General features: G+C 66.1%; 215 protein-coding genes, 2 tRNA genes, 1 pseudogene and 1 riboswitch (1 of these 219 cut by a window edge). Of the genes and pseudogenes, 134 read left to right on the top strand and 84 right to left on the bottom strand.

What is annotated here, in order from left to right; translation table 11 throughout:
* Positions 1 to 132: 132 nt before the first annotated feature.
* Positions 133 to 531 carry a phage major capsid protein gene (locus KHO22_RS13540; protein WP_211947902.1) on the top strand — a complete coding sequence of 133 codons (399 nt, stop codon included), beginning with the start codon at positions 133 to 135 and terminating at the stop codon, positions 529 to 531.
* A 111-nt stretch (positions 532 to 642) separates the two neighbouring features.
* Here the strand turns inward: KHO22_RS13540 and KHO22_RS13545 are convergent, their stop codons facing one another.
* From KHO22_RS13545 to pepN, 6 genes are all read right to left on the bottom strand, one after another.
* Entirely contained in the window at positions 643 to 1398 is a 756-nt protein-coding gene (locus KHO22_RS13545) for a hypothetical protein (protein WP_211947667.1), read from the bottom strand.
* Positions 1399 to 1468: 70 nt separating this feature from the next.
* A complete protein-coding gene (locus tag KHO22_RS13550) occupies positions 1469 to 1633 on the bottom strand; it encodes a hypothetical protein (protein ID WP_211947668.1) in 165 nt (54 codons plus the stop codon).
* A gap of 62 nt (positions 1634 to 1695) precedes the next feature.
* Positions 1696 to 2094, bottom strand: a complete 399-nt coding sequence (locus KHO22_RS13555; RefSeq protein WP_211947669.1) for a hypothetical protein — start codon at positions 2092 to 2094, stop codon at positions 1696 to 1698.
* Positions 2095 to 2434: 340 nt separating this feature from the next.
* Positions 2435 to 2510: transfer RNA gene (locus KHO22_RS13560), tRNA-Thr, on the bottom strand.
* A gap of 173 nt (positions 2511 to 2683) precedes the next feature.
* Positions 2684 to 3706 carry a class 1 fructose-bisphosphatase gene (locus tag KHO22_RS13565; protein ID WP_211947670.1) on the bottom strand — a complete coding sequence of 341 codons (1023 nt, stop codon included), beginning with the start codon at positions 3704 to 3706 and terminating at the stop codon, positions 2684 to 2686.
* Positions 3707 to 3783: 77 nt separating this feature from the next.
* Positions 3784 to 6483: an aminopeptidase N gene (pepN, locus tag KHO22_RS13570; RefSeq protein ID WP_211947671.1), complete on the bottom strand. Its 2700-nt coding sequence runs from the start codon at positions 6481 to 6483 to the stop codon at positions 3784 to 3786.
* A gap of 168 nt (positions 6484 to 6651) precedes the next feature.
* Between pepN and KHO22_RS13575 the strand changes: the two genes are divergently transcribed.
* Both KHO22_RS13575 and KHO22_RS13580 read left to right on the top strand, forming a co-directional pair.
* Positions 6652 to 7380, top strand: a complete 729-nt coding sequence (locus KHO22_RS13575; RefSeq protein WP_420839601.1) for a DUF4136 domain-containing protein — start codon at positions 6652 to 6654, stop codon at positions 7378 to 7380.
* Between the two features lie 267 nt (positions 7381 to 7647).
* A complete protein-coding gene (locus tag KHO22_RS13580) occupies positions 7648 to 9975 on the top strand; it encodes an NADP-dependent malic enzyme (RefSeq protein ID WP_211947672.1) in 2328 nt (775 codons plus the stop codon).
* Between the two features lie 100 nt (positions 9976 to 10075).
* Here the strand turns inward: KHO22_RS13580 and KHO22_RS13585 are convergent, their stop codons facing one another.
* The 6 genes from KHO22_RS13585 to KHO22_RS13610 form a co-directional block, all read right to left on the bottom strand.
* A complete protein-coding gene (locus KHO22_RS13585) occupies positions 10076 to 10321 on the bottom strand; it encodes a hypothetical protein (RefSeq protein ID WP_211947673.1) in 246 nt (81 codons plus the stop codon).
* Between the two features lie 251 nt (positions 10322 to 10572).
* Positions 10573 to 11640 (bottom strand): porin, encoded by a 1068-nt coding sequence (locus tag KHO22_RS13590; protein WP_211947674.1) that lies wholly within the window; start codon positions 11638 to 11640, stop codon positions 10573 to 10575.
* 200 nt (positions 11641 to 11840) lie between these two features.
* Entirely contained in the window at positions 11841 to 12359 is a 519-nt protein-coding gene (uraD, locus tag KHO22_RS13595; RefSeq protein ID WP_211947675.1) for a 2-oxo-4-hydroxy-4-carboxy-5-ureidoimidazoline decarboxylase, read from the bottom strand.
* Entirely contained in the window at positions 12356 to 13306 is a 951-nt protein-coding gene (gene puuE, locus KHO22_RS13600) for an allantoinase PuuE (RefSeq protein ID WP_211947676.1), read from the bottom strand. The genes uraD and puuE overlap by 4 nt, the downstream gene beginning before the upstream one ends.
* 78 nt (positions 13307 to 13384) lie before the next feature.
* Positions 13385 to 14791 carry a nucleobase:cation symporter-2 family protein gene (locus KHO22_RS13605; protein ID WP_211947677.1) on the bottom strand — a complete coding sequence of 469 codons (1407 nt, stop codon included), beginning with the start codon at positions 14789 to 14791 and terminating at the stop codon, positions 13385 to 13387.
* Between the two features lie 147 nt (positions 14792 to 14938).
* A complete protein-coding gene (locus tag KHO22_RS13610) occupies positions 14939 to 15688 on the bottom strand; it encodes a GntR family transcriptional regulator (protein ID WP_211947678.1) in 750 nt (249 codons plus the stop codon).
* Positions 15689 to 16027: 339 nt separating this feature from the next.
* Between KHO22_RS13610 and uraH the strand changes: the two genes are divergently transcribed.
* Both uraH and KHO22_RS13620 read left to right on the top strand, forming a co-directional pair.
* Positions 16028 to 16381, top strand: coding sequence for a hydroxyisourate hydrolase (uraH, locus tag KHO22_RS13615; RefSeq protein WP_211947679.1), 354 nt, complete (start codon positions 16028 to 16030; stop codon positions 16379 to 16381).
* Positions 16382 to 16411: 30 nt separating this feature from the next.
* Entirely contained in the window at positions 16412 to 17623 is a 1212-nt protein-coding gene (locus KHO22_RS13620; RefSeq protein WP_211947680.1) for a urate hydroxylase PuuD, read from the top strand.
* A 325-nt stretch (positions 17624 to 17948) separates the two neighbouring features.
* Here KHO22_RS13620 and KHO22_RS13625 read toward each other — a convergent pair whose 3' ends face one another.
* On the bottom strand, positions 17949 to 18887 hold the full coding sequence (locus KHO22_RS13625) for a LysR family transcriptional regulator (protein WP_211947681.1): 939 nt from the start codon (positions 18885 to 18887) through the stop codon (positions 17949 to 17951).
* 143 nt (positions 18888 to 19030) lie between these two features.
* Between KHO22_RS13625 and KHO22_RS13630 the strand changes: the two genes are divergently transcribed.
* Genes KHO22_RS13630 through KHO22_RS13640 form a run of 3 tightly spaced genes read left to right on the top strand, consistent with a single transcriptional unit; the run spans position 19031 to position 20843 of the window.
* Positions 19031 to 19462 (top strand): DoxX family protein, encoded by a 432-nt coding sequence (locus KHO22_RS13630; protein ID WP_211947904.1) that lies wholly within the window; start codon positions 19031 to 19033, stop codon positions 19460 to 19462.
* 26 nt (positions 19463 to 19488) lie between these two features.
* Positions 19489 to 19920, top strand: a complete 432-nt coding sequence (locus KHO22_RS13635; protein WP_211947682.1) for a nuclear transport factor 2 family protein — start codon at positions 19489 to 19491, stop codon at positions 19918 to 19920.
* Positions 19917 to 20843, top strand: a complete 927-nt coding sequence (locus KHO22_RS13640) for an NADP-dependent oxidoreductase (protein WP_211947683.1) — start codon at positions 19917 to 19919, stop codon at positions 20841 to 20843. The genes KHO22_RS13635 and KHO22_RS13640 overlap by 4 nt, the downstream gene beginning before the upstream one ends.
* A gap of 263 nt (positions 20844 to 21106) precedes the next feature.
* On the opposite strand, the gene ilvD is transcribed toward KHO22_RS13640, so the two are convergent.
* From ilvD to xdhA, 8 genes are all read right to left on the bottom strand, one after another.
* Positions 21107 to 22966 (bottom strand): dihydroxy-acid dehydratase, encoded by a 1860-nt coding sequence (gene ilvD, locus KHO22_RS13645; protein WP_211947684.1) that lies wholly within the window; start codon positions 22964 to 22966, stop codon positions 21107 to 21109.
* Between the two features lie 219 nt (positions 22967 to 23185).
* A complete protein-coding gene (locus KHO22_RS13650) occupies positions 23186 to 23761 on the bottom strand; it encodes a TMEM165/GDT1 family protein (protein ID WP_211947685.1) in 576 nt (191 codons plus the stop codon).
* Between the two features lie 25 nt (positions 23762 to 23786).
* Positions 23787 to 24016, bottom strand: a riboswitch (yybP-ykoY riboswitch).
* A gap of 50 nt (positions 24017 to 24066) precedes the next feature.
* Positions 24067 to 25209 carry a fatty acid desaturase gene (locus tag KHO22_RS13655; RefSeq protein WP_211947686.1) on the bottom strand — a complete coding sequence of 381 codons (1143 nt, stop codon included), beginning with the start codon at positions 25207 to 25209 and terminating at the stop codon, positions 24067 to 24069.
* 171 nt (positions 25210 to 25380) lie between these two features.
* Positions 25381 to 26703: a guanine deaminase gene (gene guaD / locus KHO22_RS13660; protein ID WP_211947687.1), complete on the bottom strand. Its 1323-nt coding sequence runs from the start codon at positions 26701 to 26703 to the stop codon at positions 25381 to 25383.
* A 65-nt stretch (positions 26704 to 26768) separates the two neighbouring features.
* The gene (locus KHO22_RS13665; RefSeq protein ID WP_211947688.1) at positions 26769 to 27824 is read right to left on the bottom strand and encodes an adenosine deaminase; all 1056 of its coding nucleotides are present in this window, start codon (positions 27822 to 27824) and stop codon (positions 26769 to 26771) included.
* A 20-nt stretch (positions 27825 to 27844) separates the two neighbouring features.
* Positions 27845 to 28837: a xanthine dehydrogenase accessory protein XdhC gene (gene xdhC, locus KHO22_RS13670; protein ID WP_211947905.1), complete on the bottom strand. Its 993-nt coding sequence runs from the start codon at positions 28835 to 28837 to the stop codon at positions 27845 to 27847.
* A gap of 164 nt (positions 28838 to 29001) precedes the next feature.
* On the bottom strand, positions 29002 to 31383 hold the full coding sequence (xdhB, locus tag KHO22_RS13675) for a xanthine dehydrogenase molybdopterin binding subunit (RefSeq protein WP_211947689.1): 2382 nt from the start codon (positions 31381 to 31383) through the stop codon (positions 29002 to 29004).
* Between the two features lie 12 nt (positions 31384 to 31395).
* Complete coding sequence (gene xdhA, locus KHO22_RS13680) at positions 31396 to 32898, bottom strand: xanthine dehydrogenase small subunit (RefSeq protein WP_211947690.1); 1503 nt, start codon at positions 32896 to 32898, stop codon at positions 31396 to 31398.
* Between the two features lie 210 nt (positions 32899 to 33108).
* On the opposite strand from xdhA, the gene KHO22_RS13685 reads away from it, so the two are divergent.
* The gene (locus KHO22_RS13685) at positions 33109 to 34056 is read left to right on the top strand and encodes a LysR substrate-binding domain-containing protein (protein WP_211947906.1); all 948 of its coding nucleotides are present in this window, start codon (positions 33109 to 33111) and stop codon (positions 34054 to 34056) included.
* 56 nt (positions 34057 to 34112) lie between these two features.
* On the opposite strand, the gene KHO22_RS13690 is transcribed toward KHO22_RS13685, so the two are convergent.
* Positions 34113 to 34892 carry an ABC transporter substrate-binding protein gene (locus tag KHO22_RS13690; RefSeq protein ID WP_230426878.1) on the bottom strand — a complete coding sequence of 260 codons (780 nt, stop codon included), beginning with the start codon at positions 34890 to 34892 and terminating at the stop codon, positions 34113 to 34115.
* Positions 34893 to 35087: 195 nt separating this feature from the next.
* Between KHO22_RS13690 and KHO22_RS13695 the strand changes: the two genes are divergently transcribed.
* From KHO22_RS13695 to KHO22_RS13715, 5 genes are all read left to right on the top strand, one after another.
* Positions 35088 to 36185 (top strand): substrate-binding domain-containing protein, encoded by a 1098-nt coding sequence (locus KHO22_RS13695; RefSeq protein ID WP_211947692.1) that lies wholly within the window; start codon positions 35088 to 35090, stop codon positions 36183 to 36185.
* Between the two features lie 104 nt (positions 36186 to 36289).
* Complete coding sequence (locus KHO22_RS13700) at positions 36290 to 36901, top strand: DUF4126 domain-containing protein (protein ID WP_211947693.1); 612 nt, start codon at positions 36290 to 36292, stop codon at positions 36899 to 36901.
* A 74-nt stretch (positions 36902 to 36975) separates the two neighbouring features.
* Positions 36976 to 39585 carry an ABC transporter permease gene (locus KHO22_RS13705; RefSeq protein WP_211947694.1) on the top strand — a complete coding sequence of 870 codons (2610 nt, stop codon included), beginning with the start codon at positions 36976 to 36978 and terminating at the stop codon, positions 39583 to 39585.
* A 37-nt stretch (positions 39586 to 39622) separates the two neighbouring features.
* The gene (locus tag KHO22_RS13710) at positions 39623 to 40042 is read left to right on the top strand and encodes a group II truncated hemoglobin (protein ID WP_211947695.1); all 420 of its coding nucleotides are present in this window, start codon (positions 39623 to 39625) and stop codon (positions 40040 to 40042) included.
* 34 nt (positions 40043 to 40076) lie between these two features.
* Positions 40077 to 40682: a DUF924 family protein gene (locus KHO22_RS13715; protein WP_211947696.1), complete on the top strand. Its 606-nt coding sequence runs from the start codon at positions 40077 to 40079 to the stop codon at positions 40680 to 40682.
* Positions 40683 to 40715: 33 nt separating this feature from the next.
* On the opposite strand, the gene KHO22_RS13720 is transcribed toward KHO22_RS13715, so the two are convergent.
* From KHO22_RS13720 to KHO22_RS13765, 10 genes are all read right to left on the bottom strand, one after another.
* Positions 40716 to 41300 (bottom strand): LOG family protein, encoded by a 585-nt coding sequence (locus tag KHO22_RS13720; protein ID WP_211947697.1) that lies wholly within the window; start codon positions 41298 to 41300, stop codon positions 40716 to 40718.
* Positions 41297 to 42004 carry a TetR/AcrR family transcriptional regulator gene (locus tag KHO22_RS13725; RefSeq protein WP_211947698.1) on the bottom strand — a complete coding sequence of 236 codons (708 nt, stop codon included), beginning with the start codon at positions 42002 to 42004 and terminating at the stop codon, positions 41297 to 41299. Before KHO22_RS13725 ends, KHO22_RS13720 begins: the two co-directional genes overlap by 4 nt.
* 112 nt (positions 42005 to 42116) lie before the next feature.
* Positions 42117 to 42602 (bottom strand): diacylglycerol kinase, encoded by a 486-nt coding sequence (locus KHO22_RS13730; protein WP_211947699.1) that lies wholly within the window; start codon positions 42600 to 42602, stop codon positions 42117 to 42119.
* Positions 42529 to 43656, bottom strand: coding sequence for a glycosyltransferase family 4 protein (locus KHO22_RS13735; protein WP_211947700.1), 1128 nt, complete (start codon positions 43654 to 43656; stop codon positions 42529 to 42531). Before KHO22_RS13735 ends, KHO22_RS13730 begins: the two co-directional genes overlap by 74 nt.
* A gap of 52 nt (positions 43657 to 43708) precedes the next feature.
* Positions 43709 to 44716, bottom strand: a complete 1008-nt coding sequence (locus KHO22_RS13740; RefSeq protein WP_211947701.1) for a UDP-2,3-diacylglucosamine diphosphatase — start codon at positions 44714 to 44716, stop codon at positions 43709 to 43711.
* Between the two features lie 116 nt (positions 44717 to 44832).
* A complete protein-coding gene (locus tag KHO22_RS13745; protein WP_211947702.1) occupies positions 44833 to 45810 on the bottom strand; it encodes an esterase/lipase family protein in 978 nt (325 codons plus the stop codon).
* The gene (locus tag KHO22_RS13750; protein ID WP_211947703.1) at positions 45807 to 46343 is read right to left on the bottom strand and encodes an RDD family protein; all 537 of its coding nucleotides are present in this window, start codon (positions 46341 to 46343) and stop codon (positions 45807 to 45809) included. Before KHO22_RS13750 ends, KHO22_RS13745 begins: the two co-directional genes overlap by 4 nt.
* Positions 46344 to 46457: 114 nt before the next feature.
* Complete coding sequence (locus tag KHO22_RS13755; protein ID WP_211947704.1) at positions 46458 to 47225, bottom strand: DUF3106 domain-containing protein; 768 nt, start codon at positions 47223 to 47225, stop codon at positions 46458 to 46460.
* Positions 47226 to 47227: 2 nt separating this feature from the next.
* Positions 47228 to 47665, bottom strand: coding sequence for a DUF3619 family protein (locus KHO22_RS13760; RefSeq protein WP_211947705.1), 438 nt, complete (start codon positions 47663 to 47665; stop codon positions 47228 to 47230).
* Complete coding sequence (locus KHO22_RS13765) at positions 47662 to 48228, bottom strand: RNA polymerase sigma factor (RefSeq protein ID WP_211947706.1); 567 nt, start codon at positions 48226 to 48228, stop codon at positions 47662 to 47664. The genes KHO22_RS13760 and KHO22_RS13765 overlap by 4 nt, the downstream gene beginning before the upstream one ends.
* A gap of 347 nt (positions 48229 to 48575) precedes the next feature.
* Between KHO22_RS13765 and KHO22_RS13770 the strand changes: the two genes are divergently transcribed.
* The 52 genes from KHO22_RS13770 to ureG all read left to right on the top strand — a co-directional run bounded on the left by KHO22_RS13770 (position 48576) and on the right by ureG (position 100626).
* A complete protein-coding gene (locus KHO22_RS13770; protein ID WP_211947707.1) occupies positions 48576 to 50339 on the top strand; it encodes an acetolactate synthase 3 catalytic subunit in 1764 nt (587 codons plus the stop codon).
* Positions 50339 to 50830 (top strand): acetolactate synthase small subunit, encoded by a 492-nt coding sequence (gene ilvN, locus KHO22_RS13775; RefSeq protein WP_211947708.1) that lies wholly within the window; start codon positions 50339 to 50341, stop codon positions 50828 to 50830. Before KHO22_RS13770 ends, ilvN begins: the two co-directional genes overlap by 1 nt.
* A gap of 128 nt (positions 50831 to 50958) precedes the next feature.
* Entirely contained in the window at positions 50959 to 51975 is a 1017-nt protein-coding gene (gene ilvC, locus KHO22_RS13780; protein ID WP_211947709.1) for a ketol-acid reductoisomerase, read from the top strand.
* Between the two features lie 250 nt (positions 51976 to 52225).
* Positions 52226 to 52879, top strand: a complete 654-nt coding sequence (locus KHO22_RS13785) for a phosphatidylserine decarboxylase (RefSeq protein ID WP_211947710.1) — start codon at positions 52226 to 52228, stop codon at positions 52877 to 52879.
* A 25-nt stretch (positions 52880 to 52904) separates the two neighbouring features.
* Positions 52905 to 53804 carry a CDP-diacylglycerol--serine O-phosphatidyltransferase gene (pssA, locus tag KHO22_RS13790; RefSeq protein WP_211947711.1) on the top strand — a complete coding sequence of 300 codons (900 nt, stop codon included), beginning with the start codon at positions 52905 to 52907 and terminating at the stop codon, positions 53802 to 53804.
* Between the two features lie 130 nt (positions 53805 to 53934).
* Complete coding sequence (lysM, locus tag KHO22_RS13795) at positions 53935 to 54438, top strand: peptidoglycan-binding protein LysM (RefSeq protein ID WP_211947712.1); 504 nt, start codon at positions 53935 to 53937, stop codon at positions 54436 to 54438.
* 317 nt (positions 54439 to 54755) lie between these two features.
* On the top strand, positions 54756 to 56297 hold the full coding sequence (locus tag KHO22_RS13800; RefSeq protein WP_211947713.1) for a 2-isopropylmalate synthase: 1542 nt from the start codon (positions 54756 to 54758) through the stop codon (positions 56295 to 56297).
* 348 nt (positions 56298 to 56645) lie between these two features.
* A complete protein-coding gene (locus tag KHO22_RS13805) occupies positions 56646 to 57896 on the top strand; it encodes a branched-chain amino acid ABC transporter substrate-binding protein (protein ID WP_211947714.1) in 1251 nt (416 codons plus the stop codon).
* Between the two features lie 173 nt (positions 57897 to 58069).
* Positions 58070 to 58333, top strand: a complete 264-nt coding sequence (rpsO, locus tag KHO22_RS13810) for a 30S ribosomal protein S15 (RefSeq protein ID WP_211947715.1) — start codon at positions 58070 to 58072, stop codon at positions 58331 to 58333.
* Positions 58334 to 58764: 431 nt separating this feature from the next.
* Positions 58765 to 60933, top strand: a complete 2169-nt coding sequence (gene pnp / locus KHO22_RS13815; protein WP_211947716.1) for a polyribonucleotide nucleotidyltransferase — start codon at positions 58765 to 58767, stop codon at positions 60931 to 60933.
* Positions 60934 to 61097: 164 nt separating this feature from the next.
* Positions 61098 to 62102 (top strand): NAD(P)H-quinone oxidoreductase, encoded by a 1005-nt coding sequence (locus tag KHO22_RS13820; RefSeq protein ID WP_211947717.1) that lies wholly within the window; start codon positions 61098 to 61100, stop codon positions 62100 to 62102.
* A 97-nt stretch (positions 62103 to 62199) separates the two neighbouring features.
* A complete protein-coding gene (gene tpiA, locus KHO22_RS13825; protein ID WP_211947907.1) occupies positions 62200 to 62937 on the top strand; it encodes a triose-phosphate isomerase in 738 nt (245 codons plus the stop codon).
* A 52-nt stretch (positions 62938 to 62989) separates the two neighbouring features.
* A complete protein-coding gene (secG, locus tag KHO22_RS13830) occupies positions 62990 to 63355 on the top strand; it encodes a preprotein translocase subunit SecG (RefSeq protein ID WP_211947718.1) in 366 nt (121 codons plus the stop codon).
* A 186-nt stretch (positions 63356 to 63541) separates the two neighbouring features.
* Positions 63542 to 63626: transfer RNA gene (locus KHO22_RS13835), tRNA-Leu, on the top strand.
* A gap of 164 nt (positions 63627 to 63790) precedes the next feature.
* Positions 63791 to 64150, top strand: a complete 360-nt coding sequence (locus KHO22_RS13840) for an NADH-quinone oxidoreductase subunit A (RefSeq protein WP_211947719.1) — start codon at positions 63791 to 63793, stop codon at positions 64148 to 64150.
* A gap of 6 nt (positions 64151 to 64156) precedes the next feature.
* Positions 64157 to 64639 carry a NuoB/complex I 20 kDa subunit family protein gene (locus tag KHO22_RS13845; RefSeq protein WP_011297145.1) on the top strand — a complete coding sequence of 161 codons (483 nt, stop codon included), beginning with the start codon at positions 64157 to 64159 and terminating at the stop codon, positions 64637 to 64639.
* A gap of 1 nt (position 64640) precedes the next feature.
* Entirely contained in the window at positions 64641 to 65240 is a 600-nt protein-coding gene (locus KHO22_RS13850) for an NADH-quinone oxidoreductase subunit C (protein WP_211947720.1), read from the top strand.
* 9 nt (positions 65241 to 65249) lie between these two features.
* Complete coding sequence (locus KHO22_RS13855) at positions 65250 to 66503, top strand: NADH-quinone oxidoreductase subunit D (RefSeq protein WP_211947721.1); 1254 nt, start codon at positions 65250 to 65252, stop codon at positions 66501 to 66503.
* A 182-nt stretch (positions 66504 to 66685) separates the two neighbouring features.
* Positions 66686 to 67186, top strand: a complete 501-nt coding sequence (gene nuoE / locus KHO22_RS13860; protein WP_211947722.1) for an NADH-quinone oxidoreductase subunit NuoE — start codon at positions 66686 to 66688, stop codon at positions 67184 to 67186.
* 1 nt (position 67187) lies between these two features.
* Positions 67188 to 68483 carry an NADH-quinone oxidoreductase subunit NuoF gene (nuoF, locus tag KHO22_RS13865; protein WP_211947723.1) on the top strand — a complete coding sequence of 432 codons (1296 nt, stop codon included), beginning with the start codon at positions 67188 to 67190 and terminating at the stop codon, positions 68481 to 68483.
* Positions 68484 to 68495: 12 nt separating this feature from the next.
* Positions 68496 to 70871, top strand: a complete 2376-nt coding sequence (gene nuoG / locus KHO22_RS13870; protein ID WP_211947724.1) for an NADH-quinone oxidoreductase subunit NuoG — start codon at positions 68496 to 68498, stop codon at positions 70869 to 70871.
* Positions 70872 to 70898: 27 nt separating this feature from the next.
* On the top strand, positions 70899 to 71963 hold the full coding sequence (gene nuoH, locus KHO22_RS13875) for an NADH-quinone oxidoreductase subunit NuoH (RefSeq protein ID WP_211947725.1): 1065 nt from the start codon (positions 70899 to 70901) through the stop codon (positions 71961 to 71963).
* A gap of 71 nt (positions 71964 to 72034) precedes the next feature.
* Positions 72035 to 72526, top strand: a complete 492-nt coding sequence (gene nuoI, locus KHO22_RS13880; protein WP_011297152.1) for an NADH-quinone oxidoreductase subunit NuoI — start codon at positions 72035 to 72037, stop codon at positions 72524 to 72526.
* A 142-nt stretch (positions 72527 to 72668) separates the two neighbouring features.
* Positions 72669 to 73313, top strand: coding sequence for an NADH-quinone oxidoreductase subunit J (locus KHO22_RS13885; protein ID WP_211947726.1), 645 nt, complete (start codon positions 72669 to 72671; stop codon positions 73311 to 73313).
* 17 nt (positions 73314 to 73330) lie between these two features.
* The gene (gene nuoK / locus KHO22_RS13890) at positions 73331 to 73636 is read left to right on the top strand and encodes an NADH-quinone oxidoreductase subunit NuoK (RefSeq protein WP_011297154.1); all 306 of its coding nucleotides are present in this window, start codon (positions 73331 to 73333) and stop codon (positions 73634 to 73636) included.
* A gap of 61 nt (positions 73637 to 73697) precedes the next feature.
* Positions 73698 to 75785 (top strand): NADH-quinone oxidoreductase subunit L, encoded by a 2088-nt coding sequence (gene nuoL, locus KHO22_RS13895; RefSeq protein ID WP_211947727.1) that lies wholly within the window; start codon positions 73698 to 73700, stop codon positions 75783 to 75785.
* A 27-nt stretch (positions 75786 to 75812) separates the two neighbouring features.
* Complete coding sequence (locus KHO22_RS13900) at positions 75813 to 77279, top strand: NADH-quinone oxidoreductase subunit M (RefSeq protein ID WP_211947728.1); 1467 nt, start codon at positions 75813 to 75815, stop codon at positions 77277 to 77279.
* 18 nt (positions 77280 to 77297) lie between these two features.
* Positions 77298 to 78773 (top strand): NADH-quinone oxidoreductase subunit NuoN, encoded by a 1476-nt coding sequence (nuoN, locus tag KHO22_RS13905; RefSeq protein ID WP_211947729.1) that lies wholly within the window; start codon positions 77298 to 77300, stop codon positions 78771 to 78773.
* Positions 78774 to 78792: 19 nt separating this feature from the next.
* On the top strand, positions 78793 to 79101 hold the full coding sequence (locus KHO22_RS13910) for a DUF2818 family protein (protein ID WP_211947730.1): 309 nt from the start codon (positions 78793 to 78795) through the stop codon (positions 79099 to 79101).
* Positions 79102 to 79146: 45 nt separating this feature from the next.
* On the top strand, positions 79147 to 79761 hold the full coding sequence (locus tag KHO22_RS13915) for an NUDIX domain-containing protein (RefSeq protein WP_211947731.1): 615 nt from the start codon (positions 79147 to 79149) through the stop codon (positions 79759 to 79761).
* Between the two features lie 143 nt (positions 79762 to 79904).
* Complete coding sequence (locus KHO22_RS13920; protein ID WP_211947732.1) at positions 79905 to 80363, top strand: DUF1178 family protein; 459 nt, start codon at positions 79905 to 79907, stop codon at positions 80361 to 80363.
* Positions 80364 to 80448: 85 nt separating this feature from the next.
* Positions 80449 to 81651, top strand: coding sequence for an acyl-CoA dehydrogenase family protein (locus KHO22_RS13925; RefSeq protein WP_211947733.1), 1203 nt, complete (start codon positions 80449 to 80451; stop codon positions 81649 to 81651).
* Positions 81652 to 81664: 13 nt separating this feature from the next.
* A complete protein-coding gene (locus KHO22_RS13930; RefSeq protein WP_211947734.1) occupies positions 81665 to 82783 on the top strand; it encodes an acyl-CoA dehydrogenase family protein in 1119 nt (372 codons plus the stop codon).
* Between the two features lie 159 nt (positions 82784 to 82942).
* On the top strand, positions 82943 to 83386 hold the full coding sequence (locus KHO22_RS13935; RefSeq protein ID WP_211947735.1) for a MaoC family dehydratase: 444 nt from the start codon (positions 82943 to 82945) through the stop codon (positions 83384 to 83386).
* 37 nt (positions 83387 to 83423) lie between these two features.
* A complete protein-coding gene (locus KHO22_RS13940) occupies positions 83424 to 83900 on the top strand; it encodes a MaoC family dehydratase (RefSeq protein ID WP_140950133.1) in 477 nt (158 codons plus the stop codon).
* 569 nt (positions 83901 to 84469) lie between these two features.
* A complete protein-coding gene (gene cyoA / locus KHO22_RS13945) occupies positions 84470 to 85441 on the top strand; it encodes a ubiquinol oxidase subunit II (protein WP_211947736.1) in 972 nt (323 codons plus the stop codon).
* Positions 85442 to 85449: 8 nt separating this feature from the next.
* Complete coding sequence (cyoB, locus tag KHO22_RS13950; protein WP_211947908.1) at positions 85450 to 87423, top strand: cytochrome o ubiquinol oxidase subunit I; 1974 nt, start codon at positions 85450 to 85452, stop codon at positions 87421 to 87423.
* A gap of 5 nt (positions 87424 to 87428) precedes the next feature.
* On the top strand, positions 87429 to 88076 hold the full coding sequence (gene cyoC, locus KHO22_RS13955; protein WP_211947909.1) for a cytochrome o ubiquinol oxidase subunit III: 648 nt from the start codon (positions 87429 to 87431) through the stop codon (positions 88074 to 88076).
* On the top strand, positions 88077 to 88427 hold the full coding sequence (gene cyoD, locus KHO22_RS13960) for a cytochrome o ubiquinol oxidase subunit IV (RefSeq protein ID WP_211947737.1): 351 nt from the start codon (positions 88077 to 88079) through the stop codon (positions 88425 to 88427).
* 359 nt (positions 88428 to 88786) lie between these two features.
* Positions 88787 to 90043, top strand: coding sequence for an urea ABC transporter substrate-binding protein (urtA, locus tag KHO22_RS13965; RefSeq protein WP_211947738.1), 1257 nt, complete (start codon positions 88787 to 88789; stop codon positions 90041 to 90043).
* Between the two features lie 94 nt (positions 90044 to 90137).
* Positions 90138 to 91790 (top strand): urea ABC transporter permease subunit UrtB, encoded by a 1653-nt coding sequence (urtB, locus tag KHO22_RS13970; RefSeq protein ID WP_211947739.1) that lies wholly within the window; start codon positions 90138 to 90140, stop codon positions 91788 to 91790.
* Complete coding sequence (urtC, locus tag KHO22_RS13975) at positions 91790 to 93004, top strand: urea ABC transporter permease subunit UrtC (protein ID WP_211947910.1); 1215 nt, start codon at positions 91790 to 91792, stop codon at positions 93002 to 93004. Before urtB ends, urtC begins: the two co-directional genes overlap by 1 nt.
* Positions 93001 to 93849, top strand: a complete 849-nt coding sequence (gene urtD / locus KHO22_RS13980; RefSeq protein ID WP_211947740.1) for an urea ABC transporter ATP-binding protein UrtD — start codon at positions 93001 to 93003, stop codon at positions 93847 to 93849. Before urtC ends, urtD begins: the two co-directional genes overlap by 4 nt.
* 2 nt (positions 93850 to 93851) lie before the next feature.
* Positions 93852 to 94544: an urea ABC transporter ATP-binding subunit UrtE gene (gene urtE / locus KHO22_RS13985; protein WP_211947741.1), complete on the top strand. Its 693-nt coding sequence runs from the start codon at positions 93852 to 93854 to the stop codon at positions 94542 to 94544.
* A 134-nt stretch (positions 94545 to 94678) separates the two neighbouring features.
* A complete protein-coding gene (locus tag KHO22_RS13990; RefSeq protein ID WP_211947742.1) occupies positions 94679 to 95548 on the top strand; it encodes an urease accessory protein UreD in 870 nt (289 codons plus the stop codon).
* A 45-nt stretch (positions 95549 to 95593) separates the two neighbouring features.
* Positions 95594 to 95896 carry an urease subunit gamma gene (locus KHO22_RS13995; RefSeq protein WP_211947743.1) on the top strand — a complete coding sequence of 101 codons (303 nt, stop codon included), beginning with the start codon at positions 95594 to 95596 and terminating at the stop codon, positions 95894 to 95896.
* 53 nt (positions 95897 to 95949) lie between these two features.
* Positions 95950 to 96561 carry a HupE/UreJ family protein gene (locus KHO22_RS14000; protein WP_211947744.1) on the top strand — a complete coding sequence of 204 codons (612 nt, stop codon included), beginning with the start codon at positions 95950 to 95952 and terminating at the stop codon, positions 96559 to 96561.
* Positions 96562 to 96571: 10 nt separating this feature from the next.
* Complete coding sequence (locus KHO22_RS14005; RefSeq protein WP_211947911.1) at positions 96572 to 96877, top strand: urease subunit beta; 306 nt, start codon at positions 96572 to 96574, stop codon at positions 96875 to 96877.
* Positions 96874 to 98592 (top strand): urease subunit alpha, encoded by a 1719-nt coding sequence (gene ureC, locus KHO22_RS14010; protein WP_275950838.1) that lies wholly within the window; start codon positions 96874 to 96876, stop codon positions 98590 to 98592. The genes KHO22_RS14005 and ureC overlap by 4 nt, the downstream gene beginning before the upstream one ends.
* A gap of 19 nt (positions 98593 to 98611) precedes the next feature.
* On the top strand, positions 98612 to 99268 hold the full coding sequence (ureE, locus tag KHO22_RS14015) for an urease accessory protein UreE (protein WP_211947746.1): 657 nt from the start codon (positions 98612 to 98614) through the stop codon (positions 99266 to 99268).
* Between the two features lie 21 nt (positions 99269 to 99289).
* On the top strand, positions 99290 to 99982 hold the full coding sequence (locus KHO22_RS14020; protein WP_211947747.1) for an urease accessory protein UreF: 693 nt from the start codon (positions 99290 to 99292) through the stop codon (positions 99980 to 99982).
* A 14-nt stretch (positions 99983 to 99996) separates the two neighbouring features.
* On the top strand, positions 99997 to 100626 hold the full coding sequence (ureG, locus tag KHO22_RS14025; RefSeq protein WP_211947748.1) for an urease accessory protein UreG: 630 nt from the start codon (positions 99997 to 99999) through the stop codon (positions 100624 to 100626).
* Positions 100627 to 100629: 3 nt separating this feature from the next.
* Here the strand turns inward: ureG and KHO22_RS14030 are convergent, their stop codons facing one another.
* Positions 100630 to 101019, bottom strand: coding sequence for a helix-turn-helix domain-containing protein (locus tag KHO22_RS14030; protein ID WP_211947749.1), 390 nt, complete (start codon positions 101017 to 101019; stop codon positions 100630 to 100632).
* A 434-nt stretch (positions 101020 to 101453) separates the two neighbouring features.
* On the opposite strand from KHO22_RS14030, the gene KHO22_RS14035 reads away from it, so the two are divergent.
* Complete coding sequence (locus tag KHO22_RS14035; RefSeq protein WP_211947750.1) at positions 101454 to 102122, top strand: hypothetical protein; 669 nt, start codon at positions 101454 to 101456, stop codon at positions 102120 to 102122.
* 51 nt (positions 102123 to 102173) lie between these two features.
* Here the strand turns inward: KHO22_RS14035 and KHO22_RS14040 are convergent, their stop codons facing one another.
* Complete coding sequence (locus KHO22_RS14040) at positions 102174 to 102866, bottom strand: glutathione binding-like protein (RefSeq protein WP_211947751.1); 693 nt, start codon at positions 102864 to 102866, stop codon at positions 102174 to 102176.
* A gap of 140 nt (positions 102867 to 103006) precedes the next feature.
* Entirely contained in the window at positions 103007 to 104269 is a 1263-nt protein-coding gene (locus KHO22_RS14045) for an acyl-CoA dehydrogenase family protein (protein ID WP_211947752.1), read from the bottom strand.
* Positions 104270 to 104456: 187 nt separating this feature from the next.
* On the opposite strand from KHO22_RS14045, the gene KHO22_RS14050 reads away from it, so the two are divergent.
* On the top strand, positions 104457 to 105395 hold the full coding sequence (locus KHO22_RS14050; RefSeq protein WP_211947753.1) for a LysR family transcriptional regulator: 939 nt from the start codon (positions 104457 to 104459) through the stop codon (positions 105393 to 105395).
* Positions 105396 to 105474: 79 nt separating this feature from the next.
* Here KHO22_RS14050 and KHO22_RS14055 read toward each other — a convergent pair whose 3' ends face one another.
* The gene (locus tag KHO22_RS14055; protein ID WP_211947921.1) at positions 105475 to 105675 is read right to left on the bottom strand and encodes a hypothetical protein; all 201 of its coding nucleotides are present in this window, start codon (positions 105673 to 105675) and stop codon (positions 105475 to 105477) included.
* On the opposite strand from KHO22_RS14055, the gene KHO22_RS14060 reads away from it, so the two are divergent.
* The gene (locus tag KHO22_RS14060) at positions 105605 to 106768 is read left to right on the top strand and encodes a CAP domain-containing protein (RefSeq protein ID WP_211947754.1); all 1164 of its coding nucleotides are present in this window, start codon (positions 105605 to 105607) and stop codon (positions 106766 to 106768) included. The two genes, KHO22_RS14055 and KHO22_RS14060, sit on opposite strands and share 71 nt — an antisense overlap.
* Positions 106769 to 106893: 125 nt before the next feature.
* Positions 106894 to 108792: a gamma-glutamyltransferase gene (gene ggt, locus KHO22_RS14065; protein WP_211947755.1), complete on the top strand. Its 1899-nt coding sequence runs from the start codon at positions 106894 to 106896 to the stop codon at positions 108790 to 108792.
* An 81-nt stretch (positions 108793 to 108873) separates the two neighbouring features.
* On the opposite strand, the gene KHO22_RS14070 is transcribed toward ggt, so the two are convergent.
* The 5 genes from KHO22_RS14070 to KHO22_RS14090 form a co-directional block, all read right to left on the bottom strand.
* Entirely contained in the window at positions 108874 to 109875 is a 1002-nt protein-coding gene (locus KHO22_RS14070) for a Bug family tripartite tricarboxylate transporter substrate binding protein (protein ID WP_211947756.1), read from the bottom strand.
* 219 nt (positions 109876 to 110094) lie between these two features.
* On the bottom strand, positions 110095 to 111171 hold the full coding sequence (locus tag KHO22_RS14075) for a phosphotransferase (protein ID WP_211947757.1): 1077 nt from the start codon (positions 111169 to 111171) through the stop codon (positions 110095 to 110097).
* A gap of 60 nt (positions 111172 to 111231) precedes the next feature.
* Complete coding sequence (locus tag KHO22_RS14080; RefSeq protein ID WP_211947758.1) at positions 111232 to 111957, bottom strand: histidine phosphatase family protein; 726 nt, start codon at positions 111955 to 111957, stop codon at positions 111232 to 111234.
* Between the two features lie 85 nt (positions 111958 to 112042).
* On the bottom strand, positions 112043 to 112822 hold the full coding sequence (locus tag KHO22_RS14085; protein ID WP_211947759.1) for an oxepin-CoA hydrolase, alternative type: 780 nt from the start codon (positions 112820 to 112822) through the stop codon (positions 112043 to 112045).
* A gap of 42 nt (positions 112823 to 112864) precedes the next feature.
* Positions 112865 to 114388: a 3-hydroxyacyl-CoA dehydrogenase gene (locus KHO22_RS14090; protein ID WP_211947760.1), complete on the bottom strand. Its 1524-nt coding sequence runs from the start codon at positions 114386 to 114388 to the stop codon at positions 112865 to 112867.
* 183 nt (positions 114389 to 114571) lie between these two features.
* On the opposite strand from KHO22_RS14090, the pseudogene KHO22_RS14095 reads away from it, so the two are divergent.
* Positions 114572 to 115214, top strand: a pseudogene (locus tag KHO22_RS14095) (glutathione S-transferase).
* A 70-nt stretch (positions 115215 to 115284) separates the two neighbouring features.
* Here KHO22_RS14095 and KHO22_RS14100 read toward each other — a convergent pair.
* Complete coding sequence (locus KHO22_RS14100; RefSeq protein WP_211947761.1) at positions 115285 to 116457, bottom strand: pyridoxal phosphate-dependent aminotransferase; 1173 nt, start codon at positions 116455 to 116457, stop codon at positions 115285 to 115287.
* A gap of 89 nt (positions 116458 to 116546) precedes the next feature.
* Entirely contained in the window at positions 116547 to 117071 is a 525-nt protein-coding gene (locus tag KHO22_RS14105; RefSeq protein WP_211947762.1) for a putative toxin-antitoxin system toxin component, PIN family, read from the bottom strand.
* A 39-nt stretch (positions 117072 to 117110) separates the two neighbouring features.
* Between KHO22_RS14105 and yaaA the strand changes: the two genes are divergently transcribed.
* Together yaaA and KHO22_RS14115 are read left to right on the top strand one after the other, a co-directional pair.
* On the top strand, positions 117111 to 117896 hold the full coding sequence (yaaA, locus tag KHO22_RS14110; RefSeq protein WP_211947763.1) for a peroxide stress protein YaaA: 786 nt from the start codon (positions 117111 to 117113) through the stop codon (positions 117894 to 117896).
* Positions 117897 to 117919: 23 nt separating this feature from the next.
* Complete coding sequence (locus tag KHO22_RS14115; RefSeq protein WP_211947764.1) at positions 117920 to 119062, top strand: M14 family metallopeptidase; 1143 nt, start codon at positions 117920 to 117922, stop codon at positions 119060 to 119062.
* A 61-nt stretch (positions 119063 to 119123) separates the two neighbouring features.
* Here KHO22_RS14115 and KHO22_RS14120 read toward each other — a convergent pair whose 3' ends face one another.
* The 3 genes from KHO22_RS14120 to KHO22_RS14130 form a co-directional block, all read right to left on the bottom strand.
* Positions 119124 to 119912 (bottom strand): BspC domain-containing protein, encoded by a 789-nt coding sequence (locus KHO22_RS14120; protein WP_368013927.1) that lies wholly within the window; start codon positions 119910 to 119912, stop codon positions 119124 to 119126.
* Positions 119913 to 120117: 205 nt separating this feature from the next.
* Entirely contained in the window at positions 120118 to 121008 is an 891-nt protein-coding gene (locus KHO22_RS14125) for an N-formylglutamate amidohydrolase (protein ID WP_211947765.1), read from the bottom strand.
* A 13-nt stretch (positions 121009 to 121021) separates the two neighbouring features.
* Entirely contained in the window at positions 121022 to 122008 is a 987-nt protein-coding gene (locus tag KHO22_RS14130; protein ID WP_211947766.1) for a tripartite tricarboxylate transporter substrate binding protein BugE, read from the bottom strand.
* 134 nt (positions 122009 to 122142) lie between these two features.
* Between KHO22_RS14130 and KHO22_RS14135 the strand changes: the two genes are divergently transcribed.
* Positions 122143 to 123054, top strand: a complete 912-nt coding sequence (locus KHO22_RS14135) for a LysR substrate-binding domain-containing protein (RefSeq protein WP_211947767.1) — start codon at positions 122143 to 122145, stop codon at positions 123052 to 123054.
* A 47-nt stretch (positions 123055 to 123101) separates the two neighbouring features.
* Here KHO22_RS14135 and KHO22_RS14140 read toward each other — a convergent pair whose 3' ends face one another.
* From KHO22_RS14140 to KHO22_RS14150, 3 genes are read right to left on the bottom strand one after another with little or no spacing between them, the layout of a single operon-like run.
* On the bottom strand, positions 123102 to 124277 hold the full coding sequence (locus tag KHO22_RS14140; protein ID WP_211947768.1) for a vWA domain-containing protein: 1176 nt from the start codon (positions 124275 to 124277) through the stop codon (positions 123102 to 123104).
* A 35-nt stretch (positions 124278 to 124312) separates the two neighbouring features.
* Positions 124313 to 124906: a GNAT family N-acetyltransferase gene (locus tag KHO22_RS14145; protein WP_211947769.1), complete on the bottom strand. Its 594-nt coding sequence runs from the start codon at positions 124904 to 124906 to the stop codon at positions 124313 to 124315.
* Positions 124906 to 125805, bottom strand: a complete 900-nt coding sequence (locus KHO22_RS14150) for an AAA family ATPase (RefSeq protein WP_211947770.1) — start codon at positions 125803 to 125805, stop codon at positions 124906 to 124908. Before KHO22_RS14150 ends, KHO22_RS14145 begins: the two co-directional genes overlap by 1 nt.
* 569 nt (positions 125806 to 126374) lie before the next feature.
* Here KHO22_RS14150 and KHO22_RS14155 point away from each other — a divergent pair.
* Together KHO22_RS14155 and KHO22_RS14160 are read left to right on the top strand one after the other, a co-directional pair.
* Complete coding sequence (locus tag KHO22_RS14155; protein WP_211947771.1) at positions 126375 to 126722, top strand: c-type cytochrome; 348 nt, start codon at positions 126375 to 126377, stop codon at positions 126720 to 126722.
* A 14-nt stretch (positions 126723 to 126736) separates the two neighbouring features.
* Complete coding sequence (locus KHO22_RS14160; protein WP_211947772.1) at positions 126737 to 127135, top strand: c-type cytochrome; 399 nt, start codon at positions 126737 to 126739, stop codon at positions 127133 to 127135.
* 110 nt (positions 127136 to 127245) lie between these two features.
* On the opposite strand, the gene KHO22_RS14165 is transcribed toward KHO22_RS14160, so the two are convergent.
* Together KHO22_RS14165 and KHO22_RS14170 are read right to left on the bottom strand one after the other, a co-directional pair.
* A complete protein-coding gene (locus tag KHO22_RS14165; protein WP_211947773.1) occupies positions 127246 to 128277 on the bottom strand; it encodes an FAD:protein FMN transferase in 1032 nt (343 codons plus the stop codon).
* An 8-nt stretch (positions 128278 to 128285) separates the two neighbouring features.
* A complete protein-coding gene (locus tag KHO22_RS14170; RefSeq protein ID WP_211947774.1) occupies positions 128286 to 128717 on the bottom strand; it encodes a c-type cytochrome in 432 nt (143 codons plus the stop codon).
* A gap of 224 nt (positions 128718 to 128941) precedes the next feature.
* Between KHO22_RS14170 and nosZ the strand changes: the two genes are divergently transcribed.
* The 6 genes from nosZ to KHO22_RS14200 all read left to right on the top strand — a co-directional run bounded on the left by nosZ (position 128942) and on the right by KHO22_RS14200 (position 137202).
* Positions 128942 to 130876, top strand: coding sequence for a TAT-dependent nitrous-oxide reductase (nosZ, locus tag KHO22_RS14175; RefSeq protein ID WP_211947775.1), 1935 nt, complete (start codon positions 128942 to 128944; stop codon positions 130874 to 130876).
* Between the two features lie 106 nt (positions 130877 to 130982).
* Entirely contained in the window at positions 130983 to 133616 is a 2634-nt protein-coding gene (locus tag KHO22_RS14180; RefSeq protein WP_211947913.1) for a 4Fe-4S binding protein, read from the top strand.
* Positions 133613 to 134896 (top strand): nitrous oxide reductase family maturation protein NosD, encoded by a 1284-nt coding sequence (locus KHO22_RS14185; protein ID WP_211947776.1) that lies wholly within the window; start codon positions 133613 to 133615, stop codon positions 134894 to 134896. Before KHO22_RS14180 ends, KHO22_RS14185 begins: the two co-directional genes overlap by 4 nt.
* On the top strand, positions 134871 to 135824 hold the full coding sequence (locus KHO22_RS14190; protein ID WP_211947777.1) for an ABC transporter ATP-binding protein: 954 nt from the start codon (positions 134871 to 134873) through the stop codon (positions 135822 to 135824). Before KHO22_RS14185 ends, KHO22_RS14190 begins: the two co-directional genes overlap by 26 nt.
* Positions 135821 to 136684 carry an ABC transporter permease gene (locus KHO22_RS14195; protein ID WP_211947778.1) on the top strand — a complete coding sequence of 288 codons (864 nt, stop codon included), beginning with the start codon at positions 135821 to 135823 and terminating at the stop codon, positions 136682 to 136684. Before KHO22_RS14190 ends, KHO22_RS14195 begins: the two co-directional genes overlap by 4 nt.
* Positions 136684 to 137202: a nitrous oxide reductase accessory protein NosL gene (locus KHO22_RS14200; RefSeq protein WP_211947779.1), complete on the top strand. Its 519-nt coding sequence runs from the start codon at positions 136684 to 136686 to the stop codon at positions 137200 to 137202. The genes KHO22_RS14195 and KHO22_RS14200 overlap by 1 nt, the downstream gene beginning before the upstream one ends.
* A 46-nt stretch (positions 137203 to 137248) precedes the next feature.
* Here the strand turns inward: KHO22_RS14200 and aroG are convergent, their stop codons facing one another.
* The 4 genes from aroG to KHO22_RS14220 all read right to left on the bottom strand — a co-directional run bounded on the left by aroG (position 137249) and on the right by KHO22_RS14220 (position 145405).
* Positions 137249 to 138328 (bottom strand): 3-deoxy-7-phosphoheptulonate synthase AroG, encoded by a 1080-nt coding sequence (gene aroG / locus KHO22_RS14205; protein WP_211947780.1) that lies wholly within the window; start codon positions 138326 to 138328, stop codon positions 137249 to 137251.
* Positions 138329 to 138739: 411 nt separating this feature from the next.
* Positions 138740 to 140200 carry a metalloprotease TldD gene (gene tldD / locus KHO22_RS14210; protein WP_211947781.1) on the bottom strand — a complete coding sequence of 487 codons (1461 nt, stop codon included), beginning with the start codon at positions 140198 to 140200 and terminating at the stop codon, positions 138740 to 138742.
* A gap of 82 nt (positions 140201 to 140282) precedes the next feature.
* Positions 140283 to 141104 carry a carbon-nitrogen hydrolase family protein gene (locus KHO22_RS14215; RefSeq protein WP_211947782.1) on the bottom strand — a complete coding sequence of 274 codons (822 nt, stop codon included), beginning with the start codon at positions 141102 to 141104 and terminating at the stop codon, positions 140283 to 140285.
* A 41-nt stretch (positions 141105 to 141145) separates the two neighbouring features.
* Positions 141146 to 145405, bottom strand: a complete 4260-nt coding sequence (locus tag KHO22_RS14220; protein ID WP_211947783.1) for a YhdP family protein — start codon at positions 145403 to 145405, stop codon at positions 141146 to 141148.
* Positions 145406 to 145634: 229 nt separating this feature from the next.
* Between KHO22_RS14220 and glnE the strand changes: the two genes are divergently transcribed.
* Positions 145635 to 148487 carry a bifunctional [glutamate--ammonia ligase]-adenylyl-L-tyrosine phosphorylase/[glutamate--ammonia-ligase] adenylyltransferase gene (gene glnE / locus KHO22_RS14225; protein ID WP_460483757.1) on the top strand — a complete coding sequence of 951 codons (2853 nt, stop codon included), beginning with the start codon at positions 145635 to 145637 and terminating at the stop codon, positions 148485 to 148487.
* Between the two features lie 31 nt (positions 148488 to 148518).
* Positions 148519 to 149097 (top strand): rhombosortase, encoded by a 579-nt coding sequence (rrtA, locus tag KHO22_RS14230; protein WP_211947785.1) that lies wholly within the window; start codon positions 148519 to 148521, stop codon positions 149095 to 149097.
* 12 nt (positions 149098 to 149109) lie between these two features.
* Here the strand turns inward: rrtA and mprA are convergent, their stop codons facing one another.
* The 4 genes from mprA to KHO22_RS14250 form a co-directional block, all read right to left on the bottom strand.
* Positions 149110 to 150777, bottom strand: a complete 1668-nt coding sequence (gene mprA, locus KHO22_RS14235) for an MprA protease, GlyGly-CTERM protein-sorting domain-containing form (RefSeq protein WP_211947786.1) — start codon at positions 150775 to 150777, stop codon at positions 149110 to 149112.
* A 138-nt stretch (positions 150778 to 150915) separates the two neighbouring features.
* Entirely contained in the window at positions 150916 to 151356 is a 441-nt protein-coding gene (locus KHO22_RS14240) for a hypothetical protein (RefSeq protein WP_211947787.1), read from the bottom strand.
* A gap of 69 nt (positions 151357 to 151425) precedes the next feature.
* Positions 151426 to 153159: a DNA repair protein RecN gene (gene recN, locus KHO22_RS14245; protein WP_211947788.1), complete on the bottom strand. Its 1734-nt coding sequence runs from the start codon at positions 153157 to 153159 to the stop codon at positions 151426 to 151428.
* A 43-nt stretch (positions 153160 to 153202) separates the two neighbouring features.
* Positions 153203 to 154120, bottom strand: coding sequence for an NAD kinase (locus KHO22_RS14250; RefSeq protein ID WP_211947789.1), 918 nt, complete (start codon positions 154118 to 154120; stop codon positions 153203 to 153205).
* A gap of 112 nt (positions 154121 to 154232) precedes the next feature.
* Here KHO22_RS14250 and hrcA point away from each other — a divergent pair, with 112 nt between their 5' ends.
* The 3 genes from hrcA to KHO22_RS14265 all read left to right on the top strand — a co-directional run bounded on the left by hrcA (position 154233) and on the right by KHO22_RS14265 (position 156861).
* Entirely contained in the window at positions 154233 to 155270 is a 1038-nt protein-coding gene (gene hrcA, locus KHO22_RS14255) for a heat-inducible transcriptional repressor HrcA (RefSeq protein WP_211947790.1), read from the top strand.
* Positions 155271 to 155353: 83 nt separating this feature from the next.
* Positions 155354 to 156469 carry a ferrochelatase gene (gene hemH, locus KHO22_RS14260; RefSeq protein ID WP_211947791.1) on the top strand — a complete coding sequence of 372 codons (1116 nt, stop codon included), beginning with the start codon at positions 155354 to 155356 and terminating at the stop codon, positions 156467 to 156469.
* Complete coding sequence (locus KHO22_RS14265) at positions 156466 to 156861, top strand: RNA-binding S4 domain-containing protein (protein WP_211947792.1); 396 nt, start codon at positions 156466 to 156468, stop codon at positions 156859 to 156861. Before hemH ends, KHO22_RS14265 begins: the two co-directional genes overlap by 4 nt.
* Positions 156862 to 156932: 71 nt before the next feature.
* Here the strand turns inward: KHO22_RS14265 and KHO22_RS14270 are convergent, their stop codons facing one another.
* Positions 156933 to 157097: a hypothetical protein gene (locus KHO22_RS14270; protein ID WP_211947793.1), complete on the bottom strand. Its 165-nt coding sequence runs from the start codon at positions 157095 to 157097 to the stop codon at positions 156933 to 156935.
* A gap of 272 nt (positions 157098 to 157369) precedes the next feature.
* Between KHO22_RS14270 and grpE the strand changes: the two genes are divergently transcribed.
* On the top strand, positions 157370 to 157924 hold the full coding sequence (grpE, locus tag KHO22_RS14275) for a nucleotide exchange factor GrpE (RefSeq protein WP_211947794.1): 555 nt from the start codon (positions 157370 to 157372) through the stop codon (positions 157922 to 157924).
* Between the two features lie 105 nt (positions 157925 to 158029).
* The gene (locus KHO22_RS14280) at positions 158030 to 158455 is read left to right on the top strand and encodes a thioredoxin family protein (protein ID WP_211947795.1); all 426 of its coding nucleotides are present in this window, start codon (positions 158030 to 158032) and stop codon (positions 158453 to 158455) included.
* Here KHO22_RS14280 and KHO22_RS14285 read toward each other — a convergent pair.
* Both KHO22_RS14285 and KHO22_RS14290 read right to left on the bottom strand, forming a co-directional pair.
* The gene (locus tag KHO22_RS14285) at positions 158452 to 159729 is read right to left on the bottom strand and encodes a phospholipase A (RefSeq protein WP_211947796.1); all 1278 of its coding nucleotides are present in this window, start codon (positions 159727 to 159729) and stop codon (positions 158452 to 158454) included. The genes KHO22_RS14280 and KHO22_RS14285 overlap by 4 nt on opposite strands.
* A gap of 138 nt (positions 159730 to 159867) precedes the next feature.
* Positions 159868 to 160299 (bottom strand): DUF1841 family protein, encoded by a 432-nt coding sequence (locus tag KHO22_RS14290; RefSeq protein ID WP_211947797.1) that lies wholly within the window; start codon positions 160297 to 160299, stop codon positions 159868 to 159870.
* Positions 160300 to 160400: 101 nt separating this feature from the next.
* On the opposite strand from KHO22_RS14290, the gene KHO22_RS14295 reads away from it, so the two are divergent.
* Complete coding sequence (locus KHO22_RS14295; protein WP_211947798.1) at positions 160401 to 161327, top strand: DMT family transporter; 927 nt, start codon at positions 160401 to 160403, stop codon at positions 161325 to 161327.
* A gap of 88 nt (positions 161328 to 161415) precedes the next feature.
* Entirely contained in the window at positions 161416 to 162003 is a 588-nt protein-coding gene (locus tag KHO22_RS14300) for a malonic semialdehyde reductase (protein WP_211947799.1), read from the top strand.
* Positions 162004 to 162070: 67 nt separating this feature from the next.
* On the opposite strand, the gene nth is transcribed toward KHO22_RS14300, so the two are convergent.
* Positions 162071 to 162715 carry an endonuclease III gene (gene nth / locus KHO22_RS14305; protein ID WP_211947800.1) on the bottom strand — a complete coding sequence of 215 codons (645 nt, stop codon included), beginning with the start codon at positions 162713 to 162715 and terminating at the stop codon, positions 162071 to 162073.
* Positions 162712 to 163476, bottom strand: coding sequence for an electron transport complex subunit RsxB (gene rsxB / locus KHO22_RS14310; RefSeq protein ID WP_420839602.1), 765 nt, complete (start codon positions 163474 to 163476; stop codon positions 162712 to 162714). The genes nth and rsxB overlap by 4 nt, the downstream gene beginning before the upstream one ends.
* Positions 163477 to 163683: 207 nt before the next feature.
* Here rsxB and KHO22_RS14315 point away from each other — a divergent pair, with 207 nt between their 5' ends.
* The gene (locus KHO22_RS14315; protein WP_211947801.1) at positions 163684 to 164316 is read left to right on the top strand and encodes a TetR/AcrR family transcriptional regulator; all 633 of its coding nucleotides are present in this window, start codon (positions 163684 to 163686) and stop codon (positions 164314 to 164316) included.
* 77 nt (positions 164317 to 164393) lie between these two features.
* On the opposite strand, the gene KHO22_RS14320 is transcribed toward KHO22_RS14315, so the two are convergent.
* Entirely contained in the window at positions 164394 to 165635 is a 1242-nt protein-coding gene (locus tag KHO22_RS14320) for a polyhydroxyalkanoate depolymerase (RefSeq protein ID WP_211947802.1), read from the bottom strand.
* A gap of 264 nt (positions 165636 to 165899) precedes the next feature.
* Entirely contained in the window at positions 165900 to 167096 is a 1197-nt protein-coding gene (locus KHO22_RS14325) for an amino acid aminotransferase (RefSeq protein ID WP_211947803.1), read from the bottom strand.
* A 174-nt stretch (positions 167097 to 167270) separates the two neighbouring features.
* Here KHO22_RS14325 and uvrB point away from each other — a divergent pair, with 174 nt between their 5' ends.
* The 15 genes from uvrB to iscX all read left to right on the top strand — a co-directional run bounded on the left by uvrB (position 167271) and on the right by iscX (position 179265).
* Positions 167271 to 169358, top strand: coding sequence for an excinuclease ABC subunit UvrB (uvrB, locus tag KHO22_RS14330; protein WP_211947804.1), 2088 nt, complete (start codon positions 167271 to 167273; stop codon positions 169356 to 169358).
* Between the two features lie 104 nt (positions 169359 to 169462).
* The gene (locus KHO22_RS14335) at positions 169463 to 169762 is read left to right on the top strand and encodes a putative quinol monooxygenase (RefSeq protein ID WP_211947805.1); all 300 of its coding nucleotides are present in this window, start codon (positions 169463 to 169465) and stop codon (positions 169760 to 169762) included.
* Positions 169763 to 169779: 17 nt separating this feature from the next.
* Positions 169780 to 170001, top strand: a complete 222-nt coding sequence (locus KHO22_RS14340; protein ID WP_211947806.1) for a hypothetical protein — start codon at positions 169780 to 169782, stop codon at positions 169999 to 170001.
* A 49-nt stretch (positions 170002 to 170050) separates the two neighbouring features.
* Positions 170051 to 170290, top strand: a complete 240-nt coding sequence (locus tag KHO22_RS14345) for a hypothetical protein (RefSeq protein WP_211947807.1) — start codon at positions 170051 to 170053, stop codon at positions 170288 to 170290.
* A gap of 161 nt (positions 170291 to 170451) precedes the next feature.
* Positions 170452 to 170943, top strand: a complete 492-nt coding sequence (locus KHO22_RS14350; RefSeq protein ID WP_211947808.1) for a low molecular weight protein-tyrosine-phosphatase — start codon at positions 170452 to 170454, stop codon at positions 170941 to 170943.
* A gap of 76 nt (positions 170944 to 171019) precedes the next feature.
* A complete protein-coding gene (locus KHO22_RS14355) occupies positions 171020 to 173137 on the top strand; it encodes a site-specific recombinase (protein ID WP_211947809.1) in 2118 nt (705 codons plus the stop codon).
* Positions 173138 to 173219: 82 nt separating this feature from the next.
* The gene (gene iscR / locus KHO22_RS14360) at positions 173220 to 173777 is read left to right on the top strand and encodes a Fe-S cluster assembly transcriptional regulator IscR (RefSeq protein WP_211947810.1); all 558 of its coding nucleotides are present in this window, start codon (positions 173220 to 173222) and stop codon (positions 173775 to 173777) included.
* Between the two features lie 61 nt (positions 173778 to 173838).
* Positions 173839 to 175062, top strand: a complete 1224-nt coding sequence (locus KHO22_RS14365) for an IscS subfamily cysteine desulfurase (protein WP_275950840.1) — start codon at positions 173839 to 173841, stop codon at positions 175060 to 175062.
* A 52-nt stretch (positions 175063 to 175114) separates the two neighbouring features.
* Positions 175115 to 175516 carry a Fe-S cluster assembly scaffold IscU gene (gene iscU, locus KHO22_RS14370; protein ID WP_211947812.1) on the top strand — a complete coding sequence of 134 codons (402 nt, stop codon included), beginning with the start codon at positions 175115 to 175117 and terminating at the stop codon, positions 175514 to 175516.
* Positions 175517 to 175554: 38 nt separating this feature from the next.
* Positions 175555 to 175875 (top strand): iron-sulfur cluster assembly protein IscA, encoded by a 321-nt coding sequence (gene iscA / locus KHO22_RS14375; protein WP_211947813.1) that lies wholly within the window; start codon positions 175555 to 175557, stop codon positions 175873 to 175875.
* Between the two features lie 22 nt (positions 175876 to 175897).
* On the top strand, positions 175898 to 176140 hold the full coding sequence (locus KHO22_RS14380) for a DUF3565 domain-containing protein (RefSeq protein ID WP_211947814.1): 243 nt from the start codon (positions 175898 to 175900) through the stop codon (positions 176138 to 176140).
* A 51-nt stretch (positions 176141 to 176191) separates the two neighbouring features.
* On the top strand, positions 176192 to 176710 hold the full coding sequence (gene hscB / locus KHO22_RS14385; RefSeq protein ID WP_211947815.1) for a Fe-S protein assembly co-chaperone HscB: 519 nt from the start codon (positions 176192 to 176194) through the stop codon (positions 176708 to 176710).
* A gap of 97 nt (positions 176711 to 176807) precedes the next feature.
* Positions 176808 to 178673 (top strand): Fe-S protein assembly chaperone HscA, encoded by a 1866-nt coding sequence (hscA, locus tag KHO22_RS14390; RefSeq protein WP_211947816.1) that lies wholly within the window; start codon positions 176808 to 176810, stop codon positions 178671 to 178673.
* A gap of 43 nt (positions 178674 to 178716) precedes the next feature.
* The gene (gene fdx / locus KHO22_RS14395; RefSeq protein WP_211947817.1) at positions 178717 to 179055 is read left to right on the top strand and encodes an ISC system 2Fe-2S type ferredoxin; all 339 of its coding nucleotides are present in this window, start codon (positions 178717 to 178719) and stop codon (positions 179053 to 179055) included.
* A 15-nt stretch (positions 179056 to 179070) separates the two neighbouring features.
* Positions 179071 to 179265, top strand: a complete 195-nt coding sequence (gene iscX, locus KHO22_RS14400) for a Fe-S cluster assembly protein IscX (RefSeq protein ID WP_211947818.1) — start codon at positions 179071 to 179073, stop codon at positions 179263 to 179265.
* A gap of 13 nt (positions 179266 to 179278) precedes the next feature.
* On the opposite strand, the gene KHO22_RS14405 is transcribed toward iscX, so the two are convergent.
* The 7 genes from KHO22_RS14405 to prfB all read right to left on the bottom strand — a co-directional run bounded on the left by KHO22_RS14405 (position 179279) and on the right by prfB (position 186652).
* A complete protein-coding gene (locus KHO22_RS14405; protein ID WP_230426872.1) occupies positions 179279 to 180259 on the bottom strand; it encodes a hypothetical protein in 981 nt (326 codons plus the stop codon).
* Between the two features lie 168 nt (positions 180260 to 180427).
* A complete protein-coding gene (locus KHO22_RS14410; RefSeq protein WP_211947915.1) occupies positions 180428 to 181231 on the bottom strand; it encodes an ABC transporter permease in 804 nt (267 codons plus the stop codon).
* Between the two features lie 5 nt (positions 181232 to 181236).
* Positions 181237 to 182073 (bottom strand): ABC transporter permease, encoded by an 837-nt coding sequence (locus KHO22_RS14415; RefSeq protein WP_211947916.1) that lies wholly within the window; start codon positions 182071 to 182073, stop codon positions 181237 to 181239.
* A 6-nt stretch (positions 182074 to 182079) separates the two neighbouring features.
* A complete protein-coding gene (locus KHO22_RS14420; RefSeq protein WP_211947820.1) occupies positions 182080 to 182937 on the bottom strand; it encodes an ABC transporter ATP-binding protein in 858 nt (285 codons plus the stop codon).
* 159 nt (positions 182938 to 183096) lie between these two features.
* The gene (gene lysS, locus KHO22_RS14425; protein WP_211947821.1) at positions 183097 to 184647 is read right to left on the bottom strand and encodes a lysine--tRNA ligase; all 1551 of its coding nucleotides are present in this window, start codon (positions 184645 to 184647) and stop codon (positions 183097 to 183099) included.
* Between the two features lie 51 nt (positions 184648 to 184698).
* Entirely contained in the window at positions 184699 to 185454 is a 756-nt protein-coding gene (locus KHO22_RS14430; RefSeq protein WP_211947822.1) for an SDR family oxidoreductase, read from the bottom strand.
* A 93-nt stretch (positions 185455 to 185547) separates the two neighbouring features.
* Positions 185548 to 186652, bottom strand: a protein-coding gene (gene prfB / locus KHO22_RS14435) for a peptide chain release factor 2 (RefSeq protein WP_211947823.1) whose coding sequence is annotated in 2 segments (ribosomal slippage) — positions 185548 to 186570 and positions 186572 to 186652 — 1104 coding nt in all. Because the reading frame shifts where the segments join, the coding sequence is not laid out codon by codon here.
* A gap of 202 nt (positions 186653 to 186854) precedes the next feature.
* Between prfB and KHO22_RS14440 the strand changes: the two genes are divergently transcribed.
* Entirely contained in the window at positions 186855 to 187577 is a 723-nt protein-coding gene (locus tag KHO22_RS14440; RefSeq protein WP_211947824.1) for a peptidoglycan DD-metalloendopeptidase family protein, read from the top strand.
* 15 nt (positions 187578 to 187592) lie between these two features.
* Here KHO22_RS14440 and recJ read toward each other — a convergent pair whose 3' ends face one another.
* Both recJ and KHO22_RS14450 read right to left on the bottom strand, forming a co-directional pair.
* Positions 187593 to 189290, bottom strand: coding sequence for a single-stranded-DNA-specific exonuclease RecJ (gene recJ / locus KHO22_RS14445; protein ID WP_211947825.1), 1698 nt, complete (start codon positions 189288 to 189290; stop codon positions 187593 to 187595).
* 30 nt (positions 189291 to 189320) lie between these two features.
* A complete protein-coding gene (locus KHO22_RS14450; RefSeq protein WP_211947826.1) occupies positions 189321 to 190421 on the bottom strand; it encodes a hypothetical protein in 1101 nt (366 codons plus the stop codon).
* A 117-nt stretch (positions 190422 to 190538) separates the two neighbouring features.
* Here KHO22_RS14450 and KHO22_RS14455 point away from each other — a divergent pair, with 117 nt between their 5' ends.
* On the top strand, positions 190539 to 191789 hold the full coding sequence (locus tag KHO22_RS14455) for a lipoprotein-releasing ABC transporter permease subunit (protein ID WP_211947827.1): 1251 nt from the start codon (positions 190539 to 190541) through the stop codon (positions 191787 to 191789).
* Positions 191782 to 192519 (top strand): ABC transporter ATP-binding protein, encoded by a 738-nt coding sequence (locus KHO22_RS14460; protein ID WP_211947828.1) that lies wholly within the window; start codon positions 191782 to 191784, stop codon positions 192517 to 192519. Before KHO22_RS14455 ends, KHO22_RS14460 begins: the two co-directional genes overlap by 8 nt.
* Before the next feature lie 24 nt (positions 192520 to 192543).
* On the opposite strand, the gene KHO22_RS14465 is transcribed toward KHO22_RS14460, so the two are convergent.
* Complete coding sequence (locus KHO22_RS14465) at positions 192544 to 192891, bottom strand: DUF2845 domain-containing protein (RefSeq protein ID WP_211947829.1); 348 nt, start codon at positions 192889 to 192891, stop codon at positions 192544 to 192546.
* Between the two features lie 129 nt (positions 192892 to 193020).
* On the opposite strand from KHO22_RS14465, the gene KHO22_RS14470 reads away from it, so the two are divergent.
* Positions 193021 to 193875: a TatD family hydrolase gene (locus KHO22_RS14470; protein WP_211947830.1), complete on the top strand. Its 855-nt coding sequence runs from the start codon at positions 193021 to 193023 to the stop codon at positions 193873 to 193875.
* A 70-nt stretch (positions 193876 to 193945) separates the two neighbouring features.
* Positions 193946 to 196357 carry a DNA internalization-related competence protein ComEC/Rec2 gene (locus KHO22_RS14475; protein ID WP_211947831.1) on the top strand — a complete coding sequence of 804 codons (2412 nt, stop codon included), beginning with the start codon at positions 193946 to 193948 and terminating at the stop codon, positions 196355 to 196357.
* Positions 196358 to 196368: 11 nt separating this feature from the next.
* Here KHO22_RS14475 and KHO22_RS14480 read toward each other — a convergent pair whose 3' ends face one another.
* Positions 196369 to 197298, bottom strand: a complete 930-nt coding sequence (locus KHO22_RS14480; RefSeq protein ID WP_211947832.1) for a MurR/RpiR family transcriptional regulator — start codon at positions 197296 to 197298, stop codon at positions 196369 to 196371.
* 236 nt (positions 197299 to 197534) lie between these two features.
* On the opposite strand from KHO22_RS14480, the gene edd reads away from it, so the two are divergent.
* The 12 genes from edd to ftsB all read left to right on the top strand — a co-directional run bounded on the left by edd (position 197535) and on the right by ftsB (position 210491).
* Positions 197535 to 199430, top strand: a complete 1896-nt coding sequence (edd, locus tag KHO22_RS14485) for a phosphogluconate dehydratase (protein ID WP_211947833.1) — start codon at positions 197535 to 197537, stop codon at positions 199428 to 199430.
* A gap of 147 nt (positions 199431 to 199577) precedes the next feature.
* A complete protein-coding gene (locus KHO22_RS14490) occupies positions 199578 to 200084 on the top strand; it encodes a gluconokinase (protein WP_211947834.1) in 507 nt (168 codons plus the stop codon).
* Between the two features lie 228 nt (positions 200085 to 200312).
* The gene (locus tag KHO22_RS14495) at positions 200313 to 201788 is read left to right on the top strand and encodes a circularly permuted type 2 ATP-grasp protein (protein ID WP_211947835.1); all 1476 of its coding nucleotides are present in this window, start codon (positions 200313 to 200315) and stop codon (positions 201786 to 201788) included.
* A gap of 46 nt (positions 201789 to 201834) precedes the next feature.
* Complete coding sequence (locus tag KHO22_RS14500) at positions 201835 to 202788, top strand: alpha-E domain-containing protein (RefSeq protein ID WP_211947836.1); 954 nt, start codon at positions 201835 to 201837, stop codon at positions 202786 to 202788.
* A gap of 67 nt (positions 202789 to 202855) precedes the next feature.
* On the top strand, positions 202856 to 203695 hold the full coding sequence (locus KHO22_RS14505; protein ID WP_211947837.1) for a transglutaminase family protein: 840 nt from the start codon (positions 202856 to 202858) through the stop codon (positions 203693 to 203695).
* Between the two features lie 206 nt (positions 203696 to 203901).
* Positions 203902 to 204723, top strand: coding sequence for a proteasome-type protease (locus tag KHO22_RS14510; RefSeq protein ID WP_211947838.1), 822 nt, complete (start codon positions 203902 to 203904; stop codon positions 204721 to 204723).
* A 12-nt stretch (positions 204724 to 204735) separates the two neighbouring features.
* Positions 204736 to 205542, top strand: coding sequence for an alpha/beta fold hydrolase (locus tag KHO22_RS14515; RefSeq protein WP_211947839.1), 807 nt, complete (start codon positions 204736 to 204738; stop codon positions 205540 to 205542).
* A 127-nt stretch (positions 205543 to 205669) separates the two neighbouring features.
* A complete protein-coding gene (locus tag KHO22_RS14520; protein ID WP_211947840.1) occupies positions 205670 to 207322 on the top strand; it encodes a CTP synthase in 1653 nt (550 codons plus the stop codon).
* 26 nt (positions 207323 to 207348) lie between these two features.
* A complete protein-coding gene (kdsA, locus tag KHO22_RS14525; RefSeq protein WP_211947841.1) occupies positions 207349 to 208218 on the top strand; it encodes a 3-deoxy-8-phosphooctulonate synthase in 870 nt (289 codons plus the stop codon).
* Positions 208219 to 208300: 82 nt separating this feature from the next.
* On the top strand, positions 208301 to 208594 hold the full coding sequence (locus KHO22_RS14530) for a DUF1330 domain-containing protein (protein ID WP_211947842.1): 294 nt from the start codon (positions 208301 to 208303) through the stop codon (positions 208592 to 208594).
* Positions 208595 to 208700: 106 nt separating this feature from the next.
* Positions 208701 to 209990, top strand: a complete 1290-nt coding sequence (gene eno, locus KHO22_RS14535) for a phosphopyruvate hydratase (RefSeq protein WP_211947843.1) — start codon at positions 208701 to 208703, stop codon at positions 209988 to 209990.
* 159 nt (positions 209991 to 210149) lie between these two features.
* Positions 210150 to 210491, top strand: coding sequence for a cell division protein FtsB (ftsB, locus tag KHO22_RS14540; RefSeq protein ID WP_211947844.1), 342 nt, complete (start codon positions 210150 to 210152; stop codon positions 210489 to 210491).
* Between the two features lie 62 nt (positions 210492 to 210553).
* Here ftsB and KHO22_RS14545 read toward each other — a convergent pair whose 3' ends face one another.
* The 3 genes from KHO22_RS14545 to KHO22_RS14555 all read right to left on the bottom strand — a co-directional run bounded on the left by KHO22_RS14545 (position 210554) and on the right by KHO22_RS14555 (position 212658).
* Positions 210554 to 210967, bottom strand: coding sequence for a hypothetical protein (locus KHO22_RS14545; protein WP_420839603.1), 414 nt, complete (start codon positions 210965 to 210967; stop codon positions 210554 to 210556).
* 122 nt (positions 210968 to 211089) lie between these two features.
* Complete coding sequence (gene hslO / locus KHO22_RS14550) at positions 211090 to 212091, bottom strand: Hsp33 family molecular chaperone HslO (RefSeq protein ID WP_211947845.1); 1002 nt, start codon at positions 212089 to 212091, stop codon at positions 211090 to 211092.
* Between the two features lie 42 nt (positions 212092 to 212133).
* The gene (locus KHO22_RS14555) at positions 212134 to 212658 is read right to left on the bottom strand and encodes a gamma carbonic anhydrase family protein (protein WP_211947846.1); all 525 of its coding nucleotides are present in this window, start codon (positions 212656 to 212658) and stop codon (positions 212134 to 212136) included.
* A gap of 160 nt (positions 212659 to 212818) precedes the next feature.
* On the opposite strand from KHO22_RS14555, the gene KHO22_RS14560 reads away from it, so the two are divergent.
* Positions 212819 to 213682, top strand: coding sequence for a ferritin-like domain-containing protein (locus tag KHO22_RS14560; RefSeq protein ID WP_211947847.1), 864 nt, complete (start codon positions 212819 to 212821; stop codon positions 213680 to 213682).
* On the opposite strand, the gene KHO22_RS14565 is transcribed toward KHO22_RS14560, so the two are convergent.
* Complete coding sequence (locus KHO22_RS14565; RefSeq protein WP_211947848.1) at positions 213679 to 215409, bottom strand: acetate--CoA ligase; 1731 nt, start codon at positions 215407 to 215409, stop codon at positions 213679 to 213681. The genes KHO22_RS14560 and KHO22_RS14565 overlap by 4 nt on opposite strands.
* 121 nt (positions 215410 to 215530) lie before the next feature.
* Between KHO22_RS14565 and KHO22_RS14570 the strand changes: the two genes are divergently transcribed.
* Positions 215531 to 216424, top strand: coding sequence for an alpha/beta fold hydrolase (locus KHO22_RS14570; RefSeq protein ID WP_211947849.1), 894 nt, complete (start codon positions 215531 to 215533; stop codon positions 216422 to 216424).
* 11 nt (positions 216425 to 216435) lie between these two features.
* Here KHO22_RS14570 and KHO22_RS14575 read toward each other — a convergent pair whose 3' ends face one another.
* Positions 216436 to 217524 (bottom strand): NAD(P)/FAD-dependent oxidoreductase, encoded by a 1089-nt coding sequence (locus tag KHO22_RS14575; protein ID WP_211947850.1) that lies wholly within the window; start codon positions 217522 to 217524, stop codon positions 216436 to 216438.
* A gap of 151 nt (positions 217525 to 217675) precedes the next feature.
* Here KHO22_RS14575 and KHO22_RS14580 point away from each other — a divergent pair, with 151 nt between their 5' ends.
* The 7 genes from KHO22_RS14580 to KHO22_RS14610 all read left to right on the top strand — a co-directional run bounded on the left by KHO22_RS14580 (position 217676) and on the right by KHO22_RS14610 (position 223706).
* Positions 217676 to 218521, top strand: a complete 846-nt coding sequence (locus KHO22_RS14580; RefSeq protein ID WP_211947851.1) for a 3',5'-nucleoside bisphosphate phosphatase — start codon at positions 217676 to 217678, stop codon at positions 218519 to 218521.
* Positions 218522 to 218606: 85 nt separating this feature from the next.
* On the top strand, positions 218607 to 219230 hold the full coding sequence (locus KHO22_RS14585) for an L-threonylcarbamoyladenylate synthase (RefSeq protein WP_211947852.1): 624 nt from the start codon (positions 218607 to 218609) through the stop codon (positions 219228 to 219230).
* A 52-nt stretch (positions 219231 to 219282) separates the two neighbouring features.
* Positions 219283 to 219948: a site-2 protease family protein gene (locus tag KHO22_RS14590; protein ID WP_211947853.1), complete on the top strand. Its 666-nt coding sequence runs from the start codon at positions 219283 to 219285 to the stop codon at positions 219946 to 219948.
* An 11-nt stretch (positions 219949 to 219959) separates the two neighbouring features.
* A complete protein-coding gene (locus KHO22_RS14595; protein WP_211947854.1) occupies positions 219960 to 220535 on the top strand; it encodes a class I SAM-dependent methyltransferase in 576 nt (191 codons plus the stop codon).
* Positions 220536 to 220672: 137 nt separating this feature from the next.
* The gene (dapA, locus tag KHO22_RS14600) at positions 220673 to 221557 is read left to right on the top strand and encodes a 4-hydroxy-tetrahydrodipicolinate synthase (RefSeq protein WP_211947855.1); all 885 of its coding nucleotides are present in this window, start codon (positions 220673 to 220675) and stop codon (positions 221555 to 221557) included.
* Positions 221558 to 221602: 45 nt separating this feature from the next.
* The gene (bamC, locus tag KHO22_RS14605) at positions 221603 to 222847 is read left to right on the top strand and encodes an outer membrane protein assembly factor BamC (protein ID WP_211947856.1); all 1245 of its coding nucleotides are present in this window, start codon (positions 221603 to 221605) and stop codon (positions 222845 to 222847) included.
* 73 nt (positions 222848 to 222920) lie between these two features.
* A complete protein-coding gene (locus tag KHO22_RS14610) occupies positions 222921 to 223706 on the top strand; it encodes an MBL fold metallo-hydrolase (RefSeq protein ID WP_211947857.1) in 786 nt (261 codons plus the stop codon).
* Positions 223707 to 223777: 71 nt separating this feature from the next.
* On the opposite strand, the gene KHO22_RS32475 is transcribed toward KHO22_RS14610, so the two are convergent.
* Both KHO22_RS32475 and KHO22_RS14615 read right to left on the bottom strand, forming a co-directional pair.
* Complete coding sequence (locus tag KHO22_RS32475) at positions 223778 to 224020, bottom strand: hypothetical protein (RefSeq protein WP_230426873.1); 243 nt, start codon at positions 224018 to 224020, stop codon at positions 223778 to 223780.
* 201 nt (positions 224021 to 224221) lie between these two features.
* A complete protein-coding gene (locus tag KHO22_RS14615; protein ID WP_211947858.1) occupies positions 224222 to 225430 on the bottom strand; it encodes a ribosomal protein uL16 3-hydroxylase in 1209 nt (402 codons plus the stop codon).
* 11 nt (positions 225431 to 225441) lie between these two features.
* Here KHO22_RS14615 and KHO22_RS14620 point away from each other — a divergent pair, with 11 nt between their 5' ends.
* Positions 225442 to 225790, top strand: the 5' portion of a protein-coding gene (locus tag KHO22_RS14620; RefSeq protein ID WP_211947859.1) for an FKBP-type peptidyl-prolyl cis-trans isomerase. It continues 176 nt past the right edge of the window; only the first 349 of its 525 coding nucleotides appear in the window; the start codon lies at positions 225442 to 225444; its stop codon lies off the right edge, out of view.

Raw genomic sequence — 225790 nt, forward strand, 5'->3', positions numbered from 1 at the left:
GTCACGCTCAATCCGGAGCGCGAGATTGCCGTGCCCTCCGGTATCAAGCCAGGCGCCGAAAACCAGCGTTTGGCTGCATGAATGAGGCGACATCTACATTGACGCGCGCCGCTACCCGTCGGGACGACGCCGATCGATGCCGTCCTGGCGGTCGCTGGCGAACTGGAAGACGCGGGATTTACGCCGTCCGTCGTGCTGCTGAACACGGCCGACTGGCGCGCGATTCGGGGCGCGAAGGACGACGTGGGCGACTACCTGATGCCAGGGGCGCCGGCCGGTCAAACGGCCGAAATCGTCTGGAATCTTCGCGTCGCGTCGCTGGCAAGCATGCCGGCGGGATCGTTCGTCGTGCTGGACGGCGGCTTCGTTGCGCTGCTGGACCGCATGCAAGCGTCGGTCGAAATTTCGCGAGAGGACGCCGACAACTTCACGAAGAACCTTGTCACGATCCTGATCGAAGAACGCGTCGGAACGCTGGTGCAAGACCTGAACGCGATGCGCAAGGGGACGTTCCCTGCGCCGGTCGCATGACTGCAAAGGCGAAGTAATGCGCCTATAGTGATCGAGCGATAGTGAAGGCGGCCGGCTTAGTCCACCGGCATTGATCCCCGGCGTTTCGCTTCGGCGCCGGGGTTTTCTTACTTATGGGCCTACCGCAACACGCTTGATTCGCTCAAAAGACTCGAACAATTCCGATCTTTGGGAACTTTGCAAGTCCCGATAGGCGACTACGTCCGTCGCCAATCCGAGTTCAGTCCGCATGGCGATCAATGCAGTAGCTTGCGCATCCTGTAGCTTTGGTAGGTTCCTTTGCATTAGACCCTGTACTGCGTTTAGGTATTCCGCGTTGTGCTGCTGCATGGCTTGTGGGTCTGACACGGCGGCGCGAAAACGCATCGTAAGGGTTCGTAGCATGGTAACTTCATGCAGGAATAACCCGAAGGCCGTTCCGAATGTAAGGCATGCCCGCGTCGTCTCGTCGGAACCTACTAGTTGAACACCAGCCATTTTCGTAGACACAGCGGCAGCGGCTTGGCCGATTTCCGAGTCTGGTCTATTGATATCAACGGCCGATCCGATTATGTAGAGCGATTGAGCGACCGATTCTAGAGCCGGAAAAAAAACTTCACGGCGAAGTTGCATCAGCCGCGCATCTTTGTCCCGCTGAGATTCATATGCGATCTGACCCGTGCGCTTCCTTTCGTCGTGCTCGTGGTCCTGGCGTTGCTTCCGTTCATCATGCTGATGTTGCTGGCCTTGCAATCGGTGGGCATTCCATGCTGTAAGCAACGAATTTGTGAATGTGACAAGGCCGGTAATGAGCGCCCCAAGGATTGTTCCGGCCAGGGCGATTATTTCCTTCGGTGCGGATTGATACCACGCGATAAGGTCTTCCATATCAGACGATTAAGGTTTCTGTAGGGGATGCTTTCATAAACTGTGTAAACCAATCTACCGTGCCAACTGGTCACGTTGGCCGATTTTCTCTGCATGCGTCCAGAAATTCGCCATAGCTGAACCCTTCGGATTGGGCCGTTTTCAGGAAGTTGCTGAATATGTCTTGTTGCAAGCGTTCGTACTTGGCGTCGCGCGGCGGGATGCCATTCAACGGTGGAAGGTTGTCTGCTGACATGCAAAGCCATAGTCCGAACCAATACCCGCGCGCCAACTCTCGCAGTCGTTCATCTCGGCCAGTCATTCGAGTTCGATCCTGTATCGCTGGCCGTCCCAGTGCGTGACCTTGCCGACCAGAATGCGAGCGCCGTCTCGCAACAGTTCAAACGTGTGGCGGCGTGGTCCGACCTTCAGCGCGAGGAAGACATGCACCGGCAAGCCTTCGTCGCGCGCGACCGTCAAGTCGTAGGCGAATTGCTGGCCCTGTTCGGACTTTTCCCAGGTGCCCCACTTGCGCAAGTCGTCGTCGACGACCCGGAAGCCGGAATCCGGCGCGAACTGCGTTTCGAAGGCCGCCAGGACGAAGACCCGCGTGCCGGTCTTCGGATCGGTGCCGATGAGGCCCCCGACTTCGTGTTCGCAGGGCGGAAGATCGGTCCTGCCGTAACGGGCAAACGCGGATCGGTATGTGTCGGGCATTGCGGGAAGCGGTCGGAAAAGATGCGGCAATCATAGCGCGCGCGGCGCCGCCGACGCCGAAAGCCGGCCGACCCGAATAGCGGCCCCACAAGCCGCGATCCCGCCGGGTCGCTACCTGACAGCGACCGGCCAGCGTTCGTTTACCCTGGCGCCGATTCGCCGCTCTGGCGCGCCAAGGCGACCGCGCCATCGTCCGATGCGCAACGCCAGAAATGCAAAAAGCCGCCTCATTGGGCGGCCTTTCTTGCGGGATTTCGGCAGATTTTGTCCACCAGGTGTCCACGGCTTCGGGTTGCTGTCGAGCATTTCTATCGAATCGCCCGTAACCCCTTGATTCTTATGGTGCCGAAGAGAGGAATCGAACCCCCGACCTTCTCATTACGAATGAGCTGCTCTACCGACTGAGCTACTTCGGCAACACGTCCAGGTGAACTGGAACAGCCCGCAATAATAGCAGCGCTCTTACCTCACTGCAAATATTTTTTGTGTCGGGCCCGTCATCCATGATCGGGCGGGGCGACGCCGGCAGCGGGAAAGCAAGCAGGGCGTCCGCAGGCGCCCTGTCAGGGAGCGGGGTGATGCCCTCGCGTCAGCCTTGCTGCTGGGCCGCCGCTTCGTGGTGGTAGCGCGTGACGCGCTCCACTTCGTTCTTCGACCCGAGGATCACCGACACGCGCTGGTGCAGTTTTTCGGGCTGCACGTCCAGAATGCGGATCTCGCCGTTGGTGGCGGCGCCGCCGGCCTGCTCGACCAGCATCGCCATCGGATTGGCTTCATACATCAGGCGCAGCTTGCCGGCCTTCTGGGGCTCGCGCTTGTCCCACGGGTACATGAAGACGCCGCCGCGCGTGAGGATACGGTGCACGTCGGCGACCATGGAGGCGATCCAGCGCATGTTGAAATTCTTGCCGCGCGGGCCTTCGTCGCCGGCCAGGCATTCGTCGATGTACTTGCGCACCGGCGGGGCCCAGTGGCGCATGTTGGACATGTTGATGGCGAATTCCTTGGTGTCTTCGGGAATCTGCACATCGGACTGCGTCAGGATGAAGCTGCCGGCTTCGCGGTCCAGCGTGAATACGTGCACGCCGTTGCCGACGGTCAGCACCAGCGTGGTCTGCGGGCCGTACACGGCGTAGCCGGCGGCGACCTGGTGGGTGCCGGGCTGCAGGAAGTCGGCCTCGGTCACGGTCTGGCCCGGCTTGGGCATGTGCAGCACGGAGAAGATGGTGCCGATCGACACGTTGACGTCGATGTTGGACGAACCGTCGAGCGGGTCGAACATCAGCAGGTATTCGCCCTTCGGATAGCGATTGGGAATCTCGTAGAACGATTCCATTTCTTCCGATGCCATGGCGGCGAGGTGGCCGCCCCATTCGTTGGCGTCGAGCAGCACTTCATTGGCGATCACGTCCAGCTTCTGCTGGGTTTCGCCCTGCACGTTGCCGGTGCCGGCCGAGCCGAGCACGCCGGCCAGCGCGCCCTTGTTGACGGAGTTGGAAATGGCCTTGCAGGCGCGCGCCACCACTTCGATCAGCAGCCGCAGTTCGGGCTGGATCGTGTTGTGCTTGCGCTGCTCTTCGACCAGGTATCGGGTCAGGCTGATGCGGGTCATGATGGTTCTCCTTGGATGGCCGCAATTCTACATGTGCCGCGAGGGCCGGCGCCGCGCCGGGACCGGCCCCCCGGGCATCAGGCGGCCAGCGATTTGCCGACGATCTCGCGCACGTCGCGCGACAGCGACGCCGATGCCGACACGCGTTCCAGCTCTGCGCGCATGCGCTCGCGCAAGGCCGGCTCGTACTTCTGCCAGCGGTCCATGACGCGCGCCAGGCGCGCCGCGACCTGCGGGTTGATCGTATCGAGCGCCAGCACCTGGTCGGCCCAGAAGCGGTAGCCGGAGCCGTCCGCCGCGTGGAACTGCGCGGGGTTGCCCGAGCAGAAGCTGAAGATCAGCGAGCGGGCGCGGTTCGGGTTGCGCAGGTTGAAGGCCGGGTGTTCCATCAGCGCACGCACCGTGTCGATGGTGCGCTTGCCGGCGTGCGGGCCGACCTCGCCGCGCTGCATGCCCTGCAGCGAGAACCACTTGTCGATGACCAGCGCATCGTCCTCGAAGCGCTCGTAGAAGTCGGCCAGCGCGGCCTCGCGGCCCGGGGCGAAGCTGTTGACCAGCGCCGCCAGTGCGGCAAAGCGGTCAGTCATGTTGTCGGCTTTCAGGTACTGCTCGCCGGCAAGCTGCAGCATCGCGTCGCTGCCGCTCTCGACCAGGTAGCCCAGCGCAAGGTTGCGCAGCGCGCGGCGCGAGGCCGAGTCGGGGTCCGGGCTGTAGGCGCCGGGCGTGGCGTTGGATTCGTAGGCCGCGAGCCAGTCGGCCTGCAGCGCATGGGCCAGGCCCGCGCGCATGAACTGGCGCGCCTGGTGGATCGCGGCCGGATCGGCCACGCCCATGCGCTCGGCCAGGTAAGCCTCGGCCGGCAGCACCAGTGCCTGCTCGCGGAACGCGGGGCTCAGGCGGTCGTCATTGAGCACGGTGCGCATGGCACTGATCAGCGCGGGGTCGAGTTTCAGGTCGCGGCCGGCCTGCACGTCGGCCACGAGCTGCAGCAGCGCGCGCGTGGCCAGGCGCTGGCCGGCTTCCCAGCGGTTGAATGCGTCGCTGTCATGGGCCAGCAGGAACGTGAGCTGGGCATCGGAGTACTCGGCATCGACGATCACCGGCGCCGAGAAGTTGCGCAGCAGGGAGGGCAGCGGTGCCGCGGCGCCCTGCGGCAGGTTGATGAAGCGGAAGGTCTGTTCGGCCTGCGTGAAATCCAGCACGCGCGTGGTGCCTGCGGCCGCGGCCTCGCCTTCGAGCTGCAGCGGCAGGTCGTGCCCATCGGCACCGAGCAGGCCGATCGCGAACGGAATATGGAAGGGCTGCTTCTCGGGCGAGCCGGCGCGCGTTTCGATGCCGACCTTCGGGCAGCGTTGCGACAAGGTCAGCGTCAGGCTGCCGTCGCCGGCGTTCCACGCCGTGCGCACGGTGACCACCGGCGTGCCGGCCTGGCTGTACCAGAGGCCGAACTGCGCGAGGTCGCGCCCGTTGGCATCCGCCATCGCGGCACGGAAATCATCGCAGGCGACGGCCTGGCCGTCGTGGCGCCGGAAATACAGGTCCATGCCCTTGCGGAAGCCTTCGCGGCCCAGCAGGGTCTGGTACATGCGCACGACTTCGGCGCCTTTTTCGTACACCGTGACGGTGTAGAAGTTGTTGATTTCCTCATAGCTGTCCGGGCGCACCGGGTGCGCCATGGGTCCGGCGTCTTCGGGGAACTGCACCTGGCGCAGCACGCGCACGTCTTCAATGCGCTTGACCGCGCGGCCCGATTCCGAGCCCATCATGTCGGCCGAGAATTCCTGGTCGCGGAACACGGTCAGGCCTTCCTTGAGCGAGAGCTGGAACCAGTCGCGGCAGGTGACGCGGTTGCCGGTCCAGTTGTGGAAGTACTCATGGCCGACCACGGCTTCGATATTGGCGAAGTCGACATCGGTGGCGGTCTGCGCATTGGCCAGCACGTACTTCGTGTTGAAGATGTTCAGGCCCTTGTTCTCCATCGCGCCCATGTTGAAGTCGCCGACGGCGACGATCATGAAGCGGTCCAGGTCGAGTTCCAGCCCGAAGCGCCGCTCGTCCCAGCGGATCGCATGGATCAGCGAATCCATGGCGTGGCGGGTCTTGTCGAGGTCGCGCGCCTCGACCCAGACCTGCAGCAGCTTGTCCTTGCCGGAGGCGGACTGGATGCGTTCCTCGATGCATTCGAGCTTGCCCGCCACCAGCGCGAACAGGTACGACGGCTTGCGGAACGGGTCTTCCCACACGGCCTCGTGGCGGCCGTCCGGCAGTTCACTTTCGCTGACAAGGTTGCCGTTGGACAGCAGCACCGGGCAGGCCGCGCGGTCGGCGCGCAGCGTCACGCGGTAGGTGGCCATCACGTCGGGGCGGTCCAGGAAATACGTGATACGGCGGAAGCCCTCGGCCTCGCACTGCGTGAAGAAGTTGCCGTTCGAGACATAGAGCCCCGACAGCGAGGTATTGGCCGCCGGCTGGCAGGCCGCGGTGATTTCCAGCGTGCCCTGCGCGGGCAGGCCGGGCAAGGTCAGCGTGCCCGCCTGCTGGGAGGCGTTGGCCACGGGTTTGCCATCCACGCTCACGCCGATCAGTTCGAGATCTTCGCCGGCCAGCACCAGCGGCGCGTCGGCAGCCGCGGCCGCATGGCGCGCGAAGCGCAGCGTGCTGGTCACGACGGTGCGTTGCGGGTCCAGGTCCAGCACCAGTTCGACGTGGTCGATGGTGAAGGCGGGCGGGGTATAGTCCTTGCGATAGACGGTAACGGGCGTATCGGTGCGCGGCATGGGGAATCCTGTCTTCGGAAGACCGTGAAAGCGGGGCGTGCCGGCCCGCGGGGTGGAGCACGGCGTTGAAGTAATCATTGTAGCCAAGGGGTAGACCGCACGGCTTGGCGGAATTCCGGCACATCGGCGTGGTCTCAGAGACACGTCAACAACAAGAGAGGCATCGACATGTGGCAACAGGCAGGCCGTGGCACGGGCGGTCACCGCATTGACGCGAACGGGAGGTGGCGCAGGCTGGCCGCGTGGCTGGCGCTGGCCGGCGCCGTGCTGCTGACGGGGTGCGCGAGCACGGTGGTGACCGATGTCACGGCTTTCCGGCAGCCGGGCTGGCAGAACGATGCGCCGCGCACCTACAGCTTCGAGCACACGCCCGAGCAGGCGGCCCAGCTCGAGCGCCAGACCTATGAGCAGTGGCTGGCCGGCGCGCTGGCCGGGGTCGGCTTCGAGCAGGTGCCCGAGAAGCAGGCGCGCTACCGGGTCAGCATGGAGTACAACGCGGCGCCAGGCATGGTTCGGGTGGCCGAGACGGTCTACCCCGACCCATGGTATGGCCCGTGGGGGCCGTACTGGGGCCCCTACGGTTTCTCCCGCCCTTGGGGCCCGTGGGGCTGGCCCGGCTATTGGCCGCCGCCCCAGACCGTCGTCCGCGACGTGCCGGTGACCTTCGCCAGCCTGAACGTCTATTTCAAGGATGCCGCGACCGGCCGGCGTGTCTACCAGGTGAGCGCCCAGAACCAGACCGAGAACGGCAACCCGGCGGCGATGATGCCGTACCTGATCCGCAGTGCCTTCACCGAGTTTCCCGCCGAGAGCGGCCGGCCCCGACGCGTGACCTTGCCGGTCGATGAGGGCACGACCGCGGCGGCCCCGGCGGATGCAAAACCGGCCCCGAAGTAGCGTCGGCGAAGCATATACATTGGCGTGCCATTGCATACGCGTTGGTAAAAGCAGTTTTGCTGCGATATTCGGCCGAAAACGCGACCGAACGGTCGAAACGGGTGGGTTCGGCGCCGCAACCGTGGGCTAGAATAGCTGCTCGATTTTCTGGCCCCACATCGCCGGAACCCGTCAGGATGCTGCCCCTCGCTGCCGGCCATCGTGCCCGCTGCGTTCATGGCGGGATGCGCGCGGGCGCTGGTGCCGGGCCATTTTCCGGACGAGCCAATGAGCAGCAAGACCAGCGGTGACGCACCGCAACATGCCCCGAACAGTCCTGAAGCGCAATTGCGCCTGGCTGCGCTGGAATACCACCGCAGCCCGACCAGGGGCAAGATCCAGGTAACCGCCACCAAGGCGCTGTCCAACCAGCGCGACCTGTCGCTGGCGTATTCGCCGGGCGTGGCCTATGCCTGCGAGGAAATTGCCAAGGATCCGTCGACCGCTGCCGAGTACACCTCGCGCGCCAACCTGGTGGCCGTGGTCACCAACGGTACGGCCGTGCTGGGCCTGGGCGACATCGGTCCGCTGGCCGGCAAGCCGGTCATGGAGGGCAAGGGCTGCCTGTTCAAGAAGTTCGCCGGCATCGACGTGTTCGACATCGAGCTCGACGCGCGCGACCCGGACAAGATCGTCGAGATCGTCGCCGCGCTGGAACCCACGCTGGGCGGCGTGAACCTCGAAGACATCAAGGCGCCGGAATGCTTCTATATCGAGCAGAAGCTGCGCGAGCGCATGAACATTCCCGTCTTCCATGATGACCAGCACGGCACGGCCATCATCTCGACCGCGGCGCTGCTCAATGGCCTGAAGGTGGTCGGCAAGGACGTCGCCAAGGTGAAGCTGGCCGTGTCGGGCGCCGGCGCCGCGGCCATCGCCTGCCTGGACACCATGGTGAGCCTGGGCGTGAAGCGCGAGAACATTTCGGTGGTGGACTCGAAGGGCGTGATCTATGTCGGCCGCGACGCCAACATGGAAGCCAACAAGGCCCGCTACGCGCAGGACACCTCGGCCCGCACGCTGGCCGACATCGTCAAGGACGCGGACGTGTTCCTGGGCTGCTCCACCGCCGGCGTGCTGACCGCCGAGATGGTCAAGACCATGGCCGACAAGCCGATCATTCTGGCGCTGGCCAACCCCGAGCCGGAAATCCGCCCGGAAGTGGCCAAGGCCGCGCGCCCGGACTGCATCATCGCCACGGGCCGTTCGGACTACCCGAACCAGGTCAACAACGTGCTGTGCTTCCCGTACATCTTCCGCGGCGCGCTCGACTGCGGCGCGACCAAGATCACGGAAGCGATGAAGCTGGCCTGCGTGAAGGCGATCGCCGAGCTGGCCGAAGCGGAACTCAACGACGCCGTCGCCGCTGCCTACGGCGGCCGTGAACTGAAGTTCGGCCCCGACTACATCATCCCGACGCCGTTCGACCAGCGCCTGATCGAGAAGATCGCGCCGGCCGTGGCCAAGGCCGCCGAGGAGTCCGGCGTGGCCACGCGTCCGATCCAGGACCTGGACGCGTATCGCCAGCAGCTGTCGACCTACGTGTACCACACCGGCATGATCATGAAGCCGGTGTTCTCGGCCGCCAAGGCATCGCCCAAGCGCGTCGCCTACGCCGAGGGCGAGGAAGAGCGCGTGCTGCGCGCGGTGCAGGGCGTGGTCGACGAAGGCCTGGCGCGCCCGATCCTGATCGGCCGTCCGCACGTGATCCAGATGCGTATCGAGAAGGCCGGCCTGCGCCTGCGCGCCGGTGTCGATTTCGAGCTGATCAATCCGGAAGACGATCCGCGCTACCGCGCCTACCACGAGGCGTACCACGCCCTGCGCGGCCGCGACGGCGTCACGCCCGACATGGCAAAGGTGGCGCTGCGCCGCTCCAACACGCTGATCGGCACGATGCTCGTGCACATGGGCGATGCCGATGCACTGCTGTGCGGCACCGTGGGCCGTTTCGAGGCGCACCTGGAACACGTGCGCGACGTGATCGGCCTGGCGCCCGGCGCCAAGGTGTTTGCCGCGCTGAACGCGCTGATGCTCGAGAAGCACACGCTGTTCATCACCGACGCCTTCGTCAATGACGACCCGACCGCCGAAGAACTGGCCGCGATCACGCAACTGGCGGCGGAAGAAATCCGCCGCTTCGGCCTGCACCCGAAGGTGGCGCTGATGTCGCACTCGATGTTCGGTTCGTCGACGCGTCCGTCCGCGCGCAAGATGCGCGAAGCGGCCGAGATCCTGGCCCGCGTGGCCCCGGAACTGGACGTCGAAGGCGAGATGCAGGGCGACGCGGCGCTGGACGAAGATGTGCGCCGCCACTTCCTGCCGTCGACGAAGCTGGCCGGCAGCGCCAACCTGCTGGTGATGCCGACGCTGGACGCGGCCAATATCGCGTTCAACCTGCTCAAGATGACGGGCGGGCAGGGCGTCACGGTGGGCCCGATCCTGCTGGGCGCGGCCAAACCCGTGCACATCCTGAACCCGCAGGCGACCACGCGCCGCATCGTCAACATGACCGCCGTCGCGGTGGCCGAGGCCAACGCCAGCGCCCTGCGCTAAGCGCGGTCGTCACACTGCCCTTGCGGGCATGAAAAAGGCCGGGTCATCGACCCGGCCTTTCTTTTGCTGTGGCGCGTCAAAGGTGCGCCGCGCCTGGTTGCTATTGCAGCACGTTGTACTGCTCGCGCATGACCACGATGATCGACCTGGCGGCCGCAAGCTGAGTGTCCAGGTTCTCGACATACTCCTGCGGGAAATTCACTTCGGCGCTCCAGTTGCAGCCGGTATGGTCCGGCTGGTGCATTCGCACCGCGTGAAGCTCACATTCGCCGCATTCGGGGTTGTTATCCAGGCACTGGTTCAGGATGGTCATCAGTTCGGAACGGGTCTTCGCATTTCGCCGCATGAGTCACCTGTCTCGCTGTGGTTGTCATAGTCCGGACAACCAATCTAGGCACCGTGGCGGCCAGCTTCCAATTGAATCCGCCTATGAAACGATGACTGACGATCCGCGAGCACTTGGCAGATTATGCGGCGCCGCAACATGGTCGCGCTTTGTCCATGCCGGATGTGATGCCGGCGCGGCAACAAAAAAGCCCGCCGGGTGGCGGGCTCAGGGCTGCTATAGGGGACGTACTAGGTGACGTCCGTCGTGCGTCAGAACTTGTGGCGCACGCCCACGCCGAAGGTGTCGCCGTGCTCGATGCCGGTGATCTTGTCGTAGTAGTACGCGGCGTACACGTCGGTGCGCTTGGACAGGTTGTAGTCGTAGGCCAGCGCAAAGGTGTTGCGCTTGAAATCGCCCAGCGAGTTGTCGGTCTTGTCGTAAGCGTACGAAGCCAGCAGGCTGCCGGCGCCGATGGGCACCGACGCGCCGAACTGGCCGTTGACGTGCTTGATGGCGCCGGACGGCGCCGTGGTGGCGCGGGTCTTGATGTACTGGCCCTGGGCAAACAGCTTGACCACATTGAAGTCATAGGACAGGCCCAGCAGGGCGGCATCCTGGCGCGACAGGCCGGCGTTGGCCAGGTCGGTCGGCACGTTGTCGAAGCGGACCTGCTGGTAGGCAACGGTGGCGGCGAACGGACCGTTGAAGTACATCACGTTGCCGCCCCACTTGTTCTTGCCGGCCGCGCCCGGCTGCTCGCCGAAGGCGTAGATGAAGTTGGCGGTCAGGCCGCCGAAGTTCGGCGTGGAGTACAGCACAGAGTTGTTCCAGCCCGAATCGCCGATGATGCCGGGGTCGACCACATTGCCGCTGGCGGCGCCGAAGTAGGTATGGAAGATTGCCGGCGAGAACACGTACGAGTCGACCAGCGGGTTGAACAGGATGGTCGAGACGAAGTACGGCGTGGTGTTGCGGCCCAGCTTGACAGTGCCGGCCGTGTCGTTCTGCAGGCCGACGAAGGCATTGCGGCTGAACATCGAGTCGCCGTTGAAGCGGCCCATGCTGCCGCTGTCGGTGCGGAAGAAGCCGTTCAGGTCGAAAATGGCCTTGGTGCCGCCGCCCAGGTCTTCGGTGCCCTTGATGCCCCAGTAGGACGTCTGCATCCCGCCCGAGTTGGCGACCCAGGCGCGCTCGCCGACGCCCGGGCTCTTGACGCCGCCAACAAACATGTCGGCCTGGCCGTACAGCGTCACGCTGGACTGGGCCATGGCCGCGCCGGAAAGAAGGGTAGCCGCTACCGCCGCCAGCTTCATTGCCGGCTTGTACTGCTTCTGCATGTTAAAGACCTCCGTGGTTTGATCCTGCTTGGAACGTTGTGTACTGGGTCCCTGTCGGGTTCTTGTTCTGGTCTTTACGCTTCTGTTCGTGCCGCCTGGTCTGGGCTCGGTTGACGGGCCCGCATCCATCGAGATCGCGGGCCGGGGTGCCGGCGGCATCGGGTACAGCGTTTTTGTTATACAGGTGGCGCTTTTTTTGTTCAGCCGGATACTAAGTCGTCAAGGCGGAACTGCGCAATGCGATGGATCTGGTTGATGCAAGTTTGCAACTCCACCTCGGGCGTGTTGTCGATGCGGCGGGCAAACTCGTTGATGATGCCGGCGCGGTCATAGCCGCGCACGGCCAGGATGAACGGGAAGCCGAACTTCTGGTTGTAGTTCGCATTGAGCGACTGCAGGCGCTCGAACTCTTCGGGCGTGCACAGGTTCAGGCCCGCGCCGCTCTGCTCGCGCGTGGACTCGGCGGTCAGTTCGCCGCGCACCGCGGCCTTGCCGGCCAGCTCAGGGTGGGCACGCACCAGCCTGACCTGCGCGTCGGTGCCGGCTTTGTCCACGGCCTTGCGCAGCGCGCCGGCGAGTTCCGCCACGTTCGCGAACGGGCGCTGCGCCGCGGCGGTTTCGGCGAACCACGGCGAGTGTTCATACAGGCCGCCCAGCACCGTCACGAATTCGGCGGTGGGCATGGCGTTGAGTTGGGCAATGGTGTAGGTCTGGCTCATGCTTTGTCGCGAGGAGTGTAGGGGTGGGTCTCGACCCAGTGGCGGGCGATATCGACACGCCGGCAGATCCACACCTTGTCGTGGCCCTGCACATAGTCGAGGAAGCGCTGCAGCGCGCGGAAGCGGCCCGGTCGGCCGAGCAGGCGGCAATGCATGCCGATCGACAGCATCTTGGGCTGGTCCAGGCCGCCGGGGTCGCCTTCGTCGTACAGCACGTCGAATGAATCCTTGAGGTACTGGAAGAACTGCTCGCCTGTGTTGAAGCCCTGCGGCGTGGCGAAGCGCATGTCGTTGGAGTCGAGCGTGTACGGCACCACCAGGTGGGGCTTGGTCTGGCCGCCGGTGACTTCCACTTCGGTCCAGAAGGGGAGGTCGTCGCCGTAGTAGTCCGAGTCGTAAAGCAGGCCACCGTGCTCCACCACCAGGCGGCGCGTATTGGGGCTGTCGCGGCCGGTGTACCAGCCGAGCGGCAGTGAGCCCGTGAGCTCCTTGATGATCTCCATGCCGATGCGCATGTGCTCGCGCTCGGTGGCTTCGTCGATGTTCTGGTAGTGGATCCAGCGCCAGCCATGGCAGGCGATCTCGTGGCCCAGCTCGACAAACGCGCGCGTGAGTTCCGGGTGGCGCTGCAGCGCCATCGACACGCCGAAGATGGTCAGCGGCAGGCCGCGGCGCTCGAACTCGCGCAGGATGCGCCAGGCGCCCGCGCGCGAGCCGTATTCGTAGATCCCCTCCATGCTCATGTGGCGGTCGGGGTAGGCCGCGGCGCCGACGATTTCGGAGAGGAACTGTTCGGACGCGGCATCGCCGTGCAGGACGCAGTTCTCGCCGCCCTCTTCGTAGTTGAGGACGAACTGCAGGGCGACGCGCGCGCCGCCGGGCCAGCGGGCGTGCGGCGGCTGGGCGCCGTAGCCGATGAGATCGCGTGGATAGTTCTGCTTTGTCATGGGTCGTATTTGCTTCAGGGAACCGGCCGCTCCCCTTTGCGGTGGAGCGGCCTGGGACTGCGGTCCCGGTTACTGCGATTACTCCGTGCCGTGCGAGTTCGCGGCGGCGTTGCGCATGGCTTCTTCGCGCGACTGGATGCCGTTGTAGAAGAGGTTCAGCGCCACGGCCACGATGGTGCCGAGCACGATCCCGCTGTGGGTGAACGGCACCGTCCACTTCGGCAGGTACTGGAAGAACGTCGGCGCCAGCGTCGGGATCATGCCGAAGCCGATCGCGATGGCGACGATGAACAGGTTGTGGCGGTTGCGGTTGAAATCGCAGCTGCCCAGGATGCGGATGCCGGTGGCGGCCACCATGCCGAACATCACGATGCCGGCGCCACCGAGCACGAACTGCGGCACCGATGCCACCACGTGGGCCATCTTCGGGAACAGGCCGAAGGCGATCAGGATGATGCCGCCGGCCGCCGCCACGTAGCGCGAGCGCACGCCGGTCACGGTCACCAGGCCGACGTTCTGCGAGAACGAGGTGTACGGGAAGGTGTTGAAGACGCCGCCAATCACCGTGCCCAGGCCATCGGCGCGCAGGCCGCGGGTCAGGTCGTCGTTGCTGAGCTTCCTGCCGGTGATGTCCGACAGCGCCAGGAACATGCCGGTCGATTCCACCAGCGTGATCAGCATGACGATGCACATCGACAGGATCGCGCTCAGTTCGAAGGTCGGGATGCCGAAGTGCAGCGGCGTGATGACGGCGACGAAGCTGGCTTCATCCAGGCCCTCGAACGAGACCTTGCCCATGCCCATGGCCACCACCGTGCCGGCGATGATGCCGAGCAGCACCGCGCAGTTCGCCACCAGGCCACGGCCGAACTTGGTCAGCAGCAGGATGATCACCAGCGTGAGCCCGGCAATGCCGAGGCTGGTCAGGTCGCCATAGGCCAGGTTGGGAACTTCCTTGACCACGCCGTCGATCACGGCGCGCGTGGTGGGCTGGCCGCCGGCGGCCCAATTGATGCCTACGCGCATCAGCGACACGCCGATCAGCGTGATCACCGTGCCGGTCACCACCGGCGGGAACAGGCCGAGCATGCGGCCCATCATCGGCGCAATCAAGATGCCGAACACCCCCGAGGCGATCACCGCGCCGTAGATGCCGAGCAGGCCGACGTTGGGATCGGTGCCGATGGCGATCATCGGCGCCACCGAGGCAAAGGTCACGCCCATCATCACGGGCATGCGGATGCCGAACTTCCAGAAGCCGAACGCCTGGATCAGCGTGGCCAGGCCGGCGGCGAACAGGTCGGCATTGATCAGGAAAGCCAGCTGGTCCTTGGGCAGCTTGAGGGCGCCACCGACGATCAGGGGGACGGCGACGGTGCCGGCATACATCACCAGCACGTGCTGCAGCCCGAGCGCGAGCAGGCGCCCGGAGGGCAAACGCTCGTTGGTCAGGTCCGTGGGGACCGTGGTGCTTGCGGAAGTCATTGGTGCGTCTCCTCTCCTTTGGTTTGATGGGAACACCGGGCGCCCGTGGCCTCCTTTTGGGACAGCGCCGCCGCCGCGTCCTTCGGGACGCTGTCATGGATGGCGCAGCCAGGCCTCGTTCGGTATGACGCCGGCGGGAACACCGTGCTAGGTGGAGCGGCCCAGCACGCTGCGAAGATCGAAGGCGCCCGGATCATCGGGCTGTACGCGGTCGGCGCAGGCGCCAAGGTGGTGCGCCATGCGCGACTGGGCCAGCGCGGCATCGCCCTGTTCCAGTGCGTCGAGGATTTCCTCGTGCTCGTCGAACGAGCACGCGTTGTTGCCGGGTGCTTCCACGCTGGCGATCATCAGCGTGGTGCGCGACACCAGCCGGCGCATCATGTTGACCAGCAGCGCGTTGCCGGACAGCTCGGCCAGCGCGGTGTGGAACTCGGCCGACAGGCGGATCCACGTAGGGCGGTCGTGCGTGAGGAAGGCCTGGCGCTCGCTGGCCACCATCTTGCGCAGCGGAGCGATCACGGTCTTCACGTCGGGCATGGCGGCGAGCTTGTCGAGCACGGCGCGTTCCATCATCTGGCGCAGCTCGAACATGTCGTGCGCCTCGTCGGTGGAGGGGCTGGCGATAAAGGCGCCGCGGTTGGGCTCCAGGTCCACCATGCCGTCGGTGGCCAGGTGCGACAGCACCTTGCGTACCGTGTGCCGTGCCGTGGCATAGATTTCGCAAAGCGAATGCTCGGTCAGCTTGGTGCGCGGCGGCAGCCGGTGTTCCATGATCGCGTCATAGATCTCGTGGTACATGCGCTCCTCGACCGAGCCCTTGCGTGCGGGCTTCTCGGATTTCTGTTCGGTCAGGGCGGCGTCGGCAACGCCGGCAATCAGCTTCAGGCTCTTGGACATCTTGGCACCAAGCGGTAGGACGGAAACAGCGGGCTGCGCCCCCTGCGGGACCACCATCTGTGGCGCCGGAAATCCCGGCTGTCAGCAAGCGGTGATCCGAAAATTGTTGACAATTATTTGGTTACGCCTTCAATATTGTCAACAAAACAGAATCAGGTTTTCGACAACTAAGGGTTACCCCCAAGTTGTCAACCGGGTGGGGGCAGGCGCATTGTCGCCACGCACCAACCCAGCGCCGGGATGCGTTAAATGACGTACCGAGCGGGCACCATACCCCACATTTGGTGCTAGTGAAGGCAGCGGCGCCCCTCACAACCCAATCGCAAAAGGACCAATACGATGGGACGCTTGACCACCCATGTTCTCGATACCGCCGCCGGCACCCCGGGCCAGGGCATGTCGATTACTCTCCATAAAATTGTCGACAATCGCCGCGAAACGCTGAAAACCGTGGTGACCAACCACGACGGCCGCTGCGACCAGCCCCTGCTGGAAGGCGCCGACCTGGCCGTCGGCGAGTACGAGCTGGAATTCGCCGCGGGCGACTACTTCCGCGCGCAAGGCGCGAAGCTTCCTGAGCCGGCGTTTCTCAACGTGGTGCCCCTGCGTTTCGGCATTGCCGACCCCAACGCGCACTACCACGTGCCGCTCCTGGTTTCTCCGTGGTCGTACTCGACCTACCGTGGCAGCTGAACGGTGGTCTAGGGAAACAGGAGACAAGACATGGAAGGCTATATCCTCGACTGGGCCAATATGCTGCTGCGGTGGGTGCACGTCATCACCGCCATCGCATGGATCGGTTCCTCGTTCTATTTCGTCTGGCTGGACAACAGCCTGACCAAGCCCCTCGCCGCCGACCTGAAGGACAAGGGCGTGGACGGCGAGCTGTGGGCCGTGCACGGCGGCGGCTTCTACAACCCGCAGAAATACCTGACCGCCCCCAAGTCGCTGCCCGAGAACCTGCACTGGTTCTACTGGGAGTCGTACTCGACCTGGATGAGCGGCTTCGCGCTTCTGGTGGTGCTGTACCTGTTCAACGCCAGCACGTTCCTGATCGACAAGAGCGTGTTCGACATGTCGCCTGGCGCGGCGGTCGGCTTCGCGGTGTCGTACCTGCTGATCGGCTGGATCGTCTATGACAGCATCTGCCGCCTGTTCGGCAAGAACGACCGTCTCGTCGGCATCCTGGTGGCGCTCTACATCGTCGCCGCGGCCTTCGTCGCCTGCCATATCTTCTCGGGCCGCGCGGCGTTCCTGCTGACCGGCGCGATGGTGGCGACGATCATGAGCGCCAACGTGCTGGTGTGGATCATCCCGGGCCAGCGCAAGGTCGTGGCGGCACTGAAGGCCGGCCAGCCGGTCGACCCGATCCACGGCAAGCGCGGCAAGCAGCGCAGCGTGCACAACACCTACTTCACGCTGCCGGTGCTGTTCGCCATGCTGTCGAACCACTACAGCATGACCTACGCCTCCAAGAACAACTGGGTGGTCCTGGTCCTGATCATGCTGGCCGGTGTGCTGATCCGCCAGTTCTTCATCCTGAAGCACAAGGGCAAGATCAATGTGCTGTGGCCCGCCGCCGGCGTTGCCGCGCTCGGCGTGGTGGCCGTGATGATCGCGCCGCAGCCGCGCCCGGTGGTGGCCGGCAACGGCGGCGCTGAAGCCGCAGCCACCGCGGTGAGCTTCACCAAGGTTCAGGAAGTGATCAACACGCGTTGCGTGCAGTGCCACGCGGAAGCGCCGAAGATGATGCCGACCGCGGCCAAGGGCATCAAGCTCGATACCGCCGAGGAGATCAAGGCGCACGCCCAGCTGATCTACCAGCAGGCCGTCCAGCAGAAGGCCATGCCGCTGGGCAATGTGACGCAGATCACGGACGACGAACGTGCGCTGTTGGGACAGTGGTTCGAAGGCGGCGCCAAGACGACCAACTGATCTTCTTCCAGCATCAGTTTTCAGCATCCGGGCTCGCCGGCGAGCGGGCCCGTGAAAACCGGGCATCGGTGATCGACGGTTCGGAGGTCGTGCGGTTCTGGCGGCCGGCAGTACCGGACCGGCGAGGGTTTGAACGGAGCTTCGGCTCCGTTTTTTTTGCGGCATCGCCGACTTGCGGGAAAGGCGGTACGGCCAAAAGCAGTCACACCTACAGCTACCACTCACCGACCGCTTTCCGGAGAACGGGTCGTTTGGACGTTCCTTGCCCGTTGAGTGACGTGAATATCCGCCGCCATTGCAGGGAAGCGTTGGGTCCTCGGCCTTGTCAGCGCCGGGCGCCTGGCCGCTCTTGACACGATTGGAGCGGCTCCGCCTCGCCTCCCTTGAGCCTGCGAAGCAACCATTGCCCTGCCGGCCCAGGTGGCGTGTCTTTCCGGTAGACAGCAAACATCGGAATCGGCGGAGTATGCGGTTGGAACTGCTCGATCTGCAATCGTATGAGATGACCGGCATCCAGATCGTGCTGAACCATCTCGACCGGCATATGCCCCCATCCAAAGCCTGCCCGAAGAAATGCATGCTTGGCACCCAGATCGGCCAGATGCCAGGTCTGCGGCGAGAATACGTCGAAGGTCATGCCTTCGCTCAACGACGTGCGGTCGGTCAACACCAGCTGCACATGCGCCTTCAGGTCCCGCGGGCGAAGGATTCCTTTGCGGGCCGCCAACGGATGTGATGGACCAGTCACGGTCACCATGGGGACATCACGGAGCTTTTCCGCATCCAGGACCTCCGGGACGGAAGGCATCGAGCCGCTGATTCCCAGCCGGCATTTCTGCGCCAGCACGGGCTGCAGGACCGCGCCAAGTGCCTCGACATAGAGCCGCAGCGGCGTATGGGGAAATGCCTTCCGGAATGCACCGACCGCGTCGGTGAGCGAGGCCATCGGGTACATCACGTCCACCACCACCGAGAGCTCGGGCTCCAGTCCGTCGGCGATCGCTCTTGCCGTGGACTTGAAACCGTCCATCCCGCTCACGACCAGGCGAGCCTGCGCCAGCAGTGCCGTGCCCTCATCCGTGAGCCGCGGGTAACGCCCGCTGCGATCGAACAGTCGCACCCCGATCTGGCCCTCCAGATTGGCAAGCGTGTGGCTGACGACGGACTGCGCCCTCCGCAGCTTGCGACCCGCAGCGGAGAAGCTGCCTTCGTCCACGGCGGCAATGAAGGTACGGAGCTGGTCCAGCGAAACGGCGTCGAGCATCTATCTGTTCCGTAGATGGATAGCATCTAGAAATATAGGCTACCGACATGGATTTCGCCCGCCTAACCTTCTTCAGCACGGGGCGAGTCCCAGGCAGGCTTTCAATCCACGCAAACCATTTTTCATCTTCCCTTTCGAAAAGGATGCTCATCATGAACAAGAATCTCGCAAGTCCGCACATGGTTACTCCGGCCGTCGGCCGAATCCTCATCGCCGCCATCTTCCTCATCAGCGGTCTGGGCAAGCTGATGGCACCAGGCGCAACGATGGCCTACATCGCCTCCCTGGGATTGCCCGCACCGCTGCTTGGCTTTCTCGGTGCCCTGGTCCTTGAACTGGCAGGCGCCGTGCTGCTGGTCATCGGCTATCGCACGCGCATCGTTGCCTTGTTGCTGGCGGCCTATGCCGTGGTGACGGCGCTGATCTTCCACCACGCGCTGGCAGACCAGAATCAGATGTTCCACTTCCTGAAGAACTTCGCCATGGCTGGAGGACTGCTGCAGGTCGCTGCCTTCGGCAGCGGGGCGTTCGGCCTGGACGCGCGTCGCGCGCCGGCCAGCCAGGCCATCGCCTGAGCGATGCACAGACAGGAGAAACCATCATGAGCATCGCCGCAGAACTGTTGCAGCTTCACCTCCGGTGGCTGGTCGACGACAACCGGCAGTGGCAAGAACTGATTGCCGACGACATCGTCTGGGACCTGCCCTATGCACCGAGTCTCGGACATCCGTTGCGACTCGAGGGGCGCGAAGCTGTCCTTGGGCACGTGGCCTGGTTCATCGGCGCGGTCAAGGATTTTCGCTTTTTCGACGCCGTCGTCACTGCCACCGCGGACCCACACCACGCTGTGGCGCGTGTGCGTGCCGAAGGGTTGATTCCGTCAACCGGACGCACCTATCGCCAGGAGTACGTCGTCTTCCTGACCGCTCGTGACGGGCACATATCCCATCTGCGCGAGTATTTCGACCCCGTCCAGGCCGCGCTTGCGCTCGACGCCCCCATTGCGGGCGTTCCTTCGAGGAGCATCGGATGAAAGCCATACGTGTTGCCGCCTACGGCAGTCTTGATGCGATGACCGTGGCCGAGCTGGACGATCCCGTTCCCGGCGACGACGAAGTTCTGATCGACGTTGCCGCCGCCGGGGTCAATCCGATTGACTGGAAGATCGCCAGTGGCGCCATGAAAGCGTTCATTCCGCTTCCCTTGCCGTTTACTCCCGGTGTTGACGCCGCTGGCACGGTGCTCGCGGTCGGACGCAACGTGAGCACGCTGTCGCCAGGCGACGAGGTGATGGGCTTCATCGGCATTGTGGGTGCCTATGCAAGCCGCATCGTCGTGGACCCGGCACGTCTGGCGCGCAAGCCGGCGCGCCTGGGCTTCGCGCAAGCGGCAGCGGTTCCGGCCGCCACGCTGACCGCCTGGCAGGCGCTGCATGAACATGGCGAATTGCGCAAAGGCCAAAGGGTCCTGATTCACGCGGCGGCCGGTGGCGTGGGCAGTGCGGCGGTGCAGCTCGCAAGGCTCGCGGGAGCGCACGTGATCGGCACTGCTTCGGCCGGCAATCGCGAGTATGTGCAGGGCCTCGGCGCGACGGAGGTGATCGACTACCGCGCGAAGGATTTCGCGGAGCAGGTTTCCAATGTCGATCTGGTGCTCGACCTTGTCGGCGGCACGACGCAGGCGCGGTCGTGGTCGGTGCTGAAGCGCGGCGGCATTCTGGTTTCCACCGTCAGCAAGCCGGATACCGGGCGTGGCGACGAAGCACAGGCAACCGGCAGGCATTTCGCGACCCGCGCCGATGGGCCGCAACTCGCCGCGCTGGCAGCGCTCTATGCCTCGGGGGATCTGCGCACCCACGTTGATTCGGTCATTCCCCTCCCGGAGGCGAGCCGCGCGCTTGCAAGGAGCATGGCCGGCCATGTGCGGGGGAAGGTAGTCCTGGATACGACCGCTTAGCGAGTGCCTGTGCCAAAGCGACCGCCGGCGAGAGGGAGGTCGCTCGAAGGCTGGTACAGCATCCACGTCGACCTGGTGTGAATACGTGACTTCGATGACTTTCGTCACGCAGGCTATGCGGCCTGGAGGGGAGCGGCGAAAGGGGAATGTGGCGAGGCTCGCATCGCCGAAGCGCACGGACACCGTAGCCCAGCGATGAACCCATAAAAAAGCCGCCCCGAAGAGCGGCTTTCAGCGCAACCGGGCACCAGGCCCGCTGCGGATCAGTCGTCCAGCAACGACAGGTCGCGCACCGCACCCTTGTCCGCCGACATGACCAGCTTGGCATAGGCCTTGAGCGCAGCCGACACCTTGCGCGGACGCGCCTTGGCGGGCTTCCAGCCCCTGGCGTTCTGCTCTTCGCGGCGGCGTGCCAGTTCCTCGTCGGAGACGAGCACGTCGATCGTACGGTTCGGGATGTCGATGCGGATCTTGTCGCCGTCACGCACCAGGCCGATCGCGCCGCCGGCTGCGGCTTCCGGCGAGCAGTGGCCGATGGACAGGCCCGAGGTACCACCCGAGAAGCGGCCGTCGGTCAGCAGCGCGCATGCCTTGCCCAGGCCCTTGGACTTGATGTAGCTGGTCGGGTAGAGCATTTCCTGCATGCCGGGCCCGCCCTTCGGGCCTTCGTAGCGCACGATCACCACATCGCCGGCCTTGACCTTGTCGTTGAGGATGTTCTCGACGGCTTCGTCCTGCGATTCGGTGACGTGGGCGGAGCCCTCGAATACGAGGATGCTCTCATCGACGCCGGCAGTCTTCACCACGCAGCCGTCGAGCGCGATGTTGCCGGTCAGCACGGCCAGGCCGCCTTCCTTCGAGAACGCGTGCTCGTACGAGCGGATGCAGCCCTCGGCACGGTCCAGGTCCAGGCTGGGCCAGCGCGTGTTCTGGCTGAACGCGACCTGCGTCGGGATGCCGGCCGGGCCGGCCATGTAGAAGGTCCGCACGGCTTCGTCCTGCGTGCGGGTGATGTCCCACTGGTTCAGGGCATCGCCGAGCGTGGCGGCGTGCACGGTCGGCACGTCGGTGTGCAGCTTGCCGGCACGTTCCAGCTCGCCGAGGATGGCCATGATGCCGCCCGCGCGATGCACGTCTTCGATGTGGTACTTGTTCGTGTTCGGCGCCACCTTGCAGAGCTGCGGCACCACGCGCGACATGCGGTCGATATCGGTCATCGTGAAGTCGATCTCGGCTTCACGGGCAATTGCCAGCAGGTGCAGGATGGTGTTGGTGGAACCGCCCATGGCGATGTCCAGCGTCATCGCGTTCTCGAAGGCCTTGAAGCCCACCGAACGCGGCAGCACGCGCTCGTCGTTCTGCTCGTAGTACATGCGGGCCAGGTCCACGATGCGGCGGCCGGCGCGCTTAAACAGCTGTTCGCGGTCCGCGTGCGTGGCGACCACCGTGCCGTTGCCGGGCAGCGACAGGCCCAGTGCCTCGGTCAGGCAGTTCATCGAGTTGGCCGTGAACATGCCCGAGCAGGAACCGCAGGTCGGGCAGGCGGAACGCTCCACCTCGGCCACGTCGGCGTCGGAATAGGCCGGGTCGGCCGCGATCACCATGGCGTCCACGAGGTCGAGCTTCTTGAATTCGACGGCCTTGGTGACGGGGTTGGCCAGGCGCGTCTTGCCGGCTTCCATGGGGCCGCCCGAAACGAAGATCACGGGGATGTTCAGGCGCATCGCGGCCATCAGCATGCCCGGGGTGATCTTGTCGCAGTTCGAGATGCACACCATGGCGTCGGCGCAGTGCGCGTTGACCATGTACTCGACCGAGTCGGCGATGATGTCGCGGCTCGGCAGCGAATACAGCATGCCGTCGTGGCCCATGGCGATGCCGTCATCGACCGCGATGGTGTTGAACTCCTTGGCCACGCCGCCTGCGGCCTCGATCTCGCGCGCGACGAGCTGGCCCAGGTCCTTCAGGTGGACGTGGCCGGGCACGAACTGGGTGAACGAATTCACCACTGCGATGATCGGCTTGTTGAAGTCATCGTCTTTCATGCCGGTGGCGCGCCACAGGGAGCGGGCCCCCGCCATGTTACGGCCGGCGGTGGAAGTCTTGGAACGGTAAGCGGGCATTGTGGGGTTGTGGAAAATATCGCAGAAAGGATGCGGGGCCACGGGAATGGGGGCCCCTCGCGCGCCCGTGCGAACAACCTCTTGAGCTGCGCCCTGGGCAGAACCCGTGATTATCCCACACCGCTGGCAGCGCGTAGCCGGCGGGGCGGTGATCGCGCGCAGCATGCGGGGCATCCGGCCTTCGCGGCCCGGATGCCCCGATGCGTCCCTCTTGGAGGATCAGCCGCCGATATTCAGCAGCGCCAGCACGCCCAGCACCAGGAAGATGCCGGCGGCGATCTTGTGCACCAGGCCGATCGGCATCTTGTTGGCGAACTTGTCGCCAAGCAGCACGGCCGGCGCATTGGCCAGCATCATGCCGAAGGTGGTGCCGGCCACCACGGCGAGCACCGCGCCGTTGAAGCGGGCGGCCAGCGCGATCGTGGCGATCTGGGTCTTGTCGCCCATCTCGGCAAAGAAGAACGCGACGATGGTGGTGGCCAGGATGCCGAGCGCGCCCTTGACCGGCTTGGCCTCCTCGGCGTCGTCGAACTTGTCGGGGATCAGCATCCACGCGGCCATGGCGATGAAGCCCAGGCCCAGGATCCAGCGCAGCAGCGATTCGCCGAGCACATGGGTGATCCACCCGCCCAGCGCGCCGGCGAAGCCGTGGTTGACGATGGTGGCGATCAGGATGCCAAGGATGATGGGAACGGGCTTGCGATAGCGTGCGGCCAGGACGAGCGAGAGCAACTGCGTCTTGTCGCCCATTTCCGCGAGCGCGACGATGCCTGTGGAGACGAGGAAGGCTTCCATGTTGTTGTGTGAGTAACCGGGCCGCAATGCATCGCGAGATGCCAATGACACACACCTTTCCCGGCCCGGCCAGAAAGGTGAGGTCATCGGTCTCGCCAGGCCTTGGATCGGGCTGGGCCAGATGGCCAGCCGGGTCCGGAGCTGCGCACGCCATAACCGCAAGCGGTCAAGTCTGTTGACGTACGCCCCTGTCTGCCGGAATCCGCATTGCGCGGCGCGATCAGAGCAGGGCGGCTACTCCCCAATGGAAGCCGCGATTATAGCGGCGCCGGCGGTGGTCGTCCACCGCCGGAAAATGTGCGTTGTCAGGCCGGCACGGGCGACTGCTCGCTGGTGCGGCGGCCGCGGAAATCGGTCCAGCACAGCGCCTTGAAGTCGTACAGCTTGCAGCGGCGCGCGGTGTGGAAGTACCAGCGCCACGAGAAGTTCTCGATGATGATGCGGCCCGGCAGCGCATGTTCCAGCAGCGCCTGGGCGCGCTTCAGGCGGTACAGCGGCACGCTCATGTCCACATGGTGCGCGGTGTGTTCCATGATGTGGTGCAGCGCCGAGCCGATGCCGTGGCGGAAGCGCAGGTGCACGGTGGTCGAGACGAAGGGCTGGGCCCTGGCCCACATGGGCTTGGTGTCGTACCACGCCACGCTGGTGTGGGTGTGGTGCACGTACAGCACGAAGCCGACCGTCGCGTTCCAGACCAGGAAAGGCAGCACGAAACCGGCGCCGACCATCGTCCAGGCCGATTGCCCGGTGGCCAGCGCCGCCCAGACCAGCGCGCCGATCCACGCGATGCCGAAGGCCGCCACCAGCGCGCAGTCGGCCATGAAGATGGGCCGGCGCGTGGCCATCTGGCGCTTGCTCGGGAAGAACAGCTTGGACCACCAGATCTCGATCAGGTAGTACAGCCCGGCACCGAAGCCGTTGCGGTAGATGCGCTCCATCACGCGGCGCCAGCGCGGCAGCGCCTGGAATTCTTCCAGCGAATAGGGCGCCCAGACGAAATCGAAGCCCTTCAGGTTGGTGTAGCCGTGGTGGACGACGTTATGGCCGACTTCCCACAGGCTGTACGGCGTGAGCGACGGCAGGAACGTCAGCCGGCCCAGCCACTTGTTCAGGCCGCGGCGCGGCGTGAGGCTCTGGTGGCAGGCGTCATGCCCGATGATGAACAGCCGCGCGATGATCAACCCCGCCAGTACGCCCAGGCCCAGCTTGGCGGCCCAGTGCGGGGCCAGCACGACGCCGGCCAGCGTGGCCGCGAACAGGAGGTAGTCGAAGGCGAACAGCGCCAGCGCGCGCGGCGTGCTGCGCTGGCCAAGCGGGATCAGCCAGCCGCGGATGATCTTTCGCGACGGCAGCGGCTGGTCGGGGGCAATCGGATCGGGAAACGGCTGGTCGGTGGCGGCCGGTGCTTCAAACGTTACCTCGGGATGCGTGGCAGCGGTGGTGGTCATGGAAACCTTCAGGTTGCAGGCGTTGCTGAAGGCCTGATGTGGCCGGCAACGGAACCGTAAAGGTTAGAGGGCTTCGCCGGTCCGAGTCTTGACCACCGTCAATTCGTGCCGGAGCGCTCCCGGGTAATAGCGACCCGCGGCCGCGCGCTGCGGCCGCAGGTAGGTCAGTCATCACATGACCGGCGCCTGCACTGCCTCGCCCATCACATAGACGCTGTCGATCACGCGGTCGTCGCCGAGCATGGCAAAGGCGAACAGCTGTTCTTCCAGCGATTCGGAACGTCCGCTGCGGCGGGCGATCAGCGGCGTGGCTTGCGGGTCCAGCACGATGAAGTCAGCCTCGCAGCCTTCGCTGAAGCTGCCGATGCGGTCGGACCAGCCAAGCGCCTCGGCCGCGGCACGCGTGGCCAGGTAGAACATGCGCAGCGCCGTCAGGTGATACCCGCCCATGCGCGCGACCTTGTGCGCGGCGTTCATGGTGCGGAACATCGAGAACGAGGTGCCGCCGCCGACGTCGGTGGCCAGCGTCACGTTCAGGCGGTTGGCGTCGGACTGATGGAAGTCGTAGAAGCCGCTGCCGAGGAACAGGTTCGAGGTCGGGCAGTGCGCGACCGCGGCGCCGCTGTCGGCCAGGCGCCGGCGGTCATCCTGGTCCAGGTAGATCGCGTGGCCGTAGAACGCGCCCGGGCGCAGCAGGCCGTAGCGGTCGTACACGTCCAGGTAGCTGCGCGCGTCCGGGAACAGCTCGGCCACCCATTTCACCTCGTCGCGGTTCTCGGCGACGTGGGTCTGGATGAAGGCGTCCGGATAGGCCCTGGCCAGTTCGCCGCAGGCGGCAAGCTGGGCTTCGGTCGAGGTCGGGGCGAAACGCGGCGTGATGGCGTAGGCCAGGCGGCCCTTGTTATGCCAGCGCGACATCAGGTCGGCCGAATCGCGCGCGCCGGTTTCGGCGGTGTCGCGCAGGAACTCGGGGCAGTTGCGGTCCATCATCACCTTGCCGGTGATCATGCGCAGGTTGCGCTGCTCGCTCTCGGCAAACAGCGCCTCGGCCGAGGCTTTGTGCACGGTGCTCCAGACCACCGCGCTGGTGGTGCCGTTGCGCAGCAGTTCGTCGGTGAAGAAGCCGGCCACCGCACGCGCGTATTCGGGCTCGGCGAAGCGCCGTTCCTCGGGGAAGGTGTAGGTGTCCAGCCAGTGCAGCAGGCCCGGCGACGGCGACGCGATGATGTCGGTCTGCGGGTAGTGCACATGCGTGTCGATGAAGCCCGGCACGATCAGCTTGCCGCGGTGGTCCACCACCTCGGCGCCGGCCGGGATGCGCGACGCGAGCGCGGCGTAGTCGCCGGCCGCGACGATGCGGCCGGCGGTGACGATCAGCAGACCATCTTCCCAATACTGATAGGCGTCCTCGTGGAACTGCGGGTCGTGCAGGAAATGCAGCACGCGGCCGCGGATCGCGCGGGTAATGGACGGGGTCGGGGGAGTGGTCGTCATGGTCTGTCTCTCGGGACCGGCCCGCGCAAGCGCGCGGGGGGCCGGGCTATGGGTATGCGCCGTGCTCAGGCCGCGGGGGCCGTGGCAGGCGGGGAGGTGGGCAGGGCCGACCAGAAGTGGTCGACTTCCGCCAGGAACTCGGCCTTCTGCACGGGGTGCAGGAAAGCCGCTTCAAAACTGTTGCGCGCGAGCTTGTGGGCGTCGGCCGCATCGAGCGGCAGCGCTTCGAACGTGGCCTCCCAGTTGGCGTTCATGTAGCCGCCGAAGTAGGCCGGGTCGTCCGAATGCAGCGTGACCATGACGCCGGCATCGAGCATGCGCTTGAGCGGATGCTCGCGCAGGTCCGGATGCACCTTGAGCTTCTGGTTCGACAGCGGGCACACCGTCAGCGCCACGCGCTCGCGCGCCAGGCGCTCGATCAGCGCGGCATCGTCGATCGAACGCACGCCGTGGTCGATGCGCTCGACCTTGAGGATGTCCAGCGCGTCGATGACATATTGCGCGGGGCCTTCCTCGCCGGCATGGGCCACCAGGCGCAGGCCGAGTTCGCGGGCACGCGCGAACACGCGCGCGAATTTTTCTGGCGGGTTGCCCTTCTCGGAGGAGTCCAGCCCGACGCCGACAAAGCGGTCGCGGAAGGGCAGCGCGGCCTCCAGCGTCGCGAACGCGTCTTCCTCCGACAGGTGCCGCAGGAAGCAGAGGATCAGGCTGCTCGAGAAATCGTATTCGGTACGCGCCTGGGCCAGCGCGTCGGCGATGCCGTCGATCACCGTGCCGATCGCCACGCCGCGCGCGGTATGGGTCTGCGGATCGAAGAAGATCTCGGCGTGGCGGACGTTGTCGGCGACGGCGCGCTTGACGTAGTCCATCGTCATGTCGAAGAAATCCTCTTCCGTCAGCAGCACGCTGGCGCCGGCGTAGTAGATGTCCAGGAACGATTGCAGGTCGGTGAACGCGTACGCCGCGCGCAGGGCCTCGACGCTCGCGTAGGGCAGGTTCACCTGGTTGCGCTGGGCCAGCCGGAAGATCAGCTCGGGTTCGAGCGTGCCTTCGATATGCACGTGCAGTTCAGCCTTGGGAGTACGGCGGATCTTGTCCGCCAGCGCGGCATCGATGGTCATGTGGGGCCTCGGTCTTGTGGTTACGGATGCACCGTCTCCCCGTGGCTCGCGTGCAGCGCGGCGAGACGCTGGTCGCGGACCTGCAGCAACTGGGCGACGATGGCTACCGCAATCATAGCCGGAGCCTTGTCCGTGATCCCCGATACCCCCATCGGGCATGTCATTTCCGGGAAGCGGGCCGGGTCGACGCCGTAGTCCGCGAGCCGGTGCTCGAAGCGCGCGCGCTTGGTCCTGGACCCGATCAGCCCGAAGTACGCAAAGTCCGTGCGCCGGAAGATCTCCTCGCACAGGGTCTGGTCCAGCGCGTGGCTGTGGGTCATGACCAGGAAGTAGCTGCCCGCGGGCGCCTGCGCCACCACGGCTTCGGGCGTGTCGCTGGCCTCGGCCTCGACGTTGCCGGGCAGGCCGGCCGGGAACAGCGTGTCGCGCTCGTCTACCCAGTGCACGCGGCACGGCAGGGTGGCCAGCACCTTGACCAGCGCATGGCCGACGTGGCCGGCGCCGAACAGGACGACGTGCATCTCGTCGGGCACCAGGGTGTCGGTCCAGGAGCCATCGGCTTCCAGCGCGACTGCGGGCAGGACCGTACGGGCTTCGGCAAAGGACACGGCACCACGGGCCGGCACCGTGCGCTGCAATGACTTGCCTGCTGCAAAAGCGGCTTCGACGGCATCCAGCCAGCGCAGGTCGTCCTGGCCGAGGACTTCGAAAGCGAGTTGCACGACGCCGCCGCAGCACTGGCCGAGCGCCGGGCCCAGCGGAATGCGCTCGATGCGGCGCTGTTCCGTGCCTGCTTCAAGCATGGCCCGCGCGATATCCATGCCGCGCCATTCGAGATGCCCGCCACCGATGGTGCCGATCAGGTCGTTGGCGCTGACCAGCATGCGGATGCCCGGCTCGCGCGGCGCGGAGCCCTTGACTTCGACGATTGTGACCATCGCCACCGGCACGCCGGTGCGCACCAGGCGCGCGGCGTCGGCGAAGCGGAAGGGTTTGAGCGGTGCATCCTGCATGTGGGGGCCTTTGTCCATGACGCCGGCTGCTGCCGGTCTCGTTGTCAATGGTGTTGTCTGTTGCTTGCCAGGGTGGTGGCGCGCACCTGCGCGGGCGGCCGGCCCCTTGCCCGCCCACGGGCAGGCAAGAGGGGAAAGTCCGGCGGGCCCGGCAGGCGCGCGCGTCAGGCCGGCTGTGCGGCGGCTTCGCGCATATCGCGCCTATCGCACATCTCGCGCACGGCTTCCACGGCGTCCAGGATGGCTTCGCTGGTGGCCGGCGCGCGCAGCGGCGGGTTGACTTCATAGTCACCCACGGCCGCGATCGCATCGCGGATCGCGAAGAACACCGAGAACGGCAGCAGCAGCGGCGGCTCGCCCACAGCCTTGGAGCGGTGGATGCTGTCCTCCACGTTGCGGTTCTGGAACAGGCGTACGTTGAACTCTTCGGGGCAGTCGTTGACGGTCGGGATCTTGTAGGTGGACGGCGCGTGCGTCATCAGCTTGCCGGCCTGGTTCCACCACAGTTCTTCGGTCGTCAGCCAGCCCATGCCCTGGATGAAGGCGCCTTCCACCTGGCCGATGTCGATGGCCGGGTTCAGCGACTTGCCCGCGTCGTGCAACGCGTCGGCGCGCAGCAGCTTCCATTCGCCGGTCAGCGTGTCCACCAGCACCTCGGAGCAGGCCGCGCCGTAGGCGAAGTAGTAGAACGGCCGGCCATGCAACTTCTTCTGGTCCCAGTGCAGCTTGGGCGTGGTGTAGAAGCCGTCGGACCACAGCTGGACGCGCGCCACATAGGCTTCGCGGGCCAGGTCGCCGAAGGACGCGCGCAGTTCGCCGGCGACGACGAGGTCGTCATTGAAGCGCACGGTATCGACTTCAACGCCTGCCTTGCGGGCGATAAAGGCGGCCAGGCGCTCGCGGATCTGGCGCGCGGCGTCCTGCGCGGCCTTGCCGTTCAGGTCGGCGCCGGTCGATGCCGCGGTGGCCGAGGTATTGGCCACCTTGCTGGTGTCGGTCGCGGTCACGCGCACGCGCTCCAGGCGGATGCCCAGTTCATGCGCCACCACCATCGCCACCTTGGTGTTCAGGCCCTGGCCCATTTCGGTGCCGCCGTGGTTCACCAGCACCGAGCCGTCGTTGTACACGTGCACGAGCGCGCCGGCCTGGTTGTAGTGCGCCACGTTGAACGAGATGCCGAACTTCACCGGCGTGATCGCGATGCCCTTCTTCAGGACCGGGCTACTCGCGTTGAATGCACGCGTGGCTTCGCGGCGCGCGCGGTATTCGCTGGTGGCCACCAGTTCGTCGATCAGTTCGTGGATGACGTTGTCTTCCACGGTCTGGCCATACGGCGTGACATTGCGCTCGGTCTTGCCGTAGAAGTTGGCGCGGCGCACGTCCAGCGAATCCTTGCCGACATTGCGCGCCACGTTGTCGAGGATGTACTCGATCGCGAACGCGCCCTGGGGCCCGCCGAAGCCGCGGAACGCGGTATTGCTCTGCGTGTTGGTCTTGCCGCAGTAGCCGTCGATCTGCACGTTCGGCAGCCAGTAGGCGTTGTCGAAGTGGCAGATCGCGCGGGTCATCACCGGTCCGGACAGGTCGGCCGAGAAGCCGGCGCGCGAGACCATGTCGATCTTCACGCCTTCGATGCGGCCCTCGGTGTCGTGGCCGACTTCGTAGTCGAACACGAAGTCATGGCGCTTGCCGGTGATCATCATGTCGTCGTCGCGGTCCGGGCGCAGCTTGACCGGGCACAGCAGCTTCCATGCCGCCAGCGCGGCGCAGCACGCGAACATCGCCGACTGCGATTCCTTGCCGCCGAAACCGCCGCCCATGCGGCGGCACTCCACCAGCACCTGGTGCGCGTGCCAGCCCAGCATATGGGCCACGGCGTGCTGCATCTCGGTCGGGTGCTGGGTCGAGCACCATACGTGCATGCCGTCGTTCTCGCGCGGCGCGGCGTAGGCGATCTGGCCTTCCAGGTAGAACTGTTCCTGCCCGCCCAGGCGGATATTGCCCGCGTCGCGCTGCGCCGCGGCGGCGATATGCTGCTGCGGCTCGCCGCGGGTCAGGTGCATCGGCGGCAGCACATAGCTGCCGGCCGCGTGCGCGGCCTCGGGCGACAGCACCGGCGGCAGGTCTTCATACTCGATCGCGCCCAGCCGTGCCGCGCGGCGCGCCGCGTCGTGCGACGTGGCCACCACCACGAAGATCGGCTGGCCGATGAACTGCACCACGTCGCGAACCAGGATGGGGTCGTCGTGGATGATCGGACCGCAGTCGTTGACGCCGGGAATGTCGTCCACGGTCAGCACGTCGACGACGCCCGGCGCGGCGCGCACCTTGTCGAGCGAAATCGACTTGATGCGGGCATGGGCGCGGCTGCTCATGCCGAGCGCCGCGTGCAGCGTGCCGGCCAGTTCGGGAATGTCGTCGGTATAGGTGGCGGTGCCCGCCACGTGCAGGTGAGCGGATTCATGCGGGCGCGAGATGCCGACCTGCGGCACGGTCTCGTCGGCGACGCTGGCGTCGAGCAGGAAGGGTTCGGTTTGCTTGTTCATGCCGATCTCTCCTCAGGCCGTGACGGTTGCAGTGGCGCCGGCGCCGATCGCGCGGACGTTGACGGCGGATGCGGGCAGCGCATCGGCGCACGTCTCCAGCCAGAAGCGGTACAGCAGGTTGGCGGCCCCGCGTGTGCGGTACGAGGCGGTCGAACGCATGTCGCTCAGCGGCGTGAAGTCCTGCGACAGGGCAGCCATGCCGGCGCGCACGGTGGCTTCGTTCCAGGGCTGGCCGCTCAGCGCGGCTTCAGCAGCCGCGCCGCGCCTGGGCGTGGCGGCCATGCCGCCGAACGCGATGCGCGCCTGCGTGACCACGCCTTGCTCGACGGTAATGCCGAATGCGGCGCACACGGCGGAAATATCCTCGTCAAAGCGTTTGGACAACTTGTAGGTCCTGAAGTGCTGCGGGCCCTTGACCGGGACGCGCAGCGCGGCCACGAACTCGCCCTCGGTCATGGCCGTTTTCTGGTAGGCCAGGTAAAGGTCTTCGAGCGGCAGCGTACGGCGCGTCTCGCCATGCTGCAGCACCACTTCGGCGCCGAGCGCGATCAGGGCCGGCATCGAGTCGCCGATCGGCGAGCCGTTGGCGATATTGCCGCCGAGCGTGCCGGCATTGCGGATCGGCAGCGAGGCGAAGCGCTTCCACATCTCTTCGAGTTCGGGGTGCGCGGCGGTCAGCGCCGCATAAGCCTTCTCCAGCGTCACGCCGGCGCCGATCTCGATCATGCCGTCGCGTTCGGTGACCGACTGCAGGTCTTCCACCTGGCCGATATAGAGCAGGTTGCCCAGTTCGCGGAACTGCTTGGTGACCCACAGGCCCACGTCGGTGCTGCCCGCCAGGATGCGGATGCCGGGTTCGGCTGCCTTGATGGCGCCGAACTCCGCCGCGGTGCGCGGGGCGTAGAAGTCCTGTCCCCCGGCGCTGTAGCGGAAGGTCTCGCCGCGCTTCAGGTTGCGCAGCTTGTCGGCGATCTGCTTCGGATCGAGCTTGCTGGCGTGCGGGGCGGGCAGGGCCATCATGCGCTCGCCGGCGTCGATGATGGGGCGGTAGCCGGTGCAGCGGCACAGGTTGCCGGTCAGCGCGTCGCAGATGGTCTGGCGCGCCGGTGCTTCGCCGCCCGGGGTGTGCTGCTGGTACAGCGCCCACAGCGACATGACGAAGCCGGGCGTGCAGAAGCCGCATTGCGAACCGTGGCATTCGACCATGGCTTCCTGCACCGGGTGCAGGGTGCCGTCGGCCTGGCGCAGGTCCTCGACGGTGATCAGTGCCTTGCCGTCGAGCGTGGGCAGGAACTGGATGCAGGCGTTGACGGCCTTGAATTCGACATCGCCGCCGTCCTGCAGCTCGCCGATCACGACGGTGCAGGCGCCGCAGTCGCCCTCGGCGCAGCCTTCCTTGGTGCCGGTGCAGCGGACGTCCTCGCGCAGGTACTGCAGCACGGTGCGGGTAACGGGGGCGTCGGATACTTCCCTGACCTGGCCGCGGTGGAAAAAGCGGATGGTTTGCGTCTCCATGGTCTTTATCTCGTTCTGTGATGGCGGAAACATAGCATTGGCGCAATTCATGCAATATTCCGCCCAGGTGATATGCCCCATCAGAATGCCCGTCCGTCGGCTCGCCCGTCACGCGGATTGACCGATGCCGGGTTGCGTGACATACACTATGCGCCGTTCCCTTACCCCACGCCAGCCTGCCGGCCCAGCCCCGGCATGACCCCTATCGCCATGCACGGACGCGACCATCTCGATACCTATTTGCTGCGGGTGCTCCACACCCTGCTGACCGAGCAGAGCGTGACCCGCACCGCCGTGCGCCTGGGCCAGTCGCAGCCGGCGATCAGCAATACGCTCAAGCGCCTGCGCGAGATCACCGGCGACGCCATTTTGGTGCGGGGCAAGAACGGCATGGTGCCGACCGAGCGCGGGCGCGAGCTGCTGGCGCTGGCCGAGCAGAGCCTGGCGGCGATGGACCGCATCGCCCGGCCGCCGCAGCAGTTCGACCCGGCCACCACTACCCGTACCTTCCACCTGGGCGCGCCGGACTACCTGGACGCCTTCTTCCTGCCCAACATCGTCGAGCGCATGCGCCGTCTGGCGCCGGGGGCCAAGCTGTTCGTGCATCCGATGACCTCGTCGAGCGACTTCCTCGAAGACCTGGAGCAGGGGCAACTGGACATCGTCGTCGGCAACTGGCTGTCGCCGCCCGAACACCTGCATATCTCGCCGCTGTTCGACGACGAGGTGGTCTGCATGCTGGGCGGCCAGCACCCGCTGGCGCGCAAGGGGCTGACGCTCAAACACTACCTGGAGATGCCCCACCTGGCGCCGGCGCCCTATGCGTCGATGCAGCGCAGCATGATCGACCAGGCGCTGGCCGAACAGGGCTACAAGCGCAATATCCAGGTAACGCTGCCGTATTTCGGGCTGGTGCCGTATGTGCTGATGAAGACCGATATGGTGTTCACCACCGGGCGCCAGTTTGCTGCGCACTATGCGCAGTACCTGCCGATCCGGATGGTGCCTTCGCCGGTGACGTTCCCGCGCATGCGCTTCTACCAGCTCTGGCACGAGCGGTGCCATGCGGCGCCGGATGTGATGTGGATGCGCAGGATGATTGCCGAGGTCGCCGCCGACCTGCCGCAACTGCCCCGGCTGGAGGCGGAGGCGGGCTGAAACGGGAAAGGGCGGCGCAGGGCTGCCCTGGAGCCGCGGCAGTGGCGCTGACCGGCTTACTTGCTGGCTTGCGCAGCCTTGTAGTCGGGGAAGAACAGCTGTTCGCCCTCCACCTTGTAGCCCGCGATAGCCTGCTGGCCTTCCGGCGAGGTAATCCACTCCACGAGCTTCATCGCGTCGGCGTAGTTGGTGCCCGCGTGCCTGGCCGGGTTGACCGCGATGATCCCGTACGGATTGAACATCTTCGGGTCACCCTGCACCGCGATGGCCAGCCCCGTCTTGGCGCGATAGGCGCCATAGGTGGCGCGGTCCGACAGCGTATAGGCCGGCATCTGCGCGGCCATGGTCAGGACCTCGCCCATGCCGAGGCCCGCGTTGACGTACCAGGGCTGGCCCTTCGGCTCGATGCCGACTTGCTTCCAGTAGTCCTTCTCCATCACGTCGGTGCCTGAATTGTCGCCGCGCGAGATGAACTTGCTGCCGCTGCCCGCCAGCTTGCGCAAGCCTGCGAGGACATCCTTGCCCCCCCTGATGCCAGCCGGGTCGCTGGCCGGACCCACCACGATGAAGTCGTTGTGCATGACGTCGCGTCGATTGACGCCGTAGCCGGCCGCCACGAACTCGTCTTCCATCTTGCGGGCGTGCACGAGCAGCACGTCCACGTCGCCCATCTCGCCCATCTTCATGGCCTTGCCCGAGCCCACGGCAATGACCTTGACGTTCACGCCGGACTTTTGCTCGAACTTCGGCAGCAGGTACTTGAGCAGGCCAGAGTTTTCCGTGCTGGTGGTCGTGGCCAGCTTCAGTTCGCCCGCCTGGGCGGCGCAGAGCGCCATCAGGCAGGCGATGCCGGCTACGACGGGAAGCTTGCGGAATGCGGGCCGTGACATGTGGGTTCCTTTAGTTATGTTTCTAGAAACATAATTGCCATGGCCTGGCGGGTCATGGAGAATGCAGAAAACTACATGAAATGCGGGGTGATTCATTGTCAGTCAAGCCGATTCAATGTGTAAATATGCAGGGCAAAACATATGACATTCCGTTTTGACCTGTTCCCGGTGATTGCCGCGGACGACAACCCGCGTGCCAACGGCAAGGTGTTCCAGTTGCTCAAGGCCGTGCGCGAGACCGGTTCGCTGCATCGCGCGGCGCGCGAGATCGGCCTGTCCTACCGCCATGCCTGGGGCGTGATGCGGACCTGGGAGGCCATGCTCGGCCGTTCCGTGCTCGACATGGAACGCGGCCGCGGCGCGTCCCTGACGCGCTTTGGCGAACGCCTGCTGCGCGCCGAAATGCGGCTGCGCGAGACCATCGACCCCGCTGTGCAGCGCGCCATGGCCGAGTTCATTGCCGAACTCGACGACGCGGCCCAGCCCCAGACCAGCGTGCATTTTTCCGGCAGCCACGATCCCGCCATCGAGGTTCTTTCCGGTGCCCTCAGGGACCAGGCCCCCGGGCTGCAACTCGACACCGTGTTCTGCGGCAGCGTCGAAGGGCTGATCTGCCTGCAGGAACGGCAGTCGGAGCTGGCTGGGTTCTATGTTTCGCCGGTACAGACGGCGGGTTCCGTGGCGCACCTGACCCTGCGCAAGTGGCTGCGGCCCGCGTCTGTGCGCCTGCTGCGCCTGGCGTGGCGCGAGCAGGGCCTGATCGTGGCGCCCGATATGGTCGGCAGCATCCATGATCTGCATGATCTGGTGAGCACTCAGGCGCGTTTCGTCAACCGGCAGCGCAGTTCCGGTACGCGCATGCTGTTCGACCAGCTCCTGAACGCCCAGGGGCTCTATCCGGACCAGATCTCCGGCTACGACGAACCCGAATTCAGCAACGAAAAGGTGGCGGAAGCGGTCCATGCAGGGCGCGCGCAGGTCGGCTTCGGCCTGCGCATGAACGCCGAGGCGCTGGGCCTGGGCTTCGTGCCACTGACGCGCGAGGCGTACTACCTGGCGCTGCGCAAGAACGACCAGACCGCGGGCTGGATGTCGGGCCTGCTGGCTTTGCTGGCCGATCCCGCCTTCGCGCGCCGCATCGAGGCGTTGCCGGGCTACGCCATGGCCGAGCCCGCCGGCATCCTGACACCGCAGGAAGCGTTGCCGTGGTACGGGGCGGACGGCAAGGAGGGCAACTGAGCCGCTGGCTGCGCCGGCCGGACTGAGCCTGATTGCCGGCACGGCGTTCGCGCTACACTCCTTGCAATGGCCTGTGTCATCGTCCCGCCATTGCAAGGAGCCCCATGCTGGAAACCGCCGCGCTGGCCGCAGGCATGTCCTGGGCCAGCGGCTTTCGCCTCTACCTGGCTGTCCTGACTGCCGGCGCGCTCTCGCGGCTGGGCTGGCTGCACCTGCCACCCGGGCTGCAGGCGCTGGACTCCTGGTGGGTGATCGGCGTGGCGGCGGTGCTCGCGCTGGCGGAATTCATCGCCGACAAGGTCCCGGGCTTTGATTCGGTCTGGGACAGCATTCATACCTTCATACGCATTCCGGCCGGCGCCATCCTTGCCGCGGCGGCGTTCGGCCAGATGGACCCGCAGTGGATGGTCGCGGCGGGGCTGGTCGGCGGGACCCTGGCGGGCACGGCCCATGTTGCCAAGGCCGGCACGCGCGCGCTGATCAATGTCTCGCCGGAACCGTTTTCCAACTGGGCGGCCTCATTCACCGAGGACGTGACGGCAACCGGCAGCCTGCTGCTGTCCTTTTTCATGCCGGTGCTGTTCCTGGTCCTGCTGGCCGTCTTCCTGGTGATTGCCGTCTGGCTGCTGCCCAAGCTCTGGCGCGGCGTGCGCCGCCTGCATGCCACCTTGCGCAACCGCACGGATCGCCCGGGGCCGCCCGCAAGACGAACCTGACCGCCTGTCCCGGCCCCGCGCGCCGCCCGCTTGCCAGTCCGGCAGCGCCGTGAACGAGACTGGAACCACGACTGATGCCAACCGAGCCTGCTTCCGTGCCCGACACCGCCATTTCCCTACCCGTTGCTGCTGCCGTGCCGCAAGGACGCCGATTCTCCGCCTGGCGCCAGGCCCTGCGCATGGCGCGGCGCGACTGGCGGGCCGGCGAGCTTTACCTGCTGCTGTTTGCGCTGGTGCTGGCGGTCGCGGCGCTCACCAGCGTCGGCTTCCTCGCCGACCGCATGCGACTGGGGCTGGAGCGTGACGCGCGGCAGATGATCGCGGCGGATGTGCTGCTGGTGTCCGACCATCCGTTCGATGCCGCGTTTTCCAGCCATGCCGCCGAGACCGGACTGGCAGTGGCGCACACCGTGACCTTCCCGAGCATGGCGACGGCACGCCGGGTCGATGCCCCGGCCGGCGCTGATGCACCGAGCCAGCTCGCCGCGCTCAAGGCTGTCAGCCCCGGCTATCCGCTGCGCGGCAAGCTGAAGGTGGCCGCCACGCCCGGCGGGCCGGAGCAGGCCGCCGAAGGCATTCCGGCGCCCGGCACGGTCTGGGTGGACGAGGCGCTGCTCGGTGCGCTGGGGCTGCGCGTGGGCGATGCCCTGCAGCTTGGCAGCCGCACGTTTCGCATCGACCGTATCGTCACGCAGGAACTCGATCGTGGCGCGGGCTTCATGAATTTCGCGCCGCGCGTGCTGATGCCGCTATCCGATCTCGACAGCACCGGCCTGATCGGCTGGGGCAGCCGCGTGAGCTACCGCCTGCTGGTCGCGGGCCCCGACGCCGCGGGCCGTGCCTACCAGCGCTGGGCGGCCGGGGAGATCGAACGCCTCAAGCTGCGCAACACACGCGTGGAATCGCTCGAATCGGGGCAGCCGCAGATGCGCGCCACGCTGGACCGCGCCGAACGCTTCCTGTCGCTGGTCGCCGTGCTGTCGTCGATGATCGCCGCGGTGGCGATCGCCATGTCGGCGCGCCGCTATATGCAGCGGCACACCGACGCGTGCGCGGTCTACAAGTGCATGGGGCTGTCGCGCCGGCAGATCCTGGCGGCCTTCGGCATCGAGTTCCTGTTGCTCGGCGCGGCGGGCGCCATGGTGGGCGTGGTGCTGGGCTACCTGGCGCACTACGGGCTGCTGCTGTCGCTGGGCGGATTGCTGCAGGTCTCGCTGCCGCAGCCGTCGTTGTTGCCGGCCGTCGTGGGCGTGCTGGCAGGGCTCGTGCTGCTGGCGGGCTTTGCCCTGCCGCCGTTGCTCGCGCTGACGCGCATCGCGCCGCTGCGCGTGCTGCGCCGTGATATCGGGCCGCCGCCGGTGTCGGCGTGGGCGGCCTACGCGCTGGGCCTGGGCGCCTTCGTCGCGCTGCTGCTGGTGGCGGCGCGCGACCTGCGGCTCGGGCTGACGACCGCCGGCGGGTTTGCCGCGTCCGGCGCCGTGTTTGCGCTGCTGGCGCTGGGGCTGCTGATGCTGCTGTCGCGCGCGCTGCGTGGCCGGCTGGCCGGCCGGTCCGCCGTGGGCTGGCGCTTCGCGCTGGCCGTGCTGGAGCGGCGCCGCGCCGTGACCGTGCTGCAGACCGTGGCCCTTGCCGTGGGCCTGATGGCGCTGCTGCTGCTCGGCATGACGCGCAACGACCTGGTCGATTCGTGGCGCAACGCGACGCCGGCCGATGCGCCCAACCGCTTCATCATCAACATCCAGCCCGACCAGCGCGAGCCGCTGCGCGGCATGCTGGCCGCAGCGGGCATCCATGACCTGCTGTACCCGATGGTGCGCGGCCGCCTCACGCAGATCGGCGAACGTCCGGTCCGTGCGGACAGCTACGCCGAAGGGCGCGCGCGCAACCTGGTCGAGCGCGAGTTCAACCTGTCCTATACCGAGGCGCTGCCCGAAGGCAACCGGGTGGTGGCCGGACACTGGCTCAATGGCTCCGGCGCGGGCGCCTCGGTCGAGGAGGGCATCGCCAAAACGCTCGGCATCCGGCTCGGCGATACCTTGCGCTTCGACGTCGCCGGCCAGACCGTGCAGGCGCCCGTGACATCGCTGCGCAAGCTCGACTGGGGATCGATGCGCGTCAATTTCTTCGTGATCCTGCCGCCGGCCGCCATGCAGGGGCTGCCCGAGACCTACATCACCGCCTTCCACCTGCCGACCGCGAGCGCGGCACTTGGCAACCGGCTGATCGCGGCCTTTCCCAACATCACCATGGTCAACACCGACCTGATCCTGCGGCAGATCCAGGCGGTGCTGGACCAGGTCATCGCCGCGGTGGAATTCCTCTTCGTGTTCACGCTGGCAGCCGGCGTGACGGTGCTGTACGCGGCACTGTCCGGCGCGCGCGACGAGCGCATGCGCGATGCCGGCCTGCTCAAGGCGCTGGGGGCGTCGGCCGCGCAGGTCAGGCAGACGCAGTACGCGGAGTTCCTGGTGGTCGGCGGCCTCGCCGGCTTGCTGGCCAGTCTTGGCGCGATCGCGGTCGGCTGGGGGCTGTCCCAGCACGTCTTCGACTTTCCCTATCGCTTCAATCCGTGGATCGTGCCGATCGGCGTGGTTTCTGGCATGCTGTGCGCTTTTGCGGGCGGATGGCTGGGCCTGCGCGATGTGCTGCGCCAGCCGGCGCTGGCGACATTGCGTGATGCGTGATGCCCTGGCGTCCGGTCCGCGCTTTGCGAGTATCTGAATGAGCACCGAACCCGAATCGACCGGCAAGGCCGGCACCGAGGCCACCGCCTTCGACCTGATCGGCGGCGAAGCGCGCGTGCGCGAACTGGTGGATCGCTTCTACGACCTGATGGACCTGGAACCCGAGTTCGCCGGGCTGCGCGCGCTGCATCCGCCTTCGCTGGACGGATCGCGCGACAAGCTGTTCTGGTTCCTGTGCGGCTGGCTGGGCGGTCCCAACCATTTCATCGATCGCTTTGGCCATCCGCGCCTGCGCGCGCGCCATATGCCGTTCGAGATCGGCATCAGCGAGCGCGACCAGTGGATGCGCTGCATGGCGCTGGCGATGCAGGACATCGGCCTGTCCGAGGACCTGCAGATGCGCCTGATGAAGGCCCTGTTCGAGACCGCCGACTGGATGCGCAACGTGGCCCGCTGAAGCGGCCCGGATCACCTCAAGAGAGGGTAGGACGATGCAAGACAAGTTGCCCGAAGCCGCCCACGAACTGCTGGAGTTCTGGTTCGGCCACCATGGCTCGCCGGTCTGGAATACGGAACGACGCGAATGGTTCACCAAGTCCGCGGCGTTCGACGACGTGATCCGCTCGCGCTTCCTGACGCTGTGGGAGACGGCGCACTCCGGCGACCCCGATGACGGCGAGGACTGGTGCGCCACGCATGAAGGCGCCTGCGCCCGCGTGGTGCTGCTGGACCAGTTCCCCCGCAACCTGTTCCGCAACGACCCGCGCTGCTTCGCGACCGACGCCCAGGCACTGGCGCTGGCACGGCGGATCGTTGAAGGCGGCATGGACCGCGAACTGCCGACCGGCTACCACCGCATGTTCTGCTACCTGCCGTTCGAGCACTCGGAGTCGCTGCAGGACCAGGACGAGAGTGTCCGGCTGACGACGCAGCTGCGCGAGGATACGGCGGGGAAGGTAGATGTGGTGGACTGGGCGGAAAAGCATCGCGTGGTCATCGCGCGCTTCGGTCGTTTTCCGCACCGCAATGCCATCCTGGGCCGGCAGAGCACGCCGGAGGAACTGGCTTTCCTGAAGGAGCCGGGCTCGAGGTTCTGAGCGCCGCAGCTTGCCCGGCCCCGGGACCTTGCTTCAGGTCTCGTCGCGGCGTTCCTGCCACTTGTCGACAATCTCGCGCGGGGCGTTGCCCAGCTTGCCGAGCAGCGCGGCCGGCGTGTCGGCCACGTGCAGCAGGTCGGCGTGCACCCGCTTGAGGAAGCCTTCCTGCACCGCGTGCGAAAGGAAGCCCAGCATGCCGTCATAGAAGCCCGCCACGTTGAGCAGGCCGACCGGCTTGGCATGGTAGCCGAGCTGCAGCCACGTGAAAGTCTCGAACAGCTCCTCGAAAGTCCCCACGCCGCCGGGCATGGCGATAAAGGCATCGGCGCGGTCGGCCATCATCTGCTTGCGCTCGTGCATATTGCGCACCACATGCAGTTCGGTCAGGCCGCGGTGGCCAACTTCCTTTTGCATCAGCGCGTCGGGGATGATGCCGATGGCGGTGCCGCCGTGCTCCAGCACGGCATCGGCAACCATGCCCATCAGGCCGACCTTGCCGCCGCCATAGACCAGCGACATATCGTTTTCCACCAGGGCCTTGCCGAGCGCTCGGGCGGCCTGGGCATACTCGGGGCGGTGGCCGGGGCTGGAACCGCAATACACGCAAACGGATTTCACTGCTTGTCCTTGTCTGACGGGTTTTCCTGGAGTGCCCTGGACGCGGCGTATTCGCGCGCGAGCTGGTCGAACGCCTCGCGTGCGCGGCCGCGCAGGTAAGGTGCCAGGATCGAGAAGATGTGGTAGCTGGAGCCGTGCAGGTAGCCGCGGATCTGCGCGGGGTCGTTGTACTGGCGCGGATGCTGCACGAACTGGAACGACAGCCAGTAAGTGGCGATCACGACGATGTTGGTGCAGATCGCCTCGACCTGCTCCGGCGTGGCTTCCATCTCGCCATCGTCGATGAACTGGTTGCAGATCTCCAGCGCAAAGCGCTTCTTCTGCCCGACGATGCGCTTGAAGTTGGTCTCCAGCATGCGGTTGCGCGCAAGCAGGTCGTTGATGTCCCGGTACAGGAAGCGGTAGTTCCACAGGAACTCCGACATGTACTGCAGGTAGCCCCAGCTCTCGTCCAGCGTGGCCTTGTGGTCCTCGGGCAGCTTCAGGCGTCGTTCCATCTCCTGCTCGAAGCGCACGAAGATGGAATTGATGATGTCGTCCTTGTTGCGGAAGTGGTAGTAGAGATTGCCGGGGCTGATCTCCATGGCTTCCGCAATGGTGGTGGTGGTGACGTTGGGTTCGCCGACATCGTTGAACAGGCGCAGCGAGACGTCGAGGATGCGGTCCCTCGTGCGGCGGGGACCGGTTTGCGGTTTGGGTTCCATGGGCGTCCGGGCGATCGGTGAATCGGGGCAGGGTAGCGATTATAAGCAATCGGCCCGGCCTGCCTTTTGCGCCTCCTGTGTTCGCCGTCTGTGTTCCCCGCGCCCCGGGGGCTCAGCCTGCCAGCTGGCGCAACCAGTGCATGACGTGCGGCCCGGCAATCGCGATCCACGTGCCGCCGCAGAGGATCAGCGCCAGCATGACCGCGGCGCTGCCGAAATCCTTGGCGCGTTTGGACAGGCTGTGGCGCTCCAGCGAGATGCGGTCGATTGCCGCCTCGACGCTCGAGTTCAGCAGCTCCACCATCAGCACCACCAGCAGCGTGCCGAGCAGCATGATGCGCTCGACCGTGCCGACGGGCAGCACGAAGGCGCATGGCGCCAGGATCGCCACCAGCGTCAGCTCCTGGCGGAACGCGCTTTCCTCGAGCACGGCGTAGCGCAGCCCGGACAGGGAGTTGATCGCGGCATGCCAGGCACGGGCCAGGCCGCGATTGCCCTTGTGCGGGTTCTGCTCGATCGAGTAATCACTGCTTGGCGGGCGAGGTGCCTGCCCCCGCAGCGACGGATCGGACGGCAGCGGCTGAGGTGGTTTCGGCATGGTTCTGCGAGGCTGGTTGGATTGGCACTTCGCCCGCGCTGCCGGTACTGCCGTCGGCCGATAACGGACGCAGGTGCGCCAGGAACTGCTCGGAGGCGGCACGCCACGAGAACCGCTCGGCATGGGCGCGGGCGGTCGTGCGGTCGATGCGCAGCGCTTCCAGGCAGGCTTCACGCAAGTCTTCGTGCATCACGCCGGCCGGGCTGTCGCCAAGCACGTCGATCGGGCCGGTCACGGGATAGGCCGCCACCGGCAGCCCGCTGGCCAGAGCTTCCAGAAGCACCAGTCCGAAGGTATCGGTGCGGCTGGGAAACACGAAGACGTCAGCCGAAGCATACACCCTGGCCAGTTCCGGCTGGCTCAGCACGCCGAGGTAGTTGGCACCCGGATAACGCGCGCGCAGCGAGCCCAGCGCGGGGCCGTCGCCGACCACCCATTTGGATCCTGGCAGGTCGAGTGCCAGGAAGGCCTCCACGTTCTTTTCCACGGCCACGCGGCCGACATAGAGGAAGATCGGATGCGCGGTGTTGAGCACGTTGACGCGTTGCGTCTTGAAGACGTCCAGGTCCACGCCGCGGGTCCACAGCACGCAGTGTCCGATGCCGTAGCGCTGCAGGTCATCCAGCACCACGGGCGTCGGCGCCATCACGGCCTGCGCGGGGCCGTGGAACCAGCGCAGGAAGCGGTACGTCCACGACAGCGGGATGCCGAAGCGCGCCTGCACGTACTCCGGGAAGCGCGTGTGGTAGGCCGTGGTGTACGGCATTTCGCGGCGCAGCGCATAGCGGCGCGCGGCCATGCCCAGCGGGCCCTCGGTGGCGATATGCAGGGCGTCCGGCGCAAAGTCGCGGATGCGCTGCGCCACGCGCGCCGACGGCAGCAGCGACAGGCGGATCTCGGGATAGGTCGGGCACGGGATTGTGCGGAATTCCAGCGGCGTGATCATGTCCACCGTGTGGCCCATGGCCTCCAGCTCGCGGCGGGTCGACTTGAGCGTGCGCACCACGCCATTGACCTGCGGTTCCCAGGCATCGGTGACGATCAGGATCTTCATGCGGACTCCTCGGTGGTGTGGCCGCGTTCTTGAAATGGCGGGATCGGGCGGGTCAGCCGGTGATGGCCGCCGCGCGGCGGCGCTTGCGCGGCGGGGCCTGAGGCGGGTCAAGCAGCATGGTCCAGTAGACGATCTTCAGCTCGCCCTCCATGGTCTCGACCAGCGCGGACAGGCTTTCGACCCAGTCGCCATCGTTGCAGTAGAGCTGGCCGTTCACGTCGCGGATCTCTGCCTTGTGGATATGGCCGCACACCACGCCGTCGCAGCCGCGCCGGCGCGCCTCGTCGACCATGGCGTGCTCGAACGAGCTGATGTAGTTGACCGCGTTCTTGACCTGGTGCTTCAGGTACTGCGACAGCGACCAGTAAGGAAAGCCGAGCCGTGCGCGGACGCGGTTGAAGTGGCGGTTCATCGCCAGGATCACCGTGTACAGCGAATCACCGAGGTAGGCGAGCCAGCGCGCGTGCTGCACCACGCCGTCGAACAGGTCGCCGTGCACGACCCAGAGGCGCTTGCCGGTGGCCGTCACGTGGACGGCTTCCTCGCGCACCGTGATGTCGCCGAACGCCAGGCCGTCGAACTGTCGGGCGACTTCGTCGTGGTTGCCGGGCACGTAGATGACTTCGGTACCCTTGCGCGCCTTGCGCAGCAGCTTCTGCACTACGTCGTTGTGGCTCTGCGGCCAGTACCAGCCGCGCCGGAGCTGCCAGCCGTCGATGATGTCGCCGACCAGGTAGAGCCGTTCGGATTCGTTGTGCTTGAGGAAATCGAGCAGGTAGTCGGCCTGGCAGCCGGCGGTGCCCAGGTGGATGTCGGACAGCCAGATCGCGCGGTACTGCTGGATCGGGTGCGGCTCGGGCGGGAAGTGCTGGCTGGCATCGGACGGTGGTGCCAGCGCGGGAAGGGCGGGGGGGGCGGGGGGCTCGGCCGGCGGCGGCACGAAGGCCGCGAGCGCGGCCATGCGCGACAGGATCTGCGAGAGTTCGGGATCAGGGCTGCCACGCAGCCTGTGCGAGACTCCCGACAGAATTCCGAGTGCGGATCGGATTGCTTGAACCATGGTGGCCCCGATGACGGCGATGGCTGCATTCAGCCAGTACGCCATGACGGAGCCGTGACGGAAACATGAATGACATATGAAACGTTGCCGCCATCCGACAGCACTGCGCCGGGGTATCAGGACGCTGTTGCGCGCAGCGAGGCCAGCGCTTCGAGCACGGCCGTGATGGCCCGCGGATCGCGCAGCAGCGATACGTGGCCGATACCTGTCAGCGTCTTGTGCTGCGCGCCATCCAGCCAGCTGGTACACGGCGGCCCGGCGATGGAGTCGTGCCAGCTGAAGATCGATACCAGGCGCGTGCGCAAGGCAGGTGCCTCGGCTTCGGCCAGAGCGCTCAGCCAGGGGCTGCCGCAGCGCATCTGCCAGCTATTGCGGCCGGCTCCGAAGCGGGCCAGTGCGCAGCCGTGGTGCGGGGTGCCAAGCGTGACGATGCCGGCGCAGGTGTTCTCGCCGGAGCGCGCCCGCGCCGCCCGCGCCACGAGGCCGCCCATGCTGTGGCATACCAGCAGCGGGGGCTGGCCGGTACTTGCCTTGATCTGGCCGATATGGCGCCCCAGGGCGTCGGCATAGTCGTCGAGATCACCGAGGACTGGCTCCAGGTCGATCGCTTCGCAGGGGTAGCCGGCGGCCGCCAGCGCGGGTTGCAGGTCCAGCCAGACGGCATGGTTGCAGGCGTAGCCGTGCACCAGCAGCACGGTGGGCATCGGGCGCGCTGCGAACGTGTCCGCAGGCTGCACGTACCGGCGGTGAGAGCAGAACGGCTGCAGCCAGTTGAACATGCGGAATACCGCGATGTACTCATTGGCAAAGCACCGGATCGCCTGGGCGGGCCGCAGCGGCAGCCTGCCGCTGGCAAGCCCGGCCGGCGCGGGAGGAGGGCGCTGGTGGCGCGCGACGCCGGTACCGCGACGCGTCATGGCGAAGGCCAGTCCGATGCCCACGGCAAGTCCGGCCAGCACCGCCGCGATGCCGGCAAGCAGTGCCACCGGCCAGGTCCAGCCAGCGTGCTGCGTCAGTTGCCAGCCGATGCCGGCCGCCGTGACCGCCTGCAGCATTACCGCGACGCGACGTGCGCCGGCGGCGCCCAGGGTCATGGGCGCGGTGGTCGCAGGTCGGCCAGGCGCGTGCGCGCCAGGCGGTCATGCAGGAACTGGCGGCGCGGGTCCAGCCAGGCCAGCAGGATCCACACGAGGAGCCCGGCGCAGAGCACGCCGACGAACGGACCTTTCACCAGGCCGAGCCAATGCCCGAGGGCGGCCGAAGGCGGCAGCCACAACCAGGCGAGCACGTAGCGCAGCGCCGCCTGCGGCCAGCGCGGCGGCTCACCCCGGGCGGTCTCGATCCGCATGCGCCAGGTCTGCATGGCCAACGTCTGGCCGCTACGCTGCCAGAACCACGTGAAGTAGAACCCCATGACCACGAAGCTCCAGCCCTGGATCGCGTAAGGGGTGTCCAGCCCAAGCTTCTGCAGCATCGGGCGGACCAGCAGGAACAGCGCCGTCGAGGCGCTCATCACGCCGAACAGCAGCACACCCTCGTACAGCATGCAGGCGATGCGGCGGCTCAACGGCGGGGCGGGCGGATGGGAGGCGGTGGCGGACGACGGAGCGAGGGTAGCGGCAGGCATGGCACGGAAACGGGTGACCTTGGGACCTTGGGCAGGCGGTCCGGCGCTGACCAAGCCTGGCCCGGTCACGTGCGGAATCCGGCGATTATGCCAAATGCCCGTCCGCGGGTCGCTTTACTGCCGGATGGTGCTGTCGGCCTGGGTGGCGGCAGCGGCTTCGGACCCGCCTTCCGGCACGGCCGGCGGTGCGGGGGATGCCGGGGCGTTCGCCGGCGGCGATGCGGCGGGAACGGCGGGCGCGGCAACCGATGCGTCGGCGGTACCGGCCTTGGCGGCGGCCGCCGAGGCCGGCCTGGCGGTCAGCGCGGCGGGCTTCTTGTCCTGGTGAATCTGGCGACTGGTGTCGCTGGGCAGGCGCTTGCCACTGGGCAGCGCGCTGACGGCGCCTGGCCGGTGCGGCACGTGCTCGGCGGCAGCCAGCTTCTTCTTCTGCTCTTCGGGCAACTGCTGGTACTTGTCCCAGGCCTCGGTTTTCTTTTCCGCCGGCAGGGCTCGCGTGATCTGGTAATTCTCACGCGCAAGGCGGCGCTGCTGCGGCGTCATCTTGACCCACTCGGCCATCCGGGTCTGCAGTCGCGCCTGCTCGTCCGGCGAAAACTTCGGGTAGCGTTCGGCAATACGCAGCCACTTGCGCCGGTTGAATTCGGGTAGCGTGTCCCATAGTGGCTGCATCGGCCCCAGGATGCGCTGCTGGACGGGTGTGAGTTCCGACCACGCGGGGTGTGCATTGACAGCCTGCGTGGCCTGCGGCGCTGACGCCGGCCCTTGCGCATGGGCGGAGGGCGGTGTCAGGCACCAGATGGCGGCGGCACAGAAACCCGACAGCAGAAGGGTTTCCAGCCGGCGGCGTGTTGCGTCGGAGCGGGAAGTCGCGCGGGCCATGTCTATTGCCCGCGCTTCAGGAACACGTGGAAGCCCTGGTCGGCGTATGCCGTGGGGGGGAGGTCGTCGAGCAGCATGGCAGCATCGATGTCCGCCAGTTCCTCGACGCGTTTCTGTTGCTGCCAGTGATAGATGCCGATCAGGCCGGCGCCGAGCGCGACCAGGGCCCAGACCAGCGCGCCCCGCTTCAGCCAGGCACCGACCCGGTGCAAGGCCGAGTCGTCTTCATCGTCGAACGACGGCACGTGGTGGCCGGTCGGCATGGCAAATTGCGGCACGCGCACCGGGGCCTCGGCCTTCTTGTGGGCCAGCGCCATGCGGCGCGCGGCCGCCAGCCGCTCGCTCACACCGGCCGGCAAGTCGTCGGCGGATGCGTCGAGTGCAGCGCGAACCTCATGCGCGAAGCGTAGTTCCTGAATTTCTCTGTCGTTTCTGCTCATAGTCGAACCCCCCGTGCGCGCAATGCTTGCGCCAGGGTATGCGTGGCACGGGAACAGTGCGTCTTGACGCTGCCTTCTGAGCACCCCATGACCGCGGCGGTTTCGGCGACGTCCATATCCTCCCAGTAACGCATCAGGAATGCCTCGCGTTGACGCGTCGGCAAACGCTGGATTTCCTGCTCGATGATGTGCATCACCTGTGCCCGCTCGACCTTGTCGGCGCTGCTCTCGGCTGATTGGGAGCCGGCCTGGGCTTCGAGCGTATCGAGCAGGTCGTTGTCGTCACCATCCCGTTCGTCGCGCAGCGTCGAAAAGAGCGACACCCAGGTGTTGCGCACCTTCTGGCGGCGGAACCAGTCGTGAATGGTGTTCTGGAGGATGCGCTGGAACAGCGGGGGCAATTCCGCGGCGCTCTTGTCGCCGTATTTTTCCGCCAGCTTGATCATGGCGTCCTGGACGATGTCCAGCGCGGCTTCGTCGTCGCGCACGGCAAAGACCGCCTGCTTGAAGGCGCGCCGCTCAACGCTGGCGAGAAAATCGGACAGTTCCTGGTCGGTAGCCATGCAGGCGGGTGAAAGACGGTATCTCTATGCTGGTGGATGTGCTGCGAACGGCTCGCGGCGTACCCGGAGTGGTGCGATGCTAGCAAAAAACAAGTGGCCATGACCACTTCTGTATTGTCCCTAATACAAGAACCTACCTCCAAAGTGCCGGCCGGAGAACTCAAAAAAGACCGTAGACCGCGCTGGTGCATTGCAGTATCATCGACGGTTCACACGACATCAGTGGTTGTCTCATCCGGCCGCTTATGAGGCGGTCTTCCATGCAGACGCGCACCGCTTGAACCCGAGCCACAAGCCCGGCAGAGAGCATCCAAACAATTTTTTGCCGAAAATTGCAAAGGACTGAAATGAACATGCCCAGCGCGGAATTCTCCCACGCAGACAGCAATTCATCTGCCGCACCCGAAATGATCGGGGCGGAAATTCTCGTTCACGCACTTGCCGAAGAAGGCGTCGAGTACGTCTGGGGCTACCCCGGCGGCGCAGTGCTGTATATCTACGACGAGCTCCACAAGCAAACGAAGTTCGAGCACATCCTGGTGCGCCACGAGCAGGCCGCGGTCCATGCCGCAGACGGCTATGCGCGGGCAACCGGCAAGGTGGGCGTTGCCCTGGTGACCTCGGGTCCCGGCGTGACCAATGCCGTCACGGGGATTGCCACCGCGTATCTCGATTCGATCCCGATGGTGGTGATCACCGGCAACGTGCCGACCCACGCGATCGGCCAGGATGCCTTCCAGGAATGCGATACCGTCGGGATTACCCGGCCGATCGTCAAGCACAACTTCCTTGTGAAGGACGTGCGCGACCTCGCTTCGACCATCAAGAAGGCGTTCTACATTGCCTCCACCGGCCGTCCGGGCCCGGTGGTCGTGGACATTCCCAAGGATGTCTCGCGCAACACCTGCAAGTACGAGTACCCCAAGTCCATCGACATGCGCTCGTACAGCCCGGTGAACAAGGGGCATTCGGGACAGATCCGCAAGGCCGTGGCGCTGCTGCAGGGCGCGGAGCGTCCGTACATCTACGCTGGCGGCGGCGTAGTGCTGGCGAACGCCAGCGAGGAACTGCGCCAGCTGGCCGCCATCACGGGCCACCCGGTCACCAACACGCTGATGGCCCTGGGCGCGTTCCCCGGCAGCAGCAAGCAGTTCGTCGGCATGCTCGGCATGCACGGCACGTACGAGGCCAATATGGCCATGCAGGACTGCGACGTGCTGATTGCCATCGGCGCGCGTTTCGATGACCGCGTGATCGGCAATCCGGCGCACTTCGCCTCGCAGGCGCGCAAGATCATCCACATCGACATCGACCCGTCGTCGATCTCGAAGCGCGTGAAGGTGGACATCCCCATCGTCGGCAATGTCAAGGACGTGCTGCAGGAACTGATCGCCCAGCTCCAGGCCAGCGACATCAAGCCCAAGCGCGAGGCCCTGGCCAAGTGGTGGGAGCGGATCGAGCAATGGCGTTCGGTGGACTGCCTCAAGTACGACCGAAGCTCCGAGATCATCAAGCCGCAGTACGTGGTCGAGAAGATCTGGGAACTGACCAAGGGCGATGCCTTCATCTGCTCCGACGTCGGCCAGCACCAGATGTGGGCCGCGCAGTTCTACAAGTTCAACGAGCCGCGCCGCTGGATCAACTCCGGTGGCCTGGGCACGATGGGCGTGGGCCTGCCGTATGCCATGGGTATCAAGAAGGCGTTCCCGGAGAAGGAAGTCGTCACCATCACGGGTGAGGGCTCGATCCAGATGTGTATCCAGGAACTGTCGACCTGCCTGCAGTACGACACGCCGGTCAAGATCTGCTCGCTCAACAACGGCTACCTGGGCATGGTGCGCCAGTGGCAGGAAATCGAATACGACAACCGCTACTCGCATTCCTACATGGATGCACTGCCTGACTTCGTGAAACTGGCCGAGGCCTATGGCCATGTCGGCATGCGCGTGGAAAAGACGTCCGACGTCGAGCCGGCGCTGCGCGAGGCCTTCCGCCTGAAGGACCGAACCGTGTTCCTGGACTTCCAGACCGATCCCACCGAAAACGTCTGGCCGATGGTCCAGGCGGGCAAGGGCATTTCGGAAATGCTGCTCGGCGCGGAGGACCTGTAATGCGACACATCATTTCGGTCCTGCTGGAAAACGAACCAGGCGCGCTGTCGCGCGTGGTCGGCCTGTTCTCGGCTCGCGGCTACAACATCGAGACGCTGACGGTGGCGCCCACCGAAGACGCGTCGCTGTCGCGCATGACGATCGTCACGACCGGTTCGGATGACGTGATCGAACAGATCACCAAGCACCTGAACCGCCTCGTGGAAGTGGTGAAGGTGGTCGACCTGACCGAGGGCGCGCACATCGAACGCGAGCTGATGCTTGTGAAGGTGCGCGCGGTCGGCAAGGAGCGCGAGGAAATGAAGCGCACCGCCGACATCTTCCGTGGCCGCATCATCGACGTCACCGAGAAGACCTACACCATCGAGCTGACCGGCAACGGCGTCAAGCTCGATGCGTTCCTCGATGCCATCGACCGCACCGCCATCCTCGAGACCGTCCGTACCGGCGGCTCGGGCATCGGCCGCGGCGAGCGCATCCTGAAGGTCTGACCGGGACGTCCCGCAACGCACGCTGAAAGTTTTCGCAGTATCCCCCCGGGCGGTGCGATCCGGACGCACACGAGATGCGCCTGATGATGCCGCCTCCTCATACAAAGATCGAGACTGAAGGAATTATCATGAAAGTGTTTTACGACAAGGACGCCGACCTCTCCCTGATCAAGGGCAAGAACGTCACCATCATCGGCTACGGCTCGCAAGGCCACGCCCACGCGCTGAACCTGAAGGATTCGGGCGTGAACGTGACGGTCGGCCTGCGCAAGAGCGGCGCGTCGTGGAACAAGGCCGCCAACGCCGGCCTGCAGGTGAAGGAAGTGGCCGAGGCCGTGAAGGGCGCCGACGTGGTCATGATCCTGCTGCCGGACGAGCAGATCGCCGACGTGTACAAGAACGAAGTGCACGCCAACATCAAGGAAGGCGCCGCGCTGGCCTTCGCCCACGGCTTCAACGTGCACTACGGTGCCGTGGTGCCGCGCGCCGATCTGGATGTCATCATGATCGCGCCGAAGGCCCCGGGCCACACCGTGCGCGCCACCTACACCCAGGGTGGCGGCGTGCCGCACCTGATCGCCGTGCACCAGGACAAGTCCGGCGCCGCCCGTGACATCGCCCTGTCGTACGCCACCGCCAACGGCGGCGGCCGTGCCGGCATCATCGAGACCAACTTCCGCGAAGAAACCGAAACCGACCTGTTCGGCGAGCAGGCTGTGCTGTGCGGCGGCACCGTCGAGCTGATCAAGGCTGGCTTCGAAACGCTGGTGGAAGCCGGCTACGCGCCGGAAATGGCCTACTTCGAGTGCCTGCACGAGCTGAAGCTGATCGTCGACCTGATCTACGAAGGCGGCATCGCCAACATGAACTACTCGATCTCGAACAACGCGGAATACGGCGAATACGTCACCGGCCCGCGCGTCGTGACCGAAGAGACCAAGAAGGCGATGAAGCAGTGCCTGAAGGACATCCAGACCGGCGAGTACGCCAAGAGCTTCCTGCTGGAAAACAAGGCTGGCGCCCCGACCCTGTCGTCGCGCCGCCGCCTGAATGCCGAGCACGAGATCGAGGTGGTTGGCGAGAAGCTGCGCGCCATGATGCCCTGGATCGCCAAGAACAAGATGGTCGACCAGTCGAAGAACTAAGCTGCCTGCGAGCTTGAGGGTCGTGCCGCCCGACGGGTGGTACGGCCACGGCCGTTCAGTGTCTCGTGGATGCCTTCTATAGTGGGAAGGGATTCGCGGGGCCTGAACGGCTTTTTGTTATCCTTGTCAGACTTTGGGCGGAGCGTGCCTTATCCTGCTCCGCATTGGTGCCGTCGGGCCCGCCAGTGGCCGCGTCTGCCGCAGCTGAGTGCGCGATCGTACCTTTTCCTCTCAACCAAACAAGCACTGCATGAACTATCCTCATCCGCTGATCGCCCGTGAAGGCTGGCCATTCCTGGCCGGCGCCTTTCTCATCTCGCTGCTGGTGCATGCCAGCGCGGGTTTCTGGTGGGCATTGCCGTTGTGGATCATCACGCTGTTCGTGCTCCAGTTTTTCCGTGATCCGCCGCGGCCGATCCCCGCGCAACCGAATGCCGTGCTGGCACCCGCCGACGGGCGTATCGTCTCGGTGGAAAAAGTGCAGGACCCCTATGCCGGCCGTGAAGCGCTGAAGATCAGCGTGTTCATGAACGTGTTCAACGTGCATTCGAACCGTGCCTCGGTTGACGGCAAGGTCGAGAAGCTCGAATACTTTCCGGGCAAGTTCGTCAACGCCGACCTGGACAAGGCATCGACAGAAAATGAACGCAACGCGGTGGTGATCCGCCGCGCCGTTGACGGCCAGATCGTGACGCTGGTGCAGGTGGCTGGCCTGGTGGCACGCCGCATCCTGTGCTACACCAGGGTGGGCGAAAACCTGTCGCGCGGCCAGCGCTATGGTTTTATCCGTTTCGGTTCCCGGGTGGACGTCTACCTGCCGCTGAGTGCGCGGCCGCGTGTCACCATCGGCGAAAAGGTGTCGGCATCGTCGACGATCCTCGCCGAGCTGGACGAACTGAAGTAAGCGACCACCAGACAGGAGCGCTGTAATGGTTGCCTTCCACCGACGCAACAAGCGGATTTCCAATGGCAACGTGACGCACCTGCGTCCGTTCCGCCACAACCAGCTGCGCGGCGCGGACGACCTGGACGACGACGATGCCGCCGATGACCAGGACATTGTCTACGAGCGCCCACGCCCGCGCCGGCGCGGTATCTACCTGCTGCCCAATGCGTTCACCACGGCAGCGCTGTTCGCGGGCTTCTTTGCCATCGTGCAGGCCATGAACATGCGTTTCGACGTGGCGGCCATCGCCATCTTCGCGGCGATGGTGCTCGATGGCATGGACGGGCGCGTGGCGCGCATCACCAATACGCAGAGCGCATTCGGCGAACAGTACGACTCGCTGTCAGACATGACGTCGTTCGGCGTGGCGCCTGCCCTGGTGATGTACGAATGGATCCTGCACGACCTGGGCAAATGGGGCTGGATAGCAGCCTTTGTCTATTGCACCTGCGCGGCGCTGCGGTTGGCGCGCTTTAACGCCAATATCGGTGTGGTCGACAAGCGCTTTTTCCAGGGCCTGCCGAGCCCTGCCGCAGCCGCGCTCGTGGCGGGCTTTGTCTGGCTTGTCATCGACAACAAGCTGCCGGTCAAGGAGCTGTGGATGCCGTGGGTGGCGTTCGGCATCACCTTGTATGCCGGGCTGTCGATGGTGTCGAACGCACCGTTCTACAGCGGCAAGGCGCTCGATGTCCGCTACCGCGTGCCGTTCGGCATGATGGTGCTGGTTCTCGTGCTGTTCGTGCTGGTATCGACCGACCCGCCGGTCGCACTGTTTGCGCTGTTTGTCGCGTACGCGATCTCAGGCTACGTACTGTGGGCCTGGCGAGGCATCCACGGCCAACCCGGGGTAGCGAAGCGGACGCGCGATAGCGGTAATCACTAAGCGACGCGAAGAGGGAGGGGCGCTGCGGCGCCCTTCGTGCTTTGCGGACGCGGCTTCACCGGTTCCGGATTGCCATGGCTGCAACCGTGGCATGCATTCTGTGTTTTCCACTCACCGTCAGGAGGATGTCATGGGCATGTTCGACTTCATCAAGGAAGCGGGGGAAAAGCTGTTCGGCACCGGCGAGGCCAAGGCTGCGCAGGACGCCGCGGCGGCCGACGCATCGGCCGAGAAGGTGGATGCGGCCAACCGGGCTGCCGGCGATGCCATCGAGGCGTACATCAGGAAGATGGGACTCGACGCCACCGGGCTGATGGTGCAAGTGGATGGCTCCCAGGGGCTGGTGACCGTGTTCGGCGTGGCCCCTGACCAGGCCACGCGCGAAAAGATCATCCTGTGCTGCGGCAACGTCGAAGGCGTGGACAAGGTGGAAGACAAGATGTCGGTCAACGTGGAGTCGTCCGAGTCGCAGTGGCACACCGTGGTCAAGGGCGACACGCTGTGGGCGATCTCGCAGGCAGCCTATGGCAACGGCGCCGAATACAACCGCATCTTCGAGGCCAACACGCCGATGCTGTCGCATCCCGACAAGATCTATCCCGGCCAGAAACTGCGGATCCCGCCGAAGGGCTGAGGCCGGCACCCGCCGCGCCCGTGATTCCCCGTCTTGCACGCGCGCGGCAACTCCGCTATATTCGTTGCCATGATTTCGCGCCAAGCCCTACTCGCCCGCACCACCCTAGGTGGCCTACTAGGCCATCAGGTCGGGACGCGCGTGCGCTAAGGCTACCCATACCTTAGCGCGGAATCACCAAGGAATTTTCCAACGCCCCGGCCTGCATCGATGCACGCCGGGGCGTTTTGCATTCCCGCATCAGGGATGCGCGGAACAGGCGATACCCGGCGACACGATGGCGGGGACAGCACACGATAAAGCCCAGGAGCTCCACAATGTCTGACAAACTCATCATTTTCGACACCACCTTGCGCGATGGCGAGCAATCGCCCGGCGCCTCGATGACGCGCGAGGAGAAGATCCGCATTGCGAAGCAGCTGGAGCGGCTGAGGGTCGACGTGATCGAGGCTGGCTTTGCGGCGAGTTCCAATGGCGACTTCGAAGCCATCCGGTCGATTGCCCAGGTCGTCAAGGACTCGACCATCTGCTCGCTGGCCCGCGCCAACGACAAGGACATCGCCCGCGCTGCCGAGGCCCTCAAGCCCGCCAATTCCTTCCGTATCCATACGTTCATCGCCACCTCCGCGCTGCACATGGAAAAGAAGCTGCGCATGACGCCGGACCAGGTGTACGAGCAGGCTCGCCTGGCCGTGCGCTTTGCGCGCCAGTTCACGGACGATATCGAATTTTCGCCGGAAGACGGCAGCCGCTCGGACATGGATTTCCTGTGCCGCGTGCTCGAAGGCGTGATCGCCGAAGGCGCGACCACCATCAACCTGCCCGATACCGTGGGCTACGCGGTGCCGGAGGGCTACGCCGACCTGATCCGTTCGGTGCGCGAGCGCATCCCCAACTCCGACAAGGCGGTGTGGTCCGTCCATTGCCACAATGACCTCGGCATGGCGGTGGCGAACTCGTTGGCAGCGGTGAAGCTGGGCGGCGCGCGCCAGATCGAGTGCACGATCAACGGCCTGGGCGAGCGCGCCGGCAATACCAGCCTCGAAGAAGTCGTGATGGCCGTGAAGACCCGCCGCGACTACTTCAACCTCGACGTCGGCGTCGATACGACGCAGATCGTGCCGGCCTCGAAGCTGGTGTCGCAGATCACCGGTTTCGTGGTGCAGCCGAACAAGGCCGTGGTGGGCGCCAACGCGTTCGCGCATGCCTCGGGAATCCACCAGGACGGCGTGCTGAAGGCGCGCGACACCTACGAGATCATGCGTGCCGAGGACGTGGGCTGGAGCGCCAACAAGATCGTGCTGGGCAAGCTGTCGGGCCGCAACGCGTTCAAGCAGCGCCTGCAGGAACTGGGCGTCGAGCTCGAAAGCGAAGCCGAGGTCAATGCCGCCTTCGGCCGCTTCAAGGAACTGGCCGACCAGAAGTCGGAGATCTTCGATGAAGACATCATGGCCATCGTCTCGAACGAGGCCCAGCATGACGCCAACGAGCACTACCGCTTCATCTCGCTGTCGCAGCGCTCGGAAACCGGTGAGCGTCCGCGTGCCCGCGTGGTCTTCAACATGGACGGCCAGGAGCACGCTGGCGAAGGCGAGGGCAACGGTCCGGTGGATGCCACGCTGCACGCGATCGAGTCGCAGGTGCACAGCGGCGCCGAGATGGTGCTGTATTCGGTGAATGCCATCACCGGCGGTACCGAGGCGCAGGGGGAGGTGACGGTGCGCCTGTCCAAGGCCGGCCGTATCGTCAACGGCGTCGGTACCGACCCGGATATCGTGGCGGCCTCGGCGAAGGCCTACCTGGCCGCGCTGAACAAGCTGCACGACAAGGCCGTCCAGAAGATCAACCCGCAGATCTGATTTTCAGACCCGCATCCTGGCGCCGCTCCTATCCGGAGTGGCGCCGGCGGCGAAGGGCCTATCCGGCCTGAGCGCCAGAACCAGCCCGCCGGCCACCATACGTGGTCCGCGGGCTGTTTTCATGTGAGAGCCCCCTTACCTGCGCCGTCGGGCCGGCTCGTACCGTGGATCCGACGTGATCTGCGGCTGCAAGTCATGCCCGCTGACGTGCATCATGCACGCCTTTTTACCGCAAACTTTCGGCAAGTCCGCGCATGGACTCCGCATCCTGCTGGGGCGACGCGGCGTTGCGAATTGCGGCGGCGCGGGCACTGCCGTACCATGCGCCCTTTCGTGGAGAGACATGGCATGTGGAAACTGGCGAAGGGCTGGCTGGCGGCTGGCCTGATGTGGTTGGCAGCGGGAGCCCAGGCGCAGGAGCCGATCCGGCTCGGCATGATCGACGGGCTGTCCGGGCCGTTCGCCAATGCCGGCGACGCCGTGGTCCGAAACCTGCGCATCGCGATCGAGCGGATCAATGCACGGGGCGGAGTGAAGACGGCTCAGGGCAAGCGTCCCATGGAGCTGGTTACCTTCGACAGCAAGGGCAATGTCGACGAAAGCCTGATCCAGTTCCGCGGCCTCGTGGACAAGGGCATTCCTTTTGTCCTGCAGGGCAACAGCTCCGCGGTGGCGAGCGCGCTGGTCGCGGCCATCAACCGCCACAATGCGCGGCAGCCCGACGCTCGGGTGTTGTTCCTGAACTATTCGGCCGTCGACCCCAGCCTGACCAACGAAAACTGCAGCTTCTGGCATTTCCGCTTTGACGCCAGCGCCGACATGCGCATGCAGGCACTGGCCGAAGTCATCCGGCAGGACCGCGCGGTGCGCCGGGTCTACCTGATCAACCAGGACTACAGCTTCGGCCATCAGGTGTCGCGCTCCGCGCGCGACATGCTGGCGGCCAAGCGGCCGGACGTGCAGTTTGTCGGCGATGAATTCCACCCGATCGGCAAGATCAAGGACTTTGCGCCCTACATCGCCAAGATCAGGGCCAGCGGGGCTGACGCCGTGGTGACCGGAAACTGGGGCAATGACCTTACCCTGATGGTCAAGGCTGCGCGCGAAGGCGGCCTCCAGGCAAAGTTCTATACCTTCTACGGCAATGGACTCGGCGCACCCGCCGCGATGGGCGATGCCGGCGTGGGCCGTGTGCTGGCCGTGGCCGAATGGCACCCGAACGTGGGTGGCGCGGCCTCGGACGCCTTCTATGAACAGTTCCGCGCCCGCTACCCCGAGCCGAGGGACGATTACGTGCACCTGCGCATGCAGATGATGGTGGAAATGCTGGCGCGCGCGATCGAGAAGGCCGGCTCGACCGATGCCGTGCAGGTTGCCCTTGCGCTGGAGAACATGCGCTACGTCAACGACTTCCATGAGGCCACCATCCGCACCGAGGACCACCAGGTACTGCAGCCGCTCTATGTCTCGGTCATGGAGCGGCGGGGCGGCGCCGTGCGATTCGACAACGAGGGCTCCGGCTACGGCTTTCGCACGGTGCGCAAGCTCAAGACGGCCCAGACCACACTGCCGACGACGTGCCGCATGCAGCGCCCATAGCGCCCTGTGCCTGGGGGCCGAAGGCGAGGCTGGCCCCCGGTAAGCCTTTCCGCTATAATCCGCGGCTGTCGTCACCCGGTATTGCCGGCGTGAGGGCAGATGCCAGTTTATGCATGGCACGACGCAAGCGGCGCATCCCGCGCTGTGGCGTTCGCAAGTGAAAGGAAATCATCATGGCAATCGCCAACAAGTCCGAAGTCATCAAGCAGTTCGCCCGTGGCGCCAACGACACTGGCAGCCCCGAAGTTCAGGTGGCCCTGCTGACCACCCGCATCAACGACCTGACCCCGCACTTCAAGGCCAACATGAAGGACCACCACAGCCGCCGCGGCCTGCTGCGCATGGTGAGCCGTCGTCGTCGCCTGCTGGACTACCTGAAGTCCAACGACGCTGATCGTTACCGCGCCCTGATCGAAAAGCTGGGCCTGCGCAAGTAAGGATTGGCTGGCATGGCAGCGCGATTCCAGGGTTTGCACGGTTTCGCGTGATGCCTCGATGCCTGCTTCAGCATTGCTGGGGCAGGCATTTTGCATTTCTGGCCGGCCAACGCGTGCCTGCCTCGAAATGCAGCACGTTGATGAGTGATCTTCGCTTCACTGGACTTGGGGGAATTCCGATCCGCCGGTCCCCCGTTGCGGCAAGCCCCGCAACGGAGTAAGTTGCTCTTTTTCATGGGTTTCAAATCCGGATCGGCCAAGGAAACAGGGCTTTGTGTCATTCCAGCGCGGCATCGGCAACGGTGCCGCGCTGGAATGGCATAGCACTTCCCTGCGACTGCGACCAATTCCGGCAGTTAGCCTGCGGCTGAGAACGCAGGCGGCGCGCGCCGAGCAATGATTCCGGCGTGCACGCAAGACAAGGAATGCAAATGTCCATGTTCAACAAAGTAGTCAAGCAGTTCCAGTGGGGCCAACATACGGTCCGCATGGAAACCGGTGAAATCGCCCGCCAGGCTGGCGGTGCCGTGCTGGTCGACGTGGAAGACACCGTCGTGCTGGCGACCGTTGTCGCCGCCAAGAGCCCGAAGGCCGGCCAGGACTTCTTCCCGCTGACCGTCGACTACATCGAGAAGACCTACGCTGCCGGCAAGATCCCCGGTGGCTTCTTCAAGCGTGAAGGCCGTCCGTCGGAAAACGAGACGCTGACCTCGCGCCTGATCGACCGTCCGCTGCGTCCGCTGTTCCCGGAAGGCTTCTACAACGACGTGCAGGTGGTCGTGCACGTGGTGTCGCTGAACCCGGATGTGCCGGCTGACATCCCCGCGCTGATCGGCGCCTCGGCCGCGCTGGCCGTGTCGGGCATTCCGTTCAGCGGCCCGGTGGGCGCTGCCCGCGTTGGCTACAAGGACGGCCAGTACCTGCTGAACCCGACCCGCCCGCAAATGGCGACTTCGGATCTCGACCTCATCGTCGCCGGTACCGAGCGTGCCGTGCTGATGGTGGAATCGGAAGCCAACCAGCTGTCGGAAGAAGTGATGCTGGGCGCCGTGGTGTATGGCCACGAGCAGATGCAGATCGCGATCAATGCGATCCACGAACTGGTCCGTGAAGGCGGCAAGCCCGAGTGGGACTGGACCGCCGCGCCGAAGAATGAAGCGCTGATCGCCAAGGTTACCGAAGTGGCGCTGCCGCTGCTGCAGGAAGCCTACCAGCTGCGCCAGAAGTCGGCCCGCAGCCAGAAGCTGAAGGAAGTGTCCGCCAACGTGGCGGCCGCGCTGGCCGCCGCCGGCGTGGAAGCCGACAAGGTGGAAGTCGGCAACATCATGTTCGATCTGGAAGCCAAGATCGTCCGCGGCCAGGTGCTGGCCGGCGAGCCGCGTATCGACGGCCGCGACACCCGCACCGTGCGTCCGATCGAGATCCGTTCGTCGGTCCTGCCGCGCGCCCACGGCTCGGCGCTGTTCACCCGCGGCGAGACCCAGGCGCTGGTGGTGGCTACGCTCGGTACCAAGAGCGACGAGCAGATCATCGACGCGCTGGCCGGCGAATACCGCGACCGCTTCATGCTCCACTACAACATGCCTCCGTTCGCCACCGGCGAGACCGGTCGCGTGGGCAGCCCGAAGCGCCGCGAAATCGGCCACGGCCGCCTGGCCAAGCGCGCACTGATCCCGGTGCTGCCGAAGGACGACGAGTTCGCCTATACCATTCGCCTGGTTTCGGAAATCACCGAATCCAACGGTTCGTCGTCGATGGCTTCGGTCTGCGGCGGCTGCCTCGCACTGATGGACGCTGGCGTTCCGGTCAAGGCGCACGTGGCCGGCGTGGCCATGGGCCTGATCCTGGAAGGCAACAAGTTTGCCGTCCTGACCGACATCCTGGGTGACGAAGACCACCTGGGTGACATGGACTTCAAGGTCGCGGGTACCGACAACGGCATCACCGCACTGCAGATGGACATCAAGGTGCAGGGCATTACCAAGGAAATCATGCAGGTTGCCCTGGCGCAGGCCAAGGAAGGCCGCCTGCATATCCTGGGTGCGATGCAGGGTGCCATGGGCCACGCCCGCACCGAACTGTCGGCGCACGCTCCGCGCATGATCACCATGAAGATCCATCCGGACAAGATCCGCGAAGTGATCGGCAAGGGCGGCTCGACCATCCAGGCGCTGACCAAGGAAACCGGCACCACCATCGATATCCAGGAAGACGGCACCATCACCATCGCCTCGACCTCGACCGATGGCATGGCCGAAGCCAAGCGCCGCATCGAAGGCATCACCGCCGAAGCCGAAGTGGGCAAGATCTACAACGGCACGGTGCTGAAGCTGCTGGACTTCGGCGCGATCGTCAACATCCTGCCGGGCAAGGATGGTCTGCTGCATATCTCGGAGATCGTCAACGAGCGTGTCAAGGACATCAAGGACTGGCTGAAGGAAGGTCAGCAACTGCGTGTCAAGCTGATCCAGGCTGACGAGAAGGGCCGTCTGCGCCTGTCGCTGAAGGCCGCGCTGGCGGAAGAGGGCGGCAGCATCAGCCCGCAGAACAACGCCGAGGCCGCACCGGCCCCGGCGGCTCCTTCGGACCAGCAGCAGTAAGCTGGGTCCGGCGCCGCCATCGGGCGGCATGGAGGAAAAACGGCTGGCGATGTCCAGCCGTTTTTTTGTTTACACTGCCGGGCAACCCAATTGAGCGACCGCTCTCACCGACACGCCGCGATGGCCTCAGCGCTTCGCGCGCCAGACCAAGACAAGGAGCAGCAATGCAAGCCATCGAAATTCGCGAATACGGTGCGCCCGAAGTCCTGCAGGAGACGCAGCGCCCCGACCCGGTGCCCGGTGCCGGCGAGATCCTGATCCGCGTCGCCGCCGCCGGCGTCAATCGCCCGGACGTGTTCCAGCGCACCGGCAACTATCCGGTGCCGCCCGGCGCTTCAGACCTGCCGGGCCTGGAGGTGGCAGGCGTGGTGGTCGGCGGAGATCTTGCCCATGCGGATAACCGCTTCGGACTCAAGGTTGGCGACCGCGTCTGCGCGCTCGTGCAGGGCGGCGGCTATGCGCAACTGTGCACGGCACCGGTGGCCCAGTGCCTGCCGGCCCCGAAGGGCCTGAGCGATATCGAAGCCGCGGCGCTGCCGGAGACCTTCTTCACGGTCTGGAGCAATGTGTTCGACCGCGGCTACCTGGGCCAGGGCCCGCGCGGCAAGGACGAGACACTGCTGATCCAGGGGGGCTCCAGCGGCATCGGCACGACCGCGATCCAGATTGCCAAGGCGCTCGGCTACAAGGTGTTCGTCACTGCCGGCACCGACGAGAAATGCAAGGCCTGCGAGGATCTCGGCGCAGACCGCGCCATCAACTACAAGACCCAGGATTTCGTTGCCGAAGTTGCCACGCTGACCGCAGGCAAGGGCGTCGACGTGATCCTCGACATGGTGGCCGGCTCCTATCTCGGCCGCGAGCTGAAGTGCATTGCCGATGACGGTCGCATTGTCATCATCGCCCTGCTCGGTGGCGCCAAGGCGGAAATCCCGCTTGGCGACATCCTGCGCCGCCGCATCACGGTCACGGGCTCCACGCTGCGTCCGCGGTCCGCGGCATTCAAGGGGCAGATCGCCCAGGCCTTGCATCAGCAAGTGTGGCCGCTGCTCGAGGCGGGCAAGATCAAGCCGGTGATCCACAAGGTCTTTCCGGCGGCCCAGGCGGCCGAAGCCCACCGCCTGATGGAGTCCAGCGAGCACATCGGCAAGATCGTCCTGACCTGGTAATTGCCTTGAAGCGTTGCCGCGCGGGGCTGGCCGCGCGCGGTAGCGCCCGTCCCCTGCCGCAAGCTACAATAGCGGGTTTGATTTGGGAGGGGACCCCGTGAGACAAAAGCTCGTCATCGGCAACTGGAAGATGCACGGCAGCCTGGCCGCCAACGCCGCGCTGCTCGAGGGAATCAAGGCTGCACCGGCGCGCGCGCGGCTGGCAGTCTGCGCACCTTTCCCCTATCTTGCACAATGCCAGGCGCTGCTGAATGGCTCGCAGGTGGTCTGGGGCGCACAGGATGTGTCCGCCGAGGCGCGCGGTGCCTTCACCGGCGAAGTGGCGGCGTCCATGCTGGGCGAGTTTGGCTGCACCTACGCGCTGGTGGGCCACTCGGAGCGTCGCACTTACCATGCGGAAACCGACGCGGTGGTTGCCGCCAAGGCCCTGCGTGCTCTGGAATTCGGCATCCTGCCGGTGATCTGCGTTGGCGAGACGCTTTCTGAGCGCGAAGCCGGCCAAACCGAGGTCGTCGTGGGTCGTCAGTTGCAGGCGGTCCTCGATGCGCTGTCGGCCGAACAGCTGGGTCGCGTGGTGCTGGCCTACGAGCCGGTCTGGGCGATCGGCACGGGCAAGACTGCGACCAGTGAGCAGGCGCAGGCCGTGCACGCCTTCCTGCGTGGCAAGGTTCGCGAGCGCGACGCCGGCGTGGCCGAGCGCATGGCCATTCTGTACGGCGGCAGTGTTAAGCCGGACAATGCGGTCGAACTGTTTTCCATGTCCGATATCGACGGGGGGCTGATTGGTGGAGCCTCGTTGAAATCGGAAGATTTTCTCGCGATCGGCAACGCCTGAATGCCTGTCGCGCCGGACATCCGATCAGGCAAGTAACGCAAACTTTATCCAAATGGCAATTTTCAAGACATTGTTGGTACTGGTGCAGGTGTTGTCGGCGCTGGGCGTCATCGGCCTGGTGCTGATTCAGCACGGCAAGGGTGCCGATGTGGGTGCGGCGTTCGGGTCAGGTGCTTCGGGCAGCCTGTTCGGCGCGACGGGTTCCGCAAACTTCCTGTCGCGTACGACTGCGGTGCTGGCGACGCTGTTCTTCATCTGTACGCTGAGCTTGACGCTGATGGGCAACTACAAGCCTGCCGCGTCGCTGGGCGTGATGGGCTCGGCCCCGGCTTCCGCGCCGGCTGCGGCTGGTGCTTCGGCGCCTGCAGCAGCGGCTGCGGATGCCTCGGCTCCGGCTGCACCTGCTGTTCCGAAATAATCGAGCGGCCTTGTATTCGATTCCTGATTTTTTTTGCAGTTGTGCGTTGAACAATGCAGCAAAGCGGGTTAGAATCCAAGGCTTGAAACGATTCCCCAGCGATGGGGCTTAAGCAAAGGCAAAAGCCTCTGCAAAAGCTCTGAAGGGCCTGAAAACCCGGCGCCAGGCAATATTGTTTCTCCCCCAGCCGACGTGGTGAAATTGGTAGACACGCTATCTTGAGGGGGTAGTGGCGAAAGCTGTGCGAGTTCGAGTCTCGCCGTCGGCACCAAAAAACTTGATCGAAGTCCGCTGCCGGGCAATGCTCCTGGCAAGGGGACTTCGGCAATCCGCAAGGCGGCGCGCCGGAGGTTTCGGCATAGCGCCTGGGGTGGGCAACAGGACGCCGCTTCAGCTGGTGCTGTTGACAACATTCCAGATAAGGCTGGCCGTACCTTGACACTCGAAGCCTACTTCCCCGTTCTCATCTTCATCATCTTCGGCGTTGTGCTCGGCATAGCGTTGATGTCGATTGGTCGGATTCTCGGCCCGAACAAACCAGATCCCGCGAAGCTGTCGCCGTACGAGTGCGGCTTCGAAGCGTTCGAGGACGCGCGCATGAAGTTCGACGTGCGCTACTACCTCATCGCCATCCTTTTTATCCTGTTCGATCTCGAAACCGCCTTCCTTTTCCCGTGGGGCGTCGCCCTGAGGGATATCGGCTGGGCGGGATTCATCGCCATGGGCGTGTTTCTGCTGGAATTCATCGTGGGCTTCGTCTACATCTGGAAAAAGGGCGCGCTCGATTGGGAGTGATGTGAAATGGCAATCGAAGGCGTTCTCAACGAAGGCTTTGTCACGACTACCGCTGACAAGCTGATCAACTGGACCCGCACCGGGTCGCTGTGGCCGATGACCTTCGGCCTGGCCTGCTGTGCCGTGGAAATGATGCATGCCGGCGCCGCGCGCTACGACCTGGACCGCTTCGGCGTGGTGTTCCGCCCGTCGCCGCGCCAGTCGGACGTGATGATCGTGGCCGGCACGCTGTGCAACAAGATGGCGCCCGCGCTGCGCAAGGTCTACGACCAGATGGCCGAGCCGCGCTGGGTGATCTCGATGGGCTCTTGCGCCAATGGCGGCGGCTACTACCACTATTCGTATTCGGTGGTGCGCGGCTGCGACCGCATCGTGCCGGTGGACATCTACGTGCCGGGCTGCCCGCCCACGGCCGAAGCGCTGATCTACGGCGTGATCCAGCTGCAGAACAAGATCAAGCGTACCAACACCATCGCGCGCAAGGGCTGACATGGCGAAGCTTGAGACCCTGAAGGCCGCGCTCGAGAAAGCTCTCGGCAAGCGCGTGCAGAAACTGATCGAGGCGACCGGCGAACTGACGCTGATCGTCAAGGCTGACGACTACCTGGAAACGGCCCGCATCCTGCGCGACGATCCCACGCTGCGTTTCGAGCAGCTGATCGACCTGTGCGGCGTGGACTATTCCGAGTACGGTAATGGCGCCTGGGACGGCCTGCGTTTCGCCGCGGTATCGCACCTGCTGTCCGTGACCCACAACTGGCGCGTGCGTGTGCGCGTGTTTGCTCCGGATGATGATTTCCCGGTCGTGCCGTCGGTGATCGACGTGTGGAATTCGGTCAACTGGTTCGAGCGTGAAGCCTTCGATTTCTACGGCATCGTGTTCGAAGGCCACCCGGACCTGCGCCGCATCCTGACCGACTACGGCTTTGTCGGCCATCCGTTCCGCAAGGATTTCCCGACCTCGGGTTACGTGGAAATGCGTTATGACCCGGAGCAGAAGCGGGTCATCTACCAGCCGGTCACGATCGAGCCCCGCGAAATCACGCCGCGCGTGATCCGCGAGGAAAACTACGGCGGCACGCAGCACTGATAACGCGCCATGGCAGATATCAAGAATTACACCCTGAACTTCGGCCCGCAGCACCCGGCCGCACACGGCGTGCTGCGCCTGGTGCTGGAGCTGGACGGCGAAGTGATCCAGCGCGCTGACCCGCACATTGGCCTGCTGCATCGTGCCACCGAAAAGCTGGCCGAGCAGAAGAGCTGGATCCAGAACGTTCCCTACATGGACCGTCTCGACTATGTGTCGATGATGTCCAACGAACACGCCTACGTGATGGCAATCGAGCGGCTGCTCGGCATTGATGTGCCGATCCGCGCGCAGTACATCCGCGTGATGTTCGACGAAATCACCCGCCTGCTGAACCACCTGATGTGGATCGGCGCGCATGCGCTCGACGTGGGCGCCATGGCGGTGTTCCTCTACGCTTTCCGCGAGCGCGAGGACATGTTCGACATGTACGAGGCGGTGTCGGGCGCGCGCATGCACGCGGCCTACTACCGTCCGGGCGGCGTCTATCGCGACCTGCCTGACACAATGCCGCAATATCGGGCATCCAAGGTTCACAACGAGCGTGCCATCAAGGTCATGAACGAAGCGCGTTCGGGCTCGCTGCTGGACTTCATCGAGGACTTCACCAACCGGTTCCCGAAGTACGTCGACGAGTACGAGACCCTGCTGACCGACAACCGGATCTGGAAACAGCGCCTGGTGGATATCGGCGTGGTGAGCCCGGAGCGTGCGCTGCAGATGGGCTTCACCGGCCCGATGCTGCGTGGTTCGGGCATTGCCTGGGACCTGCGCAAGAAGCAGCCGTACGAGGTGTACGACAAGCTGGACTTCGATGTGCCGGTGGGCGTGGGCGGCGACTGCTACGCGCGTTACCTCGTGCGTATCGAGGAAATGCGCCAGTCCAACCACCTCATCAAGCAGTGCATCGAATGGCTGCGCCGCAATCCGGGCCCCGTGATCACGGACAACCACAAGGTTGCGCCGCCGTCGCGGGTGGACATGAAATCGAACATGGAAGAGCTGATCCACCACTTCAAGCTGTTCACCGAAGGCATTCACGTGCCCGAAGGCGAGGCTTATGCAGCGGTTGAGCATCCGAAGGGTGAATTCGGCATCTATGCGATCTCGGACGGCGCGAACAAGCCTTATCGCCTGAAGATTCGCGCGCCCGGCTATGCGCACCTGGCCGCCCTGGACGAGATGGCCAAGGGACACATGATTGCTGACGCGGTGACGATCATCGGTACGCAGGACATCGTCTTCGGCGAAATCGACCGCTAATCACGGACCGCCGGCCCGGACGACGATCCGGGCGCTTTCCTGCCGCGATGGCAGGGAGCGGCGGGGAAACCCGCGGCGGAACGGCAGGGCCTCAGGCCCGCCGGCGGAACAGGCAGCGACGGCTGCAAAACCTGCGGAGGCAAGCCCCGGTACGCTGCCTCCGCCGTTTTACTGCAATGACCATGCTATCAGCAGAAGCTCTCAAGGAAATCGATCGCGCGATCGCGAAGTATCCGGCCGACCAGAAGCAGTCGGCCGTGATGGCGGCGCTTGCCGTGGCGCAGGGCGAGGTGGGTTGGGTTTCCCCCGAAGTCATGCAGTTCGTCGCCAGCTACCTCGACATGCCGCCCGTGTGGGTGGAAGAGGTGGCGACCTTCTACAACATGTACGACACCAAGCCGGTGGGCAAGTACAAGCTCGCCGTCTGCACCAACCTGCCGTGCGCCCTGTCGGGCGGCGAGCGGGCCGGCGAGTACCTCAAGCGCAAACTCGGCATCGACTACAACGAGACCACTGCCGACGGCTGCTTCACCCTGAAAGAGGGTGAGTGCATGGGCGCCTGCGGCGACGCGCCGGTAATGATCGTCAACAATACCCGCATGTGCAGCTTCATGAGCGACGACAAGCTCGACGCGCTGGTCGAAGAGCTGAAGGCCGACGCTGCCGCCAAGGGGGCAAAGTAACATGACCTCTCTGCACGACCGCCACATCCAGCCGCTGATCCTGGCCGGCCTGGACGGCAAGAACTGGCACCTGGAAGACTACGTCAAGCGTGGTGGCTACCAGCAGCTCAAGCGCATCCTGACCGAGAAGATCCCGCCCGAGCAGGTGATCGCCGACGTCAAGGCCTCGGGCCTGCGCGGCCGCGGAGGCGCTGGCTTCCCGACCGGCCTGAAGTGGAGCTTCATGCCGCGTACGTTCCCCGGCCAGAAGTACCTCGTCTGCAATACCGATGAGGGCGAGCCCGGTACGTTCAAGGACCGCGACATCATCCGGTTCAACCCGCACTCGCTGATCGAGGGCATGGCCATCGGCGCGTACGCGATGGGCATCACCGTGGGCTACAACTACATCCACGGCGAGATCTGGAACGAATACAAGATCTTCGAGGAAGCCCTCGAAGAAGCGCGCGCCGCCGGCTTTCTCGGCGACAACATCCTGGGTTCGGGTTTCAGCTTCCAGCTGCATGCCCACCACGGATACGGCGCCTATATCTGCGGCGAGGAAACCGCGCTGCTCGAATCGCTGGAAGGCAAGAAAGGCCAGCCGCGTTTCAAGCCGCCGTTCCCGGCGAGCTTCGGCCTGTACGGCAAGCCGACCACCATCAACAACACCGAGACGTTTGCCGCGGTGCCGTTCCTGCTGGCCATGGGCCCGGAGAACTACCTGAAGCTCGGCAAGCCGAACAACGGCGGCACCAAGATCTTCTCGATCTCCGGCGACGTCGAGCGTCCGGGCAACTACGAGATCCCGCTGGGCACGCCGTTCGCCAAGCTGCTGGAACTGGCCGGCGGCATGCGTGGTGGCAAGCGCATCAAGGCGGTGATCCCGGGCGGCTCGTCCGCACCGGTGGTGCCGGGCGAGATGATGATGGCGTCCGACATGGACTACGACTCGATCGCCAAGGCCGGCTCGATGCTGGGCTCGGGCGCCGTGATCGTCATGGACGAGACGCGCTGCATGGTGCGCTCGCTGCTGCGCCTGTCGTATTTCTATTTTGAAGAGTCGTGCGGCCAGTGCACGCCGTGCCGAGAAGGCACCGGCTGGCTCTACCGCATGGTCAATCGCATCGAACACGGAGAAGGGCGCCAGGAAGACCTGGACCTGCTCAACAACGTCGCGGAAAACATCATGGGCCGCACCATCTGCGCGCTCGGCGATGCCGCGGCGATGCCGGTCCGCGGCATGCTCAAGCACTACTGGAAAGAGTTCGAATATCACGTCGAACACAAGCAGTGCATGGTTCCGGCCTACATCTAAGCGTGGCAGAACATGGTTGAACTCGAGATCGACGGCAAGAAGGTAGAGGTTGCAGAAGGCAGCCTCGTGATGGAAGCCGCCCGCAAGCTGGGCACCTACATCCCGCACTTCTGCTACCACCGCAAACTGTCCATCGCGGCGAACTGCCGCATGTGCCTGGTTGAAGTTGAAAAGGCGCCCAAGGCGCTGCCCGCCTGCGCCACCCCCGTGACGCCTGGCATGAAGGTCTTCACCAATTCGGAGAAGGCAGTCAAGGCACAGAAGTCCGTGATGGAATTCCTGCTGATCAACCACCCGCTCGACTGCCCGATCTGCGATCAGGGCGGCGAATGCCAGCTGCAGGATCTGGCCGTGGGCTACGGTGCATCGGAGTCGCGCTACAAGGAAGAGAAGCGCGTGGTGTTCCACAAGAACGTGGGCCCGCTGATCTCCATGGAGGAGATGACCCGCTGCATCCACTGCACCCGCTGCGTGCGCTTCGGCCAGGAAGTGGCCGGCGTGATGGAGCTGGGCATGCTGAACCGCGGCGAGCACTCGGAAATCACGACGTTCGTCGGCCAGACCGTGGATTCGGAACTGTCCGGCAACATGATCGACCTGTGCCCGGTCGGCGCGCTGACCAGCAAGCCGTTCCGCTACTCGGCCCGTACCTGGGAACTGGCTCGCCGCAAGTCGGTGTCGCCGCACGACGGCCTCGGTGCCAACCTCGTGGTCCAGAGCAAGAACCAGCGCGTCATGCGCGTGCTGCCGCTGGAGAACGAGGACGTCAACGAGTGCTGGATCTCGGACAAGGACCGCTTCTCGTATGAAGGCCTGAACAGCGCCGACCGCCTGACCCGCCCGCTGCTGAAGCAGGGTGGCCAGTGGATCGAAACCGACTGGCAGACCGCGCTCGAATACGTGGCCAACGGCCTGGCGAGCATCAAGCGCGACCATGGCGCCGACCAGATCGCCGCGCTGGCGAGCCCGCACAGCACGCTCGAAGAGCTGTACCTGCTGGGCAAGCTGATGCGTGGCCTGGGCAGCGACAACATCGACTTCCGCCTGCGCCAATCCGATTTCTCGGCAGCCCTGAAGGGTGCGCCGTGGCTCGGCATGCCGGTGGCTGATGTATCCACGCTGCAACGCGTGCTGGTGATCGGCTCGTCGCTGCGCAAGGACCACCCGCTGCTGGCTTCGCGCCTGCGCCAGGCTGGCAAGAAGGGAGCCCGCGTAGCGGTGCTCGGCGCCGGCGGTGAAGACCTGCTGATGCCGCTGGCCGCCCGCATCGACGTTGCGCCGTCGGGCTGGACTGCAGCGCTGGCCGGTGTTGCCAGCGCCGTGGCAAAGGCCAAGGGCGTTGCCGCGCCTGCCGGCACCGAAGGCTTTGATGGTGGCGAGGCTGCCCGCAAGGCCGCGGAAGCGCTGCTGTCGGGCGAGCGCCGTGCCGTGTTCCTCGGCAACGAGGCCGTGCGTCACCCGCAATTCGCCGCGCTGCACGCGCTGGCACAGTGGATCGCGACGGAAACCGGCGCCACGCTGGGCTTCCTGACCGAGGCCGCGAACACGGTCGGCGGTCATATCGCCGGCGCGCTGCCGGCGCAGGGCGGTGCCAATGCCCAGGCGATGCTGGAGTCGCCGCGCAAGGCTTACGTGCTGCTCAATACCGAACCCGAGTTCGACGCCGCCGATCCGCGCAAGGCCCTAGCCGCGCTGGGCCAGGCTGGCACCGTGGTGGTACTGTCGCCGTTCCGCTCGGAAGCGGCCATGCAGTATGCCGACGTGATCCTGCCGGTCACGCCGTTCACGGAAACCGCGGGCACCTTCGTCAATTGCGAAGGTCTGGCGCAGAGCTTCAACGGTGTCGTGCGCGCGCTCGGCGAGTCGCGTCCGGGCTGGAAGGTCCTGCGCGTGCTGGGCAACCTGCTGGACGTCGCCGGTTTCGATTACGACAGCGCGGAAGCCGTTCGTGCCGAAGTCCTGGCCGCGCCGGTTGCGCCGCAACTAAGCAATGCCACCGACGCGCCGATCCGCGTGACCGCGGCCGCTGCCAATGGCATCGAGCGGATTGCCGACGTGCCGATCTACCACGCCGACCCGATCGTGCGCCGCGCCGAATCGCTGCAGCTGACCGCCGCGGCCCGCCGCGCGCAGCAGGTGGCGCTGTCGGCCGACCTGTTCGCCGGCCTGGGTATCCAGTCGGGCGATCCGGTCCGCGTGACGCAGGGCGAGGGTAGCGTGGTGCTGCCGGGGGTGCTGGAAAACACGCTGCCGGCCAACACCGTGCGTGTCCCGGCCGCGACGCCGGCCGCAGTGAGCCTTGGTGCCATGTTCGGCACGGTCAAGGTCGAGAAGGCTGTGGACCTGTCGGCGGGCCAGAAGGCTGCAGCAGCAGCCGGGACGGCCTGAGCCATACAAGAATAGCGAGAACGCAACATGATCGACTGGATTACCTCGCAAGGCCACGCCATCTTCGGCGGCGCTTGGACGCCGCTGTGGATCCTCATCCGGGCCGTGCTTATCGTGGTGCCGCTGCTGCTGTGCGTGGCCTACCTGATTCTGTGGGAGCGCAAGCTGATCGGCTGGATGCACGTGCGTCTGGGCCCGAACCGCGTGGGTCCGCTGGGCCTGCTGCAGCCGATTGCCGACGTGCTGAAGCTGCTGCTCAAGGAAGTCATGACGCCGACGCAAGTCAGCAAGGGCATGTACCTGGTTGCCCCGCTGATGGTGCTGATGCCGGCCGTGGCGGTCTGGGCCGTGATTCCGTTCCAGGCCGAAGTCGTGATGGCCAACGTCAACGCCGGTCTGCTGTACGTGATGGCGATCAGCTCGGTCGGCGTGTACGGCGTGATCCTGGCCGGCTGGTCCTCGAACTCCAAGTACGCGTTCCTGGGTGGCATGCGCGCCGCGGCGCAGATGGTGTCGTACGAAATCGCCATGGGCTTTGCCCTGGTGACGGTGCTGATGGTGTCGGGCAGCCTGAACCTGTCGGCCATCGTCAACAGCCAGAACGCGGGTTATTTCGCCGACATGGGCATCAACGTCCTGTCGTGGAACTGGATTCCGCTGCTGCCGATGTTCGGCGTGTACTTCATCTCGGGCGTGGCGGAAACCAACCGTCACCCGTTCGACGTGGTGGAAGGCGAATCGGAAATCGTGGCGGGTCACATGATCGAATACTCGGGCATGGGCTTCGCGCTGTTCTTCCTGGCCGAGTACATCAACATGATCATCATCTCGACGATGACCGCGCTGATGTTCCTGGGTGGCTGGGCGCCTCCGTTCTCGAGCTTCCTGACCAACGCGATCCCCGGCTTCTTCTGGCTGCTGATCAAGGTATTCCTGCTGCTGTCGGTCTTTATCTGGATTCGTGCCTCGTTCCCGCGCTACCGCTATGACCAGATCATGCGCCTGGGCTGGAAGGTGTTCATTCCCCTGACCGTGGGTTGGCTGATCATCGTGGCGATCTGGATCAAGTCGCCTTGGAATATCTGGCACTGAACCGCCAGGCGAGGACGCGCGCACTGCACCGTTGCGGCGCGCGCCTCGGGAAACACTAGGAAGCAATCGTCATGCTGCTCGCCATCAAGGACTTCTTCAACAGCCTGCTCCTGAAGGAACTCTTCAAGGGCATGGCGCTGACCGGCCGCTATCTCTTCGCGCGCAAGGTCACCGTCCAGTTCCCGGAAGAGAAAACGCCGATCTCGCCGCGTTTCCGTGGCCTGCACGCGCTGCGCCGCTACCCGAACGGGGAAGAGCGCTGCATCGCGTGCAAGCTGTGCGAGGCGGTATGCCCGGCACTGGCGATCACGATCGAGTCCGACGTGCGTGCCGACGGCACCCGCCGTACCACGCGCTACGACATCGACCTGACCAAGTGCATTTTCTGCGGCTTCTGCGAAGAGGCCTGCCCGGTCGACGCGGTCGTCGAAACGCCGATCCTGGAGTACCACGGCGAGAAGCGCGGCGATCTGTACTTCACCAAGGACATGCTGCTGGCGGTGGGCGACCGCTACGAGCCACAGATTGCCGCAGCCAAGGCTGCGGACGCCAAGTACCGCTGAGATCGGCTGGCGCCGGCGTCGCCGGTGCCGCCCAGTGAATTTGAATCGGGCTCCGCAAGGGGCCAATGGAAGGATGCCGCAAGCGCGGGCCACCCACAGGGGTAGTCTGTGCCGAAGGCCAAGAGAGGATCCGACACGGACCATGGAACTCACGACCACCATCTTCTACGTCTTTGCGCTGGTGCTGGTGCTCTCCGCACTGAAGGTCATCACCGCGAAGAACCCGGTGCACTCCGCACTGTTCCTCGTGCTGTCGTTCTTCACGGCTGCGGCGATCTGGCTGCTGCTCAAGGCGGAATTCCTCGCCGTCCTGCTGGTGCTGGTGTATGTCGGCGCCGTGATGGTGCTTTTCCTGTTCGTGGTGATGATGATCGATATCGACATCGAACACCTGCGCCGGGACTTCTGGACCTATGTGCCGCTCGCGTCGGTCGTCGGTGCGCTGATCATTGCTGAAATGGCCATCGTGCTGGTGCGCAATTTCATCGGCACGGTCGCCCCGGTGGTGGCTGCCGGTTCGCAGGAGCCGGGCTACTCGAACACGGCCGCGCTGGGCAAGCTCATCTACACCGACTATATCTATGCCTTCGAAGTGGCCGGCATCATCCTGCTGGTGGCCATCATCGCGGCGGTTGCGCTGACCATGCGCCGCCGCAAGGACGTGAAGGCGCAGGATATCTCGTCGCAGCTGCGGACCCGCCGCGCTGACCGCGTGCGCCTGGTGTCCATGCCGGCGGAAAGCCAGTCCGCCCAGGCCGATGCCGCGGCGACCGCCAACAAGAACTAAAGCCACGGAGAAACGCTGTGCTCTCTCTCGCCCATTTCCTCGTGCTCGGTGCGATCCTGTTCGCGATCAGCATCGTTGGTATTTTCCTGAACCGCAAGAACGTGATCGTGCTGCTGATGGCGATCGAGCTCATGCTGCTTGCGGTGAACATGAACTTCGTCGCCTTCTCGCACTACATGGGCGACCTGGCCGGTCAGGTTTTCGTTTTCTTCATCCTCACGGTGGCCGCTGCCGAGTCGGCAATCGGTCTGGCAATCCTGGTTGTGCTGTTCCGCAATCTGGACACGATCAACGTGGACGACATGGATACCCTGAAGTACTGATCCATGACGCACTACGCAATGAAACAAGACCGCTCACCGCTCGCACACCAATAAGCGTCCTATGGCAACCACGCTCAACCCCAACCTGCTGCTTGCGATTCCGCTGGCGCCGCTAGTCGGCTCAGCGATCGCCGGCCTGTTCGGCACCAAGTTCTTTGGTCTGTTTTCCTCGGAGTCGCGCGGCGGCCGCATGGTGGCCCACACCGCGACGATCCTCGGCGTGGCCATTGCCTGCGTGCTGTCGGTGATGGTGCTGCTCGACGTGATGAACGGCGCCAGCTTCAACGGCACTGTCTACGAGTGGATGGCCATCGGCGACCTGAAGATGGAGGTCGGCTTCCTGGTCGATTCCCTGACGGCCATGATGATGGTGGTGGTGACCTTCGTGTCGCTGATGGTGCATATCTACACCGTCGGCTACATGGACGGAGACCCCGGCTACAACCGATTCTTCTCGTACATCGCGCTCTTCACCTTCTCGATGCTGATGCTGGTGATGAGCAACAACTTCCTGCAGCTGTTCTTCGGCTGGGAAGCGGTGGGCCTGGTGTCGTACCTGCTGATCGGTTTCTGGTACACCCGCCCGACGGCAATCTTCGCGAACCTGAAGGCGTTCCTGGTGAACCGAGTCGGTGACTTCGGCTTCATCCTGGGCATCGGCCTGCTGCTGGCCTACAGCGGCAGCATGAGCTACTCGGACGTGTTCGCCGCCCGCGAGAAGCTTGCCACGGTGATCTTCCCGGGCACCGACTGGATGATGCTGACGGTAGCCTGCATCTGCCTGTTCATCGGCGCGATGGGCAAGTCGGCGCAGTTCCCGCTGCACGTCTGGCTGCCTGACTCGATGGAAGGCCCGACCCCGATTTCCGCGCTGATCCACGCCGCAACCATGGTGACTGCCGGCATCTTCATGGTGGCCCGCATGTCGCCGCTGTTCGAGCTGTCGGACACCGCGCTGTCCTTCGTGCTGGTGATCGGCGCCATTACCGCCCTGTTCATGGGCTTCCTGGGCATCATCCAGAACGACATCAAGCGCGTGGTCGCATACTCGACGCTGTCGCAGCTCGGCTACATGACCGTCGCGCTGGGCGCTTCGGCGTACTCGGTCGCCGTGTTCCACCTGATGACCCACGCCTTCTTCAAGGCGCTGCTGTTCCTCGGCGCGGGTTCGGTCATCATCGGCATGCACCACGACCAGGACATCCGCAACATGGGCGGCCTGCGCAAGTACATGCCGATCACCTGGATCACCTCGCTGATGGGTTCGCTGGCGCTGATCGGCACGCCGTTCTTCTCGGGCTTCTACTCGAAGGATTCGATCATCGAAGCGGTGGCCGAATCGCACCTGGCGGGTTCGGGCTTTGCCTACTTCGCGGTGCTGGCCGGCGTGTTCGTGACTGCGTTCTACTCGTTCCGCATGTACTTCCTGGTCTTCCATGGCAAGGAGCGCTGGGGCCAGAACCATGCTCACCACGGCCACGAAGGCGACCACGAACAAGAAGAGGTCTCGCATGACCACCACCATGGCCTGGCCGCCGGCGAAAAGCCGCACGAGTCGCCGTGGGTGGTGACGCTGCCGCTGGTGCTGCTGGCGATTCCGTCGGTCATCATCGGTGCGATCGCCATCGAGCCGATGCTGTTCGGCGACTTCTTCAAGCACGGCGTGGCATTCAAGGACGTGATCTTCGTCGGCGAGAACCACCATGCCATGAAGGAACTCGAAGAAGCCTTCAACGGCTGGGTGCCGATGGCGATCCATTCGCTGACCACCCCGGTCCTGTGGCTGGCCATTGCCGGTGTCGTGCTGTCATGGTTCTTCTACATGAAGCGTCCGGACATTCCCGAGGCGATCAAGAACCGCTTCTCGGGCCTGTACAAGCTGCTCGACAACAAGTACTACATGGACGCTTTCAACCAGGCTGTGTTCGCACGCGGTGCGCGCCTGCTGGGTACCGGCCTGTGGAAGGGCGGCGACCAGAGCCTGATCGACGGCCTGTTCGTCAATGGTTCGGCGCGCGTGGTGGCTTCGTTCGCCGCGGCCAGCCGCTACCTGCAATCGGGCTATATCTACCACTACGCATTCGCGATGATCGTGGGCATGCTGGCGCTGCTGACGCTCACGATCACGGGCGTGATCGGCACCAAGTGATAGGCACCGAGTAAGGAAAACAAAGAAATGGTTCTGTCTTTCGCAATCTGGCTGCCTATCTTCTTCGGCTTGCTGATACTGGCCTCGGGCTCAGACCGCAGCGCCGGCTACGTGAGGTGGATGTCGCTGTTCGGCTCAATCGCCAGCTTCATCGTCACGCTGCCGCTGGTGTTCCACTTCGACAAATCCACCGCTGCGATGCAGTTCGTGGAGAAGTCGTCCTGGATCGAACGCTTCAACATCCAGTACCACCTTGGCGTTGACGGCATCTCGATGTGGTTCGTCGTGCTGACCGCCTTCATCACCGTGATCGTCGTGATCTCGGCCTGGGAAGTGATCACCGAACGCGTGGCCGAGTACATGGCTTCGTTCCTGATCCTGTCCGGCGTGATGGTCGGCGTGTTCTGCGCGCTGGACGGCATGCTGTTCTACGTGTTCTTCGAAGCCACGCTGATCCCGATGTACATCATCATCGGCGTGTGGGGCGGCCCGAACCGGGTGTACGCGGCGTTCAAGTTCTTCCTGTACACGCTGCTGGGCTCGCTGCTGACACTGGTCGCGCTGCTGTTCCTGTACAACAAGACCGGTACCTTCGAGATCCTGCAGTGGCACCAGGCCAAGCTGTCGATGAACGAGCAGATCGCGCTGTTCATCGCCTTCTTCATGGCTTTCGCCGTCAAGGTCCCGATGTGGCCGGTGCACACCTGGCTGCCCGACGCGCACGTGGAAGCGCCGACCGGCGGTTCCGTGGTCCTGGCCGCGATCATGCTGAAGCTGGGTGCCTACGGTTTCCTGCGGTTCTCGCTGCCGATCGCGCCTGACGCAAGCCATTCGCTGGCCGCCTTCATCATCACCATCTCGCTGATCGCCGTGATCTACATCGGCCTGGTGGCCCTGGTGCAGGCCGACATGAAGAAGCTGGTGGCGTACTCGTCGATCGCGCACATGGGCTTTGTGACGCTCGGTTTCTTCATCTTCAATGAAATCGGCATCGAAGGCGGCATCGTGCAGATGATTTCGCACGGCTTCATCTCGGGCGCCATGTTCCTGTGCATCGGCGTGCTGTATGACCGCGTGCACTCGCGCCAGATCGCCGACTACGGCGGCGTGGTGAACACCATGCCGAAGTTCGCCGCGCTGTCGGTGTTCTTCGCGATGGCCAACTGCGGCCTGCCGGCGACCTCCGGTTTCGTAGGCGAGTTCATGGTGATCCTGGGCTCGGTCGAGTACAACTTCTGGATCGGCCTGCTTGCCGCCACCGCCCTGATCTTCGGCGCTGCCTATTCGCTGTGGATGGTCAAGCGCGTGATCTTCGGCGACATCGTGCACCAGCACGTCCGCGAGCTGGTGGACCTGAACAAGCGCGAGTTCCTGATGCTGGGCCTGCTCGCCATCATGACGCTGTACATGGGCCTGCACCCGAAGCCCTTCACCGACGTGATGCACGCTTCGGTGGTCAACCTGCTGTCCCACGTGGCGCAGTCGAAGCTGTAATCGGGGAGAGATAACACTATGCAACCGTCCTCGACTCTCGCCTCTGTGGCGCCGATCATTTTCCTCGCGGTCGCGATTGCCGCGGTCAACTGGATCGACCTTGCCCGCGGCAAGGGCAAGCAAAGCGTCGCCTACCCGCTGTCGCTGCTGTTCACGCTGGTGCTGACCGTCTGGTTCGGCATCAATGCGTCGGCCGGCGAGACGCACTACGCCTTTGCGAACCTGGTCGTGATCGATCCGCTGGCCAATGTGCTGTCGGCATTCTGCTCGGCCGGCCTGTTCATGACGCTGGTCTACACCCGCCGCTACCTGGCCGACCGCGACATGTACGCGGGCGAGTTCTACCAGCTCTCGCTGTTCGCGCTGGGCGGTCAGATTGTCATGATCACCGGCAACAACTTCCTGACCCTGTACCTGGGCCTGGAACTGCTGTCGCTGTCGTCCTACGCGCTGGTGGCGCTGCGCCGCGATTCGCGCGTGACGTCGGAATCGGCCATGAAGTACTTCGTGCTGGGCGCGCTGGCTTCGGGCTTCCTGCTGTACGGCATCTCGATGATGTACGGTGCGACCGGTTCGCTGAACCTGGGCGAAGTGTTCCGCGTGGTGGAGTCGGGCCGTGTCAACACCACCATGCTGGCCTTTGGCGTGGTCTTCATCGTCGCCGGCCTGTCGTTCAAGCTCGGTGCCGCGCCGTTCCACATGTGGATTCCGGACATCTACCAGGGTTCGCCGACCGCGGTGACGCTGCTGATCGCCGGTGGCCCGAAGGTGGCGGCATTCGCGCTGATCGTGCGCGTGCTGGTGGAAGGCCTGCTGCCGCTGGCCGCGGACTGGCAGACCATGCTGGTGGTGCTGGCCGTCCTGTCGCTGGCAATCGGCAACCTGACCGCCATCGTCCAGACCAACCTGAAGCGGATGCTGGCTTACTCGACCATTTCGCACATGGGCTTCATCCTGCTGGGCATGCTGTCCGGCGTGGTGGCCAACAAGGCGGATGGCGCGGCGAATGCCTACAGCTCGGCGATGTTCTACTCGGTCACGTACCTGCTGACCACGCTGGGTACCTTCGGCCTGATCCTGCTGCGCACCACCAAGGGCTTCGAGGCGGAAACGCTGGAAGACCTGAAGGGCATGTCGCGCCGCAACCCGTGGTTCGCGTTCCTGATGCTGGTGATGATGTTCTCGCTGGCCGGCATTCCGCCGACTGTGGGCTTCTACGCCAAGCTGTCGGTACTCGAAGCCGTGGTGAAGTCCGGCATGACCTGGCTGGCCGTGGTCGCGGTGCTGTTCTCGCTGATCGGTGCCTTCTACTACCTGCGCGTGGTCAAGCTGATGTACTTCGACGCACCGGTCGGCGAAGAGCCGCTGGAGGCCACCACTGGCCTGCGTTCGGTGCTGAGCCTGAACGGCGCGGCAGTGATCCTGCTGGGCATCTTCCCGGCTGCGCTGATGAACCTGTGCTACCAGGCCATCCGCGCAACGCTGGCCTCCTGAACGTACGAGGCCAGAAGGCATGAGTTCCCCGACGGGCGGCTGGTTTGTCATCTTGTTGGCACTGGTTTGTGCCAACCTGCCGTTCATCAACCAGCGCCTGTTCGCGGTGGTCCCGCTGCGCTGGAGCCGCAAGCCGCTGTGGCTGCGGCTGGTGGAACTGATCTGCCTCTATCTGGCAGCCGGCCTGGCCGGCTTTGCGGTGGAGGCAAGCCTCGGCAACGCCTTTCCGCTGGGCTGGCAGTTCTACGCCATTACGGCGTGCATGATGCTGGTGTTCGCCTTCCCGGGCTTTACCTGGCAGTACCTCGTCAAACACCGCACGGCCTGAAGCCGGTCATGAAGCCGCCGGGCGTGCCATTCACCCGGAGTGCTCATGACGGAAAAGACCCACGACAACCTTGCCCCGCCATCAGGCGATGAAGGGCTCAAGGAAGTCTGCGTTGCTTCGGCAACCGTCCATCGCGGCAAATTCCTCACGCTGAAGCAAGACATCGTCCGCCTGCCCGACGGCAAGCAGACTGGCCGCGAGTACGTCGTACATCCCGGCGCGGTCATGATGATTCCGCTGTTCGACGACGGCACCGTGCTGATGGAGCGGCAATTCCGCTACCCGGTCGGTGAAGTCATGCTCGAATTCCCCGCCGGCAAGCTCGACCCGGAAGAAGGCGCCTTGCGCTGCGGCGAGCGCGAGCTGGAAGAGGAGACCGGCTACAGCGCGGCGCGCTGGGATTACCTGACCCGCATCCACCCCGTCATTTCGTACTCGACCGAATTCATCGATGTGTTCCTCGCGCGCGACCTGAGCGCGGGGCACGCGAAGCTCGATGAAGGCGAGTTCCTCGAAACCTTCATCGTTCCGGCCGGCCAGGTGCTGGACTGGGTGCGCCAGGGCCGCATTACCGACGTGAAGACCATCATCGGCGCGTTCTGGCTGGAGAAGGTAATCTCGGGTGTGTGGCAGCCCGGCGAGCAGCCGGTGCCGCGCTGAGGCGTGGCAACAGCGGCCAGCAGTAGAGCGGTGTGCGTTTCGCATCATTCGGATGCGGGAAATCCCTTCCGAAAAAAATTAGCACGACCGTTCACAAAATTTGGTTTCACGGATACTATTGCTTTTGACGGGCTGGAAAGATCATGAAGGTGCTCGACCTGCGTTGTGCGCAAGACCATCGTTTCGAGGGCTGGTTTTCCTCCGAGGACGATGCGCAGTCGCAAATCGCAAGTGACCTCGTCCAGTGCCCGGTCTGCGGTGACCATGCCGTGAGCCGGCTGCCCAGCGCGCCGCGCCTGAATCTCTCGGGCGCGACGCAGGTGCAGCGCGGCCAGGCGAAGGCAGGGCAGGCGGCGCAAGCGCCGGCCGCCCTGGAAGCCTTGCAGGCGGCCTATATGAAGGCCGTGCGGCAGGTGATGGCGCAGACCGAGGACGTGGGCGACCGCTTTGCCGAGGAGGCCAGGCGCATGCATTACGACGAGGCACCGGAGCGCGGTATCCGCGGTTCGGCATCCCCGGAGGAGGTGCAGGCGCTGGCGGAAGAGGGCATCGAAACAATCCCGCTCGTGGTGCCGGATGCTTTGAAGCAGACGGCTCACTGAATTGCGTCCTGTGCCCGTGGTTGTCGGCGCAAGACGCGCAGGCAGACTACTTGCCGGCACCGTGCCGGCATCACTGGAGACGGGCATGGATCTCAATTACTCGGCGTCCGACGACGCCTTCCGCGAGGAAGTGCGTAGCTGGCTGGAAGCCAATCTGCCGGCGGACATCCGCGGCAAGGTGCTCAACCATCGCCGGCCCAACCGCGACGACCTGGTGCGCTGGCACAAGATCCTGGCGGGCAAGGGCTGGTCGGCACCGCACTGGCCCGTGCAATACGGCGGCACCGGCTGGAACGCCACGCAGCGCCATATCTGGGATGAGGAAAACGCTCGCGTCGGCGCGCCCGGCGTGCTGCCTTTCGGCGTCGCCATGGTCGCGCCCGTGATCATGAAGTACGGCGACGAGCAGCAAAAGTCATACTACCTGCCGCGCATCCTGGACTGCACCGACTGGTGGTGCCAGGGCTACTCCGAGCCGGGCTCGGGCTCGGACCTGGCTTCGGTCAAGACCCGCGCCGAATTGACGATGGACGGCAAGCACTACATCGTCAATGGCCAGAAGACCTGGACCACGCTCGGCCAGCATGCCGACATGATCTTCTGCCTGGTCCGTACCGACCCGGAAGCCAAGAAGCAGGAGGGCATCTCGTTCCTGCTGATCGACATGAAGACGCCGGGCGTCACCGTGCGTCCGATCATCATGCTCGACGAGGAGCATGAGGTGAACGAAGTGTTCTTCGACAACGTCAAGGTGCCGGTGGAAAACCGCGTTGGCGAAGAAAACAAGGGCTGGACCTACGCCAAGTACCTGCTCGGCCACGAGCGCACCGGCATTGCCCGCGTCGGCAATTCCAAGCGCGAGCTGGGCTTCCTGAAGCGCGTCGCGCGCCAGCAGCAGAAGAACGGCAAGCCGCTGCTGGAAGATCCGGTGTTCGGCGCCAAGGTTGCCGCGCTGGAAATCGAGCTGATGGCGCTGGAGATCACCGTGCTGCGCGTGGTGTCGAGCGAAGCCGCGGGCAAGGGCCCTGGTCCGGAAGCTTCGATGCTGAAGATCAAGGGTACCGAGATCCAGCAACTGCTGACCGAGCTGATGGTGGAAGCGGTCGGCCCGTACGCCCAGCCGTTCGACCCTGCCTACCTGGAGTGCGAGCATGAGCACGCGGTGACCGGCTACGACGACGCCGCGCCGCTGGCCGCCTACTACTTCAACTATCGCAAGACCTCCATCTACGGCGGGTCCAACGAAATCCAGCGCAACATCATCAGCCAGATGATCCTGGGGCTGTGAGGAGACACGGAACATGAACTTCAATCTCAGCGACGAACAAAAGCAGCTGGCTGACGCCGTACGCCGTTTCATCGACAAGGATTACGACTTCGAGTCGCGCAAGAAGCGCTATGAGAGCGAGGCCGGCTATGGCGAGTCGGCCTGGGGCTCGCTGGTCGAACTCGGCCTGACCGCGCTGCCGGTGCCGGAAGAGCAGGGCGGCTTCGCCGGCAAGGCGCTGGACATGATGGTGGTGCAGCAGGAACTGGGCCGCGGCCTGATCGTCGAGCCGTACCTCGCGACCGTCGTCGGTGCCTATGCCCTGGGCCTGGCCGGTGGCCAGGAAGCGCTGCTGGAGCAAGTGGCCGGTGGCGAACTGAAGCTCGCCGTGGCCTTCAACGAGCCGCAGGCGCGCTATGAACTGAACAATGTGCGCGTGAGCGCGCGCGACGGCAAGCTCAACGGCCGCAAGACCGTGGTGCTGCATGGCGGCCAGGCCGACAAGCTGATCGTGTCGGCGCGCACCGGCGGCGCGGACGCCGATCGTGACGGCATCTCGCTGTTCCTGGTCGATGCCAGGGGTGCCGGCGTCAGCATCAAGGACTACCGCACCATCGACAACCTGCGCGCGGCCGATATCACGTTCCAGGACGCGCCGGCGCAACGGCTCGGCGAAGCCGGCAAGGCCTTCGAGCAGGTCGAGCAGGTCGCCGATTACGCAGCGGTGCTGCTGTGCGCCGAAGCCGTGGGCGTGATGGACACACTGAACGCCGCGACGCTTGAATATGCCAAGACGCGCCAGCAGTTCGGCGTGGTGATCGCGCGCTTCCAGGCGCTGCAGCACCGCATGGTCGAGATGTTCATCCAGGCCGAACAGTCGCGCTCGATCACGCTGCTGGCCGCGGCCCGTTTCGAAGAGGCGACGCCGGAAGAGCGCCGCCGCTACGTTTCCGCAGCCAAGGCCCGCGTCGGCCAGGCCGCGCGCTACGTCGGCCAGGAGGCGGTGCAGATCCACGGCGGCATGGGCGTGACCAACGAACTGCCGGCCGCGCACATGTTCAAGCGCCTGACGCTCATCAACACCACGTTCGGTGACGTCGACCACCACCTGGGACGGTTCGCCGCCCAGGCGAGCTTCCAGCAAGCTGCCTGATCCCGGCGATGCCAGCCGAAACCGCGCCGTAGTCCAGGCGCGGTTTTTTTCTTTGCGCGCAGTTAGGGGCGGGTTCGGCAAATACGGACGCACACCGTCACCCGCCATGCGATTATCGCGATGACCAGTCAACAGCCAGCGACAACGGAGACATGACCGATGCTGTATTTCGAGGACTTTGCCGTCGGCAGCCGCCGCGAACTCGGCTCCTACCTCGTCACCGAGGAAGAGATCCTCGGCTTTGCCCGCCAGTATGACCCGCAGCCGTTCCATATCGACAAGGAGGCAGCCGCCAAGAGCATCTATGGCGGGCTGATCTCCAGCGGCTGGATGACGTGCTCGATCATGATGCGGCTGCTGGTGCTGAGCACCACCGGCAAGTCGGCGAGCATGGGCTCGCCGGGCGTCGACGAGATCCGCTGGCTGAAACCGGTCCATGCCGGCGACACGCTGACTGTCGTGCTCAATGTGCTGGATTCCCGGCCGTCGCAATCCAAGCCGGATCGCGGCGTGGTCCACACCCAGTGGGAAGCCACCAACCAGCGCGGCGAACTGGTCTGCACGGTCAAGGGCATGGGCATGTACGGCCGCCGCCCCGCCTGAGATCCCCCTTAACTCAAACACCGAGGAGACAACCGACATGCGCACTATCGCATCGCTCGAAGAACTGGAAAGCCTGCAAGGACAGGAGGTCGCCGTCAGCGACTGGATGGAGATCACTCAGGAACAGGTGAACCTGTTCGCCGAAGCGACCGGCGACCACCAGTGGATCCACGTCGACGTCGAGCGCGCCAAAAAGGAGTCGCCCTATGGCGGCCCGATCGCGCACGGCTTCCTGACGCTGTCGCTGGTGCCCAAGTTCATGCACAACGCGCTGCACATGCCGTCGAAGATCGGTGTGAACTACGGCCTGAACCGCGTGCGCTTCACCGCACCGGTGCCGGTGGGCAGCAAGCTGCGCGCGCGCATCAAGCTGCAGAAGGTCGAGCGGCTCGACCCGCTGCCCAAGTCGCCCGAACTGGTGGGTGCCCAGTCGACCTGGGAAGTGACGATCGAACGCGAGGGCAGCGACCGTCCGGTGTGCGTGGCCGAGTCCATCAGCCGCCGCTACGGCTGAGCCATTGTTGTTTTGTTGATACAGGAAGAAAAAAGCCGTCGACAGGCGGCTCCTTTCAATTCTTGACGGTAATGAGGACGCTGCAACACATTTACAGTGTCTTAAGCGACTCTTTTGAGAATTGTCCGCTTTTCTGAACAGTGTGTTCTGTGCTGTTGGGTTTACCCGTAATGCTGCATTGCGGTACAGTCGCGCCCACGATGTTTTACGTGTTGCACATTCCGGCCGGAAACCGCGCTTGCCCACAAGGCAAGCTTGCCGGGAAGTGCAAAAACTTCGTGGTTCAACGCTACCCGGCCGCAGTATCGAGCCGGGACCGTTCGCGGTTTCGGCCATCAGGTGCCGCAGTGCCACCGCCTAAGGCGGGCCGCTCGCGCAGTCGTCAGTTGTCCTTCCGTGTTCATGGCGTTGTCAGGCCGCATGGTCATCCGGCGTTAAATCCGCCAGACCCCAACGCCAGCTAAGGACACGTCCTTCCGGTTTTCCCTCAGCCCAACGCCTCTTGCTTCCGGCATCAGGCGGTGAAGCCACGCTTTGCCCAAGCGCGGCCTAACCAAACCAGTCGTGACATGAAGAAACCCATACTGCCGCGGTGGACGCGGTCCCTGCCAAGCCTCGGCCTGCTCTTGCTGCTCGCCGGCTGCAACATGACGCTGCTCGACCCGAAGGGGCAGGTAGGCGTCGACATCAAAGGCATCATCCTGATCGCCACCTGGCTCATGCTGCTGGTGGTCGTGCCGGTGATCGTCCTGACGCTGGTGTTCGCCTGGAAGTACCGCGCAAGCAATACCTCGGCACGCTATGAACCCGACTGGTCGCACTCGACTGCGATCGAAGTCGTGGTGTGGCTGATTCCCTGCCTGATCATCATCGCGCTGGGCATCATCACGTGGAAGTCCTCGCACGATCTGGATCCGTACAAGCCGCTGGAATCGAAGCAGAAGCCGATCACGGTCGAGGCGGTGGCGATGAACTGGAAGTGGCTGTTCATCTATCCGGAACTGAAGATCGCGACGGTCAACCAGATCGCGTTCCCGGTGGGCACGCCGGTGAACTTCAAGATCACGTCCGATTCGATCATGAATTCGTTCTTCATCCCGCAACTGGGCAGCCAGGTTTACGCCATGGCCGGGATGGAGACCAAGCTGCACCTGATTGCCAACGAAGCCGGCACGTATGACGGCATGTCCGCCAACTACAGCGGCGGCGGTTTCTCGGGCATGAAGTTCAAGGCGACGGCCATGTCGAACTTCGAGTTCGACGCGTGGGTTGCCAGGGTGCGCGCCTCCGAACGTCAGCTCGCCAGCGCGGACTACAAGGTCCTGGCCAAGCCGAGCGAAGCGGAGCCGGTCGCCTACTACGGCAAGGTCGAAGACGGCCTGTTCACCGGCGTCCTGCACCAGTACATGGGCAACGACGGCCACGCCATGGCCCGCGAAGGCTTTGATGGCGGCCCGATCTGCACGTCGCGTAACACGCTCGGCGAAGAGCGGGTGTCCATGGCCACGCCGGCCAAACCGGCGCTGGGCGCGCAATCCTAGGAGCAATGATGTTTGGCAAATTGAGTTTGTCGGCGATTCCGTTTCATGAGCCGATCATCATGGTCGTACTGGCCGGCGTCGCCATCGGCGGCGCTGCGCTGCTAGGCGCGATCACGTATTCCAAGAAGTGGGGCTACCTCTGGAATGAGTGGTTCACTTCGGTCGATCACAAGAAGATCGGCGTGATGTATTGCCTGGTCGCGCTGGTCATGCTGCTGCGCGGCTTTTCCGACGCGGTCATGATGCGCGCGCAACTGGCGCTCGCCACCAACGGTGCCCACGGCGTCCTGCCGCCGGAACACTACGACCAGATCTTCACCGCCCACGGCGTGATCATGATCTTCTTCGTGGCCATGCCGCTGATGACGGGTCTGATGAACCTCGTGGTGCCGCTGCAGATCGGCGCGCGCGACGTGGCCTTCCCGTTCCTGAACACGCTGTCGTTCTGGCTGTTCGTGTCGGGCGCCATGCTGGTGAACGTCTCGCTGGGCGTTGGCGAATTCGCCAAGACCGGCTGGCTCGCTTACCCGCCGCTGTCCGGCCTGGACTTCAGCCCTGGCGTAGGGGTGGACTACTACCTCTGGTCCTTGCAGATTTCAGGGTTGGGCACGCTGCTGACCGGCGTGAACTTCCTGGTGACGATCCTGAAGATGCGCGCCCCGGGCATGACCCTGATGCGCATGCCGGTGTTCACCTGGACCGCCCTGTGCACCAACGTGCTGATCGTGGCCGCCTTCCCGGTGCTGACCGTGTCGCTGGCACTGCTCGGCCTGGACCGCTACTTCGACATGCACTTCTTCACGAACGATGGCGGCGGCAATGCCATGATGTACGTGAACCTGATCTGGATCTGGGGCCACCCCGAGGTGTACATCCTGATCCTGCCGGCGTTCGGTATCTTCTCTGAAGTCATCGCGACGTTCTCGGGCAAGAAGCTGTTCGGCTACAAGGGCATGGTGTACGCGACCGCGGCCATCATGGTGCTGTCGTTCATCGTGTGGCTGCACCACTTCTTCACGATGGGCTCGGGCGCGAACGTCAACGCGTTCTTCGGTATCACGACCATGATCATCTCCATCCCGACCGGGGTGAAGATCTTCAACTGGCTGTTCACGATGTACCGCGGCCGCGTGCAGATGACCACGCCGGTACTGTGGACGCTGGGCTTCATGATCACCTTCGTGATCGGTGGCATGACCGGTGTGCTGATGGCCGTTCCGGCAGCCGACTTCGTGCTGCACAACAGCCTGTTCCTGATCGCCCACTTCCACAACGTGATCATCGGCGGCGTGCTGTTCGGCTACCTGGCCGGCATCACCTACTGGTGGCCGAAGGCGTTCGGCTTCAAGCTGAATGAGCGTCTGGGCAAGTACGCCTTCTGGTGCTGGCTGGTGGGCTTCTACTTCGCCTTCATGCCGCTGTACGTGCTGGGCCTGATGGGCATGACCCGTCGCCTGAACCACACCGACAACCCGGCCTGGACGCCGTGGCTGTACCTGGCCGTGGTGGGCGTGGTGTTCGTGGCGCTGGGCATCTTCTTCCAGGTGCTGCAGATCGTCGTGTCGATCCGCGACCGCAAGAAGCTGGCCGACGTGACCGGCGACCCGTGGGGTGGCCGCACGCTGGAATGGGCTACCTCGTCGCCGCCGCCGTTCTACAACTTCGCGCACACCCCGGTGGTGCGTGACCTGGACGCGTTCGCCGACATGAAGGCCCGCGGCGAAACCATGCCGACCAGCGGCTACGAGCAGATCCACATGCCGAAGAACACCGGCGCGGGCTTCTGGATGGGCCTGTACAGCCTGGTGCTTGGCTTTGCCCTGGTCTGGCACATCTGGTGGCTTGCCGCCGTTGGCCTGGTCGGCATGGTGGTGTCGTTCATCCGCCGCGCCAACGATGACCACATCGACTACTACGTGCCGGCCGCCGAGGTCGAGCAGATTGAAACGCGCCAACTGCAGCGCATTGCTTCGCAGGCCTGATGACCATGTCGACAGAAGTCCTTGATCGCTTCGGGGCGGCGCAAGCCCCGGCTCATGCGCACTCGCACGACGAGACGCACGACCACGCGCACCACGACACCAGCGAGAACACCATCTTTGGTTTCTGGCTGTACCTGATGAGCGACTGCATCTTGTTCGCGTGCCTGTTCGCCGCGTTCGCCGTCCTGCGCGGCGAAGTGGCGGGCGGCCCGTCGGGCAAGGAGCTGTTCGAGCTCAACTACGTGCTCACCGAGACCTTCATCCTGCTGTTCTCGTCGATCACGTACGGCTTCGCGATGATCTCGCTGCAGAACCGCTCGAAGGTGCGGGTGCTGGTCTGGTTGGGCATCACCTTCCTGCTGGGCGCCGCGTTCATGTACATGGAAATCAATGAATTCCATCACCTGATCGCCGAAGGCGCCGGCCCGAGCCGCAGCGCGTTCCTGTCGTCGTTCTTCACGCTGGTGGGCACCCACGGCCTGCACGTTGCCAGCGGCATGGTGTGGATGCTGGTCCTGATGTGGCAAGTCAGCAAGAAGGGCCTGACCCCGGTGATGTCCAAGCGCCTGAACTGCCTCAGCCTGTTCTGGCACTTCCTGGACGTCGTCTGGATCGGCGTCTTCACCGTGGTCTACCTGATGGGGGCAATGTAAATGGCACAGCAACACGCAGCGTCGGCCCACGCCGAGTCGCACGGCCACAGCAGCTTCAAATCCTATGTGATCGGCTTCGTGCTGGCGGTGATCCTGACCGTCATCCCGTTCAAGATCGTGATGGACGGCACCATGGACCGTGGCACGACCCTCCTGATCATCCTCGGCATGGCCGCGGTGCAGGTCGTCGTGCACCTGAAGTACTTCCTGCATATGGATGGTTCGAAGCAGCAGCGCTGGAACGTGATGTCGTTCCTGTTCACGCTGCTGATCCTGTTCATCGTGCTGGCCGGCTCGCTCTGGATCATGCACAACATGAACGCGAACATGATGCCGTGGATGATGAAGTAATCATCCTCCGGTGATCGCGGAACGGGGCCTTCGGGCCCCGTTCCTGTTTGTGGCGGTGCCCCATGCACCGTGGCGCCGCAAAACTCCGCGGCGGTCTTTTCCCCTCAGCCCCCGGAATCCTGGAACCGGGCGCCCACCTGCACCCGATTGCGCCGTGCCCGATGACGGTGCGCAAGGGCCGCCCACGGCGCAGCACCAGCATGGTGCTTTCGCGCGAAACCTCCCACGAATTGTCTGTTGCCGGGCGCCCGGCGGCGTCTGGCCGCGTGCCGGCAGCCGCGTGCCTCATGGCACGCTAGTTGCAGATGCACCACCCGGGGTGCGTTGAGTCCCGTAACCAAACGACAAAGGGAGCTGCAATGAAACGACGTGACATGCTGAAGCTGTCGGCGGTAGCCGCCGCGGCAATGATCGGCGCCAGCCCGCTGGCGATGGCCCAGTCCAAGGAGCCGATCAAGATCGGCATCCTGCATTCGTTGTCCGGCACCATGGCCATTTCGGAAACGTCGCTCAAGGACGTGGCGCTGATGACCATCGACGAGATCAACAAGAGCGGCGGCGTGCTCGGCCGCAAGCTGGAGCCGGTGGTCGTGGATCCGGCTTCGAACTGGCCGCTGTTCGCCGAGAAGGCGCGCCAGCTGATCACCAAGGACAAGGTCGCGGTCACGTTCGGCTGCTGGACTTCGGTGTCGCGCAAGTCGGTGCTGCCGGTCTATGAAGAGCTGAACTCGCTGCTGTTCTACCCGGTGCAGTATGAGGGCGAGGAGATGTCCAAGAACGTCTTCTACACGGGCGCGGCCCCCAACCAGCAGGCCATTCCGGCGGTCGAGTACCTGATGAGCAAGGAAGGCGGCGGCGCCAAGCGTTTCTTCCTGCTGGGCACCGACTACGTGTACCCGCGCACCACCAACAAGATCCTGCGCGCGTTCCTGAAGAGCAAGGGCGTGGCGGACAAGGACATCGAAGAGGTCTACACGCCGTTCGGCCACAGCGACTACCAGACCATCGTCGCCAACATCAAGAAGTTCTCGCAGGGCGGCAAGACGGCCGTGATCTCCACCATCAACGGCGACTCCAACGTGCCGTTCTACAAGGAACTCGGCAATGCCGGCCTGAAGGCCAAGGACGTGCCGGTGGTGGCCTTCTCGGTGGGTGAGGAAGAACTGCGCGGCATCGACACCAAGCCGCTGGTGGGCCACCTTGCCGCATGGAACTACTTCATGTCGGTCAAGAACCCCGAGAACGAGGCATTCAAGAAGCAGTGGGCGGCATGGGTCAAGGCCAACAACCTGCCCGGCGGCGACAAGCGCGTGACCAATGACCCGATGGAAGCCACCTATGTCGGCATCCATATGTGGGCGCAGGCCGTGAAGAAGGCCGGCACCACGGACCCCGACAAGGTGCGTGCCGCCATGTACGGCCAGACCTTCAAGGCGCCCGACGGCTTCACGCTGACCATGGGCGAGAACCACCATCTCTACAAGCCGGTGATGATCGGCGAAGTGAAGGGCGATGGCCAGTTCTCCGTGGTGTGGAAGACGGCGAAGCCGATCCGCGCGCAGCCGTGGAGCCCGTTCATCGCCGGCAACGAAGGCAAGCCGGACAAGGTGATGTAAGTCCACTTCGCTGTTACGAAGCAACGCCCCTCTCCCGCGTGCGGGAGAGGGGGTAGTTCCCAGTCTGCCATTACCCTCGCACTTGCCAACTTTTATGCGCTATTCGATATCCGTTCGTGCCATGCCGTGGCTGCGCGCCTTGCTGGCAGCGCTGCTCCTGGCCACGGCGCCATGGGCTGCGGCGTTGACGCAGGCCGACCTGAAGCCATTGGCCGAGGACGATTTCGATGCCAAGACCGCAGCCTTGTCCGCGCTGGCCAAGGCTCCGCCGGAGCAGGCCGGCCCGATCCTCAAGGCGCTGCAGGACGATGCGCTGCAATACGCCCCGTCGGTGGGCATGGTGCGCCAGGAAGGCGACAAGACCGTCGATGCCGTCACCGGCAAGCCAGTCACGGTCAAGGCCGATGAACTGGAATCACTGACCCTGAATAACAGCCTGCGTGCGATCGTGGATAGCGCGGCCAGCAGCCTGCAGCTGCAGTCGCCCGATATCGCGGTACGCACGCAGGCCGTCAACACCTTGTACGACCAGCCCGGGAACGCCTCGCGCACCGGCGTGGAAGCCGCGCGCAAGGTGGAGGCCGATCCCGGCCTGCGCGCACGGCTGGATGTGATCTGGGCCACTATCGTACTGGCCGAGGAGACCAACACCGGCGATACCGCCCAGCGCGAAGCGCGGCTCGAAGCCATTCGTGTCCTCGGGCGCGACAGCAATCCGCAAAGCCGCCAGAAGCTGGCGCCGCTGGTCGAGCGGGGTAGCGATGGCAAGTATCGTGAGCCGGATGTCGAGGTACGCGTGGCCGCGCAGCAGGCACTCGATGCATTGCGCAGTGACCAGCGCCGTGCCGAACTGATCGGCAACCTGTTCGCCGGCCTGAGCCTGGGCAGCGTGCTGCTGCTGGCCGCGCTGGGACTGGCGATCACCTATGGGCTGATCGGCGTCATCAACATGGCGCACGGCGAATTCCTGATGATCGGCGCGTATGCGACATACGTGGTGCAGACACTGTTCCGCACCTATGCGCCCGGCGCGTTCGACTGGTACCTGCCTGCGGCGCTGCCGGCCTCGTTCCTGGCCGCGGGTGTCGTCGGCTTCGTGCTGGAACGGCTGGTGCTGCGCCATCTCTATGGCCGCCCGCTGGAAACGCTGCTGGCCACCTTCGGCGTGAGCCTGCTGCTGATGCAGGCCGTGCGCACGCTGTTCGGCGCGCAGAACGTGGAAGTGGCCAATCCGGCCTGGATGAGCGGTGGTGTCGAGTGGATGCCGGGCCTGGTGATTCCGTACAACCGCATCGTCATCATCCTGTTCGCGCTGGCCGTGGTGGCCGTCGCCTGGGCCGTGCTCAACCGCACGCGGCTTGGCCTGTTCGTGCGCGCCACGACGCAGAACCGCACCATGGCGGCCTGCGTGGGCGTGCGTACGTGGAAGGTGGACAGCTACGCCTTTGCCTTCGGCGCGGGCATCGCCGGCCTGGGTGGCTGCGCGCTGTCGCAGATCGGCAATGTCGGCCCGGACCTGGGCCAGGCCTACATCATCGATTCCTTCATGGTCGTGGTGCTGGGCGGGGTAGGGCAGCTGGCAGGCACGATCGTCGGCGCCTTCGGGCTCGGCCTCATCAACAAGTTCATCGAGCCGTTCTACGGCGCGGTGCTGGCCAAGATCTTTGTCCTGGTGCTGATCGTGCTCTTCATCCAGAAGCGCCCGCAGGGACTTTTCGCGCTCAAGGGGCGCAGCGCGGAGGCATGATGCAGAGCTTTCATTCCAATTCGCCGGCGGCGCCGTTTCGCCTTGCCGTGCCGGAGCGTCAACCGTTGTTCACGGGGCGCGGCTGGGCCTTGCTCGCGGCCCTGACGGTGGTGGTTGCCATCGGCGTACCGGTCTGCGCGCTGCTGGTGCCCGAAGGCCATCCGCTGCACCTGTCGGCCTACGCCCTGACGCTGATCGGCAAGATCATGTGCTATGCGCTCGCGGCGATCGCGCTGGACCTGGTGTGGGGTTACTGCGGCATCCTGAGCCTTGGCCACGGGCTTTTCTTCGCGCTGGGCGGCTACGCGACGGGCATGTACCTGATGCGTGCGATCGGCCGTGAAGGCGTGTACAAGAGCGACCTGCCGGACTTCATGGTGTTCCTCGACTGGAAGGAGCTGCCCTGGTTCTGGCACGGCACCGAGCACCTGGGCTACGCGCTACTGCTCGTGGTGCTGGTGCCCGGCGTCCTGGCCTGGCTGTTCGGCTTCTTCGCGTTCCGCTCGCGCATCAAGGGCGTGTACCTGTCGATCATCACGCAGGCCATGACGTATGCGGCGATGCTGCTGTTCTTCCGCAACGAAACGGGATTTGGCGGCAACAACGGATTCACCGACTTCAAGCGCATCGCAGGATTTGCCGTGGCCGCGCCGCAGACGCGCACCGCGCTGTTCGTGCTGACCTTCCTGGCGTTGCTCGCCGGATTCGTGGCTTGCCGCTATATCGTGACATCCAAGCTGGGCCGCGTCGTGACCGCCGTGCGCGATGCCGAGATGCGCGTGATGTTCTCGGGCTACAACCCGCTCGGCTACAAGCTGTTCGTGTGGACGTTCTCTGCCGTGCTGTGCGGCATTGCCGGCGCCCTGTATGTGCCGCAGGTGGGCATCATCAACCCGGGCGAGATGTCGCCCGGCAACTCCATCGAGATGGCCGTCTGGGTGGCGGTGGGCGGCCGCGGCACGCTGATCGGACCGGTGATCGGGGCGTTCCTCGTCAACGGCGCCAAGACCATGTTCACGGCCTATTTCGCCGAGTACTGGCTGTTCCTGCTCGGCGCGATGTTCGTGCTGGTCACGCTGTACCTGCCTGATGGCGTGATCGGCCTGCTGAAGCGCCTGCGCGAGCGCAGCCGCAGTGCGATGCCGGCGAAACCGGTCGCGCAGGAGCCTGTATCCAGTTCCGCCGTGGCGGGACGCACCGGAGGTGAAGCATGAACGCGGCGCTCGAATACGGCCAGGCGGAAAGCGGCAACGCCACGGGCCTCGGCCGCGTGGTGGAGCCGGGCACGATCGATGTCTCGCATGGCCCGATTCTCTACCTGGAAGACCTGACGGTTCAGTTCGGCGGCTTCCGCGCGCTCAACAAGCTGAGCCTGTCGATCGACGACGGCGAGTTGCGCTGCGTGATCGGCCCCAATGGCGCGGGCAAGACCACGATGATGGATGTCATCACCGGCAAGACCGGTCCGCGCAATGCCAATGTCAGTGGCCGCGTGTTCCTGGGCCAGACCATCGACCTGATGCGCATGACCGAGCCGCGCATCGCGCAGGCCGGCATCGGCCGCAAGTTCCAGAAGCCGACGGTGTTCGAGCAGCATGCCGTGTGGGAAAACCTGGAGCTGGCGATGAAGGCCGACAAGCGCTGGTGGTCGTCGCTGCGCGCGCGGCTCACTGGGGAAGGGCATCGCCGCATCGAGGAAACGCTGGCGCTGACCGGGCTCGAGGACGAGGCGTACCGCCCCGCGGGTCTGCTTTCGCATGGCCAGAAGCAGCGCCTGGAGATCGGCATGTTGCTGATGCAGCAGCCGCAACTGCTCTTGCTGGACGAGCCCGTGGCCGGCATGACCGATGAGGAGACCATGCAGCTCGCCGCGCTGCTGAACAGCCTGCGCGGCAGCTGTTCGATGATGGTGGTCGAGCACGACATGGAATTCGTCGCGGCACTGGCCGGCGGCGAGGGCAAGGTCACGGTACTGGCCGAAGGCAGCGTCCTGGCCGAAGGCACGCTGGATAGCGTCAAGCGCGATGAACGCGTGATCGAATCCTACCTGGGAAGATAGCCATGCTGCAGGTCAATGCACTGAACCAGTTTTACGGCGGCAGCCACATCCTGCGCAATGTCAGCTTCGAGGTGCCAGGCGGCAAGCTCACCACGCTGCTTGGCCGCAACGGCGTAGGCAAGAGCACCTTGCTCAAGTGCCTGATGGGCGTAGTGCCCACGCGCAGCGGCAGTATCCAGTGGGATGGGCACGCGCTCGAGAAGAAGGCGCCCTATGAGCGGGTCTCGGCTGGCCTGGCCTATGTGCCGCAGGGGCGCGAGATCTTTCCGCGGCTGACGGTGGAAGAGAACCTGCTGATCGGCGCCGCCAGCCGCGCGCGGCCCACGGGCGTGCCGGACCGCATCTACCAATTGTTCCCCGTGCTGCGCACCATGCGGCAGCGCCGCGGCGGCGACCTGTCGGGCGGGCAGCAGCAACAGCTTGCCATCGGCCGCGCGCTGATGAGCGAGCCGGGCCTGCTGATCCTGGACGAGCCGACCGAAGGTATCCAGCCGTCGATCATCCAGGACATCGGGCGCGCGTTGCGCCTGCTGGTGGACGAGTTCGGCATGACGGTGCTGCTGGTCGAGCAGTACTACGAGTTCGCGCGCCATATTGCCGACCACTACGTGGTCATGAGCCGGGGCGAAGTCGTGGCAAAGGGCGAGGGCGCGAATATGGAGCAGGACGGCGTGCGGGAGCTGATTGCCGTGTAATGGTGCAAGGCGGGTCGGCGAGTGCCGCGCGCTGCGCTTCCGTGGCGGCGGCGGGCGCGCTATGATTTGCGGCATACCCCGCGGCGCGTGCCGCGGCTCGTCCCCGCCTGCATCGCCGGTCCATTCATCGAGCCATGCGTCATCCTGATTTTCCTGCCACCGTGGCCATGCCGCCTGCATGGCAGGCCAGCCTGCGCCTGCGCTTTGCCGCACGCGGCGCGCGCACCGTGCTGGCCGTCCGCCAGCATCAGGGCCCGTTGATGGTGCAGAAGCCGCTCTATCCCGAAGGCGGCATCTGCCACGCCGTCATCCTGCATCCGCCGGCTGGCGTGGCGGGCGGCGACAGCCTCGATATCACCCTGCATGCGGAAACCGGCACGCACGCGGTCATCGCGACGCCAGGTGCCACCAAATGGTACAAGTCGCTCGGCCGTGACGCGTCCCAGCATGTGCGGCTGACCGTCGATGAAGGCGCCCGGCTCGATTGGCTGCCGCAGGAGAACATCGTGTTCGACGATGCGCGCGCGCGCATTGCCACCGAACTGGCGGTTGCACCGGGCGGCAGCGCGATCGGCTGGGATGCCGTGGTGCTCGGGCGGCAGGCGTCCGGTGAGCAGTGGGCGCGGGGCTCGCTCTGGCTGGACACGCAGGTGCGCTGCGAAGGGCGCGCGCTATGGATCGAACAATCGCACCTGGACGCCGCATCGCCATTGCGCGGCGCGGTACCCGGGCTGGATGGCATGTGCGTGCTGGGCACGCTCTGGGCGGTGGGTAGCGCAGCCACGCAGGAACTCGCCGAGACGCTGGCCGAGCGCCTGCCGCTCACGGCCGACCTGCGTGCCGGCGTGACGTGCCTGTCGTCACCGGCGCAGTCGATGCTGCTGCTGCGCGTGCTGGGCCGACAGATGGAACCGGTCCGGCAGCTCATGGTTGACGCGTGGAGCGCGCTGCGCGAGCCGATCCACGGCGTGCCGGCACGGCCGCTGCGCCTGTGGGCCACGTGAGAGACAACCGGAACAAGGCATGCGGGAACAACAAGGACACCGACGATGGAACTGACACCACGAGAGAAAGACAAGCTGCTGATCTTCACTGCTGCACTGCTGGCCGAGCGCCGGCGCGCGCGCGGGCTCAGGCTCAACTATCCGGAAGCGGTGGCGCTCATCACTGCCGCGATCATGGAAGGCGCGCGTGACGGCCGCACCGTGGCCGAGCTGATGCACGAAGGCACCACCGTGCTGGGTCGCGAAGACGTGATGGACGGCGTGGCCGAGATGATCCCCGAGATCCAGGTCGAGGCGACGTTTCCGGATGGCACCAAGCTCGTCACCGTGCACCATCCCATCGTCTGACGCCGTACCGGATCAACCCCCGACCATACCAACAACATCCACCGAGAGTCGCCATGAACCGTTCCGCCTGCTCGCGCCTGGCCCTGGGCGCCACGCTGTCCTTCGCCGCCGCCTCTGCACTTGCCCATCCCGGCCATGATGCCGCCACCGTCGGCGCCAGCCTGTGGGCAGGCGTGCTGCATCCGTTCACCGGCGCCGACCACCTGCTGGCGATGGCGGCAGTGGGTGTCTGGAGCGCACTGGGTGCGCGCTCGGCCGCGGATACGCTGCGCCTGCCGCTGGCCTTCGTCACCTTGATGCTGGTCGGCGCCGCGCTGGGACTGGCCGGGCTGGCGCTGCCCGCGGTGGAGCCGATGATCGCCGCGTCGCTGCTGGTGGTGGGCGTACTGGTGGCGATTCGCGCAAAGCTGCCGGCATGGGCGGGCATGGCAGTCGTGGGCGGCTTCGCGGTGTTCCATGGCTATGCGCACGGCGCCGAGCTGCCCGGCACGGCCGCGGCGCTGTCCGCCGTGCTGGCCTATGTCGGCGGCTTTGCTGTGGCAACCATGGCGCTGCACCTGCTCGGCATTGTCGCTGGCACGTACCTGCGCCATCGCGCGGGCTGGCTCGCGCGCGTGGCCGGCGCGGGCGTGGCGCTGTACGGTGCCAGCCTGCTGGTTGCCTGAGGAGACCATGATGATCCCCGGTGAACTGATGCCCGCCGATGGCGAAATCGAACTCAATGCCGGCCGGCCCACGGTGAGCGTGACTGTCGCCAACACCGGCGACCGCCCGATCCAGGTCGGATCGCATTTCCATTTCTACGAGACCAACGCTGCACTGTCGTTCGATCGCGAGGCCGCGCGCGGCTTCCGGCTGAACATCGCGGCCGGCACTGCGGTGCGGTTCGAGCCGGGCCAGGCGCGTACCGTGGAACTGGTGGCGCTCGACGGCGACCGCATCGTCTACGGCTTCAACGGCAAGATCATGGGAGCGCTGTGATGGTGAAGATCTCCAGGCAGGCCTATGCCGAAATGTTCGGCCCGACCACCGGCGACCGCGTGCGCCTGGCCGACACCGGGCTCGTGATCGAAGTCGAGAAGGACTTCACGATCTACGGCGAGGAAGTGAAGTTCGGCGGCGGCAAGGTGATCCGCGACGGCATGGGGCAGAGCCAGCGCATGGCGAAGGACTGCGTCGATACGGTCATCACCAATGCGCTGATCGTGGATCACTGGGGCATCGTCAAGGCGGATATCGGCCTGAAGGGCGGTCGCATTGCCGGGATCGGCAAGGCCGGCAACCCGGACATCCAGCCGGGCGTGACCATCGTGATCGGTCCCGGCACCGAGGTGATTGCGGGCGAGGGCATGATCGTGACCGCAGGCGGCATCGATACGCACATCCACTTCATCTGCCCGCAGCAGATCGAAGAGGCGCTGATGAGCGGCGTGACCACCATGATCGGCGGCGGCACGGGCCCGGCCACGGGCACGTTCGCGACCACCGTCACGCCGGGGCCGTGGTACATGGAGCGCATGCTGCAGGCCGTCGACGCGTATCCGATGAACATCGGACTGCTGGGCAAGGGCAACGCGAGCCAGCAGGCGCCGATTCTCGAGCAGGTGGAGGCCGGCGCCATCGGCCTCAAGCTGCACGAAGACTGGGGCACGACGCCCGCGGCAATCGACACCTGCCTGTCCGTGGCCGATGCGACCGATACGCAGGTGGCGATCCACACCGATACGCTCAACGAGGCCGGGTTTGTCGAGGCGACCATTGCCGCGTTCAAGGGCCGCACCATTCACACGTACCACACCGAAGGCGCAGGCGGCGGCCATGCGCCGGACATCATCAAGGTGTGCGGCGAGGCCAACGTGCTGCCGTCGTCGACCAATCCGACGCGGCCCTATACGGTGAACACGCTGGACGAGCACCTCGACATGCTGATGGTGTGCCACCACCTGGACCCGGCCATTGCCGAGGACATCGCCTTTGCCGAAAGCCGCATCCGCCGCGAGACCATTGCGGCCGAAGACATCCTGCACGACCTTGGCGCGTTCTCGATGATCTCGAGCGATTCGCAGGCCATGGGACGCGTGGGCGAGGTCATCATCCGCACCTGGCAGACCGCGCACAAGATGGCCGCGCAGCGCGGCAAGCTGCCGGGCGATCCGCACGATGCGCGCGGCGGGCACGACAATTTCCGCGTCAGGCGCTATATCGCCAAGTACACGATCAACCCGGCGCTGACGCATGGCATTGCGCATGAAGTGGGTTCGATCGAAGTGGGCAAGTGGGCGGACCTGGTGCTGTGGCGTCCGGCGTTCTTTGGCGTGAAGCCAAGCCTGATCCTGAAGGGCGGCATGATCGCCGCCGCGGCCATGGGCGATCCCAATGCCTCGATCCCGACGCCGCAGCCGGTGCACTACCGCCCCATGTTCGCGTCGGCGGGCGGGGCGCTGCACCGCTCGTCGCTGACCTTTGTCTCGCAGGCGGCACTCGCGGCGAACGTCGGCGAGCGCTACGGCCTGGCCAAGACGCTGTCGGCGGTGCGCGGCACGCGCACGGTGAGCAAGCGCGACATGGTGCACAATGACTGGCAGCCGCATGTCACCGTCGACCCCGAGACCTACCAGGTCGTGGCCGATGGCCAGTTGCTGATGTGCGAGCCCGCGACCGAGCTGCCCATGGCGCAGCGTTACTTCCTGTTCTGACATTCTCCGCGTTGCCTGCATGCTGAAGATCGACAAAGTCCTGAGCGCCCCGCACGGCATTGCCGCCGTGCTGGTGCGCCGTGCCCCGAAGCTGGTCCTGCCGTTCGCCGAACGCAGCAAGAGCCGCCTGCGCGCGGTGCTCGACAACGGTGAAGAAGCCGCGCTGTTCCTGCCGCGCGGCACGGTGCTGCGCGGCGGCGACCTGCTGGTGGCCGAAGACGGCAGCTTTGTCGAAGTGCAGGCCGCGCCCGAGCGCGTACTGGAAGTGCGCGCCGTCGATTCGCACGCGCTGATGCGCGCGGCGTATCACCTGGGCAACCGGCATACACCGGTCGAAGTGGGGCACGACTATTTGCGGCTGGAGTTCGATCCGGTGCTGGCCGACATGCTTGCGCGTCTTGGCGTACAGGCCGCACCGGCCGACGCGCCATTCGAGCCCGAAGCGGGTGCCTATGGCGGCGGCCACAAGCACGGCCATGATGCGACGTTCGCGGAGGACTATGCGGCGGCGCAGGCGGTATTCCATGAGCGCCATGGACATGACCATGACCATCATGACCATGACCATGACCATGACCATGGGCACTCGCACTCGCACTCGCACCCTCGCGGCCATGACGATGATCATGGCGAAGAAGGGCACGTCCACGGCCCCGACTGCGGACACAAGCACTGAGCGCGTGAAATCACGCCGACCATGACACCGCTGCGCCAACTCATCTCCCTGTTGCACCTGGCCTCCCCGGCGTTGCCGATCGGCGGCTTCAGCTACTCGCAAGGTCTTGAAGGCGCCATCGACTGCGGCTACGTGCGCGATGCCGATTCCGCCGAGCGCTGGATCCGCGACAACCTGCTGCATGTGCAGGCGCAGTGCGAAGCCCCGTTGTGGCTGCTGCTCCATCGCCACTGGCGCACCTTGGACATCGATGCGGTACGCGAATGGAACGGCTGGTTTCACGCCACGCGCGAGACGTCCGAATTGCGGCTCGAAACCGAGCAGATGGGCTGGTCGCTGGCGAAGCTGGTGGGGCAGATGGAGTGGGGCGACAAAGCCTTGCGCGCGCATCTGGCCACGCTGTCGCCGACGTGCCTGCCTACCGCTTTCGCCGCGGCTTGCGTGGCGCTGAAGGTGGACGAGCGCGAAGGCCTGGCCGCCTATTGCTTCAACTGGGCGGAGAACCAGGTTGCCGCCGCCATCAAGGCGGTGCCGCTTGGCCAGGTGGCCGGGCAGCACATGCTGCGGCGCCTGCACGATGCGGTGCTGGCCGCGGTCGATGAGGCCGCGCAGCGCGCCGCGGCATCGCCGCCGCAGCTTTCCACCTTTTCCCCGATGCTGGGCCTGCTTTCGTCACGCCACGAAACGCAGTATTCCCGGCTGTTCCGTTCCTGAATCCCGAAGCCATCATGACCCAGGCTCGTACCAAGAAGTACCCTCCGCTGCGCGTCGGCGTCGGCGGTCCCGTCGGTTCCGGCAAGACCACACTGCTGGAGATGCTGTGCAAGGCAATGCGCGACCGCTATGACCTGGTCGCCATCACCAACGACATCTACACCAAGGAAGACCAGCGGCTGCTGACGATCTCCGGTGCGCTGCCTGCCGAGCGCATCATGGGCGTGGAAACCGGTGGCTGCCCGCACACCGCCATCCGCGAAGACGCGTCGATCAACCTCGAAGCCGTCGATCGCATGCTGGCGAGGTTCCCGGATGCAGACGTGGTCTTCATCGAGTCCGGTGGCGACAACCTGGCGGCCACGTTCAGCCCGGAGCTGTCCGACCTGACCATCTACGTCATCGACGTGGCCGGCGGCGAGAAGATCCCGCGCAAGGGCGGCCCGGGTATCACCAAGTCGGACCTGCTCGTCATCAACAAGACCGACCTGGCGCCATATGTCGGCGCGTCGCTCGAGGTGATGGAAAGCGATGCGCGCAAGATGCGAGGGGAGCGCCCGTTCGTGATGGGCAGCGTCAAGTCGGGGCGGGGGCTGGACGAGGTGATCCGCTTCATCGAGCGCCAGGGCATGCTGGGCGTCTGAGCCTTACCCTTGCCTGAAGCTGCCCTTGCGCGCCAGCGCACGGGCCACGGCCGCTACCAGGTCGACCTCGGCTTCGTTGAGTTCGGCCATGTGCCGCAGCGTGGCCTCGATCGCGGCGTTCTGCGCATTGCCGAACACCGGGCGCGGCTCTTCCACCTGCACCCCGGTGCTGCCCTGCCTGGGGAAGTCGAGCATCTCCGAACGCGGCACGCCGAGCGTGTCCGCCAGCATGCAGATATTGAGCAGCGCCAGGTTGCGCTTGCCGCGTTCGATTCCGCTCAGGTACGAACGGGCCAGTCCGCTTTCCAGCGAGAGCGTTTCCTGCGACCAGCCGCGCTGCTTGCGCAGCGTGGCAAGATGCAATCCGAATTGTCTGAGAGTCTGGTCAGTCATGATCGATGTGACATAGCTGCGGAACAGGACACTAGGAGTTTGACGCTGCGGCCACGACAACTTATATTCGCACTCACCATTGGTGCCTGATCCGCAGTTCAAGGGATGTGCAAGACAAAAGGCGCAGCACCGTGGCTGGAACCGGGCGGCCTGATGGCCGTGCCAAACGGGGCAACACGCAAGGGCAGGCTCGCGTCGAATGCGCGGGTGTCGTTGCGTCTGTGGGGACCATCGTGTCTCCTTCGCTCTGTCAGGGGATTGCCATGCAGATCTACTCGCTGTTCGACGCGCCCATGCGCGCCTTCAGCCGCGGCCGTGCCGCACCAGCGGACCTTCATATCGGATTTCATTCACGCTTGCTGCCGGCCTGTGCGGGGCCGGGCAGCACGTGCGACTACGTCTTCCTGCCGGCCGGTCAAACGCAGCGCGCCTTCATGGCCACGCGCGGCGAATGGTGGGCCTGCCTGCGCGGAGGCATCCGCATCGCCGCGCCGGGTCACGAGGCGGTGCTGATCGGCTGCGCCGACATGTTTGCGCCGGTGCCGGGCATGCCGATGGAGGTCCGCGCGGCGCTCGACAGCATCCTGGTCCGCGTCGTGCCCGATGATAGTTCGGCTCCTGGCGACACCACGTCATTCGAAGACACCTTGTTGCAAGGTGAACTGTCATGCGGCGCGTTGGGATGCGTGGCTACGATGCGCGACGACGTCAGCGACGAACTGGAATTTGTCTGCGGCGGCACGCAGCCGACGCCGGTCATGCACGCCGGATTCGCGCAATTGCCGGCAGGGGAGTGCGTTCAGGTCGGCGGCCTGCGCTGGGCGCTATGCCACCGCGGCGGACTTTGCATACGCTGGTCGCAGGGCGGAGAGAATTATCTGAATTTCATACAGCCCGGGACGTTGTTCGTGCCCGATCCGCATGAGTCGTACAGCCTGGAGGCATTGCTGCCCGCTACCGGCTTGCTGTTTTGCGGTGGAGCGGCGCAGGCCGGGATGCGGGATGCCTGCGATGCTTCGCGACTGTTGCCCGGGGCGCGGTGCGGTGTCATGGAGATGACGCACGCGCCGTACGGAAGCCAGGAGGCGTGCGTGCCGGCCTGAGCGGCGGCGTCGCCCGGGGCGGCATGCAAGCCGCCCGGGAGTAGTCGTGCGTCAGTGACGCTTGTACTGCGTGGCGCCGAACAGTATTTCGCGCGCCTTGTCGTCCTGCAGCGGTTTGCGCGCACCGGCCAGGACTTCCACGCCGCGCTTGACGGCCGGGCGTTCGGCGATGGTGTTGAACCAGCGCTTCAGGTGCGGGTATTGGTCGAGCTCCATGCCCTGGTTCTGCCAGCCGCGCAGCCACGGGAAGGTGGCGATGTCCGCAATCGTGTACTGCTCGCCGGCCAGCCATTCGTGGCGCGAGAGCCGCGTGTCGATCACGCCGTACAGGCGCTTCGCTTCATTGGTGTAGCGATTGACCGCATACTCGATCTTTTCCGGCGCGTAGAGGCGGAAATGGTTAGCCTGGCCCAGCATCGGGCCGACGCCGCCCATCTGGAACATCAGCCATTGCAGCGCTTCGTACTTGCCGCGCACGTCTTCCGGCAGGAACTTGCCGGTCTTGCCGGCCAGGTAGAGCAGGATGGCGCCGGACTCGAACAGCGAGATCGGCTGCCCGTCCGGCCCGTCCGGGTCCACGATGGCCGGGATCTTGTTGTTCGGGCTGATCTTGAGGAAGTCCTCGCCGAACTGGTCGCCCCCGCCGATGTTGATCGGGTGGACCTTGTACTCGAGGCCGCACTCCTCGAGCATGATATGGACTTTGTGGCCGTTGGCTGTCGGCCAGCTATAGACATCGATCATCGCAAGAACTCTCCTGGCTGCGATACGGAAATTCGGGGGGAAGGCCGGAGGATTTAAGCACAGAAGAAAAAAACGCGCAGCCAGGCTGCGCGTTTCCATATTGCCGGCAGGGGTGGCCGGCAACTTTTGCGGGAGCGTGCTCAGAAGCCGCGTGTCACCGGCATCTTCACTTCCTTCGGGTCCAGCCCCATGTGCTTGGCCAGTTCCAGCTTGGCGATGGCGTTGCGGTGCACCTCGTCCGGACCATCCGCCAGGCGCAGCGTACGCTGGTGTGCCCACCAGTTGGCCAGCGGGAAGTCGCTCGACACGCCGGCCGCGCCATGCACCTGGATCGCCCAGTCGATCACCTTCAGCGCCACGTTCGGGGCCACCACCTTGATCATCGCGATCTCGGCCTTGGCCACCTTGTTGCCCACGGTGTCCATCATGTAGGCGGCCTTGAGCGTGAGCAGGCGGGCCATCTCGATTTCGCAGCGGGCTTCGGCGATGCGTTCCTGCGTGACGCCCTGGCGGGCGATCTGCTTGCCGAAGGCCACGCGTTCCAGGCTGCGCTTGCACATCAGTTCCAGCGCGCGCTCGGCCACGCCGATGCTGCGCATGCAGTGGTGGATACGGCCCGGGCCGAGGCGGCCCTGCGCGATCTCGAAGCCGCGGCCCTCGCCCAGCAGGATGTTCGAAACCGGCACGCGCACGTTCTTCAGTTCGATCTCCATGTGGCCGTGCGGCGCGTCGTCGTAGCCGAACACCGGCAGGAAACGCTTGATGGTGATGCCCGGCGTGTCGGCCGGCACCACGATCATCGACTGCTGCTCGTGGCGGCCCGCGTTCGGGTCGGTCTTGCCCATCACGATGTAGACCTTGCAACGCGGATCGCCGGCGCCCGACGACCACCACTTGGTGCCGTTGATCACGTAGTGGTCACCGTCGCGCTCGATGCGGCATTCGATGTTGGTCGCATCGGAGGAGGCAACCGCGGGTTCGGTCATCAGGAAGGCAGAGCGGATTTCCCCGGCGAGCAGCGGCTCCAGCCATTGATCCTTCAGCTCCTCGGACGCGTAGCGCTCCAGGGTTTCCATGTTGCCGGTGTCGGGCGCGGCGCAGTTGAAGACCTCGGCCGACCAGGGCACCCGGCCCATGATCTCGCACAGGGTCGCGTATTCGAGGTTCGACAGGCCTTGCGGAGCGCGCGGCGAGCGCGGCAGGAACAGGTTCCACAGGCCGGCTTCGCGCGCCTTGGGCTTCAGTTCCTCGATCAGCTTGGTCGGCACCCAGGCGTTGCCGGCCTGGCGATTGGCGTTGACCTCTTCGTAGAAGCGCTTTTCGTTCGGGTAGATGTACTGGTCGAAGAAGGCCAGCAGCTTGGCCTGCATCTCCTTGACCTTCGGCGTGTATTCGAATTGCATGGGGTCTCCTCGTAACCAGGTGGTGGTGCGCCGGGGGTCCGGCGACTCGGTTTTGGTACGGTCAGTCAGCAGCGTACGACGGCATGAGCCGATGCAATGCACTCTATCCGAAACTTGGTAATAACAAAAATGAATTTTCTGGATTTGCCAGTATCAATGTCCTGCATTCCGTGCCAGAATGGCTGCCATGCAGCTATCCCGCATCGATCTCAATCTCTTTGTGGTGTTTGACGCCATCTACAGCGAAGGCAGCATCACCGCGGCCGCGCGCCAGCTCAACCTGACGCAGCCTGCCGTGAGCCATGCGCTGGGTCGCTTGCGCGGCCTGTTCGATGACCCGCTGTTCGAGCGCCGCGGACAGGGCATGGCGCCGACGCCGCTGGCGCGTTCGCTTGCGTCGGAGATCCGCACGGCGTTGCAGTCCTTCGCGCGTACGCTGCAGGACACGCCGCATTTCGATCCGGCCAACACCGTGCGCCGCTTCACCATCGGCATGCGCGACGCGCTGGAATCCACGCTGCTGCCGCCGCTGATGGCGCGCGTGACGGCGGCGGCGCCGCAGGTGGAGATCGCCGCGATCCGCTTTGACCGGCGCGAGATGGAATCCGAACTGCTGGCCGGGACCATCGATACCGCGATCGACATCCTGCTGCCGGTATCGCCCGCCATCCATCACGCTCCGTTCATGGCGGACCCGATGGTCGTGCTGGCGCGCCGCGATCATCCGCTGGTGAAGAAGGAACTGACGCTGGAGCGCTACCTGGCCGCGGAGCACGTGCACGTGTCGTCGCGGCGCCGCGGCGCCGGGCTGGAAGACCAGTCATTGCACCGCATGGGGCTGACGCGCCGGGTACGGCTGCGCTGCCAGCATTACGCCGCGGCCTGCCGCGTGGTGAGCTGCACGGACCTGCTGGCCACGCTGCCGCTGCGCTACGCGCGCATCGCCAACGAGCCCTATGCCAACCGCATCCTGTCGCTGCCCTTCAAGGTGCCGTCGCTCGAGCTGCACCTGTACTGGCATGCCGGCGGCGAGAACGACGGCGCCAATCGCTGGCTGCGCGAGCAGCTCATGACAGTGATGTCAGCGCTCGGCGGCGGCACGCCCGAGCCCGCTTCCGCGACCTGAGATCGCGCGGTGCAGTGCGCGCGGGTCACACGTAAGCCATTGTTAGCGCGCTGGACGCGCGCCTACCCCCTCCCTACCATCACCGGGTCACGCCTGCCCCCGGGGTCACCCCGCAAGCCCGCGCCTGCGTACCGGTGATGTCCTGCTGCGCCCGCATTGCCGGGCTGCCACGGGCAGTTTCTCCATCAGCACCACGACTATCCAGATCGATGACCGGGAAACGCTTGCCTGTTGAAAACGCATCCATTTCATTCCAATCACGCGCCGTGCCGCTGCGCATGCGGACGTTGTGCGGCGCCGCGCTGTTGTCGGTCCTTGCCGCCTGTGGCGGCGGTGGTGACGGAAATGGCGGCGGCGGTGCTGCCGCGACCGGCAGCGCACAGCCATCGGGGCAGAGCGGTTCGACCCAGGCCGCATCCACGCCGGCCACCGCGGGCGGCTGCTATACGGTCAGCGGCGCGAGGCCTGCCGCGCCGGCTGGCGGCGGCGTGACGCTGCTGCCCGCGCTTGGCAGCGCCGTCGGCAACTATCGCGTGCTCGACGACGCGCGCAGCGCGGGCCTGTGCTATGCCAACTACCGGCGCGAGCAGGTCGGCCTGCCGCCGCTGGCCGCCCGCGATGCGCTCAACAGCGTGGCGCAGAACCACACGGCCTACATGCTGGCCAACCAGACGCTGACGCACGACGAAGTCTCGGGCAAGCCCGGCTACACCGGCGCCACGCCAGATGCACGCATCCAGGCCGCGTATCCGACCAATGCCAACGCAGAGGTGGTGGCGGCGGCGAACAAGTGGACATCGGCAGCCAACGCGCAGCTTTCACTGTCGCCGAAGGACTCGCTCGTATCGGACCTCGTCAACGCGCCATTCCACCGCGCCGCGCTGCTGGGCAGCTACGGTTCCGCGGGCAGCGGCTATGCCGAGAGCGTGGGCCCCAACGGCAGCGGCACCGCAGCCTACTACTACCAGACCGTCGATCTCGCCGATGCCTCGAAGGGCGGCACGGACAGCCAGATGGTCGCGTATCCGTTCGACGGGCAGGCCGACGTGCCGGCCAGCTGGGTCAATTCGGAAAGCCCCAATCCGGCTCCCGGCTACGACGGCAAGACCATGGGCTATCCGGTGTCGCTGCAGGCGATCAATACCTCGCTGCAGTTCGATGCCGACACCTTCACCATCACGGACGCGCAGGGCCGCAATGTCGACTGCCTGAAGGTGGACAGCCACTCGTCCGGCCTGTCCGGCGCGGCGCGTGGCCTGGCGATCTGCACGCCGCTGGCGCCGCTGGCCAGCGGGCAGCGCTACAACGTCGCCGTGAGCGGCAAGCTTGGCGGGCAGGCGGTCAACCTGGGCTGGTCCTTCATGACGCGCTGAGCCGCATTCGCCACCTCGCCATGCCCCACCGGCGGGAGCCAGTGGGTTCTTGTCAGGCTTTGTCCGACACCGCGGTGCGCCTGCGGCCACTACAATCGGCACATCGTTCCTGGCGGAGATATCGCATGGCCCACCTGCTTGCATCCCGGACAATCTGGCGCGGTTCGACGATTGTGGCGTTTTCGGCGCTGCTGGCCGCCTGCGGCACGCAAAGCGGCGCCCCAGCGGCGCCCGCCGCCCCAGCGGCGCCCGCCGCCCCAGCGGCGCCGCAGGCGCCTCCCGCCACGGCAGCCCTGCCACCCGCGCCGGAGATTGCGTCGGGCTACCGCACCGACATGTCGACGGTCTATGCCGACCGGTACATGGCCGCCGCGGCCAATCCGCTTGCCACCGAGGCCGGACGCGACGCGCTGCGCCAGGGCGGTTCGGCCATCGATGCTGCCATTGCCATGCAGGCGGTGCTGACGCTGGTGGAGCCGCAGGCGTCGGGCGTCGGCGGCGGCGCTTTCATCCTGTATTGGGATGGCAAGCGCGTGCAGGCCTTCGACGGACGCGAGACCGCGCCGGCCGGCGCCACCGAGAACCTCTTCCTGCGGCCAGACGGCAAGCCGATGGAGTTCAGCGAGGCGCAGATCGGCGGGCGCTCGGTGGGCACGCCCGGTGTGATGCGCGCGCTCGAAATGGCGCACCGCCAGTACGGCAAGCTGAAATGGTCGCAACTGTTCCAGCGGGCGATTTCGCTGGCCGAGAACGGGTTCCCGATCTCGCCGCGCCTGTACGCGCAAGTGGCCAGCGACAAGTTCCTGCAGAACTCCCCCGAGATGGCTGCATATTTTCTCGATGCGCAGGGCAAGCCCAAGCCGGCCGGCACGATGCTGAAGAATCCTCAGCTCGCGCAGACGCTGCGCACGATCGCTGCGAGCGGTGCCAATGCGCTGTACACCGGCCCGATTGCGCGCGATATCGTCGCGAAGGTCAACGGCAGCGCCAATCCGGGCAGCCTGTCGACGCGCGACCTGGCCAATTACCGGGCCAAGGTGCGGGCGCCGGTCTGCACCGACTACAAGCGCTGGAAGATCTGCGGCATGCCGCCGCCATCGTCCGGTGGCATCGCGCTGGCCCAGATCCTCGGTACCTTGCAGGCGCTGGAGACGCGCAACCCGAAGTACGCCCTGGCGGCGCTCAAGCCCACGGCGGTCAGTACGCCGGCCGTGATGGAAGCCAATCCTGATGCCGTCCACGCGATTGCCGAGGCCGATCGCCTGGCCTATGCCGACCGCGGCCTCTACGTGGCCGATTCGGACTTCCTGCCTGTCAACATCGCTGGCCTGGTCAGCCCCGCGTACCTGGAGCAGCGCGCGGCGCTGATCGAGGACAAGAGCATGGGCAAGGCGCAGCCAGGCGTGCCTCCGGGTACCGCGGTGGCATTCGCCCCGGACCGCTCGCCGCCGCGTGTGTCCACGTCGCAGATCGTCGCCGTGGACAGCCGCGGCGGGGCGATTTCGATGACCACCACCGTGGAGGCTTACTTCGGCTCGCACCTGATGGTGCGCGGCTTCATGCTCAACAATCAGCTCACGGACTTTTCCTTCCTGCCGAGCGAGAACGGCAAGCCCGTCGCCAACCGCGTCGAGCCCGGCAAGCGCCCGCGCTCGTCGATGGCGCCGACCCTGGTGTTCGACCGGGAAAGCGGCAAGTTCCTGGGCACGGTGGGCTCGCCGGGCGGCTCACAGATCATCGAGTACGTCTCCAAGACGCTGGTGGGCCTGCTCGACTGGAACATGGACGTGCAGGCGGCCATCGGCATGGCCAACTTTGGCAGTCGCAACGGGCCGACCGAACTGGAAAAGGGGCTGGTCACGCCAGCACTGGCCGAGGCCCTGAAGCAGCGCGGTCATCAGGTAGCTGAAATCGAGATGACGAGCGGCACCCAGGCCATCATGCGGCGTCAGCGCGCGGACGGCAGGTTGGTCTGGGCGGGCGGCGCCGACCCGCGGCGCGAAGGGGTGGCGCTCGGGGAATGAGCGCACGAGGCATGAAGCGGGCGGGATTCATGGTCCCGCCTTTTTTGTCTTCAATAGGCTTTCTTCAACGCGCTGGCGCCGTCAGGCGTCCAGCTTCACGCCCGCAACCTTGACCACCTTGGCCCAGCGCGCTTCCTCGGTCTGGTAGAAGCGGCCGGTTTCCGCTGGCGTCATGGTCACCACTTCCGCGCCCTGGCCGGCAAGCTGTGCGCGGATCTCGGGCGAGCGGATGATGCGGACCAGTTCCGCGTTGACCCGGTTCACGATGGCATCGGGCATGCCGGCCGGCGCCATCACGCCTTGCCACGTGCCGGACTCAAAGCCGGGCACGCCCTGTTCGGCGATGGTCGGGGTCTGGCCCACCAGCGGCATGCGCGTGCGCTTGGATACCGCGATCAGCTTGAGCTTGCCGGCCTGCACCTGCGGCAGCGTGGCGAGCATGCCGTTCATCAGCACCTGTGCCGTGCCCCCAACGGTATCGGCAATCGCCTGCGAGCCGCCTTTGTAAGGCACGTACTGCCACTTCGCGCCGGTAGCCTGGGCCACCGCCACGCCGGCCAGGTGCGGCGCGCTGCCGATGGCCGTGACGGCGAAATTCAACTGCGTTTTCTGCGACAACTCGACCAGTTCCTTCAGGTTCGACACCTTGACCGACGGATGCACGACCAGCAGGTGCGGCGAGTAGGCCAGCATCGCCACGCCCTTCAGGTCCTTGCCCGGATTGAAGGTGAGCTTGGTATAGACGGAGGGGCTGATGGCCAGCGCGCCCACGTCGCAGAGCAGCAGGGTGTGGTTGTCGGTGCCGGACTGCGCCGCCATGGCCGCGCCGATATTGCCGTTGGCGCCGGGGCGGTTGTCGACCACGATGGGCTGGCCGAGTGCCTCGCCAAGCTGCTTGCTGATCATCCGGGCGATGATGTCCGACGAGCCGCCGGCGGGGTAGGGCACGATCAGCCGGATCGGGCGATTGGGCCACGCATCGGCGGCATGGGCAAGGCGCGGCAGCGCCACGGACGCGCCGCCAAGCGCGCCGAGCGCGGCCAGGCTGGAGGCCTGCTGCAGGAATATGCGGCGAGAGGTCATACAATATCTCCGGAAATCGCTTAATTATCAGTCGTCATACAACATGGCTTGCATAGTAGACGGCTTTGCGCGATCCTGATACCGGGAAAATACTGAGATACCCCCAATAACCCCGCGAAGTCGCGGGTTACAGCGCCGGAAACGCAACAGCGCGCCATGGCGCGCTGTTGTCTGATGACTAGGCCTGCCCGACAGAATCCAGGCTTGGCAGTCAGGTGCTTATTGCTTCGCCTTCTTCGCGTATTCCCAGCCCATCTCGGCCATCGGGCGCGCGCGCTTGCCGGCGTCGAGCGCCTGCGCCGAGGAGGCCGTGCCATCGACCACGCGCTTCATGATGCCCTGCAGGATGCCGGCGATGCGGAACATGCTGAAGGCCAGGTAGAAGTTCCAGTCGCCGCTGATGGCGCGGCCGGTGCGCTGCTCGTACAGGCGGCGATAGGTCGCCTCGTCGGGAATGCCCAGTGCGGCATGGTCCAGGCCCGCGATGCCGCGGAACTGGCCCGGCGCGATATGCCAGCTCATGCAGTGGTAGCCGAAGTCGGCCATCGGGTGGCCCAGCGTCGACAGTTCCCAGTCGAGCACGGCCAGCACGCGCGGCTCGGTCGGGTGGAACATCAGGTTGTCGAGGCGGTAGTCGCCGTGGACGATGCAGGTGAGGTCCGCGTCTTCCTGCGGAATATGCTGCGGCAGCCAGTCCATCAGCGAATCCATGGCGGGAATCGACTCGGTCTCCGACAGCTTGTACTGCTTGCTCCAGCGTTCGATCTGGCGCTGGAAGTAGTTGCCGGGCTTGCCGTAGTCGCCCAGCCCGATGGCCTGGTAGTCGACGCTGTGCATGGCCGAGATCACGCGGTTCATCTCGTCGTAGATGGCGCCACGTTCGGCCGGCGTCATGTCCGGCAGGGACTGGTCCCACAGCACGCGGCCGCTGACGAACTCCATGATGTAGAAGGCGCGGCCGATCACCGATTCGTCCTCGCACAGCGCATACATCCTGGCGACCGGCACGTCGGTGCCGGCCAGCGCGGCCATCACGCGGTATTCGCGCTCGATCGCATGGGCCGATGGCAGCAGCTTGCTCTTGGGGCCGGGCTTGGCGCGCATCACATAGGTCTGGCCCGGCGTGACCAGCTTGAAGGTCGGGTTGGACTGGCCGCCCTTGAACTGCTCCACGCTCAGCGGGCCGGCAAAGCCTTCCACATGCTGGCGCATCCAGGCTTCCAGCGCGGCCATGTCGAAACGCTGCTGGTCCGCCACGGGGCGCGTGCCTTCGAAGTGCGATACGTTGCTGCTCATGCTGTCTCCGGTGATGTTCTGATGGTATCGGGTATGACGTTCGGTGTTCGGGCTGGCGCCTCAGGCAGCGGGCTGCCGTCCGCGCAGGTACTGGTGCAGCAGGACTTCCATCGTGGTGTGGCGCGTGCCGCTGTGCACCGGCGTGGGCGGCGAATAGTTGGTCATGCGCACGACCCAGTCGAGCGCATCGTCGCCCATGTCCAGCACATTGATGCAGCCCGCGGTCTGCAGCAGCGAGCCGAAGAATACGCGCCGGCCGCAGGTGATGGCCTGAGACAGGATGGCGCGATTGGTGGCGCCGTGCAGGACCAGCAGCAGCGTATCCCAGTCCGGCTGATCGCGCAGGCGTTGCAGGGCCGGCAGGACGCGGTCCAGGAACTCGCCGACGGTCTCGCCGTTCAGGAAGCGCTTGTGCTCGGGTACTTCCCCTTCGAAGGCGCCGACGAAGGCGTCGCGCAGGTCCTCGGTCGCAATGGCCGACAGGTCGCCACCACGGATTTCGCGGAGTTCCGGCCAGATCTCGGGCACCACGCCCTGCATCGCCGGCAGTTCGGCCAGCACGCGCTGCGCGGTTTCCACGGTGCGCGGCAGGCCGCTGACGATGACGCGGTCGAAGCGGATGTTCTCGGCTGCGAAGGCGCGCCCGGCGGCGGTGGCCTGCATGCGGCCGGTCTCGTTGAGCGGCACCATTTCAGGCAGTGCCGGACGGCCGCCTTCATCGAAGTATGAGACGGCGCCATGGCGCATCAAGTAGATGCGGCGGCGTGAGGACGGTGGCAATTCCATGCATGTCTCCCATTCTTGGGCAGACCCGTCTTGCGCGGGCTGGCTGCGGCGGCGCCGTGAGGCGCCGCGTTGTTCAGTGCAACGTTCAGCGGTAGCGCGGCTTGCGCTTTTCGAGGAAGGCGCTGATGCCTTCGCCGCCGTCCGGGTGGTGCAGCGCGGCCACGAAATTATCGCGCTCGGCCGCCAGGTGTTCCGTCAGCGAGGCCGAGGCCGCATGGTTGATCAGGCCCTTGATGCGGCCGACCGCATGCGGCGACTGCTCGGCCAGTCCCTCGGCCAGGCGCAGGGCTTCGGTCAGCGCCTGCCCTGGCGGCACCACGCGGTTGACCATGCCGAACTGCGCGAGCCTGGCGGCATCGACCGGCCTGCCTTCCATCATCAGCTCGCTGGCCAATGCGCGCGGCAGCGCGCGCGCCAGTTCGTACGAGCCGCCGCCGTCGGGCGTCAGGCCCACCTTGACGTAGGCCATGACGAACTTGGCGTCGCTCGCGGCCACCACAAAATCGCAGGCCAGCACCACCGAGAAGCCCGCGCCGGCGGCCGGGCCTTCCACTGCCGCGATGACCGGCTTGGGAAACGCGTGCAGCGTTTCGATCCAGTGGTTCAGCGTCTCGATGCTTTCCGCCTGGACCGCGGGCGGCTTCGAGCGGTTGCCGAGCAGCCGGTTCAGGTTGCCGCCGGCGCAGAAGATGCCGTCGGCACCGGTGATGATGACCGCGCGCAGCGAATCATCGCTGGCGGCGGCGTTCAGCGCCTCGAACGAAGCGGCGTAGATGTCCGGATGCAGCGCGTTGCGCGCTTCCGGGTTCGAGATGGTCAGCACCAGCGTCGCGTCGACGCGGGAGGAAAGCAGTTGCGCGGTCATGGGCAGCCTCGGGTGTTGCGGGGGTGGGGGAGCCGAGGCTCCTCAGTTCTCTTCGGTCAGCAGCGACAGGCCCAGGCCCGCACGGCGCCACAGCCACGGGCTCGGACGGTAGCGCATGTCGCCGGTCAGGGCTTCCATATTGCGCAAGGTCTCCAGCACCAGTTGCGGGCCGACGGCATCGCCCAGGGCCAGTGGTCCCTTCGGGTAGCCCAGGCCCAGGTTCACGGCCAGGTCGATGTCCGCCGGCGAGGCAATGCGCTGCTGCGCGATATCGCTGGCGATGTTGATGATGCAGCAGAGCACGCGCTGGGCCACGAAACCGGCCGAGTCGCGGATCACCGTGACCGGCACGCCGTCGCTCGCGAACAGGCCGTGCGCGGCGTCGCGCGCGGCGGCGCCGGTGGCGGGCGTGGTCATCAGCGTGCGGCGCCTGGTGGCGTCGAACGGCAGCAGGGTGTCGATGGCCACCGTGCGCGAGGCGTCCAGGCCCTGCTGGAGCGCCGTGGTGGTGGCGTCCAGTCCCAGCGGCGTAACGACGATCAGCGCGTCGGCGGACGGCTGGTCGCCGCTCTCAGGCGTAACGCCGAGCGCGCCGAGCAGCTTCGCCACCATGGCGTGGCCGCGTTCATTGGCGCGGCTGACCCACACGCTGGCCGGACGTGCCGACGGGACCGCGGCCGTGGCCGGAACCTGCTTCTGGCCATCCACGTAGCGGTAGAAGCCGGCACCGGCCTTGCGGCCGACCAGGCCGCCGACCGAGCGGATCGCCGTGATCGGCGACGGGCGGTAGCGCGGCTCCTGGTAGAACTGGTTGTAGATCGACTCCATCACCGGGTGCGACACATCGAGCCCGGTCAGGTCCATCAGCTCGAACGGCCCCATGCGGAAGCCGGCCTGCTCGCGCATCACGTTGTCGATGTCGGCGAACCCGGCCACGCCTTCCTGCGCGACCTTGAGGCCTTCGATATTCATGCCGCGGCCGGCATGGTTGACGATGAAGCCCGGCATGTCCTTGCAGCGCACCGGCGTATGGCCCATGCGGCGCGACAGCGCCATCAGCGCATCGCCCACGGCCGGGTTGCCGGACAGGCCGTCGATGACCTCGACCACCTTCATCAGCGGCACCGGGTTGAAGAAGTGGTAGCCGACCACGCGGCCCGGCTCCTTCGCGCCGACGGCGATCGCCGTGATCGACAGCGACGAGGTGTTCGAGGCGATCACCGCGTCGGGACGCAGCACGGCTTCCAGCTTCGCCACGAGATCTCGCTTGACTTCGAGCTTCTCGACGATGGCTTCCACCACCATGTCGCAGCCGGCCAGGTCTTCGAGCGCGCCGCACGGCTTCACGCGGGCCAGCGTGGCCTCGGCGTCGGCCGCCGTGATCTTGCCTTTTTCGGCCAGCTTGCCGAGCGTATCCTGCAGATACTTGCGCGCGGCCTCCACCGCTTGCGGGTTGGCGTCGTACAGGTTGACGGTCAGGCCCGCCTGCGCGGCGATCTGGGCGATGCCGCGGCCCATGGCGCCGGTGCCGACGATGCCGAGCGTGTCGATGGTGAAAGTGCTCATATTGCGTCCCTGAAGTTGTGGTTAAATTAGCACGATCGTACGTTTTATGCATCTTTCCGGAAATGGCCGGAAGGCAGGCGGCGTGCGCTGATCGGCCAGTCCGGCGGTACCAGAAGACCGGGATGGTTCACAATCGCTGCAGGCTTGTGCCCGCAAGCGTGGATTCCAAAGGAGAGAGACGAGATGCTGAAACTGTGCGGATTTGCCGCGAGCAACTACTACAACAAGGTCAAGCTGGCACTGCTGGAAAAGAATGTGCCGTTCGAGGAGGTGCTGGCGTGGATCGGCGAGACCGACCTGGCAGCGACGCCAGCGGGCAAGGTGCCCTACATGATCACCGAATCGGGCTCGCTGTGCGAGTCGGAGGTGATCAACGAATACCTGGAAGCCGCCTATCCGCAGACGCCGCCTGCTGCCGCGCGATCCGCTGCAGGCCGGCAAGGTGCGCGAGATCGTCACTTTCCTGGAGCTGTACCTGGAACTGACCGTGCGCGAGCTGTATCCGGAAGCGTTCTTCGGCGGCAAGGTCAGCGATAACGTGAAGGAGCGCCAGCTCAAGCTGCTGACGCGCTACATCCCGGCGTTCGCCAGGCTGGCGAAGTTCTCGCCCTATATCGCGGGCGATACCTTCACGCTGGCCGACTGCGCCGCGGCGGTCCACCTGCCGCTGGTGTCGTCGTGCACGAAGATCATCTACGGCAAGGACCTGCTGGCCGACCTGCCGGTCAAGGACTATCTGAAGACGCTGTCGGAGCGGCCGTCGGTGCAGAAGGTCAATGCCGACCGCAAGGCGAATACCGAGTTGATGTTGAGCCGGAACAAGTAAGCACGGCTGCCGTGCCAGACGCAAACGCCCGCGGCATGCCGCGGGCGTTTCTGTTTCTGCTGCGCGGCTCTCAGAGCTTTGCCAGCCGCTCCAGCGCCAGTGCCAGCGTCTCTTCCTTCTTGGCGTAGCAGAAGCGCACCACGCCGGATTCACGCGGCTGCGTGTAGAAGGCCGAGACCGGGATCGCCGCCACGCCGATCTCGCGCGTCAGCCACATGGAGAAATCCGCCTCGCTCAGGTCGGAGATCGCGGAGTAATCCACGCACTGGAAGTACGTGCCTTCGGACGGCAGCAGCTTGAAGCGCGTGCTGGCCAGCCCCGCGCGGAAATAGTCGCGCTTGGCCTGGTAGAAGGCGGACAGTTCCAGGTACGGCGCCGGGTCGGCCATGTAGTCGGCCAGGCCATGCTGCACCGGCGTATTCACGGTGAACACATTGAACTGGTGCACCTTGCGGAATTCCGCCGACAGCGCCGCCGGCGCGGCCACGTAGCCGACCTTCCAGCCGGTCACGTGATAGGTCTTGCCGAAGCTCGAAACCACGAAGCTGCGCCGTGCCAGTTCCGGATGGCGCGAGACCGAGGCGTGCGGCTGGCCGTCATAGACCATATGCTCGTAGACCTCGTCCGACAGCAGCAGGATGTCGGTGCCGGCCAGCAACTGCGCCAGCTTGTCCATGTCGGCGGCACGCCAGATCGTTCCGGTCGGGTTGTGCGGCGTGTTGATGAGGATCATCCGCGTGCGCGGCGTGATGGCCGCGGCCAGGCGGTCGAACGGCACGCGGAACTCCGGCGCTTCCAGCGTGACCGGCACGGCGGTCGCGCCGGCCAGCTCGATCGCGGGCAGGTAGCTGTCGTAGCACGGCTCCAGCACGATCACCTCGTCGCCGGGATGCACCGCACAAAGGATGGCGGTGAGGATGCCCTGCGTGGCACCGGCCGTGACGGTGATCTCGCTTTCCCAGCTGTAGCGGTGGCCGTACACCGTGGCGATCTTGTCGGCGATGGCCTGGCGCAGGCGCGGCACGCCCGCCATCGGCGGGTACTGGTTGTGGCCGGCGCGCATGGCGTTGGTCACGGCATCGACGATGCGCGGATCGCAATCGAAATCCGGAAACCCCTGTCCCAGGTTGACGGCGTTCTTCTCGGCCGCCAGCGCCGACATCACAGTGAAGATCGTGGTGCCGACCGACGGCAGGCGCGACACGGGCGGGGTCAGCGGGGCAAGGGTGGAATCTGCGGACATGGCTGCGACGATGGAGTGCAATGGCGGAAAACGGCTTGCCGGACCGGCTGCGGCGGCAACAGCGGCCATTCTAAAGGGATTCGGGGCGATCAGGCTGCGGCGGCAAGCGCGGCCAGCCACTGGCCGAATGCGGGCGGCGTCATCACTTCCACGCCGCTGGAACGGCGCAGCCGGCTCCTGAGCTTGAGCACGGCCTTGTCCTTCGACACCAGGCAGGCGGCCCCGGAAAAGTGCGCGAGCTCGACGAACTTCTGGTCGTCGGTGTCCTTGCAGCGCGGCAGCCGGATGGCGTCGGCGTGTTCCTGGGCGGGCAGGGGCTCGAGCGTGCTGAAGCGGTCCACGACCGCGAGCGCCGCTTCGATATCGACGGCAAAACGCGCGAATTGCGGATAGGCCAGCACACGGCGCAGTTCTTCGCGGCAATCGGCGCGGATGACCGGCGCGATGGTGCCGGCCTCCAGAGCGGCGCGGATCGGCGTGACGTGCGGGTCGCCGAAGACCAGCAGGTCGACCCAGATATTGGAGTCCAGTACCACGCGAGGGGCTGGGCTGGCGCCGGATGTGATGTCGGCGGGGCGGGGCGCTGAGGTGTCGTCGGAAGTCGGGTTGGTCATTCGCTACAATCTTGGCTTTGTGTTTCCCGCAATTCTGCCATGCTCATCGTCCTGTCCCCCGCGAAGTCCCTGGACTACGAGACCCCCGCGCGCATCAAGACCCATACGCTGCCCCGTTTCATCGACCGTTCCGCCGCGCTGATCGCGCGCCTGCGCAAGCTCGCGCCGCAGGACGTCGGCGCGCTGATGGACATCTCCGACAAGCTTGCGGTGCTCAACGTCACGCGCTACGCGGACTGGTCCGAGGCGTTCACCGCCGCCAACAGCAAGCAGGCGGTGCTGGCTTTCAACGGCGACGTGTACGACGGCTTCGATGCGAAGAGCCTGTCGGCCGATGACCTGGGCTTCGCGCAGAAGCATGTGCGCATCCTGTCCGGCCTGTACGGCGTGCTGCGCCCGCTGGACTGGATGCAGCCTTACCGCCTCGAGATGGGTACGCGCCTCGATACCGCCGCGGGCAAGGACCTCTATGCGTACTGGGGCGACGATGTCACGCAGCTGCTCAACGCTGACATGGCCGGCCTCAAGCACGAGGGCGCGCCCACGCTGGTCAACCTGGCGTCGGAAGAATATTTCAAGGTGGTGCGCCCCAAGGTGCTGAATGCGCGCATCATCACGCCGGTGTTCGAGGACTGGAAGGGCGGCCGCTACAAGATCATCTCCTTCCACGCCAAGCGCGCGCGCGGCACCATGGCCCGCTATGCGGTCACGCATCGCGTCACGGAACCGGCCGCGCTCAAGCGCTTTGCCGAAGACGGCTATGCGTTCGATGCCGCCGCCTCGGACGACGGCCGCTGGGTCTTCCGCCGCCGCCTCGAAGACTGAACCCCTCCACGGAGCTGCCCGCCATGACCTCAGGCCTGCATATCTCGACCCACTTTGATTCCGGCGCGATCGAAGTCGAAGCGCTCGACCATGCCGACGACATCCGCCTGCGCATCCGCGCCGATTCCCACGCGGACTTCCGCCAGTGGTTCCACTTCCGCCTGCAGGGCGCGGCGGGGCAGGCGTGCCGGCTGCAGTTCCTGAACGCCGGCGAGTGCACCTATCCGGACGGCTGGCGCGACTACCGCGCGGTGGCATCGTACGACCGCGCCAACTGGTTCCGCGTGCCGACGCGCTATGACGGCCAGGTGCTCGCCGTCGAGTTCACGCCCGAACATGACAGCGTGTGGCTGGCGTACTTCGAGCCCTATCCGGAAGAGCGCCACCTGTCGCTGCTGGCGACCTGCCAGCGCTCGCCGCTGGCGAAGCTGTCGCACCTCGGCAGCACGGTCGATGGCCGCGATCTGACCCGCGTCACCGTGGGCCAGCCCGGCCCCGGCAAGAAGACCATCTGGATGATCGCGCGCCAGCATCCCGGCGAGAGCATGGCCGAGTGGTTCTGCGAAGGCGTGCTGCAGCGCCTGACGGGCACCGGCATGTGGGCGCATGACCCGGTCGCGCGCCGGCTGCTCGAACGCACCGTGTTCCATATCGTGCCGAACATGAACCCGGACGGCTCGGCGCGCGGCAACCTGCGCACCAACGCCGCCGGCGCCAACCTGAACCGCGAATGGATGACGCCGAGCCCGGACACGAGCCCCGAGGTCTGGCACGTGCGCCGCGCGATCGAAGCCACCGGCTGCGACCTGTTCTTCGACATCCACGGCGACGAGGGCCTGCCCTACAACTTCGTCGCCGGCAGCGAGATGCTGCCGAGCTTCACCGAGAAGCAGCGCGACGAGCAGGCACGTTTCATCGAAGCGTTCAAGCGCGTCACGCCCGACTTCCAGGACGTGCACGGCTATGCGGCCAGCAAGTACAACGCCGACGCGCTCAAGCTGGCGTCGAAGTACATTGGCCACACCTTCGGCTGCCTGTCGCTGACGCTGGAAATGCCGTTCAAGGACAACGCGGACCTGCCCGATGCCGTAGTCGGCTGGAATGGCGCGCGCAGCGCGCTGCTGGGCACGGCGATGCTGGCGGCAGTCCTGGAGTTTCTAGGCTGAGGCCGGCCGCAGCGAGCAACGAAGGCCCGCCGTCATGGCGGGCCTTTTTGCATGGGGTCGGCTACTGCTTCTTGCTCGTGCTCTTGCCGGTCGACTTGGACGAAGACGAGGACGCCTTGGCCGAAGACTTGCCCGATGAACTGCTCTTGCTCGATGCCGTCGACGAGCCCTTGGACTTGCCGCCCTTCGCGCCCTTGTGGCTCTTGCCGGCGGAGGCGTGGCCGGACGTCTGGACGGCCGGCGCGGCCGCGGGTTCCGAGATCGTGGCGCCGCTGCCGTCCAGCAGTTCATAGGCCAGCATCATGCCCTCGTCATAGCCGCAGCGGACCTTGACCGGCTGCCATGGCTCCTCGCCGCGGCGCTTGTGCGCCAGTGCGGCGAATGTCACCACGGAGTTGACCGGAACGGCCTGCTTGCCCTGCGAGAAGCGTCCGTTCCAGGATTCCACCGTGGCCTGGCCGCTGGCGAGCGCGCCAGTGGGGATCTTGAGCGCGTCGTAGGTGGCCGAGCGCGGCACGACCCAGCTGGCATGCGCAGCGCAGTCGGCGACGTCGCTGGTGGCGCTCTCCGTCTTCATCAGCTGCTCGCGCATCTTCGCGCGGTATTCGGCAAGGCTGACGCGACCACGGTCGGGCAGGTTGATGGTCTTGGTCGGCTCGGTGGCGGGCGCTGCCGGGGCGGGCGCGACGGCGGGGCGGGCGGGTGCGGCCGCGGCCGCGGACTGGCTGCTGGCGGCGTCGGTGCCATCAGCCGGCATGTTGGCGCAGCCCGCCAGCACCAACGCACCGGTTACTGCGGCGGCCAGCATGCTGAGGCGGCTGCCGATCAGTCTGGAAATTCGTCGGATCACGGTGTCTGTCTTGCCATTCCGGCAAGCGTGGGTTCGCAAAGGATTGCCATGATAGAGGAAACCTATCTTGCAAAGTTCCTAAACTTTGTTACCCATTCTTCTAATACATCAATGATCGCGAGGCCATATCAGAGAGCCTGTCTGTTATGCAACTGAGGTGAACCCGGATGCAGCGCGCTGCATCCGGGACACTTGCTGCCGCGGCTCAGCGCAGGGCGCGAGCGGGCATGGAGCGCGTGAACTTCAGCAGCTCGTCGAGCATGGTGTTCAGATCGTGCCGCAGCTTGGCAAAGCCGGCGGTGTGGCTCAGGCCTGCTTCGTCCATGTAGAGCTTGCGGTTGATCTCGAGCTGGAGGCTGTGGCGGCCGGTCTGCGGCTGCCCCACCACGCGCACGATTTCCACGCCCTTGTACGGGTGGTTGCGCCAGACGTCATAGCCCATGTCCTTGAGCACGCCTTCGACGCGGTCGGTGAAGCGCTTGTCGCAGGTGGTGCCGTCACGGTCGCCGACGACGAAATCGGGGTGTTGAAGCCCCGGGAACTCGGTGGCGTATTGCGCCGCCTGGCTCGGCATCGAATGGCAGTTGATGTGCCATGCCGCCCCGTGCTCGGCAACCGCATGATCGGCCAGCTTCTGCAGTTGCGCGTAGTAAGGCAGGTAGCAGCGGTTGATGCGCGACTGCACTTCTTCGATGCTCAGCTTGCGGTCATAGATCGCTTCGCCGGTGTCGAGCACGCGCCAGACCAGGCCCTTGCCGAGACGGGTCTTGGCGGTTACCTGCTTCGCGCCGGGCCACGGCGCGTCGAGCAGGGCTTCATCGATTTCCTCGAGCGCGCGGTTGGCGTCCAGGTAGCTGCGCGGAAAGCCCGCGCACAGCAGCGGAATGCCGCGTGCCGGGGCGCCCGCGTAGAGTTCGTCGACAAAGGTGTCTTCGGCCTGCCGCAGCAGCGGCAGGGGCAGGCTCGCATCCGGGCGGAAGTCCGTGGGATAGACGGTGGCGCTGTGCGGCGAGTCAAGGAACAGCGCACTCACCGGGCCCTCCGGCTGGTAAAGCTGGTACGGACTGTCCGCGGTATTTCGGTCTGCTTCGGTCATGGTACGGCGGCAATCAGTCGAGGGAGATCTTGGCCGCGACGGCCACGCGCTTGTTCTTGGCCACTTCGCTCTTGATCTGCGCGGCAAACTGCGCAGGCGAGTTGCCCACCGGCGTGGCGCCCAGCTTTTCCAGTTTAGCCTTCACCTCGGGCAACGCCAGCACCTTGATCGCTGCCGCGTTCAGCTTGCCCTGCAGGTCGGCCGGCAGGTTCGCGGGGGCGATCAGGCCGAACCATGCGGCGTCGTTCACCTCGGGCAGGCCCAGTTCGGCGAAGGTCGGCACATTCGGCAGTGCCGCCACACGCTTGGGCGCGGCCACGGCCAGCGCGCGCAGCTTGCCGCCTTCGATGAACGGCAGCGACGACGGCAGGTTGTCGAACAGCACCTGGACCTGGCCGGCCAGTGCGTCGTTCAGCGCCGGGCCGACGCCCTTGTATGGCACGTGCAGCAGTTCGGTCTTGCTGCTCATCTTGAACAGCTCGCCCATCATGTGCGACACGCTGCCGTTGCCGGCCGAGCCATAGGCCAGCTTGTTCGGCTGCGAGTGCGCCAGCGCGATGAACGACTTCATGTCGGTGGCCTTCACGGACGGATGAATGCTCATCACATTGGGCACGGAGGCCAGGTTCGTGATGGTCGTGAAGTCCTTGGTGGCGTCATAGGACAGCCGCGGGTACACCGCCGGGTTGATGCCGTGTGTCGAGGCCGTGGCGATGCCGAGCGTGTAGCCGTCCGGCGCGGCCTTGGCCAGGTAGGCGGTGCCGATGCTGCCGCCCGCGCCGCCGCGATTGTCGACCACCACGGCCTGGCCGAGCTGCTGGCCCAGCTTGTCGGCGACGATGCGCGCCACGATATCGGTCGTGCCGCCGGCCGGGAACGGCACCACCAGCGTGATCGGCTTGTTCGGATAATGGGTCTGGGCTGCGGCGGGCAGCGCCGCGCAGGCGGCAAAAGCGGCCGAGGCCGCGACGAGAACGCGGAAAACTTGTCGACGTTGCATGGTTTTTGCGGAGCAGGAAGGAATCGGAGCGGGGAGAAAAGCGGTTTCCCCGATTCTGCTCGCGCCAGCAAGGCGCCGGCAAACGAAATAAAATCGCACGATCATTCCATTTGGTCGTGAAGTTGAGGTGATGTATGCGGCGTATGATGCCGTCGATGACCGAGTTGCAGGCATTTGAGGCGGCTGCCCGCCACAATAGTTTCACTGCCGCCGCCCGGGACCTGCATGTGACGCAGGGGGCGGTCAGCAAGCAGGTGCGCAGCCTGGAATCGCTGCTCGGCGTGGAACTGTTTGAACGGGTGCGGCAGCGGCTGGAGCTGACGCCGGCGGGGGCGCGCTACCTGGAGCGTATCCGTCCGACGCTGGATGAAATCGAGGCCGCGACGGTCGAGGCGGCGGGCCGCGAGCAGCAGGCCGGGACCCTCCATATCGCGAGCATGCCGACGCTCGGCGCCAAGTGGCTGATCCCGCGGCTGCCCCAGTTCTTCGCGCGCCACCCGGAAGTGAAGCTGGAATTCATCCCGCACGCTCAGGGCTATGTATTCGACGAGCCCGAACTGGACGCGGCCATCCGCTTCGGCGTGGGCGTGTGGCCGGGCAGCGTGGCGGACTACATGATCGGCCGCGAAATCGTGCCCGTGTGCCGGCCGGGCTTGCTTGGCGAACCGCCGCACGGCACGGTGGGGTCGCCCGACGCATTGCTGCGGTATCCGCTGTTGCACCACACTACGGTGCCGGAAGCGTGGCCGGACTGGTTCGCGGAACTTGGCGTGCCCACGCGCGACGCGTGGGCCGGCGCGCGCTTCGACCAGTTCTCGCTGCTGACGCAGGCGGCGTTGTCGGGGCTTGGCATCGCCCTGATCCCGCGTTGCCTGATCGAGGAAGAGCTGGCCAACGGCGCGCTGGTAGTCGCGCATCCGGCGCGGGTGCTGAGCAACAAGGGCTATTACCTGTGCTATCCCGAGCACAAGCAGCATCTGCCGGCCCTGCAGACCTTCCGCGCGTGGCTGATGGAGGGCGCCGACGAAGGACGAATCCTCATCTGAAAAAAAGAGGCGCCCCGCAGGCGCCTCTCGTCGTTGTTCGACAACCCTTACTTCGACAACACCTTCATTGCCGATTCCAGTCCTGCCAGCGTGACGGGATACATGCGTCCCTTCATCAACTGGTTGATGACCGTGATCGACTGGCGGTATTGCCACAGGCCTTCCGGTTCCGGGTTCAGCCAGACGAAGTGCGGGAACTGCTCGGTCATGCGGTTCAGCCACACCGAGCCGGCCTCGGCGTTGTTGTACTCGACCGAGCCGCCGGGCTGCAGGATCTCGTACGGGCTCATGGTGGCGTCGCCGACGAAGATGATCTTGTAGTCGGGCGTGTACTTGTGCAGCAAGTCCCAAGTCGCCAGCTTTTCCGCGTGGCGGCGGCGGTTGTTCTTCCACACGTGGTCGTACAGGCAGTTGTGGAAGTAGTAGTACTCGAGGTGCTTGAACTCGGTCTTGGTGGCCGAGAACAGCTCTTCCACGCGCTTGATGTGGTCGTCCATCGAGCCGCCGACGTCCATGAGCATCAGCACCTTGACCTTGTTGTGGCGTTCGGGGCGCAGCTTGATGTCGAGCAGGCCGGCATTGGCGGCCGTGGCATGGATGGTGTCGTCCAGGTCCAGTTCGGTGTCGGCGCCTTCGCGCGCGAAACGCCGCAGGCGGCGCAGCGCGACCTTGATGTTGCGCGTGCCCAGTTCGACCTGGTCGTCATAGTCCTTGTAGGTGCGCGCTTCCCACACCTTGATGGCCGTGCGGTTGCCCTTGGACGGTCCGCCGATGCGGATGCCCTCGGGGTTGTAGCCGCCATGACCGAACGGCGAAATGCCGCCGGTGCCGATCCACTTGTTGCCGCCTTCGTGCTTTTCCTTCTGCTCTTCGAGCAGTTGCTTCAGGCGTTCCATGAGCTTGTCGAGTCCGCCCATGGCCTCGATCTTGGCCTTTTCCTCGGCCGAGAGCTCGCGCTCGAGCGTCTTCTGCAGCCAGTCGAGCGGAATGTCGGACTTCCAGTCGACCAGGCTTTCCACGCCTTTGAAGTAGGCGCCGAAGGTCTGGTCGAACTTGTCGAAGTGCTTCTCGTCCTTGACGAGCGTCATGCGCGACAGGTAGTAGAACTCGTCGATCGACGGCGTGATGACCTGGGCCTTGAGCGCTTCGAGCATGGTCAGGTATTCCTTGACCGAGACGGGCAGCTTGGCGTGGCGCAGCGAGAAGAAGAAATCGATCAGCATGGTGCCTCGCGATCAGTGGCAGCAGGCGGCGCGCATCAGCGCGGCCGCTCGAGCTGGAATTGCAGGTGATTGCGCACCGCCGGCCATTCGCTGGCGATGATCGAGAACACCACGGTGTCGCGCAGCGATCCGTCCGGCATGCGCGTGTGGTTGCGCAGCACGCCGTCCTGTTTCGCGCCCAGGCGCGCAATGGCCGTGCGGCTCTGGTGGTTCATCCAGTGCGTGCGGAACTCCACGGCGATGCACTCCAGCTGTTCGAACGCATGACGCAGCAGCATCAGCTTGCATTCGGTGTTCAGCGGCGTGCGCTGCACGCGGCACGCGTACCAGGTGGAACCGATCTCCACGCGCCGGTTGGCCGCGTCGATGTTCATGTATGTCGTCATGCCCGCCAGCTCGCCATCGGCGTCGCGCACCGCGAACGGCTGCATCGAGCCTTGCTCCTGCAGCCCCAGGCGACGCGCGATCTCGGCCTCCATGCGCTCCGGCGCGGGCACGGTGGTGTACCACAGCTTCCACAGGTCGCCGTCGGCGGCCGCGGCGCGCAGGCCTTCCGCATGCTCGGCCCTGAGAGGCTCGAGCGTGGCGTGCCGGCCTGACAGCGTGACGGGTCGGATGAAGTCGCTCATCAGCGGTTGGCGCGGTTCATGAACACCAGACGCTCGAACAGGTGCACATCCTGTTCGTTCTTGAGCAGCGCGCCGTGCAGCGGCGGGATCGCGGCCTTCTTGTCCGGGCTGCGCAGCGCCTCGGCGGGAATGTCCTCGGCCATCAGCAGCTTGAGCCAGTCGATCAGCTCCGACGTCGACGGCTTCTTCTTCAGGCCCGGCAGGTTGCGCATCTCATAGAACGATTCCAGCGCCGCGGCCACCAGTTCGCGCTTGATGCCGGGGTAGTGGACGTCGACGATCTGCTGCATCGTCTCGGCATCCGGGAACTTGATGTAGTGGAAGAAGCAGCGGCGCAGGAAGGCGTCCGGCAGTTCCTTTTCGTTGTTCGAGGTGATGATCACCAGTGGACGATCCCTGGCTTTCACGAGCTCGCGCGTCTCGTAGACGTAGAACTCCATGCGGTCGAGTTCGCGCAGCAGGTCGTTCGGGAATTCGATGTCGGCCTTGTCGATCTCGTCGATCAGCAACACCACCTGTTCGTCGGCTTCAAAGGCCTGCCACAGCACGCCCTTGACGATGTAGTTGCGGATGTCATGCACGCGGTCATCGCCGAGCTGCGAGTCGCGCAGGCGTGACACGGCGTCGTACTCATACAGGCCCTGCTGTGCCTTGGTGGTCGACTTGATGTGCCATTGCAGCAGCGGCATGCCCAGCGCCGCGGCCACTTCCTCGGCCAGCATGGTCTTGCCGGTGCCCGGCTCGCCCTTGATCAGCAGCGGCCGTTGCAGCGTGCGCGCGGCATTGACGGCCAGCTTGAGGTCGTCGGTGGCGACATACTGGTCACTGCCCTCGAATTTGACCTGCTGGCGGACCTGCTGGGAGGAGGCTTGGGCGGAAGCGTTGGCGGTGTTTGACATGAGGCAACCTGAAGTGGACGGCCGGGTATCTGGCCGGATGAGGCCGGGTCGGCGTGTTTAGCGCAGTCTCTTCGCGCTGTCACGCGCGCTATCGTTATGGAAACCGGACCCGCCTTGCGGTGCCATGGCGCCATGGCATCATGGCACCGTTGACTGGCAGCATCCGCGAACGGTCGTTCGGAATTCCTGGATGGGTCAGTATAAAAGACCTTTGCGGTTCGTGTTGGAGCCGGCTGACATTAGGGTTGCTCCCCGGTCGGCGGCTGGACTGCCAGGTGCCGCCTGCTGTACAATGCGGCGGTTTGACGCGCCCCCACGTCCAGTTCTCCAGCATCCGGCAGTCCGCGTTCAGAAGTCCCCGCGGTCCGAACGGGTCGCGGTGATTTGTGATTGCGAGAGGTGGTTCCAGAATGGTGTTCCACATCCCGGCAATGAACCGGATGCGACAGTGTGGTGGATTGCTACCCGGCAATGCCACCGGCTGCCAGGCTTCCCGCAGAAGCATTCTGAAACCGTCTCCGCCCGGCAGGGCAGGTCACGCACGGTTTAACTTCCAATCCGCTAAGACAATGAAAAAGCTCCTCACGATGGTGGTGCTGGGCGCGGCTGCAACGGCAGCGCTGGCACAGGAAGTCAAGGGCAATGGAGACGCTGCCAAGGACAAGGTTGCAATGTGCATCGGATGCCACGGCATTCCGGGCTATCGTGCGTCGTTCCCCGAAGTCTATGAAGTCCCGATGCTGGGCGGCCAGAGCGCCAAGTACATCGAGAACGCACTGAAGGGCTACCAGAAGGGCGATCGCAAGCATCCGACCATGCGCGGCATTGCGGCCACGCTGACCGACCAGGACATCGCCGACGTGGCGGCCTACTACTCGCAGCAGAAGGCCGGTTCGCAGAACAACACCTTGAAGTGAGAGACACCGCAACCATGAAGACGCTTCAGACGCTTTCGTTCGCGATTGGCGCACTCGTGCTGGGTGCCTCCGCAGCCACTGCCTCGGCAGCCGATCTCGCCGCCGGCAAGGCGCTGGTGGAGAAGGGCAATTGCGTGGCCTGCCACGGCCAGGGACTCAACGCCCCGATCTCGCCGGACTATCCCAAGCTGGCCGGCCAGCATGCCGACTACCTCTACCACGCGCTGATGTCGTACCAGGTTTCGGGTGTGCCGCAGGTGGGCCGCTCCAACGCGATCATGGCCGGCCAGGTCAACGCCAACCCGGCCGTCACGGACAAGGCCGGCAAGCCGCGCCCGTTCACGCGCAAGGAACTGAAGGACATCGCCGCCTACATCGAGTCGCTGCCGGGCGACCTGGTGCTGAAGAAGTAAAAGACCCCGCGGCGATTTTTCGGCTGCTTTTTCGCCTGCTTTTTCGTCTTGTGGTCGCCAGGAGCCGCTTCCCGTCAGGGGGCGGCTTTTTTGCGTCTGGACGGCTGTCCCTATGCCATGCGAAGGCGCCGCGACATGCCCTCCGACATCCACGGCTGCCCGGCTCCGGCAATCAGCGCGTCGACGCCGCGCAGTGGCGCCAGCAATTGCCTGCCCGCAGCTTCGCCGGCCACCATGATCGCGGCACCCAGTCCGTTGACGGCCTCGATGGAGGGCGCCACCAGCGTGACGCCATGCGGCCCGTCGGTCGGCATGCCGGTACGAGGATTCAGGACATGGTGGTAGCGCTGGCCATGGCGGAAGAAGCAGCGTTCATAGTCGCCTGATGACGCGACCACGCCGTTGCTGACCGACAGCACCCCCAGCAGCCGTTCCGGTGCACGAGGATCACGCACGCCCACGCGCCAGTCCCGTCCCTGAAGCTGGCCGCTCGCCATGACATCGCCACCGCCATTGACCATGGCGTCATGCAGCCCGTGGCGGCGCAGCGTCTGCATGCCTGCGTCAAGGATCGGCAGCTTGGCGATGCCGCCAAGGTCCAGCCGCATGCCGGGCCGGCGCAGCAACACTTCGCCGCGCGTTTCGTCGAGCATGACCTGGCGGTAGTCCACCAGCGGGCGCTCGCGCGCAAGCTCGACGGCATCGGGAACATGAACGCCGGGCGCCTCGAAGCGCCAGCCCGCGTAGGCGCCGATCGTCACGTCGAAGGCGCCCTGGCTGCGCGCGGAAAGGTCCGCCGCTGTGCGCAGCAACGCGAACAGTTCCGGGGACACGCGCGCCGCGCGGCGTCCCGCGCAGCGCTGCAGTTCGCCCACTTCGCTGTCCGGCCGGTAGCGGCTCATCCGCTGCTCAAGGCGAGCCATCTCGGCCAGGGCCGCGATCATGCCAGCGCGGGCCATCGATGCGCTCGCGCACTGGACCACGATGTCGACGCGTGTGCCCATGAGCGGCTGCGAAACGCGATGCACCGCGGGGTCGGCCAGTGCCGGCCGTACGAACATGCCGGTGGCCAGCAGGGACAGACCGCCCATACCGCGCAGGCTGCGCCGGCGCCCGGCATCGATGATTCGGGGCTTCTGCATGATCGGCTTCAGCGCGAACGGGCGACCATGTAGTCGACAGCGGCCTTGACCTTGTCATCCGGGAGGGACGGGTTGCCGCCGCGCGCGGGCATCATGCCCTTGCTGCCGGTGAAGCCTTCGAGCGCGTGCTGGTAGAGCACGTCATTGCCCTGTGCGATGCGTGGTGCCCAATCGGCCTTGTCGCCAGGCTTGGGCGCGCCGGCCACGCCAGCCGCGTGGCACATGGCGCAGACCTGGCCGAACGTGCTTTTGCCAAGCGCATTCTCTTCGCCGCCATTCGCTTGCGCTGCACCGGCTCCCGCGGCAGGTGTGGTGGCCGCGGCGACGGCCACCGGCTGAGCGGATTGCGCAGCGGGTACTGCAGGGTCTTGTTTTCCACAGCCGGCCATTGCAATGGCGGCGGCGGATGACAGCATTACTAGCAGGGTTTTTTTAAGCATGACAGTTCCTTCGGCTCGATAGATGGGCGAATGATTTCTCGCGCCGCTTATTCTGTCCGCTCTGCATTTTTAAAGATGCATTTCAGATGCACATCTAGCAATTCCATGACGATGGTCAATTCCACAAGGAGCGAGTGAATTGAAGATTCCGATCCGGATACAGAAGAAAGAAAAGTCGGCGGAAATTCATCCGCCGTTTGCAACGACGGATCGAGGAATCGAAGATGAGCAGGCAATTGCAGGAGCATGTGTCGCAACCGGATACGCCGGCGGCGCCCGGGCGGCGGCGCTTCATCGGCACCGCGGCGCTGGCCGGTCTGGCCGGTGTTGCGGCATGCACGGACAAGGGCGGCAACGCGGCCACGGCCGCACCGGCGGCGGCCAGTGGCGGCGCCGCAGCGGCGCACGAGGCCGCCAGCATTCACCTGAAGCCCGGCGAGCTCGATACCTACTATGGCCTCTGGAGCGGCGGCCACGCAGGCGATATGCGGGTGCTCGGGCTGCCTTCGGGCCGCGAGATCCATCGCATTCCGTGCTTCGTGCCCGATGCGCTGGTCGGCTGGGGCATTACCAACGAGTCCCGCGCGGTCATGGGGACGCGGCCGGACGGCAACCTGAAGTACACCATCGGCGATACGCACCACGTGCATGCGTCCTACAAGGACGGCAACTACGATGGCCGCTATGCGTGGGTCAATGACAAGATCAATTCGCGCCTGGCACGTATTCGCCTCGACTACATGGTCTGCGACAAGATCACCGAACTGCCCAATGTGCAGGGCTTTCATGGCATCTTCCCGGACAAGCGCGACCCGGTCGACCAGAAGATCAACTACACCACGCGTGTGTTCTGCGGTGCCGAGTTTGCCATCCCTCTGCCCAATATCGCGACCGAAGACGCAGGCAAGTACCGTTCGCTGTTCACTTGCGTCGATGCGGAAACAATGGAGGTGCGCTGGCAGGTCCTGATCGACGGCAACTGCGATCTGGTGGCGACGTCCTACGACGGCAAGCTGGCCGCCACCAACCAGTACAACACGGAAATGGGCGCCCACTACGAGGACATGATGTCCGCGGAGCGCGATGCCTGCCTGTTTTTCAACGTGGCGCGGATCGAGGCCGCGATCAGGGACGGCAAATTCAAGCGGATCGGCGACTCGAAAGTCCCCGTGGTGGATGGCACGCATGCCGCGAACCAGGATCCGAAGACCGCGCTGACCGCCTATGTGTCGGTGCCCAAGAACCCGCACGGCGTCAATGCCAGCCCGGACCAGAAGTACTTCATCTGCGCGGGCAAGCTGTCGCCGACCGGTACCGTGATCGAACTCGCGCGCGTGCTGGACTGGTTCGACGGCAAGCTCGACAAGCTCGACGACGCCATCGTCGCCGAGGTGGAGCTGGGCCTGGGGCCGCTGCATACGGCATTCGATGGCCGCGGCAATGCCTACACCACGCTGTTCCTCGACAGCCAGGTCGTGAAATGGAATGTCGATGCGGCAATCCGCTTCCACAAGGGCGACAAGAATGCCAAGTACGTCATCGACCGGCTTGACGTGCAATACCAGCCTGGACACCTGAACGCCTCGCAATCCGAGACCGTCGCGGCGGACGGCAAGTATCTCGCCGTGGGCTGCAAGTTCTCCAAGGACCGCTTCCTGCCGGTCGGGCCGCTGCATCCGGAGAACGAGCAGTTCATCGATATCTCGGGCGACAAGATGGTGCTGCTCGCCGACCATCCGGTGCATAGCGAGCCGCATGACTTCATCATCTTCAAGCGCGAGCTGCTGCACCCGAAGCAGGTCTATGCGCTCGATGATTTTCCCAATGCGGTCAAGGATCCGAAGGACTCGGGCGTATTCCGCAATGGCCGCAAGGTCACGGTCAGGATCACCTCGCAGGCGCCGGCATTCAGCCTGCGCGAGTTCAAGCTGAAGAAGGGCGACGAGGTCACGCTGATCCTGACCAACCTGGACAAGATCGAAGACCTGACGCATGGCTTCGCGATCCCGAAGTACAACGTCAACTTCATCGTCAATCCCCAGCAGACAGCGTCGGTGACATTCATCGCCGACAAGCCGGGGGTGTTCTGGTGCTACTGCACCCACTTCTGCCATGCGCTGCACCTGGAAATGCGCAGCCGCATGATTGTCGAAGCCTGAGCCGGAAAGCGTTCGACATCCGGGGCCACGCCTGCCTGGCGCGTGGCCCCCGGGGCAGCACACTGCCCACACCCCCGATGGCATCCCCATGTTCGCGAACAACACAATGCGCAAGCCGGGCCAGTGGCTCGTCTTTCTGATCACCGCATGGCTGCTGCTGTCAAGCGCTCCGGCCGCGCGCGCCGCAGCCTACGAAGCCGCGCTGCCGCCGGGCCTGGCGCAAGCGCCGGACCTGTGCGCGCTGCTGCCGTGTGCCGAAGTGCTGCCCGGTGCGACGAGCTTTTCCCACCGCAAGGGCCAGCCACCTTATGTGGAAGCCTACGGCAGCGCGCCAGACGGAGCGAAGAAGCTGCTGGGCTACGTGATGCTGTCGACTGACATCACCGATACGCCAGCCTATTCCGGCAAGCCCGTGGTCACGCTGATCGGCATGGACACGCAGGGGCGCTATGTCGGGATCAAGGTGCTCAAGCATTCGGAGCCCATCCTGTTGCTGGGCATTCCTGAATCGGCGCTGCTCAATTTCAACCAGCAGTACCTGGGCAAGTCCGTCGCCGACAAAGTCGAAGTCGGCCAGTCGCGTCCGGATGAAGGCGTGGTCGGCGTCGACGCGATTTCCGGCGCCACGGTGACGGTGATCGCGCAGAACCAGGTGCTGACGACAGCGGCCGCGGCCGTGGCGCGGCAGGTCGGGATCCTCGCGCCGTCCCACCGCGAGCCGGCGAACTTCGCGGCTGCCGGCAAGCGCTACGGCTGGGCGGAGATGGCAGCGATGGGCGCGGTGCAGCGCCTGCTGGTCCGCCCGGCACAGGTCGGGCTGCCGGCGGCCTCGGGCCCGTTCATCGAACTCTGGTTCGGCGACCTGAACCATCCGGACCTCGGGCGCAGCCTTCTCGGCGATGCGGGTTGGCAAGGCCTGCGCAGCCAGCTCGGTGCCGGCGAGCAGGCCATCTTCGTGATCCGCACGGCAGGGGCCGAGTCGTTCAAGGGCTCGGGCTTCGTGCGCGGTGGCATCTACGACCGCGTGCAGGTCCGCCAGGGCGCGGATGCCTTCACGTTCCACGACCTGGATTACCTGAACCTCTACGGCATTGCCGCCGAAGGTGCGCCGTCGTACACAGAGTCGGCCATCTTCGTGATTCGCAAGCCGGCGTTCTCGGCAGCGTATCCGTGGAAGCTTTCGTTTCTGGGCAATCGCGTCGACCGCGCCACCGGCGTGCGCAGCTTCGCCAGCTTCGACGCGCCTTACTGGCTCCCGGACGCGCTGCTGCAGGGCGGCCGCCCCAGGGTGGAGGAGTCGGAGGCCGCGTGGCACAAGGTGTGGCGCGCGCGCCTGCCGCAGATCGCGCTGTTTGCCGCGCTGCTGTGTGCGGTCACGATCGTCTACGCGCTGCGCGACCGGCTGACACGCCGCGCGACCCACAGGAACAAATGGCCGGTCAATGGATTCAAGTACACGGCATGGGCCATCAGCGTCGTCTTCGTCGGCTTTGGCGCCATGGCGCAGCCGTCGGTCACGCAGGTGCTGACATGGTTCCACTCGCTGCTGTTCCAGTGGAACTGGGCACTGTTCCTCAGCGATCCCTTCATCTTCTGCTTCTGGGTCTTCATCATCCTGACCGTGTTCCTGTTCGGGCGCGGCCTGTTCTGCGGCTGGCTGTGCCCGTTCGGCTCCTTGTCGGAGGCGATCTTCAAGCTTGGCCGCCTGATCGGACTGAAGCGGTGGCAGCGCCAGTTGCCGCGCGCCTGGCACGACCGGCTGAAGTGGCTCAAGTACGGCATCTTCTTCGGGCTGCTGGCCGTGTCGATGTTCTCGATGGGGCTGGCGGAAGTGCTGGCGGAAGTCGAGCCGTTCAAGACCACGTTCCTGGTCGGCATCAGCCATCGCGCGTGGCCGTACGGGCTCTTTGCCTGCACGCTGCTGGCACTGTCGCTGTTCGTCGAGCGTCCCTACTGCAAGTATCTCTGCCCGCTGGGCGCGGCGCTGGCGATGCCCAGTACGTTCCGCTGGTTCGGCCTGCGCCGCAAGGTGGATTGCAACCAGTGCAAGGCGTGTGCGAACGGCTGCGGTTCGATGGCGATCGATGCGGACGGCCGCATCGACCATCGCGAGTGCCTGCACTGCCTGGACTGCATGGTGCTCTATACCGACGCATCGGCTTGCCCGCCACTGGCACGCGAGCGCAAACGCCGCGCGCGCGACGGCCTGCTCATCACGCCGATCGGCCGCGACGGCTATTTCATCCCGATCGAAACCGTGCCGGCAGCGGCGGCGACAGCGGCAGTGGCACCGGCGGCGGGTGGCAAGCCGCTCCGTGCGGACCCGCGCATGGCCACCGATCCGGTCACGCCGCCGTACGCGGGGACACGCGGCTGGCGCTGGATGGCGGCAGAGCTGCGCGACCATCTCTGGCCATGGAGCGCCGAAGGCTGGCACTCGACGCGGGCATTGCAGGTCGCGGGACTGGCCATCGCGCTCGCGGCGTCGGTGGCCTGGATGCTGGCCGCGGCCGGACGGCTTTCATCGGGCGCGGTGATCGGCTGGTGGTTCGGCTGGAGTGTCTACGAAGTGCTGATCCGCCTGAAAGGGCGCGCCTACGTCAAGGAAGGGCCCTGGTGGCGGGCAGGCTTCCGCAAGGCCTCGGTCATGGACATGCTGTGCTACGTCGGCTTCAAGAACCTGCTGACCGGCGCCGTGCTGTTCCTGGTGCTGAAGGGCGCCGGGGCGCTGTCGGGATGAAGCGATTCCTTGCCCTGCTGCTTGCCGGCCTGGCGATGTGCGGCGCGCAGGCGGCGACGACCTGGCACGTGCTGCCCGGCCAGGACCTGCAGGCGGCCATCGATGCTGCGCGCCCCGGCGACGTGATCGAGATCGCGAAGGGACGCCACGAGGGCAATTTTCTCGTGGACAAGGCGCTCACGCTGCGCGGCGTCGGACGCCCGACGCTGAGCGGCGGCCTGCGCGGCGACACGTTGCGGATCACCGCGCCGGATGTCGTGGTGGAAGGCCTGATCGTGCGCGACTCCGGCGACAGCCTGAAGGACCAGAATGCCGGCATCTACATCCGCCCCGGCGCCCACCGGGCGGTCGTGCGGCATTGCGACCTCACCTACAACCTGTTCGGGTTGTGGATCGAGAAGGCCGACGACGTTCGCATCGAAGGCAACACCATCACCGGCAAGCGCGACTACAACTCCGCGCAGCGCGGCAATGGCGTGCAGCTCTACAACACGCGCGGTGCCAGCATCGTCGACAACAACATCAGCTTCGTGCGCGACGCGCTGTACGTCGATGTCTCGCATCACGCGGTGTTCCGGGGCAACCGGCTGCACCACAGCCGCTACGGCACGCACTACATGAATTCCTACTACAACCTGTGGGAGGACAACGATAGCTATGACAACCGCGGCGGCCTCGCGCTGATGGAGGTGCGCGACCAGGTCGTGCGCAACAACCGCACATGGGGCAACGCGGACCACGGCATCATGCTGCGCACCTTGCAGGACTCGGTCATCGAAGGGAACGTCGTGGCCGGCAACCGGCGCGGCTTCTTCATCTACGACGTCGAGTACGCGCAGTTGCGCGGCAACCTGATCGTGAACAACGCCATCGGCGTTCACCTTTCGGCCGGGTCCACGCGCAACGTCGTGCAGGGCAACGACCTGATCGGGAATCGCGAGCAGGTCCGCTACGTGGGCGCGCACGACGAGGCCTGGGGCGGGCGCTCGCCTGCGGAGAAGGGACAGGGCAACTACTGGAGCAACTACCTGGGCTGGGACCGGGACGGCGACGGCATCGGCGACATGCCGTACGAGGCCAACGACCTGGTCGATCGCCTGGGCTGGCGCTATCCCGCCATGCGGCTGTTGCTCGGCAGCCCGGCGCTGCAGGCGTTGCGCCTTGCAGGCAGGCAGTTCCCGGTCCTGCGCGTGCCCAGCGTCGTCGACGCCTATCCGCGCATGCGGCCGGCCCGCAATAACTGGAGTGAATGGCGTGACAAGCAATATCAAGGAGAGTGACCTGGCAACGCCCGCCATTGCGCTGCGCGGGGTCGGCAAACGCTACGGTGCGCACCGCGTGGTGGACCACGTCGATTTCGTCGTCGGCCAGGGCGAACTGGTCGGGCTGATCGGCCATAACGGCGCGGGCAAGAGCACCTTGTTCAAGATGATGCTCGGGCTGGTGCCGCCAAGCGAAGGCGAACTGGTAGTGGCCGGAGCGTCCGTGGGCGGCCGCGGATTCAGGGCGGCCCGGCGCCGCATCGGCTACCTGCCCGAGAACCTGGTGCTTTATGACAATCTCAGCGGTCGCGAGACGCTGCACTTCTTCGCCCGGCTCAAGGGCGTATCGCCCGATGCATGCGAAGCGATGCTCGCCCGTGTCGGCCTGGCGGATGCGGCCAGGCGCCCTGTGCGCGAGTACTCCAAGGGCATGCGGCAGCGGCTCGGCTTTGCGCAGGCGCTGCTGGGCCAGCCGCGCGTGCTGTTCCTCGACGAGCCGACCAATGGGCTCGATCCCGCCGCGATCCGCGACTTCTACGAGATCCTGCTGGGGCTGCGCACGGCAGGCGTGACGATCGTGCTGACCTCCCACATCCTGGCCGAACTGCAACAGCGCGCGGACCGCTTCGCGGTGATGGCGGCGGGCCGCATGCAGGCAGTCGGCAGCGTTGCGGCGCTGCGCGCGCAGCTTGGCCTGCCCGTCACCCTGGCGTTGCGGCTGGAGCCGGGCGCGAGGCCCGCCGCCATCCGCCGCTTGCAGGCGGAGCCGGGACTGGCGCTCGAGATACGCGAGGGCGCGACCGGACAGGACCTGACGGTGCGCTGCGTGCCCCAGGCCAAGATGGCCGTGCTGGCGGCGCTGCAACCGCTCGGCCGCTGGCTCGACCTGCACATCCACGAGCCTTCGCTGGAAGATCTGTTCCTGGGGCTGGGGAGACCGGCATGATCCACTTCGAATTTCGACAGGTGGCCACGTTGGCGGGCAAGGAGTTCCGGGATCGCGTGCGCAATCGCTGGGTGCTGGCCGTGGCGCTGGTCTTTACGGTTTTCTCGGTCGCCATCAGTTATTTCGGTGGCGCGGAGCAGGGCACGCTGGGGCCGCGCTCGATCGAGTTCGTGGTCACCAGCCAGGTCAGCCTGGTGATCTACCTGGTGCCGCTGATCGCGCTGCTGCTCGGCTTCGATGCCATCGTCGGCGAGCGCGAGCGGGGCTCGCTCGACCTGCTGCTCGCCTTGCCGCTGACGCGGGGCGAACTGCTGCTGGGCAAATACCTCGGGCTGGCCGGGGCGCTGGCTTGCTCGACCATAGCGGGGTTCGCGCTGATGGCGGGCTTGCTGTACGAGCGGTTCGGCTGGCCGGGGCTCTACCCGTATCTTGGCTTCGTGCTGAGTGCCGTCCTGCTCGGGCTGGCATTCCTGAGCATGGCCCTGTTGCTGTCCGTGCGCAGCCGCGACCGTACCCGTGCATCGGGCATGGCCATCGCGCTGTGGTTCTTCTTCGTGCTGGTATTCGACCTGCTGCTGCTCGGGCTGCTGGTCGCCAGCAGCGGCCAGCCCGGCACTTCGGGTGGATCGGGCGGCTTTGCCGCCGGCCTGTTCAGCGGCGACTGGCTGGCCTGGCTGCTGCTGCTCAACCCGGCCGATATCTTCCGCATTCTCAATGTCTTTTCACTGGACCAGCTGCGCGGCCTCAGCGGCGTGGCCGGTATTGTCCCGCCGTCCCTGGCCGATCCGTGGCTGATGAGCGGGGCCATGCTGGCGTGGATTGCCGTGCCGCTGGTCCTTGCAGCCCGGAGGTTCCGTTGATGATAACCATGCGCCGTCGCTTATTGCTTGCCGCCGGTGGATTGACCGTCCTGGCAGCGTGCAGCCAGGTAAAGGAGGCCCGCGTGCAACCGGCCGAAATCGAGTCCGCCAGTACCTGCGACCTCGATGGCATGCTGCTGGCCGACTACCCCGGTCCCAAGGCCCAGATCTTCTATGCCGGCGATGCCCGGCCGCACTGGTTCTGCGACACCGTGGAGATGTTCCACACGCTGCTCAGGCCCGAACAGGCCAGGCCGGTGCGCGCGGTGTTCGTGCAGGACATGGCGCTCGCGGACTGGGAGAGTCCGCGCGGCCATTGGTTCGACGCCACCACGGGCGTGTACGTGTTCGGCAGCAAGCGCCGCGGGCCGATGGGCCCTGCCATCGCCAGCTTCCGCGACGCGGCCGGCGCCCGCGCCTTCATGGACGGCTACGGCGGGAAAATGCTGCGTTATGCGGAGGTCACGACCGGGATGGTCGACATCTGCGGCGGCGCGTCGAACGACGGCCGGATGTAGCGCCGCATGCGGCGGATACACCGGCCATCGATCAGGGCGAGCCGTATCAGTTGCCGCTGCCGCTGGCCAGGCGGCGGGCCCTGACGGCTTCGGCCAGCGTTTCCAGCACCTGGATCGAGTCATCCCAGCCGATGCAGGCATCGGTCACGGACTGGCCGTAGGTCAGGCATTCCACCGGCGTACCCTGGACGTGGTCCTGGCGGCCCGCCACCAGGTGCGACTCGACCATCACGCCGACGATGCGGTCGTCGCCGGCGGCGAGCTGGCGGCCGATGTCCTCGCACACCGGGATCTGGTTCTCGTGCTTCTTGCTGCTGTTCGCGTGCGAAGCATCGATCATCAGGCGCGCGGCCAGGCCCGACTTGGCGATGGCGTCGCAGGCTTCCTGCACGCTGGCCGCATCGTAGTTCGGCGCCTTGCCGCCGCGCAGGATGATGTGGCAGTCCTCGTTGCCCGAGGTCGACACGATCGCCGAGTGGCCGCCCTTGGTCACCGACAGGAAATGGTGCGGCTGCGACGCGGCCTTGATGGCATCGACGGCGATTTTCACGTTGCCGTCGGTGCCGTTCTTGAACCCGACCGGGCACGACAGTCCCGATGCGAGTTCGCGGTGCACCTGCGATTCGGTGGTGCGCGCGCCGATCGCGCCCCAGCTGACCAGGTCGGCGATGTACTGCGGGCTGATCATGTCCAGGTACTCGGTGCCGGTCGGCACGCCCATCTCGCTGATGTTCAGCAACAGCTCGCGCGCGGTGCGCAGGCCGTCGTTGATCTTGAAGCTGCCGTCCATGTACGGGTCGTTGATCAGGCCCTTCCAGCCGACCGTGGTGCGCGGCTTCTCGAAGTAGACCCGCATCACGACTTCCAGCTCGTTGGCGAAGCGGTCGCGCTGGACCTTGAGCAGCTTGGCGTACTCGAGCGCGGCCTTGGTGTCGTGGATCGAGCAGGGGCCGATGATGACGATCAGGCGGTCATCCATGCCGTGCAGGATGCGATGCATGGACTGGCGCGCGGCGTAGATCACGTCCGAAGCCTTTTCGGAGCAGGCGAACTCGCGGATCAGGTGCGCGGGCGGCAGCAGTTCCTTGAGTTCACGGATGCGCAGGTCGTCGGTGTTCTTCAGCATGATGAGTCCGGTCTTGTGAGGTCGTGGAAGTTGTCAGGGCGAGTCGGGTATAGCGACGGATATAAAAAAAGCCGCCAGTCTTGCTGGCGGCTTTTTCTTTTCGGTTCGGGGCGCTTACAGCCGTCCCTCCCTATCCGCCAGCGGTGTGGGTTCGCTAAAAAAGTAAAAGTAAAACTTAGCGGACATGGCGGAGAAGGGTTTGGCTGTGGCCAGCTTGAATTCGATTTCGTTTCGAAGCGCGGCATTTATGCTGCGCTGCGTGACAGAAAGGCAGGAAATTGCGCGAACATCGTCAAAAATTCCGCTCGCGGCGATTACCTGCGCGATCGCGAAGCATCTTTATAGCGCCTTTTGCAAGGGTTGGCAAGTGCCGCGCCAGGCTTCCCCATGCGCATGGCGCGGCCGTCACGCTCAGGCGGTGCCGCCCACCGTCATGTTCTCGATGCGCAGCGTCGGCTGGCCGACGCCCACGGGCACGCTCTGGCCTTCCTTGCCGCACACGCCCACGCCCGAGTCCAGTCGCATGTCGTTGCCGATCATGGTGACGTCCTTGAGCGATTCCGGGCCGTTGCCGACCAGCGTGGCGCCCTTGACCGGATAGGTGATCTTGCCGTCCTCGATCATGTAGGCCTCGCTCGCCGAGAACACGAACTTGCCGTTGGTGATGTCGACCTGGCCGCCGCCGAAGTTGACCGCATACAGCCCGCGCTTGACGCTGGCGATGATTTCCTGCGGATCGCGGTCGCCGTTGAGCATATAGGTGTTGGTCATGCGCGGCATCGGCAGCGCGGCATAGCTTTCGCGGCGGGCGTTGCCGGTCACGGGCATCTTCATCAGGCGCGCGTTGAGCGTGTCCTGGATATAGCCGCGCAGGATGCCGTCCTCGATCAGCGTGGTGCACTGGGTCGGGTTGCCTTCGTCGTCCAGGTTCAGCGAGCCGCGGCGGTTGGCCAGCGTGCCGTCATCCACCACGGTCACGCCCTTGGCGGCCACGCGCTCGCCCATGCGGCCGGCAAACGCCGACGAGCCCTTGCGGTTGAAGTCGCCCTCCAGGCCGTGGCCGACCGCTTCGTGCAGCAGCACGCCGGGCCATCCCGGGCCGAGCACCACGGTCATCGCGCCGGCCGGCGCGGGGCGGGCTTCCAGGTTGACCAGCGCCGAGGATACGGCCTCGTCCACGTATTGCTGCAGCAGCGCATCGGTGAAATAACCGTAGGCGTAGCGGCCGCCGCCGCCGGACGAACCGATCTCGCGCCGGCCGTCCTGTTCGGCGATGACCGTGACCGACACGCGCACCAGCGGACGCACGTCCGCGGCCATCACGCCGTCGCTGCGCGCCACCAGCACCACGTCGTATTCGCCGGCCAGTCCTGCCATGACCTGCACCACGCGCGGGTCCTTGGCGCGCGCCATGCGCTCGACGCGTTCGAGCAGCGCTACCTTCTCGGCGGCCGCCATCGACTCGAGCGGGTCGTTCGGCGTGTACAGGTTGCGGCCCGTCTGCGAGGCCAGTTCGCCGGCCACCTTGACGCGCCCGCCACCGGCACGGCCGATGGTACGCGTGGCTGCCGCGGCCTGCGACAGGGCCGGCAGGCTGATGTCGTCCGAATAGGCGAAGGCGGTCCTGTCGCCGGAGACGGCGCGCACGCCTACGCCCTGGTCGATGCTGAAGCTGCCCGACTTGACGATGCCTTCTTCCAGGCTCCACGCCTCGTTGCGGGTGTACTGGAAATACAGGTCGGCATAGTCGACCTTGTGCGTGAAGATATCGGCCAGCACGCGCTGCAGCTTGGCTTCGTCCAGGCCGTACGGCGTCAGCAGCAGTTGCTGCGCGGTGGCAAGGTTGCGGATTCCGAGATCGCCGGCGTTCATGAACAGTCCTTTCTTTCTTGCTGGGGCGCCGGCATGGGTGGCCGGCGCCGTGAATCAGGTTGGGCGGAAGCTTCCGCCAATGCTACAGCACCCGGTGCTTCAGCGCGGGCAGGTTCTGCCGGACTTCGGCCAGCCGCGCGGGGTCGATCACGCCGCTGACCACGCCTTCGCCCTCGGGCAGCACGGCCAGCAATTCGCCCCACGGATCGACCAGCATCGAGTGGCCCCAGGTACGGCGGCCGTTCTCATGCTTGCCACCCTGTGCGGCGGCGAGCACATAACACTGGTTTTCGATGGCCCGTGCGCGCAGCAGGATTTCCCAGTGCGCCTGCCCCGTGGTGTAGGTGAAGGCGGCCGGCATCAGAATCAAGCTGGCACCGTCGTCGCCCGCGAGCCCGCGGTAAAGCTCGGGAAAGCGCAGGTCGTAGCACACCGACATCGCCACGCGTCCGCACGGCGCGTCGAAGCTGACCGGCGTGCTGCCCGCCAGGATGGTGCGCGATTCGTCATAGCTTTCCGCGCCGCGCGTAAAGCCGAACAGGTGGATCTTGTCGTAGCGGGCCACGCGTTCGCCGCGCGGGTCGAACGCGAGCGAGGTGTTGTAGACGCGCGCGTCGTCGCCGCACCACATCGGCAAGGTCCCGCCAACCAGCCAGATGCGGTGGCGCCGCGCGGCATCGGCCAGGAACTGCTGCACCGGGCCGTCGCCGTCCTGTTCGCGGATGGCGATCTTGTCGGCTTCGCGCTGGCCCATCATGCAGAAGTACTCCGGCAGCAGCACCAGCTCGGCACCGCCGCGCGCCGCTTCGGCAATCAGCGCATCGGCACGGGCGAGGTTGGCATCGAGCGATGTGCCGGTCACGGTCTGGATGGCGGCAACACGAAACGGGGCGGGGGCTTGCATGGACGGTTTCCTCGGTCAGCGCGCCGCGGCGATGCCGGTGCTCAGCGCGACAGGGCCGGTTCGGTGCGGTTCTGGTACGTCGGGGGTTGCGCCTTATTGTCCCCCACTTTGCCGATCTGCGGGTCGGCCCAGCTGCCGGTGATGTGGTAGTGCTGCGTGAACACCCTGGAGAACTCGTCGGCGAACAGCAACTGAGCGGCGAGCGTGCCGATGCCCAGCACCGGGTTGATGAAGGCGGCCGCCACCGACGTGGTGGTGGCATTGATGCGCGGTACCACCTGGACATCCAGGTCCTGGGTCTCGCGCAGCAGGTTGGCCGAACCCGACATGCTCGCAATGATCTGCGGGCTCCTGAGTTCGAAGTCCTGGATCGATCCCACGCCGTTCTCGATCGTGCCGGACCCGGAAATACGGTCGAACAGCAGGCCGCGCCCGGACAGCGTGCGGAAATCGAGCGAGGCAAAGCGCAGCAGGCCCTGCAGGCTGAGCACGCCAAGCAGGCGCGCCGCACCGGGCTCGACGCTCAGGATCTGGCCGTTCTCCAGGTCGAGCGACAGCCGTCCTGCCAGGGTCGGGTAGTCGATCGACATCGGCGAGCCACGCCATGCCACGCGGCCTTCGAGCTTGCCCTTGCCGTCGCGCAGCGTGTGCGGCAGGCCCAGGCGTTCCAGCGTGGCCCCGGCATCGCGGATGTCGATGGCGAACGTCAGTGCGGTGCGGCGCGGCGCGTTGGCCAGGTCGCCGTCGCGCAGCCGGCGCGGCACGCGCCAGGTACCCCTGCCGGTCAGTGTGGCGCCGGGTTGTTCGATCAGCAGCCGTTCGAGTGTCCAGACCGGTTCATCGCCGTTCTTGCCGCTGCGGGCCACGACCTCGAGCTTGCCGAAATCGTGACCGCGCAGCGTGAACTGCTCGGCCACCAGGTCGATGGACGGCAGCGTGTCGATGCTGCTGGCAATGGCGTCGACGACATTGTGTTCGTCGCTCGCGTCGGGCACGTTCAGGCGGCTCAGGCGCAGGCGCATGGCGCCGGAGCCTGACGGCCCCTCGGCGCGCCACTGCATCTTGCCGGCGATCTGGCGCGAGTCCAGGTTCACGTCCCAGCCGCCGGCCTCGCGCATGGCCTCGACCGTGACGTCGTCGATGGTGCGGCCCGCGGCCCTGAGCGTACGCATGCGCGCGTTGATACGCTCGGGCAGGAACGCGGGCGGGCTGGCGCGGCGGCTGCCGTCGCCCTGCATGCCGCCCAGGCTGGCGAGGGCGGATCGCCAGCCATCGAAATCGAACTGGTCGAGCGTGGCCGCCGCCGTGACGCCGCTTGCGGGCTGCGGTGCAGCCTGCTGCAGGCCGATGCCGCCGGCGACCACCTCGGTGTCGCCGCCATTGCGGTCGGGGCGCAGCAGGTAGCGCGCATTGAGCGCGCCGCCCAGCTGCACCACCATCTCTTCCAGTCCAGGGCGGGCCGGGGCGGGGCGCAGTTCGAAACGCAGCGGCATTTCCTGTGCCGCGGGCTTGGCCAGTGGCGCGGGCAGGCCGATGGCCATGCCGTTGAGGTCGGAGCTGACCTGCACCTGCATCTGGCGTTCGCGCGCGCTGAACACCGCGCTGTAGGCGGTGTTGCCTTCCAGCCGGGCCGCCAGCGCTGCCACGGCGGAACCGGAGGCCGCTTCACGCATGCCTGCCGCCGTGGCATTGCCGCTGGCGGTAACGCGCACGCTGCCGTCGGGTTGCGAGCCGCCGCCGATGCGGACTTCGCCGCCGAGGAAGCGCGCGCGCATGTTCTCGAGCTGGAAGCCGCGCTCGTTGAAAGCGATGACGCCGCTGGCGCCGCCCAGTTGCGGGGTTTGCGCGTTGAGCACGACATCGTTGCCGGGGAAGCGGAAGGTGCCGTCGACGCGCGTGGCATTGGCGTTGGTCAGCGGCATGTCGAGTTTGAGCCTGAGTTCGCCATTACCTTGCGCGCGCGCGTTGTCCGCCACGTGCCCGGTCCACTCGCGCACCGGCGAGGCGGCCATGTAGCGCAGGAAGCCTTGCACCGCGCCGCTGGCGCCGCCATCGATCTCCAGGCGCCCGTGGTCGCTCAGGTCGTCAATGCGGCCGTTCACGTCCTGCAGCGTCACGCCGGCAATGCCCTGGACCGAGGCGCGCCGGGCCAGGAACGACATGCCGCCGCGCTCGAACAGCACCTGGCCGTCGATATCGGCAAAGGTCGGCCACAGCGGGGCGCCGCCCGGGTTGGTCTCTTGTGCGGCGATCTGGTACCTGACCTGTCGGATCGGCACTTCCACGCGGAAGTCTCCCGCCTTCTCATGCGGCGCGTGGAACGGGAAATGCGTCAGGTCGCCCTTGAGCACGAAGCGCACGCCCGCGGCCTCGCCACCGGCCAGCGCGTCGGCCAGGTAGTGGCGCGTGCCGGCGGGGATGCCCAGCGGCAGATAGCGCGGCACCCGTGCCACCTGCGCACGGCTGAGTTCGCCGCCCAGGTCGGCAATGCCCGCTTCACTGTCGCCACCGGTGTGCCAAGTACCACTTACGGTGCCAGCCGTATCCGCATTGGCGAAGCGGATGTTCTCCAAGTTCACGGTCATGTGGCCGTCCTGGCGGGTCCAGCGCACGTCGCCGCCAATCTGGTCGAAGGGCAGGCGGGGTTCTTCAAACATGCCCGGCAGCACCAGCGCGGCGTTGGCGCCTTCGAAACGGACCGTGCCTTGCCGGTCGTCGAAACTGAACGTGCCCGACAGGTTGGCAAAGCCCGGCGTGCCCAGGCGAGGCTTGCCGCTGGCCCCGACCGCGGGCACCGCGGGCTGGCCGCTGACCGAGACGTTGCGCAGCGTGCCCTGCACGGCGTAGTGCGCCTTGCCGGGGCGCCGTTCGAGCACGCCCGCGCGGTCGCGGTTCCAGGTCACGTTCAGGTTGTCGATATGGCCGGCCGGCTGCAGCGCGCGCAGCTGGCGCAGCACCGCGGTATCGACCGGCATCGACGTGGCCAGCGCACGCACCGTGTTCAGGTCGAACGTCGGTGCCTTCAGCGAGAAGTTGCGCAGCTCGCCCTTGTTGTCCCTGGCCCAGCCCAGCGTGACCTTGCGCATGCCTTCGCGCCACGCGGTGTCATTGGCCGAAGGCGGGCCGGCCGCGGGCCGCGGTTGCCAGAGCAGGGTGTCGATGGTCAGCAGGTTGCTGCCGTCACGGTCGCTGCGATGCAGGAGGAAGGCCTGGGCATTGGCGAGCTGCAGCGCCTCGCTGGCGCCGGCGAGTTGCAGGTCGATGCCGCTGCCGCGCAGCCGGGCCTGGCTGCGCACGATGCGGCCGCCCTGGAACTCGACCGAGCCGTCGGTGCTGAAGCTGCCGCCCGTCACGCGCTCGAACACGGTCAGGTAGCGTTGCACGACCGGCAACTGCAGTTGCGTGACGTCCCAGTTTGCCTGCCCGGACCAGTGGCGCCAGTTGCCGGCGCTGCGCAGGTAGTCGTGGCGCAGGCTTGCGCGCAGCACCAGCGGCCGCGGCGCCAGCGCCTCGGACTGCGCTTCCAGGCTGATTTCATGGTGCTGGCCGCTGCGCCGGGCGCTGAAATGGATCTGGGCCACGTCAAGCTGCGGCAGGTGGCCCTTTTCGTCGAGCCAGCGCAGCCTGCCGTCGCGCAGGTCCATCTTGCCCTGGGCCATCAGCCAGTCCAGGAAGCGGTTGTCGTCGGTGTTGCCGCCGACGGTGTCAATGGCCATGCCGGCAACCAGCAGCTTGCCCTCGGGCGTGCGGCGTACCAGTACATCGGTCTGCGTCGCGCTGAGCGTCTTGAACTGCAGGTTCATGCTGAACAGCGAGCGCCAGGAGAGCTGGCCGTCCAGCGCGCCGGCCGAGAGCAGCGTGCGCTGCTGGGGGTCGACGACCTTCAGGCCGTGGGCGCGGAAGGCCGGGTGCCAGCCATTCCAGTAGGTATCGAGCGAATCGATGGTCAGTTTCGCCGACAGCGCCAGCGAGCCGCGGTCTTCCAGCCATTGCCGCGCGGCGGACGCCTGCGGCCAAAGCACGAAGCGGATCATCAGGCCCGCCACCAGCGCCAGCGCGGCCAGGGCCAGCGCCAGCCGCAACAGCGTGCGGCCCAGGCCGCGCCAGACCGGATGGCGCACGGCCGCGCGCAGCAAGCCGGCGCAGCCGCGCGCAAACGCCCGCACGCGCTCCGCGGGCGAAGCCGGCGCAGCGATCGACGGGGAAGCAATGGAAGCGGCCAGGCTGGCGACGGCCTCCTGGCTACCCGCGCCCGCGTTGGGGGTGGGGCCGTCAGCGGGGTTTGGGGCGCGGCTGGACATGCGCAGATTATCCGACAATACTAGCCGCTCTCCAATCTGGCGCCCGGCCTTTGTATGTTGCAAACACCTGACGCGCGAGGGATGCCGCGGGGGCGCCGCATCTGTTCACGCATTTCAAGCTACTGGAATGACTGCCTCTGATCCGACGAGTTCCGCGGTGGGCAACACCGCCGAAAACCAACCCGGCCAGGATGGCGCAGGCGCCACGCCCGGCCGGCCGCTGTGCGACATGGCTTGCGGCGCATTCGCCACTACCGCTGCCACGGGGCCGGAACCGGTCGATTTCGAGGGCCACGTATTGTACTCGGCCGCGTGTTCGCATTACGTGCGCCGCGTGCTGCTGGCCCGGCCGGAGTTGCCGGGCATCGTGGCCGCCGCGGCAACGCGGCCGCTGTCCCGGGCCTGGATGAGCGAGCGCCTGAAGGCGTTGCAGGAGCCGTCGGCCGACCTGGAAGAGTCGGTCAAGCGCGCGCTGCGGCGCCTGCGCGCCGATGTCATGTGCGTGGCGATCGAGCGCGACCTGCGCGGTGAGGCGACGCTGGCCGAGGTCACGGGGGCCATGACCGATCTCGCCGAGCTTTGCATCCAGCACGGCCTCGCCATGCTTGGAGATGACCTGGCTCCCACCTTCGGGCGGCCGGTCGGCGAGCACAGCGGCGAGGTGCAGGAACTTGTCGTGGTCGGCATGGGCAAGCTCGGCGGACGCGAACTCAATGTCTCGTCCGACATCGACCTGATCTTCCTGTACGACGAGGACGGCGAGACCCATGGCGGCTCGCGCAGCCTGTCCAACCACGAATACTTCATCCGGCTGGGCCGGCGCCTGATCAACCTGCTGGCCGACGTGACCGGCGACGGCTACGTGTTCCGCGTGGACATGCGCCTGCGCCCCAATGGCGATGCCGGTCCGCTGGCCTGCAGCCTGGGCATGCTCGAGGAGTACCTGGTGGTGCAGGGCCGCGAGTGGGAACGCTACGCGTGGATCAAGGGGCGGGTGGTGTCGGCGCTCGATACGCCGCACGCGCAGCGCACGGCGGACTTGCTGGCGCGGCTGACCATGCCCTTCGTGTTCCGGCGCTACCTCGACTATGGCGTGATCGCGGCGATCCGCTCGCTGCACGCGCAGATCCGCAGCGAGGCGGCCAAGCGCAGCGGCGGCCTGCCCGGGCACGGCGTCAACCAGCGTTCATTCAATATCAAGCTTGGCCGCGGCGGCATCCGCGAGATCGAGTTCATGGCGCAGGTGTTCCAGCTGATCCGCGGCGGGCAGGATCCGGCGCTGCGCGTGCGGCCCACGCTCGAAGTGCTGGCCGTTGCCGTCGACCGGGGCCTGCTGCCCGCGGCCCAGGCCGCGCAGCTGGCCGATGCCTACCGCTTCCTGCGCCAGCTCGAACACCGCCTGCAGTATCGCGACGACGCCCAGACCCACCACCTGCCGACCACGCCGGAAGAGCAGCTCGCCGTGGCGCAGATGATGGGCTGCGCCGACTGGCCCGGGTTGCTGGGCAAGCTGGCCGCGCTGCAGGAGCCGGTGGCGCAGCAGTTCGAGGCCACGTTCTCCGATCCCGACGCTTCGCCGTGCGAGGCACTGTGGCCCGGCATCGTGCTGGAAGACCAGCAGGCGCGCGGCACGCAGGACGGGCCCGACCAGAGCGGCCCGGATACCGAGGTGTCGCCGTGCCAGCGCCTGCAGGAAGCGGGCTTCACCGATTGCCCGGGCCTGCTGGACCGGCTGCGGGCCATCGCCACGTCGCTGCGCTACCGTGCGCTGTCGGAATCGAGCCGGGTGCGCTTCGACCAGCTCGTCAACCGCGCGCTGGATCTCGCGGCGAGGCAGGAGGACGCGGACAGCACCATCACGCGCTTTATCGATTTCCTGGAGGCGATCAGCCGCCGCGCTTCGTATCTCTCGCTGCTGTCGGAATACCCGCAGGCCATGGACCGCGTCGCGCATACGCTGCATGCGTCGCGCTGGGCGGCCACGTACCTGACGCGCCATCCGCAACTGCTCGATGAACTGCTCGACAGCGATGCGCTGGCCGGCGCGCCGGACTGGCCGGCGTTCCGCCGCCGCCTGTCCGAGCGCCTGCTCGACGCGGACGGCCAGATCGAGCAGCAGATGGACGTCCTGCGCCGCGAGCATCATGCCGAGACCTTCCGCATCCTGCTGCAGGACCTGCAGGGGCTGCTGACCGTCGAGCACATCGCGGACCGGCTCTCCGACCTGGCCGACGCCATGCTGGAGGCCACGCTGGAAACGGTCTGGCGCCAGCTCGCCACGCGCCATTGCGAGACGCCGCGCTTCGCCGTGATCGCCTATGGGCGCCTGGGCGGAAAGGAGCTTGGCTATGCCTCGGACCTGGACATCATCTTCCTGTACGAAGACGAGCACGAGCGCGCGCCCGATGTGTACGCGGCCTATGCGCGGCGCCTCATCACCTGGCTGACCAGCCATACCGCGGCCGGCTCGCTGTTCGACGTGGACATGCGGCTGCGCCCCAATGGCGCGGCGGGCCTGCTCGTCACCAGCTTCGAAGCGTTCCGCCGCTACCAGCTGCGCGAAGGCGACAACACCGCGTGGGTCTGGGAGCACCAGGCGCTGACGCGGGCGCGCTTCTGCGCCGGCGATGCGTCGATCGGCGCGCGCTTCGAGGCGCTGCGCGACGAGATCCTGCGCCAGCCGCGCGACGCCGCCGCGCTGCGCGACGAGATCGTGCAGATGCGCGGCAAGGTGGCGGAAGGGCATCCGAACCCGACCCAGCTTTTCGACCTGAAACACGACCGCGGCGGCATGGTGGATATCGAATTCACCGTGCAGTACCTGGTGCTGCTGCATAGCCGGACCCACCCGCAGCTCACGCGCAACGCCGGCAATATCGCGTTGCTGCGCGAAGCCGGCGAGCTGGGCCTGATCGACGCCACGCTGGCGGTGCAGGTGGGCGACGCCTACCGGCAGTTCCGCGCGCTGCAGCACCAGCTGCGGCTGGACGGGCAGGACCAGGCCCGCGTGCCCGCCACGCAGGTGGCGGAACTGACCTCGCGCGTGGTGTCGCTCTGGCGGGCCGTGTTCGGTGCAGCCTGATCTCGCCCGGCCCGGTGCAGCGTGGCCGGGCATGCTGGCCGCCATCGCCCTGGTCTGGGGGCTGTCGGCACTGATGAGCTTCGTGCCGTGGCTGCACGCGCACGGCCTCTACCTGCGCGACGCCGTGCGTGGCGGCGGCGAGTGGTGGCGGCTGGTGACGGCCATGTGGGTCCACCTGGACTGGCGCCACTGGCTTGCCGATGCCTGCGCCGCCGCGGGCCTGCTGCTGCTGGCCGGCCGTGCCGTGCGCGTACGTGAGGCACTGCTGGTTCTGGTGGCCTGCGGCATCGCGGTGCAGGTGGCGCTGCTGCGTGTGCCGGCGATCGGCTGGTATGGCGGATTGTCCGGCGCGCTGCACGGGCTGGCCCTGTGGGCGGCACTGAGCGTGTTGCGCGTGCCCGGCCTGCCGCGAGCGGTGGGGGTGCTGCTGAGCCTTGGCGTCATCGCCAAGGTGTGGGTGGAACAATCATGGCTGGCGCCGGTGGTGTTCGAGCCGTCCTGGGGCTTTGGAGTTGTCCGCGCCGCGCATGCCGCCGGCGCCGTGGCCGGCCTGGCTTGCTGGCTGCTGCAGGAGTGGTGGCGGGGCCGGCGCACGCCCGCCCCGCATTGAAGTCGCGGCCGCTCAGGCGCGGCGCCGGAGCGCGAAAGCGAGCAGTCCGGCCACGGCCAGCGCGGCAGCCAGCCATGGCGTCGTTACGCCGCCGCCTCCACCGCCGCCGCCGCCGGATGGCGCCGCTGCCGGCGGGGCAGCGGCAGAGTTGGCCGCCGCGCTCAGCGCGGCATCGGCATCGAGCAGGCCGGCGCCGCATACGCCTTGATTGGTCGTGCAAAAGGTACCGGACGGATGCGGCCGGGCCGAACTCTTCAGCGCGGCAGTCACCTGTGCCGGTGTCAGGGACGGATTGACGGCGAGCATCAGCGACACCACGCCCGATACCATCGGCGCGGCGAAACTGGTGCCCTGCGAATTGCTGATCGTGTAGGCGCCCAGCGATGTCGTGCCGTTGTTCGTGAGCGTGCGGATAAACGACACGACGGTCGTGCAGGCGCCGTTCAGCACCTTGGAGTTGCCACAGCCGCCGCCGGGCGCGCTGATGGCGATGTTCGAGCCCACATTGGCGAAGCTGGCGTTCTCCCCGTCGTTGGCATGGGCGGTCACGGCAATCACGCCGCTGCAATCGGCTGGCGCTTCCAGCGCGCCGGCGCTGTTGCCGGCGGCCACGACCACGGACACGCCGCGCCCGACCACGTCGTTGATGGCCTGCTGTTCGATGCTGGTGCAAGTGCCCCCGCCCAGGCTGATGTTGACCACGCGCGCGGGGTTGGCATTGTCCGGCACATTGGGCACGCTGATGCCCGCGGCCCAGCGCAGGCCGTCCACGGTATCGGAGAGCAGGGCGCCGCAGCGTCCGGAGACCCGCACCGGCAGGATGCGCGTGTTCCAGTCGACGCCGGCAATGCCGAGTCCGTTGTTGGTCAGGGCGCCGAGCACGCTCGCCACGCGCGTGCCGTGCCAGGAATTGGGCGTGGCCTCCGTGGTCGGCGTGGAACTGCCGGGGCAGACGAAGTTGACCGGCACATTGTCGCCGGCATCCGTGGCATCGGCGTCGCGGCCGTCGCCGTCATTGGAGATGGTGGTGTTGCTGATGAAGTCGTAGCCGGCCAGCAGCTTGGCGGCCAGGTCAGGGTGGGGCAGCGTGCCCGTGTCGAGCACCGCGACCACCATGCTCGTGCTGCCGCGCGAGCGGTCCCACGCGTGCGGCAGATTGGCGCCGCCGATGGCGGTGCCTGTTCCCATCATGTACGGCTGGGCCGAGGCGAACTCGGGATCGTTGGGAATCGTGTCGTGCAGGTGCAGCCAGCGGTCAGGCACGGCGTCGGCAACGCGCGGGTCCTGGCGCAATCTGGCCGCCAGTGCCTCCGGGTCCGGATGGCTGCCGTCGGCCGTGCCCAGCAGTTCCATATTGCCGGCCATGCTGCGCCGCACGGCGAGATTGACGCCCGAGTGGCTGCCCAACTGCTGCAGGCGGTCTTCCACGCCCGGGGCGCCCTGCTTGGCATCGGCCATTGCGCCCGGCGCGCCGTTCACGGCCGAGGCACTGGGCGTGATGGTGGCATCACGCCAGCGTACGATGACATTGCCGGTATAGGCAGGAGCGGCCCGAGCCCCGTCGGCCGCCAGCGTGGCCGGGGCATGTAGCGCCCAGCCCAGCCCCACGAGCACTGTGGCCGACCATCGGAGGACAGCGGCGCGGCTGCGCCTGGAAACGCGGTGCGACAAGTGCGGCATGAACACCTCCCGGTGCGCCCCAGGGAAGTCTGGCGGCATGGCTGCCAGCGCCCGGGACAATGCTAGGTAGCGAATACGATCAGGTCTGGTTCCGCAAGCGTGCCGAAGGCTTGACCCGGCTGAGCATGAGTCGGCCGCTCAGCTCGCCGGCATGTCGCGGCTGACCGGCATGGTGTGGTTGGGCTTGAGTATGCGGTCTGGCTCGGCTGTGCCGATGCGCGGTGCCGCACGCAACGTCGCCAATGCCTGGTCCATGGTGGCATCCGGAGATGCGCTGATGGCCGTCACCAGCCACACGCCGCCGGACAGCGGCCGCTTGACCACGTAGCGGATCGGCCCCTCGATGGTGTCGAGCAGCTTGCCGGCTTCCTCGGAGACGTTCACGTCGGGCGCGGTGAAGCGGACCATGATGTCGCCCACCACCCGGTCAGCCGAAATGGCGCCGCGCGGAGGTTGCGATGCCTTGGGCTGGGCCTGGCAGCCGGGCAGCGCCAGCAGTGCCGCGATGGCGGCCGCCGCGGCGGCGAGTGCCGGCACGAAGGCGCGCCGGCGACCGGCGGACGGCAGTGGGCGGGTCATGGTTTGCTCCTGTGAATGCGTGAATAGTTGGCGACGGCGGCTGCCAGCGGCCTGAGGGCGCTGGCCGGCTCAGCCGGCGCTGCGCCGCGAGCGCCGGCCTTCCTTGCCGCCGGTCGCGCGCGCGCCTTGCGCGAGCATTTCCTCGGCGTGCTGGAGCGTGGTGGCAGTCACCGTCGCGCCACCGAGCATGCGGGCGGTTTCCACCACGCGGCCGGCGGCATCGAGCGCGCGGATGCGCGAGCGCGTGACGGAACCGGACCCGTCGCCCGTGGTTTCCTTGCTGACCAGCAGATGGTGTCCGGCTTGCGCGGCCACTTGCGGCAGGTGCGTCACGCACAGGACCTGGCGCGCGCGCCCGAGTTCCTGCAGGCGCCGGCCGACCACTTCGGCCACCGCGCCGCCGATACCGGTGTCGACTTCGTCGAAGATCAGCGTGGGCGTGGGCGATGCTTCGCTGGTGATGACCGAGATCGCCAGGCTGATGCGGGCCAGTTCGCCGCCGGAGGCCACGCGGGCCAGCGGCCGGGCGCTGACGCCGGCGTGGCCGGCGACCAGGAATTCCACCTGTTCAAGGCCATAGCTCTGGCCTTCCTCCAGCGCGTTGAGCGCGGCGACGAAGCTGCCGCCCGCCATCGACAGGCCCTGCATGGCCTCGGTGACGGCCGTGGACAGGGCCTGGGCCGCTTCCTTGCGCGCCAGGCTCAGGTGCTGGGCCAGCGTCAGGTAGGCAGCCTTGGCGGCCGCCTCGCGCGCGAGCACCTTGTTGATGTCCTGCGCCGACTGCAGGTCGTCGAGCTGCTGGCGGCGCGCGAGCAGTTCGTCGGCCAGTTGCTCGGGCGGCAGGCGGTACTTGCGCGCCGTGGCGTGCAGCGCCTGCATGCGGTCGTTGACAGCGTCGAGCCGCTCGGGGTCGAGTTCCAGCCGGTCGACATAGCGCATGAGCGAATGCGCGGCTTCCTCGGCCTGTACCTGCGCCGGCTCCAGCGCGGCGAGCACGTCGCGCAGCGCCGGGTCGACGTCGGCGAGCTGCTGCACGCGGTGCACGATGGAGTTGAGCGCGGACAGTACGGATCCGTCGGCTTCGGACAAGGCATCGAGCGCGGCGCGGCTGCCGTCGATCAGGCCGGCCGCGTGGGACAGGCGGTTGTATTCGGCCTGGATCTCTTCCCATTCGCCGGGCTGCGGTGCGAGCTTTTCGAGTTCGCCGACCTGCCATTCGAGCCGTTCGCGTTCGAGCTGCATTTCGCGCGACTGGTGCTCGACCGCCTCGCGCTGGCGCACGCAGGCGCGCCACGCGCGCCACGACTCGGCCACGGCCCCGGCCTGCTGGGTCAGCCCGGCATGGGCGTCGAACAGCAGGCGCTGGGCGTCGGGGCGCAGCAGCAGCTGGTGGGCATGCTGGCCATGGATGTCGACAAGCTGGTCGCCTACCTCGCGCAACTGGGCCAGCGTCGCGGCGGCGCCGTTGATGAAGGCCTTGCTGCGGCCGCCGGCGTCCACCGTGCGCCGCAGCAGCACGGTGCGGGCGTCACCGTCGCCGTCGTCCGCGCTGCCCAGTTCACGCTCGTCGAGCCAGGCATCGAGGGCCGCGTGCGTGGAAAAGGTGGCGCTGATGCTGGCGCGCGTGGCGCCTTCGCGCACGATGCCGGCATCGGCGCGCTCGCCCAGCACCAGCGCCAGCGCGTCGATCAGGATCGATTTACCGGCGCCGGTTTCGCCGGTGAAGACAGTGAAGCCGGACTGGAAATCGAGGTCGAGCGTATCGACGATGACGAAATCGCGAATGGACAGGCTGCGCAGCATCGTGGCGGTGAAAGGGTTGGGTCGGTGCGGACGGGTGGGCCGCTCAGAGGCGGTTGTCCTCGGTCGGGTACTCGTGCCAGTGCAGCTTCTTGCGCAGCGTGGCGTAGTAGTTGTAGCCCGCCGGGTGCAGCAGCTGGATGGTCTTCTTCGAGCGCCGCACGACGATGCGGTCGCCCGGCAGCAGCGAGGTGAGCGACTGCATGTCGAAGTTGACACTGGCGTCGCGCGCGGTCGCCACCTCGATTGTCACCTCGGCTTCTTGCGGCAGCACGATGGGCCGGTTGGACAGGGAGTGCGGGGCGATCGGCACCAGCACCAGGCCTGACAGCGTCGGGTGGAGGATCGGGCCGCCGGCGGACAGCGCATAGGCGGTCGAGCCGGTGGCGGTCGACACGATCAGGCCGTCCGAACGCTGGTTGTACATGAAATTGCCGTCCACCGACACCGCCAGTTCGACCATGCCGGAAATGCCCGAGCGGTTGACCACCACGTCGTTCAGGGCCAGCGCCGAGAAGATGCGGCTGTCATCGCGCACGACGCTGGACTCCAGCAGCAGCCGGGTCTCGGCCTCGTAGCGGCCTTCGAGCATGTCGGGCAGCACGGACTGCACGTCTTCGAGCGGAATATCCGTCATGAAGCCGAGCCGGCCATGGTTGACGCCGATGAGCGGCACATTGTGGCCGGCGAGCTGGCGTGCAAGGCCGAGCAGCGTGCCGTCGCCGCCCAGCACCACGGCGACGTCTGCCTCCCGGCCGATCTCCTCGGCAGTCAGTGCGGGATAGCCGGTCAGCCCGGTGGCCAGCGCGGTCTCGCGCTCGAACACGACATCCTGGCCATTGCGCAGAATGTAGGATGCGAGCTCCTCCAGCGGGCCTTCGATGCCGGCAGTCGAGTACCGGCCCACGAGGGCTACGGTCTTGAACGGGGTGCGCAAGGCGCTGGTTTTGGGGGGGGCAGACATGCGGGGATTAGACCATACCGCCGTGAGCGTTGCCAGCATGGGGCGGGCGCGCCATGTGGAGGGGACCGCCCGGGCGCCCGAAGCGGTAAAACTTGCGTAAAATCGGGGCATCATGGATGAACGTTCGAAAACGCTGCTCAAGACCCTGATTGAGCGCTACATTGCCGAAGGGCAGCCGGTCGGCTCCCGGACCCTGTCCAGGTATTCCGGGCTGGACCTGTCGCCGGCCACCATCCGCAATGTGATGTCCGATCTGGAGGAGATGGGCTTTATCTCCAGTCCGCACACTTCGGCGGGACGGATTCCCACGCCGCGGGGGTATCGCCTGTTCGTCGATACCATGCTGACCGTCAAGGCGATCGAACGCGGCGGCGTGGAAATGACGGAGCTGGCCGGCCAGATCCAGGGCCAGCTCGGCGGCCAGCAGCTCGGCCCGCAGCGCATGATCACCGCCGCCGCGCGGACCTTGTCCAACCTTTCGCATTTTGCCGGCGTGGTGATGACACCGCGGCGCGCGCAGTCGTTCCGGCAGATCGAATTCATGCGGCTGTCGGACAAGCGCATCCTGCTGATCATCGTCAGTCCCGAGGGCGATGTGCAGAACCGGATCATCCAGACCGAACTGTCATACACCCCCGCCCAGCTCATCGAAGCGGCGAACTTCTTCAATGCGCACTACGGGGGCATGAGTTTCGACGCGGTGCGCGACCATTTGCGCGTGGAGCTGCGGGACTTGCGGCGCGACATGTCGCAATTGATGCAGGCGGCCGTCGAGGCCGGCAGCAGTGCCATGGAGGAAGAGGACGACCACGTCTTCATCAGCGGCGAGCGCAAGCTGCTCGAAGTCGAGGACCTGGCTTCCAGCATGGACAAGCTGCGGCGGCTGTTCGACATGTTCGAGCACAAGACCAGCCTGCTCCAGCTGCTGGACGTGTCCAGCCATGCGCAGGGCGTACAGATCTTCATCGGCGGCGAAAGCCAGCTGGTGCCGCTCGAAGACATGGCCGTGATCACCGCGCCGTACGAGGTGGACGGCCAGATCGTCGGCACGCTCGGCGTGATCGGCCCGACCCGCATGGCCTACGAGCGGGTCATCCCGATCGTCGATATCACGGCACGGCTGCTGTCGAGTGCCCTGAGCCAGAACTAGGGCCCGTCCGACGGGTCACACAGTCTGCGTCCCCATTTCCACAGCCCGGCGGCATCCGGCCGCCCGGCCATATCGGAAGCGACATGACGTTTTCTCCCGAACCGGCTTATCAGCACGGCCAGGCGCCGCGCACGGCCATCCTGCTGGTCAACCTGGGCACGCCCGACGCGCCGACGCCGAAGGCGGTGGGGCGCTACCTGAAGGAGTTCCTTTCCGATCCGCGCGTCGTCGAGATCCCGCGCCTGGCCTGGCTGCCGCTGCTGCATGGGGTGATCCTGCCACTGCGCTCGCGTGCCTCGGCCCTCAAGTACGAGTCGATCTGGCTGCGCGAGGCGCATATGACGGGGTCGCCGCTGCTCGTATACAGCGAGCGCCAGGCGCACGCGCTGCAGCGCCTGCTCAACCAGCAGGGCTACGAGGTCACGGTCGCGTGCGCGATGCGATACGGCAATCCCTCGGTCGAGTCCGTGCTGGAGGCGCTGCGCCGCCAGGGCACCGAACAGGTGCTGGTGCTGCCGATGTATCCGCAATACTCCGGCACCACCACGGCCACGGCGTTCGACGAGGTGTTCCGCGTGCTCGGCCAGTGGCGCAACCAGCCCGAGCTTCGCTTCGTGAAGCATTTCCATGACCATCCCGCCTATATCTCGGCGCTGCACCAGCAGGTCGGCGCGTACTGGGCACAGCATGGCATGCCGGATTTCGCGCGCGGCGACAAGCTGATCCTGTCCTTCCACGGCGTGCCGCGCCGCACGCTGGAACTGGGCGATCCCTATCATTGCGAGTGCCTCAAGACGGGACGCCTGCTGGGCGACGCGCTGGGCCTGCAGCCAGGACAGTATCAGGTGACGTTTCAGTCTCGTTTCGGCAAGGCCGAATGGCTCCAGCCCTATACGGCGCCCACGCTGGCGGAACTGGGCAAGGTCGGCGCGGGCCGGGTCGATGTGTTCTGCCCGGGCTTTCCCGCCGACTGCATCGAGACGCTGGAAGAGATTGCCATGGAAGGCCAGACCGAGTTCATGGTGGCGGGCGGCAGGCAGTTCCACTTCATCCCGTGCATGAACGATGCCCAGGCCTGGATCGCGGCGCTGGCGGAGATTGCCCTGCAGCACTTGCAAGGCTGGCCGCTGAACGTGCCCCATCCGCATGAACTGGAAGCGCGCCGCAGCCGGGCGCAGACCCGCGGAGCCGCAGCATGAACGTCAGTTTCGAGCCCGATGCGCGCCTGCGCATCGACAAATGGCTGTGGTGCGCGCGTTTCTTCAAGACGCGCTCGCTCGCGGCCGAGGCCGTCGAGCGTGGCAAGGTAACGGTCAACGGCCAGCCATGCAAGAATTCGCGCGAGGTCCGGCCCGGCGACATGATCGTGCTGGAAGCCCATCAGCAGCGTTGGGAAGTGGTGGTGAAGGGCATTGCGCAGGCGCGCGGCCCGGCTCCGGTGGCCCAGACGCTCTATGCCGAAACCGAGGCCAGCCAGGCCCGGCGTCAAACCGAAATGGAGCAGCGGCGTTTCCAGCCCGAACCGTCGTCGCAGTTGCAGGGCCGTCCCACCAAGCGGGACCGGCGGCGCATTGACGATTTCAGGAGCTGAACGCGACAACGCGGCCGTACTGGCAATTGCCGGTGCGACCGCGTTGAAGAATCAATGTCAGCCAGCGTGGTCTATTGGTTGACGTTGACGTATTGGACGAGGTAATGCTTGAAGACGGCCTTGCCGCTGCCATACTCCGTATCGCGCGGCGTGAGAGCGCCGGACAGGCAGATGAATACTGTCATTACCGACAGCGCGGCAAGCAGGCAGAGCGTCACGACAGGCAGCTTGTGCATGGCCAACCTTTCGGAAGAGGCACAAATGTGATTCAACTCCAGCCCCCCGGTATTTTTGTCATTTTTCTTGATAAGAATCTTAGTGAGTGCGGTGCAACAAAGCAATAAGCGGTCGATTTCACAAGGGGGGTGTTTGTAACGTTGTGTTTCCGGGTCTCTTTGCAACCACTCTTGAAATAAGTCGTGTTGCCACCAGATCTGCGGGACACACGCCGATTTACCCACCGCGGCCCGCACCGGACGGCCGCGACAATGCATTGATATGGATCGACATGGAAGAACAGAAGCAGACGCCATCCACCCCGACGCCTGAGCCCGCCGCCGAAGCGGCTACCAACGCCGCGGCCGCCACGCCGGAGACTGCCGCCGTGGAGGATGTGGCAGCGCAGCTTGCCGCGCTGGAAGCCAAGGCGCGCGAGCACTACGACATGTACGTGCGCTCCGTGGCGGAAAACGAGAACATCCGCCGCCGGGCACAGGACGATGTGTCCAAGGCGCACAAGTTCGCCATCGAGAATTTCGCCGACAACCTGCTGCCCGTCATGGACAGCCTGCAGGCCGCGCTGGCGGACGGCTCGGGCGATATCGCCAAGCTGCGCGAGGGCGTCGAACTGACCGCGCGTCAGCTGGCCGCTGCCTTCGAGCGCGGCAAGATCGTGGAACTGAACCCGGTCGGCGACAAGTTCGACCCGCACCGCCACCAGGCCATCTCGATGGTGCCGTCCGAGCAGGACGCCAACACGGTCGTGATGGTGCTGCAACGCGGTTACATGATCGCGGATCGCGTGCTGCGTCCGGCGCTGGTGACGGTTTCGGCACCCAAGTAAGCGGAGATCGCGAGTGCGCCTGAACGGCAGCGCCCGCCGATACGACCATCGACGCCCCGTGGCCAGTCTGGCCCCGGGGCGTCTTGCCATTCACGGAGGCGAGCCATGAGCGATACAGCGGGCGGTATCACACCGCCATCCGATGCGCACCTTGATCATCGCACTTTTGACGCGTTCGGCATGCAGCCGGTGGACGATGCCTCGATCGACGCTGCCATTGCCGCGGCTGGCGACAAGCTGGTATGCGTGTTCTTCTGGGGCGTGGACTGCTTCAACTGCGAAATGGCGAAGCAGGCCATGCTGGCCAGTCCCGAGCCGATCCGCGCGCTCGACCTGCACTGGCTGCACGCCAATGTCTACGCGCATCCTGAACTCGGGCGGCGCTTCGGCCTGCATGGCATTCCGGTCTTCATGTTCTTCCGCAACGGCAAGAAGCTTGGCCGCGCCACCGGCTGGCACGGCCATGGCCAGTTCGCCGCGGCGGTGGCCAACGCGCGCCTGAAGGCGCAGGGCAAGCCGCTCGCCGGCTAGCGCGACAGCGCGTAGCCCAGCCGGAACTGCCAGGGCAGCTTGTGGTTGTAGTCCAGCAGGCTTTCGCCATAGCCGACGAAATAGCCGGCCATCAGATATCCGGCGGTGCCCGGTATCAGCCGCGCGAGGGGATAGGTCACGCGGGCGTCGACGCTGCCGTACCAGCTGCGCGTGCCCTTGCGCACCGTCGCGGCAAATTCCCACGAATCCGCCTTGCCGTAGGCCAGGTCCAGGTCCATGTAGCCGCGGTAGTGCGCGATGTCGGGGTTGTCGTTTTTCTCCAGATAGGCGTACAGCTTGGGCGCGACGCGCCAGTGCCAGTTGTTCTGGTCGCCGAAATAGAAAGTCGGCTTGAAGAAGACGGTGTTGATGCTGCGCGATTCGTCGCCGCTGCGGCCGTTGGACTCATGCTCCAGCCCGGTGGCCAGCGACAGGCGGCTGATGGCCGCGTTGTGCACGCCCGTGTCGGACAGGTAGTAATAGAAGCTCGGCCGGTAATTGGTGTCGCGGAACGGCTTGGAATCCTGCGACAGGTCCCACAGCGAGAACTGCGTGTAGGCGAAGTAGAGGTTGTCGATCAGGCGCCGGGAGGCCGGGTCCCTGCCTTCCAAGATGCGGTACTTGAAGCTGAACTGGAACTTGGCATTGCCGCCGTCGTGCGCGCCGACGATGAAGTACATCGGGTCGTTGAACGACAGGCGTGCGCTGTCGCGCAGGTCTGCCGGGGCCGGGGCTGGCTGCGCGGCCGAGGCGACCGGTACCACCACTGTCGGCGTGCTGTCGGCGGGCTCGGCCTCATGCGCCGGCGTGGCAGGGGCAGCCGCCAGCGGTGCCGCGGCGGGCTGGCCAGGCGCGGCCTGCTGGTTCAGCGTGACGAGTACCGGTGCGGCGTCAATGCCGGTGACGTCCAGGCGGATCGTGCCGCGCAAGCCGGGCGGCAGTTCGGCGGCATAGCGGATCGTCCGGTTTTCGCCCTTGCGCAGGGAAAGGATGGCGGGGCCCGGTTCCACGCGTCGCAGAATGACTTTTACGGGCGCCTGGAGATCACCGGAGGCGGTGACTTCGAGCGTATCGGGAACCTCGTACCGGCGCGTTCCGGTCTCGGCGCTGATCAGCAAGCTCAGCGCGAGCGGCTGTGCGCCGTCGATGACGCGGGGCGGCTGCAGCATCGAAACCGCGGCGTGGCCCGACAGGGGCCAGGCGGCGGCAAGCACCAGGCAGAACCGCTTCCACTTCCCGTTGGCTGCACGGGCGGGCTGTGACGTCTGGGGCATATCGGGATGCGCCGAGTCCGGCTGGACTTCGGCGCAGGCGGATGGCAATGCGCGCAAGCCTACCACGGCACCCGATGACGGTTGTGACGAATTGTACGCAGGCGGCCTGGCCGGGCTGGCCGCCGGCGCTTGCGTGGATCAGCGCGACGCGCGGCGCCGGACGCTGTCGACGTAGTGTGCGCCGTCGGGCGGCAGCCCGGTACGCTGTGCCTGCCACAGCATCTCGCCCAGGCACTCCATGACCTGGTGCTGGGCCTCGTGCGGCGAGTCCAGGCGCTGCGTCAGCGTCTCGTAGGCCTGGCGGATGCCCGGGGGCTGGTCGATGGACACCTGCTCGGAAATCGACAGGTGCATGGCCAGGTGGAGGAACGGGTTGGTCTGGCCCTTTTCGGGCGTAAAGTCCTGCGCCAGCGCGCCTTCGGTGTCGGCAAGCAGCGCCTGGTATTCCGGGTGCTCGCCGATCCAGTCGACGGCAATGGCTTCGAGCGGGGTCAGGACGCCGCCGGAAAGCTGCTTCTGCCAGGCATCGCAGAAGAACCGGCGGACTTCTTCACGGGACGGATTGAACATGGTGGCGTCATTGTAAACGAGCGCTCGCTGCCGTGCTGCTGGTGGCGCCGACGCCATTAGAATGCGGGATTGGCCCATTTGCCCGCCGTCCAACGTTCTCCATGACCGCTTCCACGTCCGCTGTCTCCGAACGCGCCCGCGAAAAGTTCGTCGGCGTGCTGCTGATTGCCCTGTCCGCGAGTGCCTTCGGTGCCATGGCGATCTTCGCCCGCTTCGCCTACGAGGCAGGTGCCGATGTCTATGGCCTGCTGACCGTGCGTTTCACGCTGGCTGCCGTGGCGCTGGCTTTCGTGATGCGCGGGCGGGGCATCCGGCTGCCGTCGTGGCAGCGCGTGCTGGCGCTGGCGGCCATGGGCGGCATCGGCTATGTCGGCCAGTCGTTCTGCTTCTTCAGTGCGCTCAACCATGCGCAGGCCAGCCTGGTGGCCTTGCTGCTGTACCTGTATCCGCTCTTTGTCACGATCCTCGCGGCCATCTTCCTCAAGGAGCGCCTGACGACCGCGGCGGTGATTGCCCTGGTGCTGTGCTCGGCGGGCGCGGGGCTCACCGTGGGCGGTGGCGAGGGCAGTCCGCTCGGCATTGCGCTGGGGCTGGCGGCTGCCGTGATCTATTCGGTCTACATCATCGTCGGCGCCCGCGTTACGGCGGGCGTCAATGCGATCGCCACCACCACGGTGATCTGCGCCGCGGCGGCGCTGGTCTACGGCACGATCAGCGTGCTGCGCCTGAGTGCCGGCATGCCACCGCAATTCCCCGCGACCGCGGGCGGCTGGCTGGCCATGCTGGGCATCGCGCTGCTGTCCACGGTGCTGGCGATCCTGACCTTCTTTGCCGGGCTGCAGCGACTGGGGGCGGCACAGGCGTCGATGCTGTCCACGCTAGAGCCGGTCGTCACGGTGGCGCTGGCCGCGGCCTTGCTCGGCGAGCATATCAGTGGCGCGCAAGCTGTTGGCGGCGGCCTGATCCTTGCCGGCGTGCTGTGGCTGACCCGTCGCGCCAGCGCACCGGCCAGGACGCAAGAGAATTGAATTTCCTGATCAAAGCGGCTGCATCGGCGTAACGCGGCCCTTGGGTACAATTCGCGTTCCCTTTCACCCAATGTACAGGAACGAGCGCATGTCCCAGATCGATCAGGCAGCCCTGGCCCAGTTGTTCACCGAAGCCCGCACGCACAACGTTTGGCAGGATCGTCACGTGGATGACGCCGTGCTGCACCAGGTCTATGAAGCCATGAAGTTCGGCCCGACCGCGGCCAACAGCTGCCCGGTGCGCATCGTTTTCGTCAAGAGCGCCGCCGAGAAGGCACGCCTGGTCGAGTGCGTCTCGGCCGGCAACGCGGACAAGACCCGTTCGGCGCCGGTCACGGCCATCATCGCCTTCGACAAGGCCTTCCATGACCAGCTTCCCAAGCTGTTCCCGCATGCCGACGCCCGTTCGTGGTACGCCGGCAATGAAGCCAAGATCGCCCGCGATGCCCTGGTGAACAGCTCGCTGCAAGGCGGCTACTTCATCCTGGCCGCGCGTGCCATGGGCCTGGACTGTGGCCCGATGGGCGGCTTCGATGCCGACAAGGTCAACGCCGCCTTCTTCCCGGACGGCAAGTGGGAAGTCAACTTCCTGTGCAATCTGGGCTACGGCGAAGGCGACAAGCTGTATCCGCGCCTGCCGCGCCTGTCGTTCGACGAGGCCTGCCGCGTGGTCTGAGACACTACATCTGCGCGCGCCATGAAGAAGACCCGCCTCGGCGGGTCTTTTTTGTTTTGGGCGACGCTCAGCCGCGCGGGGCCTCGGTCTTGTCGCGGAACTCGCACAGGGGCTCGATCACACAGTGCCAGCACTCGGGCTTGCGCGCCTTGCACACGTAGCGGCCATGCAGGATCAGCCAGTGATGGGCATCGTGCAGGAACTCCCTGGGCACCACCTTGAGCAGCTTGTCTTCGACGATCTGCACGTTCTTGCCCGGGGCCAGACCGGTACGGTTGGCCACGCGGAAGATGTGCGTGTCGACGGCGATGGTCGGCTCGCCGAACGCGGTGTTGAGCACCACGTTGGCGGTCTTGCGGCCCACGCCGGGCAGCGCCTCCAGCGCGGCGCGGTCGGGCGGGACCTTGCCGCCGTGCCGCTCGACCAGGATGCGGCAGGTCTCGATCACGTGCTTCGCCTTGGTCTTGTAGAGGCCGATGGTCTTGATATACCCGATCAGTCCTTCCTCGCCGAGCTCGAGCATCTGCTGCGGGGTATGCGCAACCGGATACAGCTTGCGGGTGGCCTTGTTCACGCCGATATCCGTGGCCTGCGCCGACAGCAGCACGGCGATCAGCAGCTCGAACGGGGAGCTGTACTCCAGTTCGGTGGCCGGCGCCGGGTTGACCTCGCGCAGGGTCTCGAACAGCGCACGGGACTTGGCAGCGTTCATTGTTCTGGTGGGGTGTTGTTGTCGTTGTCCGGGGCGCTGTCCTTGCCATCGTCCTGCCCCGGGCGCGGCGCGCTTTCGGCATTGCCGGGCCGGGCGGCCTGCTGCTTCTGGCGCGCACGTTCGATAGCGGCCTGGATGATGGCGCGCTTGCGTTCCTGTGCCGCGCGCTCGGTGTCGGATTGCGCGGCTTCGGCCTGCAGCGCCTGCAGCTTGGCGGCGGCCTTGGCCGCGAGGCGGGCGTCGTTCTCCTCGCGCTCGCGCACCAGCCGCTGCTTGCGCGCGAGGTAGCGTGCGTGGGCGGCATCGGCCTGTTCCTGCGTCCAGGCGTCCCAGCCGGTGCGCTGGCCGGTGACCGGCACCATGTCGATGCAGTCGACCGGGCAGGGCGGCACGCAGAGGTCGCAGCCGGTACAAAGGTCCGGAATGATGGTGTGCATCTGCTTGGCCGCGCCGGCGATGGCGTCGACCGGGCAGGCCTGGATGCAGAGCGTGCAGCCGATACACAGGCTTTCGTCGATGCGCGCCACGGCGCGCGGGTGCTCGACGCCGCGTTCCGGATCGAGCGGCAGCGGCTCGGTGGCGAGCAGCGCGGACAGGCGGCGGATTCCCTCCGCGCCGCCGGGCGGGCAGCGATTGCAGGCGGCTTCGCCGCTGGCCATGGCTTCGGCGTACGGACGGCAACCGTTGAAGCCGCACTTGGTGCACTGGGTTTGCGGCAGCAGCGCCTCAAGGCGGTCTGCGAGGGTGTGGGCGGAACTCACGACAACAGCAAGAATGGCGGGAAGGGGAAAGGTTCGCGGCGACGGCGGGTTGCCGGCGGAAGTGCGGGCCGGCCTCTGCGGGCCGTGCGCCGCACGGATTATCCCCGATTTCGCGATCGGGCAAAACCGGCCATCATGCGCGACGGCCAGCCGGCCAGAAGCGCGCGCGGCTGTGCCATAATCCGCGCAAACATCGACCCTTACCCCATGTCAAACGAGACCAGAACGAAACGGGACCCAGAGGGCACGCGCCGCCGCATCCTGGCGGCGGCCACGGAGGAATTTGCCAAGGGCGGCCTGGCCGGCGCCCGTGTCGACCAGATCGCGCGCCGTGCCGAGACCAACGAGCGCATGCTGTATTACTACTACGGCAGCAAGGAAGGGCTCTTCCTTGCCGTGCTGGAGAAGCAGTACGCGGAATTCAGGGCTGCGGAGGAGCAGCTGCACATCACGGACGAAGATCCCGTCGCGGGGGTCCGCACGCTGGCCCGCTTCGTCTGGGACTGGTACTACCAGCACCCCGAGTTCATCCGGCTCGTCAACAGCGAGAACCTGCACGAGGCGCGTCACCTGAAGAAATCGGCGCAACTGCACCAGCTTGTCAACCCGATCGTCAACGTGCTGGCGGACATCATCCGCCGCGGCCAGCAGCAGGGGCTGTTCCGTGACAACGTCGATGTCCCGCAGTTCTACCTGACCATCTCGGCGCTGGGCTATTACGTGCTGTCGAACTGCTACACGATCAGCGCGGTGATCGGCAGGGACGTGGCGTCGCAGGACGAGCACGAGCGGTTCGCCGAGCTGCACACGGAGATGCTGCTGAGCTACCTGCGACGCTGAGTTCCTCGCGCGTCATTGGCAGGCCCAAATGAAGAACGCCCGCAGTGCGGGCGTTTTTTGCATGGCAGGCGGACCGTTTACCGGTACTTGCGGATGAATTCGCGCAACTGCGGATAGATTTCATCGCGCCAGCGGCGGCCCGAGAAAATCCCGTAGTGGCCGCACTTGGACGCGGACAGGTGGTGCTTGTCCGCGTCCGCGATGCCCGCACACAGTTCGTGCGCCGCGGCGGTCTGGCCGGCGCCGGAGATATCGTCGAGTTCGCCTTCGACCGTCAGCAGCGCGGTGCCCTTGATGTCCTGCGGGCGCACCGGATTGCCGTCGATGGCCCAGGTGCCGTTGGCCAGCCTGAACTCCTGGAAGACTTCGCGGATGGTGTCGAGGTAGTACTCGGCCGCCATGTCGAGCACGGCGTTGTACTCGTCGTAGAAGCGCACGTGGGCTTCCGCGTCGTCGGCATCGCCCTGGATCAGGCTCAGGTAGTAGTCATAGTGCGACGACAGGTGGCGGTCCGGATTCATGGCCACGAAGCCGGCATGCTGCAGGAAGCCGGGATAGACGCGGCGGCCGTGGCCGGGGTAGTTGGCCGGCACGGTGTAGATGACGTTGTTCTCGAACCACTCGAACGACTTGTTGGTTGCCAGGGAATTGACCGCCGTCGGGCTCTTGCGAGCGTCGATCGGCCCACCCATCATGGTCATGGTGCGTGGCGTCTGCTCGCCGGCCGAGGCCATCAGCGAGATCGCCGCCAGCACGGGCACCGTCGGCTGGCACACCGAAATGACGTGCAGCTTGTCCGCGCCGATGTGGCGGATGAACTCCTGGATGTAATAGATATAGTCCGACAGGTGGAACGGACCGTGTTCGGCCGGCACCATGCGGGCGTCGATCCAGTCGGTCACGTAGACCTTGTGGTCCTGCAGCAAGGTGCGCACGGTATCGCGCAGCAGCGTGGCATGGTGGCCGGACAGCGGCGCGGCCACCAGGACCACGGGCTCGTCCTTCAGCAGCTTGATGGTGTCCGGATCGTCGGCATAGCGCTTGAAGCGGACCAGCCGGCAAAACGGCTTTTCCAGGATGGTCTGTTCGACGATCGGGATCTCGCGCCCGTTCGAGCGCACCGACCTGATGTCGAATGAGGGTTTCTCGTATTCCTTGCCGAGCCTGTACAGGAGTTCGTATCCGGCCGCCAGGCGGGGTGCGCCGGGAACCAGGGACAATGGGCTGAGGGGATTGGTGAAAGTCTTGGCGGTCGCCTGTGCCCACGCGGTCAGCGGGTGCAACATCGAGCGTTGGAACTCATGCAGTTGGTAGAGCATGGCGGTCTGGCCTGGTAATACGTCTTTCTGGAGGGGGCACTATCTTGGACTTGCGTGCCGATTATGCACGCAAGCAAACGATCGTGCTGTGCAGCATATACCCTAAGGTACGGCGGCAACGGGAAAAGACAATAGCCCAAAGGCCTTAATTCCGCATGACAAAACGGCATGACCAAGAGAAAAGGCAGCCGTAGCTGCCTTTTGTTGTTTCCTGCATCATGGCAGGCACTGTCGGCGTGTCGACAGTACCCGACATTGCGGCGCTTAGAGCACTGCGGCGATCGCGTCGACGACGGCGTCGATGTTGCGGCTGTTCAGCGCGGCCACGCAGATGCGGCCGGTGCCGACGGCGTAGATGCCGTGCTCGTTGCGCAGGCGATCCACTTGCGCCGAGTTCAGGCCCGAGTACGAGAACATGCCGCGCTGGGACTTCACGAACGAGAAGTCAGTCTTTACGCCCTTGGCGGCCAGCTTGTCGACCAGCGCGTGGCGCATCAGCTTGATGCGGTCGCGCATTTCGGCCAGCTCCTGCTCCCACATCGCGCGCAGTTCCGGGCTGTTCAGCACGGTGGCGACCACGGTGCCGCCGTGCGTCGGCGGGTTCGAGTAGTTGGTGCGGATCACGCGCTTGACCTGCGACAGCACACGCTGGGCTTCGTCCTTGCTGGTGGTGACGATCGACAGGGCGCCGACGCGTTCGCCATACAGCGAGAAGCTCTTCGAGAACGAGCTCGACACGAAGAAGGGCAGGCCGGAATCGGCAAACAGGCGCACGGCCGCGCCGTCCGGGTCGATGCCATCGGCAAAGCCCTGATAGGCCATGTCCAGGAACGGGATCAGGTTGCGTTCCTGGATCACCGCGACCACTTCCTTCCACTGGTCGGCCGACAGGTCGACGCCGGTCGGGTTGTGGCAGCAGGCGTGCAGCACGACGATGGTGTTGGCCGGGTACAACTTCAGCGATTCCAGCATGCCGGCGAAGTTCAGGCCGTGGCTGGGCGCGTCGTAGTAAGCGTAGTTCACCACTTCGAATCCGGCCGATTCGAACAGCGCGCGGTGGTTTTCCCAGCTCGGGTCGCTGATGGCGACCTTGGAGGCCGGGTACAGGCGCTTCAGGAAGTCGGCGCCGATCTTCAGCGCGCCGGTGCCGCCGAGTGCCTGTGCCGTCACGACGCGGCCTTCAGTGATCAGCGGCGATTCCTTGCCGAACAGCAGCGATTGCACGGCCTGGTCATAGGCGGCAATGCCCTCGATGGGCAGGTAGCCTCGCGGGGTGGCGGTCGTCAGGCGCGCCTTTTCCGCTTCCTGCACGGCTCGCAGCAGGGGAATCTTCCCTTCGTCGGTGAAGTACACGCCAACGCCCAGGTTCACCTTGGTGGCGCGGGTGTCGGCATTGAAAGCTTCATTCAGGCCCAGGATCGGGTCGCGCGGGGCCATTTCGACGGCAGAAAACAAACTCATTTGGACTCTCGTGGTCGGCAATGTAAGAAAACGGGAAGGCGTAGAATGCTTCGGACTGCGCTGGGGGGCGTGCGGCAGACCTGCTTGCTGGCGTTGACGGCTTGAAGCGGCCTGTGCAACCCCAAGATTCTAGCGTATCCGCCCCCCTTTCTCAGGTTTTTCCCCTAGCTGCCTATGTCAAACCTTGCCGAAGCCGCGCCGGCCCTGGACGAAGACAAAATCGTTACTTTTCCGGGCTCGCCGTTCCAGCTCTACCAGCCGTTCGCGCCGGCCGGCGACCAGCCCGAGGCGATCCGGCAACTGGTGGAGGGCGTGGACGACGGCCTCTCGTTCCAGACGCTGCTAGGGGTGACGGGCTCGGGCAAGACCTACACCATGGCCAACGTGATCGCCCGCATGGGGCGCCCGGCCATTGTCTTTGCGCCCAACAAGACGCTGGCGGCACAGCTGTATTCCGAGTTCCGCGAGTTCTTCCCGCGCAACGCCGTCGAGTATTTCGTCAGCTACTACGACTACTACCAGCCCGAGGCCTACGTCCCGCAGCGCGACCTGTTCATCGAGAAGGATTCGTCGATCAACGAGCACATCGAGCAGATGCGCCTGTCCGCCACCAAGAGCCTGCTGGAGCGCCGCGACACGGTGATCGTGGCGACGGTGTCGGCCATCTACGGTATCGGCAACCCGAGCGAATACCATCAGATGATCCTGACGCTGCGCGCCGGGGACAAGGTCAGCCAGCGCGACGTGATCGCGCGGCTGATCGCGATGCAGTACACGCGCAACGAGACCGATTTCCAGCGCGGCACCTTCCGCGTGCGTGGCGATACCATCGACATCTTCCCGGCCGAACACGCCGAGATGGCGGTGCGGCTCGAGATGTTCGACGACGAAGTCGAGTCCCTCCAGTTCTTCGACCCGCTCACCGGCCGCGTGCGTCAGAAGATTCCGCGCTTCACGGTCTATCCGTCCAGCCACTACGTGACGCCGCGCGAAACGGTGCTGCGCGCGATCGAGGACATCAAGTCCGAACTGCGCGAACGGTTGGAGTTCTTCCACAAGGAAGGCAAGCTGGTCGAGGCCCAGCGGCTGGAGCAGCGCACGCGCTTCGACCTGGAAATGCTGTCCGAGCTGGGTTTCTGCAAAGGTATCGAGAACTACTCGCGCCACCTGTCGGGCGCCAGGCCCGGCGATCCGCCGCCGACGCTGGTTGACTACCTGCCGCCGGACGCGCTGATGTTCCTGGATGAATCCCACGTGCTGATCGGCCAGCTCAACGGCATGTACAACGGCGACCGCGCGCGCAAGACCACCCTGGTCGAGTACGGCTTCCGGCTGCCGTCGGCGCTGGACAACCGGCCGCTCAAGTTCGGCGAGTTCGAGCGCAAGATGCGGCAGGTGATGTTCGTTTCCGCCACGCCGGCCCAGTTCGAGAAGGAGCATGCCGGGCAGGTGGTGGAACAGGTCGTGCGCCCGACCGGGCTGGTCGATCCGACCATCCTCGTGCGCCCGGCCAGCACCCAGGTGGATGACCTGCTGTCCGAGATCCACTTGCGCGTGGAGGCTGGCGACCGCGTGCTGGTGACCACGCTGACCAAGCGCATGGCCGAACAGCTGACCGAGTTCCTGTCGGAGAACGGCGTCAAGGTGCGTTACCTGCACTCGGACATCGACACCGTGGAACGCGTGGAAATCATCCGCGATCTGCGCCTGGGCACCTTCGACGTGCTGGTGGGTATCAACCTGCTGCGCGAGGGGCTGGATATCCCCGAAGTGTCGCTGGTGGCCATCCTCGACGCGGACAAGGAAGGCTTCCTGCGCGCCGAGCGTTCGCTGATCCAGACCATCGGCCGGGCGGCGCGCAACGTGAACGGCACGGCGATCCTGTACGCCGACCGCATGACGGACTCGATGCGGCGGGCCATCGATGAAACGGAGCGCCGCCGCGCCAAGCAGGTGGCCTTCAACGAAGCCAACGGCATTACGCCGCGCGGCGTGGTCAAGCGGATCAAGGACATCATCGACGGCGTCTACGATGCGGGCGAGGTCAAGGCCGAACTGCTGGCGGCGCAGGAGCGTGCCCGCTACGAGGATATGAGCGAGAAGCAGGTTTCGAAGGAGATCAAGCGCCTTGAAAAGCTCATGATGGATCACGCCAGGAATCTCGAATTCGAAAAGGCGGCGCAAGTGCGCGACCAGCTCGCCAAGCTCAAGGCGCAGCTGTTCGGCGCCAGCGGCGAAGAGGCGCCGCTGCCGTCGGCTTAAGAACCCATTTCAGAATGCGGAAGGGGCGCGAAGGCTTTGCCGGCGCGCCAGGGGCGCGTGCTGGCCTATAGTGAAATGCGTTACGCCAGATCAGGAGATACGCCATGGTCAAGGTTGCGCTGTGGGTGCCGCTCGAAGCCGTGCCGGGCAAGGAAGCGGAGGTGGAGCGGTTCTTGAACGACGGCTTGCCGCTGGTCCAGCAGGAGGCTGGCACCACGGCCTGGTTCGCGCTGCGGCTGGGGCCATCGCGCTTTGGCATCTTCGATGCCTTTCCCGACGAGGCTTCGCGTGATGCGCATCTGGCGGGCAAGGTGGCGGCAGCGCTGATCGCCAGGGCGCCGGACTTGTTTGTTGGCGCACCGCCGATCCAGAAGATCGAAGTCCTGGCAGCCAAGCTGCCGTGAACGCGCGGGAGCCCGATATGGAACGACGGTTCGAATACGGGGGCTATGTCGTGGTCGCGAGCGCGGTCCCGGAAGCTGGTGGCGGCTTTGCCGCGCAGGTCAGGATTGCCGACGCCTTCGGCGAGACTTCCGGCCCGACGTTCGAGGCGCTGGCCGGCAGGGCGCCGACGCCCGAGGCCGCGGTCGCCATGGCGGAGGCCGCCGCCATGCGCACCATTGATGCCGGCGAGGTCAACTAGCACCGAGCAGCGCAAGGCGCGGGCACGCCCATCATTCCTGGAGACGGTCATGGCCGAAATCGGCGAATGGAAGAAGAAGGTCTATGAAACCCACGAAGTGCAGGTCCAGGTGCGGCTTCGCTCGCAAAGCGAGTGGGAATACACGGTTCGCGTCTGCCGCGCGGGCTGCAATATCCGCGCGACCGCGACGCTGATCGAAAAATCCCTGATCACCGACCACTACAAGTCTGCCGAAGCCGCGGAGATCGCCGGCTTTGCGCACGGAGAGCGGCTGGCCAAGCGGCTCTAGCGGCTCTGGCGGCCTGCCGCCGGCTGGCGGCGCTAAAATCGCGTCCTTCGCCGGCAAGGCCTCCACGCGGCACCGGGTAGGGTCCGGCCCACGGCTGGTGCTTTGCGCCGGGTGGGTGCCGCCTGCTGGCCGCTTCCGTCCATTTCACCAGGCAGAAAGCCATGAAGAAATACGCCATCCTGATGTGCTGCATGGGAAACATCTGCCGCTCGCCGACGGCCGAGGCGGTGTTGCGCGCCAAACTCGCCGCGGCCGGGCTTGGCGACCTGGTCGAGCTCGACTCGGCCGGCACCCATGACTACCACCTTGGCCGCGCCCCGGATCCGCGCACCCAGCGCCATGCGCAACGGCGCGGCTATGACCTGTCGGCGCTGCGGGCCCGCAAGGTCGGCTTGCCGGATTTCACGCGTTTCGACCTCGTGCTGGCCATGGACCGGGACAACCTCGAACGCCTGTCCGCCTTGTGTCCGCAGGCCGATGCACGGCAGTTGCGGCTGCTGATGAGCTTTGCCACCCGTCACGACGCGGACGAGGTGCCCGACCCCTATTACGGCGAAGTCGACGGTTTCGAGCGCGTGCTCGACTATGTGGAAGATGCCTGCGATGGCATCGTCGACATGCTGCGCCAGCGTCTGCGTGATGCGCCCGCCTGAGGTGCTCGCCTGAGGTGCGCCTAACGCGCCCGCCTGAGGCGCGGCGCCGACGTTCCGCCATCCCTTGTGAGAATGCATGCTTCGAACCCTGTTCCGGAAATGGCGCGAGTCGCGCAATGCAAGCCTTCAACTCGACGCCATCCTGACGGCGACGGACCCGGATGCGCCGCTGGCGGAGCGCAACCGGTGGCTGATCGAACTGGGCTTCTGGATCCGCCGCGACGGCATGGCCGGCGTGGAGGTCGATGGCGGTGAAGGCCCCGGGCGCGGCACGCGCAGCTTTCGCGAACATGTGCGCATGCGCTACCTGGTGCAGGTGCTGGAACGCCATCCCGACTGGGCGGAACGATTCGGCGCCACGATGCGCAGCATCGTGCGCGACAACGATCCCACCGCGCTGTTCTGCGATACCGGCGTGGCGTCCCATCCGGGCTTCGTCAGCGAGATGGTCCACCGCCTGCAGGCGCGCTTTCTGCCGCCGCCGCCGAACCGCAGCGACATGGCGGCGCTGTTCGCGCTGCTGTTCGTCGGGCAGCACGATGCCGAATGGGTCGAAGCCCTCGACGACGAACTGCTTGCCCGGCTCGCGCGCGTGCTTCGCGCGGGCATGACCGCTGCGGGTGAGGCCGATGGAGGTGCGCAGGCGATGGCCCGCTACTGGGCGGCGCTCGGACACATGCTGTCGACCAGCATCGCCGTGCTCGTGAGCCAGGTCCGCGCCACCGGCCTGAGCCAGTCCGTGCGCTCGCGCCTGCGGGGCAGGGTGGAAGACACGCCGTTCTACCAGCTCGACAGCGCCATCAAGGCATTGTGCGAGCCCGGCCTGACGCATGCTGACGAGGCCTTCGGCCATCGCCTGAACTATTTCCGCGCGCTGCTCGACGGCTGCCATGCCGCCGCCCTCCAGGTCTATGCGGAACTGGAGGAGAACGGGGTCTCGGTGGAGGTCGTGTTCCAGATCGAGCGCATGAAGGTTCAGCTCGCGCGTATCGAGTTGCTGCTGGCCGCATGGGTGGAGCCGGGTCGTCCTGGCATGCACGCGCACCTGGTGGCGGAGCTGATCCGTTCCACGCAGGCGCGCCGCAGTGTGTCCGACCTGGCCGGCGCCTCGTTCGCGCAACTGGCGCGCCGGGTGGTGGAGCGCTCGGCCGAGACCGGCGAGCACTACATCACGCGCGACCGCAAGGAGTATGGCGAACTCATGCGGGCGGCGGCCGGTGGCGGGCTGATCACCGTTGCGACCGTGTACCTGAAGTTCCTGATCTACGGCCTGCACCTCGACAAGTTCATCGAAGGGCTGCTCGCCTCGCTCAATTACGCGGGCAGCTTCCTAATCATCCATTTCGCGCATTTCACGCTCGCCACCAAGCAGCCCGCCATGACCGGCCCGGCACTCGCGCACCGGCTCGATGCGGTTGGGCGGCCTGAAGGGCTAGAAGTGTTCGTCGACGATACCATCGCGATGATCCGGTCCAATGCGGCCGCCATCTTCGGCAACCTGGCGGTGGTGTTTCCTGTCGCGCTGGCGATCCAGTGGCTGGCCAACAAGATCCTGGGCGCCAACCTGATCACGCCGGCCAAGGCCATTGCCACCATCGAATCGTTCTCGATCGTGGGGCCGACTCCGCTCTACGCGGTGTTCACGGGCGTGCTGCTGTGGCTGTCGAGCCTGATCGCGGGCTGGGCCGACAACTGGTTCGCACTGCATAAGGTGCACGACGTCATGGCCTACAACCGCCGCCTGCGCTATGTGCTGGGCGAGCGCGGGGCGCAGCGGCTCGCCGACTTCTGGCAGCGCAATATGTCCGGCATCAGCGCCAATGTGTCGCTGGGTTTGCTGCTGGGGCTGGGGCCGGAAATCCTGAGCTTCGTCGGTCCGCATATGGAAGTGCGGCACGTGACGCTTTCGACGGGCTCGGTGGGCACCGCGCTCGGGGTGCTGGGACTGGAGGCGCTGCGGCTGCCTTCGCTCTGGCTCGCGGTGGCTGGCATCGCGCTGATGGGGGTGCTGAACGTGGCGGTGAGCTTCGCGCTGGCCTTCAATATGGCGCTGCGGTCACGTAGCCTGAGGCGGGTGGACCGGGCCGAACTCAGCGCGGCCGTGCGGCGCCGCATCCTGAAGCACCCACTGTCACTGATCGTGCCGCCCCGGATGGCAGGCGCGGAGCCGGTTGCGGGCAGCCGCCGGGCTTGATGCAGTGCCGTAGGGGTAGTTGACTGAATTACTCGGGTACCTTTATACTTGACGGAAACGATCAAGTATTAAGCCCTGCATCATGAGACTGACCACCAAAGGCCGCTTCGCGGTAACTGCGATGATCGACCTGGCCATGCGCCAGGATCAGGGACCCGTCACGCTCGCCGGCATCAGCCAGCGGCAGAAGATCTCGCTGTCCTACCTGGAACAGCTGTTCGGCAAGCTGCGCCGGCATGAGATCGTCGAAAGCGTGCGCGGCCCCGGCGGTGGCTACAGCCTCGCGCGCAAGGCAGAAGACGTCACCGTGGCGGACATCATCATCGCCGTGGACGAGCCCCTCGATGCCACCCAGTGCGGTGGAAAGGGCAATTGTAACGGAGACGACGGCTCCGGGCGTTGCATGACCCACGAACTGTGGGCGACGCTGAACCAGAAGATGGTCGAATACCTCGATTCCGTCTCCCTCAAGAACCTCGTGGACCAGCAGCGCGCCAAGCAGCCGGCCGTCCTGCACGACATGCGCGAAGACGCCGCCGTGCAGCAGGCGGCACCCGCAGTGCGCGGCAAGGCGGACGCGGCAGAGAAGCCAGTCCGCGCCCGGGTGGTGAATTCGGTTTTCAGCCTGGCGCAGTCCTGAAGCGCCCGGCAGGCAAGCAGCGAAGCAAGCGATCAGCGGTCCCCCTGAACAGAAGGCAGTCATAACGATGAGCACCCCACATTTCCCCATCTACATGGATTACTCGGCCACGACACCGGTGGACCCGCGCGTGGCGGACAAGATGATTCCGTACCTGCGCGAGCAGTTCGGCAATCCCGCGTCGCGCAGCCACGCCTATGGCTGGGATGCGGAGCGTGCGGTGGAAGAGGCGCGTGAACAGGTGGCCGCACTGGTCGGCGCCGATCCGCGTGAAATCGTGTGGACGTCGGGGGCGACGGAATCGGACAACCTGGCGATCAAGGGCGCCGCAAATTTCTATTCGGGCAAGGGCAAGCACATCATCACGGTGAAGACCGAGCACAAGGCCGTGCTCGACACCACGCGTGAGCTGGAGCGCCAGGGCTTCGAGGTGACCTACCTCGACGTGAAGGACGACGGCCTGATCGACATGGAAGTGTTCAAGCAGGCCATTCGCCCGGACACGATCCTGGTGTCGGTGATGCTGGTGAACAACGAGATCGGCGTGATCCAGGACGTCGAGCAGATCGGCGCGATCTGCCGCGAGAAGGGCATCATTTTCCATTGCGACGCCGCGCAGGCGACCGGCAAGGTAGCGATCGACCTGAACACGCTGAAGTGCGACCTGATGTCGTTCTCGGCCCACAAGACCTACGGCCCGAAGGGCATCGGCGCGCTCTACGTGCGCCGCAAGCCGCGCGTGCGCATCGAGGCGCAGATGCACGGCGGCGGCCATGAGCGCGGCATGCGCTCGGGCACGCTGGCCCCGCACCAGATCGTCGGCATGGGCGAAGCCTTCCGCATCGCCCGCGAGGAAATGGCGACCGAGAACGAGCGCATCCGCATGCTGCGCGATCGCCTGTGGAACGGCCTGAAGAGCATGGAAGAGGTCTACCTGAACGGCGACTTCGAGCAGCGCGTGCCGCACAACCTGAACGTCAGCTTCAACTTCGTCGAAGGCGAGTCGCTGATCATGGCAATCAAGGACGTGGCGGTGTCGTCGGGCTCGGCCTGCACCTCGGCCTCGCTGGAGCCGTCTTACGTGCTGCGCGCGCTGGGCCGCAATGACGAGCTCGCGCACAGCTCGATCCGCTTCACGGTCGGCCGCTTCACCACCGAGCAGGAAATCGACTTCACCGTCGAACTGCTCAAGAGCAAGATCGGCAAGCTGCGCGACCTGTCGCCGCTGTGGGAGATGTTCAAGGACGGCGTCGACCTGAATTCGATCCAGTGGGCCGCGCACTGAGCGCCGCCCGCATGCACGACCCCCATAAAAGATTACGCACGAGGTAAGCAAAATGTCATACAGCACCAAGGTTCTCGACCACTATGAAAACCCCCGCAACGTCGGCTCCTTTGACAAGGGTGATGACACCGTGGGTACCGGCATGGTCGGTGCCCCGGCTTGCGGCGACGTGATGAAGCTCCAGATCAAGGTGAACGAAGCCGGCGTGATCGAAGACGCCAAGTTCAAGACCTATGGCTGTGGCTCGGCCATTGCCTCGTCCTCGCTCGTGACCGAGTGGGTGAAGGGCAAGACCGTCGACCAGGCGCTGGATATCAAGAACACGCAGATCGCCGAAGAACTGGCACTGCCACCGGTGAAGATCCACTGCTCGATTCTCGCCGAGGACGCCATCAAGGCCGCCGTCGAGGACTACAAGAAGAAGCACCCGGCCGCCGACCAGAAGGCCGCCTGAGCTTCTTGAGTTCCGAACGTAGAAGGGAAGACGCAACGATGATCACGATGACCGAGAAGGCCGCCAGGCACGTGGCCCGTTACCTGGAGCGCCGCGGCAAGGGCGTGGGCCTGCGCCTTGGCGTGAAGACCACGGGCTGCTCGGGCCTGGCCTACAAGCTCGAATACGTTGACGAGCTGCATCCTGAAGACCAGGTGTTCGAGACGCACGGCATCAAGGTCATTGTCGACGCCAAGAGCCTGCCGTACATCGACGGCACCGAACTCGACTACGCGCGCGAAGGGTTGAACGAAGGTTTCCGCTTCAACAATCCGAACGTGAAGGACGAGTGCGGCTGCGGCGAGTCCTTCACGGTCTGAACGCCGGCGCGGACGGTACCGGATGGAACGCTGCATCGTCGGCTTCCATCGGGACGAGGAAGGCGACTGGGTCGCCGAACTCGATTGCGGGCACGGGCAGCACATGCGCCACAATCCGCCCTGGCAACTGCGGCCGTGGACGGCCACGGAGCGGGGCAGGGCGGCCCGGCTTGGCGCAACGGTGAACTGCCTGAAATGCGATCGCAACGAAGCGCCGGCCGATTGGGCGCGGGAACCTGAGCAGCGGCGCGCCGGAGGCGGTTGACGTGAATGCACAAGGGGGCGGCGCGGCCGCTCCTTTTTGTTGGGGAAGCTGTTGAAAGACGATTTTTTTGCGCTGTTCGGCTTGCCATTGCAGTTCGGCGTGGATGAGGCGGCGCTGGATGCCGCTTACCGTACCGTGCAGTCGCAGGCGCATCCGGACCGCTTCGCCAATGCGGGCGACGCCGAGCGGCGCGTGGCGATGCAGTGGGCCGCGCATGCCAACGAGGCCTACCGCACGCTGCGCCAGCCGCTCAAGCGCGCGATCTACCTGCTGGGTTTGCGCGGCGTGGATGTGCAGGCGGAGAACAACACCGCCATGTCGCCCGCGTTCCTGATGCAGCAGATGGAATGGCGCGAGGACTTGCAGGACGCCGTCGAGTCCCGTGATATCGGTCGCCTGGATGGCCTGCTGCGTTCGTTGCGCCAGGAAAAGCGCGAGCGGCATGCGGCGCTTGGCGCGCTGCTGGACGCCGGCGACAACCAGGCCGCGGGTGCGGCGGTACGGCAGCTGATGTTCATCGAGAAGATCGAACACGATACCAGCGAAGCGATCGACCGGCTGGAAGAGTAGTCCCGGCACGTTTGGCGGGGCCATGTGACAATGGCGCCCGTCGCGAAAGCCGCCTGCGCGGCGGTCACCATCGCGCACGAGAAAGCGAAGAAACATCATGGCACTGCTCCAGATTTCCGAACCCGGCATGTCGCCGGCGCCCCATCAACGCCGGCTGGCCGTTGGCATCGACCTTGGCACCACCAACTCGCTGGTGGCGGCGGTGCGCAACAGCATCCCCGAAGTCCTGGCCGACGATCGCGGCCGCGCGCTGCTGCCCTCGGTGGTGCGCTACCTGGCGGACCGCACCACGCATATCGGCTACCGCGCCCAGGACGAGGCGGTGCGCGACCCCAAGAACACCATCGTTTCGGTCAAGCGCTTCATGGGCCGTGGCCTGAAGGACGTGGCCCACAACGAGCACAGCCCTTACGATTTCGTCGATGCGCCCGGCATGGTGCAGATCAAGACCGTTGCGGGCGTGAAGAGCCCCGTGGAAGTCTCGGCCGAGATCCTGGCGACGCTGCGCCAGCGCGCCGAGGACTCGCTCGGCGATGACCTGGTCGGCGCCGTCATCACCGTGCCGGCTTACTTCGACGAAGCGCAGCGCCAGGCCACCAAGGACGCCGCGCGCCTGGCCGGGCTGGAAGTGCTGCGCCTGCTCAACGAGCCCACCGCGGCGGCGATCGCCTATGGCCTCGACAATGCGTCCGAGGGCCTCTACGCGGTCTATGACCTCGGCGGCGGCACCTTCGATATCTCGATCCTGAAGCTGACCAAGGGCGTGTTCGAGGTCCTGTCGACGGGCGGCGATTCCGCGCTTGGCGGCGACGATTTCGACCAGCGCCTGCTGTGCTGGATCGTCGAGCAGGCGGGCTTGCAGCCCTTGTCGGCGCAGGACATGCGACTGCTGATGGTGCGCGCGCGCGCCGCCAAGGAAGCGCTGTCGGAAAACGACAGCACCGTGATCGACGCCGTGCTGGAATCCGGCGAGATCGTGCACCTGGCGCTGACTGACGAGGTCTTCAACACCATCACCGCGCACCTCGTGCAGAAGACCCTCGCGCCCGTGCGCAAGGCGCTGCGCGATGCTGGCGTTGCGGCCGACGAGGTCCAGGGCGTGGTGCTGGTCGGCGGTGCCACGCGCATGCCGTCGATCTGCAAGGCAGTCGGCGATTTCTTTGGCCAGCCGCCGCTGACCAATCTCGACCCGGATCGTGTCGTCGCGCTCGGCGCCGCGATGCAGGCCAACCTGCTGGCCGGCAACCATGCGCCCGGCGAGGACTGGCTGCTGCTGGACGTGATTCCGCTGTCGCTCGGCGTGGAAACCATGGGCGGACTCGTGGAGAAGATCATTCCGCGCAACAGCACCATTCCCGTGGCGCGCGCGCAGGAGTTCACCACCTTCAAGGACGGCCAGACCGCCATGGCCATCCACGTGCTGCAGGGCGAGCGCGAGCTGGCCAGCGACTGCCGTTCGCTGGCGCGCTTCGAACTGCGCGGCATTCCGCCGATGGTGGCCGGCGCGGCGCGCATCCGCGTGACCTACCAGGTCGACGCTGACGGCCTGCTGTCGGTCACCGCGCGCGAAACGCATTCGGGCGTGGAGTCGTCGGTCACCGTGAAGCCGTCGTATGGCCTGGCCGACGACGACATTGCGCGCATGCTGCAGGAAAGCTTCCGCGAAGCCGAGCACGACATGAAGAGCCGCGCGCTGGCCGAGGAGCGCGTCGAAGCCGACCGCCTGGTCGAAGCCACCGCGCGCGCGCTGGAGACGGACGGCGACCTGCTGTCCGCCGACGAGCGTGCCGCGGTCGAGGCGCTGATTGCCTCGGTACGTGACATTGCCACCGGCGAAGATCATCACGCCATCAAGGCCGCGGTCGAGACGCTGTCGCGCGGCACCGACGAATTCGCCGCCCGCCGCATGGACCGCTCGATCAAGAGCGCGCTGGCCGGGCGCAAGGTGCAGGAACTCGGCTGATCACCGGCCCTTGCACCACCAGGAATCAATACCAGGACACGACATGCCACAGATCATCGTATTGCCCCACGCCGAATACTGCCCGGAAGGGGCGGTGATCGAAGCCAAGACCGGCGTCAGCGTCTGCGACGCGCTGCTGGCCAACGACATCGACATCGAGCACGCCTGCGAGAAGTCGTGCGCGTGCACAACCTGCCACGTGATCGTGCGCGAGGGCTTCAACTCGCTCGACGATGCCGAGGAGAAGGAAGAAGACCTGCTCGACAAGGCCTGGGGCCTGGAGCCCAATTCGCGCCTGTCATGCCAGGCTATCGTCGCCGACGAAGACCTGACCGTCGAGATCCCGAAGTACACCATCAACCATGCCAAGGAAGGCCACTGAGGCCCGGAGAACCCCATGAAGTGGACCGACACCTACGACATCGCTTCGGCGCTGTATGACAAGTTTCCCGACGTGGATCCGGTAACGATCCGCTTCACGGACCTGCGCAAGTGGGTGCTGGAGCTGGACGGCTTCAGCGACCTGCCCGAGCGCTCGGGCGAGAAGATCCTCGAAGCGATCCAGGCGGCGTGGATCGAGGAAGCGAACTGAGCCCCCGGCACCATCAGAAGCGATAGCCGACACCCGCCAGGAACAGGTCGGCATCGCGGTCGTAGCCGGTCATCACCCGGTTCCACGACAATCGGCCCAGCCAGTGGCTGCTGACCCGGTAGCTCGCCGACATCGTCAGCAGGCCAGCCCAGCGCGAAGGCGAGCCCTCCGCGCCCGGGCCGCGGATATGCAGCGTGGTTGCGTAGTACGGGCCGGCGCCGACGCCCAGGGTCAGCCGCTCGTCAAGGAAGCCGCCGCCCAGCCAGGCCTGCGCCGCCACGCCGCGGCGCTGGACCAGGTCGGAGTTGCTCTCCGAGAAGTAGCTGACGGTCCCTTCCACGCCTCGCCAGAAGCCGTGCCGATACTCCGCGGCCGCCGCGAAACCCGTTTCCGAATGAAAGCTGTTCACGATGCTGGCGCCAAGGAATACCGTCAGCTCGTCGCCGGTCAGGACATTGGTACGGGTGCCTCCAATGAAAGGCCCGTCGCGCCGGCCGTGATCGAGCTGATAGCCGACGCCAAGCAGCACCGTGTTCGAGGTGAAGCTCGTCCAGGCCTGCGCGCGGTCATACCGCGCCTGCACCAGCCACGGGCCGCCGCTGACATACCAGGTCGCCGCCGCGCTGGCCAGCAGCGCGACCCCGTGATGGTTGCGGTAGCTGCCGTCGGGCAGTTCATCGGCAGTGTCGAAATACAGATAAGGGCCCGCACCCACCGACAACGCAAGCTGGCGGCCCGGCGTCAGCCAGCGCCACCATAGCTGGGCAGCATGGCCGTCGCGGTGGTGGCCGCTGACGTGTCCTTCGTTCAGGTAGGTGTAGGTCGCATACCAGTGGTCCGCGAGGTTCTGCTGGTAGCTGTAGGCATAGACCGCGCTGCGCTCGTCGTCACCGTGGATCGGCGGGTTGGTGTGCACGCCGCCCAGCAGCAGGAGTTCCTGTCCATGTGCCGCATGCTGAAGCATGGCCAGCAGGAGTCCGCCTGCCAGAGGCATGACGCGTTGCCAGATCCGGAGGGTCCTGCGGTTGGCGCAATGCATCTTGGGGGTTCCGATGTGCCGGGGGACGCTCAAAAAGCATAGCAAAGTGCTGAAACGGTTGCCGAGCCGCCGCGGGGCCTCATTGTTACGAAATATTCCGCAAGGATGGGTAGCGCTCAGCGCCTAGCTGCCTGTCGATGCATAGTGGCGCACCCCGGCGCGCCACGCGCAGAAGGCTGCGGCCAGGAAGGCGAAGCCCGCCAGCGGCGATACCAGCCCCATCCAGTCAGGCGCTCCGAGCGGGTCGGCCTTGCCCAATATGGCCAGCACCGGGTAGTACGCGACGCAGGCCAGCGGAACGGCAAAGGTCAGCACGTACCGGAACCATCGCGCATACAAGGCCATCGGATACTGCGCCGCCTCCACGCCGCCGTACGTCAGCATATTGGCGACCTCCAGGCTTTCGATCGTCCAGAACGACAGCGTGCCCTGCAGCACCAGGATGCCAAGAAACAGCGCGACCCCGCCTGCCAGGGCGAACAGCGCAATGGCAATCGAGGCTGGCGCCCATGCGATATCAGCCTGCCCTGTGGCGAAAGCCAGCACCAGCAGCCCCTGCAGCAGGCGTCCCAGGCGACTGATGCGCACATCGTGCCCCATCAATTGCAGTGCCAGCGGGCGGGGGCGTAACAGCAGACGGTCGAATTCGCCGGTGCGCAACAATGTCGTGCCCAGGACGTCGAATCCGCGCCCGAGCGCATCGGCGATGGCGAACATGCAGTTCACCAGCCCGTAGAACAGCGCCACTTCGCCAATCTTCCAGCCCTGCACGTTGCCGAAGCGGTGAAACAGCGCCCAGATTGCGATCACTTCTATGCTGGTGCCCAGGAACTGCCCCACGGTCAGCATCAATGCCGAGCCGGGATAGCGTGCCTGACCGCTCAGCGAGGCCGTCATCAGGCGGGCGAACAGCGCCAGCGAGCCCATGCGCCTCATCCGCCCTGCACCTCGAGCCGACGCATCGTGCGCCCCATGGCCGCCTGGCCGGCGGCAACCAGCAATACGATCCACAGGCATTGCAGGCCCAGCGCGGCGAGCATCTGCATGCCGCCGAACTGGCCGAAGTAGATGCGGGCCGGAATATCCATCACGCCCGCCAGCGGCTGCACCAGCAAGACGGTCTGCCAGGCGTCCGGGAGTAGCGCCAGTGGCAGCAGGTTGCCCGAGAAGACAATGACCACCGGCCCCATCAATACATTGATGCCGCGTTCATTGAGCGCCGCAGCGGCAGCGACGTTGAGCAGCATGACCAGCGATGTGGACAGCAGCAGCGCAAACAGTGCCGAGGCGATGAAGCCCATGCCCGCCGCGAAGCCGGCAGGTGGCTTCCAGGCCCATTCACCAAGTCCGACCACCGGCATCACGATGCCCGCGAACGCGAGCATCAAGGCCGCGCGTGGCAGCACCCGCGCCGCTGTCCAGCCGGCCGAGCGTGCAAACCACAACGCATAGGCATTCACGGGCCGCAGCCGGTCGTAGGCGACGGCGCCGGTGCGCACCGCCTGTGCTACCTCGGGATCTCCCATCCAGGGCAGCAGCGCGAACAGGCCCTGCGCGAGCCATGTGTAGGTGATCGCCTGCGCGAGCGACAGCGGCGAACCCTGCGCCGTGGCGCTGTCGTAGAACGCTGCCAGCACCATCACCTTGATGCCGCCCCACCAGCACTGCGTACCGAAGCCCGCGTATGCCGCCGCGCGGTACTGCAGCATCTGCAGGAAGCGGGACCGCAGCGCGGCAAGGTAGGGGCGCGCGAGCTCGCGCGGCGCCATCATCGGTTAGGCCTCCGCCGCGCCGTGCATCGCGTAGAAGCGTGCGATGACGGCCTCGATGGTCATGCCCTCGTCCTCGGCATCCTCTGGCAAACCGTCATCGAGCCGGCGAGCGTCGAGCACCTGGTCCCGCAAGGCCTCGACGCCGCAATCGGCCAGTACGCGGCCGTGGCCGATCACGATCACGCGTCGGGCCAGCGCCTCGATGTCGTGCATGTCGTGCGTGGTCAGCAGCACGGTGGTGCCGCGTTCCCGGTTCGTGCGCCGGATAAAGTCGCGCACCGCGAGCTTGGAGGGGGCGTCGAGCCCGATGGTCGGCTCGTCGAGGAACAGGATGTCGGGCTCGTGCAGCAAGGCCGCCGCGATCTCGGCGCGCATGCGCTGCCCCAGCGACAGCTGGCGCACGGGCTGGTCGAGCAGCCGCTCCAGGTGCAGCAACGCCACCAGTTCGTCGCGCGTGCGCGCGAAGCGGACCGGATCGACCCGATAGATATCGCGCAGCAGCGCGAAGCCGTCGCCAACCGGCAGGTCCCACCAGAGCTGCGTGCGCTGGCCGAAGACCACGCCGATGCGCGCCACGTGCCGCTCGCGGTCGGCGAAAGGAACGCGCCCGTTGACTTCGACATGGCCGCCGTCAGGGCGCAGGATGCCGGCAAGAATCTTGATGGTGGTCGACTTGCCCGCGCCGTTCGGGCCGATGAAGCCGAGCAGCTCGCCGCGCTCCAGTGCAAACGACACGCCGGCCAGCGCTTCGACCGTGCGATAGCGTGGCCGTACGAGCGCGCGCAATGCCCCGAGCACGCCAGGGTCGCGCTCATGGATGCGATAGGTCTTGCGCAGTTGACTGACTAGGATCTGGGACATGGCCGCGGCGCGGGAAGGGCGTGGGATTATACATGAGGTGCGCTAACCGGCACGCCCCGGGGCATCCCTGCATGCGGGATTCCCTTTGCGCGCGCCAAAGAAAAACCCCGCCAAAGAGGCGGGGCTTCACTGGTTGGCAGAGCATGCCTGCGACCGGACTCAGTCCTCGCGCCGCAGGTGCGGAAACAGGATGACGTCGCGGATGTTCGGGCTGTCCGTCAGCAGCATCACCAGGCGGTCGATGCCGATGCCGCAGCCGCCCGTCGGGGGCATGCCGTATTCCAGCGCGCGGATGTAGTCGGCGTCGTAGTACATCGCCTCTTCGTCGCCGGCATCCTTTTGCTCGACCTGCTTGCGGAAGCGGTCGGCCTGGTCTTCGGCATCGTTGAGCTCCGAGAACCCGTTGGCGATCTCGCGGCCGGTGATGAACAGCTCGAATCGCTCCGTGATGCCCGGCACCGTATCCGAGGCGCGCGCCAGCGGCGAGACTTCCACCGGGTAGTCGATGATGAAGGTCGGCTCCCACAGCTGGCTTTCGGCGGTTTCCTCGAACAGCACGAGCTGCAGCGTGCCAAGGCCGGCATTGAGGAACTGCGGCGCGCTGGTGTTGACGCCGAACTTCTTCAGCTCGGTGCGCAGGAACTCGGCGTCGGCCAGCTGCGCGTCGGTATATTGCGGCGCGAACTTCTGGATGGCCTGGCAGATGGTCAGGCGATGGAACGGCTTCGACAGGTCGAGTTCGCGGCCCTGGTAGTTCAGCACCGCGGTGCCGCTGGCGTCGATGGCAGCCTGGCGGATCAGGTTTTCGGTGAAGTCCATCAGCCAGCGGTAGTCCGTGTAGGCCGCGTAGAACTCCATCATGGTGAACTCGGGGTTGTGGCGCGGGCTCACCCCTTCGTTGCGGAAGTTCCGGTTGATCTCGAACACGCGCTCGAAGCCGCCGACGATCAGGCGCTTCAGGTACAGCTCGGGCGCGATGCGCAGGAACATCTGCATGTCCAGCGCATTGTGGTGCGTGATGAACGGCTTGGCCGCGGCGCCGCCCGGGATCGGGTGCAGCATCGGCGTTTCCACTTCCATGAAGCCGGCGTCGGCCATATGGCGGCGCAGCGACGACATCGCGTTGGTGCGCGCACGGAAAGTGTTGCGGGTTTCCGGCGATACGATCAGGTCCACATAGCGCTGGCGGTACTTCATTTCCTGGTCGGCCAGGCCGTGGAACTTGTCCGGCAGCGGGCGCAGCGACTTGGACAGCAGGCGCAACTCCTGCACCTGCACCGACAGTTCGCCCTTGTTGGTGCGGAACAGCACGCCGCGCGCGCTGATGATGTCGCCGAGGTCCCAGTGCTTGAAGGCCGCGTAGACGTCTTCGCCAACCTTGTCGCGCGTGATGTAGAACTGGATCTGGCCGCTGCCGTCCTGCACGGTGGCAAAGCTGGCCTTGCCCATGACGCGCTTGAGCATCATGCGGCCGGCGATGGCCACTTCGACCGGGGTGGCTTCGAGCGCAGGCTGGTCGGTCTCGCCGTACTGCGCGTGCAGTGCGGCGGCCTGGTGCGTCGGACGGAAATCGTTCGGGAAGGCCACGCCTTGCTGGCGCAGGGCCGCCAGTTTCTCGCGCCGCTCCGCGATGATCTTGTTTTCGTCGGCGGCGGGCACTTCTGCGGTCGGGGAGGCCGGTGCGGCCTGGGCGCGGGTGGGTTCGGTCATGGTGTCTTGTCGGGACGTGCGCGGCAAGCCGCGCACGGATTCAGTATGGCTTCAGTAATTGCGCAGGTCGTCCAGCTCGGTGCTGCCGAAGTCCGGGCGGTGCAGGTAGGCAAGGATGCGGCCGGCGGTTTCTTCCGCTGAGGCAAGCTGCTGATTCGCTTTCAGGTCGCGGAAGCGCTGCACCTGGGCAAAATCGGCATTGCGGATGGTGTCCTGCATGCCGGTGTCGACCACGCCGGGCGCGAGCGCCACGGCACGAACCGTGCGCGGTGCCGGGGCGCCGGCGTACTCGGCGTTGACCGAGCGGATGAACATGTCGAGGCCGGCCTTGCCGGCGCAATAGGCGCTCCAGCCTTCGACCGGGCGGCGCGCCGCGCCGGACGAGATGGCAAGCACCTTGCGCGGGCAGTCGAACTTCTCCGTGCGTTCCAGGAACGCGCCGGTCATGATCATCGGCGTGGCCAGGTTGGTCAGCAGGTGCGGCAGCAGCGTGCTTTCCTGCAGGCGCGACACGGGGCCGATCGGCTCGACCACGCCGGCATTGAGGATCAGCGTGGCGCTGGCCGGCCGGTCCTGGCTGTCCAGCACGCTGGACAGCCAGCCGGCGGCCGACGCGGGCTGCGACAGGTCCTGCAGGTGCCAGGCTACCGGCACGCCGCTCATGGTGGCGACGCGCTCCAGTTCCAGGTTGCGGCTGCGCGCCACGCATACCAGGCGGTTGCCCGGCACGAGCAGCGCATTGGTCAGCGCCGCACCGAGCCCGCGCGAGGCGCCGGTGATGATGTAGAGGTGGTCTGCTTCGCTCATGATGCCCCGTTTGGAACGCCGCCCGCGGCGGGCGGTGCATGGTTGGCGGATGCGGTCCGGCGCCATGCCCGCGGGGCGGGCACGGCAGCGGCCTTACAGTCCCTGCTTGAGGCTGGCCTCGATAAACGGGTCCAGATCGCCGTCCAGCACCTTCTGCGTGTTGGACATTTCCACGTTGGTGCGCAGGTCCTTGATGCGGCTCTGGTCCAGCACGTAGGAGCGGATCTGATGGCCCCAGCCCACGTCGGTCTTGCCGGCTTCGAGCTTGTCGGCCTCGGCCTGGCGCTTGCGCATCTCATGCTCGTACAGGCGCGACTTCAGCATCGACATGGCCTCGGCACGGTTGCGGTGCTGCGAACGGTCGTTCTGGCACTGCACCACGATGCCGGTCGGGATGTGCGTGATCCGCACCGCCGAATCGGTCTTGTTGATGTGCTGGCCGCCGGCGCCCGACGCGCGATACGTATCCACGCGCAGATCGGCCGGATTGACCTCGACCTCGAACGACTCGTCGACTTCCGGATACACGAACACCGACGAGAACGAGGTATGGCGCCCGCCCGACGAGTCGAACGGCGACTTGCGCACCAGGCGGTGCACGCCGGTTTCCGTGCGCAGGTAGCCAAAGGCGTACTCGCCCTCGATCTTGATCGTCGCGCTCTTGATGCCGGCCACGTCGCCTTCGGACTCTTCGAGCACCTCGGCCTTGAAGCCCTTGCGCTCGCAGTACTTCAGGTACTGGCGCAGCAGCATCGAGGCCCAGTCGCACGCTTCGGTGCCGCCGGCGCCGGCCTGGATGTCGATGAAGGCATTGGCCTGGTCCATCTCGCCCGAGAACATCCGGCGGAATTCCATGCCGGCCACGATTTCCTCGAAGCCCTTGACGTCGGTCTCGATCGATTCGAGCGTGTCGTCGTCGCCTTCTTCCTTGGCGAGTTCGAACAGCTCATCGGCACCGTTGAGGTCGTCCGTGAGCTTGCCGAGGACGCTCACCACGCCTTCGAGTGCTTTCTTTTCCTTGCCGAGATCCTGGGCGCGCTTGGGGTTGTTCCAGACGTCCGGGTCTTCCAGCAATCCGTTGACTTCTTCCAGCCTTCCTACTTTGACATCGTAGTCAAAGATACCCCCGTAGATCTTCCGTCCGGGAACGGAGATCGGAGATTGCACCGGAGATGGCGTTGAGGCGTTCTGCTTCCATGATGATCCTGCGCTTCCAAAACCTTGAATTATAGCGGACTCGGGGCGTATTTCGGCGTCGCGGCGGCGCTGGCAGCCCTTTGCGCGGCGAACGCAAGCGCCTGCCGATGGTCTACCCGGAGGGCCGTGCGACGCGGGCGGCGATAATAGAGCCGCGCCAGGGCCGCTAGCCGCCCTCCCGAAGACCACCTCCACAGGGACGAATGACGCCAACAAGACACGAAACCGCCGGCCGACGCCGGATGCTCGGATGGATGATCGCAGCTGTTTCCACCGCGCTGGCCGCCGCTTGCGGCACGATGTCCACCGAACCCGCGCCCGAAGGCTTCTACCGCGTAGAAAGCGGCGACACGCTCTATTCCATCGCCCGCAAGCAGCGCCGCAACGTGCGCGACCTCGTGCGCTGGAACAACCTCCCCAGCGCCGACCGCATCGAAGTCGGCCAGCTGATCCGGGTCAGGCCACCGGGATCCGGCACGGCGACAGCCGCTTCAGCCGGCACGCCGTCGCAGACTGTGACGGATGCGCCGCGCGCGGACAGCGGCGGCCAGTCGCAGGCGCCTGCCAGCGCCATCCGGCTGCAATGGCCGTCTGACGGCAAGGTCACGTCGCGCTTCTCGCCGCCCGCCAGCAAGGGCCTGACCATTGCGGTGCCGCCCGGCGGCACGGTAAAGGCCGCCGCAGCGGGCTGGGCCATCCACGTCGGCAACCTGCGCGGCTACGGCATGCTGGTGATCGTCAAGCACAACGACGACTGGCTGACCGTCTACGGCAATCTCGACAAGCCGCTGGTCAGCGAAGGCGCCCGCGTGGCCGCGGGCCAGGACGTCGGCAGCATGGGCGGCAGCGGCAGCGAGCTGCACTTCGAGGTGCGCGGCAACGGCAAGCCGGTCGATCCGGCCAACTACCTGCCGGCACGCGGGTAGCGCTAGCGGCGCAGGCTACTGCGCGTGCTCGATCACGAGCTGCACGCGCGTGGCGCCGTTGAAGGTGTTGTTGTCGAGCCGGTAGGCCACCTGCGCGCTGGCGCCGAGCTCGTCGGCGTGGTTGAACCAGATCGCGTCGAAGCGTTGCCGGCCGCGCCCGAGCTGCAGCTTGAGGTGCTTGCCCTTGAGCACGCTCTGGCGCAGCACGTCGAACTCGCCACAGAAGGTCGGCGCCGGAAAGCCCTGGCCCCAGACCTGCTGCTCCAGCAGCGTGACGAATTCCGGGCTGAAGCACTGTTCCTCGATATCGCCGTCGGTCTCGATCACGCGCGCGAGCTGGTCGTCCGTCAGCCATTCGCGGCCCACGGCCTCGAACGCTTCCTGGAACTGCTCGAAGGTATCGGCGCGCAGCGTCAGGCCCGCGGCCATGGCGTGGCCGCCGAACTTCACCAGCAGGCCGGGGTGGCGCTTCGAGACCAGGTCGAGCGCATCGCGCAGGTGGAAGCCGGGGATCGAGCGGCCCGAGCCTTTGATCGTGGCATCGTCGCCCGGGGCGAACGTGATGGTCGGGCGATGGAACCTGTCCTTCAGCCGCGAGGCCACGATGCCGATCACGCCCTGGTGCCACGTGTCATTGAAGATGCTGACCGTGAAGCGCGCGGACGGATCGGGGCCGGCCAGCGGCTGCTCCAGGATCTGCAGCGCTTCCTGCTGCATGCCGGCCTCGATATCGCGCCGCTCGCGGTTCATGCCGTCCAGCTCCTGGGCGATTTCCCAGGCCCGGTTCGCGTCGTCGGTGAGCAGGCATTCGATGCCCAGCGACATGTCGGCGAGCCGGCCGGCCGCGTTCAGGCGCGGGCCCAGGCCGAAGCCAAGATCAAAGGTATTGGCGCGCGTGGCCTCGCGTCCCGCCGCGCGGAACAGCGCCGCCACGCCGGGATGCATGCGCCCGGCGCGCATGCGGCGCAGGCCCTGCGCGACCAGGATGCGGTTGTTGGTGTCGAGCTTGACCACGTCGGCCACGGTGCCGAGTGCCACCAGGTCCAGCAGCACGTCCAGGCGCGGCTGCGTGGCCGGCGTGAACGCGCCGCGCCGGCGCAGCTCGGCGCGCAATGCCAGCAGCACGTAGAACATCACGCCCACGCCGGCCAGGTTCTTGCTCGGGAATTCGCAGCCGGGCTGGTTCGGATTGACGATCACCGCGGCCGCGGGCAGTTCCGAGCCGGGCAGGTGGTGGTCGGTCACCACCACGTCGATGCCGAGCGCGTTGGCGGCCGCCACGCCATCCACGCTGGCAATGCCGTTGTCGACCGTGACGATCACGTCGGGCTGCTGCCTTGCGGCGAGCGCGACGATTTCCGGGGTCAGCCCGTAGCCGTACTCGAAGCGGTTCGGGACGATGAAATCGACCTGCGCGCCCAGCATGCGCAGCCCGCGCACGCCGACGGCGCAGGCGGTGGCGCCGTCGCAGTCATAGTCGGCCACGATCAGCAGGCGCTTGCGTGCGGCGATGGCGTCGGCCAGGTACTCGGCGGCATGGCCGATGCCCTTCATGGCCGTGGGCGGCATCAGCTCCGGCAGTTCGGTGGCAAGCTCGGCGGGCCGCGCCACGCCGCGCGCGGACAGGATGCGGGCCAGGGTCGGGTGCAGGCCGGCAGCCGCCAGGGTGCTGGCGTGCTCGGCGGAATAGGGGCGGATGGCAATCCGGGTCATGGGGTGGTCTGCTTTTTCTGGATTCGGGATTCAGGCGGTGAAGGCCAGGTCGGACAGCAGCGCGCGCCAGTCGCCACGCTGGCCCATGCCGCGCCAGAACTTGCGCAGGTCGGCCCGGCGCACGGTGAATTCGGCGAAGTGGTTCTCGCCGCCGAGCACCAGCGTGATGGCTTCAATGCTGCCGTCGCCAAGTGCCTGCAGCGCGGGTGCGAACCAGTCGGCGTCCAGCGCATGCATGCGTTCGATCCACAGGCCCCAGTCCTGGGCGATATGGGCCTCGGTGGCGCTGTCCAGCATTGCCATGACCGGGCCGTCGGCCTGCACGCCGGCAAATCCGGCGGGGAGAGGCGCGATACGGCTGCCCCCTGCAAGCCCGAGGCCGGCCAGGAACGGATCGCTGGCCAGAATGGTGTCGGCCAGCCTGGCCACCGGCTGCATCGCGCCGCCGCCATACAGCCAGACGGAATTGATGGACAGTTTCCCGGCCGCCTCGCGTGCCTGGTTGACCGGGTGGTCGAACCAGGTCATCTGGATCTCGTTCTGCAGCCGGCGCCAGTCGCGTGCGCGCGCGCCATCCTGCAGCCAGATGTCGATATTGCGGCCCGTGGCGCGCAGCGGGGTGGTGGCGTCGAGCGGGCCAAATACGGCTTCCGGCAGGTACCAGCGCGCCGCGCCGGGCGCCTCGAGCGTGATGTCCGCTTCGCGCAGCAGCGGCTCGATGGCGGCGCGCAGCGACGCGGCTTCCTCGTCACGCACGCGCAACTGGTCGGGGTGGATCAGCACCAGGTGGTCGCGGGCGGCATGGATATGCACCAGTTGCAGGCAGGTCCAGGCTTCGCTATCCGCCGGCGCGGCACCGCCGCTGTCGGCCAGCCGCATATAGGGCGCCATCGGCACCCTGGCCGTGTCCAGCCCGGCCTTGCCGGCCAGCCAGCGCTCGTGCGGCAGGCTGCGCAGCCAGGGGTCGTCGTGCCGCTCGCGCTGGCCGGGCGTGGCCCGGGTCAGCAACTTTCCGAGCGCGGGCAACTCCAACTGCCGCAGCAGCGCGCCGGGCACGACGTCGTCCGTGGCATCGTCGCCGGCGCCGGGCGGGACGGAAAAGGGCACAATCAGGGTCAGGTGCGTCATCATGGTGGCGAGATTGTAAACTTCCGGCTGGCCGGCGCCAGCCTCGAGTGTGGCGCGGGGCTCCCGGCGCTGCCGGGCCGCCCCGGGCACAGGCGCCTTTCCGAAACAACAGGAACCCTCTTGAAATTTCCCTACGAGTGGCAGATTGGCTGGCGATATACCCGCGCAAGCAAGCGCGCCAGCCGCAATACGTTCATATCGTTCATCTCGATGATCTCGATGCTGGGGATCGCGCTCGGTGTCGCCGCGCTGATCGTGGTGCTCTCGGTGATGAACGGCTTCCAGAAGGAAGTGCGCGACCGCATGCTGTCGGTGCTGTCGCATATCGAGGTGATCGGGCCGTCGGCGCTGCCCGACTGGCAGCGCACCGCGGCCGAAGCCGCGCAGAACAAGGAAGTCGTCGGTGCCGCCCCCTATGTGGCGGCCCAGGCCATGCTGACGCGCGAAGACGCGGTGCGCGGCGTGCTGCTGCGCGGCGTGGACCCGGCCGAGGAGCCGAAGGTGTCCGACATCGGCAAGCAGTTCAGGGCCGGCCACATGGAAAGCCTGCAGCCGGGCGAGTTCGGCATCGCGCTGGGCAACGAGCTGGCCAATGCGATGGGCGTGCAGGTCGGCGACAAGATCACGTTGCTGGCGCCGCAGGGCACCATCACGCCGGCCGGGGTGTTGCCGCGGCTGAAGCAGTTCACCGTGGTGGGCGTGTTCTCGTCAGGCCATTTCGAGTTCGACAGCGCGCTGGCGCTGGTGAACATCCGCGACGCCGAGACCTTGTTCCGCATGAGCGGCCCGACCGGCGTGCGCCTGAAGCTGGCGGACATGCAGCGTGCCCCGCAGGTGGCCAATGAACTGGCCGGCACGCTGTCCGGCGAGCTCTACCTGCGCGACTGGTCCAAGCAGAACCGCAACTGGTTCGCGGCGGTGCAGACCGAGAAGCGCATGATGTTCATCATCCTGACGCTGATCATCGCCGTGGCCGCGTTCAACCTGGTCTCGACGCTGGTGATGACGGTGACGGACAAGCAGGCTGACATCGCCATCCTGCGCACCATGGGGGCGCAGCCGGGTTCGATCATGAAGATCTTCATCGTGCAGGGCGTGGCCATCGGCTTCATCGGCACCTTGCTGGGCGTGGCCGGCGGTACGCTGATCGCCACCAACATCGACGTGATCGTGCCTTTCATCGAGCGGCTGCTGCACGTGCAGTTCCTGCCGCGCGACATCTATTTCATCAGCGAACTGCCTTCGGACCCGCGTGTGAACGATATCGCCACCATCGGCATCATTTCCTTCGTGCTGGCCACGCTGGCCACGCTCTACCCAAGCTGGCGCGCCGCCCGCGTCAATCCGGCGGAGGCGCTGCGCTATGAGTGAAGCCATGCTGCAAACTGAAACCGCACCCGTGGCCGGGCAGCCGCGCACGGGCACGCCGGTGCTGCTCGGCGAAGGCCTGTTCAAGCGTTTCCGGCAGGGCGGACTCGACGTCGAAGTCCTCAAGGGCGTGGACGTGCGCGTGGACGGCGGCGAAAAGGTGGCCATCGTCGGCGCCTCGGGCTCGGGCAAGAGCACGCTTTTGCATGTGCTGGGCGGGCTGGACAACCCCGATGCGGGCCGCGTGGCGCTGCACGGCAAGCCGTTCACGGCGCTGCGCGAGCGCGAGCGCAACGTCGTGCGCAACCGGTCGCTCGGCTTCGTCTACCAGTTCCACCACCTGCTGCCGGAATTCACGGCGCTGGACAACGTGGCCATGCCCATGCGCATCCGCGGCCTGGACCAGTCCGCGGCGCGCGCCGCGGCGCAGGCCATGCTCGATCGCGTCGGCCTGGGCGGCCGTGCCAGGCACCGCCCCGGCGAACTCTCAGGCGGCGAGCGCCAGCGCGTGGCCATTGCGCGCGCGCTGGTCGGCCAGCCTGCCTGCGTGCTGGCCGACGAGCCGACCGGCAACCTGGACGACCACACCGCGGGCGGCGTGTACGACCTGATGCTGGAACTGTCGCGCACACTGGGCACGAGCTTTGTCATCGTCACGCACGACCTGGACCTTGCCAGCCGCTGCGACCGGGTCTTGCGGCTGCGCGACGGGCACATCCACCAGGAGCGCTGACGCCTCCGGCCGCGTGCGCGGCGCTCAGCGCACGCGGTTACCGTAGCGGATCGCGCGGACCTGGCCTTCGGTGAACAGCAGGATGGTCATGAACTGGCCGTAGCCGGGGTTGTAGGTCCACTCCTCGACGTTCTCGCAGGCGGGGGTGATGACGCTGCCATCCTGCGCGGCAGCCCTGGCCGCGGCGTTCGGCAGCGGTTTGCAGAACGCGTCGCGGTAGACCGGTTCGCCGCAATTCTGCAGGATCTCGGCCTTGCCGTCGCCGTTCCGGACGAGGTAGCCGCCGCAGCGCATCGACTGGGCGCCGGCGGGTGCGGCGCAGAGCAGGACGGCTGCGGTGAGGATGCTGCCCGTCAGGTGGATTGCCTTCATGCAAGCTCCTTGGATAGGCCGCGGCGCGCCCAGGCGCGCTCAACATCACATCGGCCGATCCGGAAATGTACGAAAATTGTGGAATCCGCGCTACCCCCGCCGGCGGAACCCCTTCAGGACTTGCGTGCCATGTGGATCGACACCCATTGCCATCTCGATGCCAGCGAATTCGACCCTGACCGCGCCGATGTTGCCGACGCGGCCGCGGCGGCCGGCGTGACCGGCATCGTGGTGCCCGCCGTGGCGGTGTGGAATTTCGACGCGGTGCGCACGCTCGCGCGGCAGGATTCACGCTGCGTCTATGCGCTCGGGATCCATCCGCTGTGCTCGGCCGCTGCGGCGCAGGCTGACGTGGATGCATTGCGCAGGGAGGTGACGGCGTCGATCGGCGATCCGCGCTTTGTCGGCATTGGCGAGATCGGCCTCGACTTCTTTGTCTCCGGCCTCGATGCCGAACACCAGACCTGGCTGTACATCGAGCAGCTGAAGATCGCGCGCGAGTTCGACCTGCCGGTGCTGCTGCACGTACGCAAGTCGCAGGACCAGGTCTGCGCGCAGTTGCGCAAGCTGGGCGTGCGGCAGGGCATTGCCCATGCCTTCAACGGCAGCCACGAGCAGGCGCGCCGCCTTATCGACCAGGGGCTCAGGCTGGGCTTCGGCGGCAACGTGACCTTCAGCCGCGCGCGGCAGATCCGCCGGCTGGCCACCGAGTTGCCGCTCGAGGCGCTGGTGCTGGAAACCGATGCGCCGGACATCGCTCCGGCGTGGCTGTCCGATGACCAGTTCGGCGAGCAGCACAAGGCCCGCAACACGCCGGCCGAAGTGGCAGGCGTGGCGAGCGTGCTCGGTGAACTGCGCCAGTTGGAGCCACTCGCGCTGGCGCAGGCCATGTGGCGCAACTCGGTGGCGGCGCTGCCGCGCCTGGCCGCGTTTGCCGACGCGATGGCGCCAGCAGGCGCCAACCCGGCCGACAACAAGTCCTGACTCGCTGACAAGCTTTTCCCGGCAACGCGGGGGTACAAGGAAGACCCTCTGGACTTGCCGGGAAAGCTTCGTGCGCCTGATCCTGCTGGGTTTCGTGGCCGGCTGCTGGACCTTGCAGCGGCAGGGCGCCGTGCCGACGGCCGGGATGCTGGCCATGGCAGCGCTGTTGCTGACTGCCCTGATCGCGCTGGCCGTGGCGCGGCTTGCGCACCGGCCTGCAAGCTGGCTGGCGCGCGGGGCGGCCGTGCTGTTGGGGCTCGCCGTGGGCTTTTGCTGGTCCGCGTGGCGCGCGCAGTTGCGCATGGATGACTGGCTGGCGACGCGGCACGAGGCGCGCGACATCGAGGTGACCGGCGTGGTATCCGGCCTGCCTGCCGAACTGGCGCCAGGCGCACGCTTTGCCTTCACGGTCGAGGCCGCGCCGCGCGGCGAACGCGTGCCGGACCGCATCGTCCTGAACTGGCGCGAAGCCCCCGCCGCATTGCGCCCGGGCCAGCGCTATGCGTTCACGGTGCGATTGCGCCGTCCGCGCGGGCTGGCCAATCCGTACGGCTTCGACTACGCGTACTGGCTGCTCGAGCAGGGCTATGGCGCGACGGGGTACGTGCGCAGCGTGCGCAATGGTCCGCTGGAAGCGGCCGGCGAGCGGCTCGCGTGGCGCATCGAGGCGCAGCGAGCGTCGCTGCGCGACCGTATCCGTGCCGTGCTGCCACCTGGCGCCCGTTTCGGGCCGGTCCTGGTGGCGCTGGTCGTCGGCGACCAGCGCGGTATCGACAGTGAAGACTGGCTGCTGTTCAACCGCACCGGCACGGGTCATCTGATCAGCATTTCAGGGTTGCATATCACCATGATCGCGGGTCTGGCCGCGGCGCTGATGCGCTGGGCGTGGCGCCATTCCTTTGGCCTGGGCCGCCGCTTGCGCCGGCCGCTGCCGTTGCGGTGCCCGGCGCGGCAGGCGGGGCTCGTGGCGGCCGTGCTGGCCGGCTTGGGCTATGGGCTCATTGCCGGGTTGCAGATCCCGGCGCTGCGCACCGTGGCGATGCTGTCGATCGCCGCGCTCGCCGCCTGGGGCGCGCGCACGCCGCCGGCGTCGATGGTGCTTGCGTGGGCGGCGTTCGTCGCGCTGTTGCTGGACCCGTGGGCGGTGCTGCTGCCGGGCTTCTGGCTGTCGTTCGGCGCAGTCGGCGTGATCTTCCTGGCGGCGGCACGTGCCGAAACGCCGGCGAGAGGCTTCTGGCCACGCGTGCGTGCCGCGCTGGCCGCCGCGGCGCGCACGCAATGGGCCGTCACGCTCGGGCTGGTGCCGCTCACGCTGCTGCTGTTCCGGCAGTTCTCCGTCATTTCCCCGCTTGCCAATGCCATCGCCATTCCTGTGGTGAGCATGCTGGTTACGCCGCTGGCGCTGCTGGGCGCGGTGATGCCGTCAATCCTGGCCGGGCCACTGCTGGCCATTGCGCATCAGGCACTGGCGTGGCTGGCGGTGCTGCTGCGGTGGCTGGCCTCGCCCGAATGGGCCGTCTGGGAAACGGCGCAGTCCGGCGCGCTGGAGACGGCGTTGGCCCTGCTGGGCACACTCGTCCTGCTGGCGCCGCCGGCATTCGGACTGCGCACACGGCTGCACGGGCTGCTGTTGATCCTGCCCATGGTGCTCGCGCGTGGCGATGAGGTTGCATCCGGAGAATTCCGCGCGGTGATGCTCGACGTGGGGCAGGGCACCGCCGTGCTGGTGCAGACGCGCACGCATGCCTTGCTCTATGACGCCGGGCCAGCCTATGCCTCGGGCGGCAGTGCGGGAGCGCAGGTCGTCATGCCCTACCTGCGCGCGGCTGGTGTACGCAAGCTCGACCACCTGATGGTCAGTCACGAGGATATCGATCACGCGGGCGGAGCGCGGCACGTCATGGAGGCCGTGACAGTGGATGCAAGATCCACCGCCGCCCCGGCGGGACACGAGCTGCTTGGCAAGACCGAATGGCGGGCGTGCGGGGCTGGTCAGCACTGGGAGTGGGATGGCGTGCAGTTCACCGTGCTGCATCCGGCGGCGGAGCAGTCCCGCGATGCGGCCGTCGCGAGCAATGCGCGCAGTTGCGTGCTGCGTGTGGACAATGGCCGCCGGAGCCTGTTGCTGACCGGCGATATCGGACGGGAGGAGGAACGTGAGCTGGCCGGGCGGCTACCTGCGGCGCTGGCGCGTGCCGATGTTCTGGTGGTCCCGCACCATGGCAGCGGCACATCGTCCAGTCCCGAGTGGCTGGCGGCCGTCAGCCCCGATGCGGCGGTGTTCCAGCTTGGTTACCTCAATCGCTACAAGCATCCGCGAGCCGAAGTGTGGGAGCGCTATGGCAACGCGGGCATCCAACGCTACCGCACCGACGAAACCGGCGCGGTCACCATGGATACGCATGGCGAAGGCTATTCGCTGGAGGCGTTCCGCCAGGTGGAGCGTCGCTACTGGCGCGACGCACCAGAGGCGCCGCGATAGCCGGCGCGCCATCAGCCGGCAGTGCGGGAGCGGGGCCGCGCGGCTGCCTTGCGGGTGGCGGGTGGCAATGGCGCATCCGCTTCCTGCGGTGCCCGCGCGGGTTCGGCGCCGCCGATGCGGCGCTCGCGCAGATGGGCCTTGGCGCGCTGCAGTCCTGCCGCCACGGTGTCGGCGCGTTCCAGCGCCACGCCGGCTGCCAGGACATCACCGAGTACGAGGTGGCAGATGCGCGATGTCATGGGCGTATAGACTTCGCTGTCCTCCTCCACGTCCGAGAACACGCAGACGTCGGCCAGCTTCGCCAGCGGCGAGCCGCTATGCGTCAGCGCCAGCACGCTCGCGCCGCTGGAGCGGGCCAGGGTGGCGGCGGTCAGCATGTCCCAGGTGCGGCCGCTGTTGGAAACCAGCACCGCTACATCGCCGGGCCCGAGCAGCGCGGCGGACATGCTGAATACATGCGGATCGGAGTAAGCCGTGGTGGGCATGCCCAGGCGGAAGAACTTGTGCTGGATGTCGAGCGCGACGATGCCCGAATTGCCGCAGCCGTAGAACTCGATCCGGCGCGCGGCGGCCAGCAGGCGGATGCCGTGCTCGACCTGGTCCGCCGAGAGCGCATTGCGCACGCTCATGAGCGTGGCGATGGTGCGGTCGAATACCTTGCCGGCAATGTCGGCCGGGCCGTCGTCCGGCTTCACGTCCTGGTGGACGAAGGGCGTGCCGCCGCCCACGTTCTGCGCGAACTGCAGCTTGAATTCACGGAAGCCGTCATAGCCCAGCGCCGCGCAGAAACGCGCGATGGTGGGCTGCGACACGCCGGCGCGCTCGGCCAGTTCCGGCATGGAAAGCCGGATCACGCTGGCGCCATGGCGGGCCACATAGTCGGCCAGGCGGCGTTCGGACGGGCGGAGCGTGTCGTAAACGGCAAGAATTCGGTCGCGCATGGCGGTGGCGGGTGTCGCGGTCAGGATCGTGATGTAGATATTCTACAGCGACCCAGCCCCATGGAGGCGGAGGGTTGACCTGAAATTGCGCTAGGGATTTCCCGTATTCTGGCGCTTCTGAGGAATTTGTGATGTAAAGGAGGCTGCCTGTGCGATTCTTGTCTCGCTATAATGTAGAAAATCTACACGTCGGGGGCGAACTCATCCTCTCCGACTTCCCACAGGAACGTTCAGCCATGCCCCACGCCGTCCATGCCGAAATCCTTGCCGTGACCCGGCGCATTACCGAGCGCAGCCGCGCCAGCCGGCAGGCCTACCTGGCGCGCTGCGAGCGTGCGCAGGCGGAGCTGGGCCCGCTGCGCGGCATGTCGTGCGCCAACCTGGCCCATGGCTTTGCCGCGCTGCCGGCGCACGACAAGCTCAAGCTGCGCGTGGAGCATGCGCCGAACCTTGGCATCGTGACGGCCTACAACGACATGCTGTCCGCGCACCAGCCGTATGAGCGCTATCCGGGCGTGATCCGTGAAGCGGCACGCGCGGTGGGCGCCGTGGCGCAGGTGGCCGGTGGCGTGCCGGCGATGTGCGACGGCATTACGCAGGGCAATCCCGGCATGGAGCTGTCGCTGTTTTCGCGCGATGCCATTGCCATGAGCACGGCGGTGGCGCTGTCGCACAACACGTTCGACGCCGCGGTGATGCTGGGTGTTTGCGACAAGATCGTGCCGGGCCTGGTGATGGGGGCGCTGCAGTTCGGCCACCTGCCGGTCGTGTTCGTGCCGGCCGGGCCGATGGCGAGCGGTCTGCCGAACAAGGAAAAGGCGCGCGTGCGCCAGCTCTACGCGACCGGCCAGGTCGGCCGCGAGGCCCTGCTCGAAGCCGAGTGCGAGGCCTATCACAGCGCCGGCACCTGCACCTTCTACGGCACCGCCAACAGCAACCAGTTCCTGATGGAAATCATGGGCCTGCACCTGCCCGGCGCAGCCTTCGTCCACCCCGACAGCGGCCTGCGCGATGCGCTGACAGCGGCGGCGGCGCAGCGCGCGCTGGCACTGTCGGCGCGCGGCGGCGAGTACCTGCCGATGGCGCGCATCGTCGACGAGCGTGCCGTTGTCAACGCGATGGTCGGCCTGCTGGCCACCGGCGGCTCCACCAACCACACCATCCATCTGGTGGCGATGGCGCGCGCCGCGGGCGTGCTGATCGACTGGGACGATTTCGACCGCCTGTCCCGCATCACGCCGCTGCTGGCGCGCGTCTATCCGAACGGCTCGGCGGACGTGAACCACTTCCACGCCGCGGGTGGCACGGGCTACGTGATTCGCCAGTTGCTGGAGGCCGGACTCGTCCATGATGACGTGCAGACCGTGGCCGGCCCAGGCCTGGCGCGCTACACGCAGGAGCCGGTGCTGGCCGACGGCGTCCTGCGCTGGCGTGATGGCGCAAGCGCCAGCGGCGACGCACAGGTGCTCGCCACCGCGGCCGAGCCGTTTTCCGACGAAGGCGGCCTGCGCCTGATGCAGGGCAACCTGGGCCGCGGCGTGATCAAGGTCTCCGCCGTGGCGCCTGAGCATCGCGTGGTCGAGGCCCCGGCACGCGTGTTCGATTCGCAGGAGGCCCTGCAGGCCGCCTTCGAAGCGGGCGAGCTGAACCGCGACGTGGTGGCCGTGGTGCGCTTCCAGGGACCCAATGCCAACGGCATGCCCGAACTGCATCGCCTGACGCCCGTGCTCGGTGCGCTGCAGGACGCAGGGCACCGCGTGGCGCTGGTCACGGATGGCCGCATGTCCGGCGCGTCCGGCAAGGTGCCCGCGGTGATCCACATGGGCCCCGAGGCGCTGGCCGGCGGCCCGCTGGCGCGCGTGCGCGACGGCGACCTGGTGCGCATGGACGCCGTTGCCGGCACGCTCGCCTGGCTCGGTGACCCGGCCGAGTTCGCGGCGCGCCCGCTGGCGCCCGCGCCGGCTGACGATTTCGACCGGTTCAGCGTGGGCCGGGGCCTGTTCGGCCTGTTCCGGCGCCACGCGCGCATGGCGGAAGAGGGCGGCAGCGCACTCGACCTGTCCGAGGCGGACGCCACGCCGGCGGCCACTGCGCCCGGAACCGCCACGGCGGCCCATTCCGTCGCACAATAGCCGGGCCAAGGGGCCCGTTTCATCCGATTGACCCGATTCCCCCGGCCGGTGCCAGCCGCCAGCCGGGCACCTGCGCGCCGCGTGCCGGCGCCAGGCTACCGACAAGGATGGGGCAAACCATCCGACACCATGATCGATGGAGCAGACATGATCTATATCCTGATGGGCGTTTCCGGCAGCGGCAAATCCACGGTTGGCGAAATGCTGGCGCAACGCCTGGGCTGCGCGTTCCATGACGCGGACGAGTTCCACAGCGCCGCCAACAAGGCCAAGATGCACGCGGGCATTCCGCTTACCGACGAGGACCGCTGGCCGTGGCTGGCCGCCATGCGTGCGGCCATCGATGCCGCGCGGGCCGAGGGCCGGACCCACGTGTTCACCTGCTCCGCGCTGCGCCAGGTGTATCGCGACCGGCTGACGCCGCCGGACGGCGGCGTGACGTTCGTCTACATGAAGGGCGATGCGTCGGTGATCGGCTCGCGCCTGTCCGCGCGCACGGACCACTTCTTCAACCCGGCTCTGCTGCAGAGCCAGCTCGATACACTGGAGGAGCCCCAGGGCGCGCTCGTGCTCGATATCCGGCAGACGCCGCAGGCGCTGGTGCAGGCCATCCTCGCCGACGGCGAACGCCACCGCGCCGCCGCCTCGCGCTGATCCTCCCGGTGCGCCCGCCTGCCGCAACACTGGCAGGCATCTTGCTTAACCCGTTTCCGTGCCGCGCAAACCGCGGGGACTTGCGGCTTTCGCTGGCACAAGTATGCTGAAAGGGCCAGTCACTCGACAGTCTGTAGAGCCACAAAACAAGGGGCGGCGATTCCGGCGGGAGACCGGCAGGCCAGGCGACCAGGACGCCCCCCAATTTCCACGGAGGGAAGGGCCATCATGGCGGCGCGCTATTTCGACGAGATGCTGGATTGGCGGGATGACGAGAGGAATACCGTCATCCAGGCGGGGCAGGCATTGCAGAGCGGTCTGGTACGGCCGCACTACCGGCAATTCTCGGACTGGCTGGCGCGGCAGTCCGAGAACACCATGGCCAACAAGCGCGCCGAGGCGGACCTGATCTTCCGGCGCGTGGGCATTACGTTCGCGGTCTACGGCGACAAGGACGAATCCAACAGCGGCACCGAGCGAACCATTCCGTTCGACGTGATCCCGCGCATCTTCCCAGCCAGCGAGTGGGCCACCCTGGACAAGGGCCTGCGCCAGCGCGTGGCGGCGCTGAACCGCTTCATCCACGATATCTACCACGGGCAGGACATCATCCGCGCCGGCGTGATCCCGCCGGACCAGATCTACAACAACGCCCAGTACCGCCCCGAGATGCTCGGCGTGGACGTGCCGCGCGACATCTACGCGCACGTGGCCGGGATTGACGTCGTGCGGGCCGGCGAGGGCGAGTTCTACGTGCTGGAAGACAACCTGCGCGTACCCTCGGGCGTGTCGTACATGCTTGAAAACCGCAAGATGATGATGCGCCTGTTCCCGGACCTCTTCGCGCGCAACCGCGTGGCGCCGGTGGCCCACTATCCCGACCTGCTGCTGGACATGCTGCGCGGAGTTTCGCCACAGGCCATTTCCGACCCGACCGTGGTGGTGCTGACGCCGGGCATGTACAACTCGGCGTACTTCGAGCACGCCTTCCTGGCGCAGCAGATGGGCGTGGAACTGGTGGAAGGCAGCGACATGTTCGTCGAGGACGACCATCTCTACATGCGCACCACGCAGGGTCCGCAGCGCATCGACGTGATCTACCGGCGCGTGGACGACGATTTCCTCGATCCGCTGGTGTTCCGGCCCGATTCCTCGCTTGGCGCGGCGGGGCTGCTGTCGGTCTACCGCGCGGGCAACGTGACCATCTGCAATGCGATCGGCACGGGCGTGGCCGACGACAAGTCGATCTACCCGTACGTGCCCGACATGATCCGCTTCTACCTGGGCGAGGAGGCCATCCTCAACAACGTGCCGACCTATATGTGCCGGCGCCCCGACGACCTGCAATACGTGCTCGACAACATGGCGGACCTGGTGGTCAAGGAAACCCATGGCGCGGGCGGCTACGGCATGCTGGTGGGGCCGGCGGCCACGCGCGCGGAGATCGATACCTTCCGGGAGGTGGTGAAGTCGCGGCCGGAGCAGTACATCGCCCAGCCGACGCTGGCGTTGTCCACGTGCCCGACCTATGTCGAAGCGGGCATCGCGCCGCGCCATATCGACCTGCGCCCGTTCGTGCTGTCGGGGCGGGAGGTGCGCATGGTGCCGGGCGGGCTCACGCGCGTGGCACTGCGCGAAGGCTCGCTGGTGGTGAATTCCTCGCAGGGCGGGGGCACCAAGGACACCTGGGTACTGGAGCGCTGAGCCCTCCGCCACCAAGCCGCCAAGACCGCATTGCGAGGAGAACCCCATGCTGAGCCGCACCGCCGACCATCTCTTCTGGATGGCCCGCTATACCGAACGCGCGGAGAACACCGCGCGCATGCTGGACGTCAACTACCAGACCTCGCTGCTGCCGCAGTCCGCCGAAGTGGCGGAGCAGGGCTGGTGGGCCATGCTCGACATCTCGGAGCTGACGCGGGCGTTCGACAACAAGTACGGGCTGCTGACGCGCGACGACGTGATCGATTTCATGGTGCGCGACATGACCAACCCGTCGTCGATCATGAGCTGCCTGCGCGCGGCGCGCGAGAACGCGCGCGCGGTGCGCGGCTCGCTGACCACCGAGGTCTGGGAAACCGTCAACACCACCTGGCTCGATGTGCAGCGCATCATCGCGGACGGCGAACTGCAGGAAGACCCGTCGCGCTTCTTCGAGTGGGTCAAGTTCCGCTCGCACCTGGCGCGCGGGGTGCAGTTCGGCACCATGCTGAAGGACGACGCCTTCCACTTCATGCGCCTGGGCACCTTCCTGGAGCGCGCCGACAACACCGCGCGGATCCTCGACGTCAAGTTCCAGGCGTCGGGCTCGGACGACAGCGATCCCAATCGCGAGCAGAACGATTTCTACCACTGGGCCGCGGTGCTGCGCTCGGTGTCGGGTTTCGAGGTCTATCGCAAGGTCTACCGCGCGGTGATCACGCCGCAGCGCGTGGCCGAACTGCTGATCCTGCGCCCGGACATGCCGCGTTCGCTGGTGTCGAGCATGGACGAGGTAGTGGCCATCCTGGCGCTGGTCGGCAACCAGCAATCGGGGGAGACCGAGCGCCAGGCTGGTAAACTCCACGCCGACCTGAAATATGCCCGCATCGACGACATCTTTGCTGTCGGGCTGCACGCTTTCCTGACCAGCTTCCTGGAGCGCATCGGCGACCTCGGCAACGGCATCAGCCGTGATTTCCTGGTGCCGCTGCTGGCGGCCTAGCTGCCGGACCGGATGCCGCGGAGAGCACGCCATGTGCAGCAGTCGTCGCCGCGGTCTTCCGAACACCGTGAAATACAAGATTCATCACCAGACCGTCTATCACTACGCGGAGCCGGTGCGGCGCAGCGTGCACGAACTGCGGCTGGCGCCGCGCTCGGGCCCGCTGCAGGCCGTTCAGGCCTGGGAACTGCAGGCACCTGGCAACCTTTCCGAGGCCCGCGACGGCTTCGGCAATATCGTCCATAACTTCACCGTCAGCGGGCCGGCCGATACCATCGCCATTACCGCGATCGGAGAGGTGCAGGTCTCGACCGGGCACGATGATGCCGGGCGCGACGGGCATCATGCCTTTCGCGATGCGCCGGCTGCGGGCGAGGCGCGGGTGTCGCCGCTGTACTTTGTCGGCGGCACGCCGCTGACCGCCGCCCCGCCGGAGATGCAGGCATTCGCCGCGCCGTTCCTGGCGGCCGGACATGAAGTGCCGGCGCTGCTGGCACTGGCCGGAGGCATCGCCGATCATGTGCGCTATGCGGCCAACACCACGCACGTTGGCACCTCCGCCGCCGAGGCGTTCCATCTTGGCAGCGGTGTCTGCCAGGACCAGGCGCAGGTGATGGTGGCAGCGTGCCGCGCGTTCGGTATTCCCGCACGCTATGTGAGCGGATACTTCTACGACCCGGCTGCCACCGAACTGGCCAGCCACGCCTGGGCGGATGTCTGTCTGGATGCCGGGCAGGACCTGTGGTGCAGCATCGACGTCACGCATCGCTGTGTGACGGATCAGCGGCACGTGCGACTGGCGGTCGGGCGTGACTACCAGTCCGCGGCACCCGTGCGGGGCATTCTCGAAGGCGGTAGCGGCGAGACCCTGCAGGTGAATATTGCCATCACGCCGCTGGCGGATTGACGGACAGGCGGTGTGGCCCGGGCGCGGTCGTGGTGCCGCTGGCGTGCGGGATGCACCGGTTTGACGCCCGAGCGCGCTGTGCCCGCCGGTGCGCGCGAAATCCGAGCACTGTCTCGAATCTGCCGGCACCGGTCCCGCAGGGTGTCCGCCGGAGGCTAGAATTCCCGCTGCAACCCCGCTCGGTTCCAAGCGACCCCGACAAGACCATGACCTACTGTGTTGCCATGCGGCTAGAAGCCGGCCTGGTGTTCCTTTCCGATTCGCGCACCAACGCCGGTGTCGATGCGATTTCCACCGCGCGCAAGATGACGGTGTTCGAAGAGCCCGGCGACCGCGTGATGGTGCTGCTGACCGCCGGCAACCTGGCCATCAGCCAGTCGGTGCGCCAGTGCCTGGCCGAGGGGCGCGACGAGAAGCGATCGCTGTGGACCGCGCGCGATATGTTCGAGGCCGCTTCCATCGTCGGCGATGCCGTGCGCCAGGTGCACAAGCGCGATGCGCACGCGATGCGCGATGCCGGCATCGAGTTCAACGTCAGCCTGATCTTCGGTGGGCAGATCCGCGGCGAGCGCGTGCGGCTGTTCAATGTCTACGCGGCCGGCAATTTCGTCGAGGCCACGCCCGAGAACTGCTATTTCCAGATCGGCGAAGCCAAGTACGGCAAGCCGATCATCGACCGCGTGGTGCATCCGTCGCTGCCGCTTGGCGAGGCCGCCAAGTGCGCGCTGATCTCGATGGATTCCACGCTCAAGTCGAACATTTCGGTGGGCCTGCCGCTGGACCTGCTGGTCTATGAGGCCGATGCGCTGCGCGTGACGCGCTTCGCCAATATCGACGAAAAGAACGCCTATTTCCGCATGATCCGCGATACCTGGGGGCAGCGTCTGCGCCAGGTGTTCGGCGAGATCAGCGACCCCGAATGGGATGCCGCGCGCGAAGCGGAATTCCCGCTGGCGCGCACGGGCGAGGCCGACAGCTGGGGACAGCCGGTCCGGGCCACGCGCGAGCGTTCGCGCACCCAGGATTGAGCAGGGCTGGCGATGCGCGAGATCATTCACTTTTCCCATGCCAATGGCTTTCCGGTGCCGACGTACCGGAAGCTGTTCGCCGAGCTTGAAGGCGATTTCGAGTTCCGCGCCGTCGAGCGCTACGGGCACCGGCCCGAGTTCCCGGTGACGCTTGGCTGGCCGCACCTGGTCGAGGAACTGCTCGATTCGCTGCAGCGCCAGTACCGCGAGCCGGTGTGGCTGGTGGGGCATTCGCTGGGCGGCTTCCTGTCGCTGATGGCCGCGCTGCGGCGCCCCGAGTGGGTGCGCGGCGTGGTGATGCTCGATTCGCCGATCATCGCCGGCTGGCGCGCGTCGCTGCTGAAGACCGCGCAGTTGCTGGGCATGGACGAGAAGCCGGGCCCGGCCGCGGTGACCAGGAACCGGCGCACGCATTGGCCGGATACCGAGGCGGTGTGGGAGCATTTCCGGTCCAAGCCCAATTTCGCGATCTGGGACCAGGACATGCTGCGCGACTATGCGGTGCATGGGACCGAGCCCACCGGCAAGGACAGCGAGCGGCAGCTGCGCTTCAACCGCGAGGTCGAATACTGGATCTACCGCACCCTGCCGACCAGCCTGGGCCGCAAGGTGGCGCGCGGCGCGCCGGTGCCGGTCGGATTCGTGGCCGGCACGCGCTCGCGCGAGGTGCGGCAATGTGGCCTTGGCGCGACGCGCAAGCTTGTCGGCGAGAACCTGCGCTTCATCGAGGGCGGGCATCTCTACCCGATGGAACGGCCCCGGGAGACGGCGCAACTGATCCGCGAACTGATCGCCGGGATGCGGCGCGAGGGCCGCTGAGCCGCAAGCGGCGAATGCGCCGCAGGCATGCCGCAGACATGCCGCCAATCCGCCGGTGTCACAATTTCCGGGCCTGCGGGGAACGGGGTCTCATGTATAATCCCGATTTCCCCGGCAAGCTCGGTTTATGACCAAATTCGTCTTCGTCACCGGTGGCGTCGTCTCTTCGCTCGGCAAGGGCATCGCTGCTGCCTCGCTCGCGGCCATTCTTGAGTCGCGCGGCCTCAAAGTCACCCTCCTCAAGCTAGATCCCTACATCAACGTCGATCCCGGCACGATGAGCCCCTTCCAGCATGGCGAGGTGTTTGTCACGGAAGACGGTGCGGAAACCGACCTCGATCTCGGCCACTACGAGCGTTTCGTCTCGGCCAAGATGCGCAAGTCGAACAACTTCACCACGGGCCAGATCTACGAATCGGTGATCCGCAAGGAGCGCCGCGGCGAATACCTCGGCAAGACCGTGCAGGTGATCCCGCATATCACCAACGAGATCCAGGCCTTCATCGAGAAGGGCGCCGCTGCCTCGCACGACGGCAAGGCCGACGTGGCGCTGGTGGAAATCGGCGGTACCGTGGGTGACATCGAATCGCTGCCGTTCCTCGAAGCCGCGCGCCAGATGAGCCTGCGCATGGGCCGCAACCGCTGCGCGTTCGTGCACCTGACGCTGGTGCCGTTCATTGCCAGCGCCGGCGAGCTGAAGACCAAGCCGACGCAGCACTCGGTGCAGAAGCTGCGCGAAATCGGCATTTCGCCGACCGCGCTGCTGTGCCGCGCCGACCGCCCGATCCCGGACGACGAGCGCGCCAAGATTTCGCTGTTCGCCAACATCCCGCAGGACGCCGTGATTTCGGTGTGGGATGCCGACAGCATCTACAAGATCCCGCAGATGCTCAACGAGCAGGGCCTGGACCGCCTGATCTGCGAAGAGCTGCGCCTGGACCCGAAGCCGGCCGACCTGTCGATGTGGCAGAAGCTGGTCAACGCGCAGGAAAATCCCGAGCACGAGATCACCATCGGCATGGTCGGCAAGTATGTCGACCTGACCGAGTCGTACAAGTCGCTGATCGAAGCGCTGCGCCACGCCGGCATGCACACCGCCACGCGCGTGAACATCGAGTACATCGATTCCGAGGAACTGGAATCGGGTCACCTCGAAGTGCTGGCCCCGCTGGACGCCATCCTGGTGCCGGGCGGCTTCGGCAAGCGCGGCACGGAAGGCAAGATCCGCGCGATCCAGTACGCCCGCGAGAACAAGATCCCGTACCTGGGCATCTGCCTGGGCATGCAGCTCGCCGTGATCGAGTTTGCCCGTCACGTGGCCGACATGGCCGACGCCAACTCGACCGAGTTCAACGTGGAAACCGAACACCCGGTGGTCGCGCTGATCACGGAGTGGGTGGACCGCGAAGGCCGGGTCGAGCAGCGTTCGGCCGATTCCGACCTGGGCGGCACCATGCGCCTGGGCGCGCAGCGCGTGCCGGTGCGTGAAGGGACCAAGGCGGCGTCGATCTACGGTGCCGAGGTCAACGAGCGTCACCGCCACCGCTACGAGGTCAACAACCACTACGTGCCGACGCTGGAGAATGCCGGCATGGTGATCTCCGCGCGCACGCCGACCGAGAACCTGCCCGAGATGATGGAGCTGCCGGCGTCGATGCACCCGTGGTTCGTCGGCGTGCAGTTCCACCCGGAATTCACCTCCACGCCGCGTGACGGCCATCCGCTGTTCAAGGCCTACGTCGAAGCCGCGCTGGCCGGCCAGCAGCGCAAGGGCGCCTGAAGCCGGGCGCCGAGCAGGAGACTTTGATGAAACTCTGTGGATTCGAGGCTGGCCTCGACAAACCGTTCTTCCTGATCGCCGGCCCGTGCGTGATCGAGTCCGAGCAGATGGCGCTGGATACCGCCGGCGAGCTCAAGGCGATCACCGGCGAGCTGGGCATCCCGTTCATCTACAAGTCGTCGTTCGACAAGGCCAACCGTTCATCGGGCAAGTCGTTCCGCGGCCTGGGGATGGAAAAGGGCCTGGAGATCCTGGCGACCGTGAAGCGCGAGATCGGCGTGCCGGTGCTGACCGACATCCACGAGATCGATGAGATCAAGCCGGTGGCGGCCGTGGTCGACGTGCTGCAGACGCCGGCGTTCCTGTGCCGCCAGACTGATTTCATCCGTGCCTGCGCCCAGAGCGGCAAGCCGGTGAATATCAAGAAGGGCCAGTTCCTGGCGCCGCACGACATGAAGAACGTGATCGACAAGGCCCGCGATGCCGCGCGCGAAGCCGGCCTGCCGGACGACGTCTTCATGGCCTGCGAGCGTGGCGTGTCCTTCGGCTACAACAACCTGGTCTCGGACATGCGCTCGCTAGCGATCATGCGCGAGACCGGCGCCCCGGTAGTGTTCGACGCCACCCACTCGGTGCAGTTGCCGGGCGGGCAGGGCACCAGCTCGGGCGGCCAGCGCGAGTTCGTGCCGGTGCTGTCGCGTGCCGCGGTGGCCACCGGCGTAGCCGGGCTGTTCATGGAAACGCACCCGGACCCGAGCAAGGCCATGTCCGATGGCCCGAACGCGGTGCCGTTGTCGCGCATGAAGGAACTGCTGGCCGTGCTGAAGGACCTCGACACGCTGGTCAAGCGCGCCGGCTTCCTCGAAGACAACTTCGGCTGGCCCGCCTGCGCCTGAGCAGGCCCCGGTTTGTCACCGCCGCTGATCGGGCCGTGACAAACCGTATCGAAAGACAATACAAAACATCCGGAGATACAGCATGGCCGCGGGCTATATCATCGCGTACGTCGACGTGACCGATCCCCAGCAGTACGAGGAATACAAGGTGCTCTCCAGCAAGGCCATGCAGATCCATGGCGCGGAAGTGCTGGTGCGCGGCGGCAAGGCCGAGAACCTTGAAGGGGAGTGGGCGCCGACCCGCGTCGTCGTGCTGAAATTTCCGAGCTTCGAAGCCGCCAGGGCCTTCCATGACGGGGAGGCCTACCGCGCTGCCCGCAAGGCACGCGAACACGCGGCGCGCATGAACATGATCGTGGTGGAGGGCGCGGCCTGAGCCGGCAAGCCCTTTTTTGCCTTTTCCGGGCGCGTGACATCGCCCTGACACACGAGCAGGTTGCAGTAATCAGCAGCAGCAAGAATCAACAGTCAGAGAGGAATTCATGAGTGCAATCGTAGATATCATCGGTCGCGAGGTTCTCGACTCGCGTGGCAATCCCACCGTCGAATGCGACGTGCTGCTGGAATCCGGCGTGATGGGCCGCGCGGCAGTGCCGTCGGGCGCGTCGACCGGTTCGCGCGAAGCCATCGAGCTGCGCGACGGCGACAAGAGCCGCTACCTGGGCAAGGGCGTGCTGAAGGCGGTCGAGCACATCAACACCGAGATCTCCGAAGCCATCATGGGCCTGGACGCTTCCGAGCAGGCCTTCCTGGATCGCACCCTGATCGACCTGGACGGCACCGAGAACAAGAGCCGCCTGGGCGCCAACGCCATGCTGGCCGTGTCGATGGCCGTGGCCAAGGCCGCTGCTGAAGAAGCCGGCCTGCCGCTGTACCGCTATTTCGGCGGTTCGGGCGCGATGCAGATGCCGGTGCCGATGATGAACATCGTCAACGGCGGCGCGCACGCCAACAACAGCCTGGACATCCAGGAATTCATGATCATGCCGGTGTCGGCGACCAGCTTCCGTGAAGCCCTGCGCTGCGGCGCCGAGGTCTTCCACGCGCTGAAGAAGATCCTGGCCGACAAGGGCATGTCCACCGCCGTGGGCGACGAGGGCGGCTTCGCCCCGAACTTCTCGTCCAACGAGGAGTGCCTGAACACCATCGTCCAGGCCGTCGAGAAGGCCGGCTACCGCATGGGCGAAGACGTGCTGCTGGCGCTGGACTGCGCCGCCAGCGAGTTCTACCACGAAGCCGAAGACGTGTACCAGCTCGAAGGCGAAGGCCTGAAGCTGTCGTCGACGCAGTTCGCCGACTACCTGGCCAACCTGTGCGACAAGTTCCCGATCGTGTCGATCGAGGATGGCATGGCCGAAGGCGACTGGGACGGCTGGAAGACGTTGACCGAGAAGCTGGGCACGCGCGTTCAGCTGGTGGGTGACGACCTGTTCGTGACCAACACCAAGATCCTGAAGGAAGGCATCGAGAAGGGCATCGGCAACTCGATCCTCATCAAGATCAACCAGATCGGCACGCTGACCGAGACCTTCGCCGCCATCGAGATGGCCAAGCGCGCCGGCTACACCGCCGTGATCTCGCACCGTTCGGGCGAAACCGAAGACAGCACCATCGCCGACATCGCGGTGGGCACCAACGCCGGCCAGATCAAGACCGGTTCGCTGTCGCGTTCGGACCGTATCTCGAAGTACAACCAGCTGCTGCGCATCGAGGAAGACCTCGGCGATATCGCCAGCTACCCGGGCAAGAGCGCGTTCTACAACCTGCGCTGAACCCAGGCGGGCGCCTGATGCGCGCCTGACGGCGGCGGCACGGACTCTATCCGTGCCGCCGCCGTTTTTGTATCCGGATTTGTATCGAAATCTGGCCGGCATTGCCTTCCGGCCCGAGTTCGCACATCATTGTGCGGAAATTTTCGTCCGCCACGCCTCATGCGCCTGATTTCTTTGCTGTTGTTCGTACTGCTGCTTGCCATCCAGTATCCGCTCTGGCTCGGCAAGGGCGGCTGGCTGCGAGTCTGGGAACTCAACCGGCAGGTGCAGGAGCAGGCCACCCGCAACCAGACGCTGAAGTTGCGCAATGCCAAGCTGGAAGGGGAAGTGAAGGACCTGCAAGACGGCACCGGCGCCATCGAGGAGCGTGCCCGCTATGAACTGGGCATGGTGAAGGACGGCGAGGTGTTCGTACAGTTCGTCGCGCCGGCGCCCAAGGTCAGTGCCACGCCGCCGCTGCCGCCACCGCCGAATTCGGCCGCCGCTACCGGCCGCCACTGAGCGCCTGATCACGCCTGTTGGCAGCCCCATTGCGGGCGGCCTTGCCATGTGTACCGCCAGTATTACCACCCGTAGTACGGGTAGCCGCCCCAGTAGCCGGGCGAACTGACGCTCACGCCACCACCCCAGTGGCCGCCGCCCCAGCCTCCATAGAACAGGTTCCAGCTCGTATTCGGATAGGCGTACGCCGCGCGGTAGGCTGCCTCGGCGGCCTGCTGGCGGCCGATGGCCACCTCCTGGTCGCGCAGGATCTGCTGGTTCAGGGCATCCAGTTGCTGCATCCGTTCGCCGCTGAGCGGCGCGTTGGAAGCCGCATCGGGGGCCAGGCGGGCAGTGGCGGGGGTACCGTTGAGATCGCGCGGCACCGGAGCGGCACAGCCGCCGGCCAGCAGCGCGGCAGCCAGCAAGGCTGGCAGGACAGGCGGGGAGCGGAGGACGCGGGCAACGGGCATGGCGGCGAGGACTGGCGGGAACATCGGGCGCCAGCTTGTCGGAGCCGGCGCCATCGATAACAGCTTAGCTGTTGGACTTGCGCCCCGCAGGGTGGTTCGCACCCGACATACCCGCCGTATCACCGGCCCTGCGGGCCGGTCCCGGATCAGTGATGGTGATGCGCGCCTTCGCCCGCGCCGGTGGCGACATGCGACGGTGTGAACAGCTGGGCGCAGTCCACGGCGTCGAATTCGTAGCGCTGGCCGCAGAAATCGCAGTGGATTTCCACATTCCCGCGCTCGGACACGATGCCGTCGATCTCTTCCTGTCCCAGCGAGTGCAGCATGCCCGCCACCTTGTTGCGCGAGCACGAGCACTGGAAGTGCGGGGTGAGCGGATCGAAGACGCGCAGGCCGGTCGCCTGCAGGTCTTCCCAGAACAGGCGGCGCAGCAGCGTGTCCGGCGTTTCGGCCAGCAGCTCTTGCGCCTTCAGCGTGTTGCCGAGCTGGCAGGCGCGGTCCCAGGTGTCCAGATCCTGGGCACGGCCGTGCCCGGCAAGCGCAGAGCCGGTCTCGCCGACTACCTGCGTGCCGCCGTAGGACGGCAGCTTCTGCAGCAGCATGCCGGCCGCGGCATGGTCATCGGCGGCCAGCCACAGGCGAGTGTCGAGCTGCTCGGAGGCCTGCATGTAGTGCTCCAGCACGGCGCTCATGCTGGCCAGCGGGCCATGGGCGTCAGCCAGCGGCACAATGCCCTGATAGGGCTGCTGGCCCGGCAGCTTGTCCTTCGGGTCGAGCGTGATGGCAAAGCGGCCGTGGCCGTGGACGTTCACAAGTTCGGTCAGCGTGGCGTCGTCGGTGATCCGCGCGTCTTCGGCCAGCTTGGCCGTCGCGCGCATCGACAGGTCGGACAGGCACTCCACCACCAGCATGCGCACCGGGCCGTCGCCATGCAGCTGCATCACGAGCGCACCGTTGAACTTGAGGTTGGCCGACAGCAGCGCGGCGGCAGCCATCATCTCGCCCAGCACGCGCCGCACGGGCTCGGGATAGGCGTGGCGGCTCAGCACTTCGCGCCAGGTGGCTTCCATGCGGACCAGTTCGCCGCGCACGGGGGCCGCGTCGAACAGGAATTTCTGCAGGGTGTCGGTAGTGGTCGTATCGGTCACAATAATCTGTCTGTCAATCGGTTGTAGCGGCCGCGGCGCGTGTCAGTCGATCCGCTTGAGCTGTTGCTTGTACATGGCCTGGCGCGTGGCATAGGTCTCGGCATTGCGATAGAGATTGGCCACGTCCTGGTCGGTCAGTTCGCGCACCACCTTGGCCGGCGCGCCAAGGATCAGCGAGCGATCCGGAAAAACCTTGCCCTCGGTCACCACGGCACCTGCGCCAACCAGGCATTCCTTGCCGATCACCGCGCGGTTCAGCACTACGGCCTGGATGCCGATCAGCGAGCCTTCGCCGACGGTGCAGCCGTGCAGCATGGCCTGGTGGCCAATCGAGACCTTGTCGCCCAGCGTCAGCGGGCAGCCCGGGTCGACGTGCAGCACGGAGCCTTCCTGGATATTGGTGTCCACGCCCACCACGATCGGTTCGTTGTCGCCCCGGATCACGACGCCCGGCCATGCGCTGGCGCGCGACTTCATGGTCACGTTGCCGATGACGGTGGCTTCCGGGGCCACATAAGCGTCCGGGTCGATATTGGGAACGAGTTCGCCGAGCTGGTACAGCGCCATGGAATCTCCTGCACGAAAGTAGTTATCTGGGGATTGCCGCGCGTCTTTAAAGAGCGCCGGGGAGTTGCGGTGCGGTCGGCCAGGTGCGCCGGCACGCCGCACGCGGGGCCGGGCACGCCCGGCGTGGCTCTACAATGGCGGCAGACCGGATTTTACGCCCATGCCAGAGATTTCACCCGCCGCCCGTTTGCCTGATTCTCCACAAACGTTGCGCCGGCAGGCGCTTGACGTGCTTTGCCTCACCGATGCGCGGGACAAGGCCGATGCCGCGCGCGCGCTTTTCCGTGACCTCGCGGAGGCCGACCGCGGCCGTCTGGGCACGGAAGACCACATTGAGGTCGATGCGGCGCTGCCCGCACTGTCTATCCCCGGCCGCCCGCCGCGGCCGGAACTGGTGCCGCCGCAACAGGTCGAGCGTCGTCGCTCCCTGCATACCGATGCCGGCCGCGCCGCCCTGATCCACGCGCTGTGCCATATCGAGTTCAACGCCATCAACCTCGCGCTGGACGCCGTGTGGCGCTTCGCCGGCATGCCGGCGGACTACTATCGCGACTGGCTGCGCGTGGCCGACGAGGAGGCGTTCCATTTCACGCTGCTGGCCGATCATCTCGGCACGCTTGGCTTTGGCTACGGCGATTTTCCCGCCCACAACAGCCTGTGGGAGATGTGCGACCGCACCGCGGGCGACGTGCTGGCGCGCATGGCGCTGGTGCCGCGCACGCTGGAGGCGCGCGGGCTCGATGCCTCGCCCCCGGTGCGCGCGAAGCTGGCGGGGGCCGGTGACCACGCGGCCGCTGCCATCATCGACATCATCCTGCGCGATGAAGTGGGGCACGTGGCCATCGGCAACCATTGGTACCGATGGCTGTGCGCGCAGCGCGGGCTGGATCCCGTATCGACCTATGCCGCGCTGGCGCACCAGCACCGCGCGCCGAAGCTGCGCGGGCCGTTCAACCTCGATGCGCGCCGCGCCGCCGGCTTCGACGAGGACGAGCTGGCGTGGCTGGAGGCCTCGGCGGGTTAGCGCTTGCCGCCCGCACGCTCCTGCTCCAGCAGCCTGAGCACCCGCCGCTGGACCTTCCCGGTAGTCGTCATCGGCAACTGGTCGATGAACTCGATCTTCTTCGGGTACTCGTAAGGCGCGAGCTGGCCGCGTACGTGCTCCTGCAGCGCGGTCACCAGCGCGGCGTCGCTGTCGAATGAGCGCGCCACCGAAGGCGTCAACACGATGAAGGCCTTGACCACCGCGCCGCGCTCGGTGTCCGGCGAGGGCACCACCGCGCAGTTGGACACGGCCGGATGCTTGAGCAGACAGTTCTCGATTTCGCTCGGACCGATGCGGTAGCCCGACGACTTGAACACATCGTCGGCACGGCCCTGGTACCAGAGGTAGCCGTCGGCATCGATGCGGGCCAGGTCGCCGGTGCGGCACCAGCGCAGGCCGTCGCGCTCCACGTATCTCGCGGCCGTGGCGGCTTCGTTCTTCCAGTAGCCGAGGAAGAAGACCGGGTCGCCATGGCCGTGGATGTCGGTGGCGCAGACCGCGATCTCGCCGCCCTCGCCGGGCGCGCACGGCCGGCCTTCGTCATCGATGACCTGGACGCGATGGCCGGGGTAGGGCCGGCCCATCGAACCCGGCCGCGCCGGCCAGCCCAGGCACGCGTCGTCATGCTGTGCCGTGCAGTTGCCGACGATATAGTTGATCTCGGTCTGGCCGAACATCTCGTTGACGACCACGCCCATGGCATCGCGGCACCAGGTGAAGACGGTTTCGCCGACGGCTTCGCCGGCGCTCATCAGTGCGCGCAGCTTCAGTGTGTAGCGCTGCCGCGGCTCGGGGCAGGCCTTCATCATCTGCTTCAGCGCCGTGGGAAAAAGGAAGGTGTTGGTGACGCCGTAGCGTTCCAGTAGCTCGAATGCGCGCTCGGCCGAGAACCGTCCCTGGTAGCCTACGATCGGCTTGCCGAAGTAGAGCGCCGGCATCAGTGCATCCCATAGTCCGCCGGTCCAGGCCCAGTCGGCGGGGCTCCAGAACACGTCATCGCCGTGCGGATACCAGTTCTGCGAGCAGACAAAGCCAGGGAGGTTGCCGATCAGCGCCCGGTGCGGGATCAGTGCGCCTTTGGGCGGACCCGTGGTGCCGCTGGTGTAGATCAGCACGGCGGCTTCGTCGGCCTTGGTCTGCTCGGCCGTGAAGGCCGGCAGCTGCGCGGCCAGCAGGACGTCCCAGTCGTGGTCGCCACGGCCGCGCGCATCGCCGGCGGCGATCACGGTGGCGAGGGTCGGGCATTCCGGTCGCGCGGCGAGCACGTTGTCGATCGAGGTCTCGTCCGCGATCGCCACGACGGATTCGCTATGGCTGATACGGTAAGCGAGCGCCTCCGGCCCGAACAGCATCGACAGCGGTGTGGCGATGGCGCCGAGCTGGGAGACCGCCATGTAGGCGATGGCCGTCTCGATGCGCTGCGGCATCACGATGGCGACGCGGTCGCCGCGCTGTACGCCAAGCGCGCGCAGTGCCGCGGACAGCCGGTTGGCTTCCGCCTGGAGATGCGCAAAGCTGAACGCGTCGCGACGCCCGTCTTCATGCTCGGTATAGACCGCGATGCGGTCGGCGGTTGCCGGGTCGCGTGCCCAGCGGCCGCAGCACGCTTCGGCCAGGTTGAAGTGCGCGGGCACCGCCCAGCGGAAGGTGTCGTAGAGCTCCTCGTAGTCGTCGCGCCGGCTTGCCGGCAGGGCCGCTGCTGCCATGCTGCTGTCTCCTTGTCAGTCTCGCTATAATTCTGCGAACGATCGTTCGATTCTAAGCGGGCTTCCGCGCCGGCTCCCGGGGCCGGGCCAGGCTGGGAAAGTCCGCAACCAGGGGAGACAAATGACAATCAAGGAAACCTCGCGTTCTGAATTTATCACGTTGCGAGGGCTGCGCTACCACGTGCGCCAATGGGGAACACCGGGCGCGCCCAGGCTGTTCATGCTGCATGGCTGGATGGACGTGGCGGCATCGTTCCAGTTCCTGGTGGACTGCCTGGAGCGCGAGTGGCACGTGATCGCGCCCGACTGGCGCGGCTTTGGCGAAAGCGACTGGCCGACGCGCTATCCGGGCACGCAGTCATACTGGTTTGCCGACTACGTTGCCGACCTGGAAGCACTGCTCGACCACTACCAGCCCGAAGGGCAGGTGGACCTGGTGGGGCACAGCATGGGTGCCAACGTGGCCTGCCTGTACGCCGGCATCCGCCCCGGGCGCGTGCGCCGGGTGGTGGATCTCGAGGGCTTTGGCATGACGCAGACACGCGCCGAGCAGGCGCCGAAACGCTATGCGCGCTGGCTCGATGAACTGCGCGAAGGGCCGGAGTTGCGCGCCTACGACGAAGTGGCCGGCGTGGCGGCTCGCCTGCAGAAGACCAATCCGCGCCTGCCGGATGATCGCGCCGCGTTCCTCGCCGAGCACTGGTCGCGCCGCAACCAAGCCGGACGCTGGGAAATCCTCGGTGATCCCGCGCACAAGCTGGTGAATCCGGTGCTGTACCGGCTCGATGAGGTCATGGCGATCTGGGCGCAGGTGAGCGCCCCGGTGCTGCACGTGGAAGCCCGCGACTCGGAGACGCTGCGCCATATCGCACACAAGCAGACGCTTGAGGAATTCCGCGAGCGCTTCCGCGCGTTTCGCGATTTCCGCGAGGCGGTGATCGATGATGCGGGCCACATGCTGCATCATGACCAGCCCGCTGCGGTCGCGGCGCTGATCGAATCGTTCTGCGCCTGAACGCGTGTGCCTCAGGCGTGCGTGAGCTTTTCCTTGAGCGCCGCGTTGTTGCTGGTGTGCACGTGCACCAGCGACTTCTCGGGAAACGCGTAGTGATAGGCCTTGCGCAAGGCCAGCGCGGCCTCGTGGAAGCCTGACAGGATCAGCTTCTGCTTGTTGGCGTAGTAGGCGATGTCGCCGGCGGCGAAGATGCCGCGCCGCGAGCTTTCGTACGTGGTGGTGTCGACCAGGATGCGGCCGGCGCGCATGTCCATGTCCCACTGCGCGATCGGGCCGGGTTCCGAGACCAGTCCGTAAAGCGCCACCAGTTCGTCCACGGGCAGGGTCTGGACGCGGTCGCGGCTGCGGACCTCGATCTCGGAGAGCGCGGCATCGCTGCCATCGCCCGTGGTCTTGAGCGCGCCGAGCATGCCGACGACGAAATCCATCTCGCCGGCCGCCACGGCCGCGCGCATCTCGGCCACGGTGCCGTCGGCGGCGCGGAAGCCTTCGCGCCGGTGCAGCAGGGTGACGCGAGCCGCCACCTTGCGCAGCGCGAGCGCCCAATCCAGCGCGGAATCGCCGCCGCCCGCGACGACCACGCGCTTGCCTGCGAAGCGCGACACATCGCGCACCGCGTAGTGCACATGGCGGTCTTCCAGCCCCGGCGCTTCCGGCAGCGACACGCGCTGCGGCGCAAAGGCGCCGGCACCGGCGCAGACCAGCACGGCGGCAACGTCGAAGCGCTTGCCGGTGTCGGTCGTCACAAGCAGGCGGGCATGGCCGTCGCCCGGCGCGGGCTGTACCTCGGCCACGCTTTCGGCGCGCAGGTTGAAGTGCATCGGGAAGGCGAAGGGCGCGCACTGCTCCAGAAGGCGATCCACCAGGTCCTGGGCCAGACAGCCGGGCACGGCAGGGATGTCGTAGATCGGCTTCTCGGGGTACAGCTCGGTGCATTGGCCGCCGGCGCGATCCAGTACGTCGATCAGCTCGCATTTCAGGCCCAGCACGCCGGCCTGGAATGCGGCGAACAGGCCGACCGGGCCCGCTCCGACGATGAGCACGTCAGTGCTGGTGGTGTCGGCGGCGCCGGGCTGGGCAGTGGTGTTGTCGGTGGACATTGGCTTGGTGCGGCGGGGAATCCAAAACCCGACTATACCGCGCCGCCGGCGCCATGCCGCCGACGCCAGCGTTGCCGGCAAGGGCTTTGCGTGGCGGCGTCGCGCACGGGTCGAGCCAGCCCCAAGGCACATACGGGAGTAGAATAAGCACATGCCCGACCCCCATACACTCAACGCCGACCTGCACTGCCACTCCACCGTGTCCGACGGCATATTGTCGCCACGCGCTGTTGCCGAACGCGCGCATGCCGGCGGCGTGCAGTTGTGGTCGCTCACGGACCATGATGAGGTCGGTGGCCAGGCCGAGGCGCGTGCCGCGGCCGAGGCCCTGGGCATGCGCTATGTCCCGGGCGTCGAGATCTCGGTGACGTGGGCCGGGCAGACCGTGCATATCGTCGGCCTGCGGATCGACCCGTTCTGCCCCGAGCTGATCGATGGCCTCGCCGAGACGCGCTCGGGTCGTGCGCGGCGGGCCCGTGACATCGGCGACGCGCTGGCGAAGGTCGGCATCGAGGGCGCCTATCAGGGCGCGCTCAAGCACGTCGGCAACCCGGACCTGATCTCGCGAACGCATTTCGCCCGCTGGCTCGTGGACCAGGGCTACTGCGCCACGATCGGCGACGTCTTCAGCCAGTACCTGTCCGAGGGGCGGCCGGGCTACGTGGGCCACCGCTGGGCGAAGCTGTCCGAGGCCATTGGCTGGATCCGCGCGGCCGGCGGCATTGCCGTGATGGCCCACCCGGGCCGCTACAACTACACCGATACGCAGCACGACGCGCTGTTCGACGAGTTCACGGCACTGGGCGGTGGCGCGGTCGAGGTGGTGACCGGCAGCCACACGCCGGACCAGTACCGGCGCTACGCCAATGTGGCCAGCCATTATGGCCTGCTGGCATCGCGCGGCTCGGACTTCCATGGCCCCGGCGAGGGGCGCGTGGAACTGGGCGCGCTGCCGCCATTGCCATCCACGGTCACGCCGGTATGGCACGACTGGTAGCCGGCCCAGTCCGCCGGGCTGGCGCGGGTGAAGATGCCTGGCCGCCGGCCGCGAATCCTGTCCAAGTACGCACCTGAGCCCGGCCATGTCACAGTACTTCGAGATCCACCCGCTTAACCCGCAGTCGCGACTCATCAAGCAGGCCGTGCAGATCATCCGCCAGGGCGGGCTGATCGCGCTGCCGACCGATTCCAGCTACGCGCTCGGCTGCCAGCTCGACGACAAGGCGGCCGTGGAGCGCCTGCGCCGGCTGCGCGGCATCGACGACAAGCACCACCTCACGCTGATGTGCAGCGACCTGTCCGAGCTGGGCAGCTTCGCACGCGTCGACAACCGGCAGTACCGTTGGATCAAGGGCGCCACCCCGGGACCGTATGTCTTCATCCTCGAGGCGACCAAGGAAGTGCCGCGCCGGCTGTCGCACCCGGCCCGCAAGACCATCGGCGTGCGCGTGCCCGATCACGCCATCCCGCTGGCGCTGCTGGCCGAAGCCGGCGAACCGCTGCTGACCGCCACGCTGCAGCTGCCCGGCGACGAGGAGCCGATGAACGATCCGTCGGAGATCCGGACCCGGCTCGAAAAACTGCTGGACCTCGTGGTTTGCGGTGGCCCTGCGCCGGCCCAGCCGACGACCGTGATCGACCTGACCGGCGGGGAGCCGGAACTGGTGCGCGCCGGCAGGGGCGATATCGCGCGTTTCGGTCTCTGAATTCCTGCCGCCGCGTGATCCGGCGGCCAGCCTGACCAGTACAATAAGCCTCATGGATTCCTCCCTCATTCAGACCTTTGCCGTCTATGCCCTGCCGGTGCTGTTCGCAATCACGCTGCACGAGGCGTCGCACGGCTACGTGGCCAAGCACTTCGGCGACACCACGGCCTATGCGCTGGGACGCGTCAGCCTGAACCCGGCGCGGCACATCGATCCGATCGGCACCATTGCCGTGCCGCTGCTGCTGTATCTGCTGACGAGCGGACAGTTCGTATTCGGGTATGCAAAGCCGGTACCGGTCGATTTCAGCCGGCTGCGCAACCCGCGCTGGCACGGCATGTGGGTGGCGCTGGCCGGCCCCGCCAGCAATGTCGTGCAGGCTTTCCTGTGGGCGCTGATCGCGATCGGGCTGGCCTGGGGACGTGTGTCCGAGCCGTTCTTCAGTGAAATGGCGCGCGCCGGCGTGCTGGTCAACCTGGTGGTGGCCGCATTCAACCTGTTCCCGATTCCGCCGCTGGACGGCGGCCGCGTGCTGACCGCGCTGCTGCCGCCGCGCGTGGCCTATTCGGTGTCGCGCATCGAGCCGTACGGCATTTTCGTCGTCCTGGCCCTGGTGGCGGCCGGCGTGATCACCTCGGTCTGGATGCGGCCGGTGATCAACCTGCTCAGTTCGGTGGTGGAGCTGATGCTGCGGCCGATCATCATGCTGCTGCAGTAGGGTGCCCGTCCATGCTCGCTCACGCGCCGACCGGCGCTCCGTCTGAATGGGTCACGCGCTGGGCCCATCTCGTGCGCCCGGCTGGCCGGGTACTCGACCTCGCATGCGGCAGTGGCCGGCATGCGCGCTGGTTTGCCGGGCGCGGCCATGCGGTGGTCGGTGTCGATCGCGATGCCGAAGCCGTTGCGGCGCTGCCGGCGCCTGTCGCAGGGCGCGTGGAAGACCTCGAGCAGGGCGCATGGCCGCTTGCCGACGAGGCGCCGTTCGATGCCGTCATCGTCACCAATTACCTCCACCGCCCGCTGTGGACCGATCTGGCCGACGCGCTCGCACCCGGCGGAGTCCTGCTGTATGAGACCTTTGCCAGCGGAAACGAGACCGTCGGCAAGCCTTCGCGGCCAGATTTCCTGCTTCAACCCGGCGAATTGCTGGAAGTGGCGCGCATGCATGGCCTGCGTGTGATCGGCTATGAGGATGGCGTGCTTGAAGTGCCCAGAACGGCGTTTGTGCAACGCCTGTGTGCCGTACGCGAGGTGCCGAAAACGGCGGCTGACAGCGCTCCGCCACGGTACCGGCTGCCGGCCTGAAGTGACGCTCCACCTGTCCGCGAGAATGGCGCTTCACACGTTGATACGCCTGATGTAATCCCTTGTCGGAACATAAGTCGGAGCGGCCGGCGGTTCCGGTACAATCCTGCTATTCGCATCCCGAATTCCCTAACGTTATGACACAGATTACCGGCAGCATTGTTGCCATCGTCACCCCGATGCATGAGGACGGCAGCCTGGACTATCCGGCACTGCGGGCCCTCGTCGACTGGCACGTGGCCGAGGGCACCGATGCCATCGTGATCGTTGGCACCACCGGCGAATCGCCCACCGTCACGGTGGACGAGCACTGCGAACTGATTCGCGTGGCGGTGGAGCAGGCTGGCAAGCGGATTCCCATCATCGCCGGTACCGGCGGCAACTCGACCAATGAAGCCATCGAGCTGACGGCCTTCGCCAAGAAGGTTGGTGCCGATGCCTCGCTGCAGGTCGTGCCGTACTACAACAAGCCGACCCAGGAAGGCATGTACCGGCATTTCCGCACCATCGCCGAGGCGGTGGATCTGCCCGTGATGCTGTACAACGTGCCGGGCCGCACGGTCGCGGACATGAACAACGACACCATCCTGCGCCTGGCGCAGGTGCCTGGCATCGTCGGGGTGAAGGAAGCGACCGGCAACATCGACCGCGCCGCGCAACTGATCAAGGACGCCCCGGAGGGTTTTGCGATCTACAGCGGCGACGATCCCACTGCCGTGGCGCTGATCCTGCTGGGTGGTCAGGGCAATATCTCGGTCACGGCCAACGTGGCGCCGCGCAAGATGCACGAGATGTGCGCGGCCGCGCTCAAGGGCGACGTAGTCACCGCGCGCCGCCTGCACATGGAACTGATCGAGCTGAACCAGGCCATGTTCTGTGAGGCCAACCCGATTCCGGTCAAGTGGGCACTGCAGCAGATGGGCAAGATGGAAGGCGGCATCCGCCTCCCGCTCACGCCGCTGTCCGAGTCCAATCACGAGACCGTGCGCAAGGCACTGGCCGCCGCCGGCCTGCTGCGCTGATTTCCGGCGCACCCGTGCCGCTCTATCAACTAGGATTGCGTGTCAATGAAACTCAAGCTTAACCGCCGTGGCGCGATGCAAGTCCGCCGCGCCGCATTGGTTGTGCCCGTGCTTGCCGCAGGCGTGATCACGGGCTGCAGCAGCATCAATGAAGCGATGCAGCCGGACAAGATCGACTACAAGTCGTCGGCCTCCAAGCGTACCCCGTCACTGGATATCCCGCCGGACCTGACCAAGCTGGAAGGCGATCGCCGCTACTCCGTGCCCGACCAGAGCGGCACGTCGACGCTGTCGAACTACAGCCAGGCGACCAAGACCCGCGAAGCCTCGCCGACCGAAAACGTCCTGCCTTCGGCGCAGGGCGTTCGCATGGAGCGTGACGGCAACCAGCGCTGGCTGGTGATCAGCAACGGCATGCGTGCCGACCAGCTGTGGCAGTCGCTGCGCGGCTTCTGGCAGGAAAGCGGTTTCCTGCTGGTCCAGGATTCCCCTGAGACCGGCATCATGGAAACCGACTGGGCGGAGAACCGCGCCAAGATTCCGCAGGACATTATCCGCAATACCATTGGCAAGGTGTTCGACGGCCTGTACTCGACGTCGGAGCGCGACAAGTTCCGCACGCGTGTCGAGCGCTCGCAGAACGGCACGCTCGAGGTCTTCATCAGCCATCGCGGCGCGCAGGAGCAGCTGACCGGTGTCGACAAGTCGACCACGGTCTGGACGCCGCGTCCGGCCGATCCGGAACTGGAAGCCGAATTCCTCTCGCGCCTGGCACAACGCCTGGGCGTGCAGAAGGAGCAGGCCAACCAGATGGCAAAGAACCCGGCGCCGGCTGGCAGCAGCGCAGCGGCGGGCGCCGCCGCAGCAGCCACCGGCGCGGCGGCAGCTGGTGCGGCCGCCGCGGGCGACGCTTCCTCGGCAGCCGGCAAGTCCTACCTGGCGCAGGTCAACGGCGCTCCGGCGCTGCAGTTGCCCGAGCCGTTCGACCGTGCCTGGCGTGCTGTAGGCCTGTCGCTCGATCGCGTGAACTTCACCGTGGAAGACCGCGACCGCGCCCAGGGCCTGTACTACGTGCGCTATGTCGATCCGCGTACCAGCGTCGACAGCCGTGGCTTCTTCTCCAAGCTGTTCACCAAGCCGGATGATCCGAAGACTGCCAAGAAGTATCGCGTGGCGCTCAAGGGCACCGGATCGGGCACGCTCGTGACGGTGCTCAACGAAGCTGGCCAGCCGGAGAACGGCGAAGTCGGCAAGCGCATCCTCTCGCTGCTCGACGAGCAACTCCACTGACGGCTCGCGTGCAGACGGATCGAACGGGCCATCCGGCCCGGTTTGCACGGCATGCAATGAGGCGGGCGCAGGCATGATGCGCTTTGCCTTTCTTGGCAGCGGCAGCGAGGGCAACTCGCTGCTGGTCGAATCCCGCGAAGGAACCACCACCCGTATCCTGCTGGACTGCGGCTTCGGCATCCGCGAGACCGCCAGGCGCCTCGAGCGCCTGGGCGTCACGCCGGACCAGCTCGACGCCGTGCTGGTGACGCACGAGCACGGCGATCATGTTGGCTCTGCCTATGCTTTCGCGGCGCGTCATGGCCTGACCGTACACACCAGTCATGGCACATGGCTGGCGACCTGCCATTTGCGGGGCGCCAACGCGGCCGATGTCCGTGTCTGTGCCGCCGACCATGTCTTCAGCATCGGCGGCCTACAGGTGTTGCCCTATACCGTGCCACACGATGCGCGCGAGCCCTTGCAGTTTGTCCTGTCCGACGGGGAGGCCCGTCTTGGTGTGTTGACCGATATCGGCATGGAAACGCCTTATGTCACGGCGCGCCTGTCGGGTGTCGATTCGCTGGTGCTCGAATGCAACCACGACCGCGAGATGCTGCGCAATTCGGTCTACCCGGCTTCACTCAAGCGACGCATTGGCGGCGACTTCGGTCATCTGGCCAATGAGGTCGCAGCCAGCATCCTTGCGCAGGTGGCCCATGGCGGACTGAACCGCGTGGTCGCGGCGCACCTCAGCAAGCAGAACAATACGGTGGAACTGGCCACGGCCGCGTTGGCATCGGCACTCGGCGCCTTGCCGTCGGACGTGCTGGTGGCGGATCAGGAGGCGGGGCTGGACTGGCAGTCAGTCCGCGGATGAGGTGCCGCTGCAAGCGGCGCAGAAACAAAAAAACCGACCCGAAGGTCGGTTTTTTTGTTGGTACGAAGCAATTACTGCTTGGCAGCCGGGGCCGAAGCATCAGCAGCCGCAGCCGAGGCTTCTGCAGCCGGGGCCGATGCTTCTGCAGCCGGAGCGGCCGGGGCTTCAGCGGCGGGAGCCGAAGCTTCAGCGGCGGGGGCAGCAGCAGCCGGAGCGGCGGTGTCAGCGGCCGGAGCGGCAGCTTCTTCCTTCTTGCCGCAAGCGGCGAGAGCAACAGCGGCCAGCAGCGATGCGATCAGGAGAGACTTCTTCATTGTTCGTCCTTTAACTTGTAATAACCAAAAAAACAGGCGATGAATAATTACCGGTAATTATCGCTCTTGAACTGCAAAATAGAGGCTCTCCCGGTGCCGACAAAATGCAGTGGTACACAGTACTAGCCAGCCGACGATTATATCCGCGTTTTCCCGGCTTGTGTAGCGTCGAAATTTACGGAATTGCAATGTTACGCATTATTACAGTGCCGCCGGTGACAACTGCAGCCAGCCCTCCAGCGTCCAGTGATGGAACGTGTCGAGCAGGTCAGGCAGTTCTGCGCATGCCTTGATTTCCGCAGCGGAGAGTTGCCGATAATCGGCCAGCCTGTGCAGCCAGCGTGCCAGTTCGGGCGGCGGCTCATAAGCTTCGCCGTTCAGGAAGAAATGCGTGCCGTCATAGAGAGCAATCGAGCCGGGGGCCAATACGACCCCGTGCGTGCGCGCGAGCTTTGCGTACTGGCGCATCGGGATATCGGGCACTTCCGCGAACTCGACCGTAGGCTTGGGTTCGGACAGGTAGGTGCCGAGGAATTCCGACACCATCGCGCTGTTCCATTGCAGGGCCTTGAGACGCTGCGCGACAGCCTTTGCCATGCCCGCGGGCAAATGCGCGGGATTCTTTGCGGCGCGCTCGCCGGGGTCCGCATAGCGGCCGCCGAGGTCTTCGTTGTCTTCCACCGTTTCGGAAAGCCAGGCCAGGAAATGACCCGCGAGCTCGCGATAGGCGGGGGCGCGGAAGCCGATCGAGCAGGTCATGCATTCGCCTTCGGCAGTGCCATCGTGTGCGTACTGCGGCGGCAGGTAGAGCATGTCGCCGGGTTCCAGTACCCATTCCTCTTCGGCGCTGAAGTCGGCCAGGATCTTCAGCGGAAGGTTCGGCAGCAGGTCGAGCTTCGTCTGCGACGAGATGCGCCAGCGGCGCCGGCCCGAAACCTGCAGCAGGAACACGTCGTAGGAATCAAAGTGCGGGCCGACGCCGCCGCCGTCGGTGGCGTAGCTGATCATCAGGTCGTCCAGGCGGGCGTCGGGCACGAAGCGGAACTGGCCCATCAGGTCCGCGGCGGCCGTGTCATGGAGGTTGACACCCTGCACCAGCAGGGTCCACTGTTTCGCCTTGAGGGACGGCAGGTTTTCGGCGGCAAAGGGACCTTGTTCGAGCTTCCATCTGTTGCGAAAGTGCGTCACCAGGCGCGACTCGACTTCGTTCCGGTCGGCCAGTGACAAAAGCGCCTCGCGCGACACAGGCGGCACGATTCCAGGAAACGCCTGTCGAATCAGGAGCGGTTTGCGTTGCCAGATATCACGCATGAATGCAGCGGGCGTCATGCCACCGAGAAGGCCGAGCGGTGCATCCGGATCGACGGGGCCAGGTGGTAGAGCGTGCGCGTATAATGCGGAATCGTTCATGGAGTCAAGAATTGAAAATCGCTAAGAACACGGTGGTGTCCGTGATGTACAAGCTGTCGGATACGCAAGGCAATCTGATCGAGGAATCGGATGAGGCCATGGTCTACTTGCACGGCGGCTATGATGGCACGTTCCCCAAGATCGAGGAAGCACTCGACGGCCACGACACTGGCTTCGAAACCCAGTTGCAGCTGGAGCCCGAAGACGCGTTTGGCGACTATGACGCCGACCTCGTCAAGGTCGAGCCGCGCGACCGTTTCCCCGAGCCGCTCGAAGTCGGCATGCAGTTCGAAGGCATGCCCGAAGATGGCGATGACGAAGACTCCGTCATCTACACCGTGACCGACGTGGCCGAAGACA

The organism is Cupriavidus yeoncheonensis (assembly GCF_905397275.1).
GTDB classification, from domain to species: Bacteria; Pseudomonadota; Gammaproteobacteria; order Burkholderiales; family Burkholderiaceae; genus Cupriavidus; species Cupriavidus yeoncheonensis.

Coding starts and splice junctions, on each gene's coding strand:
- KHO22_RS13545 (WP_211947667.1), bottom strand. CDS start 1,398: ATGGAAGACCTTATCGCGTGGTATCAATCCGCACCGAAGGAAATAATC.
- KHO22_RS13550 (WP_211947668.1), bottom strand. CDS start 1,633: ATGTCAGCAGACAACCTTCCACCGTTGAATGGCATCCCGCCGCGCGAC.
- KHO22_RS13555 (WP_211947669.1), bottom strand. CDS start 2,094: ATGCCCGACACATACCGATCCGCGTTTGCCCGTTACGGCAGGACCGAT.
- KHO22_RS13565 (WP_211947670.1), bottom strand. CDS start 3,706: ATGACCCGCATCAGCCTGACCCGATACCTGGTCGAAGAGCAGCGCAAG.
- pepN (WP_211947671.1), bottom strand. CDS start 6,483: ATGCCGCGCACCGATACGCCCGTTACCGTCTATCGCAAGGACTATACC.
- KHO22_RS13575 (WP_420839601.1), top strand. CDS start 6,652: ATGTGGCAACAGGCAGGCCGTGGCACGGGCGGTCACCGCATTGACGCG.
- KHO22_RS13580 (WP_211947672.1), top strand. CDS start 7,648: ATGAGCAGCAAGACCAGCGGTGACGCACCGCAACATGCCCCGAACAGT.
- KHO22_RS13585 (WP_211947673.1), bottom strand. CDS start 10,321: ATGCGGCGAAATGCGAAGACCCGTTCCGAACTGATGACCATCCTGAAC.
- KHO22_RS13590 (WP_211947674.1), bottom strand. CDS start 11,640: ATGCAGAAGCAGTACAAGCCGGCAATGAAGCTGGCGGCGGTAGCGGCT.
- uraD (WP_211947675.1), bottom strand. CDS start 12,359: ATGAGCCAGACCTACACCATTGCCCAACTCAACGCCATGCCCACCGCC.
- puuE (WP_211947676.1), bottom strand. CDS start 13,306: ATGACAAAGCAGAACTATCCACGCGATCTCATCGGCTACGGCGCCCAG.
- KHO22_RS13605 (WP_211947677.1), bottom strand. CDS start 14,791: ATGACTTCCGCAAGCACCACGGTCCCCACGGACCTGACCAACGAGCGT.
- KHO22_RS13610 (WP_211947678.1), bottom strand. CDS start 15,688: ATGTCCAAGAGCCTGAAGCTGATTGCCGGCGTTGCCGACGCCGCCCTG.
- uraH (WP_211947679.1), top strand. CDS start 16,028: ATGGGACGCTTGACCACCCATGTTCTCGATACCGCCGCCGGCACCCCG.
- KHO22_RS13620 (WP_211947680.1), top strand. CDS start 16,412: ATGGAAGGCTATATCCTCGACTGGGCCAATATGCTGCTGCGGTGGGTG.
- KHO22_RS13625 (WP_211947681.1), bottom strand. CDS start 18,887: ATGCTCGACGCCGTTTCGCTGGACCAGCTCCGTACCTTCATTGCCGCC.
- KHO22_RS13630 (WP_211947904.1), top strand. CDS start 19,031: ATGCTCATCATGAACAAGAATCTCGCAAGTCCGCACATGGTTACTCCG.
- KHO22_RS13635 (WP_211947682.1), top strand. CDS start 19,489: ATGAGCATCGCCGCAGAACTGTTGCAGCTTCACCTCCGGTGGCTGGTC.
- KHO22_RS13640 (WP_211947683.1), top strand. CDS start 19,917: ATGAAAGCCATACGTGTTGCCGCCTACGGCAGTCTTGATGCGATGACC.
- ilvD (WP_211947684.1), bottom strand. CDS start 22,966: ATGCCCGCTTACCGTTCCAAGACTTCCACCGCCGGCCGTAACATGGCG.
- KHO22_RS13650 (WP_211947685.1), bottom strand. CDS start 23,761: ATGGAAGCCTTCCTCGTCTCCACAGGCATCGTCGCGCTCGCGGAAATG.
- KHO22_RS13655 (WP_211947686.1), bottom strand. CDS start 25,209: ATGACCACCACCGCTGCCACGCATCCCGAGGTAACGTTTGAAGCACCG.
- guaD (WP_211947687.1), bottom strand. CDS start 26,703: ATGACGACCACTCCCCCGACCCCGTCCATTACCCGCGCGATCCGCGGC.
- KHO22_RS13665 (WP_211947688.1), bottom strand. CDS start 27,824: ATGACCATCGATGCCGCGCTGGCGGACAAGATCCGCCGTACTCCCAAG.
- xdhC (WP_211947905.1), bottom strand. CDS start 28,837: ATGCAGGATGCACCGCTCAAACCCTTCCGCTTCGCCGACGCCGCGCGC.
- xdhB (WP_211947689.1), bottom strand. CDS start 31,383: ATGAACAAGCAAACCGAACCCTTCCTGCTCGACGCCAGCGTCGCCGAC.
- xdhA (WP_211947690.1), bottom strand. CDS start 32,898: ATGGAGACGCAAACCATCCGCTTTTTCCACCGCGGCCAGGTCAGGGAA.
- KHO22_RS13685 (WP_211947906.1), top strand. CDS start 33,109: ATGCACGGACGCGACCATCTCGATACCTATTTGCTGCGGGTGCTCCAC.
- KHO22_RS13690 (WP_230426878.1), bottom strand. CDS start 34,892: ATGGCGCTCTGCGCCGCCCAGGCGGGCGAACTGAAGCTGGCCACGACC.
- KHO22_RS13695 (WP_211947692.1), top strand. CDS start 35,088: ATGACATTCCGTTTTGACCTGTTCCCGGTGATTGCCGCGGACGACAAC.
- KHO22_RS13700 (WP_211947693.1), top strand. CDS start 36,290: ATGCTGGAAACCGCCGCGCTGGCCGCAGGCATGTCCTGGGCCAGCGGC.
- KHO22_RS13705 (WP_211947694.1), top strand. CDS start 36,976: ATGCCAACCGAGCCTGCTTCCGTGCCCGACACCGCCATTTCCCTACCC.
- KHO22_RS13710 (WP_211947695.1), top strand. CDS start 39,623: ATGAGCACCGAACCCGAATCGACCGGCAAGGCCGGCACCGAGGCCACC.
- KHO22_RS13715 (WP_211947696.1), top strand. CDS start 40,077: ATGCAAGACAAGTTGCCCGAAGCCGCCCACGAACTGCTGGAGTTCTGG.
- KHO22_RS13725 (WP_211947698.1), bottom strand. CDS start 42,004: ATGGAACCCAAACCGCAAACCGGTCCCCGCCGCACGAGGGACCGCATC.
- KHO22_RS13730 (WP_211947699.1), bottom strand. CDS start 42,602: ATGCCGAAACCACCTCAGCCGCTGCCGTCCGATCCGTCGCTGCGGGGG.
- KHO22_RS13735 (WP_211947700.1), bottom strand. CDS start 43,656: ATGAAGATCCTGATCGTCACCGATGCCTGGGAACCGCAGGTCAATGGC.
- KHO22_RS13740 (WP_211947701.1), bottom strand. CDS start 44,716: ATGGTTCAAGCAATCCGATCCGCACTCGGAATTCTGTCGGGAGTCTCG.
- KHO22_RS13745 (WP_211947702.1), bottom strand. CDS start 45,810: ATGACCCTGGGCGCCGCCGGCGCACGTCGCGTCGCGGTAATGCTGCAG.
- KHO22_RS13750 (WP_211947703.1), bottom strand. CDS start 46,343: ATGCCTGCCGCTACCCTCGCTCCGTCGTCCGCCACCGCCTCCCATCCG.
- KHO22_RS13755 (WP_211947704.1), bottom strand. CDS start 47,225: ATGGCCCGCGCGACTTCCCGCTCCGACGCAACACGCCGCCGGCTGGAA.
- KHO22_RS13760 (WP_211947705.1), bottom strand. CDS start 47,665: ATGAGCAGAAACGACAGAGAAATTCAGGAACTACGCTTCGCGCATGAG.
- KHO22_RS13765 (WP_211947706.1), bottom strand. CDS start 48,228: ATGGCTACCGACCAGGAACTGTCCGATTTTCTCGCCAGCGTTGAGCGG.
- KHO22_RS13770 (WP_211947707.1), top strand. CDS start 48,576: ATGAACATGCCCAGCGCGGAATTCTCCCACGCAGACAGCAATTCATCT.
- ilvN (WP_211947708.1), top strand. CDS start 50,339: ATGCGACACATCATTTCGGTCCTGCTGGAAAACGAACCAGGCGCGCTG.
- ilvC (WP_211947709.1), top strand. CDS start 50,959: ATGAAAGTGTTTTACGACAAGGACGCCGACCTCTCCCTGATCAAGGGC.
- KHO22_RS13785 (WP_211947710.1), top strand. CDS start 52,226: ATGAACTATCCTCATCCGCTGATCGCCCGTGAAGGCTGGCCATTCCTG.
- pssA (WP_211947711.1), top strand. CDS start 52,905: ATGGTTGCCTTCCACCGACGCAACAAGCGGATTTCCAATGGCAACGTG.
- lysM (WP_211947712.1), top strand. CDS start 53,935: ATGGGCATGTTCGACTTCATCAAGGAAGCGGGGGAAAAGCTGTTCGGC.
- KHO22_RS13800 (WP_211947713.1), top strand. CDS start 54,756: ATGTCTGACAAACTCATCATTTTCGACACCACCTTGCGCGATGGCGAG.
- KHO22_RS13805 (WP_211947714.1), top strand. CDS start 56,646: ATGTGGAAACTGGCGAAGGGCTGGCTGGCGGCTGGCCTGATGTGGTTG.
- rpsO (WP_211947715.1), top strand. CDS start 58,070: ATGGCAATCGCCAACAAGTCCGAAGTCATCAAGCAGTTCGCCCGTGGC.
- pnp (WP_211947716.1), top strand. CDS start 58,765: ATGTCCATGTTCAACAAAGTAGTCAAGCAGTTCCAGTGGGGCCAACAT.
- KHO22_RS13820 (WP_211947717.1), top strand. CDS start 61,098: ATGCAAGCCATCGAAATTCGCGAATACGGTGCGCCCGAAGTCCTGCAG.
- secG (WP_211947718.1), top strand. CDS start 62,990: ATGGCAATTTTCAAGACATTGTTGGTACTGGTGCAGGTGTTGTCGGCG.
- KHO22_RS13845 (WP_011297145.1), top strand. CDS start 64,157: ATGGCAATCGAAGGCGTTCTCAACGAAGGCTTTGTCACGACTACCGCT.
- KHO22_RS13850 (WP_211947720.1), top strand. CDS start 64,641: ATGGCGAAGCTTGAGACCCTGAAGGCCGCGCTCGAGAAAGCTCTCGGC.
- KHO22_RS13855 (WP_211947721.1), top strand. CDS start 65,250: ATGGCAGATATCAAGAATTACACCCTGAACTTCGGCCCGCAGCACCCG.
- nuoE (WP_211947722.1), top strand. CDS start 66,686: ATGCTATCAGCAGAAGCTCTCAAGGAAATCGATCGCGCGATCGCGAAG.
- nuoF (WP_211947723.1), top strand. CDS start 67,188: ATGACCTCTCTGCACGACCGCCACATCCAGCCGCTGATCCTGGCCGGC.
- nuoG (WP_211947724.1), top strand. CDS start 68,496: ATGGTTGAACTCGAGATCGACGGCAAGAAGGTAGAGGTTGCAGAAGGC.
- nuoH (WP_211947725.1), top strand. CDS start 70,899: ATGATCGACTGGATTACCTCGCAAGGCCACGCCATCTTCGGCGGCGCT.
- nuoI (WP_011297152.1), top strand. CDS start 72,035: ATGCTGCTCGCCATCAAGGACTTCTTCAACAGCCTGCTCCTGAAGGAA.
- KHO22_RS13885 (WP_211947726.1), top strand. CDS start 72,669: ATGGAACTCACGACCACCATCTTCTACGTCTTTGCGCTGGTGCTGGTG.
- nuoL (WP_211947727.1), top strand. CDS start 73,698: ATGGCAACCACGCTCAACCCCAACCTGCTGCTTGCGATTCCGCTGGCG.
- KHO22_RS13900 (WP_211947728.1), top strand. CDS start 75,813: ATGGTTCTGTCTTTCGCAATCTGGCTGCCTATCTTCTTCGGCTTGCTG.
- nuoN (WP_211947729.1), top strand. CDS start 77,298: ATGCAACCGTCCTCGACTCTCGCCTCTGTGGCGCCGATCATTTTCCTC.
- KHO22_RS13910 (WP_211947730.1), top strand. CDS start 78,793: ATGAGTTCCCCGACGGGCGGCTGGTTTGTCATCTTGTTGGCACTGGTT.
- KHO22_RS13915 (WP_211947731.1), top strand. CDS start 79,147: ATGACGGAAAAGACCCACGACAACCTTGCCCCGCCATCAGGCGATGAA.
- KHO22_RS13920 (WP_211947732.1), top strand. CDS start 79,905: ATGAAGGTGCTCGACCTGCGTTGTGCGCAAGACCATCGTTTCGAGGGC.
- KHO22_RS13925 (WP_211947733.1), top strand. CDS start 80,449: ATGGATCTCAATTACTCGGCGTCCGACGACGCCTTCCGCGAGGAAGTG.
- KHO22_RS13930 (WP_211947734.1), top strand. CDS start 81,665: ATGAACTTCAATCTCAGCGACGAACAAAAGCAGCTGGCTGACGCCGTA.
- KHO22_RS13935 (WP_211947735.1), top strand. CDS start 82,943: ATGCTGTATTTCGAGGACTTTGCCGTCGGCAGCCGCCGCGAACTCGGC.
- KHO22_RS13940 (WP_140950133.1), top strand. CDS start 83,424: ATGCGCACTATCGCATCGCTCGAAGAACTGGAAAGCCTGCAAGGACAG.
- cyoA (WP_211947736.1), top strand. CDS start 84,470: ATGAAGAAACCCATACTGCCGCGGTGGACGCGGTCCCTGCCAAGCCTC.
- cyoB (WP_211947908.1), top strand. CDS start 85,450: ATGTTTGGCAAATTGAGTTTGTCGGCGATTCCGTTTCATGAGCCGATC.
- cyoC (WP_211947909.1), top strand. CDS start 87,429: ATGTCGACAGAAGTCCTTGATCGCTTCGGGGCGGCGCAAGCCCCGGCT.
- cyoD (WP_211947737.1), top strand. CDS start 88,077: ATGGCACAGCAACACGCAGCGTCGGCCCACGCCGAGTCGCACGGCCAC.
- urtA (WP_211947738.1), top strand. CDS start 88,787: ATGAAACGACGTGACATGCTGAAGCTGTCGGCGGTAGCCGCCGCGGCA.
- urtB (WP_211947739.1), top strand. CDS start 90,138: ATGCGCTATTCGATATCCGTTCGTGCCATGCCGTGGCTGCGCGCCTTG.
- urtC (WP_211947910.1), top strand. CDS start 91,790: ATGCAGAGCTTTCATTCCAATTCGCCGGCGGCGCCGTTTCGCCTTGCC.
- urtD (WP_211947740.1), top strand. CDS start 93,001: ATGAACGCGGCGCTCGAATACGGCCAGGCGGAAAGCGGCAACGCCACG.
- urtE (WP_211947741.1), top strand. CDS start 93,852: ATGCTGCAGGTCAATGCACTGAACCAGTTTTACGGCGGCAGCCACATC.
- KHO22_RS13990 (WP_211947742.1), top strand. CDS start 94,679: ATGCGTCATCCTGATTTTCCTGCCACCGTGGCCATGCCGCCTGCATGG.
- KHO22_RS13995 (WP_211947743.1), top strand. CDS start 95,594: ATGGAACTGACACCACGAGAGAAAGACAAGCTGCTGATCTTCACTGCT.
- KHO22_RS14000 (WP_211947744.1), top strand. CDS start 95,950: ATGAACCGTTCCGCCTGCTCGCGCCTGGCCCTGGGCGCCACGCTGTCC.
- KHO22_RS14005 (WP_211947911.1), top strand. CDS start 96,572: ATGATCCCCGGTGAACTGATGCCCGCCGATGGCGAAATCGAACTCAAT.
- ureE (WP_211947746.1), top strand. CDS start 98,612: ATGCTGAAGATCGACAAAGTCCTGAGCGCCCCGCACGGCATTGCCGCC.
- KHO22_RS14020 (WP_211947747.1), top strand. CDS start 99,290: ATGACACCGCTGCGCCAACTCATCTCCCTGTTGCACCTGGCCTCCCCG.
- ureG (WP_211947748.1), top strand. CDS start 99,997: ATGACCCAGGCTCGTACCAAGAAGTACCCTCCGCTGCGCGTCGGCGTC.
- KHO22_RS14030 (WP_211947749.1), bottom strand. CDS start 101,019: ATGACTGACCAGACTCTCAGACAATTCGGATTGCATCTTGCCACGCTG.
- KHO22_RS14035 (WP_211947750.1), top strand. CDS start 101,454: ATGGCCACGCGCGGCGAATGGTGGGCCTGCCTGCGCGGAGGCATCCGC.
- KHO22_RS14040 (WP_211947751.1), bottom strand. CDS start 102,866: ATGATCGATGTCTATAGCTGGCCGACAGCCAACGGCCACAAAGTCCAT.
- KHO22_RS14045 (WP_211947752.1), bottom strand. CDS start 104,269: ATGCAATTCGAATACACGCCGAAGGTCAAGGAGATGCAGGCCAAGCTG.
- KHO22_RS14050 (WP_211947753.1), top strand. CDS start 104,457: ATGCAGCTATCCCGCATCGATCTCAATCTCTTTGTGGTGTTTGACGCC.
- KHO22_RS14060 (WP_211947754.1), top strand. CDS start 105,605: ATGACCGGGAAACGCTTGCCTGTTGAAAACGCATCCATTTCATTCCAA.
- KHO22_RS14055 (WP_211947921.1), bottom strand. CDS start 105,675: ATGCGCAGCGGCACGGCGCGTGATTGGAATGAAATGGATGCGTTTTCA.
- ggt (WP_211947755.1), top strand. CDS start 106,894: ATGGCCCACCTGCTTGCATCCCGGACAATCTGGCGCGGTTCGACGATT.
- KHO22_RS14070 (WP_211947756.1), bottom strand. CDS start 109,875: ATGACCTCTCGCCGCATATTCCTGCAGCAGGCCTCCAGCCTGGCCGCG.
- KHO22_RS14075 (WP_211947757.1), bottom strand. CDS start 111,171: ATGAGCAGCAACGTATCGCACTTCGAAGGCACGCGCCCCGTGGCGGAC.
- KHO22_RS14080 (WP_211947758.1), bottom strand. CDS start 111,957: ATGGAATTGCCACCGTCCTCACGCCGCCGCATCTACTTGATGCGCCAT.
- KHO22_RS14085 (WP_211947759.1), bottom strand. CDS start 112,822: ATGACCGCGCAACTGCTTTCCTCCCGCGTCGACGCGACGCTGGTGCTG.
- KHO22_RS14090 (WP_211947760.1), bottom strand. CDS start 114,388: ATGAGCACTTTCACCATCGACACGCTCGGCATCGTCGGCACCGGCGCC.
- KHO22_RS14100 (WP_211947761.1), bottom strand. CDS start 116,457: ATGTCCGCAGATTCCACCCTTGCCCCGCTGACCCCGCCCGTGTCGCGC.
- KHO22_RS14105 (WP_211947762.1), bottom strand. CDS start 117,071: ATGACCAACCCGACTTCCGACGACACCTCAGCGCCCCGCCCCGCCGAC.
- yaaA (WP_211947763.1), top strand. CDS start 117,111: ATGCTCATCGTCCTGTCCCCCGCGAAGTCCCTGGACTACGAGACCCCC.
- KHO22_RS14115 (WP_211947764.1), top strand. CDS start 117,920: ATGACCTCAGGCCTGCATATCTCGACCCACTTTGATTCCGGCGCGATC.
- KHO22_RS14125 (WP_211947765.1), bottom strand. CDS start 121,008: ATGACCGAAGCAGACCGAAATACCGCGGACAGTCCGTACCAGCTTTAC.
- KHO22_RS14130 (WP_211947766.1), bottom strand. CDS start 122,008: ATGCAACGTCGACAAGTTTTCCGCGTTCTCGTCGCGGCCTCGGCCGCT.
- KHO22_RS14135 (WP_211947767.1), top strand. CDS start 122,143: ATGCGGCGTATGATGCCGTCGATGACCGAGTTGCAGGCATTTGAGGCG.
- KHO22_RS14140 (WP_211947768.1), bottom strand. CDS start 124,277: ATGCTGATCGATTTCTTCTTCTCGCTGCGCCACGCCAAGCTGCCCGTC.
- KHO22_RS14145 (WP_211947769.1), bottom strand. CDS start 124,906: ATGAGCGACTTCATCCGACCCGTCACGCTGTCAGGCCGGCACGCCACG.
- KHO22_RS14150 (WP_211947770.1), bottom strand. CDS start 125,805: ATGTCAAACACCGCCAACGCTTCCGCCCAAGCCTCCTCCCAGCAGGTC.
- KHO22_RS14155 (WP_211947771.1), top strand. CDS start 126,375: ATGAAAAAGCTCCTCACGATGGTGGTGCTGGGCGCGGCTGCAACGGCA.
- KHO22_RS14160 (WP_211947772.1), top strand. CDS start 126,737: ATGAAGACGCTTCAGACGCTTTCGTTCGCGATTGGCGCACTCGTGCTG.
- KHO22_RS14165 (WP_211947773.1), bottom strand. CDS start 128,277: ATGCAGAAGCCCCGAATCATCGATGCCGGGCGCCGGCGCAGCCTGCGC.
- KHO22_RS14170 (WP_211947774.1), bottom strand. CDS start 128,717: ATGCTTAAAAAAACCCTGCTAGTAATGCTGTCATCCGCCGCCGCCATT.
- nosZ (WP_211947775.1), top strand. CDS start 128,942: ATGAGCAGGCAATTGCAGGAGCATGTGTCGCAACCGGATACGCCGGCG.
- KHO22_RS14180 (WP_211947913.1), top strand. CDS start 130,983: ATGCGCAAGCCGGGCCAGTGGCTCGTCTTTCTGATCACCGCATGGCTG.
- KHO22_RS14185 (WP_211947776.1), top strand. CDS start 133,613: ATGAAGCGATTCCTTGCCCTGCTGCTTGCCGGCCTGGCGATGTGCGGC.
- KHO22_RS14195 (WP_211947778.1), top strand. CDS start 135,821: ATGATCCACTTCGAATTTCGACAGGTGGCCACGTTGGCGGGCAAGGAG.
- KHO22_RS14200 (WP_211947779.1), top strand. CDS start 136,684: ATGATAACCATGCGCCGTCGCTTATTGCTTGCCGCCGGTGGATTGACC.
- aroG (WP_211947780.1), bottom strand. CDS start 138,328: ATGCTGAAGAACACCGACGACCTGCGCATCCGTGAACTCAAGGAACTG.
- tldD (WP_211947781.1), bottom strand. CDS start 140,200: ATGAACGCCGGCGATCTCGGAATCCGCAACCTTGCCACCGCGCAGCAA.
- KHO22_RS14215 (WP_211947782.1), bottom strand. CDS start 141,104: ATGCAAGCCCCCGCCCCGTTTCGTGTTGCCGCCATCCAGACCGTGACC.
- KHO22_RS14220 (WP_211947783.1), bottom strand. CDS start 145,405: ATGTCCAGCCGCGCCCCAAACCCCGCTGACGGCCCCACCCCCAACGCG.
- glnE (WP_460483757.1), top strand. CDS start 145,635: ATGGCTTGCGGCGCATTCGCCACTACCGCTGCCACGGGGCCGGAACCG.
- rrtA (WP_211947785.1), top strand. CDS start 148,519: ATGCTGGCCGCCATCGCCCTGGTCTGGGGGCTGTCGGCACTGATGAGC.
- mprA (WP_211947786.1), bottom strand. CDS start 150,777: ATGCCGCACTTGTCGCACCGCGTTTCCAGGCGCAGCCGCGCCGCTGTC.
- KHO22_RS14240 (WP_211947787.1), bottom strand. CDS start 151,356: ATGACCCGCCCACTGCCGTCCGCCGGTCGCCGGCGCGCCTTCGTGCCG.
- recN (WP_211947788.1), bottom strand. CDS start 153,159: ATGCTGCGCAGCCTGTCCATTCGCGATTTCGTCATCGTCGATACGCTC.
- KHO22_RS14250 (WP_211947789.1), bottom strand. CDS start 154,120: ATGTCTGCCCCCCCCAAAACCAGCGCCTTGCGCACCCCGTTCAAGACC.
- hrcA (WP_211947790.1), top strand. CDS start 154,233: ATGGATGAACGTTCGAAAACGCTGCTCAAGACCCTGATTGAGCGCTAC.
- hemH (WP_211947791.1), top strand. CDS start 155,354: ATGACGTTTTCTCCCGAACCGGCTTATCAGCACGGCCAGGCGCCGCGC.
- KHO22_RS14265 (WP_211947792.1), top strand. CDS start 156,466: ATGAACGTCAGTTTCGAGCCCGATGCGCGCCTGCGCATCGACAAATGG.
- KHO22_RS14270 (WP_211947793.1), bottom strand. CDS start 157,097: ATGCACAAGCTGCCTGTCGTGACGCTCTGCCTGCTTGCCGCGCTGTCG.
- grpE (WP_211947794.1), top strand. CDS start 157,370: ATGGAAGAACAGAAGCAGACGCCATCCACCCCGACGCCTGAGCCCGCC.
- KHO22_RS14280 (WP_211947795.1), top strand. CDS start 158,030: ATGAGCGATACAGCGGGCGGTATCACACCGCCATCCGATGCGCACCTT.
- KHO22_RS14285 (WP_211947796.1), bottom strand. CDS start 159,729: ATGCCCCAGACGTCACAGCCCGCCCGTGCAGCCAACGGGAAGTGGAAG.
- KHO22_RS14290 (WP_211947797.1), bottom strand. CDS start 160,299: ATGTTCAATCCGTCCCGTGAAGAAGTCCGCCGGTTCTTCTGCGATGCC.
- KHO22_RS14295 (WP_211947798.1), top strand. CDS start 160,401: ATGACCGCTTCCACGTCCGCTGTCTCCGAACGCGCCCGCGAAAAGTTC.
- KHO22_RS14300 (WP_211947799.1), top strand. CDS start 161,416: ATGTCCCAGATCGATCAGGCAGCCCTGGCCCAGTTGTTCACCGAAGCC.
- nth (WP_211947800.1), bottom strand. CDS start 162,715: ATGAACGCTGCCAAGTCCCGTGCGCTGTTCGAGACCCTGCGCGAGGTC.
- KHO22_RS14315 (WP_211947801.1), top strand. CDS start 163,684: ATGTCAAACGAGACCAGAACGAAACGGGACCCAGAGGGCACGCGCCGC.
- KHO22_RS14320 (WP_211947802.1), bottom strand. CDS start 165,635: ATGCTCTACCAACTGCATGAGTTCCAACGCTCGATGTTGCACCCGCTG.
- KHO22_RS14325 (WP_211947803.1), bottom strand. CDS start 167,096: ATGAGTTTGTTTTCTGCCGTCGAAATGGCCCCGCGCGACCCGATCCTG.
- uvrB (WP_211947804.1), top strand. CDS start 167,271: ATGTCAAACCTTGCCGAAGCCGCGCCGGCCCTGGACGAAGACAAAATC.
- KHO22_RS14335 (WP_211947805.1), top strand. CDS start 169,463: ATGGTCAAGGTTGCGCTGTGGGTGCCGCTCGAAGCCGTGCCGGGCAAG.
- KHO22_RS14340 (WP_211947806.1), top strand. CDS start 169,780: ATGGAACGACGGTTCGAATACGGGGGCTATGTCGTGGTCGCGAGCGCG.
- KHO22_RS14345 (WP_211947807.1), top strand. CDS start 170,051: ATGGCCGAAATCGGCGAATGGAAGAAGAAGGTCTATGAAACCCACGAA.
- KHO22_RS14350 (WP_211947808.1), top strand. CDS start 170,452: ATGAAGAAATACGCCATCCTGATGTGCTGCATGGGAAACATCTGCCGC.
- KHO22_RS14355 (WP_211947809.1), top strand. CDS start 171,020: ATGCTTCGAACCCTGTTCCGGAAATGGCGCGAGTCGCGCAATGCAAGC.
- iscR (WP_211947810.1), top strand. CDS start 173,220: ATGAGACTGACCACCAAAGGCCGCTTCGCGGTAACTGCGATGATCGAC.
- iscU (WP_211947812.1), top strand. CDS start 175,115: ATGTCATACAGCACCAAGGTTCTCGACCACTATGAAAACCCCCGCAAC.
- iscA (WP_211947813.1), top strand. CDS start 175,555: ATGATCACGATGACCGAGAAGGCCGCCAGGCACGTGGCCCGTTACCTG.
- KHO22_RS14380 (WP_211947814.1), top strand. CDS start 175,898: ATGGAACGCTGCATCGTCGGCTTCCATCGGGACGAGGAAGGCGACTGG.
- hscA (WP_211947816.1), top strand. CDS start 176,808: ATGGCACTGCTCCAGATTTCCGAACCCGGCATGTCGCCGGCGCCCCAT.
- fdx (WP_211947817.1), top strand. CDS start 178,717: ATGCCACAGATCATCGTATTGCCCCACGCCGAATACTGCCCGGAAGGG.
- iscX (WP_211947818.1), top strand. CDS start 179,071: ATGAAGTGGACCGACACCTACGACATCGCTTCGGCGCTGTATGACAAG.
- KHO22_RS14405 (WP_230426872.1), bottom strand. CDS start 180,259: ATGCCTCTGGCAGGCGGACTCCTGCTGGCCATGCTTCAGCATGCGGCA.
- KHO22_RS14410 (WP_211947915.1), bottom strand. CDS start 181,231: ATGGGCTCGCTGGCGCTGTTCGCCCGCCTGATGACGGCCTCGCTGAGC.
- KHO22_RS14415 (WP_211947916.1), bottom strand. CDS start 182,073: ATGGCGCCGCGCGAGCTCGCGCGCCCCTACCTTGCCGCGCTGCGGTCC.
- KHO22_RS14420 (WP_211947820.1), bottom strand. CDS start 182,937: ATGTCCCAGATCCTAGTCAGTCAACTGCGCAAGACCTATCGCATCCAT.
- lysS (WP_211947821.1), bottom strand. CDS start 184,647: ATGACCGAACCCACCCGCGCCCAGGCCGCACCGGCCTCCCCGACCGCA.
- KHO22_RS14430 (WP_211947822.1), bottom strand. CDS start 185,454: ATGAGCGAAGCAGACCACCTCTACATCATCACCGGCGCCTCGCGCGGG.
- KHO22_RS14440 (WP_211947824.1), top strand. CDS start 186,855: ATGACGCCAACAAGACACGAAACCGCCGGCCGACGCCGGATGCTCGGA.
- recJ (WP_211947825.1), bottom strand. CDS start 189,290: ATGACCCGGATTGCCATCCGCCCCTATTCCGCCGAGCACGCCAGCACC.
- KHO22_RS14450 (WP_211947826.1), bottom strand. CDS start 190,421: ATGATGACGCACCTGACCCTGATTGTGCCCTTTTCCGTCCCGCCCGGC.
- KHO22_RS14460 (WP_211947828.1), top strand. CDS start 191,782: ATGAGTGAAGCCATGCTGCAAACTGAAACCGCACCCGTGGCCGGGCAG.
- KHO22_RS14465 (WP_211947829.1), bottom strand. CDS start 192,891: ATGAAGGCAATCCACCTGACGGGCAGCATCCTCACCGCAGCCGTCCTG.
- KHO22_RS14470 (WP_211947830.1), top strand. CDS start 193,021: ATGTGGATCGACACCCATTGCCATCTCGATGCCAGCGAATTCGACCCT.
- KHO22_RS14480 (WP_211947832.1), bottom strand. CDS start 197,298: ATGCGCGACCGAATTCTTGCCGTTTACGACACGCTCCGCCCGTCCGAA.
- edd (WP_211947833.1), top strand. CDS start 197,535: ATGCCCCACGCCGTCCATGCCGAAATCCTTGCCGTGACCCGGCGCATT.
- KHO22_RS14490 (WP_211947834.1), top strand. CDS start 199,578: ATGATCTATATCCTGATGGGCGTTTCCGGCAGCGGCAAATCCACGGTT.
- KHO22_RS14495 (WP_211947835.1), top strand. CDS start 200,313: ATGGCGGCGCGCTATTTCGACGAGATGCTGGATTGGCGGGATGACGAG.
- KHO22_RS14500 (WP_211947836.1), top strand. CDS start 201,835: ATGCTGAGCCGCACCGCCGACCATCTCTTCTGGATGGCCCGCTATACC.
- KHO22_RS14510 (WP_211947838.1), top strand. CDS start 203,902: ATGACCTACTGTGTTGCCATGCGGCTAGAAGCCGGCCTGGTGTTCCTT.
- KHO22_RS14515 (WP_211947839.1), top strand. CDS start 204,736: ATGCGCGAGATCATTCACTTTTCCCATGCCAATGGCTTTCCGGTGCCG.
- KHO22_RS14520 (WP_211947840.1), top strand. CDS start 205,670: ATGACCAAATTCGTCTTCGTCACCGGTGGCGTCGTCTCTTCGCTCGGC.
- kdsA (WP_211947841.1), top strand. CDS start 207,349: ATGAAACTCTGTGGATTCGAGGCTGGCCTCGACAAACCGTTCTTCCTG.
- KHO22_RS14530 (WP_211947842.1), top strand. CDS start 208,301: ATGGCCGCGGGCTATATCATCGCGTACGTCGACGTGACCGATCCCCAG.
- eno (WP_211947843.1), top strand. CDS start 208,701: ATGAGTGCAATCGTAGATATCATCGGTCGCGAGGTTCTCGACTCGCGT.
- ftsB (WP_211947844.1), top strand. CDS start 210,150: ATGCGCCTGATTTCTTTGCTGTTGTTCGTACTGCTGCTTGCCATCCAG.
- KHO22_RS14545 (WP_420839603.1), bottom strand. CDS start 210,967: ATGTTCCCGCCAGTCCTCGCCGCCATGCCCGTTGCCCGCGTCCTCCGC.
- KHO22_RS14555 (WP_211947846.1), bottom strand. CDS start 212,658: ATGGCGCTGTACCAGCTCGGCGAACTCGTTCCCAATATCGACCCGGAC.
- KHO22_RS14560 (WP_211947847.1), top strand. CDS start 212,819: ATGCCAGAGATTTCACCCGCCGCCCGTTTGCCTGATTCTCCACAAACG.
- KHO22_RS14565 (WP_211947848.1), bottom strand. CDS start 215,409: ATGGCAGCAGCGGCCCTGCCGGCAAGCCGGCGCGACGACTACGAGGAG.
- KHO22_RS14570 (WP_211947849.1), top strand. CDS start 215,531: ATGACAATCAAGGAAACCTCGCGTTCTGAATTTATCACGTTGCGAGGG.
- KHO22_RS14575 (WP_211947850.1), bottom strand. CDS start 217,524: ATGTCCACCGACAACACCACTGCCCAGCCCGGCGCCGCCGACACCACC.
- KHO22_RS14580 (WP_211947851.1), top strand. CDS start 217,676: ATGCCCGACCCCCATACACTCAACGCCGACCTGCACTGCCACTCCACC.
- KHO22_RS14585 (WP_211947852.1), top strand. CDS start 218,607: ATGTCACAGTACTTCGAGATCCACCCGCTTAACCCGCAGTCGCGACTC.
- KHO22_RS14590 (WP_211947853.1), top strand. CDS start 219,283: ATGGATTCCTCCCTCATTCAGACCTTTGCCGTCTATGCCCTGCCGGTG.
- KHO22_RS14595 (WP_211947854.1), top strand. CDS start 219,960: ATGCTCGCTCACGCGCCGACCGGCGCTCCGTCTGAATGGGTCACGCGC.
- dapA (WP_211947855.1), top strand. CDS start 220,673: ATGACACAGATTACCGGCAGCATTGTTGCCATCGTCACCCCGATGCAT.
- bamC (WP_211947856.1), top strand. CDS start 221,603: ATGAAACTCAAGCTTAACCGCCGTGGCGCGATGCAAGTCCGCCGCGCC.
- KHO22_RS14610 (WP_211947857.1), top strand. CDS start 222,921: ATGATGCGCTTTGCCTTTCTTGGCAGCGGCAGCGAGGGCAACTCGCTG.
- KHO22_RS32475 (WP_230426873.1), bottom strand. CDS start 224,020: ATGAAGAAGTCTCTCCTGATCGCATCGCTGCTGGCCGCTGTTGCTCTC.
- KHO22_RS14615 (WP_211947858.1), bottom strand. CDS start 225,430: ATGAACGATTCCGCATTATACGCGCACGCTCTACCACCTGGCCCCGTC.